The 230,686-nt window shown below is 53.4% G+C and carries 216 protein-coding genes, 1 tRNA gene and 1 pseudogene (1 of these 218 cut by a window edge); 124 read left to right on the forward strand and 94 right to left on the reverse strand.

Features of this window, described 5'->3' with window-relative positions; translation table 11 throughout:
* Positions 1-91: 91 nt before the first annotated feature.
* The 5 genes from ROA7450_RS08910 to dctP all read right to left on the reverse strand — a co-directional run bounded on the left by ROA7450_RS08910 (position 92) and on the right by dctP (position 4,715).
* Positions 92-1,192: a D-amino acid dehydrogenase gene (locus ROA7450_RS08910; protein WP_085805369.1), complete on the reverse strand. Its 1,101-nt coding sequence runs from the start codon at positions 1,190-1,192 to the stop codon at positions 92-94.
* A gap of 77 nt (positions 1,193-1,269) precedes the next feature.
* Positions 1,270-1,947: a M15 family metallopeptidase gene (locus ROA7450_RS08915; protein ID WP_085805370.1), complete on the reverse strand. Its 678-nt coding sequence runs from the start codon at positions 1,945-1,947 to the stop codon at positions 1,270-1,272.
* Position 1,948: 1 nt separating this feature from the next.
* Positions 1,949-3,226 carry a TRAP transporter large permease gene (locus ROA7450_RS08920; protein ID WP_085805371.1) on the reverse strand — a complete coding sequence of 426 codons (1,278 nt, stop codon included), beginning with the start codon at positions 3,224-3,226 and terminating at the stop codon, positions 1,949-1,951.
* Entirely contained in the window at positions 3,223-3,708 is a 486-nt protein-coding gene (locus ROA7450_RS08925; RefSeq protein ID WP_085805372.1) for a TRAP transporter small permease, read from the reverse strand. Before ROA7450_RS08925 ends, ROA7450_RS08920 begins: the two co-directional genes overlap by 4 nt.
* On the reverse strand, positions 3,705-4,715 hold the full coding sequence (gene dctP, locus ROA7450_RS08930) for a TRAP transporter substrate-binding protein DctP (protein ID WP_200812940.1): 1,011 nt from the start codon (positions 4,713-4,715) through the stop codon (positions 3,705-3,707). The genes ROA7450_RS08925 and dctP overlap by 4 nt, the downstream gene beginning before the upstream one ends.
* Positions 4,716-4,987: 272 nt before the next feature.
* On the opposite strand from dctP, the gene ROA7450_RS08935 reads away from it, so the two are divergent.
* Complete coding sequence (locus ROA7450_RS08935; protein ID WP_159454027.1) at positions 4,988-5,848, forward strand: MurR/RpiR family transcriptional regulator; 861 nt, start codon at positions 4,988-4,990, stop codon at positions 5,846-5,848.
* Positions 5,849-6,023: 175 nt separating this feature from the next.
* Here the strand turns inward: ROA7450_RS08935 and ROA7450_RS08940 are convergent, their stop codons facing one another.
* Both ROA7450_RS08940 and ROA7450_RS08945 read right to left on the reverse strand, forming a co-directional pair.
* Positions 6,024-6,656 carry a tyrosine-type recombinase/integrase gene (locus ROA7450_RS08940; protein WP_085805374.1) on the reverse strand — a complete coding sequence of 211 codons (633 nt, stop codon included), beginning with the start codon at positions 6,654-6,656 and terminating at the stop codon, positions 6,024-6,026.
* Between the two features lie 370 nt (positions 6,657-7,026).
* A complete protein-coding gene (locus tag ROA7450_RS08945) occupies positions 7,027-7,398 on the reverse strand; it encodes a winged helix-turn-helix transcriptional regulator (RefSeq protein ID WP_085805375.1) in 372 nt (123 codons plus the stop codon).
* A gap of 135 nt (positions 7,399-7,533) precedes the next feature.
* Between ROA7450_RS08945 and ROA7450_RS08950 the strand changes: the two genes are divergently transcribed.
* From ROA7450_RS08950 to ROA7450_RS08965, 4 genes are all read left to right on the forward strand, one after another.
* Positions 7,534-8,142 (forward strand): NAD(P)H-dependent oxidoreductase, encoded by a 609-nt coding sequence (locus tag ROA7450_RS08950; RefSeq protein ID WP_085805376.1) that lies wholly within the window; start codon positions 7,534-7,536, stop codon positions 8,140-8,142.
* Positions 8,129-8,848 (forward strand): glutathione S-transferase family protein, encoded by a 720-nt coding sequence (locus ROA7450_RS08955; protein WP_085805377.1) that lies wholly within the window; start codon positions 8,129-8,131, stop codon positions 8,846-8,848. Before ROA7450_RS08950 ends, ROA7450_RS08955 begins: the two co-directional genes overlap by 14 nt.
* Before the next feature lie 163 nt (positions 8,849-9,011).
* Positions 9,012-10,202 carry a low temperature requirement protein A gene (locus ROA7450_RS08960; protein WP_085805378.1) on the forward strand — a complete coding sequence of 397 codons (1,191 nt, stop codon included), beginning with the start codon at positions 9,012-9,014 and terminating at the stop codon, positions 10,200-10,202.
* Positions 10,195-11,163, forward strand: a complete 969-nt coding sequence (locus tag ROA7450_RS08965) for an ion transporter (protein ID WP_085805379.1) — start codon at positions 10,195-10,197, stop codon at positions 11,161-11,163. The genes ROA7450_RS08960 and ROA7450_RS08965 overlap by 8 nt, the downstream gene beginning before the upstream one ends.
* A 421-nt stretch (positions 11,164-11,584) precedes the next feature.
* On the opposite strand, the gene ROA7450_RS08970 is transcribed toward ROA7450_RS08965, so the two are convergent.
* From ROA7450_RS08970 to ROA7450_RS08980, 3 genes are all read right to left on the reverse strand, one after another.
* On the reverse strand, positions 11,585-12,463 hold the full coding sequence (locus tag ROA7450_RS08970; protein WP_085805380.1) for an ergot alkaloid biosynthesis protein: 879 nt from the start codon (positions 12,461-12,463) through the stop codon (positions 11,585-11,587).
* Entirely contained in the window at positions 12,456-12,911 is a 456-nt protein-coding gene (locus ROA7450_RS08975) for a nuclear transport factor 2 family protein (RefSeq protein WP_200812941.1), read from the reverse strand. Before ROA7450_RS08975 ends, ROA7450_RS08970 begins: the two co-directional genes overlap by 8 nt.
* A gap of 63 nt (positions 12,912-12,974) precedes the next feature.
* Positions 12,975-13,433: a DMT family transporter gene (locus tag ROA7450_RS08980; RefSeq protein WP_085805382.1), complete on the reverse strand. Its 459-nt coding sequence runs from the start codon at positions 13,431-13,433 to the stop codon at positions 12,975-12,977.
* A gap of 106 nt (positions 13,434-13,539) precedes the next feature.
* Between ROA7450_RS08980 and ROA7450_RS08985 the strand changes: the two genes are divergently transcribed.
* Positions 13,540-14,151, forward strand: coding sequence for a TetR/AcrR family transcriptional regulator (locus ROA7450_RS08985; RefSeq protein WP_085805383.1), 612 nt, complete (start codon positions 13,540-13,542; stop codon positions 14,149-14,151).
* 32 nt (positions 14,152-14,183) lie between these two features.
* Positions 14,184-14,654, forward strand: coding sequence for a RidA family protein (locus tag ROA7450_RS08990; RefSeq protein WP_085805384.1), 471 nt, complete (start codon positions 14,184-14,186; stop codon positions 14,652-14,654).
* A 253-nt stretch (positions 14,655-14,907) separates the two neighbouring features.
* Here the strand turns inward: ROA7450_RS08990 and ROA7450_RS08995 are convergent, their stop codons facing one another.
* Positions 14,908-16,317, reverse strand: coding sequence for an aminotransferase-like domain-containing protein (locus tag ROA7450_RS08995; RefSeq protein WP_143534412.1), 1,410 nt, complete (start codon positions 16,315-16,317; stop codon positions 14,908-14,910).
* A 120-nt stretch (positions 16,318-16,437) separates the two neighbouring features.
* Here ROA7450_RS08995 and ROA7450_RS09000 point away from each other — a divergent pair, with 120 nt between their 5' ends.
* Positions 16,438-16,827 (forward strand): DUF983 domain-containing protein, encoded by a 390-nt coding sequence (locus ROA7450_RS09000; RefSeq protein ID WP_085805385.1) that lies wholly within the window; start codon positions 16,438-16,440, stop codon positions 16,825-16,827.
* 48 nt (positions 16,828-16,875) lie between these two features.
* Positions 16,876-17,721, forward strand: coding sequence for a methylenetetrahydrofolate reductase (locus tag ROA7450_RS09005; protein WP_143534413.1), 846 nt, complete (start codon positions 16,876-16,878; stop codon positions 17,719-17,721).
* An 83-nt stretch (positions 17,722-17,804) separates the two neighbouring features.
* Here the strand turns inward: ROA7450_RS09005 and ROA7450_RS20980 are convergent, their stop codons facing one another.
* Positions 17,805-17,945: a hypothetical protein gene (locus tag ROA7450_RS20980; RefSeq protein ID WP_159454028.1), complete on the reverse strand. Its 141-nt coding sequence runs from the start codon at positions 17,943-17,945 to the stop codon at positions 17,805-17,807.
* Positions 17,946-17,985: 40 nt separating this feature from the next.
* Here ROA7450_RS20980 and ROA7450_RS20775 point away from each other — a divergent pair, with 40 nt between their 5' ends.
* Together ROA7450_RS20775 and ROA7450_RS20780 are read left to right on the forward strand one after the other, a co-directional pair.
* A complete protein-coding gene (locus ROA7450_RS20775) occupies positions 17,986-18,291 on the forward strand; it encodes a cupin domain-containing protein (RefSeq protein ID WP_159454029.1) in 306 nt (101 codons plus the stop codon).
* 118 nt (positions 18,292-18,409) lie between these two features.
* Positions 18,410-18,871, forward strand: coding sequence for a helix-turn-helix transcriptional regulator (locus ROA7450_RS20780; RefSeq protein ID WP_143534415.1), 462 nt, complete (start codon positions 18,410-18,412; stop codon positions 18,869-18,871).
* 5 nt (positions 18,872-18,876) lie between these two features.
* On the opposite strand, the gene ROA7450_RS09015 is transcribed toward ROA7450_RS20780, so the two are convergent.
* Positions 18,877-19,614, reverse strand: a complete 738-nt coding sequence (locus ROA7450_RS09015; RefSeq protein WP_085805387.1) for an SDR family oxidoreductase — start codon at positions 19,612-19,614, stop codon at positions 18,877-18,879.
* Positions 19,615-19,728: 114 nt separating this feature from the next.
* Here ROA7450_RS09015 and ROA7450_RS09020 point away from each other — a divergent pair, with 114 nt between their 5' ends.
* Positions 19,729-20,604: a LysR family transcriptional regulator gene (locus ROA7450_RS09020; RefSeq protein ID WP_234999477.1), complete on the forward strand. Its 876-nt coding sequence runs from the start codon at positions 19,729-19,731 to the stop codon at positions 20,602-20,604.
* Positions 20,605-20,945: 341 nt separating this feature from the next.
* Here the strand turns inward: ROA7450_RS09020 and ROA7450_RS09025 are convergent, their stop codons facing one another.
* The 3 genes from ROA7450_RS09025 to ROA7450_RS09035 form a co-directional block, all read right to left on the reverse strand.
* The gene (locus tag ROA7450_RS09025) at positions 20,946-21,995 is read right to left on the reverse strand and encodes a PQQ-dependent sugar dehydrogenase (RefSeq protein ID WP_234999490.1); all 1,050 of its coding nucleotides are present in this window, start codon (positions 21,993-21,995) and stop codon (positions 20,946-20,948) included.
* Between the two features lie 379 nt (positions 21,996-22,374).
* A complete protein-coding gene (locus ROA7450_RS09030; RefSeq protein ID WP_370738207.1) occupies positions 22,375-24,237 on the reverse strand; it encodes an SLC13 family permease in 1,863 nt (620 codons plus the stop codon).
* Positions 24,238-24,749: 512 nt separating this feature from the next.
* Positions 24,750-25,418: an FMN-dependent NADH-azoreductase gene (locus ROA7450_RS09035; protein WP_085805390.1), complete on the reverse strand. Its 669-nt coding sequence runs from the start codon at positions 25,416-25,418 to the stop codon at positions 24,750-24,752.
* A 132-nt stretch (positions 25,419-25,550) separates the two neighbouring features.
* Here ROA7450_RS09035 and ROA7450_RS09040 point away from each other — a divergent pair, with 132 nt between their 5' ends.
* The 3 genes from ROA7450_RS09040 (at position 25,551) to ROA7450_RS09050 (ending at position 27,553) form a co-directional block, all read left to right on the forward strand.
* Positions 25,551-26,435: a LysR substrate-binding domain-containing protein gene (locus ROA7450_RS09040; RefSeq protein ID WP_085805627.1), complete on the forward strand. Its 885-nt coding sequence runs from the start codon at positions 25,551-25,553 to the stop codon at positions 26,433-26,435.
* Positions 26,436-26,897: 462 nt separating this feature from the next.
* Positions 26,898-27,101, forward strand: a complete 204-nt coding sequence (locus tag ROA7450_RS09045) for a helix-turn-helix domain-containing protein (RefSeq protein WP_085805391.1) — start codon at positions 26,898-26,900, stop codon at positions 27,099-27,101.
* Positions 27,101-27,553, forward strand: coding sequence for a helix-turn-helix domain-containing protein (locus tag ROA7450_RS09050; RefSeq protein WP_143534416.1), 453 nt, complete (start codon positions 27,101-27,103; stop codon positions 27,551-27,553). The genes ROA7450_RS09045 and ROA7450_RS09050 overlap by 1 nt, the downstream gene beginning before the upstream one ends.
* Here ROA7450_RS09050 and ROA7450_RS09055 read toward each other — a convergent pair.
* From ROA7450_RS09055 to ROA7450_RS09070, 5 genes are all read right to left on the reverse strand, one after another.
* A complete protein-coding gene (locus tag ROA7450_RS09055; protein WP_159454030.1) occupies positions 27,539-28,165 on the reverse strand; it encodes an HIRAN domain-containing protein in 627 nt (208 codons plus the stop codon). The two genes, ROA7450_RS09050 and ROA7450_RS09055, sit on opposite strands and share 15 nt — an antisense overlap.
* A 96-nt stretch (positions 28,166-28,261) precedes the next feature.
* Complete coding sequence (locus ROA7450_RS09060; RefSeq protein ID WP_085805394.1) at positions 28,262-29,212, reverse strand: HipA domain-containing protein; 951 nt, start codon at positions 29,210-29,212, stop codon at positions 28,262-28,264.
* A 135-nt stretch (positions 29,213-29,347) separates the two neighbouring features.
* Positions 29,348-29,953: a UvrD-helicase domain-containing protein gene (locus ROA7450_RS21155; protein ID WP_234999478.1), complete on the reverse strand. Its 606-nt coding sequence runs from the start codon at positions 29,951-29,953 to the stop codon at positions 29,348-29,350.
* Entirely contained in the window at positions 29,880-30,290 is a 411-nt protein-coding gene (locus ROA7450_RS21160; RefSeq protein ID WP_200812944.1) for a UvrD-helicase domain-containing protein, read from the reverse strand. The genes ROA7450_RS21155 and ROA7450_RS21160 overlap by 74 nt, the downstream gene beginning before the upstream one ends.
* A gap of 245 nt (positions 30,291-30,535) precedes the next feature.
* Positions 30,536-30,611 (reverse strand) — tRNA-Lys (locus ROA7450_RS09070).
* Between the two features lie 107 nt (positions 30,612-30,718).
* Between ROA7450_RS09070 and dapF the strand changes: the two genes are divergently transcribed.
* The 5 genes from dapF to ROA7450_RS09095 are packed head-to-tail and all read left to right on the forward strand — an operon-like array spanning position 30,719 to position 34,746.
* Positions 30,719-31,555 carry a diaminopimelate epimerase gene (gene dapF, locus ROA7450_RS09075; RefSeq protein ID WP_085805395.1) on the forward strand — a complete coding sequence of 279 codons (837 nt, stop codon included), beginning with the start codon at positions 30,719-30,721 and terminating at the stop codon, positions 31,553-31,555.
* Positions 31,552-32,811, forward strand: a complete 1,260-nt coding sequence (gene mtaB, locus ROA7450_RS09080) for a tRNA (N(6)-L-threonylcarbamoyladenosine(37)-C(2))-methylthiotransferase MtaB (RefSeq protein ID WP_085805396.1) — start codon at positions 31,552-31,554, stop codon at positions 32,809-32,811. The genes dapF and mtaB overlap by 4 nt, the downstream gene beginning before the upstream one ends.
* Positions 32,808-33,449, forward strand: coding sequence for a glutathione S-transferase (locus ROA7450_RS09085; RefSeq protein ID WP_085805397.1), 642 nt, complete (start codon positions 32,808-32,810; stop codon positions 33,447-33,449). Before mtaB ends, ROA7450_RS09085 begins: the two co-directional genes overlap by 4 nt.
* A gap of 58 nt (positions 33,450-33,507) precedes the next feature.
* Positions 33,508-34,134, forward strand: a complete 627-nt coding sequence (locus ROA7450_RS09090) for an FMN-binding negative transcriptional regulator (protein ID WP_085805398.1) — start codon at positions 33,508-33,510, stop codon at positions 34,132-34,134.
* 9 nt (positions 34,135-34,143) lie between these two features.
* Positions 34,144-34,746 (forward strand): glutathione S-transferase, encoded by a 603-nt coding sequence (locus ROA7450_RS09095; RefSeq protein WP_085805399.1) that lies wholly within the window; start codon positions 34,144-34,146, stop codon positions 34,744-34,746.
* 7 nt (positions 34,747-34,753) lie between these two features.
* Here the strand turns inward: ROA7450_RS09095 and ROA7450_RS09100 are convergent, their stop codons facing one another.
* Positions 34,754-35,431, reverse strand: a complete 678-nt coding sequence (locus ROA7450_RS09100; RefSeq protein ID WP_306372428.1) for an outer membrane protein — start codon at positions 35,429-35,431, stop codon at positions 34,754-34,756.
* Between the two features lie 218 nt (positions 35,432-35,649).
* Here ROA7450_RS09100 and petA point away from each other — a divergent pair, with 218 nt between their 5' ends.
* The 3 genes from petA to ROA7450_RS09115 are packed head-to-tail and all read left to right on the forward strand — an operon-like array spanning position 35,650 to position 38,377.
* Complete coding sequence (petA, locus tag ROA7450_RS09105; RefSeq protein WP_085805400.1) at positions 35,650-36,234, forward strand: ubiquinol-cytochrome c reductase iron-sulfur subunit; 585 nt, start codon at positions 35,650-35,652, stop codon at positions 36,232-36,234.
* A gap of 12 nt (positions 36,235-36,246) precedes the next feature.
* A complete protein-coding gene (petB, locus tag ROA7450_RS09110; protein WP_085805401.1) occupies positions 36,247-37,569 on the forward strand; it encodes a cytochrome b in 1,323 nt (440 codons plus the stop codon).
* Positions 37,570-37,585: 16 nt separating this feature from the next.
* Positions 37,586-38,377: a cytochrome c1 gene (locus tag ROA7450_RS09115; protein ID WP_085805402.1), complete on the forward strand. Its 792-nt coding sequence runs from the start codon at positions 37,586-37,588 to the stop codon at positions 38,375-38,377.
* Positions 38,378-38,447: 70 nt separating this feature from the next.
* On the opposite strand, the gene ROA7450_RS09120 is transcribed toward ROA7450_RS09115, so the two are convergent.
* The 9 genes from ROA7450_RS09120 to ROA7450_RS09160 are packed head-to-tail and all read right to left on the reverse strand — an operon-like array spanning position 38,448 to position 49,033.
* Complete coding sequence (locus tag ROA7450_RS09120) at positions 38,448-39,779, reverse strand: NAD(P)/FAD-dependent oxidoreductase (RefSeq protein WP_085805403.1); 1,332 nt, start codon at positions 39,777-39,779, stop codon at positions 38,448-38,450.
* Positions 39,776-40,507, reverse strand: a complete 732-nt coding sequence (locus ROA7450_RS09125; protein ID WP_085805404.1) for an SDR family NAD(P)-dependent oxidoreductase — start codon at positions 40,505-40,507, stop codon at positions 39,776-39,778. Before ROA7450_RS09125 ends, ROA7450_RS09120 begins: the two co-directional genes overlap by 4 nt.
* Positions 40,504-41,235 carry an SDR family NAD(P)-dependent oxidoreductase gene (locus ROA7450_RS09130; RefSeq protein ID WP_085805405.1) on the reverse strand — a complete coding sequence of 244 codons (732 nt, stop codon included), beginning with the start codon at positions 41,233-41,235 and terminating at the stop codon, positions 40,504-40,506. Before ROA7450_RS09130 ends, ROA7450_RS09125 begins: the two co-directional genes overlap by 4 nt.
* A gap of 24 nt (positions 41,236-41,259) precedes the next feature.
* The gene (locus tag ROA7450_RS09135; protein ID WP_085805406.1) at positions 41,260-43,293 is read right to left on the reverse strand and encodes an NADH:flavin oxidoreductase; all 2,034 of its coding nucleotides are present in this window, start codon (positions 43,291-43,293) and stop codon (positions 41,260-41,262) included.
* A 3-nt stretch (positions 43,294-43,296) separates the two neighbouring features.
* Positions 43,297-44,403 (reverse strand): mandelate racemase/muconate lactonizing enzyme family protein, encoded by a 1,107-nt coding sequence (locus ROA7450_RS09140; RefSeq protein ID WP_085805407.1) that lies wholly within the window; start codon positions 44,401-44,403, stop codon positions 43,297-43,299.
* Entirely contained in the window at positions 44,403-45,953 is a 1,551-nt protein-coding gene (locus tag ROA7450_RS09145; protein WP_085805408.1) for a trimethylamine methyltransferase family protein, read from the reverse strand. Before ROA7450_RS09145 ends, ROA7450_RS09140 begins: the two co-directional genes overlap by 1 nt.
* Complete coding sequence (locus ROA7450_RS09150) at positions 45,950-47,440, reverse strand: aldehyde dehydrogenase (protein WP_085805409.1); 1,491 nt, start codon at positions 47,438-47,440, stop codon at positions 45,950-45,952. The genes ROA7450_RS09145 and ROA7450_RS09150 overlap by 4 nt, the downstream gene beginning before the upstream one ends.
* Entirely contained in the window at positions 47,437-48,345 is a 909-nt protein-coding gene (locus ROA7450_RS09155) for a dihydrodipicolinate synthase family protein (protein WP_085805410.1), read from the reverse strand. The genes ROA7450_RS09150 and ROA7450_RS09155 overlap by 4 nt, the downstream gene beginning before the upstream one ends.
* The gene (locus ROA7450_RS09160) at positions 48,335-49,033 is read right to left on the reverse strand and encodes a GntR family transcriptional regulator (protein WP_085805411.1); all 699 of its coding nucleotides are present in this window, start codon (positions 49,031-49,033) and stop codon (positions 48,335-48,337) included. The genes ROA7450_RS09155 and ROA7450_RS09160 overlap by 11 nt, the downstream gene beginning before the upstream one ends.
* 191 nt (positions 49,034-49,224) lie before the next feature.
* On the opposite strand from ROA7450_RS09160, the gene ROA7450_RS09165 reads away from it, so the two are divergent.
* A complete protein-coding gene (locus ROA7450_RS09165) occupies positions 49,225-49,521 on the forward strand; it encodes a hypothetical protein (RefSeq protein ID WP_234999479.1) in 297 nt (98 codons plus the stop codon).
* 35 nt (positions 49,522-49,556) lie between these two features.
* Here the strand turns inward: ROA7450_RS09165 and ROA7450_RS09170 are convergent, their stop codons facing one another.
* Positions 49,557-50,378, reverse strand: coding sequence for an LOG family protein (locus tag ROA7450_RS09170; RefSeq protein ID WP_085805413.1), 822 nt, complete (start codon positions 50,376-50,378; stop codon positions 49,557-49,559).
* A gap of 79 nt (positions 50,379-50,457) precedes the next feature.
* Here ROA7450_RS09170 and ROA7450_RS09175 point away from each other — a divergent pair, with 79 nt between their 5' ends.
* On the forward strand, positions 50,458-51,378 hold the full coding sequence (locus ROA7450_RS09175; protein ID WP_085805414.1) for a threonine/serine dehydratase: 921 nt from the start codon (positions 50,458-50,460) through the stop codon (positions 51,376-51,378).
* 116 nt (positions 51,379-51,494) lie between these two features.
* Positions 51,495-52,322, forward strand: a complete 828-nt coding sequence (gene dapD / locus ROA7450_RS09180; protein ID WP_085805415.1) for a 2,3,4,5-tetrahydropyridine-2,6-dicarboxylate N-succinyltransferase — start codon at positions 51,495-51,497, stop codon at positions 52,320-52,322.
* On the opposite strand, the gene ROA7450_RS09185 is transcribed toward dapD, so the two are convergent.
* Positions 52,319-53,905 (reverse strand): choice-of-anchor L domain-containing protein, encoded by a 1,587-nt coding sequence (locus ROA7450_RS09185; protein ID WP_085805416.1) that lies wholly within the window; start codon positions 53,903-53,905, stop codon positions 52,319-52,321. The genes dapD and ROA7450_RS09185 overlap by 4 nt on opposite strands.
* A gap of 153 nt (positions 53,906-54,058) precedes the next feature.
* Here ROA7450_RS09185 and ROA7450_RS09190 point away from each other — a divergent pair, with 153 nt between their 5' ends.
* Positions 54,059-54,400 (forward strand): DUF8846 family protein, encoded by a 342-nt coding sequence (locus ROA7450_RS09190; RefSeq protein WP_085805417.1) that lies wholly within the window; start codon positions 54,059-54,061, stop codon positions 54,398-54,400.
* Here ROA7450_RS09190 and ROA7450_RS09195 read toward each other — a convergent pair whose 3' ends face one another.
* Positions 54,401-55,456, reverse strand: a complete 1,056-nt coding sequence (locus ROA7450_RS09195) for a transporter substrate-binding domain-containing protein (protein WP_085805418.1) — start codon at positions 55,454-55,456, stop codon at positions 54,401-54,403. It lies immediately after the preceding gene.
* 216 nt (positions 55,457-55,672) lie between these two features.
* Here ROA7450_RS09195 and dapE point away from each other — a divergent pair, with 216 nt between their 5' ends.
* The 4 genes from dapE (at position 55,673) to ROA7450_RS09215 (ending at position 59,312) form a co-directional block, all read left to right on the forward strand.
* A complete protein-coding gene (gene dapE, locus ROA7450_RS09200; protein WP_085805419.1) occupies positions 55,673-56,827 on the forward strand; it encodes a succinyl-diaminopimelate desuccinylase in 1,155 nt (384 codons plus the stop codon).
* A 29-nt stretch (positions 56,828-56,856) separates the two neighbouring features.
* Positions 56,857-57,426, forward strand: a complete 570-nt coding sequence (locus ROA7450_RS09205; protein ID WP_085805629.1) for a TIGR04282 family arsenosugar biosynthesis glycosyltransferase — start codon at positions 56,857-56,859, stop codon at positions 57,424-57,426.
* Positions 57,427-57,482: 56 nt separating this feature from the next.
* Entirely contained in the window at positions 57,483-57,794 is a 312-nt protein-coding gene (locus ROA7450_RS09210; RefSeq protein WP_085805420.1) for an ETC complex I subunit, read from the forward strand.
* Between the two features lie 159 nt (positions 57,795-57,953).
* Positions 57,954-59,312, forward strand: a complete 1,359-nt coding sequence (locus tag ROA7450_RS09215; RefSeq protein ID WP_085805421.1) for an MATE family efflux transporter — start codon at positions 57,954-57,956, stop codon at positions 59,310-59,312.
* Between the two features lie 66 nt (positions 59,313-59,378).
* On the opposite strand, the gene ROA7450_RS09220 is transcribed toward ROA7450_RS09215, so the two are convergent.
* Both ROA7450_RS09220 and ROA7450_RS09225 read right to left on the reverse strand, forming a co-directional pair.
* A complete protein-coding gene (locus ROA7450_RS09220) occupies positions 59,379-60,371 on the reverse strand; it encodes an MBL fold metallo-hydrolase (protein ID WP_085805422.1) in 993 nt (330 codons plus the stop codon).
* A 117-nt stretch (positions 60,372-60,488) separates the two neighbouring features.
* Positions 60,489-61,451, reverse strand: coding sequence for a LuxR C-terminal-related transcriptional regulator (locus tag ROA7450_RS09225; RefSeq protein ID WP_085805423.1), 963 nt, complete (start codon positions 61,449-61,451; stop codon positions 60,489-60,491).
* A gap of 159 nt (positions 61,452-61,610) precedes the next feature.
* On the opposite strand from ROA7450_RS09225, the gene ROA7450_RS09230 reads away from it, so the two are divergent.
* From ROA7450_RS09230 to ROA7450_RS09255, 6 genes are all read left to right on the forward strand, one after another.
* Positions 61,611-61,937: an ArsR/SmtB family transcription factor gene (locus tag ROA7450_RS09230; RefSeq protein ID WP_085805630.1), complete on the forward strand. Its 327-nt coding sequence runs from the start codon at positions 61,611-61,613 to the stop codon at positions 61,935-61,937.
* 13 nt (positions 61,938-61,950) lie between these two features.
* Positions 61,951-62,982, forward strand: coding sequence for a permease (locus tag ROA7450_RS09235; protein WP_085805424.1), 1,032 nt, complete (start codon positions 61,951-61,953; stop codon positions 62,980-62,982).
* Positions 62,983-63,195: 213 nt separating this feature from the next.
* Positions 63,196-63,858 (forward strand): ABC transporter ATP-binding protein, encoded by a 663-nt coding sequence (locus ROA7450_RS09240; protein WP_085805425.1) that lies wholly within the window; start codon positions 63,196-63,198, stop codon positions 63,856-63,858.
* A 655-nt stretch (positions 63,859-64,513) separates the two neighbouring features.
* Complete coding sequence (locus tag ROA7450_RS21480) at positions 64,514-65,377, forward strand: KpsE/RkpR family capsule polysaccharide export protein (protein ID WP_306372429.1); 864 nt, start codon at positions 64,514-64,516, stop codon at positions 65,375-65,377.
* Entirely contained in the window at positions 65,378-66,214 is an 837-nt protein-coding gene (gene kdsA, locus ROA7450_RS09250; protein WP_370738206.1) for a 3-deoxy-8-phosphooctulonate synthase, read from the forward strand.
* Positions 66,215-66,236: 22 nt separating this feature from the next.
* Positions 66,237-67,733, forward strand: coding sequence for a phosphomannomutase/phosphoglucomutase (locus tag ROA7450_RS09255; RefSeq protein ID WP_085805427.1), 1,497 nt, complete (start codon positions 66,237-66,239; stop codon positions 67,731-67,733).
* Between the two features lie 61 nt (positions 67,734-67,794).
* Here ROA7450_RS09255 and ROA7450_RS09260 read toward each other — a convergent pair whose 3' ends face one another.
* Genes ROA7450_RS09260 through ROA7450_RS09270 form a run of 3 tightly spaced genes read right to left on the reverse strand, consistent with a single transcriptional unit; the run spans position 67,795 to position 70,783 of the window.
* Positions 67,795-68,295 carry a hypothetical protein gene (locus ROA7450_RS09260; RefSeq protein WP_085805428.1) on the reverse strand — a complete coding sequence of 167 codons (501 nt, stop codon included), beginning with the start codon at positions 68,293-68,295 and terminating at the stop codon, positions 67,795-67,797.
* Positions 68,292-68,774 (reverse strand): RNA pyrophosphohydrolase, encoded by a 483-nt coding sequence (locus tag ROA7450_RS09265; protein ID WP_085805429.1) that lies wholly within the window; start codon positions 68,772-68,774, stop codon positions 68,292-68,294. Before ROA7450_RS09265 ends, ROA7450_RS09260 begins: the two co-directional genes overlap by 4 nt.
* Entirely contained in the window at positions 68,771-70,783 is a 2,013-nt protein-coding gene (locus ROA7450_RS09270) for a M3 family metallopeptidase (RefSeq protein ID WP_085805430.1), read from the reverse strand. The genes ROA7450_RS09265 and ROA7450_RS09270 overlap by 4 nt, the downstream gene beginning before the upstream one ends.
* 109 nt (positions 70,784-70,892) lie before the next feature.
* Here ROA7450_RS09270 and ROA7450_RS09275 point away from each other — a divergent pair, with 109 nt between their 5' ends.
* Positions 70,893-72,101: a trans-sulfuration enzyme family protein gene (locus ROA7450_RS09275; RefSeq protein WP_085805632.1), complete on the forward strand. Its 1,209-nt coding sequence runs from the start codon at positions 70,893-70,895 to the stop codon at positions 72,099-72,101.
* On the opposite strand, the gene ROA7450_RS09280 is transcribed toward ROA7450_RS09275, so the two are convergent.
* Entirely contained in the window at positions 72,098-72,838 is a 741-nt protein-coding gene (locus tag ROA7450_RS09280; protein WP_085805431.1) for a glutamine amidotransferase, read from the reverse strand. The genes ROA7450_RS09275 and ROA7450_RS09280 overlap by 4 nt on opposite strands.
* Positions 72,839-72,975: 137 nt before the next feature.
* Between ROA7450_RS09280 and ROA7450_RS09285 the strand changes: the two genes are divergently transcribed.
* Genes ROA7450_RS09285 through lpxK form a run of 3 tightly spaced genes read left to right on the forward strand, consistent with a single transcriptional unit; the run spans position 72,976 to position 75,435 of the window.
* A complete protein-coding gene (locus tag ROA7450_RS09285) occupies positions 72,976-73,218 on the forward strand; it encodes a DUF4170 domain-containing protein (protein ID WP_085805432.1) in 243 nt (80 codons plus the stop codon).
* Positions 73,219-73,225: 7 nt separating this feature from the next.
* Positions 73,226-74,443, forward strand: a complete 1,218-nt coding sequence (locus ROA7450_RS09290; protein ID WP_085805433.1) for a 3-deoxy-D-manno-octulosonic acid transferase — start codon at positions 73,226-73,228, stop codon at positions 74,441-74,443.
* Complete coding sequence (lpxK, locus tag ROA7450_RS09295) at positions 74,443-75,435, forward strand: tetraacyldisaccharide 4'-kinase (RefSeq protein ID WP_085805434.1); 993 nt, start codon at positions 74,443-74,445, stop codon at positions 75,433-75,435. The genes ROA7450_RS09290 and lpxK overlap by 1 nt, the downstream gene beginning before the upstream one ends.
* Positions 75,436-75,441: 6 nt before the next feature.
* Here lpxK and ROA7450_RS09300 read toward each other — a convergent pair whose 3' ends face one another.
* Entirely contained in the window at positions 75,442-76,122 is a 681-nt protein-coding gene (locus tag ROA7450_RS09300; RefSeq protein WP_085805435.1) for a DsbA family protein, read from the reverse strand.
* Between the two features lie 5 nt (positions 76,123-76,127).
* On the reverse strand, positions 76,128-76,655 hold the full coding sequence (locus ROA7450_RS09305; RefSeq protein ID WP_085805436.1) for a DUF721 domain-containing protein: 528 nt from the start codon (positions 76,653-76,655) through the stop codon (positions 76,128-76,130).
* Positions 76,656-76,735: 80 nt separating this feature from the next.
* Between ROA7450_RS09305 and mutY the strand changes: the two genes are divergently transcribed.
* From mutY to ROA7450_RS09345, 8 genes and pseudogenes are all read left to right on the forward strand, one after another.
* Positions 76,736-77,797, forward strand: a complete 1,062-nt coding sequence (gene mutY / locus ROA7450_RS09310) for an A/G-specific adenine glycosylase (RefSeq protein WP_085805437.1) — start codon at positions 76,736-76,738, stop codon at positions 77,795-77,797.
* 39 nt (positions 77,798-77,836) lie between these two features.
* Positions 77,837-78,961: an alkane 1-monooxygenase gene (locus ROA7450_RS09315; RefSeq protein WP_085805438.1), complete on the forward strand. Its 1,125-nt coding sequence runs from the start codon at positions 77,837-77,839 to the stop codon at positions 78,959-78,961.
* 494 nt (positions 78,962-79,455) lie between these two features.
* Positions 79,456-80,397 (forward strand): hypothetical protein, encoded by a 942-nt coding sequence (locus ROA7450_RS09320; protein ID WP_234999480.1) that lies wholly within the window; start codon positions 79,456-79,458, stop codon positions 80,395-80,397.
* 111 nt (positions 80,398-80,508) lie between these two features.
* Positions 80,509-81,795, forward strand: a complete 1,287-nt coding sequence (locus tag ROA7450_RS09325; RefSeq protein ID WP_085805439.1) for an ABC transporter substrate-binding protein — start codon at positions 80,509-80,511, stop codon at positions 81,793-81,795.
* 248 nt (positions 81,796-82,043) lie between these two features.
* The gene (locus ROA7450_RS09330) at positions 82,044-83,048 is read left to right on the forward strand and encodes a DctP family TRAP transporter solute-binding subunit (protein ID WP_085805440.1); all 1,005 of its coding nucleotides are present in this window, start codon (positions 82,044-82,046) and stop codon (positions 83,046-83,048) included.
* A gap of 57 nt (positions 83,049-83,105) precedes the next feature.
* Positions 83,106-83,777, forward strand: a complete 672-nt coding sequence (locus ROA7450_RS09335; RefSeq protein WP_085805441.1) for a TRAP transporter small permease — start codon at positions 83,106-83,108, stop codon at positions 83,775-83,777.
* The gene (locus ROA7450_RS09340) at positions 83,777-85,171 is read left to right on the forward strand and encodes a TRAP transporter large permease (RefSeq protein WP_085805442.1); all 1,395 of its coding nucleotides are present in this window, start codon (positions 83,777-83,779) and stop codon (positions 85,169-85,171) included. The genes ROA7450_RS09335 and ROA7450_RS09340 overlap by 1 nt, the downstream gene beginning before the upstream one ends.
* Before the next feature lie 77 nt (positions 85,172-85,248).
* Positions 85,249-88,248: pseudogene (locus ROA7450_RS09345) on the forward strand (aminotransferase class III-fold pyridoxal phosphate-dependent enzyme); the annotation flags it as partial.
* Positions 88,249-88,317: 69 nt separating this feature from the next.
* On the opposite strand, the gene ROA7450_RS09350 reads toward ROA7450_RS09345, so the two are convergent.
* The 6 genes from ROA7450_RS09350 to rpiA form a co-directional block, all read right to left on the reverse strand.
* The gene (locus ROA7450_RS09350) at positions 88,318-89,709 is read right to left on the reverse strand and encodes a Do family serine endopeptidase (RefSeq protein WP_143534420.1); all 1,392 of its coding nucleotides are present in this window, start codon (positions 89,707-89,709) and stop codon (positions 88,318-88,320) included.
* 226 nt (positions 89,710-89,935) lie between these two features.
* On the reverse strand, positions 89,936-90,130 hold the full coding sequence (locus ROA7450_RS09355) for a DUF2065 domain-containing protein (protein ID WP_085805444.1): 195 nt from the start codon (positions 90,128-90,130) through the stop codon (positions 89,936-89,938).
* Positions 90,127-91,008: a protease modulator HflC gene (gene hflC, locus ROA7450_RS09360; protein ID WP_085805445.1), complete on the reverse strand. Its 882-nt coding sequence runs from the start codon at positions 91,006-91,008 to the stop codon at positions 90,127-90,129. Before hflC ends, ROA7450_RS09355 begins: the two co-directional genes overlap by 4 nt.
* A complete protein-coding gene (gene hflK / locus ROA7450_RS09365; protein ID WP_085805446.1) occupies positions 91,008-92,141 on the reverse strand; it encodes an FtsH protease activity modulator HflK in 1,134 nt (377 codons plus the stop codon). The genes hflC and hflK overlap by 1 nt, the downstream gene beginning before the upstream one ends.
* A 69-nt stretch (positions 92,142-92,210) precedes the next feature.
* Positions 92,211-93,566: a glutathione-disulfide reductase gene (gene gor, locus ROA7450_RS09370; protein WP_085805447.1), complete on the reverse strand. Its 1,356-nt coding sequence runs from the start codon at positions 93,564-93,566 to the stop codon at positions 92,211-92,213.
* A 12-nt stretch (positions 93,567-93,578) separates the two neighbouring features.
* Positions 93,579-94,367 (reverse strand): ribose-5-phosphate isomerase RpiA, encoded by a 789-nt coding sequence (gene rpiA / locus ROA7450_RS09375; RefSeq protein ID WP_085805448.1) that lies wholly within the window; start codon positions 94,365-94,367, stop codon positions 93,579-93,581.
* Positions 94,368-94,623: 256 nt separating this feature from the next.
* On the opposite strand from rpiA, the gene ROA7450_RS09380 reads away from it, so the two are divergent.
* The gene (locus ROA7450_RS09380; protein ID WP_085805449.1) at positions 94,624-95,997 is read left to right on the forward strand and encodes an L-serine ammonia-lyase; all 1,374 of its coding nucleotides are present in this window, start codon (positions 94,624-94,626) and stop codon (positions 95,995-95,997) included.
* Positions 95,997-96,908 (forward strand): DMT family transporter, encoded by a 912-nt coding sequence (locus ROA7450_RS09385; RefSeq protein ID WP_085805450.1) that lies wholly within the window; start codon positions 95,997-95,999, stop codon positions 96,906-96,908. The genes ROA7450_RS09380 and ROA7450_RS09385 overlap by 1 nt, the downstream gene beginning before the upstream one ends.
* Before the next feature lie 8 nt (positions 96,909-96,916).
* Here ROA7450_RS09385 and ROA7450_RS09390 read toward each other — a convergent pair whose 3' ends face one another.
* Positions 96,917-97,585 carry a thiamine diphosphokinase gene (locus tag ROA7450_RS09390; protein WP_085805451.1) on the reverse strand — a complete coding sequence of 223 codons (669 nt, stop codon included), beginning with the start codon at positions 97,583-97,585 and terminating at the stop codon, positions 96,917-96,919.
* A 145-nt stretch (positions 97,586-97,730) separates the two neighbouring features.
* Here ROA7450_RS09390 and ROA7450_RS09395 point away from each other — a divergent pair, with 145 nt between their 5' ends.
* The 4 genes from ROA7450_RS09395 (at position 97,731) to ROA7450_RS09410 (ending at position 101,242) form a co-directional block, all read left to right on the forward strand.
* Positions 97,731-99,047, forward strand: coding sequence for a hypothetical protein (locus ROA7450_RS09395; RefSeq protein WP_234999481.1), 1,317 nt, complete (start codon positions 97,731-97,733; stop codon positions 99,045-99,047).
* A gap of 229 nt (positions 99,048-99,276) precedes the next feature.
* Complete coding sequence (locus ROA7450_RS09400; protein ID WP_234999482.1) at positions 99,277-100,125, forward strand: FkbM family methyltransferase; 849 nt, start codon at positions 99,277-99,279, stop codon at positions 100,123-100,125.
* A gap of 68 nt (positions 100,126-100,193) precedes the next feature.
* Positions 100,194-100,760: an HD domain-containing protein gene (locus ROA7450_RS09405; protein ID WP_085805454.1), complete on the forward strand. Its 567-nt coding sequence runs from the start codon at positions 100,194-100,196 to the stop codon at positions 100,758-100,760.
* A 38-nt stretch (positions 100,761-100,798) separates the two neighbouring features.
* Positions 100,799-101,242, forward strand: coding sequence for a GNAT family N-acetyltransferase (locus ROA7450_RS09410; RefSeq protein ID WP_234999483.1), 444 nt, complete (start codon positions 100,799-100,801; stop codon positions 101,240-101,242).
* On the opposite strand, the gene ROA7450_RS09415 is transcribed toward ROA7450_RS09410, so the two are convergent.
* Complete coding sequence (locus tag ROA7450_RS09415; RefSeq protein WP_143534417.1) at positions 101,239-101,790, reverse strand: ActR/PrrA/RegA family redox response regulator transcription factor; 552 nt, start codon at positions 101,788-101,790, stop codon at positions 101,239-101,241. The two genes, ROA7450_RS09410 and ROA7450_RS09415, sit on opposite strands and share 4 nt — an antisense overlap.
* Positions 101,791-101,845: 55 nt before the next feature.
* Positions 101,846-102,475: an SCO family protein gene (locus ROA7450_RS09420; RefSeq protein WP_085805457.1), complete on the reverse strand. Its 630-nt coding sequence runs from the start codon at positions 102,473-102,475 to the stop codon at positions 101,846-101,848.
* Positions 102,476-102,563: 88 nt separating this feature from the next.
* On the opposite strand from ROA7450_RS09420, the gene regB reads away from it, so the two are divergent.
* The 9 genes from regB to hslV all read left to right on the forward strand — a co-directional run bounded on the left by regB (position 102,564) and on the right by hslV (position 115,094).
* The gene (gene regB, locus ROA7450_RS09425) at positions 102,564-103,949 is read left to right on the forward strand and encodes a sensor histidine kinase RegB (RefSeq protein ID WP_085805458.1); all 1,386 of its coding nucleotides are present in this window, start codon (positions 102,564-102,566) and stop codon (positions 103,947-103,949) included.
* Positions 103,950-104,031: 82 nt separating this feature from the next.
* Complete coding sequence (locus tag ROA7450_RS09430) at positions 104,032-105,534, forward strand: PAS-domain containing protein (protein WP_085805459.1); 1,503 nt, start codon at positions 104,032-104,034, stop codon at positions 105,532-105,534.
* A 40-nt stretch (positions 105,535-105,574) separates the two neighbouring features.
* Positions 105,575-106,057: a tRNA (adenosine(37)-N6)-threonylcarbamoyltransferase complex ATPase subunit type 1 TsaE gene (gene tsaE, locus ROA7450_RS09435; RefSeq protein ID WP_085805460.1), complete on the forward strand. Its 483-nt coding sequence runs from the start codon at positions 105,575-105,577 to the stop codon at positions 106,055-106,057.
* Complete coding sequence (locus ROA7450_RS09440; protein WP_085805461.1) at positions 106,044-107,069, forward strand: aminoglycoside phosphotransferase family protein; 1,026 nt, start codon at positions 106,044-106,046, stop codon at positions 107,067-107,069. Before tsaE ends, ROA7450_RS09440 begins: the two co-directional genes overlap by 14 nt.
* Positions 107,045-107,737 carry a nucleotidyltransferase family protein gene (locus ROA7450_RS09445; protein WP_085805462.1) on the forward strand — a complete coding sequence of 231 codons (693 nt, stop codon included), beginning with the start codon at positions 107,045-107,047 and terminating at the stop codon, positions 107,735-107,737. The genes ROA7450_RS09440 and ROA7450_RS09445 overlap by 25 nt, the downstream gene beginning before the upstream one ends.
* Entirely contained in the window at positions 107,730-110,678 is a 2,949-nt protein-coding gene (gene addB / locus ROA7450_RS09450) for a double-strand break repair protein AddB (protein ID WP_085805463.1), read from the forward strand. Before ROA7450_RS09445 ends, addB begins: the two co-directional genes overlap by 8 nt.
* Positions 110,675-114,037, forward strand: a complete 3,363-nt coding sequence (gene addA / locus ROA7450_RS09455) for a double-strand break repair helicase AddA (RefSeq protein WP_085805464.1) — start codon at positions 110,675-110,677, stop codon at positions 114,035-114,037. The genes addB and addA overlap by 4 nt, the downstream gene beginning before the upstream one ends.
* 65 nt (positions 114,038-114,102) lie before the next feature.
* Complete coding sequence (gene trxA, locus ROA7450_RS09460; RefSeq protein WP_085805465.1) at positions 114,103-114,423, forward strand: thioredoxin; 321 nt, start codon at positions 114,103-114,105, stop codon at positions 114,421-114,423.
* A gap of 116 nt (positions 114,424-114,539) precedes the next feature.
* Entirely contained in the window at positions 114,540-115,094 is a 555-nt protein-coding gene (gene hslV, locus ROA7450_RS09465) for an ATP-dependent protease subunit HslV (protein ID WP_085805466.1), read from the forward strand.
* A gap of 12 nt (positions 115,095-115,106) precedes the next feature.
* Here the strand turns inward: hslV and ROA7450_RS09470 are convergent, their stop codons facing one another.
* On the reverse strand, positions 115,107-116,348 hold the full coding sequence (locus tag ROA7450_RS09470) for an MFS transporter (protein WP_085805467.1): 1,242 nt from the start codon (positions 116,346-116,348) through the stop codon (positions 115,107-115,109).
* A gap of 118 nt (positions 116,349-116,466) precedes the next feature.
* Complete coding sequence (locus ROA7450_RS09475) at positions 116,467-116,865, reverse strand: DM13 domain-containing protein (protein WP_085805468.1); 399 nt, start codon at positions 116,863-116,865, stop codon at positions 116,467-116,469.
* 164 nt (positions 116,866-117,029) lie between these two features.
* Between ROA7450_RS09475 and hslU the strand changes: the two genes are divergently transcribed.
* Together hslU and ROA7450_RS09485 are read left to right on the forward strand one after the other, a co-directional pair.
* Entirely contained in the window at positions 117,030-118,337 is a 1,308-nt protein-coding gene (gene hslU, locus ROA7450_RS09480; RefSeq protein ID WP_085805469.1) for an ATP-dependent protease ATPase subunit HslU, read from the forward strand.
* Positions 118,338-118,385: 48 nt separating this feature from the next.
* Positions 118,386-119,609, forward strand: a complete 1,224-nt coding sequence (locus tag ROA7450_RS09485; RefSeq protein ID WP_085805470.1) for an MFS transporter — start codon at positions 118,386-118,388, stop codon at positions 119,607-119,609.
* On the opposite strand, the gene ROA7450_RS09490 is transcribed toward ROA7450_RS09485, so the two are convergent.
* The 3 genes from ROA7450_RS09490 to ROA7450_RS09500 are packed head-to-tail and all read right to left on the reverse strand — an operon-like array spanning position 119,592 to position 121,869.
* Positions 119,592-120,176: a Smr/MutS family protein gene (locus ROA7450_RS09490; RefSeq protein WP_085805471.1), complete on the reverse strand. Its 585-nt coding sequence runs from the start codon at positions 120,174-120,176 to the stop codon at positions 119,592-119,594. The genes ROA7450_RS09485 and ROA7450_RS09490 overlap by 18 nt on opposite strands.
* Positions 120,173-121,210: a murein transglycosylase A gene (gene mltA / locus ROA7450_RS09495; RefSeq protein ID WP_085805472.1), complete on the reverse strand. Its 1,038-nt coding sequence runs from the start codon at positions 121,208-121,210 to the stop codon at positions 120,173-120,175. Before mltA ends, ROA7450_RS09490 begins: the two co-directional genes overlap by 4 nt.
* Positions 121,207-121,869 carry a Tim44/TimA family putative adaptor protein gene (locus ROA7450_RS09500; protein ID WP_085805473.1) on the reverse strand — a complete coding sequence of 221 codons (663 nt, stop codon included), beginning with the start codon at positions 121,867-121,869 and terminating at the stop codon, positions 121,207-121,209. Before ROA7450_RS09500 ends, mltA begins: the two co-directional genes overlap by 4 nt.
* 108 nt (positions 121,870-121,977) lie before the next feature.
* Between ROA7450_RS09500 and ROA7450_RS09505 the strand changes: the two genes are divergently transcribed.
* Both ROA7450_RS09505 and secB read left to right on the forward strand, forming a co-directional pair.
* On the forward strand, positions 121,978-122,463 hold the full coding sequence (locus ROA7450_RS09505) for an FxsA family protein (protein ID WP_085805474.1): 486 nt from the start codon (positions 121,978-121,980) through the stop codon (positions 122,461-122,463).
* A gap of 58 nt (positions 122,464-122,521) precedes the next feature.
* Entirely contained in the window at positions 122,522-123,028 is a 507-nt protein-coding gene (gene secB, locus ROA7450_RS09510) for a protein-export chaperone SecB (RefSeq protein ID WP_085805475.1), read from the forward strand.
* Here the strand turns inward: secB and dnaQ are convergent.
* The 4 genes from dnaQ to ROA7450_RS09530 are packed head-to-tail and all read right to left on the reverse strand — an operon-like array spanning position 123,025 to position 125,735.
* Positions 123,025-123,723 (reverse strand): DNA polymerase III subunit epsilon, encoded by a 699-nt coding sequence (dnaQ, locus tag ROA7450_RS09515; protein WP_085805476.1) that lies wholly within the window; start codon positions 123,721-123,723, stop codon positions 123,025-123,027. The genes secB and dnaQ overlap by 4 nt on opposite strands.
* Positions 123,716-124,309 (reverse strand): dephospho-CoA kinase, encoded by a 594-nt coding sequence (gene coaE / locus ROA7450_RS09520; RefSeq protein ID WP_085805477.1) that lies wholly within the window; start codon positions 124,307-124,309, stop codon positions 123,716-123,718. Before coaE ends, dnaQ begins: the two co-directional genes overlap by 8 nt.
* Positions 124,306-125,139, reverse strand: a complete 834-nt coding sequence (locus ROA7450_RS09525) for a shikimate dehydrogenase (protein ID WP_085805478.1) — start codon at positions 125,137-125,139, stop codon at positions 124,306-124,308. Before ROA7450_RS09525 ends, coaE begins: the two co-directional genes overlap by 4 nt.
* Positions 125,136-125,735: a Maf family protein gene (locus ROA7450_RS09530; RefSeq protein WP_085805479.1), complete on the reverse strand. Its 600-nt coding sequence runs from the start codon at positions 125,733-125,735 to the stop codon at positions 125,136-125,138. The genes ROA7450_RS09525 and ROA7450_RS09530 overlap by 4 nt, the downstream gene beginning before the upstream one ends.
* A 406-nt stretch (positions 125,736-126,141) precedes the next feature.
* Between ROA7450_RS09530 and hemJ the strand changes: the two genes are divergently transcribed.
* The 7 genes from hemJ to ROA7450_RS09565 all read left to right on the forward strand — a co-directional run bounded on the left by hemJ (position 126,142) and on the right by ROA7450_RS09565 (position 133,482).
* On the forward strand, positions 126,142-126,591 hold the full coding sequence (hemJ, locus tag ROA7450_RS09535) for a protoporphyrinogen oxidase HemJ (RefSeq protein ID WP_085805480.1): 450 nt from the start codon (positions 126,142-126,144) through the stop codon (positions 126,589-126,591).
* Between the two features lie 121 nt (positions 126,592-126,712).
* Entirely contained in the window at positions 126,713-127,984 is a 1,272-nt protein-coding gene (gene rho / locus ROA7450_RS09540) for a transcription termination factor Rho (RefSeq protein ID WP_085805481.1), read from the forward strand.
* A gap of 22 nt (positions 127,985-128,006) precedes the next feature.
* Positions 128,007-129,293, forward strand: coding sequence for a tRNA uridine-5-carboxymethylaminomethyl(34) synthesis GTPase MnmE (mnmE, locus tag ROA7450_RS09545; RefSeq protein WP_085805482.1), 1,287 nt, complete (start codon positions 128,007-128,009; stop codon positions 129,291-129,293).
* 12 nt (positions 129,294-129,305) lie between these two features.
* Positions 129,306-131,168 (forward strand): tRNA uridine-5-carboxymethylaminomethyl(34) synthesis enzyme MnmG, encoded by a 1,863-nt coding sequence (gene mnmG, locus ROA7450_RS09550; RefSeq protein ID WP_085805635.1) that lies wholly within the window; start codon positions 129,306-129,308, stop codon positions 131,166-131,168.
* Positions 131,168-131,776 carry a 16S rRNA (guanine(527)-N(7))-methyltransferase RsmG gene (gene rsmG / locus ROA7450_RS09555; protein WP_085805483.1) on the forward strand — a complete coding sequence of 203 codons (609 nt, stop codon included), beginning with the start codon at positions 131,168-131,170 and terminating at the stop codon, positions 131,774-131,776. Before mnmG ends, rsmG begins: the two co-directional genes overlap by 1 nt.
* Complete coding sequence (locus ROA7450_RS09560) at positions 131,769-132,572, forward strand: ParA family protein (protein ID WP_085805484.1); 804 nt, start codon at positions 131,769-131,771, stop codon at positions 132,570-132,572. The genes rsmG and ROA7450_RS09560 overlap by 8 nt, the downstream gene beginning before the upstream one ends.
* Positions 132,573-132,582: 10 nt before the next feature.
* Positions 132,583-133,482 (forward strand): ParB/RepB/Spo0J family partition protein, encoded by a 900-nt coding sequence (locus ROA7450_RS09565; protein ID WP_085805485.1) that lies wholly within the window; start codon positions 132,583-132,585, stop codon positions 133,480-133,482.
* Here ROA7450_RS09565 and hemW read toward each other — a convergent pair.
* The 3 genes from hemW to rph are packed head-to-tail and all read right to left on the reverse strand — an operon-like array spanning position 133,479 to position 135,946.
* Complete coding sequence (gene hemW, locus ROA7450_RS09570) at positions 133,479-134,636, reverse strand: radical SAM family heme chaperone HemW (RefSeq protein WP_085805636.1); 1,158 nt, start codon at positions 134,634-134,636, stop codon at positions 133,479-133,481. The genes ROA7450_RS09565 and hemW overlap by 4 nt on opposite strands.
* Positions 134,629-135,237 (reverse strand): RdgB/HAM1 family non-canonical purine NTP pyrophosphatase, encoded by a 609-nt coding sequence (rdgB, locus tag ROA7450_RS09575; RefSeq protein ID WP_085805486.1) that lies wholly within the window; start codon positions 135,235-135,237, stop codon positions 134,629-134,631. The genes hemW and rdgB overlap by 8 nt, the downstream gene beginning before the upstream one ends.
* Positions 135,230-135,946, reverse strand: coding sequence for a ribonuclease PH (gene rph / locus ROA7450_RS09580; protein WP_085805487.1), 717 nt, complete (start codon positions 135,944-135,946; stop codon positions 135,230-135,232). Before rph ends, rdgB begins: the two co-directional genes overlap by 8 nt.
* 117 nt (positions 135,947-136,063) lie before the next feature.
* On the opposite strand from rph, the gene hrcA reads away from it, so the two are divergent.
* Both hrcA and ROA7450_RS09590 read left to right on the forward strand, forming a co-directional pair.
* A complete protein-coding gene (gene hrcA / locus ROA7450_RS09585; protein WP_085805637.1) occupies positions 136,064-137,128 on the forward strand; it encodes a heat-inducible transcriptional repressor HrcA in 1,065 nt (354 codons plus the stop codon).
* Between the two features lie 9 nt (positions 137,129-137,137).
* On the forward strand, positions 137,138-137,701 hold the full coding sequence (locus ROA7450_RS09590) for a nucleotide exchange factor GrpE (protein ID WP_085805488.1): 564 nt from the start codon (positions 137,138-137,140) through the stop codon (positions 137,699-137,701).
* 57 nt (positions 137,702-137,758) lie between these two features.
* Here ROA7450_RS09590 and ROA7450_RS09595 read toward each other — a convergent pair whose 3' ends face one another.
* The 4 genes from ROA7450_RS09595 to rpsD form a co-directional block, all read right to left on the reverse strand.
* Positions 137,759-138,364 (reverse strand): extensin-like domain-containing protein, encoded by a 606-nt coding sequence (locus ROA7450_RS09595; RefSeq protein ID WP_085805489.1) that lies wholly within the window; start codon positions 138,362-138,364, stop codon positions 137,759-137,761.
* Complete coding sequence (locus ROA7450_RS09600) at positions 138,361-139,278, reverse strand: prephenate/arogenate dehydrogenase family protein (RefSeq protein WP_085805490.1); 918 nt, start codon at positions 139,276-139,278, stop codon at positions 138,361-138,363. The genes ROA7450_RS09595 and ROA7450_RS09600 overlap by 4 nt, the downstream gene beginning before the upstream one ends.
* Positions 139,275-140,360, reverse strand: coding sequence for a histidinol-phosphate transaminase (gene hisC / locus ROA7450_RS09605; protein WP_085805491.1), 1,086 nt, complete (start codon positions 140,358-140,360; stop codon positions 139,275-139,277). Before hisC ends, ROA7450_RS09600 begins: the two co-directional genes overlap by 4 nt.
* 112 nt (positions 140,361-140,472) lie before the next feature.
* A complete protein-coding gene (rpsD, locus tag ROA7450_RS09610) occupies positions 140,473-141,093 on the reverse strand; it encodes a 30S ribosomal protein S4 (RefSeq protein ID WP_085805492.1) in 621 nt (206 codons plus the stop codon).
* Between the two features lie 346 nt (positions 141,094-141,439).
* Between rpsD and ROA7450_RS09615 the strand changes: the two genes are divergently transcribed.
* Positions 141,440-143,491, forward strand: coding sequence for an ASKHA domain-containing protein (locus tag ROA7450_RS09615; protein ID WP_085805493.1), 2,052 nt, complete (start codon positions 141,440-141,442; stop codon positions 143,489-143,491).
* A 62-nt stretch (positions 143,492-143,553) separates the two neighbouring features.
* Here ROA7450_RS09615 and ROA7450_RS09620 read toward each other — a convergent pair whose 3' ends face one another.
* Complete coding sequence (locus tag ROA7450_RS09620; protein ID WP_085805494.1) at positions 143,554-145,809, reverse strand: NADP-dependent malic enzyme; 2,256 nt, start codon at positions 145,807-145,809, stop codon at positions 143,554-143,556.
* Between the two features lie 164 nt (positions 145,810-145,973).
* Between ROA7450_RS09620 and mutS the strand changes: the two genes are divergently transcribed.
* Together mutS and ROA7450_RS09630 are read left to right on the forward strand one after the other, a co-directional pair.
* Positions 145,974-148,592, forward strand: coding sequence for a DNA mismatch repair protein MutS (gene mutS, locus ROA7450_RS09625; protein ID WP_085805495.1), 2,619 nt, complete (start codon positions 145,974-145,976; stop codon positions 148,590-148,592).
* On the forward strand, positions 148,582-150,546 hold the full coding sequence (locus tag ROA7450_RS09630; RefSeq protein ID WP_085805496.1) for a CocE/NonD family hydrolase: 1,965 nt from the start codon (positions 148,582-148,584) through the stop codon (positions 150,544-150,546). Before mutS ends, ROA7450_RS09630 begins: the two co-directional genes overlap by 11 nt.
* An 8-nt stretch (positions 150,547-150,554) precedes the next feature.
* On the opposite strand, the gene ROA7450_RS09635 is transcribed toward ROA7450_RS09630, so the two are convergent.
* Genes ROA7450_RS09635 through ROA7450_RS09645 form a run of 3 tightly spaced genes read right to left on the reverse strand, consistent with a single transcriptional unit; the run spans position 150,555 to position 152,702 of the window.
* Positions 150,555-151,334 (reverse strand): HpcH/HpaI aldolase family protein, encoded by a 780-nt coding sequence (locus tag ROA7450_RS09635; protein ID WP_085805497.1) that lies wholly within the window; start codon positions 151,332-151,334, stop codon positions 150,555-150,557.
* A gap of 40 nt (positions 151,335-151,374) precedes the next feature.
* Positions 151,375-152,328 (reverse strand): glutaminase, encoded by a 954-nt coding sequence (locus ROA7450_RS09640; protein ID WP_085805498.1) that lies wholly within the window; start codon positions 152,326-152,328, stop codon positions 151,375-151,377.
* 5 nt (positions 152,329-152,333) lie between these two features.
* The gene (locus ROA7450_RS09645; protein ID WP_085805499.1) at positions 152,334-152,702 is read right to left on the reverse strand and encodes an alanine:cation symporter family protein; all 369 of its coding nucleotides are present in this window, start codon (positions 152,700-152,702) and stop codon (positions 152,334-152,336) included.
* A gap of 259 nt (positions 152,703-152,961) precedes the next feature.
* Between ROA7450_RS09645 and ROA7450_RS09650 the strand changes: the two genes are divergently transcribed.
* On the forward strand, positions 152,962-153,810 hold the full coding sequence (locus ROA7450_RS09650; protein WP_085805500.1) for a M15 family metallopeptidase: 849 nt from the start codon (positions 152,962-152,964) through the stop codon (positions 153,808-153,810).
* Between the two features lie 71 nt (positions 153,811-153,881).
* Positions 153,882-154,628 (forward strand): hypothetical protein, encoded by a 747-nt coding sequence (locus ROA7450_RS09655; protein ID WP_085805501.1) that lies wholly within the window; start codon positions 153,882-153,884, stop codon positions 154,626-154,628.
* A 19-nt stretch (positions 154,629-154,647) separates the two neighbouring features.
* Here the strand turns inward: ROA7450_RS09655 and ttcA are convergent, their stop codons facing one another.
* The 3 genes from ttcA to ROA7450_RS09670 all read right to left on the reverse strand — a co-directional run bounded on the left by ttcA (position 154,648) and on the right by ROA7450_RS09670 (position 158,088).
* Positions 154,648-155,517, reverse strand: a complete 870-nt coding sequence (gene ttcA, locus ROA7450_RS09660; protein ID WP_085805502.1) for a tRNA 2-thiocytidine(32) synthetase TtcA — start codon at positions 155,515-155,517, stop codon at positions 154,648-154,650.
* A gap of 53 nt (positions 155,518-155,570) precedes the next feature.
* Entirely contained in the window at positions 155,571-157,427 is a 1,857-nt protein-coding gene (locus tag ROA7450_RS09665) for an SLC13 family permease (RefSeq protein WP_085805503.1), read from the reverse strand.
* A gap of 88 nt (positions 157,428-157,515) precedes the next feature.
* Positions 157,516-158,088: a TlpA disulfide reductase family protein gene (locus ROA7450_RS09670; RefSeq protein WP_085805504.1), complete on the reverse strand. Its 573-nt coding sequence runs from the start codon at positions 158,086-158,088 to the stop codon at positions 157,516-157,518.
* Between the two features lie 21 nt (positions 158,089-158,109).
* Here ROA7450_RS09670 and argH point away from each other — a divergent pair, with 21 nt between their 5' ends.
* From argH to ROA7450_RS09685, 4 genes are all read left to right on the forward strand, one after another.
* The gene (gene argH, locus ROA7450_RS09675) at positions 158,110-159,501 is read left to right on the forward strand and encodes an argininosuccinate lyase (RefSeq protein ID WP_085805505.1); all 1,392 of its coding nucleotides are present in this window, start codon (positions 158,110-158,112) and stop codon (positions 159,499-159,501) included.
* Complete coding sequence (locus ROA7450_RS21165) at positions 159,498-159,674, forward strand: hypothetical protein (protein WP_200812945.1); 177 nt, start codon at positions 159,498-159,500, stop codon at positions 159,672-159,674. Before argH ends, ROA7450_RS21165 begins: the two co-directional genes overlap by 4 nt.
* A gap of 79 nt (positions 159,675-159,753) precedes the next feature.
* Complete coding sequence (gene lysA / locus ROA7450_RS09680) at positions 159,754-161,019, forward strand: diaminopimelate decarboxylase (RefSeq protein WP_085805506.1); 1,266 nt, start codon at positions 159,754-159,756, stop codon at positions 161,017-161,019.
* 37 nt (positions 161,020-161,056) lie between these two features.
* Positions 161,057-163,633: a TIGR02302 family protein gene (locus ROA7450_RS09685; protein ID WP_085805507.1), complete on the forward strand. Its 2,577-nt coding sequence runs from the start codon at positions 161,057-161,059 to the stop codon at positions 163,631-163,633.
* On the opposite strand, the gene ROA7450_RS09690 is transcribed toward ROA7450_RS09685, so the two are convergent.
* From ROA7450_RS09690 to ROA7450_RS09710, 5 genes are all read right to left on the reverse strand, one after another.
* Positions 163,634-164,704 carry a calcium-binding protein gene (locus tag ROA7450_RS09690; RefSeq protein ID WP_085805508.1) on the reverse strand — a complete coding sequence of 357 codons (1,071 nt, stop codon included), beginning with the start codon at positions 164,702-164,704 and terminating at the stop codon, positions 163,634-163,636. It lies immediately after the preceding gene.
* Positions 164,705-164,800: 96 nt separating this feature from the next.
* Positions 164,801-165,832 (reverse strand): sterol desaturase family protein, encoded by a 1,032-nt coding sequence (locus tag ROA7450_RS09695; protein ID WP_085805509.1) that lies wholly within the window; start codon positions 165,830-165,832, stop codon positions 164,801-164,803.
* Positions 165,833-165,975: 143 nt separating this feature from the next.
* Entirely contained in the window at positions 165,976-167,001 is a 1,026-nt protein-coding gene (locus ROA7450_RS09700; RefSeq protein WP_370738208.1) for an NAD(P)-dependent oxidoreductase, read from the reverse strand.
* Entirely contained in the window at positions 166,995-167,999 is a 1,005-nt protein-coding gene (locus ROA7450_RS09705; RefSeq protein WP_085805511.1) for a phytanoyl-CoA dioxygenase family protein, read from the reverse strand. The genes ROA7450_RS09700 and ROA7450_RS09705 overlap by 7 nt, the downstream gene beginning before the upstream one ends.
* Before the next feature lie 26 nt (positions 168,000-168,025).
* Positions 168,026-168,988 carry an NAD(P)-dependent oxidoreductase gene (locus ROA7450_RS09710; protein WP_085805512.1) on the reverse strand — a complete coding sequence of 321 codons (963 nt, stop codon included), beginning with the start codon at positions 168,986-168,988 and terminating at the stop codon, positions 168,026-168,028.
* A 137-nt stretch (positions 168,989-169,125) separates the two neighbouring features.
* Here ROA7450_RS09710 and ROA7450_RS09715 point away from each other — a divergent pair, with 137 nt between their 5' ends.
* On the forward strand, positions 169,126-170,013 hold the full coding sequence (locus ROA7450_RS09715) for a LysR family transcriptional regulator (protein ID WP_085805513.1): 888 nt from the start codon (positions 169,126-169,128) through the stop codon (positions 170,011-170,013).
* Here the strand turns inward: ROA7450_RS09715 and ROA7450_RS09720 are convergent.
* Positions 170,010-171,035, reverse strand: coding sequence for a LacI family DNA-binding transcriptional regulator (locus ROA7450_RS09720; protein WP_085805514.1), 1,026 nt, complete (start codon positions 171,033-171,035; stop codon positions 170,010-170,012). The two genes, ROA7450_RS09715 and ROA7450_RS09720, sit on opposite strands and share 4 nt — an antisense overlap.
* Positions 171,036-171,255: 220 nt before the next feature.
* On the opposite strand from ROA7450_RS09720, the gene ROA7450_RS09725 reads away from it, so the two are divergent.
* The gene (locus ROA7450_RS09725; RefSeq protein ID WP_085805515.1) at positions 171,256-171,936 is read left to right on the forward strand and encodes an imm11 family protein; all 681 of its coding nucleotides are present in this window, start codon (positions 171,256-171,258) and stop codon (positions 171,934-171,936) included.
* Positions 171,937-172,079: 143 nt separating this feature from the next.
* Here ROA7450_RS09725 and ROA7450_RS09730 read toward each other — a convergent pair whose 3' ends face one another.
* The 3 genes from ROA7450_RS09730 to ROA7450_RS09740 all read right to left on the reverse strand — a co-directional run bounded on the left by ROA7450_RS09730 (position 172,080) and on the right by ROA7450_RS09740 (position 176,482).
* Positions 172,080-173,396: an HlyD family type I secretion periplasmic adaptor subunit gene (locus ROA7450_RS09730; protein ID WP_085805516.1), complete on the reverse strand. Its 1,317-nt coding sequence runs from the start codon at positions 173,394-173,396 to the stop codon at positions 172,080-172,082.
* Complete coding sequence (locus tag ROA7450_RS09735) at positions 173,393-175,132, reverse strand: type I secretion system permease/ATPase (protein ID WP_085805517.1); 1,740 nt, start codon at positions 175,130-175,132, stop codon at positions 173,393-173,395. Before ROA7450_RS09735 ends, ROA7450_RS09730 begins: the two co-directional genes overlap by 4 nt.
* A gap of 201 nt (positions 175,133-175,333) precedes the next feature.
* The gene (locus tag ROA7450_RS09740) at positions 175,334-176,482 is read right to left on the reverse strand and encodes an amidohydrolase (RefSeq protein WP_085805638.1); all 1,149 of its coding nucleotides are present in this window, start codon (positions 176,480-176,482) and stop codon (positions 175,334-175,336) included.
* A 146-nt stretch (positions 176,483-176,628) separates the two neighbouring features.
* On the opposite strand from ROA7450_RS09740, the gene ROA7450_RS09745 reads away from it, so the two are divergent.
* From ROA7450_RS09745 to ROA7450_RS09765, 5 genes are all read left to right on the forward strand, one after another.
* The gene (locus tag ROA7450_RS09745) at positions 176,629-176,970 is read left to right on the forward strand and encodes a DUF2853 family protein (protein WP_085805518.1); all 342 of its coding nucleotides are present in this window, start codon (positions 176,629-176,631) and stop codon (positions 176,968-176,970) included.
* Positions 176,971-177,305: 335 nt separating this feature from the next.
* Positions 177,306-178,433 carry an extracellular solute-binding protein gene (locus tag ROA7450_RS09750; RefSeq protein ID WP_085805519.1) on the forward strand — a complete coding sequence of 376 codons (1,128 nt, stop codon included), beginning with the start codon at positions 177,306-177,308 and terminating at the stop codon, positions 178,431-178,433.
* Positions 178,434-178,553: 120 nt separating this feature from the next.
* Positions 178,554-179,666, forward strand: coding sequence for an ABC transporter ATP-binding protein (locus ROA7450_RS09755; RefSeq protein ID WP_085805520.1), 1,113 nt, complete (start codon positions 178,554-178,556; stop codon positions 179,664-179,666).
* 11 nt (positions 179,667-179,677) lie between these two features.
* The gene (locus tag ROA7450_RS09760; RefSeq protein ID WP_085805521.1) at positions 179,678-180,598 is read left to right on the forward strand and encodes an ABC transporter permease; all 921 of its coding nucleotides are present in this window, start codon (positions 179,678-179,680) and stop codon (positions 180,596-180,598) included.
* Positions 180,598-181,878 carry an ABC transporter permease gene (locus ROA7450_RS09765; protein ID WP_143534418.1) on the forward strand — a complete coding sequence of 427 codons (1,281 nt, stop codon included), beginning with the start codon at positions 180,598-180,600 and terminating at the stop codon, positions 181,876-181,878. Before ROA7450_RS09760 ends, ROA7450_RS09765 begins: the two co-directional genes overlap by 1 nt.
* Positions 181,879-181,919: 41 nt before the next feature.
* On the opposite strand, the gene ROA7450_RS09770 is transcribed toward ROA7450_RS09765, so the two are convergent.
* The gene (locus ROA7450_RS09770) at positions 181,920-183,452 is read right to left on the reverse strand and encodes an alkaline phosphatase family protein (RefSeq protein WP_085805523.1); all 1,533 of its coding nucleotides are present in this window, start codon (positions 183,450-183,452) and stop codon (positions 181,920-181,922) included.
* A 200-nt stretch (positions 183,453-183,652) separates the two neighbouring features.
* Here ROA7450_RS09770 and ROA7450_RS09775 point away from each other — a divergent pair, with 200 nt between their 5' ends.
* Genes ROA7450_RS09775 through ROA7450_RS09785 form a run of 3 tightly spaced genes read left to right on the forward strand, consistent with a single transcriptional unit; the run spans position 183,653 to position 186,907 of the window.
* Positions 183,653-184,438, forward strand: a complete 786-nt coding sequence (locus ROA7450_RS09775) for a DeoR/GlpR family DNA-binding transcription regulator (RefSeq protein ID WP_085805639.1) — start codon at positions 183,653-183,655, stop codon at positions 184,436-184,438.
* Positions 184,438-185,220: an inositol monophosphatase family protein gene (locus tag ROA7450_RS09780; RefSeq protein ID WP_085805524.1), complete on the forward strand. Its 783-nt coding sequence runs from the start codon at positions 184,438-184,440 to the stop codon at positions 185,218-185,220. The genes ROA7450_RS09775 and ROA7450_RS09780 overlap by 1 nt, the downstream gene beginning before the upstream one ends.
* A gap of 1 nt (position 185,221) precedes the next feature.
* Complete coding sequence (locus tag ROA7450_RS09785) at positions 185,222-186,907, forward strand: Na/Pi cotransporter family protein (RefSeq protein ID WP_085805525.1); 1,686 nt, start codon at positions 185,222-185,224, stop codon at positions 186,905-186,907.
* Positions 186,908-186,920: 13 nt separating this feature from the next.
* Here the strand turns inward: ROA7450_RS09785 and ROA7450_RS09790 are convergent, their stop codons facing one another.
* Positions 186,921-187,775, reverse strand: coding sequence for a MurR/RpiR family transcriptional regulator (locus ROA7450_RS09790; RefSeq protein WP_085805526.1), 855 nt, complete (start codon positions 187,773-187,775; stop codon positions 186,921-186,923).
* 119 nt (positions 187,776-187,894) lie between these two features.
* Here ROA7450_RS09790 and ROA7450_RS09795 point away from each other — a divergent pair, with 119 nt between their 5' ends.
* The 7 genes from ROA7450_RS09795 to ROA7450_RS09825 all read left to right on the forward strand — a co-directional run bounded on the left by ROA7450_RS09795 (position 187,895) and on the right by ROA7450_RS09825 (position 195,629).
* Positions 187,895-188,671 carry an N-formylglutamate amidohydrolase gene (locus ROA7450_RS09795; protein ID WP_085805527.1) on the forward strand — a complete coding sequence of 259 codons (777 nt, stop codon included), beginning with the start codon at positions 187,895-187,897 and terminating at the stop codon, positions 188,669-188,671.
* A complete protein-coding gene (locus ROA7450_RS09800) occupies positions 188,668-189,252 on the forward strand; it encodes a TRAP transporter small permease subunit (protein WP_085805528.1) in 585 nt (194 codons plus the stop codon). The genes ROA7450_RS09795 and ROA7450_RS09800 overlap by 4 nt, the downstream gene beginning before the upstream one ends.
* A complete protein-coding gene (locus ROA7450_RS09805) occupies positions 189,249-190,568 on the forward strand; it encodes a TRAP transporter large permease (protein ID WP_085805529.1) in 1,320 nt (439 codons plus the stop codon). Before ROA7450_RS09800 ends, ROA7450_RS09805 begins: the two co-directional genes overlap by 4 nt.
* A 55-nt stretch (positions 190,569-190,623) precedes the next feature.
* On the forward strand, positions 190,624-191,661 hold the full coding sequence (locus tag ROA7450_RS09810) for a TRAP transporter substrate-binding protein (RefSeq protein WP_085805530.1): 1,038 nt from the start codon (positions 190,624-190,626) through the stop codon (positions 191,659-191,661).
* 65 nt (positions 191,662-191,726) lie between these two features.
* On the forward strand, positions 191,727-193,076 hold the full coding sequence (locus tag ROA7450_RS09815) for a glutamine synthetase family protein (protein WP_085805531.1): 1,350 nt from the start codon (positions 191,727-191,729) through the stop codon (positions 193,074-193,076).
* 28 nt (positions 193,077-193,104) lie between these two features.
* Positions 193,105-194,487, forward strand: a complete 1,383-nt coding sequence (locus ROA7450_RS09820) for an aldehyde dehydrogenase family protein (RefSeq protein WP_085805532.1) — start codon at positions 193,105-193,107, stop codon at positions 194,485-194,487.
* Positions 194,484-195,629: an iron-containing alcohol dehydrogenase gene (locus ROA7450_RS09825; RefSeq protein WP_085805533.1), complete on the forward strand. Its 1,146-nt coding sequence runs from the start codon at positions 194,484-194,486 to the stop codon at positions 195,627-195,629. Before ROA7450_RS09820 ends, ROA7450_RS09825 begins: the two co-directional genes overlap by 4 nt.
* A gap of 53 nt (positions 195,630-195,682) precedes the next feature.
* Here ROA7450_RS09825 and tmpT read toward each other — a convergent pair whose 3' ends face one another.
* Positions 195,683-196,321 carry a thiopurine S-methyltransferase gene (gene tmpT / locus ROA7450_RS09830; RefSeq protein ID WP_085805534.1) on the reverse strand — a complete coding sequence of 213 codons (639 nt, stop codon included), beginning with the start codon at positions 196,319-196,321 and terminating at the stop codon, positions 195,683-195,685.
* 78 nt (positions 196,322-196,399) lie between these two features.
* On the opposite strand from tmpT, the gene ROA7450_RS09835 reads away from it, so the two are divergent.
* Together ROA7450_RS09835 and katG are read left to right on the forward strand one after the other, a co-directional pair.
* A complete protein-coding gene (locus ROA7450_RS09835) occupies positions 196,400-196,807 on the forward strand; it encodes a helix-turn-helix domain-containing protein (RefSeq protein ID WP_306372430.1) in 408 nt (135 codons plus the stop codon).
* Between the two features lie 203 nt (positions 196,808-197,010).
* Positions 197,011-199,179 carry a catalase/peroxidase HPI gene (gene katG, locus ROA7450_RS09840; protein ID WP_085805535.1) on the forward strand — a complete coding sequence of 723 codons (2,169 nt, stop codon included), beginning with the start codon at positions 197,011-197,013 and terminating at the stop codon, positions 199,177-199,179.
* A gap of 101 nt (positions 199,180-199,280) precedes the next feature.
* Here the strand turns inward: katG and ROA7450_RS09845 are convergent, their stop codons facing one another.
* A complete protein-coding gene (locus tag ROA7450_RS09845; RefSeq protein WP_085805536.1) occupies positions 199,281-200,507 on the reverse strand; it encodes an argininosuccinate synthase in 1,227 nt (408 codons plus the stop codon).
* Positions 200,508-200,605: 98 nt separating this feature from the next.
* Here ROA7450_RS09845 and ROA7450_RS09850 point away from each other — a divergent pair, with 98 nt between their 5' ends.
* Together ROA7450_RS09850 and ilvA are read left to right on the forward strand one after the other, a co-directional pair.
* On the forward strand, positions 200,606-201,361 hold the full coding sequence (locus tag ROA7450_RS09850; RefSeq protein WP_159454031.1) for a hypothetical protein: 756 nt from the start codon (positions 200,606-200,608) through the stop codon (positions 201,359-201,361).
* A gap of 53 nt (positions 201,362-201,414) precedes the next feature.
* The gene (gene ilvA, locus ROA7450_RS09855; RefSeq protein ID WP_085805538.1) at positions 201,415-202,653 is read left to right on the forward strand and encodes a threonine ammonia-lyase IlvA; all 1,239 of its coding nucleotides are present in this window, start codon (positions 201,415-201,417) and stop codon (positions 202,651-202,653) included.
* Between the two features lie 13 nt (positions 202,654-202,666).
* Here ilvA and ROA7450_RS09860 read toward each other — a convergent pair whose 3' ends face one another.
* The gene (locus ROA7450_RS09860) at positions 202,667-202,999 is read right to left on the reverse strand and encodes an Hpt domain-containing protein (protein ID WP_085805539.1); all 333 of its coding nucleotides are present in this window, start codon (positions 202,997-202,999) and stop codon (positions 202,667-202,669) included.
* Positions 203,000-203,173: 174 nt separating this feature from the next.
* Here ROA7450_RS09860 and ROA7450_RS09865 point away from each other — a divergent pair, with 174 nt between their 5' ends.
* On the forward strand, positions 203,174-204,403 hold the full coding sequence (locus ROA7450_RS09865) for a PP2C family protein-serine/threonine phosphatase (RefSeq protein WP_234999484.1): 1,230 nt from the start codon (positions 203,174-203,176) through the stop codon (positions 204,401-204,403).
* Here the strand turns inward: ROA7450_RS09865 and ROA7450_RS09870 are convergent.
* On the reverse strand, positions 204,390-204,833 hold the full coding sequence (locus ROA7450_RS09870) for an NUDIX hydrolase (protein WP_085805540.1): 444 nt from the start codon (positions 204,831-204,833) through the stop codon (positions 204,390-204,392). The genes ROA7450_RS09865 and ROA7450_RS09870 overlap by 14 nt on opposite strands.
* 79 nt (positions 204,834-204,912) lie before the next feature.
* Between ROA7450_RS09870 and hslO the strand changes: the two genes are divergently transcribed.
* The 3 genes from hslO to ROA7450_RS09885 are packed head-to-tail and all read left to right on the forward strand — an operon-like array spanning position 204,913 to position 207,647.
* Positions 204,913-205,905 (forward strand): Hsp33 family molecular chaperone HslO, encoded by a 993-nt coding sequence (gene hslO, locus ROA7450_RS09875; RefSeq protein WP_085805541.1) that lies wholly within the window; start codon positions 204,913-204,915, stop codon positions 205,903-205,905.
* The gene (locus tag ROA7450_RS09880; protein WP_085805542.1) at positions 205,895-206,503 is read left to right on the forward strand and encodes a CoA pyrophosphatase; all 609 of its coding nucleotides are present in this window, start codon (positions 205,895-205,897) and stop codon (positions 206,501-206,503) included. Before hslO ends, ROA7450_RS09880 begins: the two co-directional genes overlap by 11 nt.
* A complete protein-coding gene (locus tag ROA7450_RS09885) occupies positions 206,481-207,647 on the forward strand; it encodes a CCA tRNA nucleotidyltransferase (RefSeq protein ID WP_234999485.1) in 1,167 nt (388 codons plus the stop codon). The genes ROA7450_RS09880 and ROA7450_RS09885 overlap by 23 nt, the downstream gene beginning before the upstream one ends.
* Before the next feature lie 3 nt (positions 207,648-207,650).
* Here ROA7450_RS09885 and ROA7450_RS09890 read toward each other — a convergent pair whose 3' ends face one another.
* Complete coding sequence (locus ROA7450_RS09890; RefSeq protein ID WP_085805544.1) at positions 207,651-208,529, reverse strand: LysR family transcriptional regulator; 879 nt, start codon at positions 208,527-208,529, stop codon at positions 207,651-207,653.
* Between the two features lie 98 nt (positions 208,530-208,627).
* Between ROA7450_RS09890 and ROA7450_RS09895 the strand changes: the two genes are divergently transcribed.
* The 6 genes from ROA7450_RS09895 (at position 208,628) to ROA7450_RS09920 (ending at position 215,366) form a co-directional block, all read left to right on the forward strand.
* Positions 208,628-210,079, forward strand: coding sequence for an aldehyde dehydrogenase family protein (locus tag ROA7450_RS09895; protein WP_085805545.1), 1,452 nt, complete (start codon positions 208,628-208,630; stop codon positions 210,077-210,079).
* The gene (locus ROA7450_RS09900) at positions 210,079-211,053 is read left to right on the forward strand and encodes a membrane dipeptidase (RefSeq protein WP_085805546.1); all 975 of its coding nucleotides are present in this window, start codon (positions 210,079-210,081) and stop codon (positions 211,051-211,053) included. The genes ROA7450_RS09895 and ROA7450_RS09900 overlap by 1 nt, the downstream gene beginning before the upstream one ends.
* Before the next feature lie 7 nt (positions 211,054-211,060).
* Positions 211,061-212,749: a hypothetical protein gene (locus tag ROA7450_RS09905; RefSeq protein ID WP_085805547.1), complete on the forward strand. Its 1,689-nt coding sequence runs from the start codon at positions 211,061-211,063 to the stop codon at positions 212,747-212,749.
* A complete protein-coding gene (locus tag ROA7450_RS09910) occupies positions 212,746-213,375 on the forward strand; it encodes a DUF3726 domain-containing protein (protein WP_085805548.1) in 630 nt (209 codons plus the stop codon). Before ROA7450_RS09905 ends, ROA7450_RS09910 begins: the two co-directional genes overlap by 4 nt.
* Positions 213,376-213,388: 13 nt before the next feature.
* Positions 213,389-214,405 carry an Ldh family oxidoreductase gene (locus ROA7450_RS09915; RefSeq protein WP_085805549.1) on the forward strand — a complete coding sequence of 339 codons (1,017 nt, stop codon included), beginning with the start codon at positions 213,389-213,391 and terminating at the stop codon, positions 214,403-214,405.
* 166 nt (positions 214,406-214,571) lie between these two features.
* On the forward strand, positions 214,572-215,366 hold the full coding sequence (locus ROA7450_RS09920; RefSeq protein WP_085805550.1) for an alpha/beta hydrolase: 795 nt from the start codon (positions 214,572-214,574) through the stop codon (positions 215,364-215,366).
* A gap of 49 nt (positions 215,367-215,415) precedes the next feature.
* Here ROA7450_RS09920 and ROA7450_RS09925 read toward each other — a convergent pair whose 3' ends face one another.
* Together ROA7450_RS09925 and parE are read right to left on the reverse strand one after the other, a co-directional pair.
* On the reverse strand, positions 215,416-216,483 hold the full coding sequence (locus tag ROA7450_RS09925; protein WP_085805551.1) for a serine hydrolase domain-containing protein: 1,068 nt from the start codon (positions 216,481-216,483) through the stop codon (positions 215,416-215,418).
* A 78-nt stretch (positions 216,484-216,561) separates the two neighbouring features.
* Positions 216,562-218,517 (reverse strand): DNA topoisomerase IV subunit B, encoded by a 1,956-nt coding sequence (gene parE, locus ROA7450_RS09930; protein WP_085805642.1) that lies wholly within the window; start codon positions 218,515-218,517, stop codon positions 216,562-216,564.
* A 174-nt stretch (positions 218,518-218,691) separates the two neighbouring features.
* On the opposite strand from parE, the gene ROA7450_RS09935 reads away from it, so the two are divergent.
* The 4 genes from ROA7450_RS09935 (at position 218,692) to ROA7450_RS09950 (ending at position 222,678) form a co-directional block, all read left to right on the forward strand.
* Positions 218,692-218,928 (forward strand): HP1242/YdcH family protein, encoded by a 237-nt coding sequence (locus ROA7450_RS09935; RefSeq protein ID WP_085805552.1) that lies wholly within the window; start codon positions 218,692-218,694, stop codon positions 218,926-218,928.
* Between the two features lie 100 nt (positions 218,929-219,028).
* Positions 219,029-219,970: a polyphosphate kinase 2 gene (gene ppk2, locus ROA7450_RS09940; protein WP_085805553.1), complete on the forward strand. Its 942-nt coding sequence runs from the start codon at positions 219,029-219,031 to the stop codon at positions 219,968-219,970.
* Between the two features lie 118 nt (positions 219,971-220,088).
* A complete protein-coding gene (locus ROA7450_RS09945) occupies positions 220,089-221,753 on the forward strand; it encodes an ABC transporter substrate-binding protein (protein ID WP_085805554.1) in 1,665 nt (554 codons plus the stop codon).
* A 100-nt stretch (positions 221,754-221,853) separates the two neighbouring features.
* A complete protein-coding gene (locus ROA7450_RS09950) occupies positions 221,854-222,678 on the forward strand; it encodes a DUF547 domain-containing protein (RefSeq protein WP_085805555.1) in 825 nt (274 codons plus the stop codon).
* Here the strand turns inward: ROA7450_RS09950 and ROA7450_RS09955 are convergent, their stop codons facing one another.
* Positions 222,679-224,019: a radical SAM protein gene (locus tag ROA7450_RS09955; protein ID WP_085805556.1), complete on the reverse strand. Its 1,341-nt coding sequence runs from the start codon at positions 224,017-224,019 to the stop codon at positions 222,679-222,681. It abuts the gene before it with no gap.
* A gap of 194 nt (positions 224,020-224,213) precedes the next feature.
* Here ROA7450_RS09955 and ROA7450_RS09960 point away from each other — a divergent pair, with 194 nt between their 5' ends.
* The 3 genes from ROA7450_RS09960 (at position 224,214) to ROA7450_RS09970 (ending at position 229,635) form a co-directional block, all read left to right on the forward strand.
* Positions 224,214-225,722, forward strand: a complete 1,509-nt coding sequence (locus ROA7450_RS09960) for an FMN-binding glutamate synthase family protein (protein WP_085805557.1) — start codon at positions 224,214-224,216, stop codon at positions 225,720-225,722.
* A gap of 114 nt (positions 225,723-225,836) precedes the next feature.
* Complete coding sequence (locus tag ROA7450_RS09965) at positions 225,837-226,814, forward strand: carbon-nitrogen hydrolase family protein (RefSeq protein ID WP_085805558.1); 978 nt, start codon at positions 225,837-225,839, stop codon at positions 226,812-226,814.
* Positions 226,815-226,872: 58 nt separating this feature from the next.
* Positions 226,873-229,635 carry an aminotransferase class I/II-fold pyridoxal phosphate-dependent enzyme gene (locus ROA7450_RS09970; protein ID WP_085805559.1) on the forward strand — a complete coding sequence of 921 codons (2,763 nt, stop codon included), beginning with the start codon at positions 226,873-226,875 and terminating at the stop codon, positions 229,633-229,635.
* Between the two features lies 1 nt (position 229,636).
* Here ROA7450_RS09970 and ROA7450_RS09975 read toward each other — a convergent pair whose 3' ends face one another.
* On the reverse strand, positions 229,637-230,686 hold the end of the coding sequence (locus ROA7450_RS09975; protein ID WP_234999486.1) for a PEP/pyruvate-binding domain-containing protein. It continues 2,829 nt past the right edge of the window; the window shows 1,050 of its 3,879 coding nt (coding positions 2,830-3,879); its start codon lies beyond the right edge, outside the window; it ends in the stop codon at positions 229,637-229,639.

The raw sequence follows: 230,686 nt of genomic DNA on the forward strand, positions 1-230,686 counted from the left end.
TTGATATCTTTGACGATCTTCTCGCCAGGGCTCTTCGTTGTCTTTCTCATCATCCACTCCTTGGTGGCTACGATGAGCAACAAACCCTCTCTTAGCAAATCGACCTATTTGGACCCATAAGCGCTGACGTCAGACACCAGTCTTCGGCCTTGGACACGTCGCCACCTTTTGGAAAAAGATCGCTCACGACGTGACGCACAGCATCCGTTGCGTGTTTGCCGAGACGATGATTGTAGCCAATAATTTCAGCCTGACCTGCCACGCGGATCCTGTTACCAAGGCGGGTTATGGCAACTTTGTAAGTTTCATCCATCAAGGTTGATTGAGGCGCCGCACTTTGATCAGTAACCGGCAGTGTGATCGAATACCCTTTGACCGGATATATCGGCAGCAGAATACCGATCTTTTTCAGCAAAATCGCTGAATACGGGCCAAGGCAGCAGACGAACGTGTCGCCAGTTTCCCTGCCTCTATCAGTATCGATGCCCGCGATTTTTCCGGCTTCGACAACAAGGTTTCGTATCGTTTCACCGTAGCGGAAAGTAACCCCCAGCTTCTCTGCTTCCTGCGCAAGCTGGTTGGTGAATGTACGGCAATCCCCTGTCCGATCTGCGGTGAGACGAAGCCCCCCGACAAATTTTTCCGCCACATGTGCCAGCCCCGGTTCTGCTGCAATACAAGCGTCCCGGTCCAGAACTTCAAATGGGGATCCAAATTCCCTTAGAACGTCCTGATCCAGCGTCGACGATTCGAGTTGTTTTTCCTTACGAAACAGCTGAAGTGTCCCCAGATCTTTTCGGTCAAATTCCAGAGGCAACTCTGCACACAAATCGGTCAACGCAACGCGACTGTAGTTTGAGATCCGAACCATTCTGCTTTTGTTGGTTCGATATTGAGTTTCGTTACAGTTTCTCAACATTTTCAAACCCCAGGACCACATGGTTGGACTAAGCAAAGGCCAAATGGTTAGAGGGCGGTGCCGCATTAATAACCATTTCAGGGCTTTTTGAGGAACCCCAGGGGCGGCCCACGGGGAGGTCATGCCATAAGACAACTCTCCGGCATTGGCAAAACTGGTCTCTAGTCCCGCTTCGCGCTGGCGATCAATAACCGTGACCTCAGCGCCTTGTTTTGCCAGATAATAGGCTGTGGTTACCCCTATGACACCGGCTCCCAGAACAACTACCTTCATGTGATCCTCGTTTTTCTCTTCATATTAGAAGCTTCGGTTCCCTTTGCGGGCAGGCGCAAACACCCGGTTATCCTATCTTACGAGGGTGGCGACGTTGTGGGACCGTAGATTGCCGAGGGGAGATTTTGGTACCAAGCCCAAATCCAGTTTCCGTAGTCAAAATGCCACCATTCACTGGGGAGGTTGGTAAAACCAGCAAACTGCATCGCCTTTAGCAGGTGAGTTCGTCGCTCCGCCGGGCCCGCTGGCACAGCGGCCGCAGTCCAACTTTTCGCGCTAACCTCATCGAACGCGCTGCCCATGTCTAGGATCGCCCCATTTTCATCTGAAAGCGTGACATCAATAGCCCCCCCCGTGATGTGAGGGCTGGGGCGTACCGGGTCACTTGATGCACGGGCTGCAAAATTAAGTGTTTCGCGATCAATCTCCTCACCTGTCATTGCGGGGTTTGCCAAAGCAACTTCTGCGCGGACTTTGTCAAAAAGAAACTGCTGAATGGACCTGGGGCGCCAGCCATCCAGTAGGACAAGGCGATATTCAGGCGGCAGTGCTTTAGCCGCAATGACGAGCCGGTCATAGACACCTTTGCGTACCCAAATTTCTGGCAGCGCATTTTCCAAGCCGTTGTGAAAATAGATTGGATGGGTGACCCAGTGTTCGCAGGTGATGGCTGGAACAAGTGCTTCATTACTTGTGCCAGCCGAGATGTATTGGGCGACATTCCAATCTAAGGCCATTAGTTTTTCTAAGCTCATCTTACATCAGTCGAGAGGGCAGCCAGGTGGTCAATCCGGGCACTAGGATAATGATAAGCAACACACCCATGGCAACGGCAATAAACGGCCAGATCGCAACGAATAGACGTGTGATATCAACCTTGCCTACGGCTGCAGCCACGAAGATACAGGCCCCCAAGGGCGGTGTAATCAGCGCGATGGTGATATTAAGCGTCATCACAATCCCCAAATGCACAGGATCTACGCCCGCAATCTGCGCAACCGGTAGAATAATCGGCGTAAGCAAAAACAGGGCTGATACCTCTTCCATGAACATGCCGGTAATGAAGGTGACGCACGAAATAGCGATCAGGGTCAGCGCGGGGCTGTTCGCAAACGGCTCTAAAAGGCCGACAAAGGCCTCGGGTGCGTTGGCATAGGCCAACTGCCAGGAGACGATTGAAGAAATCGCGATGATAACAAAAACCGCCGAGGTCAAGATGGCTGTTTCTCTGAGGGAAAGCCAGGCATTCTGAAGGCTCAGATTTTTGCTCCAAAATCCCCAGATCAAAACATACGCTACGGTCAAAGCGCCGGATTCAGTTGGTGTCACAACACCCATAACAATGCCGGCAACGATAATCACAGGCGCAATCAGGGCTGGAAGCGCGTTATAGGCTGAACAGGCGATCTCTCTGAGGTTGGCCCGACGCTGGTTTTTTTCTACGTTGTAAACGCGTGCATAAATCACATTCATTCCCATGAAGGCTAGGCCAAGGGCAATTCCGGGGAGTACACCGCCAAGAAAAAGGCTGCCGACAGAGGTGCCCGTTATGCTGGCGTAAAGGATCATGAAAATCGAGGGCGGCACAATCGGGCCAATCAGTGAGCTTGCAGCGGTAAGTCCAGCCGCATAGGTGCCTGGAAAACCTGCCTTTCGCATACCTGGTATCAGCAAAGTGCCAAGTGCCGAGGTATCGGCAACTGCAGAGCCGTTTACACCAGCGAAAAATACGCTTGCCGTAACGTTCACATGCCCAAGTCCGCCCCGAAGATGCCCGACCAGCCGGTCAGCCAAAGCCAGCAGGCGGGGGGTCATTTGACCGTTGTTCATAAGGTTGCCCGCAAGAATAAACAACGGGATCGCCATGAGCGAAAAGACATCAATGCCCCCGAATGCCTGTTGCGGCATGATCCGGGCCATCTGATCAAAGCCCACGAATGAAAAGCCGACAATGGCAGTCGCCATCAGGCTTAGAAAGAGTGGAAGACCCAAAATTACATGGATCAGCATCACCACCAGCATTGTCAAAATCATAGGTCATTCTCCACAATTGCTTGTGGCAATGCCTTAGGGCCGTTTATGAGCGCCAAGAAAAAGAGCAGACCGAACCCAATTGGCATCAGCGCCACTGGGACAGATCGAGACACTTGCAATCCGGGTGTTTGAAAGAAGCCCACTTTGCCAACATATTGATACGAGAACCAAGTCATGTAACCGGCAAGAGCCAAGGTCAGCAGCCACTGATACAGGATGATGACTTTCCCTAGTCTTTCCGGAACACGCGTTTCCAGAACCGAGACTCGCATATGTGCCCCATCCACCCAGACAGCACCAATGCCAATCATTGCTGCGGCGATGATTACATAACGCGCCAGTTCATCAAACCAGATGGGCGACGATCCGAGAAAGTATCGTGCGCCGACGCCATACAGGATGAATAAAGCCACCCAGGCGATCAAAAGAGCTGACACGCCTAATGTAAGGCGTGCCAACCAGATTTGTACTGTTCCGATCATTGCTTCAGCAGATCAGATTTTCCCAGATCTGCGAATGCTGCATCGATAAATGACTGATCAATACTCTGTTCTCCCAACCAGGCGATAAAACTTGGTTGACCAATTTTCTGAAACTCAGCCAGTTGCTCCGCTGTCGGATCAATGACTTCCATGCCATTTTCCTTGAGCCATTCAACCCGGCCTTCGACATTGGCTTGAACGCTGTCACGCGTCAAAGCGTTGGCTTCAACAATCGCGTCTTCCAGCACTTTGCGATCTGCCTCAGAGAGTGAGGCAAGCCATTCGCCATTCCCAACCAGGAACTGCATAGAATACTGCACGTTGGCACGTGTCATGTATTTCTGCACCTCATTGAGAGACCCCAGAATGATGTAGAGCGGTGGGTTCATTTGACCTTCGACAACACCGGTTTGCAGTGCGGCATAGACCTCGGTCCATGGAACCGGCGTACCAGATGCGCCCATCGCTTCGTAAAGTGCGACCTGTGAGGGATCCATTGCCCGGAACTTCATACCGGCAAAATCTGCTGGCGAATGAATCGGGGTGTCCGTGCTGGTAAAGGCCAGAAAACCGCCTTCTTCCACAACGGCCAAGATTTCTGAACCGCCCGTGCGGTCGCTGAAAGCAGATTCCACCATTTTCCAATACCCACCCTCATCAAAGAAGGCGCGGGCCTCTTCGGGGTTGGCGAACATGAAAGGCGTGTTGGATACGTAACTTTCGGGTACGACTGGTGCCAGCCCAGCAAAGCTTGCGACATTCAGCGAAGGCGATGCCAACGTGTTTTCCATGCGTTCTTGCTCGCTGCCCAACTGGGAATTCGCAAACAGTTCAATCTCGATGTCAGAGTTTTCCTCAACGATCCTCTCGAGATTTTCAGCAAAGTAGTGAACTGCGTTTTTTTTCGCATCAGGTGCGCCGTTATAACCCAGTTTGATGGCCTCTGCCTGAGCTGACAAAGCGGTGCCGATGAGTAACGCTGCGGTTGCGATAATTCTTAGTTTCACGTCAATTTCCTTCCTGTTGTTCCTATATTTCTGTCCAAGCACTTTTGTGCGAGCCAGCCGATCTCGCGTTCTGTTGCAGGGGAGAGGCTGCAGGGAACTGCGAATCACTTAGACGTGTTACTTGCATACGTACAAATCATAATGTTATCAATGAAACTATTTTAGTATTTATGTTAAAATGCTAACATTACCTATATTCAGTCCCTTTCAAGTGTTACAAGGTTGGAAGAGCAATAGCGTCGTGTCCAGTGGGCAGAAAAACGGAGAAACCTGTGCAAGAAACTGACATTTTTGCAGAAGCGATTGCGCAAGCGGAAAGCCGTCTCACACAGAAAGAGAAACGTATCTCAGCCTATTTTCTGGCGCGTCCGGAAGCAATTTTGATCGAAACCAACGCTGATATTGCCCGTAAGCTGGATATCAGCCCGATGACGCTTACGCGCTTCTACCGCAAGCTCGGCTTTAATGATTCAGCAGATGCACGCAGCAAGACAATTCAAGATACATATGGGCCAGATAACTATCGGGTGGATCAGCGGTTTGAGACAAGCTTTTCACGACCTCAATCTGAAGACTCGCAAGTGGGCCTTGAACTAAGTCATGCCTCGATTGAAGCGGCCTTTTCTATTCGCGACAGTGAGCTTTGGGGGGATGTCGTGGAGCGGGTCGCGCACTCTGATGCCGTTCACGTCACTGGGTTTCAGACGATGTACTATCTTGCGGACGGTTTTAGTCGCCGCCTGTCTTACTTGCGGGATCGCGTCCATCTTGTAGATGGCATTGATGGGGTTTACGCAGGGCTCTTGCCCGCTCCTGATGAAAAGGTCACCCTTATCATGATGGATGTGTTTCGGTACGGCGCACACGGGCCAGTTCTTGCCAAACTCGCGCGTGAACGCGGCATGGAAGTTATTATTTTTGCAGACGAATTCTGTGACTGGGCGAATGGGATTACTCCCTACGTACTCCGCTATCCAGCAGAGACCCATTTTTTCCTGGCAATGCCACAGGGTATTTCGACAGGGCTGAATCTGCTGCTACAAGATGTCAGTGGCAAGCTCGGGAAACGCGCAAAGCAACGCGTGCAGAAACTCGCGGAAGCACAGGATCATTTTGGGTTGTTCCTGGACTGACGTGGAAAACGACGAATTCGATTTGTCGTCAGTTTTCGTCCAGATGTGGCGAAATCTGCGGCTGGTGTAATGTTAGAGAACGGCCGCGTATGTCCACAGTTCTGGTCGCAACTGCAGCATTGATGTACTGCGTTGAGCGTCTGGTGTGGACCGCCCGTGAAGGCGGCCTAGGTTCTCAGATTTCAACAGATTCTGAGATCGCCAGAGCATCTTCCAATTCAACGCCAAGATATCGAACTGTGCTGTCCATCTTTGTGTGTCCCAGCAACAGTTGAACCGCTCGCAGATTGCCAGTCTTTTTGTAAATCTGTGACACCTTAGTTCGTCGCATTGAATGCGTTCCGTATGAGCTAGGCTCCAAGTCAATCGACTTGACCCATTCGCGAACCAATCGCGCGTATTGTCGTGTCGAAATGTGAAGACGCTCGTGGAAGCGCCCCGGCCAGAGATACTCGGAGCCGACCATCAAAGGTTCCTCCATCCACCGTAAAAGCGATTTGCGCGTGCCTTTTGTGATCTCGAACCGAACCGGTTTTTGTGTCTTGCTCTGAATGATGGATGTTCGCTCTTCGACCTGACCGGCGACATAAACATCGGCCACCAAAAGTTTCACCAAATCACAACCGCGCAGCTTGCTGTCGATGGCTAGATTGAACAGAGCAAGGTCTCGAAAGTTGTCGGCGAACTCTAACCGTACACGAATGGCCCAGACGTGTTTAGGAAGCAGCGGCCTTTTCTGACCAACTACTCGTCCTTTATTCCAAGCAGGACGACAGGCACGAATGGCCGGTAAGTGTGGGATATGCATGGTGATTCATCCAAACCGCCACGCCCAGCCACAACGGCAACCCGAAGTTGACAAGGCAGTGTATCACAGGATGCTGAGCGGCCTCCGAAGTCTGCTATGAGCCCAAAGTGTAGGATGCTGTACAATATACGATTGGCAGCTAAGCGCAAAAAAGGGGACATTGAAAAGTCGTGAACCGTCCAAGCCTGGCTTCGAACATCGTGGAGTTGAATTTTAGCTACAAGCTCAAGCTTAGTTTTTAGATCAAAGAACTAAGTGGACGGGATTCAACGCTTCATGGAGAATGCGGCTCATGAGTATTGCAAGTCCAATCCTTTCACGGGCGCTCTTTTCTATGGGATTGCTTTGCACCACTTCGTGGATCAAAGGGTTAGGGCGCGGAAGTGTCTTGGGGCAGGCTCTCGGTCCACGCTCTTAGCGCGTCCAGAAACCCGATGGCAGTCCGCCCAAAATCAGTGATCTCATACTGCACCGATATTGGCGCTGTATCCATGACCTCACGCCGCACCAATCCTCGTGCTTCGAGCTGGCGCAGGCGTTCGGTGATCATTTTTTTGCTGGCCCCGCCGATCATGCGAGAGAGATCGTTGAACCTGACAGGGCCATCTTTCAGGTGCCACAGAATGGACCCCGTCCATTTTCCACCAATCATTCGCATCCCGCGCTCAATTGCGCAAGGTTCCGCACAGGCTTCGAAAACCTGTCGCCGGCCTTTGGTATCGTTCTCGACCCGGGCGTACATTTTAGACCTCCTTTGGCGTGACAAGTAGGTTACCAAAAGTATACTGGTTGATTTTATTAATCTATAAACACAATTTCCCTTCGACGCTGCGACGAGTCAAGCGGTTTGAGATTCTGAGGAAAGAAGGGACCAGTAATGAGCAACATCCTGATCATCAACGGTACACAGCCGTATGAATTTGCCCCAGGCAAGCTAAACGCGAGTCTAGCGCAAAAAACGAGTGAGGTGCTTACCGCAAAAGGCCACACACTCCGCGTGACAACGATCACCGACGGCTACGATGTCAACGCCGAGGTAGACGCCCATATCTGGGCAGATGTGGTCATCATGCAGTTTCCAGTAAACTGGATGGGAACGCCCTGGGTTTTTAAGAAATACATGGACGAGGTTTACACTGCCGGAATGGACGGACGACTGTGCTCCGGAGATGGCCGCACAGTCGATGCACCTAAAGCCAACTACGGTATGGGTGGAACGCTGGCCGGCACCAAATACATGCTGTCCGTGACTTTTAACGCGCCAAAAGAAGCATTCGATGACCCGTCCGAGCAGTTCTTTGCAGGCGGCAGCGTCGATGATCTGCTGCGACCGGTTCACCTGAACGCAAAATTCTTTGCAATGGAGAAATTGCCGAGTTTTGCGGCGTTTGATGTTATGAAAAACCCCGAGATCGAGGCGGATTTCAAACGCTTAGACGCGCATCTGGACATCGTTTTCGCAGAGGTCGACCATGTCGCGGCCTGATATCCACCTCTACACCGCAGCCACAATGAACGGTTATAAGCCAGTTATTTTTCTTGAGGAAGCAGGCGTTCCTTATGACCTCACCGCTATCAATTTCTCGAAACAGGAACAAAAAGCGCCGCCCTATCTGAAGCTCAATCCCAATGGCAAAATCCCAACGATAGAGGATCGAGCCGAGGGGCGGTCGATTTTCGAAAGCGGTGCGATCCTTTGGCATCTGGCGGAGAAGTATGGGAAGTTCCTGCCTAGTGACCCAGTCAAGAGATCCGAAGTGATGCAATGGATGTTATTTCAAGTCGGTCATGTGGGGCCGATGATGGGGCAAGCCATGTACTTCCAGCACATCGCTGCTCCGAACGGCCATGAAGAGCCGTTTTCGATCAAGCGCTACGTCGATGAGACACGCCGGCTACTTGAAGTCCTAGACACGCATCTCGAGGGCAAAGACTGGCTCGCGGCCGGGGAATACACTATCGCTGACATGATGATCTATCCGTGGGCCCGTGCCTACGTCTGGGCGCGCGCCAGTGTTGAGGGATTACCGCATCTTCAGGCCTGGTTCGACCGGATTGACTCCCGCCCAGCCGTGCAAAAGGCCCTGACCATCCCCAAAGCCAATCCGCATTTTTGGGATACAGAGGCCGACGCTAGCGCCTTTACCAAGGAAAACGCGGCGCGGTTCGCCAGCAACGTCAAACAGGGCTAGCAGCTGGCAGCCGAACCCGGTCGGCACCAAGGGTTTGGCATCCTTGGTGTTTTATGTAGTGTAACCGTGCATTGAGAACCGAAGTGCATTCGGCTTCTACGAAGATAGATGCATCTTTGCAGCAGCGTTTACTGCTGTACCTTTGATAGGAGCAAGTTTTTCGATGGCCCTTCACGAACACCCTATGTGGCGCAAACCGCAGCACCACCAGGATCTGGATCACGTGCACGATCACGCTCATTGGACAGAACTGTTCTATGACCTGATCCACGTTGTTACAATTTTCCTGCTGGGCAACTATCTATCGCACCACCTGGACCTACACGGGTTTCTTGTCTTTGCCGGTGTATTCATAACGCTTTGGTACGCGTGGGGTGAGCTGAGCATTTTTAACTCGATCTATGTCAGTACCGACCTCTGGCACCGGTTGATCATGTCGGTGATGATCTGCACCGTGATGTTCATGGCAGCCGCGATCCCGGCCATAGATGGTAAAGGTTGGCATTTCTTTGCGTTGGGATTTGCGGCCAACCGCGCCATGATTGCCGCGCTCTATTTTCGAGCTCGAAGGGTCAATGCAGCGGCCAATTCGATGGCATCGGAACAGGTGCGAAATTTCACCGTCTTTGCCATCATTTTTGCCATCACAGCGTTTCTGCCCAAACCACAGGCCTATTGGGTCTTTGGCACGTCCCTGGTCGCAACACAATTGGTCTACATGATACCCAGAATGACGGTCCTTCGGTTTGAACGCTTTGTTCCGCGCCTTGGCCATATGTCAGAACGTTTTGCCCTTTTGACATTGATCGTTTTGGGGGAGGGATTCTTCAAGCTGGTGGTCACCTTATCTGAGAAAGGAATTTACAAAGTTGCGCCTGACGTGCTGGTAAATTTTGTGATCGGCGGTGTGTCGATGTTTGTGATGTGCTGGATCTATTTCGATTTTATTGGCAACGCCAAGCCAAAGGACAGAAAGATATCGACCCTTGTGACCTGGTGGTTGGCCCATCTTGTTCTAATGTTGTGTGGCGTAATGGTCGGTGTGGCGCTTGCCGCCGAAGTCAAGGTTGGATTCTGGGAGCCGTACCCAACGGAATACGCCGCAATCGGGTGCTTTGGGCTCGCAGGCTACATCGCGATGCTTTGGCTGTTGCGCGAAGTGATTGAGCATCGTCTGGCGTCTGACTTTGGACGTTGGGACGTACGCGTATTTGGCATTGTCACCGCCATCGCCTGTTTCTTTATTGTGCCGCATGTACCCTCCCTTGTCGGCAACTTGATTTGGGGAACCGCTCTATTTTCACAAATTGCTGTTCCTGTAACACGCGCGTGGGCGACGTTCCGAAATGAGTGAGGGAATTCAAAGAAACAAACGCCTTCGCGCAAGACTTTATTGGTGGTTGGAGCGGCCGGATCGAAGCGCAACTGGACCGTGGTTCCTTGAAATCGCGCTGATCGTTTTGATCTCGCTGAACGTTGCCGCTGTCATACTTGAAACCGTCGACTCAATCTATGTGCAGTGGTCCTTTGCGTTAAACTTGTTCGAGGCCGTTTCACTGACCGTATTTCTAGCCGAATACGTAGCGCGCCTGTGGGTTGCGCCCGAAGAACCGAGCTACAAGTCCCGGCTGGCCTGGATAAGGTCTCCGCTGGCCCTGATCGATCTGTTCGCGATACTGCCTACGCTGCTCTATCTGATCTTCCCGATGGACTTGCGCCTGCTACGTACCTTCCGAATGCTGCGCTTGCTCAAACTGACGCGTTATTCGCCCGCGCTTGGGATGCTGTTCGCGGTTTTCGAAGAAGAAGCAGGGGCGTTCTTTGCTGGTTTCTTCATCCTGATGCTGATGTTGATTTTCGCAGCCAGCGGCGCGTGGATAGCAGAACACAACGCACAACCCGAGGCATTCGGATCCATTCCCGCAGCCATGTGGTGGGCGATGGCAACACTGACAACGGTTGGCTACGGCGACGTGACACCGATCACGGTTGCCGGCAAAATGTTCGGCGCTCTGATTACCGTGATTGGCATTGGTATGGCTGCTTTGCCAGCTGGGATCATTGCCAGCGGTCTCAACGACCAGTTGCACCGACGCCGAGCCAAACTGGAACGCCAGTTCAGAGCGGCTCTGGAAGACGGGAACATCTGCGAGGCTGATGAAAAAGACATTGAAATCCTGAGGAAACAATTGGGCCTATCAAACCGCGCCGCAGGTCACATCCGCCAACAAATCCACGCCGAATTGCAAACAGGAACGGAGCGTTGTCAGTCCTGCGGTCAGCCTCTTACAAAGACGAAAAAGGGGGGTCTATGAGCAAGCTGACTCCTGCCTCATCATCCAATTGGTGTCCAAGTATTACGGCGTCCCCCTCCTAAATTGCAATGGTGTTGCGCGACGGGCCCAAAGAACTTGATTGCGCTTTTAAAGCTATCGAAACAGTGTCGATTTTTGCCACTTCCCATCGTTAGAGTTGGCGCAACCAAAGGCGGCTTTTTGCGCAATGTGAACGTTCCACCGACGCGGGGTGAATAGCGGCAATGTCCGCAAAGCAGACCTTAGATCGTCGTTCTATCAATGGCAGCAACGCGGACTTTGCAGACATCCGCATTTTTACTCTAAAGGGCCGCAGCCAGCCCAAGCCGGTCATTCATCGCCGAGTTTTGCAATCTTCGACACGCGCACATTGCTACCGTCCCCGAAGCCAACACGAAGGTCAGCTAAGGACACACGCATCTCACATGTTCGCTGTCTCAGCCACTCGAATCTTGATATCTTTTCTCTGCGTCCATGCTTCCATGTTTTGCTGAACGAACTGATCGATAGAGGTTGGTCGTGATCCGGTCAGCTTCAGCACACTGTCAGTGACGCGATCCTCTGACCCGCCAGCAATTACACCGTCCATAGCGGCCAATGTTTGTGCGTACTCTTCCGGCAATCCGAGACTTTGATGACGCTCTGTCAGTTCATCGACGGTTAGGCGATGATGGGTGATCTTCCGCCCCAATTGGTTGCTCAGTGTTTCGGCAACGACATCATAAGAAATCGCTTCCGGGCCAGTGAGCATATAGTCAGTATCTTTGACTGACGGAGTGACCAGCAGCGCCGTTGCACAGGCTGCTATATCGCCAGCATCGATAAAGCCAACTCGACCGTCCTCTGTCGCTGTGTGGATGGCGGACTCATCGCGAATTGGATCTCGATGATGAAGCTCTGAGAAGTTCTGCATGAACCAGGTTGGACGCAGAACGGACCATTCTGGAGCGTTGGAGCGCAGCCAGGCGTGGACTGCGCCCATCATGGGTCCGCCTTCTTCCAAAGAAGAGGCACTGAGTAGCACGAAGCGTTGGACGCCCGCGGCAAGTGCCGCCTCAAGACCGGGCTGCATTGCTCCCAGTGAATCCACGGTGTCTGTGGGGGCTACGAGGTAGATAGCTCTGACGCCTTCGAAAGCATCCGTGAACGTAGACAGATCGCTCCAATCGAACCGCATTTCATCTTTGTTTCGAGGTCTGCGTGTTCCCACGCGCGGGGCCAGCCCTTTTGCATGTAGCTGTTTGACGACGCGGCTGCCAGTCTTGCCGGTGCCGCCGGTGATGAGAATGTTCTTAGGCATCGATAAAGTTCCCGAGTTCGAATTTTAGTGTTTCAAGGCCACCGACGGCATCCAGTAGAACCTGTGGGTTCCAGTAGTCCCGGTAGTGAACGATGCGACCGTTTTTCACTTTGATGACTGAAATGTAATTCTGATCGTAGCGCCCGGCTTTGCCTTCACCTTTGCAGGAGAACTCCAATACAAAGGTTTCACCGTCTTTGGTAACATGGGTAACTGCCGGGCTCATGGATTCAAAGCTGATGAGGCCTCCGGCTTTTGGCAGATAGGCGGCCATAGTGTCTCGGCCACGCAGTTCACGAACGGAACCTTCGGGTGCAAACGGGAACTCGAAAACAATGCCTTCGTCACACATGTCCAGGAAGTTCTCGCCTGCATCTACGATGATTGCATCTCCGAGGGCGGTGCGCAGCATCGCGCCAAAGCTGGGTATCGTGTTAGTATCGGACATGGTCTCTCCTAACTTCATGTTGATCTTTGTTGTGGGCGTCGATGTGAGTGGTGGCTTGGGTCATTACGCCTTTTCAAACTGCATGACGAGGACACCAATAATTGACAGCATTGCACCTGTGATGCGGAAGAAATCGACTGGTCGAGGGGCGGTCCCCAAAAGACCGTTCTGATCGAGGATGGGTGCCATCGCCATTTGTCCGGCGACGACTGCGGCAATAAAAGCGGCAGCCCCAAAGCGTGGGATCAGAACCATGGTCGCCATCACGTAAATGACTCCGATCACACCTCCTACCCACGCCCAGGGAGGAGCCGCATATAGTGATGATAAGCTTGGCAATGTCGGACGAAGCCATGCGATGCCGACCACCAGGCAAAAGAATGAAATTCCAAAAGACAACAGGGTTGCCCAGAGTGGGTGGCCGGCAGCGCGGCTAAGCTTTGCGTTCATTCCGGCATGGATGGGTATCAGGGCGCCGCAAAGCAGAGGAGCAAACCACAGAAGTGCGATTTTCGGGTCCATCTTCGCATCCTTTCCCCAAGTGCCAGAATTCGGTTGCAGTATCGCAGAGATTGCTTCAATCTACATCGGAACGATACCGTTTCGTCCTACATAAAGGTGAATTACGATGGAACGCAAGGGTTCCGACGCAAAAAGTTTTGATCGGCCGCGTCGGAAGCCGGCCGGGGCTGCCGTTTTGCAAGACAGCGTGACGGATGCAATTCAACGCGCATTGTTCGAGGAATGGGCGGAAACGGGGTATTCTGCAATGCGCATGGAGCGCATTGCAGTGCGAGCTGGTGTTGGGAAAGCAGCCCTTTACAGGCGGAGCAAATCCAAGTTTGAGTTGGTGACCGAAGCGGTGAAATCCACGGCGACAAACATCACCCCGATTCCAGACACAGGATCTTTAGAGAGTGACGTTGGCATGCTCTTGCGCAGGATGGCTGCAACTCTGCGGCACCCACTTGTGAGACGGATTCTACCGGACCTCCATGCCGAGCACGCCCGTTCAGGTGAGCTTGCTGGATTGCTGGAGAGTGTGACGCGAGATCGCCGGGCCCAAGCTATGGTCATGCTGGACATGGCGGTAGAGCGTGGCGAGCTGTCAGAAGAAACTGATCGAAGCATGGTGCTGGATATGTTTATCGCGCCACTCTATTGGCGCGTTATTGTGCAACACAGGCCTGTCAAGTCGGACGACATCAGAAGATTTACAAGGCTGGCGCTAAGCGTATAGAGAATAAGTAAAAACCATGAGAAGATGAAGTCGTGAGCAGCATTGAAGAAAAACTAAGCGAACTTAGTATTGTCATTCCGGACGCCCCACGTCCGCTCGGAAATTTTGCCCCCTATCTGATCGACGGAGACTATCTCTATATCTCCGGTCAGATCTCTGTTGATGTGGATGGAAACGTGCATCGTGGAAAGCTGGGTGAATCGGCGACAGTTGAGCAAGGAGCAGAAGCCGCCAAACACTGTGCAATTGGATTGCTTGCTCGCGCGAAAGCGGCACTTGGTGATCTTGATCGGATCGAGCGACTCCTAAAACTGGGTGCCTTCGTGAATGCCGTACCGGATTTCGCCGATCACCCTAAAGTCGTGAACGGGGCATCGGACTTCATGGTGCAGGTTTTCGGATCCGAAACCGCAGAACATGTGCGTTTCGCTGTTGGGAGTTCGAGTCTTCCGGCAAATGCTATGGTCGAGATCGAAGCTGTTTTCCGGGTATCTCCTACCTGATTTGCACCAACGTGTTGCTACTGAAATCGCCTTGCGAACAGATAAGCTCCATTGTGGTGATCGTATCCAGCGGCTTCATAGAAGCTGCTGGATACGGGCGCTGACAGCAGGATACATGCCATTACGGCCGGTGCGGCGTCAGCAGTGAAAGACAGAAATCCTTTACCGATACCTTTTCAGCTCACTACCAGGCTCTCTGCTCTTATCGTAACCACATTGCGTTTCGTTTTTTGTTTCGGAACCAGAAAACAGTTTATGGAACCCAATTTTGGTGGGTGATCGCATAGTTTAATGCTTCGAGATCTTCAGTAAGTTGGCTGAATGAGATTGGCCCACCAAGGCAAACCCTGACTGCTTCGTCGGGTGTACCTGTTACGGTAAAGGCATTGCTCGGCATAATGCCGATTTGACGATTGGCCATATGACTCATCACGTCAGCTGGGCTCGACCCTTCGGGCAGCTTGAGCCAAATATTGAAAGCTTCGGTGCTGCCTACGAAGGCTTGGTCCTGCATAATCTTCGTCGCCAAATTCTGTCTGCGGTTCGCCTCCTTGCGGACGAACTTCTGCACGGCCGCAGCCGTGCCATCCTCGATCCATCTTGCCATCAAAGCTGTTGTGATTGGTGATGCCATGACATTCGATGCCTGCAAAGCCCGCGTGAAATGGGTTTTCGACAGGCCAGATGGAACCACCGTGAGTGCCAGCCTCAAGCCAGCGCCCAGACATTTCGAAAGACCTGCAATGTACCACCCCAATTCAGGGATATTCTGTGAAATAGGTCGCGGTGTATCAGACGACACAAAACGGCAGGCGTCATCTTCAATCAAAGGCAAACCGTACTTATCCAAAACGGATGCGATCTGCTCACGCCGCTTATTTGGAATTGTAAGCGTCAGGGGGTTTTGCAGCGTCGGGTTCAGATAAAGAGCAGAAGGAGCGTGCTCTTGAATGGCGGCATCCAGCTCATCAGTGAGAATGCCGCTGCTGTCTGATCTCACGCCGACAAGCCGAATACCAAGTTGAGCAGCGATAGCACGGATACCGGGATAGGTCACACGCTCACAGAGCACGGTGTCTCCGGGCTTGGAGAGCAATGTCAGTATCGATAGTAGGCTGGCATGTGCGCCGGGCGTGATGGCTAAGTGGTCTGCTTCGACGTCTATCCCGTTGATGTTCATCCAGCGTGATGCGGTCTCCCGGTCTTGCCGGCTCCCGATAATGGATTGGTAGCGAAGCAGAGGAACGAGGTTCGCGGCAACATGTGTGAGGCCTTGTTCCATACGGGCCACTAGAGCCGGATCATCTGGCTCCGGGGGCATGTTCATGTTCGGGTCTTCTTCAAGCGCGCGGCGTGGATCTGCTTTTTCTGATGTCTCGTCTGGTTTCCGGATGAACGAACCCCGGCCAACAAAGGTGTCGATATACCCGCGCTTTGCAGCCTCAGAATAACCGCGGGACACCGTTGTGAAGTCTAACCCAACAAGCTTGGCGACGCTGCGTTGAGGCGGAAGCCTGTCACCTGCATCAAGCACACCTGTCTCTACATCATGTCTGATCGCTTCTGCGATTTGGACGTAGAGTGGTTTTCCGTCGTCGCGCAGATTTAGTGTCCATGACTTCAAGGCATCGTTCCAATCAATATAGAAGATTGTGTCTATCATCTTTAACCCTATAACAAGTATATTTCAACATATTGTCGCACTCGCCATCATATTGATTGGATATTGATTGCATTTTGTCTGAAGATGAACTATCTGAGGCGCAACCGAAGGAGATCAAAGATGTCCGAACTTGCAATTGACGCCCGCGACGACAGTGAAGAACGCCCCATCAAACCCGCGATCATGAATGGGATGCGCCTCAAGTGCCCCAGATGCGGGGAAGGCAAACTGCTGCACAGCTACTTAAAAGTGAACGATGAGTGCTCGAATTGCGGCTTGGATCTGAGCCATCAGCGGGCTGATGATGGTCCGGCTTATCTTACGATCCTGATCGTTGGCCACCTTATGGGATTCGCGTTGCACATCGCTTGGGTAACATGGAGGCCAGAACCCTGGGTCATGGCTTTGAGCATGTCGGTCATCGCGGTAGTCGGTGCCTTGGCAATTCTGCCGGTCATGAAGGGCCTGATTGTTGGATACCAATGGGCCAAACGAATGCACGGGTTCTAGCCACCCGCCCTCCCAATGAGTTCTCAACCCTTTCAGAGGATGGTTTCCTTGATGGATTTGAATTTCTATTCACTTGAGTCGACAGGAAAGACGATTGCGGATATCACATCAGCCGCACCCCTTATTCCTGTTAGAACCCCTGTCAATGTGGCTTGGCTGAACGATGAGGGTGATTACGACAGACTGCGAACGGTGCGCCGGATCGACGATGCCGGACTATTGCCGGTGCCAATATTTGCAGCTCGACGCCTTAAATCAAAAAAGCACTTGTTTGACCTGACTGAAAAACTCCGGTTTGCCGGCGCACAGGGGCAAGCCATGGTCGTTGGTGGTGACCCATCAGATGCGTCGGGGCCATTCAACAACACGATAGATCTCCTTCGAACGGAGTGGATTGAAAAGTATGCGATCAAGAGGGTCACCTTGCCGGGTTTTCCTGAAGGGAACGCTGCCATAGGTTATCGTTCGGACGTGGCCCTACTGGAGCAGAAGGTAAAACTTTTGGAGTCCTACGGATGTAGCGTGAGCATAACCACTCAACTTGCCTTTGATCCCAACAGAATTCTCGACTGGATAAGCCAGCTTCGAAACGTTGGTGTTAGCCAGCCGATCCAAATTGGAATACCTGGGCCGACTAAAAGGGATCTCCTGCTCAGGTTTGCACGCTCATTTGGGGTTTCGGCTGGCGGGTTGAACAACGTGAGTGACACCGTGGACGGGATCGTTGATTTCTCCCGCCTGGTCTGCTTGATCGAACAAGAACTGCAACGACGCAATTTAGCTGATGTTGCGGTTCACCTTTATCCCTTTGGTGGCACGAAGGCTGCTGTTGAGTGGTTTAATGCAGTTAAGGCGCGGCAAACGCAGGACACTTCGAGTAAAATGCTGGCGTGAGGCAATACCAGATGCAAAAGGCCGGCCCATTGAGATCGGCCATGCTAGATTTTCGAGAGATCTTCTTGTTATCGTTGAGGGCATCACGCCACCAGAGCGACCGAGTCATTTCCGGCAGGGATCCGCAATGGGCATGTGCTGTCGGTGACGGTTCTCCAGATTGCTTGAACAACATCCTCGGAGAAGGTGAATTCTTTCCCTTCGGCGTTCATGAAGGCAGCCATAGTCTGCTCGACGAATGGCTTGTAGTCTTCAGGCGTGTCATTGGATTCTGACCTGGTAGAACGATATGAGTCCGAATACCCAGAGGGGCCAATTCGGGTGCATCGTGAGGATGTAAACGAGGCCTTCTACTGTTCTCTACTTGCGGGACGTGCATGCCTGGAGGCCGAAGGGAAAGAACCATTGGTTTTGAATGCGGGTGACTTTGTGCTGATCCCTGCGGTCAAGTCATTCACCTTTTCAAGCATGGACCCGCCACCACCCGCTGATTTGGTCAACGACCCAGTGGAGGGTGAAGACGGAGTATTCCAGCTTGGGGGGACTGATGCGGATCCAGGGGTTCAATAACTCGTAGGACACTGCACATTTACCAGCCCGGACGCTGATCTATTGATCTCTCTACTGCCTGATCTGATCTTTGTTCGCGGTGAGGGTCGGTTGGCTGCACTTACGGGGCTTGTTCGCGATGAAGACTCGGGCAAACAGGCCGGCGCGAGATGTGATCGTCGAGAACCTATTGCAAGTCCTACTGATCGAAGCCTTCCGGTCTGGCGCGAATCCGGCCCCGACTGCTGGCCTTCTACGTGGATTGGCAGACATTCGGGTTGGACCCAGTTTGCGCGCCATGCACGCGGCCCCTGCTCACAACTGGACTGTTCAATCACTTGCAAGCGAAGCCGGGCTATCACGATCTGCATTCTTCACGCGGTTTGAAGGGGTCATGGGAATGCCCCCAATGAGCTATTTGCAGAACTGGCGGATGACGCTGGCAAAACAAATGCTCCGGGCGGGCAATCTCAGTATTTCCGAAATCTCTGCCCAGACAGGGTATGGGTCGACCTTTGCCTTCAGCGCTGCGTTTTCCCGCTATGTAGGATGCCCTCCCGCGCGTTACTCAAAGGAAAACATGCTGGTGGCTTCGGGCTAAGCTTGTCAGATGACACCGCCATTGGCGCGAAGTGTTTGCCCACTGATCCAATGGCCATCAGGTCCGGCTAGGAGCGAAACCGCTGCGGCGATATCTTCGGGTGTACCGAGCCGGCCAAACGGGTTCATCTTCTTGATGTTTTCAATCACGGTATCTGGCTTACCGGCCAGAAAAAGATCTGTTCCAACTGGTCCCGGTGCTACCGCATTCACAGTGATCCCTCGCGGCCCGAGTTCCTTGGCCAGAACGTGGCTCATGGCTTCCACCGCAGCTTTTGTCGCCGCATAGACTCCGTAAGTTGGCTGATAAAGACCGACCACGCTGGAGGACAGGCTGACAATCGCGCCGCCTGCGTTAAGGCGGTTGGCGGCCTCGCGCATGCCGCGAAAGGCACCACCGATGTTGACGGCGCAATGAGCCTCGAAGTCGGCATCAGATGTAGATGCAACTGCACCCAGGCGCATAATACCCGCGTTGTTGACCAGAACATCGACAGAGCCGAACTCCTGTTCAGCTGCATCGAACAATCGTGGCATGCAGGATGGATCAGAAATGTCGCCCTGAACTGCGATTGCTTGGCCGCCGGCTTTTTTGATAGCGTCTGCAATCTCGTTCGCGCCGGCCTCATCACTCGCATAATTGGCAATAACTGCATGGCCATCCTGAGCCAGGCGGAGTGCGATGGCTGCACCAATCCCTTTGCTGGCGCCAGTTACAATTGCGGTTCGTTGTTCGTGTGCCATGTCAATCTCCTTTCTGTTTCCAGCGAAGATAGACACGGACGTAACCCAGATAATGTGTCTTGTATTGGAATGACAATTCAGTAAATACGAACAATGATCGATAGGCTTGAAACCATGCGACTTTTTGTTCGTGTACTGGAACGTGGAAGCTTCACAAAGGCCGCAGCGGATCTAAATATTCCTCGGTCTACCGCAAGCGAAGCCATACAGAGGCTGGAGCGTGACTTGGGAAGTCGACTGCTGGATCGAACGACACGACACGTTGCTCCAACACCGGATGGGCAGGCCTACTACCAAAGATGCGCGTCCATTTTGGCTGATCTGGAGGAAGCTGAAGGTGCACTGCGCGGGCATGAACCGTCAGGTCTGCTGCGCATTGATGCCCCCGGCACTATGACGCGGGTCTTTCTGCTGCCGCACCTGTCTGATTTTTTGGCCACATATCCCAAGATCATCCTTCAACTCGGTCAGACAGAGCGCCTGGTGGACCTGGTGCGCGAAGGCGTTGATTGCGTCATCCGCGCAGGCATTCCTGATGACAGTGGAATGATCACACGGCACCTGATCGATCTCCCTGAAATCACCTGCGCGAGTCCAGAGTATCTGGCCAAGTATGGCACTCCTACGTCGGTAAACGATCTAAAAGGTCATCAGATGGTTGGTTTTCTGTCGTCGCGCACTGGCGCTGCACTACCGCTGGAGTTCAAGATCGGAGACAAGGTTAAGGATGTAACGTTGCCAGCGCTTGTGACAGCGAATGACGCGGACACAGTGCATCATCTAATCCGAGACGGGTACGGGATTGGACAAGCGCCGAAATATCGTTTTCTAGACGACTTGGAAGATGGTCGTCTTGTGGAAGTCTTACCGGATACACCGCCATCCCCAACCCCGCTGGCTGCATTTTACCCACAAAATCGACAACTCTCCCCGCGTGTGCGGGTTTTCCTCGATTGGGTCGTTTACATTTTCAATAAGGCCGCGCATTGACAAAATGTCTACGGCCGTTCTCTCGACTTTGCAAAGTCAGCTTTATTGCGCAGAGCCGCTGCTCGTGCATTGCGCAGCGTCGGTCAAAGTGGGCTCGAACCGGACTTTAGAGGCAACGCAGTATTTGATTTTCTGGTTTCGCCCACTCAGCCGAAGACGGCCCATACCGGCCATTCGAAAATCTCAAATTTTTCCTGTCAGTTTCCCGAAAGCTGACATTGGTCGATGACACGGCATTTTGGCTGCGCCAATGGTCCAAACATAACTTACAGCCGCCTCAAGAATGCGATTACTTTGACGCAGACATTAAGTTCTTAGATCGGACCTTGAACCGTGTTTGTTCAAGGTGTCATGCGATAGACTGCACCCTTTGCAACAGAAATAAACCAGATTGAACCGTCAGGCGCTTCGAGCACATCTCGCACCCGTCTTGTTTGTTGCGTCTTTATTTGCTCAACTTCTCGCAATGGTGTTCCGCTCAGGCGTGAGATGTAATTGAACTTGAGCGAGCCCACAAAAATGTCGCCTCGCCATTCCGGCCAGAGCTTCCCAGAGTAAACCATCAACCCTGACGGTGCCATTGACGGATCCCAATAGAACTTGGGCTGTTCCATGCCCGGCTTTTCAGTGCCGTCACCTATTGGAAGACCAGAGTAATGCCGGCCATAGGAAATCACTGGCCAACCAAAATTCGCACCTTTACGGATGTGATTCACTTCGTCGCCGCCTCGCGCCCCGTGTTCGCTGGTCCAAAGTTCACCTGCCAGATCCAATCCAAGACCCTGAGGATTGCGATGACCAAATGACCAGATTTCCGGCAACACTCCTGCTTGATCGACAAACGGATTGTCGTCGGGAACAGAGCCGTCCCGATTGATACGAATGATTGAGCCATTGTGCGAGGAGCGGTCCTGTGCGCTTGGGCGGTCCGCTCGGTCTCCATTTGTCACAAACAACGTTCCATCTTCGGCCTCAACAACGCGCGAGCCAAAGTGTCGACCGCCAGTGGCCCCCGGAAGACTTTCAAAAATGTCACGAAGGTTTTCCAATCGGATGCCGTCTTCATTTAAACGCCCAACCGCCAAAGCAGTCCCCGCACCACCAGAAGTTTGCGGTTTCGAATAGGTCAAAAATATCTCTCGGGTTTTTGCAAAGTCGCGAGCAAGAGTGACATCTAACAATCCTCCTTGCCCACTGAAATAAATCTCAGGCACCCCAGCCACGATGCTCTTGCGTCCACCGCGCACCAAGAGGAGCCTTCCACCTCTTTCAGTGACAAGGAACGTATCGTTAGGTAAAATCGCTACCCCCCACGGCTCCTTCAATCCGGTCACCATCGCCTGAAATTCAATGGCGACAGCATGTACAGTTCCCAAAATCACAAAAAACATCGCAGCGATGAAGTTTCTATGCATTACAAACCTCCAAACAACTGCTCTTAAACACGACAAAAGGCATTAATCGGGTCAACTTTAAAATTGAATTTTCTCGACCGCACCGTTCGTATAGCGATTTGAGGGATCCGTAGATTTAAAACATGATCGCATCAAATGCCTTCACACTCTCCTAAACTTCGACATGACCAAGCAGTTGTTATAGGGAATTTAGATGGTCTTGTGTTTATTTTTAACGCTTTCACACATAGTTGGATCGAGCTCTGCCTTGCACTCAATGAGATCAACTTCGGCCCATTCCGGACATTCAGCAAGTCGTTCAGCGCTACGATGCGGTTCCCCAAACCGGGCACTTGTTCAGAGTGCAGCGCTCCAGTCAGAAAAAAAGATTTAATCCCGCCATTGATACGATCAGAAAAAGAACTGTCATGACGCCCCCAGATCGAACGAAATCGCTCACCCTGTAGCCTGCGGGACCCATGATCAGAGCGTTGACCTGATGGGTTGGGATTAGGAAGGAATTGGAGGTCGAAATCGCCACTGTCAACGCAAAGACTGCCGGGTCTCCTCCAGAGGCTAGCGCTATCGAAACCGCAAGCGGTACAAGCAAGACAGTCGCACCAACATTCGACATGACAAGCGTAAATGCAGTCGCTAAAACCGCCAAGCCCGCCTGCAGCGCCCAAATTGGCCACCCGTCTAGCAAGCTCAGAATTTGCCCCGCAATCCAAGTCGCGGTTCCTGTGTTTTGAACTGCCTGACCTAATGGAATAAGAGAGGCTAGCAAAAATACGGTGCTCCAGCTGACCGCGTCATACGCCTCGTCAATGGAAAGCACGCGGCTCAAGATCATGCCCATAGCCCCGGCAAGCAGACACAAGGACAATCTGACGTCAGAAAACAGGATCAACATCAGCGCCATGGCAAAAAACGCCAAAGCCCAACCCACCTTATGGGGTCGCAGCTCTTCCTGTGGGAAGTCAGATGTCACTACGACAAAGTCCCGGTCAGACAAAAGCTCGGTCAGCCTGTCCCATTGAATATGCACTACCGCCGTATCGCCTGCCTGCAACGGGACTTGCCCGATATGTGTGGCGAAATGGTCTTCGGTTTCAACATGGCTTAAAGTCTCTGCCCCGCGATGAATCGCCAGCAGCGAAAGCCCGTGAGATTGACGCAGACGCAGATCGATAGGGGTGTGGCCAATCACACTGGATCCCGGCGGAATCACAACCTCGGCCACGCCCGATTGGGTGGCCGCAAAATCATCCGCAAATACATCCAACTGAGGTAAAATTTCTAACCCATAGGGCTCGGCAAATTCTTTCAGTACCACCCGGTGCAGCCCCAGGACCGCGAGTCGCGCGGGTGCTTCGATCGTGGTATCGGCCATTGGAGCAATGACTTTGTGACCCCGGTAGGACGTTCCCAGAATATACATGTGATGGGCTACCATCAGATCAGCCAGCGTTTGTCCGATAAGGATGGATCCTTCTGGTACGCGCACTTCGAACATATCGGCGCGCAATCCGTAGGTGTTTTCGATGAAGGTTTGCATTGATCTGGCAGAACCCGCATCCGTCCCCCAATCCCGTTGTGCAGGTAGGACCCAACGCCCGAACAAGACGAAATAAAAAACTCCCGTCGCCACCAACATCACTCCGATAGGTGTGACTGAGAATAGCCCAAACGCCTCCATCCTCATATCTACCGGAAGACTTTCATTCGATGCGAGTATCAAATCATTGAGCAAAATCAGAGGGGAAGAGCCAACCATAGTGATTGTTCCACCCAAAATGGCGCAAAATCCCATTGGCATGAGCAAGCGGTTCATCGGAATCTCAGTACGTGCTGAAATGCGGCTGATCACAGGTAGAAACAAAGCCGCTGCCCCGACATTTTGCATGAAAGAGCTGATGACACCAACCACACCGGAGACAATAGGAATGATCCGCGCCTCGGTTGTCCCGCCCCGTTTTATTATCAACGCTGCCACTTTGGACATCAGTCCGGTTCTATCAAGCCCCGCGCCTATGATCATCACCGCAATGATAGAAACAACTGCGTTTGACGAAAAGCCGACGAAAAGGTTAGAGACATCCGCCAGATTATTGAGTCCAGGCAGATAGCTGAGCCCGCCTAATAGCAGCATAACCAGAATCGCCGCCACATCTATTCGCACGATTTCTGAGACGAAAAGAAAAACCGTTATTGCCAGTAACGCCAGGACCACAATCATTTCGTTTGTCAGTGTTACTGTTTCCAAGTCCGCCTCCTAGGGCCAGTCTAGACATACGAGAAAAAGCTCGGCATAGCCAAGTTATGTCACAAATTAAGTCCAGAACCCGTTTTTCTTTTATCATTAAACGGCAGTCGGTAGTAGGTGAGCGTGCGGAGATGGAAACAGCTTTTTCTGCTACAATGGGATAACCTACAGGGCTGGCCCTTTACCGATATTCGACGATCAGAAATTCCTACAGACCCAGTTCTCCGAAGCGGTCGTTCGTGCATCGCGCAGCATTTCAGTTCACCTCAATTCACACAAAGCGGACGTCTCTTTGGCGCAACCGAACGACATCAGAAAAGCCCATAACTGACCTCCATGTTGATGGAGTTATCACTACAATTTCCATAAAATCGAACCTTTGAAGCTCTATACAGCCCCTTCATGGCGTTAAGCTACTTGCCAAATGGCTTGGTGGCTAGGAGTTCAGTCCGCGCCACCAAGTTCCGTCCATTCTTAAACTAACTTCAAACCGCCTGTGCTACAGTTATGGCCAATTGGGTAGCCAAATCACGGGTGCGGGCCTCTGCAGTTACAACTGAAGCCCGGTGACGGTCGTCTTTGAATTCTTGGTATTCGATGGCGATGGTTTCGACATGCCCGGGCGCAACGCCGAAGTAATGCGCACAGGCCGCCAGACCAAGGTCAAGCGCGTTGAGGTGAGCCCTTACACCACCCTGACCAAAACCAAATTCGCCACGCGCTGACAGCACCACCAGTCGCTTTCCAGATAAGATAGGCTCGATCGGCGTATCCCCGCGTGCAAGATCAAAGGAAAAAGTCTTGCCGATCCGTGCCACTTGGTCAATCCAGCCTTTCAAAGCGGTAGGTATCCCGTAATTGTACATCGGCGCTCCCATGACTAGGATATCCGCGGCTTCCACTTCCTCGATCAGTTCGTCGGACAGCGCTAGGCGCTCGTTCATCCACGCCTCACGCTCTTCGAGTGGGGTAAAAGCGGCTTGAATGAATTCTTGGTCAATAGCGGGAATAGGGTTTAGCCCTACATCCCGGGTGATAACAAGCGATTTCGGTGCGTTTGCTAGAAATGTACCGGTGAATATCCCGGTCAGGTGTCGTGTAAGAGAGCGTTCTTCAAGCTGGGCGCTTGCATCAATTCGCAACAGAGTAGGCATTGGAAATCTCCTAAGTTTTTTCACTACACGCTTTGCCTACCAAGCGGCTTATTCTCTGGCGAAGGCGGATTTTTCAGGTTATGGATGAATGAGATTCATCTTGGTGCAATCCGAACGGAAAGGAAGGAACCGATGCGGCGCTTGCCACCACTCCACGCGCTGCGTGCCTTTGAAGCCGCCGCCCGGCATCTTCACTTCGCCCGTGCCGCAGAAGAGCTTCATCTAACGCCGACCGCGATCAGCCACCAGATCCGCCAACTTGAAGAGATTTTGGAAGTGAAGCTCTTTCACCGCTATCCTCGACCAATCCGCCTTTCGGCGGAAGGCGAGTCATTATACCCAGTGCTGCGCGAGAGTTTCGACCGTGTGGCCCAAGCCATCTCAGGCCTTTCTCAATTGGATCAAGACCGCCCCTTGACGGTTTCCGTAACTGTGGCATTCGCGAGCTTCTGGCTCATGAAGCGCCTGCCCGCATTGCAAAGTCAAACAGGGTTGAACCTTAAAATCGAAGCTGACAACCGGCCGGTGGACCTGTCCGGAAGCGATGTCGATTTCGCTGTTCGCTATGCAGTACATCCGGGCACGGAAAATCAATGGTTGCCACTATTTAACGACAGTTTGATTCCACTCTGTGCGCCCGAGGTGCTGCGTCGGCATCAGGTCAAAGAAAATGCCGACGTTCTTCGTCTGCCGTTGATCCAGTACCGCTGGAATTGCGGCGGGGAAGTGCCTCCCAATTGGCAACGCTGGTCACAGGCAGCCGGGCTCACAGGCGAGGTGCCAGAGGTCACACAGCATTTCTCCGAAGAAATTAATGCCATTGACGCGGCGCTTGCAGGTCAGGGCGTGGTACTAGCGTCCAGCGTTTTAGCCGCTTCCGCGGTCGCAGCCGGGCACCTGGTGCGTCTGTCTGAAACGGAATTGCCCGGCAGAACGTTTTGGGCTGTGTGCCTTAGCGAGCAGCCGCGTTCTTGTGAAGTGGAGCGTTTCGCTACATGGGCACGTTCTTGCAACTAAAATTTCCGGGACGTTAACTTTCTAAGAACTAACCAAACTGAACAAATTGCTTTCTACACTGTTTCATTTTACCAAGTTTGCGGTTTGAATGGCGGCAATCCTCTCTATTGTAGCTGTTCGTGTCTGGTGCAGCATCGGGCAATCTGAGCTCCAACCGGCCGTTAGCTGCAAATTTGGCAAACGTCCGCAAAGCGCGATTACCGGATCAAATGTATGGAATTAAACTTTCACCGATCATCCAATTTGTGCGCAATACCTTCCTTGCACGCACCCATATGTCACACCTTTCCGGGCGACTGTCACAACTGGTCTAAACGACACCTGTAGTTTCAACACCTTAGCCAACAACTGGTCACATCTTTTCAAGGCGTGTCCACATACTTTGGTGCCACTACAAACCATCTTTCTTGCCTAGAAGCGGATCGCATTTGCGCGACCTGCAACGAAGCAAGGAGACCCAGTATGGCCAAACTTACTCAAGAGCAGTTGGCGTTGCGGTGGCACCTGTCACCCCGCACGCTGGAGCAATGGCGCTGGCTGGGCAAGGGGCCTCGGTTTCTCAAGATCGGCGCGCATGTTCTTTACGACGAGACTGAGGTGGAAGCCTATGAGGCTGCCCAAGTGTGTCAGAACACCCACGGCCCCATCGGCTCGGGGCACGGGTGATGGCAAAGTCGTTTTCCGCATCTCACATCAAAACCCACCGTGTCTATTCCACCTGGGAAGCTGCGGATGCGCTGGGCTGTCATAAGCAAACCGTCATTCGGTGGATCAAACACAAAGGGCTGAACGCGGATACCTCGCAGCGGCCCTGGCTCATCGAGGGTCGGGAACTCAAGGCATACCTGGGCGTCAAACAAAAGAGACTAAAGCGCAAGCTCGCCCTGCATCATTGTTTTTGCCTCGGCTGCAGAGAGCCTCGTGAACCTGATGGCAAGATCGCTGACTACATCCATCAAACAGCAGACTGCGGGCGTCTGGAAGCCCTATGCCCAGCCTGCGGTTCCATCATGAACAAGATCGTTAGACGCGCCGATCTGGAGACAATACAAGCCAAAATCGCTGTGACAGTTCAGAAGGCCCACCCAAGATTCCGGAACCTGCTAAGCGGCAATTGATCCAACTTTGGAGGACACCTCTGCCCGGACAAACAAGCGTGGGTATTGAGCGCGACCGTTCACCCTAAAGACTTCTGCCATAATCGAACCTCCGTCTAACCACTGGCCTACTGCCGGTGCTTGGAGACGATTGATATATCCGACTGTTTCACCATCACCACGCGCAAGCCGTATGGCGTTGGGGTCAACTTCATTATCGGGCTCGCGTTCGAAAACTACTGGTTCAGAACGCTCCAGTTCATTGTAGTCCACGTAGTGACGATTTCCCGCTACGTCAAAAACATATGTAAAAGGTGTATCAAACCCATCAAATGTCTCACAAATTGAGAAACTATCGCTAGTAAGCCGCGCACCTGTGTAAGCCAAAAGCGACAAATCTGAATAGCTTCGATCTGCGGGCAAACCAAACCGCGTCAATAGATCCGAAAAATCGGATCGACCACGCGGAGGCAATCGCCGCATAAGAACATCTGACGCAATCCGACTGAGGTTGTCGGAACCAACTGGGAGACCAGGATAGCCGCTAAAGCCTGCCTCACGGGCGGGTTGCAATGCCTCTTCGTTCAAATATGCGAAACTTACGCCATCTTCTTTTTGCTCAAGCTCCGCCACTGCGCACCTATCACGGCGCCCAGTTTGATCTAGAGGACGTTGCCAAACCAGCAAGGCACGTCGAGTAGGGATCGGGTTCTGTATCATCGTCTCACATCAGTAAAGCGTGTTCTTAATTCGTTCCACGCCAATGTTCAACATATTATATATGTGTTGACGCCGTTTTTCAGAAAGAAAATAGGGCTCTTCAATCCCAGAATTCACGCTAATTGAGTCCATTAAGTGACACACCGCCGTTATTTCAATAGCTCCAGCGCTTTCAAACCAATGGCGTCCATCAGGATAGATGCTCAAAAACTTCTTGCTTACATCCTCGAAGAAACCACCACGTTTATTCGGCTCTGCCGCTCTCAGATGGTGTCGACCATTTCTTCGCTGCTGATTTAAGTGTGCCTTTTTCAATTGTCCCTTTTCGTCGAATGCGCGGCTTAGGCCAACCTGATCGATGCCACATCCAAGACTGGAACCATTGTCGTACAACGCTGACATTCGGGAGCCACCCGGACCCGTAACAATGGCCCAATTTTCAGCATGCCTGTCTGTGTTGGAGATTAGCATATCCAAGGCAAGCGCACGCGACCAAAAGTCGAGGAACTCCGTTCTGGTGATGCCGTAATCGGGAACCAAAACTTCATCACAAACCCTTAGTAGCAAAGGCAGAGTGTGCCGTGTCCCTTTGTCCACATCAAAGTCTGGGTCAACCTGAGTGCAGAGCGACCAGCCTTCCGTGAACAGTTCTTGTGAAGCGGTCTTTGAACCGGGTTCAAACACATATCCTAATAAGTTCCCATATCGTCCTTCAAATTGGCCGATTGTAGTGGTTTGAACATCCCAGCCCAGCAAATCACCAGCGATAAAGGATGCCAAGAGTTCCGACCAAAGCTGATGCTCACGATCTTCCTTCGGGTATTTGAAGATATAGTGCTTACCTGTCTCTGGTTCGATAACCGTCAGTTTTTCACGCGAGCCCGTGGGAACCTCTTCGGTTCTATCCCAGCTATCAACCTGAGCGATTGGTTTGAACGTTATGAATTTGGAATCTAACACGTTTGTTGGGCTTTCGAGTGTGCAGGAAAGTCGAATTCGCTCCGAGAAAAAGCTTAACTTTTAAGCTACTTGATTATAAATCCTTACTAAGCGGACTATCTGGCCGGTATTCATCCCACTGTCTGACGTCAGCGCTTATGGGTCCATCCATCGGTTATAAAAATCGATAATGGGAGGTTCTGAACGATAGTTCTTAGTAAGGCGTACCTGTTTGCAAGCTCTGTCGGCGAATCTGGACGGAAACTCAAGAATGTTTCGAATGGAGGCCCCGCGAAATCTATAAAGAGCCTGGTCATCGTCACCGACAACACAAATATTCTTGTGACCCTCTGCTAGTTTCAGGACAATCCTTTCTTGTATTGTGTTCGTGTCCTGATACTCGTCGATCATTAGATAGTCGAAACGCCTTTGGATCAGTGCGCAGACCTCTGGATTTTCTAGGAGTCTCAACATCTCGACCTGAATCGTTGAGAAGTCGAGGTAGTTGTACTCTGACAAAAGGCGCTGATAGGTCTTGTAAGCCTCACCTGAGGCTTTCATCTCAGGCGTTTTGCTTGCCGACAAATCATCGGCTGAAATGCCTTCCTCACTAATCTTATTTAACCATGCCATCAGTGCCCCAGCAAATCGCCATGTTGACTGTGGCCCCTTTAACCCAAGAGCATCTTCAATGCCTTCGATGTCTTTGAACTCGCTGGCTTGTTGGAACAAAAAATACTGCTGATCGAATTGGTCCAGCACAGTGTAGTTTTTTTTGGATACGGGTATAGGCCCTGAATTCCTCCAGGAGTTTAAGAAAAATTGAGTGTAAGGTTCCTACCGTTAAGTCGAGCGGGTTTCCCAAACGCTCCAGACCGCCAAGCCTGGTCGTAATTCGAGTCACCAACTCCTTCGCAGCTTTCTCGGTAAAGGTGGAAACTAAAATTCTTTCGGGGAGCACTTTCGTCGAGACAAGAATGTTTGCGACGCGTTCGACAAGACAAAACGTCTTGCCCGAACCCGGTCCTGCCACAACCAGCAGCGGTCCCGAAATAGACTGAATTACCTCTAGCTGCTCCGGATTTGGTGATGCACGCATTATATGTCCCTATTGCTAGTGCAATCAAATCCAGATTGCCTGGCTGGTCAACTCCAGTCTGAAACCATCAAACGACAGAACTGCTTACAGCCTACACATGGGTCTGACCTAGTCTGCATCAATTCACCCTATCAGTACCTATGTTATTGGAGACCTAAACTGCGGACACAAGACGGACATGGATAAACACGTCTTCCAGATCAAACTTCACCTGCAGCGCAAGTGGCTGATTTAATTTAAAAAAGTGGTGAGCCGTGCAGGATTCGAACCTGCGACCCACTGATTAAAAGTCAGTTGCTCTACCAACTGAGCTAACGGCCCACTAGGCGGCCCTTCTAGAAAGAGCGGCCCATAGGGTCAACCCCCAAATCCATGATTTTTTCATCGGAAGGTGGATTCATTTCAGCGACGGCGTTATATGCCACCGCATGAATACATCTGGCGCAGATATCCTTTCGTTTATGAAGATGCATGGTCTTGGCAATGACTTTGTGGTCTTTGACATGCGTGGGTTCGATAACCCATTGACTAAAAATGCTATTATCGCGATTGGAGATCGTCGAAATGGCATCGGATATGACCAACTTGCCGTGATAGAGAACGCCGCGGACGTGGATGCCAAACTGACATTCTGGAATTCGGATGGATCCATTTCTGCGGCCTGTGGCAATGCCACACGCTGCATCGCGCACTATCTGATGCAACAGGGCAACTGCGACTCGCTGGTTTTGGAAACGCTGCGTGGCATATTGTATGCGCATGACGCAGGCGACGGCCTGACAGCAGTCAACATGGGGCAACCGCAGTTAGAGTGGCATGAAGTGCCGCTCGCGCAAGAGATGGACACGCTGGAATTGCCCATTGATGGCGCGCCTAGCGCCACGGGCATGGGCAACCCGCATTGCACATTCTTTGTTGATGATGCCGAGGCGGTCGATCTGGACAGCTTTGGTCCCGCGCACGAACATCATCCTTTGTATCCAGAACGCACCAATGTGCAGGTGGCCAGCTTAATTGGGCCGGATCATTTGCGCATGCGGGTGTGGGAACGTGGTGTAGGCATCACTTTGGCCTCTGGGTCATCCTCATGCGCCACGGCCGTATCCGCCGCACGACGTGGATTAACCGGGCGCAAGGTCCGGATTGATCTGGATGGCGGGACGCTGTGGATTGACTGGCGCGATGATGGCGTTTGGATGACCGGGCCAACCATGCATGTTTGCGATGGCGTGCTGACACGCGAATTCTTGGATTCGGTGCAATGAGCAACGCGCCAATATTTACCACGCTTGGCTGCCGTTTGAATGCCTATGAAACCGAAGCGATGAAGGAGCTGTCGCAACAGGCGGGACTTGGCGATGCGGTCGTGGTCAACACCTGCGCTGTGACGGCTGAGGCTGTGCGTAAAGCACGGCAGGAAATTCGCCGCCTGCGCCGTGAAAATCCAAATGCTCGGCTGATCGTGACCGGATGCGCTGCCCAGACAGAGCCGGAAACCTTTGCCGCGATGGATGAGGTCGACGCAATCATCGGCAATACCGAGAAGATGCAGCCTGAAACCTGGACAGGCTTGGCCGCCGATTTCATTGGCGAGACGGAAAAGGTTCAGGTCGATGACATCATGTCGGTCACCGAAACCGCGGGCCATCTTATTGATGGTTTTGGCACCCGCAGCCGCGCCTATGTGCAGGTGCAAAATGGCTGTGACCATCGCTGCACTTTTTGCATTATTCCCTTTGGCCGAGGCAACTCGCGGTCTGTTCCTGCCGGCGTGGTTGTGGACCAGATCAAGCGGCTGGTTGATCGTGGATATAACGAAGTGGTGCTGACAGGTGTGGATCTGACCAGTTGGGGCGCTGATTTACCGGCGCTACCAAAGCTGGGCGATCTGGTCATGCGGATTTTGAAGTTGGTTCCTGACCTGCCACGCCTGCGGATCAGCTCTATCGACTCGATCGAGGTTGACGAGAATCTGATGCAGGCCATTGCGACTGAATCGCGTCTGATGCCGCACCTACATCTGAGCCTGCAGCATGGGGATGACTTGATCCTCAAACGGATGAAACGCCGCCACCTGCGCGATGACGCCATTCGCTTTTCCGAAGACGCCCGCAAGCTGCGCCCGGAAATGACTTTTGGTGCCGATATCATCGCTGGCTTCCCAACCGAGACCGAAGCGCATTTCGAAAACTCGCTCAAGCTGGTAGAAGACTGCAACCTGACTTGGCTCCACGTCTTTCCGTATTCCAAGCGGGAAGGCACGCCCGCCGCAAAAATCCCCAATCAGGTGAACGGCAATGACATCAAGTCACGCGCTGCGCGTCTGCGAGCTGTGGGGGATGTACAGGTTTCCAAGCATCTGGCCGCACAAGTTGGGAAAACCCACAATATTCTGATGGAAAATAGCCGCATGGGCCGGACCGAACAGTTTACTGAGGTGGTTTTCGACACTGATCAAGCTGAAAGCCAAATAGTGACCGCAACCGTATCCGGCATCGCGGGCACGCAGCTGACAGCATGAGCGCGCCTGTCCTTTGGTCATTTCGGCGCTGCCCCTACGCGATGCGGGCGCGTCTGGCGATTGCGTCGTCCGGGATTGAGGTTGAGCTGCGCGAAGTCGTGTTGCGCGACAAGCCAGAGTCGTTTTTGCAGACCTCACCTTCGGCAACGGTTCCTTGTTTAAAAACCAGCGTGCATTTGCACGATGAAAGCTTTGACATAATGCTTTGGGCGCTCGAACAAAACGACCCCGAAGATTGGTTAAAGATGCCTGATGCAGGGATGGAATTAATCCAGACCTGTGATGGGGCGTTCAAATCTGCACTTGATCGATACAAGTATTCGGTTCGGTATGACAATGTGGATACCGAAGGGGAACGTGAAAAAGCCGCGCAGTTTATTCGGATATTAGATGAACAGTTGGGCCAATCGGATTGGTTGTTCGGGTCACAAACGAGGTTAGCAGATATGGCTATTCTGCCATTTGTCCGACAGTACGCCCATGTGGATCTGGAATGGTTTTCAGTGCAACCTTGGGTGCAGGTTATTGCATGGCTGGAGGCTTTCAAAGCGTCACCGCGTTTTTCTGACATCATGCGAAAATATACGCGATGGCAGCCGGATCAGGATCCGGTGGTTTTCCCTGAAGTCGCAGAATAACCGTTGCACTTGAGGGTCTTTCGGGCAAGCCTGTGTGTAGGACTGTAGGAACACACACATGCACCCAAATCCCGCCTTTCGTAAACCTGACGATACGACCAACATCACCTTTGCCAGAGATGTTGGGTTTGGTGTGCTGGCTGTTGCCACGGAAAATGCACCACTGATCAGCCATGTCCCGTTTCTTCTCTCAGGCGACGGCGCTTTGGCGGAGTTCCACCTGGTTCGTTCAAATCCAATTGCGCGGGCATTAAAGTCTCCTTTGCCCGCGAGATTGGCGGTCCAAGGGCCACACTCGTATATCTCTCCTGATTGGTACGAGATCGAAGATCAGGTGCCGACGTGGAATTATGTAGCAGTTCATTTAACTGGGAAAATCGAAATGCGTCCGCAGGTTGAATTGCGCGATCTACTGGATCGTCAATCCGCCTTTTATGAGCAAAAACTGAGACCCAAGTCATCCTGGACGGCCGACAAAATGACACCAGATGCCTTGGGCAAGATGATGCGCCAGATTGTGCCTTGTCGGATGAAGGTGGAAGCGATTGAAGGAACCTGGAAGCTAAACCAGAACAAAGCGGATGAGGTTCGACTCAGAGCCGCCGATCAGGTAAGCTCTAGGGGGATCGGCGTACAAACGACAGATCTGGCAGCTTGGATGCGAGATCCGCCAAACCAGAGCTAGGAGCCTGTGATGAAACTGATCTCTGCCGCAGCATCGCCCTTTGGACGCAAGGTCAAGGTTCTGCTCCGCGAAACTGGATTGATTGATCAGGTTGAGGTGAGCAACATCGTGACCTCTCCAGTGCAAACTGACTCCAGTGCCAAGAGCGCAAATCCGCTGGGGAAGATTCCTGTTTTGCTGCGCGAGGATGGACCCGCACTTTACGACAGCCGGGTGATTACGCGCTACCTTGATGTGCAATCTGGTGCCGGTCTCTATCCAGAGGCACGCATTTGGGATGTTTTGACGCTGGAGGCTACTGCAGATGGCATATCGGATGCCGCGCTATCGATGGTCTACGAACACCGCATCCGTCCACCTGAAATGGCGCTGGACAGTTGGATCGAGGCGCAATGGGAAAAGGTTTCACGTGCGTTAAAAGCGATCAACGAACGCTGGATGAGTCACCTGTCAGGTCCATTGGACATGAGCCATATCGCCGTGGGATGCGCCTTAGGTTATCTAGATTTTCGGCTCTCTGACCGAAACTGGCGCAAGGGGAACGATGCGCTGGACGACTGGTACGCCGTGTTATCAGAGCGCGACAGCATGAAAGCGACCGCGCCCGAGTAATCTTTGGTTAGAAGCTGTAGCTGATACCGATGTTGACCGCGTGGGTCACCAGTTCGGTATTCAGTTTACCTGCAGCTTGACCCGGATCAGGGTCAACTGTCACTTCATTGTCTGACCAGGTAATCTGGTATTCGCCAAACAAGGCCCAGTCTTCATTCAAGTCATACTTCAAGCCAGCAATACCGCGCACGGCTGGGCCAGTAACTTCATATCCGAACGTGCGGTTTGATGCGCCGGATACTTCGATATCCACGTGCGGAATGGCCAAACCGACACCGCCACCAACATAGGGCGTGAAACGCGCTTGTTTGAACGCGCCGGGCCAGCGTTTCATAATGTTGGCCGTTACAATGTTGTGACCATCCGAGAATTCCAAACGGTTCACACCCAGTGCGGCGCGATCTGCATCAGGCGCATAAGCTTTGGTGTGTGTGGCCTCGATCCCGAAACCCAGATTGTTTTGCGTCCACCACATCGCCCGGCCACCATAGTAGAACGGGCTTTCAAAAGGCTGACCTTCCCAGTCGACATTGCGACTGACCGATGTGCCATCAGGCAATGTACCACTGATGCTGCTTTCCTGAACGCTTTGCGCGCCCAGATAAAAACTCAACTCAAGCTCTGCAGACGCTTGGCCTGCCATCATCAACAGCGCCGCAAGCGCCGAATTCGTAACTTTCATCATCGGAATCTGTCCCCGGAGTGAATTGCGCGTCTCGCGCCCCCAATACACGTGTAAGGCCGCTGCCACAAGCGCGACAGATGCGCGCCTCGATCAATTCATCGACATTGGACACTGGACGGAGGTTGAAACCCTCGTTAAACAACGATTTGGATGGGTGTGGATTCCGTGCCCTGTTGTCGTATGGGGCCGGACTCGGCCTTGAAAATGGAGAATACCTCGTGTCCCACGCAGAAGACCACGAAGGCACCCGTAGGGATTTCCTCTACTATGCCACCGCAGGAGCAGGTGCCGTCGCCACAGGAGCCGCAGTCTGGCCCCTCGTCAATCAAATGAACCCGTCTGCCGATGTTCAGGCATTGAGCTCGATTCGCGTCGATGTTTCAGATGTCGCACCCGGCACCCAGCTGACCGTTAAATGGTTGGGTAAGCCAGTGTTCATTCGCCGCCGTACCCCGGAAGAGATAGAGGCTGCAAACGCAGTTTCAATGGATGATCTGCCAGATCCCGATGCGCGCAACGCAAATATCGACGCGGGATCGCCAGCGGTTGATATCAACCGCGGTCTTTTGCCTCCCGGTGCTGAAGAAGGCACCGACAGCGAATGGCTGGTCATGATGGGCGTTTGTACCCACTTGGGCTGCGTTCCGCTGGGTGATGGCGCGGGTGAGTTTGGCGGATGGTTCTGTCCTTGCCACGGATCGCACTACGATACGGCTGGCCGTATCCGCAAAGGCCCTGCACCACAGAACCTACCGGTTCCACCTGCGGCCTTTGTCGACGCAACTACGATCAAGCTGGGATAAGGAGAAACACACATGTCCGGTATTCCACACGATCATTACGAGCCAAAGACCGGTGCAGAGAAGTGGTTGCACTCTCGTCTGCCTATCGTTGGGCTTCTCTATGACACCCTGATGATCCCCACACCCAAGAACCTGAACTGGATGTGGATCTGGGGCATCATTCTAACATTCTGTCTGGCGATGCAAATCGTCACCGGTATCGTTCTGGTGATGCACTATACGCCGCACGTTGATATCGCATTCGCCTCGATCGAGCACATCATGCGCAACGTGAATGGCGGTCACATGATTCGCTATCTGCACATGAATGGCGCCTCGCTGTTCTTCTTTGCGGTCTATATCCACATTTTCCGCGGTCTCTACTACGGCTCCTACAAAGCTCCACGTGAGATCACATGGATTGTGGGCATGCTGATCTATCTGATGATGATGGGCACTGCCTTCATGGGTTATGTTCTGCCTTGGGGACAGATGTCCTTCTGGGGTGCGACCGTGATTACCGGCCTGTTTGGCGCGATCCCGTTCATCGGTGAGCCTATCCAAACATGGCTGTTAGGCGGACCAGCGGTAGACAACGCCACGCTGAACCGCTTCTTCTCGCTGCACTATCTGCTGCCATTCGTGATCGCTGCTCTGGTTGCGGTTCACATCTGGGCGTTCCACTCGACCGGTAACAACAACCCAACAGGTGTTGAGGTTCGTCGTGGATCGAAAGCAGAAGCTGAGAAAGACACTCTGCCCTTCTGGCCCTACTTCGTTATGAAAGATTTGTTTGCACTGGGGCTGATTCTGGTGATCTTCTTTGCGGTTGTTGGCTTCATGCCAAATTATCTGGGCCACCCAGACAACTACATCGAAGCGAACGCTCTGGCGACACCGGCACACATCGTGCCTGAATGGTACTTCTTGCCCTTCTACGCCATCCTTCGTGCCTTCACTGCTGATGTTTGGGTTGTACAGCTGACAAGCTGGATCACCGGTGGCATTGTTGACGCCAAGTTCTTTGGTGTTCTGGCGATGTTTGGTGCGATTGCTGTAATGGCGCTGGCACCTTGGCTCGACACCTCGCGTGTTCGTTCTGGTCGATACCGCCCAATGTTCAAATGGTGGTTTGCAATTCTGGTCGTCGACTTCATCGTTTTGATGTGGGTCGGGGCGCGTCCAACTGATTTCCCCTATGACTGGATTTCGTTGATCGCGTCAGCCTACTGGTTCGCTTACTTCCTGGTTATCTTGCCGCTTCTGGGCGTGATCGAGAAGCCAATGACGCCACCAGAGACGATCGAAGCCGACTTTGAAGCCCATTACGGCAAAGCCGACACTCCGGCCGAATAAGAAAGGACTAGGGATAATGATGAAGAAACTAGGCATTGCCACAGTTACTGCCCTGACCCTTTCGGCAGGTGGTGCATTGGCCGCAGGTGGGGAAGGTCACATCCATGATGTGGACTTCTCCTTCGAAGGCCCATTTGGCAAATTCGACCAAAACCAGCTGCAGCGTGGTCTGCAGATCTACACCGAAGTGTGTGCCGCCTGTCACGGGCTGCAGTATGTTCCTTTCCGCACCTTGGGTGACGAAGGTGGACCACACTTGCCAGAAGATCAGGTTCGGGCCTATGCGGAGCAAAACTTCGAAACGTTTGACAATGAACTGGACGATACGCGCCCAGCCAAGCCTGCGGATCACTTCCCAGGGTCAAACATCGCAGAAGCCCCTGACCTCAGCCTGATGGCTAAGGCGCGTGCGGGTTTTCACGGCCCATATGGGACGGGGATTAACCAGCTTGTCAAAGGCATGGGTGGACCAGAATATATCGCCTCACTCCTAACCGGGTACACCGGTGAGACCAAAGAGGAAGCGGGTACAACTTTCTACGAAAACACGGCCTTCCCAGGTGGGTGGATTGCCATGGCACCCCCATTGGCCGGTGAAGACGTTGAATTCGCAGATGGTCACTCGAACGAGCTGCACCACGAAGCTGAAGACATCTCGGCCTTCCTGATGTGGACGGCGGAACCAAAGATGATGGCACGCAAGCAAGCCGGTCTGTCAGGCGTTATTTTCCTGACGGTTCTGACAGTACTTCTGTACCTGACCAACAAACGGATCTGGGCGCCGATCAAAGGCAAAAAGAGCCACTAAGGTTTGACAAAAGTTCACAAAAAAGCCCGCCTATTAGCGGGCTTTTTTATTTTTATTATTGGAATGTAACTTAGAGCTCGTGACCGGCTTTGTATTCCCCCCACCGCATGGCTGCATTGGCGCCAATAAACGTGAGCGGCTTAGGTGGCAGGCGGGTGGGTGCGTCCTGCGCTAGTACTTGATCCAGAAGTTCAGACTGAACACCAGAGGCCATCTCAGCCATCAACATACCGTGCAACGTGCCCTTGGCCACGCCAAGACCGTTTTGACAACAGGCCGTGAACATGCCTTCTTCGACCTCGCCCAGTGCAGGTACGCTGTTCCAGCTCAGGCAAAGCCGACCACCCCAGCGGTATTCCATCTCAACGCCTTGCAGCATCGGAAAACGCGCAAGGAAGGACTTGTCATGGCTGCGGCCCATCTTCTCAACGCGCGCTTCAGGGATCTTCAAACTGGGGTCACAGGTGAATCGATTGCGAACGATTATTCGATCCCCACCCGTGCCAGAAATACGCCGCACCGTTGATCCCATCGGGTCAGCAGGTGTCAGAGCCCAACGATCTTGCCCGCCGAGCCGGGCACACTCATCAGGTGTCAACGCGCGTGTCATCGACCCATAAAGAAACACATGCAAAAGCCGTCCAGGAAAGTAACCAAAACTGTTGGCATGACCGTTGGTCGCCATAATCACCTTGGGCGCAGTGATTGACCCTTTAGGTGTTTTCGCGAACCAATCACCATTCTTGCTCAGCTCCACTACAGGTGAATTTTCATAAATTGAAACACGATTGGACTTTAGCCCTTCCGCAACACCGCGCACCAATTTTACAGGCTGAATCATCGCGGCGCCGGGTGTATAAAGCCCACTTTGGTAATAGCTGCTTCCGGTAATCTCTTGCATACGAGCGGCATCGTAGAGCTCGTTCGCTTCACCCATATTGCTCAGGTGTTGAGAGAAATCGAGGTTATGCTGATGACCTTTGTCACCTGCTGCCGCATTGATTTTGCCGGATTTGACAAAGGTTTCTGCGTCAAATCCAAATTCTACTGCCATCTCTGACGCAAAGTCTATTGCAGCGCGGTTGGCGCGTGTTTGGGCCAAATCTTTCTCTAACGCACCGCCGTAGTCCTCGGAGGCCAGGTCATGCGGCAGATCGATCATAAACCCGGTGTTACGCCCAGCTGGCCCCTGCCCAATCCGTGTGGCATCCAGCACCACAATCCGCGCATCGGAATGAAGCTGTGCCAACCGCCGTGCAGCGGCCAAGCCCGCAAAACCGCCCCCAATGACCAGCCAATCGGCAGTTTGCTTCGAGTCAAGCTCCTGCGCTGCTGAGGCAGCAGGCAAGATCGCATTCCATCCGGTAATGCCCGGATCGCAGGGGAGTTGCTTTATTTTCATGGCAGGCTCAACTGGGACGTACGTCCGCCATCAATAGTGTAAACCTGCCCAGTAACAAATGCCGCCTCATCCGAGGCCAGCCAGCAGATAAGCTTCGCCACATCTTCCGGCATGCCGGTACGGCGTACAGGGTGTATTTTCCCGATCTGCTGACGGAAGGCTGCCGGGTCTTCCATGCTTTCGATGAAATCGACGTTCAGCGGCGTATCGATCCAACCCGGAGCCACTGCATTGCAGCGTACACCGTCCTGACCGTGGTCAATTGCAACCGCGCGCGTCAATCCATGCAGGCCTGCCTTTGAGGCACAATAGGCCGGATGACGCGGGTTAGACCCCAACCCTTCGATAGACCCGACATTCACGATGGCACCACCGCCCTGCTTGAGCAACGGCATCGCATGCCTAGTGAGCAGGAACGGCGCAGTCAGGTTGACCTGCAATTGCAAGTGCCAATCCTCTTCAGAGGTTTCTTCAACCGTGCCCTCGCGCATGACGCCAGCGTTGTTGATCAGAACATCCAACTGACCGGCCTGCTCTTCAACAGCCACAATCACTTGTTCAGGCACTGAAGGGTCACTGAAGTCAGCGAAGATGTTTTCAAATTCCGTTGCCCCTCGCTGCGCGGTGAAAACCCGCGCACCCTCTTCCGCCAACTGTCTTGCAGTTGCTTGACCCATGCCGCTCGAGGCTCCGGTGACCAGCGCAACTTTTCCTGCAAATCGGCTCATGTCACAGGTTTCCCGCCATTGACCTCAACCAATGCACCACACATGTAACGGGAGGCGTCTGAGGCGAGGAACAAGATCACGTCGGCGATCTCCTCTGGCTCAGCAATATGGCCGATAGGCACTGTTTTGTTCAGCTCATCAACCGCTTTATCCGGGTCATAACCACGCATGGCAAACCCGGTGCGCAGCATTGGCGTGTTGACCTCATTCGGGCAAACCGCATTCACACGGATACCCTGATGCGCGTGATCACGCCCCAGACATTGAGTCAGCGAGGCAATCGCGGCTTTGGACATGACATAGAGCGGGTGGTTTGACCCCGGTCTCAGCCCCCAGCACGATGAGGTATTGACGATTGCCCCGCCCCCTGCCTCCGCCATGAGAGGGATGGCAGCACGGCAGATCTGAAAAGGGGCCTGAACATTGACACCCATGGTCAGGTTGTAATCGTCATCACTTGTTTCAGTGATATCACCGCGTGTGATCACGCCCGCATTATTGCAGATGATATCAAGCCCACCCAATGCCTCGGCCACTTTACCAGGGAGCGCATCGCAGAATGCAGGGTCGAGCAAGTTGCCATCGATATGCGCGTCAGCCTCAATCGCTGAACTGTCACGGTCGCTGACCGCAACCTTGGCCCCCTCGGCTCGCAGCATTGCGACCAATACCTGGCCAATGCCGCCCGCAGCCCCTGTAACCAGCGCTGATTTACCCTCAAATCTCATTGGACGACCTCCTTTGTATGTGTTTCAAACATGCGAACAGATCCTGAGCGCGTCATGCATCGCCGCCGCCATGTTGCGTGAAGAAATGGCATCGCCAATTCGGATCAGATCAAAGCCCTCTTCCAGTTTGACCAGGGGCAGAACAGGCCCACCTTCGACCCATGCGGAGATATCAATCTGACCCTTGTTCCGGCTTTGTGAGCAAAGGGCATGATACAGCTCATCATTCGGAAGGGTGCCGTTTTCAACAACGACGTGATCGAAAAGCGTCTCAGTGACCTTCCCGGTCAGAACATTACGCAGGTTGGCGCGCAGTTGATTACCATCGCGGGATAGCACTGCACATTCCGTATCAGATAAATACCGAATGCCTTGGGCATAGAGGTCACGCAAAGCGACGGCCCCGGTTGTTGGACCCAATTCATGATGCGGCGCGCGATCCGGTGTGGCCAGCGTGACCTGGACCCCCATACCTGCCAGCGCATCTGCGATAACAGCCCCGGGTTGGTCACCGATTTCATCCAAAATCAGAACCGAGCCTGACACCCGCGCCACACCTGACAGGACGTCCCAGGACGATGTGGCAAGCTCTGCGCCGCTAAAGTCCAATTCATTTGGCAGACCACCTGCGGCAATTACAACCAATTCAGGCGCATCAGACAGAATTTCCTCTTCTTCGACATAGCTATTCAGGTAAATTTCGACACTAAGCTGGCTTAACTCCGACTCCAACCAATCAGAAACACCAATAACATTTCGGCGCGTTTTGCCTTTGGCTGCCAGACGAAGCTGTCCGCCAAGACGATCTGAAGCCTCATGCAGGGTAACCGTATGCCCGCGCTGTGCCAGCACACGTGCAGCTTCCATGCCCGCCGGCCCGCCGCCGATAATTACGGCGCGACGTTTGCTAGACGACGGCGCAATCACATGCGGTAGATGACCCTCACGTCCGGTGGCGGGGTTCTGGCCGCAAACAGCCGCCTTGCCCTGATTAACCCGGTCAACACAATAGCCGAGCCCGACGCAGGGGCGAATACGTTCCTCCTCGCCGCGCATGAGCTTGTTCACAAGGTGTGGGTCGGCCATATGAGCACGCGTCATCCCCACCAGATCAACCGCACCGCTACTGATGGCGTGGCGTGCCGTGGCCGTATCGGAAATACCACCAGCGTGCAGGATAGGCAGGTTCACCTCTTGCCGAATGCGACCTGCAACAGGCAAGTGAGGGGCCGATGGCATACCCATCGGGGCGACCCAACCAGCCAAACCCAGATCATCGTAGGGCGCACCTGCCAGAACATTGAAATAGTCAACGTGACCGGTACGCTCGATCAGCTGCGCGATGGTGACGCATTCCTCGCCGCTCAATCCGTTTTCAAGCTCTTCATCACCCGTCAAGCGCATGCCGATGATGAAATCAGTGTCTAATTCAGCCCGAATCGCCTTCAGAACCTGAAAAATTAACCGCAAGCGGTTTTCAAGAGAGCCGCCGTAATCATCGTCGCGCCGGTTGGTCATCGGTGATATGAATTGGCCCAACAAGTGGGAGTGAGCCAGTAGCTCAATACCGTCAAATCCAGCCTGATGAACTCTAAGCGCCGCCGCAACAAAGTCCGCAATAACCCGATCGATGTCAGCCTGCTCCATCACCTTGGGCACGGCGCGGTGAGCGCGTTCCCGTACGGCAGACGGTCCCATGACCGGAAGCCAATGTGCATTGTCCCAAACTGTGCGGCGCCCCAAGTGGGTCAATTGAATGATAGCCCCAGATCCATGCGCCTGCACGCCTTTGGCTAGCTTTTCCAACCAGGGCACGATGGTGTCATCCCCGGCATAAGCCTGACCAAACACCGAAGGGCTGTCCGCGGATACATTGGTTGATCCACCCATAATGGTGAGCCCGATACCGCCCTTGGCCTTTTCCTCGTGATACAGGCGATAGCGATCTCGCGGGTGTCCCTGCTCGACAAAAGAGGGCGCATGCGCCGTGCTGACCACCCTGTTGCGCAGGGTCAAGTGACCCAGCTGAAACGGTTGCAACAGGGGATCATTGCGCATGGTTTAGTCCCCGAATGAAGCGACAGGTGCGCCGAATAGCGACGCATCGGGCATGACGCCCAGACCGGGACCACTCGGCAGGTCGATATGACCGCCTTTAATCTGGATGCCATTCTCTGGATCGTAGTGCCCTTCGATATAGGGTTGCGCCAGCCAAACCCCTTCGAGCCTGCGAGGATCAACCGTTGCACCGATGTGCGTACAGGCCGCTGCGATCACATCGCCGCCCCAGCTGTCATCACAGGTATGCGGCAGATTGCGGGCCGCGCAGATATCGCGGAATGTGGACATGGGTTGCAGCCCGCCAATGCGGGTAACTTTCATCCCAAACCCATCCACCAGATCGGTACCGACGGCATTGATTACCGTGGCCAGATCAACAGAGTTTTCATCCATGTACAGGCCATGCGTAATCTGATTTCGAATCTTACGCAGATCATCAACCGTATTGCAGGGCTGCTCCATGATGAATGGGATGTCCGGGCATTCACGGCTGACGCGAAGCGCATCACGGGTGGTCCAACCTCGATTGCCATCCACAGCCAGGCGCGCTTTGCCCCCAACTGTCTCCCATACCTTGCGCAGCACGGCGATATCCACCTCAACCGGGCGACCTCCAACTTTGATTTGCAGGCGTGGATAGCCTTCGGCCACTTTGTCGGCCGCCAGTTTGGCGATCTCGTCAGGTTCACCAACACCTGTTGCACAGTAGGATGGAACCCGTTCCTGGGTAGGGCCACCCAGCAGGTCAGCAACACGCAGACCGGTGGATTTACCGATCAGGTCATAAGCGGCAATATCGATCGCAGCCTTGGCATAGTTGTGACCGTTCAGAAGACCATTCATCGCACGGTGAATAGACAATGGCGCAATGTCGGCACCGATCAAACCCGGTGCCATCTGCGCCAGCGCCGCACGGGCACCAGCAGCGTGCGATTCTGCATAGGTCGGGCCAACCGGGCAGGTTTCACCCCACCCCTCAACCCCCGTGTCTGATACCATCCGCACAAGTGTGGTCTCAAGAGACCACACTTGTGCATTTGCCATCGTGTACGGCCCATTTTTAACCGGAAGGTCGTACTGGTAGATGTGTAGTTCTTTGATACGCATCAGTAATCCTGATTCAATGCATCAGCTGCAGGGATCTCCCGCTCGCGGCGCGCGATGTAATCCAACAGCGCCTCGTTAATGCCTTCGTCCAGTTTAGGCTCTTCGTAGGTGTTGAGCAGGTCACGGGTGTATTGCAGCGCCCGTTCGTTCACCTCGACACTGCCTTCAGCCTGCCATTGCTCGATCGAATTGTTATCGAACAGCTCAGGCATAAAGAACGCGCGCTGAAAGTTTTCGAGCGTATGCGGGTGACCCAGATAGTGTCCGCCAGGGCCCACGTCGCCTACGGCAGCAACTGCCTCGTCAAAGTCATCCCAACGAATGCCTTCGGCCATTCGGTAAGCCATCGCGCACTGCTCGGCATCGACCACAAACTTCGCCATCGAACAATGCATGCCAGCCTCGTTCCAGCCGGCCGAGTGCCACATGTAGTTTGTACCCGCCATCTGCAGCGCCATAAGCGTGGTCGCAGATTCGTACCCGGCCTGCGCATCAAACGTTTTGGCCCCACCAAGGGTGTTCGAAGAGCGCCACGGCACACCGTAATAGCGCGCCATTTGGCCGATCATCATGTTCATCATGCTGATCTCAGGCGTGCCTGCCATCGGAGCACCGGATTTCATGCTGACCGTCGAAAGGTAATGGCCATAGATCGCAGGTGCACCTTTGCGGATAACTTGGGTGTAGGCCAATGCACTCAATGCTTCGGCATTCAACTGCGCTACAGATGGCGCGACCGAGGCTGGCGTATTGGCACCACCCAATACGAAGGGTGAGCACAACACAGGTTGCTTGCGCTTACAGAAAGCGCGCATCGCGCCCAGCATGGTTTCATCCCAGACGAGTGGTGAGTTGCCGTTACAGTTACCGGTGACAACTGGATGATCCTCAAGAAACTCCTCGCCAAACAGTATGGCACACATATCCATCACATCTTCGGCGTTCTTGGGCGAGGTGGTCATGCCCATGAACATCTTGTCCGAGTGTTTGATCGAAGAATAGGTGATGTGCAGGTGACGCTGGCTGATCGGATGGTCGTAAGGTTCGACAATATGATGGGCCGAACTGTGCAGCGCAGGCAGCATATGCGCAAGCTTGTGGAAGTTATTGAGGTCTTCCATCATTGGATTGCGGCGCACATCATTTAGATCGCGCAGGAATGGCGCGCCGGTCATAGGCACAAACACGGCGTTATCCTTACCGAACGGCAGGTTGTTGGCCGGGTTGCGCGCGTGATAGGTGAAGGTTTCCGGGATCGTCTTGATCAGTTCACGTACAAGACCGCGATCCAGATAGACGGTTTCCCCAACAACCTTTGCACCTACCTTTTTCCAATCCTCCAGTGCGACTTCATCGCGGAAGTGGACACCAACGTTTTCCAGAATATGCATCGAGGCATTATCAATACGCTCAACCTGCTCCTGATCCATCAGTTCGGTCAGGGGCATCTTGCGCTTTAGACCTGGAAGCATTTTGAAATCGCGCGTCTGGCGTGCGGTTTTACGCGCACCGCGACCACGGCGGGATTTTCCTACGGCTTCGACGCTCATCCTATGTTGTCCCCTTCTTTTGGATCTGTCAGGTCGATCCAGATGGTTTTCATCTCTGTGAACTGATCATGGGCGTGGATCGAATTGTCACGTCCCCCAAAACCAGATTGCTTGTAGCCACCGAACGGCGTGCTGATGTCGCCCTCACCGTAACAATTAACAGTCACTGTTCCGGCCCGAATATCGCGTGCGGCACGGATGGCGCGGCGGACATTTGAAGTAAAGACCGATGCCGCGAGACCATAATCAGTGTCATTGGCAACTGCGATGGCTTCCTCTTCCGAGGCCACTTCGATGACTGACAAAACCGGGCCAAAAATCTCTTCGCGGGCTTTGGCATCGTCCTTGGACACTTCATAAACGGTCGGTGCAACAAAGTTGCCATCGGCCTTTCCACCAACCACGGCCTTACCTTTCAGGTAGCTACTGACCTTTGCGCAATGTTCACTGTCAATCAGGGAACCAAGGTGGTTTTGCGGATCCAACGGATCACCAGTTTTCCAATCGCGTATGCGGGCAACGATCCGTTCCATCAGCGCGTCTTTGACGGACTTATGGACGATCAGACGCGAGGCTGCAGAACAGTTTTCACCCATATTCCAGAAAGCCGCATTTACAACATGCTCGGCAACATTGTCGAGGTTTTCAGCATCATCCAGAACCACACAAGGATTCTTGCCTCCGCATTCCAGTGTGACCTTTTTCATGTTGCTGTCTGCAGAGTAGCGCAGGAAGCGTTTGCCGGTTTCCGTCGAGCCGGTGAAGCTGACCATATCCACGTCGGCATGCATGCCCAAAGGCTCACCCACGCCGGGGCCGTCACCCGGCAACACCTGCAGAACACCGCGCGGGATGCCCGCCATTTGGGCGACTTCGGCCAGCCGCAAAGCGGTCAGGCTGGTTTGCTCGGCAGGCTTCACGATGACAGAATTGCCTGCCGCGAGTGCCGGGCCGATTTTCCATGCCATCATCAGCATCGGGAAGTTCCACGGCAAAACAGCCGCCACAACGCCCACCGGTTCACGCACGATCATGGAAATCGCATCGTCGCCAGCAGGGGCTGTTTGGTCATAGATCTTGTCGATCAGTTCGGCATGCCATTTGATGGTGTGGATGGTTTCCGGAACGTCGATGGTTTCACAATCCAGGATCGGCTTACCGCTATCAAGGCTTTCCATCACCGCGAATTCACGACGACGGCGCGTGATTAGCTTGCACAGGCGGATCAGAACATCCTTGCGCTCGGAGGGGTGCAGACGCGACCATTCTCCGCGATCAAAGGCTTCGCGCGCTTTCTGAACGGCAAAGTCAACATCGTCAGCGTTGGCGGTGCTGATCTTGGTGATTACATCGCCGGTGGCAGGGTTGATGGTTTCCATCATCGGGCCGGAACCCTTGCGAAACTTACCGTCTACAAACGGGGTGGCTGGAAAATCAATTTCGTCGGCAATGGCGCCGTATTCTTCACGTGTCAGAAGGTCGGTCATTTGGCCTCTCCCGTAATCTTGGCAATCGCCGTGTTCATGGTGCGGATCACTTCTTCGAGTGCGCGCTTGTCGTCTTTGTTCAAAGGTTGGAGAGGTTTACGCGGCGGCCCCGCCTCGATCCCGCGTGTGCCCAAGCCATGCTTGATGCATTGGATGAACTTACCGCCCTGCTCCAACACGCGCATCAGCGGCATCATGGCCGACATGATAGCGCGGCCCTTGGTGTAGTCACCTTCAACAACACAGGCTTGGTACAGCGCAACGTGCGCCTCAGGCACAAAGTTCGACCCGGCACATACCCAACCACGCGCGCCCCAGGCAAAGAATTCCAACGCCTGATCATCCATACCACAGAGCAAACCCAGATGCGGATAGTCGCGGGCGATCATGTGCAGGCGGTTGATATCGCCCGAGCTTTCCTTAATGCCACAGAAATTTGGCGAACGGCCCAGACGATCCAGCGTCTCTTCGTCCATGTTCACGCCCATCCGACCGGGGTAGTTATAGAGCATTACCGGCATGTCGACCGCACGGTCGATGGCCAGCGCATGCAGGGCAACCTCGCGGCCTGTCGGCACGGCATAGGGGGGCGTGGCGACGAGAATAGCATCCATACCGATATCTTTGGCGGCTTTAGCATATTCGATGCTTTCCTCGGTGCGAATGGCACCGGTGCCGCCAACCAAGGGCACCCGACCTTTTACCAGGCCTTTGATGTGCTGCATCAACCAGACGCGTTCCTCGAAAGTCTGCGCGTAGTATTCGCCTGTCGTTCCGGCCACGATAATGCCGTGCACGCCACCGGAAATCAGCAGCTCAACCGTTTCTGCAAGCTCCTGTTCCTTAACGGTAAAGTCGTCATTATAGGGCGTGACGATGGGCGTCCATATCCCTTCAAACTGCATGTTTCATGTCCTTCATGGCAAATACGTCGATTGGCAGCGGGTCCGGGCTGACGAACTGCTCCAGCCGATCGCGGGAGAGATTCCAATGTTCCAATGTGAGTTCGAGCGCCGTTTCGGGCTCTTGTTCTTCGATCGCAAAGATCATTTGATCATGCTGCTCAATCGCTTTACGCACCCGCTCCTGATCATCCTCGGATTTTGGCCGATAAAACGTCTGACTCATCCGGGTGTGATCAATCAACATGCGGTTCAGGCTGGGCAGTAGATAAGGGTTTTGTGACATCTCACCGATTTTCCAGTGGAACCGGTGGTTCAGGATTGCCGACTCACCCGCATCGCCAGCTTGCGCTGCGGCGCGAAAGGCCTGCTGAATGTCTTTCAGGTCACCAATTTGATTGCTGCGGCGGTTTTCAGCGGCAAGTTTTGTGGTGCTAGCATAGATCATCGGAGCAGTCAGAAAGAACATCCGCATCACAGCCAGATCCATCGACGCCACCTTTGTGCCGCGGTTTTGCTCGCTGCGCAGGTAACCTTCGCCACTCAAACGCTGAAACACTTCGCGCATTGGCGTGCGCGAAATGCCGTATTGCTCACACAAGGCAGCTTCATCCAGATCACTGCCGGGGGCAATGTCCAGCGTGAGAATCCGCATGCGGATGTCTTCGAGGCATTGAGTTTTACGGTCCATGAGTTCATCGAATCCCTTGATTTATACTTTATGTATACAATTTGTATTTTTTTGGGAAGCCAAAAATTACTCCACCCCTCAAAACTCGTTGTTTGAGGTTTCAGAATTGAAACTCTCGGGCTTCGGGAATTTGTGGTAAAATAGGTATATTTTATTTTGGAGATTTAGATATGCTTAGTCCCGTCGCCATTTTGGCGCTCATTTCTGCATTTTTTTATTGTATTGCCATGTTCGCCATGAAGTCTTGGACTGAAACCTCAAGCGTTGTTTTAGTTTTGGCCATTGGAGCAGCGTTATTAACTGGCGGCGCCTTTGAAATGATGGCGCTAAAGCAAGAAAGGCTTGGTCTGATATATGTGGGCATTCTAGGTGCCGAGGTCGTGTTCATCGGCTCCGCTTCGCTGGTTCATTTTGAAGAAACCTATTCAACCCGCGAAGTCGCGGGCATGGGTATCGTTTTAATAGGAACCGCAATCGCATGGACCTGAAATCAAAGAATTTCGATCAGGCGAAACGACTGAACTTATTCGCAATCGTCCTGCCATTTCTCGATGATGTCCACGGCTTCTTGAGCCGTTTCGACAAACTTGAAAAGCTCTAGGTCCTCATCAGAGATCGTGCCCGCATCAGCCAGCGCGCCCCAGTTGATGATGCTGCGCCAGAACTCCTCGCCAAAGAGCAGAAAGGGCACTTTATCCATGCGGTCAGTTTGAATTAGAGTGAGCGCTTCGAACATTTCATCCAACGTGCCAAACCCGCCCGGGAAACAACAGATTGCACGGGCGCGCATCAGGAAATGCATCTTGCGGATCGCGAAATAGTGGAAGTTGAAACATAGCCCAGGAGTGACATATTCATTCGGGGCCTGTTCGTGCGGCAAAACGATATTGAGGCCAATCGAATTGCCACCCGCATCACGCGCCCCACGATTGCCGGCCTCCATTACTCCCGGGCCGCCGCCCGTGGTCACAACATAGTCGCGCCCATAGCTGAGCATTGATTTTTCGGTCATCAACCGTGCGAACTTACGTGCCTCGTCATAATATTTTGACAGATTGGCCAGCGTTTCTGTTCTGGCGTCTTTCTTTTTGCTGGGTTCCGGGATACGCGCGCCGCCAAACAGGATCACTGTACTGTTAATGCCGCGCTCATTCAGAATCATCTCAGGTTTGAGCAGCTCAAGCTGCAAGCGTACGGGGCGCAATTCATCCCGGCACAGGAAATCTTCGTCGGCAAAGGCCAAGCGATAGGCCGGGGCGCGGGTTTGTGGGGTATCAGGAACCTGCTCGGCTGTATTGCGGTCTAAATGTGCATCGCGAAATCGGCGGGGGCGCTCTTCAGTCATGGGTTGCAGATCCTGTATATGTGTTTTCTACAAGAGGTATAGCTTCCATTTGAGAATGACCAGAAAAAGAGACGTGATTATGAATTGGCAGCAAGAGATCATCGCGGCAAAAACACGGGTCTCCGGGCATGTCCGGCAAACACCTGTTGTGAAAACAAGCGGTGTTGAAAATCTGGATTCGGTCGAAATTAAGTTGGAGCAACTTCAGCACACTGGCAGTTTTAAGGCGCGCGGGGCGTTCAATACGTTACTGAGCACACCGGTCCCCGACGCCGGTTTGGTCGCGGCTTCTGGCGGCAATCACGGGGCGGCCGTAGCCTATGCCGCAGCCAGTCTGGGGCATAGGGCGCGGATCTATGTGCCGGAAATGGCCGGCCCGGCAAAGATTGATCTGATCCGGCGTTTGGGGGCTGATCTGGTTGTGGTTTCAGGTGCCTATGCCAATGCGTTGGAGGCGGCGCAGGCTTATGAAGCTGAGACCGGTGCCATGCAGATCCACGCCTACGACGCACCCGCAACTGTGGCCGGTCAGGGTACCCTGATGGCTGAATGGGAGGAGCAGGGGCTGGAGGCCGATACCGTCTTGATCGCAGTTGGCGGCGGCGGATTGATCGGTGGGGCGCTGGCGTGGTTGAACGGGCGACGCAAAGTGGTCGCGGTGGAGCCCGAGACGTCCTGCGCATTGCACGCCGCTTTGAAGGCCGGCGAAGCTGTGGATGTAGAGGTGTCAGGCATTGCCGCGAATGCCTTGGGCGCCCGACGGATCGGAGAGATCTGCCTTGGGTTTGCACAAGAGCACAGCATCGACTCCCTCGTGGTGAGTGATGTCGCCATTCGTGCAGCGCAGGAGTGGTTGTGGCGCGAAATGCGGCAATTGGTAGAGCCCGCAGGGGCCACGGCCTTGGCCGCCCTAATGGCCAGAGCGTATCGCTCAGAGCCGGGTGAAAAAGTGGCAATTCTGGTTTGTGGCGGCAATATCGCACCTGATCCTTTGACCTGACGGCAGGTTCAATTGCGTTTTGCCGCGTTTGCGCTACCAGCCGTCGCATTGCACGTCGTCGCCAAGCGCCTTATAGGCCATGCCAGACAGGATTGAATTCAGCCACGGAGAGCCCGATGTCAAACGCGCAATTGGAACAAGCCATCGAAGCCGCATGGGATGTGCGGGACACCATCACCCCTGCGACAACGGGTGAGGCCCGTGAGGCAATTTTGGAAACGCTGAATGCGTTGGATAGCGGCACATTGCGCGTGGCCGAAAAACTGGACGACAACAGCTGGCATGTAAACCAATGGGCGAAAAAAGCAGTTCTGCTGTCCTTCCGCCTAAATGACATGGCGATCATCGAAGGCGGCCCGGACAACGCCGGTTGGTGGGACAAGGTGCCATCAAAATTTGACGGTTGGGATGCCGATCAATGGACCACTGCAGGTTTCCGCGCCGTGCCCGGGTCTATCGTGCGCAGATCGGCCTATATCGCCAAAGGTGTGGTGCTGATGCCATCCTTTGTAAACATTGGCGCCTACGTCGACGAAGGATCAATGGTTGATGGCTGGGCCACGGTTGGCAGCTGCGCGCAGATCGGTAAAAACGTGCACCTGTCAGGCGGCGTTGGCATCGGTGGTGTGTTGGAGCCAATGCAAGCTGGGCCCACAATTATCGAAGACAACTGTTTTATCGGCGCGCGCTCTGAGGTGGTTGAAGGCTGCATCGTGCGCGAGGGATCGGTTCTGGGCATGGGCGTATTCATTGGCCAATCAACCAAAATCGTTGACCGTGAAACCGGTGAGGTTTTCTATGGTGAAGTGCCGCCATATTCGGTCGTTGTCGCCGGTTCGATGCCAAGCAAAAATAACATCTCGCTTTATTGCGCGGTGATCGTAAAGCGGGTTGATGAAAAAACCCGCTCGAAAACCGGGATCAACGAACTGCTGCGCGATTAATTCATCAGCTTTGAAACAACCGGCGCGGTGATCAACCGCGCCTCTTCTGCGCGCCCTTCTGGGCGCGCAATTGGTCCGTATCCCAGCGGATCATCGGCCAACTCAGGAAAAAGCGCAAACAGCTCCTCCCTGACTTCCTTATCCATATCCTGGATCACTCTCGGCCCGGGATGAAAGCTTTCGCTTTCCAGACCCTCCGCTGTAACAATCTCATGTTGATCAAACAACAGGTGAACATAGGTCACATCACCATCGCTGGGGCAGGGACGGATGCTATGTTCGTTCACCAGGTGTCGCGCCTTGATCAGCACTTCCAACACACCACTGCAAAGCTCGGCGCGCCACCCGCGGATGAGAATACGGTGCTGAGGGGAAACATGGATACACCCATGGTTACCCAACGCATTTGTTCCGATTTTAATCGGAGCATAGCGGCCTTGCGCGGGGACCGTTCGTTGCCCAACCCAGCGCACCGGTTGCAGACCGTGATCTCGGGTTGGAATCAAATCGCCTACGTGAACTTCATCAACCGGACGCGGACCTTGATCTGTATCGATCAAGGTCCCTGCCACAAAGCACGGCACCAATTTGTTCAGCGTGACAAAGGCTATGTCGGTATTGCCCGCTGAATCCTCGACTTTGTAGGAGAAGGTGTTGCTACTGTCTTCTGTGCCGTCGGACTGAACCTCAATGCCGTTTTCGGTCAGGGTGATCAGCTCACCTGACTGCAGGGTGATCTGATCGCCCAACACGACAGGCTGACCGTTGATCTCGGTAATCGTCAGCGTGCCGCCTGCACTGCTGCTGTCATTGGCCAGCAGGTCGAACTCGCCGGTGCCGTCGTAGTCGATGACATCATCTTCGGCGACAAGGGCGGTCTGAACAGAATTTCCTGCGATCAACAGGTTACTGTCGTAATAACCATCGCCTCCGTCCGCGATCCCGATCTTGATGGTATTGACCTCATTCGGCCTGACCGGGGCCTTGAGGGTCAGCGTGACGGTAAATCCATCCATTTCCGTATTGTACGGATCTGATGAAGCGGGGTTATCAATGTAGAGGTTCTGATTACTTTCGTCATTGATGTTATTGATGGTGATGTCTCCAGTGCCCACAGTCAGCTGTGCAGGCTCTCCGTTCACCCAAACCCCTACGGCATCGTTAAAACCGGAATTGACATACTCCAAATACTCCTCGGACGAGAAGACAACTTGCATCGTAAGCGTACTGCCCTCAGGCACAAAGGACGCCTCAAATATTGCTGCGTCATAGGTTTTCTGACCGGAGATATCCTCCAGATCATCATCTCCGGCCTTTTTCTGATTGGTACTGGTTGAGGATTTGACGTTGGCATCACCTTTGCTGTTGGTGATGTCCTTGGCCTTGCCAGTCGATAGAATGACACCGCTATTCGAGGGCGTGATATCGGGGGCGGCGCTGTCGCCATGGGAAAAGATACCTGAGGCATTGCCAGCACCCGTATAGCTGGCAGTTTCAATCTTTATGCCATTACCAAAAATTTCCTCTGCCATTTCCATGGCATTGGCTTTGATATCAATCGGCAATTCCGAGGCTGTAGCCATTGCGACACTCCGTCTGATGGTGACGAAAACCTAGGGCAAAGGCATTTGTGGCAGGTTTACGGGGAGCCGGAATCTGCTTCAAATTTGAAGAAAAAGTAGCCTAGATGGCACCTCATGATTGACGCAAACCCTCATCAACGCTAGGTGCGCGGCATGACTCAAGCTCAGAAAAACAGCAAACAGCAGGTTTTCACACTCCTGGTGGAAATTGGCCGCAAAGAGGGCGACGGCTTACCCGCCAAAGCGACAGGTGCGGCGCTGGTTGTTTATGCCAGCGGCATTGACGAAGCTGAAGCGGTGCGAGAGACCGTTGCGATCCTCAAACAAGCGGATACCGCGCCGTTGGATGTGTCAGGTTATGGCACGCTGGACGAGCGCGAAGCCGAAGGGCACGACATAAGCGAGGAAGAGCGCGCCTTGATGCAGCGCGCGTTGGATGAAAATGCCGTGATTGTTGCGCAGATGACACCGTTTTACGACGACGCCTCGAACTGATCAGTCTGACAAAATTCCGAACCAGTTTTGCCGGATTTCAGCATAGGTGCCGTCTTCACGCAGATAGAGCAGAGCTTTGTTGATCTCTTCCGCCAACGGGCTGCCGGAGGGCATCGCAATACCATAGTCTTCGCGCAGGAAAATAGGACCTGCCAGCTCTGCTTTGTTGGCCCCTTTTGATTTTACGTAGTACGCCAAGATGGGAGCATCAAACACGACGGCGTCCAGTTCACCTTCTTCAAAGCCGGCCAACAATTCTTGAGGATTGGAATAACCAGCATACTGCAAATCGCGTCTTTCAAGAAATGTTGCCGCTGTTGAACCACTGACTGTTCCGACGCGTTTTCCATACAAATCGCTAAACGAAGTGACTGAGGTATTGATCGCCTCGATTGTCATCATCGAAGTAATACGTGCCACGAAAATTGACACGACAAACAAAGAGGCAATGACAAGAACTACTCCAAACAGGCGCCCCGGTGCACTGCGAGGGACACGCTCTTCGAACCCTCCGTTGACGACCAGATTCAGCGCCCACCAGAAAGCCGGAAAGACCGCTTTGCCCGCGGTGTAATTAAAATACGGCTGCTTATGGCGCTCGAACAACCACATCAACATACCAGCCCCAATCAATACACCAAAGGCAATCACAATCGGAATCAGAAGATCTGCCGACAGGATGATCGACCAAATGCTCATACCCGTGTGGCCCTGCAATGGGGTCATTATTTGTAAACCCGCGCTAAAAATGGGTTGCGAGAAATCCATAATTGCTTCCCGCTCAGAAGTGACCGAAATGTTGGCAATTGCGAGATCTGCCTGCCCCGTCTCCACTGACTGAAGCATATCCGCAAAGGAATCGTAGCGTACAAATTCGTAGTCCGCGCCAATCCGCTCGGCGATGGCCTGCCACAATTCAACCGAGAAGCCTGAATCTCGACCGTCGATCTCCATTGAAAACGGTGATCGGCTGACCGTGCTGACGGTCAGGTTCTGAGCTGCGGCAAACATCGGCCACAGGAACAGTGCAATAAAGATTGCCAGATTTCTGATCATGTTTCCCTCGCGCAAGCTTGTGGCGATTTAGTTGAACGGAGGTAATGGCGCAAGGCCTCTGAATTAGTGTCTATTTTGCAGAGGTTTTTAAGCCACGCCAACCTACAGGTCGGAATAGAGCATAGAAAGCAATGAGCCAACCAAACAGCAGTTCATGGCATTTGCCTTGCCGCCAAATCCGCGATAGGGCCTGTGCTGAACTCTGGAGTGTTTTCGATGTCCAATTGTCACGTTGATCCTGCGACGTTAACCGCTGACCTGATCCGCTGTGCTTCGGTAACCCCTGAAGAAGGTGGTGCGCTAGTTTTGCTGGAAGGGTTGCTGGCCCAAGCCGGGTTTGATTGCACCCGTGTTGATCGTGGCGAGGTGAGCAACCTGTACGCGCGGTGGGGCAAGAAAGCCGCGCCAAGAACCTTCGGGTTCAATGGCCATACTGATGTTGTCCCTATCGGAGCAGAGGCCGATTGGACCTTTCCCCCATTTTCGGCGACCGAGCACGATGGGATGCTGTGGGGACGCGGGGCTACGGATATGAAATCTGGTGTCGCAGCATTTGCCGCGGCAGCAATTGATTTTGTGCAAAACACCCCACCTGCCGACGGCGCAATTGTGATTTCCATTACTGGCGATGAAGAAGGTGATGCCATTGATGGCACCACCGCAATTCTGGATTGGATGCAAGACAACGGAGAGCAGATGGATGGATGTCTCGTGGGTGAGCCGACCTGTCCTGAAAAAATGGGAGACATGATCAAGATCGGCCGACGCGGGTCGTTGTCTGCCTGGTTTACGATCAAAGGGATACAGGGGCATGCGGCTTACCCGCATCGCGCAAAGAATCCGCTGCCTCCAATGGTGCGTTTGATGGATCGTTTGGCGTCAAAGGAATTGGACCAAGGCACGGATCATTTTGATCCATCTACTTTGGCCGTTGTGAACATCGACACCGGCAATCCAACTACGAACGTGATTCCGGCACAGACGCGCTCAATCGTGAACATTCGGTTCAATGATACACACCATAGCACGGACCTAATCAATTGGATGCAAGAGGAGTTGGATCAGGTCTGTGTAGAATTTGACGTTGAGGGTGAGATGAAGATCAAAGTGTCAGGCGAGAGTTTCCTGACACCGCCCGGTGAGCTATCGGCGCTGGTCTCAAGTGCGGTTGAGACGGAAACAGGTATAACACCCATGCTCTCCACCACAGGCGGAACCTCTGATGCCCGGTTTATCAAATCGCATTGCCCGGTGGTTGAATTCGGGTTGGTGGGGCAGACGATGCATCAGGTTAATGAGCGGGTTGAGATTACACAGATCCATCAACTCAAATCGATTTATTCGCGCATATTAAGAGACTATTTTGCGTGAATAAGGCTCAAAATCGCCATTTGGTGCTGATGGTCAAGGAGCCACGTCCGGGACGTGTAAAAACGCGACTGGGTCGAGACATCGGCTTAACGGCGTCAGCCTGGTGGTTCCGCCATCAAGTATCGCGCCTGATACGAGAACTTGATGATCCGCGGTGGCATCTGGTGTTGGCGGTGGCACCGGATCATGCCGGGATGCGATCACGCGTCTGGCCCGCGCATCTGCCGCGCATTCCACAAGGGCGTGGCGATCTCGGACAACGCATGGCGCGTGTAATGCGTCATATGCCACCCGGTCCAGTCTGTGTGATTGGGGCGGATGTTCCTGACTTACGCGCTCATCATATCACGCGGGCCTTTGTAGCGCTGGGGTCACATGATGCAGTGTTTGGCCCGGCTGAGGATGGAGGGTACTGGTTGACCGGCTTGAAACGTATGACATCTCCGTCACCTCAGCTGTTCAAAAATGTGCGTTGGTCGACGTCACATGCGCTTTCCGATAGCATAGTCAGCTTGGGGCAGGTAAAAGTCGCCTTGACCGATACTTTGGGTGACGTCGACACACTCGCAGACTTGAAGGCACTCACCGCGCGCAGCTGATGCCTTGCTGTATCCAGCCAAATCTGAATATATGGCGACAGACGAAGGAGATCACCATGCCAGCGCGTATCTATCAGCCTGCCCGCAATGCGATGCAATCGGGAACTGCAAAAACCAAGCAGTGGGTTCTGGAATATGTCGCTGAAACAGCGCGATCCGTTGATCCGCTGATGGGCTGGACCTCATCGGCGGACACACAGGCACAGGTCAAGTTGCGATTCACCAGTCGCGAAGCGGCGGTTGAGTATGCGCAAGAGCATGGAATTGATGCCGTGGTGCAAGAGCCAAACAAGCGCAAGCCAAACATCCGGACAGGAGGTTATGGCGAAAACTTTGCCACCAACCGACGGGGCGCTTGGACCCACTAGTAAGGTTAAGACCTTGTTGAAAGGTCGCTTTCTCTACCTAAATCGCGGACGGGCAGGGATCGCGCCCCTGTTACTCTAAAGACGCCACCTTGGCGGATTACTCTATTTTGCGTCGCAGAAATCTTGCCACGCTGAACACACCATCATAGGGCTTGAGCCATGTCTAAAGCGACTTCATATCGCCATCACACACGTGCGCTGGCCTTGTTGGCCTTGCCTCTGGTGGGCAGCCATCTGGCGCAGTTGGCCATCACGTTAACCGATGCAGCCATGTTGGGCTGGTACAGTGTCGAAGCCTTGGCAGGTGAGATTCTGGGCGGCACTCTGTTTTATGTCGTGTTCATCGTTGGATCAGGCTTTGCCTTTGCCATCATGCCGTTGGTCGCAGCCGCCGCCGAAATTGACGATCAAACACAGGTAAGGCGGATCACACGCATGGGAGCTTGGGCTTCAATTCTGTTTGGCCTGGCTGTGATTCCACCCATGGTTTGGTCTGAATCCCTTTTCCTCGCCCTGGGTCAAGATGCACGGATTGCCGCCTTGGCACAGGATTATCTTGCTATACTTGCCTGGGCAGTCATGCCATCGCTGCTAGTGATGGTCCTTAAATCCTATCTGGCGGCGCTTGAGCGCACACAGGTAATTTTGTGGGTGACCGTTGCGGCGCTGGTCTTGAACATTTTCGTGAACTACGTGCTTGTCTTCGGAAACTTTGGCTTTCCCGAGATGGGTATCCGAGGCGCCGCCTTGGCCTCACTGATTGTGAACGTCGCATCATTTGTGGTGCTGGCGATATATATCGCGCGTGTTTTGCCCGAGCATTCGTTGTTTCAAAGACTCTGGCGACCAGATTGGGAGGCATTGGGGCAGGTGTCTCGTTTGGGTTGGCCAATTGGATTGACCAATCTGGCCGAAGTCAGCCTTTTCGCTGCGTCAACTACAATGATGGGATGGTTAGGCAAGATCCCTCTGGCAGCTCATGGTATCGCGCTTCAGGCCGCATCGGTCGCCTTCATGATTCATCTAGGTCTGAGTAATGCTGCCACGGTACGGATCAGTCAGGCCTATTCGCGAGCGGACCGGATCAGCATGCGAACCATTGCGAAATCGGCAATGGCAATCACAGCCTTGGTAGCGGTAACCGCCTCGACCCTGTTTATTGTCTTTCCCGAGGCCATCTTGGGCGTCTTTATGCACCCCAATGAACCAGACCGTGCCGCAGTAATCACCGTTGGTGTGGTGTTACTGGCAGCAGCAGCGTTGTTCCAGATGATTGACGGCTTGCAGGTTCTTGCATTGGGGTTTTTGCGCGGCATTCAGGATACAAAAGTCCCGATGGTGATCGCCGTGTTCAGCTATTGGATCATCGGCGTGTCAGCCAGTTATTATCTCGGCTTTGTGATTGGCATGGAAGGGCTTGGCGTTTGGCTTGGCCTGGCGATTGGTCTTGCCGTGGCCGCGGTATTATTGCTGGCGCGGTACTGGCAGATCACGACATCATCAGAGCAAGACACTTGAATAGCTCAAGTTAATGGAAATCCCCGAGATATTGTTTGCCGCGCATCCCGGGGGCTTTTTTCAAGTTCAGGCGGTCAAGGCGTGATTGCCAAAATGCATGAATTCGCGATCCATCCCGGCGATTTCACCTACCTCTAAGGACAGGCTGGCGCTGTCCAGCATCTTGTAGCTCTGCTGCGCTTTCACCCAGTCGTCTGCAGCCTGCAGAGTGGTGAGCGTATAGCTTGTGGTCTCATTCAGATAGTGTGTGGGAATGACAACCTTGGGCTTGAGCTTCGAGACAATGTCATTCGCTTGATCGTATGACAGGATATGCTGTGATCCATCCACCGGCATTGTCAGAACATCGACTTGTCCGATGGCATCCCAGAACTCTTGCGGCGGATCGTGACGGTTGTCGCCCCAAATCAATGTCCTGACACCACCAGTTTCGACCAGATAGACCACCATATCCATGTGGCTGACATTGTCCGGTGGACAAGCCTGAACGCCGAATTCATTCAGTGCATTGGTCCAATTGTACCAGCCGGGTGCACGGCAGACGTGTTTATCGGCAAAGCCAGTGATTTTTAGGTCTGCAAATTCGAAGTTCCCAACCATGCGATCCAGCACCATGGTTGAAACAGGGCGGTGAATGGCATCATGGTCGAAATGGGTGTGGGTTGACATACAGATGTCCACGGGTGTTTCCGGGAATTCGTTTTTGAACCAGAGGCCCCAAGCGCCTGATGGATCGTCGCGCCAAGGATCAAACAGCACCGTTGCCCCACCAGGTGAAGTGATCTTGAGCGCGCAGTGACCATAGAAGTCGATGCCCACAGCACCATCAGCGGCAGTACCCGTTGTCTTTTGCAGCTCGATCACACCGTTGTTGTTGCCGGGCTGTGTCCAGTCAGTTGATTGTGCCTTGGCGCTCGTGCTGCCCAGCAGAGATGCTGCACCACCAACTCCGACCGCCCCAGCGGCCATAAAGAACGACCGGCGCGACAAACCTGGGGCCAGATCATCCCGCCCCCCCTTCAGCAATGCCGGCTCCAGTTTGAGATCTTCCTTTTCCATATGCTTATTCCCTGTTGTTTCACTTCCGGCTCAACCCGGATGTCAACAGGGTAGCAACTGAGGGTCACTTAAACGGTATTGAAAGAGTGCGGGGGAAATATGGGGATAATCCCCATGTTATTGGATCGACAACAACAGGCTGCGCAGGTTTTGGCCGCTACGTTTCAAACCCAACTTGTTCCGAATGTTGTTGCGATGAAATTCGATTGTGCTGGGCTCTCGCGAAAGCGTCCGGGCGATATCCTTTGTCGTCTGTCCGCGCATGATCATTTGCGCGACCTCTTGCTCGGTCGGCGTAAGGGTTTCAAAAATCGTGGTGAGCTGGCCGCTCATCGTTGAGGTGATGGATTTCAGGTTTTGCTCCGCCAATTCGACATACACTCGGCCAGCGGGATCGCTTTCCAATCGGCTGCGTAACTTGGCCAGATGTGGCATTACCAATCCTTTGATCTGACGCAGTATATTGGCATCATAGTCTGCGCGAGAGGTTTCGACACTGTTCAACAGGACGCGCAGTGCCGTGTTTGCCTCCTCAAGATCGGCGGTGCGGTTTGAAACACGTTGTTCCAATTGGTCCAGTGTGGCCTGTAACTCGGCCTCCAATGCCGTGCGGCGTTTGATTTCAATCAGCAGTTCCAGATCAGCCTCTATCACGCGGGCAAATTCTTGCAGTCCTTCGCGAAACAGCAATGCACGACGATTGCGTCTGGAATCCAGCACACAGATGGTGCCAAAAATTGTGCCATCCGGCCATTTCAATGGATAACCGATATAGAAGCTCATACCATGTTCCATATCGTCATTGTCTGCCCACTCAGGATCACAAACAGCATCTTCGACCAACAGCTCGCCATCGCGTTGCAACACGCCGTAGCAATAGAGCTTCTCGTTCAGGGTAAACTTGCACCCTGGTTTATATGGATTGTCGGTGCCCTGGCTGGTGACATAGACTGAATGATGCGGCTCGTGCGTACGCATCACCAAACTGGCCGGCACATCGGCAACTCGCGCGATCAGATCAACGATGCGCTGCCATTTCTCAATGGTCTCCGGTGATATGTCTGGTTTTCGATCCGCCATCTCAGTCTCAATATCTATTGCTTTTGCAGGAGTGAGGCAAATTCACCAAAGCGCAAAATCAAATTTAGGCGACCATAGGTCGGATTGGATTTCTTATTTATTTTCACAATTATCGAAATATTACTTGCCGCCAATTATTATTTCGATAATATTGGAAATATGAAATATACCGATTCTGATAACATTGAACTGGAAATTGCCGCCTCGACTTTCGCTGCATTGGGAAGCGAACAACGGTTGATGGTCCTACGTATCCTTGTTCGGGCTGGTCGTGATGGCCTGAGCATTGGCGAGTTGGGCCAGCGGAGCGGCGTCACGGGGTCAACCCTGACCCATCACATGAAAATCCTGTCGCAAGCGGGGTTGGTGACGCAGGAAAAGAAAGGGCGGAGCATCATCTGCGCCGCAGTGGCTTATGACAAGCTGCAATACCTTTGCGAATTCTTGTTGCACGAATGCTGCGCCGACGCGCCAGAAGAGCCGTAAACGGAACACTTTGATGACTGACACAACTGTAAACAAGCCCCTCGGCCTTGTCCGGGGGATGGATAAGGTTTGGCTGGCGTTAGCCGTGATCTTGGCTCTGCTGGCCCTGCTAGATTGGCCGCAATTTATCCCGGCGGTGCAATTTGCATCGAAGGCACTCCTTGGCACCGCGCCTTTCATTGCATTTGCGGTCTTTGCAGTCGCCTATCTCAAGGCGACGGGCGCAGAGACCCTTCTGGCAAAGGCGTTTCAGGGCAACACGATCAAAATGATCTTTGTTGCAGCACTGGTCGGTGGCCTTGCCCCGTTTTGCAGTTGTGAGGTCATTCCTTTCATCGCCGCCATGCTTGCCCTTGGTGCGCCCTTAGCGGCGGTCATGGCATTTTGGCTGGCGTCACCATTAATGGATCCGGCGATGTTTCTCATCACATCAGGCACATTGGGGTGGGACTTTGCCATGGGCAAAACGCTTGCGGCTGTTGGGGTTGGTCTGTTTGGTGGATTTGCAACTTTGGTCTTTGCGCGCTCGCCTTTGTTTAATGATCCATTGCGAGAAATCCCCAAGGTTGGTTGCAGTTGTGGCTCCAACAATTCTTTCGACGGAATACCCCAATGGCGCTTCTGGACCGATGCTGACCGCCTGACAGCATTCAAGGACTCTGCCTTTAGCAACGCTAAATTTCTGATCAAGTGGCTGGCGCTGGCCTATGTGATCGAAGCATTAATGCTAGCTTACATCCCGGCCGAAACCGTCGCACGCATTCTGGGTGGTGAAGGCATTGGGCCAATCATCCTTGGTGCCATAGTCGGAGCGCCAGCATATCTGAACGGCTATGCCGCTGTGCCCCTGATTGACGCGCTGTTGGCACAGGGCATGAGCCAGGGGGCCGCCATGAGTTTTGTTATCGCTGGTGGCATCAGCAGCATTCCAGCCGCAATTGCAGTCTGGGCGCTGGTCAAACCCCGGGTTTTTGCAGCCTACTTGGGCTTTGCAATTACCGGGGCAATCATGGCCGGTCTGCTGTGGCAGACAATTGCCGCCTGATGTCTCTGTAAGCACATACGAAACGTCGCATTTTATTGGCGGTGAAAACCAGCGCTCTGCGCTGGTTTTTGCACTTCAATTCACAAATATTTTCCATTGAGTTGTGTTTATAAGGCATGATCCGGCATACTGCGGCCAAATCCGGCCAATAAAGCCTTAAGAAAGCCCGGGTATATAAGGTATTTAGGCAACTGGACAAAACCGGAAATCTGTATGCTCGAATTCGAAAATGTCAGCAAGTCCTTTTGGACAGGGACGCGGCGCAAGGTGATCCTTGATCGTGTGTCATTTCGGATTGAGCTGGGCAAGTCTATGGGAATTCTTGCCCCAAATGGCACCGGTAAAACGACCTTGATCAACATGATGGCCGGATTAGAAAAACCTGACGAAGGGCATATCCGGCGAAGCTGCAGAATTAGCTTCCCACTGGGCTTTATGGGCGGAGTGGTCAGCAGAATGTCCGCGATGGAAAACTCACGCTACATTGCGCGGATGTACGGATTAGATCCTGACTATGTAGAGGCCTATTGCAGGTGGTTATGTGGATTGGAAGAATACTTTGACCAACCGCTCGGCACCTATTCAAGCGGCATGAAGGCAAGGTTCACCTTTGCCTTGATGCTCGCGCTCGACTTCGACATCTACCTGATCGACGAAGGCATGCCCGGTACCACTGATGTTGAATTCAACCGAAAAGCCGGGGAAATTCTCGAAGAACGTTTGCGCACAACAACCATTGTTATTGTGTCTCACGACCCTAGAATATTGGAAAAGTTTGCGCACTCTGCGGCCGTATTAAAGAATGGCCAATTGTATATGTTTGACACCTTGGAAGAGGCAAAGCAGTTGTATGACTATGAAACCCAAGGCCGCTAAATACCGCACACGACGCAACGCGCCGAAAGCGATATCACCGAATGATGGTGCAAAAAATTCCACTGGTGACTCAGACGGCGCGTCTGAGATCAACACGGTCGCAAAGGAGCTTGAAAGCATTCGACAAGAAGGGCTGACAGGGCGGCAACTCCGGATGGCACGCAAGTTGGCGCAGCGGCACAGTCTTGAAGCGACTTCAGATTTCGATGCCGTTCGTTTGCTGCGTGCTCGTGGCCTTGACCCTTTCCAGCGCCCAAATGTCGCCGGTGTTCAATCCTCGGCAGGCAACGAAAACGCACAGCCCAAATCGGTTCAGCTTCCACAAACCGTGAGTGCCAGAGGGGGGGTGCCTTCAGAAGGAGCTAGCCCCGCAGAGCAACGCGAAAGGGAAATCACCGAAATTCGGCAGGACATCGCGCGCCGTCGGCGAAAAAGGCTATTTCTGTTACTTGCGCGACTTTCGGTCTTTGTTTTCCTGCCAACGTTAATTGCTGGTTATTATTACTTCGCTGTCGCCACACCAATGTATTCATCAAAATCGACGTTTCAAATTTTGACGGCCGATGGTGCAGGCACGACCCCGGCAGGTTTGTTTCAGGGGACTGCATTTGCCACAGGCCCAGATTCGATCGCGACCCAAGAATACCTACAATCAATGGGCGCAATGATCCGCCTAGACGAAGACATGCAATTTCGGGAGACCTTCAGCACCGAAAATGTGGATCCACTTCAACGCTTGAAGCCTGACGCGACCAACAACAAAGCGTACAAGCTTTACAAAAAATATATTAAGCTAGGGTATGACCCGACGGAGGGTCTTATTCGGATGGAGGTTTCATCTCCTGACCCTCTCGATAGCGTTGCATTTTCTGAAAAACTCATTGAATATGCCGAAGAAAATGTCGACCAGCTTAGCAAAAAGAAGCGTCGCGATACACTTGAGGTCTCTTCAATAAGTTTGGAAGACGCCAAGCAAGAGCGCCGCTTGGCACAGCAGCGCCTCGTTACCCTGCAAGAAGGGTCCATTCTGGATCCGCAAGGTGAAATTGCAGGCATCCGCACCTTGATTGGCAATGTCGAAATCCAGTTACAGGAAAAGCAGCTCGCTTTGAATACCCAGTTGGGGAACAGCAAGCCAAACAGGTCGAAGGTTGAGGCACTTCAAGGTGAAGTGGCCGTTTTGGAAGTTGAGCTAGCGCGACAAAAGGCGCGCCTGACGCAAGAAGTGGAAGGCGATAGTTCGCTAGCATCAAAGGCTGCTGAAATCCAGATCGCCCAAGCAGATTTAGCGACAGCCGACTTAGTGCTTCAATCTGCGTTGGAAACAAAGCGACAAAGCGAGATCGAAGCCAATAAGCAAGTGCGATACCTCTCTGTCAGCGTACGACCCGTTGCATCTGAAGAGGCATCATATCCAAAGGCATTTGAAAACACCCTCCTTGCCTTCCTGATCTTTGCTGGTATCTACCTTATGCTATCGCTGACGGTTTCAATCCTTAAAGAGCAGATGTCCTCATAGATGATAAAACATGTCAAATTTTCCGGGCTGGATATTGCTAATGACCAACCCCTATGCCTGATTGCCGGACCATGCCAGCTTGAAAGCGTGGATCACGCCCAAATGATTGCCGGCACCATGAAGGAAGCGTGCGATGCGGTGGGAACGCAGTTTGTTTTCAAAGGCTCATTCGACAAGGCAAACCGAACCTCGTTGTCAGGCAAACGAGGTCTAGGTGTGGATGAAGGTCTGAAAGTGATGCAGGCTGTCAAGGACGCACTGAATGTCCCAGTCCTGACTGACGTGCACCTGCCCGACCAATGCGCCGAAGTGGCAAGTGTGTGTGATGTTCTTCAAATTCCGGCGTTCCTTTGCCGTCAGACAGATCTGTTGTTAGCAGCAGGCGAAACCGGTGCGGTCATCAACGTCAAGAAGGGCCAGTTTCTGGCTCCTTGGGATATGCCGAATGTTGTTTCGAAGATCGAAAGTACGGGTAACACCAAGATCATGCTGACCGAACGAGGCACGTCCTTTGGCTACAATACCCTCGTTGCCGATATGCGGTCTTTGCCGCAGATGGCAGCCAGCGGATACCCGGTGGTAATGGATGCCACACATTCGGTGCAGCAACCCGGCGGACAAGGTGGCAGCAGTGGCGGTCAGCGTGAGTTTGCGCCGGTGATGGCGCGGGCTGCGATCTCTCTTGGTGTGGCATCGGTTTTCATCGAAACACACGAGGATCCCGACAATGCCCCATCAGACGGACCAAACATGATCCCACTCACACAGATGCCCGCACTTCTGGATGAGTTGATGCAATTTGACCGGCTGGCCAAGGCCAATCCGATCCAAATTTAACGACCTTCAGGACAATATTCCCATGACCAAACCAATTTACGACGTCACACCAAACACGTGGCCCTTTCTGCGTGATGCGATGATCACACCCACTGGATTTCGCGAATACGATGCCCGCTGGAAATACCCGGATGAGATCAACTTGCCTGGCATGACCGCCCTTGGCTTGGGGTTGGGGACACAGATGCAGCGCCGCGGAATTGAACCGGTGATTGCAGTCGGCAACGACTATCGCGATTATTCTCTGGCGATCAAAAATGCTCTGATCATAGGATTGATGCAAGCGGGTATTCAGGTCAAAGACATTGGTCCGGCGTTGTCTCCGATGGCATATTTCGCGCAGTTCCATCTGGATGTGCCCGCCGTCGCTATGGTGACGGCCAGCCACAATCCCAATGGCTGGACAGGGGTCAAAATGGGCTTTGACCGGCCCTTGACCCATGGCCCTGACGAAATGGGTGAGTTGCGGGATATCGTTCTCAGCGGCCAGGGCGAAGCCCAACCCGGCGGCGGATACGAATTTGTTGATGGTGTTCGTGAGGCGTACCTTGATGATCTTGTGGGTGATTTCAAAATGTCCCGCAAGCTCAAGGTGGTCTGCGCCACGGGCAATGGCACGGCCTCGGCCTTTGCACCTGAACTGTTTGAACGTCTGGGCGTGGAAGTGGTGCCAAGCCATAACCGGCTGGACTACTCCTTCCCGCATTACAACCCGAATCCCGAAGCCATGGAAATGCTGCATGACATGTCCGATAGTGTGAAGGCCTCGGGTGCTGATCTGGCACTTGGTTTTGACGGTGACGGCGATCGCTGTGGCGTTGTGGATGACGAGGGAGAAGAGATTTTTGCCGATAAGGTTGGCGTGATCATGGCCCGCGATCTGTCCAAAATTTATCCAAACTCAACCTTTGTGGCCGACGTAAAATCGACAGGTTTGTTTGCATCAGACCCAGAGCTGAAGGCCAATGGCGTCAAGGCGGATTATTGGAAAACTGGCCACAGCCATATGAAACGCCGTGTTAAAGAAATTGGTGCTTTGGCGGGATTTGAGAAATCTGGCCACTACTTTTTGGCAGAGCCTGTTGGCCGCGGCTACGACTGCGGGATGCGCGTTGCCGTTGAGATCTGCAAGCTGATGGATCGCAACCCAGACATGTCGATGTCTGACCTGCGCAAGGCACTGCCAACCACCTACAGCACGCCAACCATGTCGCCCTGGTGTGCCGATACAGAAAAGTATCAGGTGTTGGAGCGTCTGGTGGAGAAACTGGTTGCCAAGGCTGAGGCAGGCGAAACGTTGGCCGGTCGCGCGATCAAAGAGGTGGTCACGGTCAACGGCGCACGTGTAATTTTGGACAATGGAAGCTGGGGTCTTGTACGCGCATCGTCAAACACACCCAACTTGGTTGTGGTTTGTGAAAGCTCGGAAAGTGATGCGGAAATGCGCGCAATTTTTGCCGACATTGACGCCGTTATCCGGACGGAAGAGGCGGTTGGCGATTACGACCAAACGATCTGAAGCGCATTAGCACTGAATTCAGCGGGGGCAAGCCCCCGCAATTCCACACATATAATCCCGGTTACTTCAGAGAATCTTCGTTGCAGGATTTTCCCTGAAAACAGGCTTTCACCTTGTTCAACGTTTCCTTGCTAGGCTGAACAAAGGCCATGCCACCGCAGGGATCTAACTCCAGAAGATATCCTTCATCTGTTTCCTTCAGAAACGCCAGATAGTCGAGATCTGAAGTGCCGCCAGCACACCAAGGTCCGAAGCAGCGCGCGTTCATGGTGATCTCTTGAACAAAGGGTTTCGCGAACCCGGTTTGATCCAACGATTGTCCCTTAAGCGTGGCGGGAATAAACGTATCTGGGGGCGTGGCCTCTTGGTTCTCCCAATCCGTTTGAGGGAGCTTTACCTCATCAAAACTCAGTTCTCCATACACCACAACAAACCGATCCTCAGACTCTTGCGCGAAATTGTAAGTGCGAGCAACATCCGGCGGCAAACAGGAAAGAGCCAAAACGGGGCCGCTGGAAATGGCAAAAAGCACAGGCAAGATCGCACGGGCAAACAGGGTCATAGATACACTCCAAACTCGCTAACAACTTGTTCGTAAACAGCGCGTTTGAAAGGAACGATGTTATCAACCAGATCCCGTGCTGGAAGCCAGCGCCATTCCGAAAACTCGGGATGATCGGTCTGAATGTTCACATCGGAATCCACTCCGTGGAATCTCAGCAAAAACCATTTTTGTTCCTGCCCACGATAGCGACCCTTCCATATTTTAGGGACCAGATCATGCGGCAAATCGTAGGGAATCCAACCTTCGCTTTGCGCCAAAACAGTGACTAACTCCGCTGAAACACGCGTTTCTTCCCAAAGCTCGCGCAAGGCTGCATCTTGCGGTTCTTCGCCGGGGTCAACACCCCCTTGAGGCATTTGCCAAGCAGGCGCATCGTTATCGAGACGCTGACCGACAAACACCTCGTTCGCCTGATTGACCAGCATCACCCCAACACAGGGACGATAGGGTAGTTTTTCAATCTCTTGCGGGGTCATGCCGCCAGCCCTCTGCCTTTGAGGAGCGCTTCAACCCCGGGCAAGCGGCCGCGATAGGCCAGATACAATTCCTCGGCGTCCTTTGAGCCGCCCGTCGATAGAATGTTGTCTTCCAGTGACTTGGCGCGTTCCGCATCAAACGCACTGCCTGCTTCCTCAAAAGCGGCAAAGGCATCTGCATCCATCACCTCGGACCACATGTAACTGTAGTAACCGCTGGAATAGCCATCCCCTGCAAACACATGGGTGAACTGCGGCGTGGCATGACGCATGGTGATGGCGGACGGCATTCCAATTTTCTCAAGCACCTCTGACTGTTTTGCCATCGGGTCAGCCGGGGCATCGCCCACATGAAAGGCAAGATCAACCAGTGCCGAGGCGACATATTCAACCGTTTGAAAGCCCATATCAAAGGTCGCTGCACCCAAAACCTTGTCGAGCAATTCCTTTGGCATCGCAGCACCGGTTTCTGCATGGATCGCAAATTCGGCAAGCACCTCGGGCACCTCAAGCCAATGTTCGTAAAGTTGGCTGGGCAGTTCAACAAAGTCACGCGCGACATTTGTTCCAGACACAGATTCGTACGTCACATTCGACAGCATCTGGTGCAAGGCGTGGCCAAATTCATGGAACAACGTGCGTGCATCGTCATAAGAGAGCAAGGCAGGATCGCCCTTGGCAAAATTACACACATTGATCACCACAGGGCCTTGAACCTCGGGGAATTTTGCTTGTCCACGCATCGCACTGCACCAGGCACCTGAGCGCTTTGAAGCCCGCGCAAAGTAATCACCAATGAAGACCGCAACGTGTTCTCCGTCACGTGTCACCTCCCATGCTCGGCAATCCGCATGGTACAATGCCACATCGAGCGGTTTGAATTCCAAACCGAACAAGCGGTTTGCGCACGTAAATGAGGCTTCGACCATACGCTCAAGCTGAAAGTATGGCTTAAGCTCGGCCTCATCCAAATCATGTTCATCCTTGCGGCGCTTTTGCGCATAGTAACGCCAGTCCCACGGGGCGAGATCGCCATTTATCCCATCAGCCTGCATCATTTTGGTTAGAACCTCAGCATCGGCATTGGCTTGCGTCTTGGCTGGTTCCCAGACTGCCATCAGCAGATCCCGCACAGCACCGGGCGTTTTGGCCATTTCCGTTTCCAACTTGAAATCGGCAAAACTGTCATACCCAAGTAGCTGCGCCCGCTCTTGCCGCAATACTAAGATTTCAGCGCAAATCCCCCGGTTATCGGTTTCTCCGAAATTCGCTCCGCGCGCGGTCCAGGCACGGAACGCTAGCTCACGCAGGTCGCGACGCGGTGAGAATTGCAAAAACGGGACCAACAGGGATCTCGACAAGGTAATCACCGGATCTGTTAGACCCTTGTCCCGTCCTGCAGCCCGTGCTGCACCGATCAAAAATTCAGGGAGGCCTTCGAGATCAACCTCGGACAGTTCCACATGCCAGTTTGCTTCATCTGCCAGCAGGTTCTGCGTAAATTCAGTGCCTAATTCAGCTAGACGCGTCATAATTTCGCGCATTCGAGCTTCTTGTTTACCTGTCAGTGCCGCACCCGCACGCCGGAACGAGCGGTTTGTTAGCATCAAAACGCGCTCTTGCTCTTCGCTCAGGTCAAGAGTCTCACGTTGCTCCCACAGTGTCTCAATCCGGGAAAACAGTGCTTTGTCACCATAGATGTCAGACGAGTAGGCTGCTAGTTTCGGACTGAACTCACGTTGTAGCTCTTGTCTCTTTGGATTGCTGTCCGCTCCAGCAACGGAGAAAAACACGGATAGCACTTTTTCGAGTTGTTTGCCCGCAACCTCAAGCGCCTCAATCGTATTTTCAAATGCGGGCGCTTCAGCCTGCTGCCCAATGGCTGCGATCTCTTCTTTTGCCTCGGCTAGGGCCTGCTCGAACGCGGGTGCAAAATCTTCGTCAGACACCTTGTCAAAGGGAGCCATTTCGAACGGCGTGTTCCAATCAGCCAAAAGCGGGTTAGTCATGGGCAAATCTCCTTTGCCTCATAGCTATGCACTTTTTGGCGGCGTCGCAATCAGACTTGCAAGTTTCCGCGAACTACGCCCAACTGCACAACAAATAGCGGGGGAAGTTATGATAGGGCGCAATCAAAAAACAGGGCCACAGACCACAGCCATTCATGCCGGAGAAGGGCCCGATCCGACAACTGGTGCATCAGCACCTGCGCTGCATATGTCTTCGACCTTTGTGGTCGATGAAGCCGCTGGTTTTTCGGCTCATGATCTGGATGAGGAAAGCGGCTTTCTTTATGCGCGTTGGGGCAATCCTACCGTTGCGATGCTAGAAAAGAAGATTGCAGCGATGGAAGGGACCGAGGCCTGCTTGTGCACAGCGAGTGGCATGGCTGCTGCCAGCGCGATCTTTTTCACAGTCCTATCTTCGGGCGATCATGCGGTTGTATCTGATGTTTCTTACGCCGGTGTTGCTGAACTTGCCCGTGAAACGCTTCCACGCATGGGGATCGAGGTCAGTTTTGTGGACATGTCCGACCCGGCCAATGTAGCGGAGGCCCTGAGGCACAATACCAAACTGGTACATTGTGAATCCCCCGTAAATCCCATCTGCCGCCTGACAGATCTGGCTACGATGTCTGAACTCGCACATGATGCGGGTGCCTTGGTCAGTTGCGACGCAACCTTTGCCTCGCCTCTAGGGCAAGATTGTGCCGAACTCGGCATTGATCTGATCATGCACTCCATCACCAAATATATCGGAGGCCATGGAGATGCCGTGGGTGGTGCTATCGCCGGCAACGCGGAATTGATCGACCGGTTGCGTGCCGAAGCAGCAATTCACCACGGAGGGGTTTTGTCCCCGTTCAACGCCTGGCTTATCGCGCGGGGCGCAGCTACGTTGCCGCTGCGCATGCGGGCGCACCAAGAGGGGGCAATGGCCGTTGCCAAATGGCTGGAAAACGAGTCTTCTGCAACCAAAGTGATTTATCCTGGTTTGCCATCCCATCCACAATACGACCTCGCACAAAGGCAAATGGTCAATACTTCTGGCATGATCTCATTCCAGGTTGGCACTGCGGCCAAAGGACAGGAACTGGCCAATAAAATGGCGCAAGAACTGCAAGTTGTGCACCATGCGGTGTCTTTGGGGCATCATCGGTCACTTATATTCTGGATGGAGACCGCTGGATTGATGGATTCGTCTTTCGAGCTGGAAGGGTCGCAACTTGATAGCTATCGCGACTTTGCAGGTGATGGCGTTTTCCGGCTATCCGTTGGCTTGGAAGATGCAGAAGACATCATTGCAGACCTATCAAAGGTTCTTTAGCCACTGTACTGCCGAACAAAGTTTCGCAATATTTGCTCCGGGGCGTGTACATCTGCTGCGCGGCACATTGCGATCAGATTTTCGGCATCTTCGGGCGCAAAATAACCGCGATGTTTGTAGATGTTGATCCGCGTTTCAAACCCATCAGCATCAGCTTCGGGATGAAATTGTGTGGCATAAACATTAGATTTGTACCGCACCATCTGGAACGGGCAGGTTGGGGCGCTGACAAGGTGCTCGCAGCCTTCTGGAAGGATCTGTAACGCCTCCTTATGCCCCACAAACGCATCGAATTTTTCAGGTATTTCAGCCAGCATAGGGTCTGATTTACCATTTTCGGTTAAGGAGCAATTGGCTGTACCAGCTGCCTCGCCATGGGCGCGTTTACTAACCTCTGCCCCAAGGTGTTTGCCAAGAATTCCGATCCCGTAACAACAGCCCAGAAACGGAATGTCCCGCTCCGTCACCTCAGGCATGAGCGACAGAATATCAGCTTCAATCCGCGCCTCAATCACCGGTTTGGTCTCGGGGTCATCGCTGACACATCCGGGCCCCCCACCCACAATTATTCCAGCGTAGTTAGCCAAATCCAAATCACTTGGCAGGGACACTTGATCAAGTCGTATCCGCCGCACTTGTCCGATCTTCAGTCCGCCCTTGCGCAGAAAGGCTGCAAATTCATCATCTGCCGCTTCATCCTCGGGGCGGAGTTGAAAAATCAAGAATGGTTTAGTCATCATGAGTTCCTACAGGCAGAGTGCTTTTGTGGTTGGCGTGTTTGGCATCAAAGGTCAAGCTGCTGTTCATACAGCCAACTTGACCTCAGCCATCAAAGAACTAGGGTGCGGCCAATTCATGCAAGAATGGAGCTAAAATGACCCAGCGCCTGCATCTCGTTTTTGGGGGAGAGTTGTTAGAGCCTTCCATGAATGTATTCAAAGATGTCGAAAACCTGCATATTGTCGGAATGTTTCCCGATTATGATACGGCATACAACGCCTGGAAAGCCGAAGCGCAGAAAAGCGTCGACAATGCGCATATGAGATACTTCATCGCCCATTTGCATCGTCTACGCGACGAAGAAGTTGCCGCGTCAGCCACCGAAGAATTGGGCTAACTCCAACATGCTGCGCAATCTGCCAATCAAAACCTATCTGGCGGCGGCACGTCGTTCTGCCGGTTTTGGAACTGGGTCAGGTTTGCCGCGCCCAAAGGGGCGTTTGATCTGGGCCCATGCGGTGGATGCGGCACGTTATGATGCTTTAATACAACTGGCAGAACGCTTGGTCGGGCAGATGGACAATACGCACGTCCTGTTAACCACCCGCAATGATATGCCGCCACCGGAACGGGAAGGCAAAGGCCTGATCTGGCAACCTCTGCCCGACGACAAACGTGGGTCGACCGATGATTTTATAAACCATTGGAAACCCGACCTGTGCATATGGACAGGGGGGGATCTGCAGACACAGCTTCTGGCAAGCGCAGAACGCGCTAGGGTTCCCCTTTATCTGGTGGATGCTGAAACGAAACTATTGAATCGTCCAAATTGGCGGTGGTTTCCTGATCTGTCACGCGCGTCTCTCAAGAAGTTTGACAAAATTTGCACCAGAGACGAGGACACCAGCAGGTTTTTAAAGAAGATGGAATTGGGAAGTATTCCTGTAACTGTCACGGGCCCGCTCGTGGAAGGTGCTGTCGTACTGCCTTATGTTGAATCAGATCGAGACGAACTGTCTGTTTTGCTGCGTGGGCGACCCGTGTGGCTGGCAGCCATGTTGCAACCCCAAGAAATCGAAGCGGTTCTGACCGCACATCGCGAGGTGGGCAGGCTGTCGCACCGCGCCTTGTTGATCATTGTGCCTGACGACCTAGAGCAAACCAACGCCTTTAGTGCGGCGCTTCAACAGCAAAAGTGGCGCTGCATTCACTGGTCCGAAGGACAGTTTCCAGAAGAGACCACGCAAGTAGTGTTAGCTGATACGCGCGGTGAAATGGGACTTTGGTATCGGATCGCACCACTGACGTTTATGGGGAGCTCTCTGGCAACTGGGCAAACTGGCCGTGATCCAAACGAACCTGCGGCGCATGGATCAGCCATCCTATACGGGCCGAATGTCCGTAGGTACCGCAGTAGCTATGATCGGTATGAGAAAACCGGTGCCGCACGGGCCATCACAGATGCGCGCACACTGACAAGTGCAATTCAAAGACTAATCATGCCGGATCAGGCCGCAAAGATGGCCTTGGCCGCCTGGGATGTCGCCTCACAAGGGGCCAGTGTGATGGATCAGATCACCGATATTGTATTAGATAAATTTGACCAGATGGACGTCCAATAATGCGCGCGCCAACGTTCTGGTTCACCCCACCAAATGCTCCCTCCTGGAAAGCCCGCATGCTCGCACCGTTGGGTTGGATGTATGCGAATGCGACGGCGCGACGCATTCGCAAGGACGCGGAATACCAGTCTGAGGTACCTGTCATCTGCGTGGGCAACATCAACGCTGGCGGCACTGGCAAAACACCCACCGTGATCGCTTTGATTCTTGAGTTGCAAGCTCGTGGCCACAAAGTCTGTGTCGTTTCGCGGGGACATGGGGGCGCTCTCGAAGGGCCGGTTCAGGTTGATCCCACAACACACATTGCGCGGGATGTTGGGGATGAACCGTTGTTAACTGCTGCTTTTACGCCAACTTTTGTGGCCAAAAATCGTTCCACCGCCGCACAAGCGGCTGAGTCTGCGGGTGCGCAGGTGATCGTTATGGACGACGGGTTCCAGAACCCACAAATTACCAAGCACTTTTCAATTGTCGTGGTCGATGCCCATAAGGGATTTGGAAACGGAAGATGCATCCCCGCGGGACCGCTCCGAGAACCTGTACATTCGGGGATGGCTCGCGCTGATCTATTGCTCTCAATAGGCTCTGAATCAGCTCAAAAAACCTTTCTATCTACTTGGGCGGCGTCTATCAGCATCCCACATCTAAAAGGTCATCTTAAGCCGCTCAATACCGGAATGGACTGGTCAGGCACCCGTTTCCTTGCTTTTGCAGGCATCGGTCACCCAGAAAAATTTTTCGAAACTTTGCGCGGATTAGGGGCGATCTTGGTACATGCCGAACCTCTGGAAGACCACCAAGCCCTGAGCCCGGCGCTCATGAATCGGCTCTCGCGCGAAGCGAAAGAGTTGAACGCCCAATTGGTTACAACAGAAAAAGATGCTGTCCGCCTGCCGCCCGAATTTCGCGGAAATGTGCTGACGCTACCCGTGCGTCTAGAATTCAAAGAGCGGCACCTTTTGGATGCCGCTCTGAAAAAGCTTGGATTGTAGCCGAGATTACGACTCCAGCTTGCCTTCGATCACAGCTTTGAGGTCGTCGTAGCTCATGTTGCTGTGCTTTTTGCCATCAATAAACAAAGTGGGCGTGCCGGTGATTTCATCAGCTTCGGCATGCTCCTGATACCAAGCGACAAGCGTCTTTGCCTTGGCCTGGTCGTTCAAGCAGGTTTCCAGCTGTTCTTCTTCCAAACCGGCAACCTTACCGATCCGGCGCAGGTTGTTGGCAATTTCTACAGGATCATTCCCGCCGGCAACCCATTCTTTTTGCTGGTTATACAGCATATCCGAGATCCCAAAGAACCGCTCTTGCCCGCCGCAACGCGCGACCATCGACGCCCACAATCCAAAACGGTCAAAATACACATCGCGGTAGACGAATTTGACTTTACCTGTGTCGATGAAGTCCGCTTTCAACTGCTTAAAAGTATTCTTATGGAAATTAGCGCAATGCGGGCAGGTGAACGAGGCATATTCGACAATTGTCACCGGGGCGTCATCTGCACCTAATGTCATCTCAACAATCGATGAGGTGTCAATTTCCGCCGCATCATTGTTTTCCTGCGCGTTGGCTGCGCCATAAGGAAGGTCAGGGGCGGCGACTGGGGTGGAGTTCGTCCACCATGCGCCAGCTGCGATGGCGGCAACAACCGCTGCGCCGACAAGACTTAATCGTTTCATCTATCTTACCTCATTGATCCGTTTTTTGGTTTGGACAGAATATTCTGCCCCAATTTTTCAAGGGCTTCCCGCAACGTGGTGTCTCCGACCGGTGAGGTCAATTCTGACGCTTTGTCGCGGGCAATTTTTACCGTTTCCATGGAGGGTTGCGCTTTGTTAGGTGTCTTATGCAGAAAATCCACCTTGCCCTCGCTAAATCCGTTGACAGCCGTCTGTGTTACCCGCACCCGCGCGATGGCATTGTAGCCATAGACGGTATTCACACGCTCGCGGATGATTTCCTTTTGCATCTCCAGCAAGGGTGCCATCGCCCCGTTGGTCAGAACACTGAGGGTCGCGCCCATCCCTTGGCGTCCATAAGATACTTCGACCGGGCGGCCCATGTTGGCAATCTCTGCCCCGACAATCTCAGCCCAATGGGTCAAAACTCTCGACACGGCAAAGCCTCGCGATTCCGACGCCTGTCGGATCGGCTGCTGCAAAAACTGCGACGTCCGCTTAAAGCCCGAGAAACCGGGCCGCTTTTTGGGCATGGGGCCTCCTGTACTTGTTCGCCATCTTAGGGCATGTGTCATGACATGCCATAACAATCGCTGCAATACAGGGATCAACAATGCGTGACTCGCAACAAGCCGCCGATCTGCTGACTTGGTATGACCGTCATGCGCGAGTGTTACCTTGGCGCGTCAGCCCCTCGGATCTCAGATCGGGTGTTGTACCTGATCCTTACCGCGTCTGGCTGTCCGAGATCATGTTGCAGCAAACCACTGTTGCCGCGGTGAAGAAGTATTATGAGCGCTTTACATACCTGTGGCCAACGGTTGGCGATCTGGCCGCAGCAGGTGATGCCGATGTCATGGGGGAATGGGCTGGTTTGGGCTATTACGCACGTGCGCGCAACCTACTGAAATGTGCCCGAGTTGTCGTGCATGACTACGATGGACGGTTCCCTGATACCTGTAAAGAGCTACTCAAACTGCCAGGCATTGGGCCTTACACCGCATCGGCGATTTCCTCGATCGCATTTGATCAGGCGGAAACCGTGGTGGACGGGAATGTTGAACGGGTCATCTCCAGACTGTTCAATATACGAACACCTTTACCAGCCTCAAAGCCCGAGATTACCAAGATCGCCCAAACGTTCACGCCCTCGGCTCGTCCCGGTGACTATGCGCAGGCGATTATGGATTTGGGGGCTACGATCTGTACTCCTAAATCCCCGACCTGTGGGATCTGTCCGTGGCGATCACCATGTCAGGCGCACGATTTGGGAACCCAGGCTGAACTGCCGCTAAAGACCCGCAAAGCCCCGAAACCCACGCGGTTGGGAATTGCGTATGTTGCACGCAGGTCTGACGGTGCCTGGCTGCTTGAAAGACGGCCGGACAAGGGATTGTTGGGCGGGATGCTGGCCTGGCCGAATAGTGAGTGGAATGAAGCCCCGGTTGACTCACCTCCATTAGATGCCGAGTGGTGCCTTTTATCCGCAGAAGCGCGCCATACCTTCACGCATTTTCATCTTGAGCTTAAAATCAAGTTGGCAAACATTTCCGTCGAAAGTGAACCCGAACGGGGTACATTCGTTCCACCAGAGGAGTTTGCACCGTCACAGTTACCCAGCGTTATGCAAAAGGTTTTCAATCTTGCTCGTGACGCCTTTGATGATTGGTCTTAAACTTGCCTGCATAACCAGAGTTTATGATCGAGGATTTCAATGATTCCATCAGATCATGTTGCAAAGTTTCGCAATGCCATGCCGTTTTGGATGTCTTTGCTTTTTGTCCCGTTGGCGATATTCGGCGCAATCAATGGGGGCTGGACCCTTTGGGTTCTGCCGCTGTTCGCGTGGTACTTTTTTGCGCTATTGGATGCCTTTTTAGGCCTCAATCTGCATAACGCAGACCCGCAATTGGATGATGAACATCTGAATTGGTATCGACTAATTACTGTGATTTGGGCACCGATTCAGTTCGGTTTGCTGTTTGGCATGATCTGGTATGCCAGCGATGCGCCTAACCTCTCTACGGGTGAAAAGTTCGGCCTATTTTTTGGTGTCGGCGTGATCACCGGCACCGTCGGCATCAACTACAGCCATGAATTGATGCACCAAAAGGACCGCAAAGAGCGGTTTTTGGGGGATTGGCTGCTATCGATGGTGCTCTATTCGCATTTTCGGTCCGAGCATCTGTTGGTGCATCATCGTTACGTCGGCACCCCGCGCGACCCTGTTACCGCACGATATAACGAAGGGTTTCACAAGTTTTTCCCACGCGTGCTTAAGCAATGCTGGTTTTCGGCCTTCAATGCAGAAAAGTCGATGCTGGCCCGAAAAGGCAAAGATTGGACGGATCTGTCCAACCCGTTTTTCAAATACTGGGTCATGCAAGGGGCAATGCTATTGCTGGCCTTTCTTATGGGCGGATTTATTGGCCTGCTGCTGTTTCTTTGGCAGGCCTTTGTCGCGATTTGGCAGTTGGAATTGGTCAATTACATTGAACATTACGGCCTGACCCGCAAACATCTGGGCGACGGCAAATACGAGCACGTCAAGCCAAGGCACAGTTGGAACGCGGCGCACAAAGCCTCGAACTGGTTGCTGATCAATCTGCAACGCCACTCCGATCACCATTACAAACCAGACCGGCGCTTTCCGCTCTTGCAAAACTACGAGGCAACCGAAGCCCCGCAACTGCCATATGGGTATCCGATCATGACTATGGCCGCGATGGTGCCCCCGTTATGGCGACGTGTCATGAATAAGCGGGTTCGCCAATGGCGCAATATGTATTATCCCGAGATCACGGACTGGAAACCATACAACAAGGCCCTGAACCCCTGATCACATCAGATTTTTCCCCTGATCACCTTTATGACACGCAAAATCATCGCATCAGTAAAACGCGAAGATGTGTCCGTTTTCTGCTGGTCTCGAGTCTAATTTGGGCGTTTTTCAACACTTCTGCCAATGCACATGCGTCAGAACAGGGTTTTGTTCTGTTGCTGCCGACTGACATTTATATATCTGCAGGCGCGGCCACGGTTTTGTTGACGCTTGTACTGTTGGTTTTTCTGCCAGAACGGACTTCTGAAAAACTATTCTCGAATTTTGGATTTTGGCGAGCAAAGCCTTTGCCATTGCGACACTTTATCAGCTGCCTCAGCGCTGTTGTTCTTGGATGGATTGTGTGGACCGGTTTGACCGGAACACGCGATCCACTTGCCAATCCCTTGCCTCTCACAGTCTGGACGGTTTGGTGGGTGTTTTTAGTTTTTATTCAGGGGTTTATTGGAAATCACTGGCAATATACCAATCCCTGGACCGGCCCGATCGCAATGTTGTCCAAACTCACAGGGTTAAAGCCACTGCTTCGATACCCAAGCCAGCTCAGCTATTGGCCCGGGATATTTCTATTCTTGGGCTTTGCGACCGTTCTCATGGTGGATCCGGCACCGGCGGACCCATCCCGATTGGCACGATATGTGGGTATTTATTGGTATTTAACACTATTAGGTGTGGTTTTGTTCGGCCCGGCATGGCTTGTCAAAGCAGAGGCCATTACCATCATGATGCGCGCCTATCAGCAGATGGCCATTTTGGGCCGTACACATAGTCGCCTTTCTGTTGGCCTTTCAGGTTGGCAGATTTTGCGAAAACCCGCCCCAAAACCAACGCTCGCTGTGTTCATGCTGGTACTTTTAGGCTGCGGCAGTTTTGACGGGCTGAATGAAACCTTTTGGTGGTTCGGGCAGCTTGGCCTTAATCCACTGGAATTTCCGGGACGATCTGCCGTGGTTGCGCAAAACTTGATTGGCCTGATTGCTGCCAATGTTGTTTTGTTGCTAGCTTTTATCTCATGCCTTGTGCTTGGATTGCGTATTTCAGGTGAAACAGAGACTGTAATAATCGCGTTTTGTCGCTATGCTCCAACGCTTCTTCCCATCGCACTGGCCTATCACCTGGCACATTACCTGCCCAGTTTTTTGGTCGAAGCGCAGTATGTTCTGAAATACATCTATAACACTCTGGGCCTGGGTGATTTCTATGTCACCACAGGGTTTTTCAGTCGGCCTTCCACGGTCAAAGCCATATGGCTGATTCAGGCGGGTGCCGTGGTCGCAGGCCATGTCATCGCGATTCTGTTGGCACATGTGCTGGCTTTGCGCGCCCATGGCACGACCCGGCAAGCCATCATTGTGCAAATCCCGCTGGCGATCTTCATGGTCTGTTATACCGTTTTCGGCCTCTGGCTCTTGGCCTCACCACGCGGGTTATGACACCTGTTTTTAAAGGCAAAATGCTGGACAAACATCTGTTTTCCCCTCAGACAAGAGGTTCACCATCCCTATATTGGATGCGTAGGAAACGGATTTGGGAGCAAAAGCACCATGATCACCCCTAAAAATGCCACCACCCGCCGCAACGTTTTGAAAACCCTCGCCGGAGGGGCCGCCGGGGCCGCAACTCTGCCGCTATGGGCGCGGTATGCGCAGGCGCAGACCTCGGAACCCATCAAAATCGGGTTTCAGGTCCACCGTACCGGGATCGGTGCGGCCTATGGACGTTGGTATGATCGCACCACAATGGCAGCGGTGAACCTGATCAACGAGCAAGGCGGAATCAACGGCCGTCCAGTTGAAATTGTCGCCGAAGACGATGGCACGGATCCAAAGCGTGGCGCCGAAGTTGTCGAAAAATTCGCCAACCAACACGGTTGCGACATCGGATTTGGCACCCTGTTTTCCCATGTGGTCATCGGTTCATCTCCACGCGCGGGTGAATTGAAACTGCCATATTTCGTGGTCTCCGAAGGGCACCACGTCGCCTCGGGTATGCTCAATCGCTATACTCTTCAGCCCGGCATCACTGACGTAAAAAGTCAGGTGCAAGCAATGGCCCCCTTCGTGGCCGAGAACCTTGGTAAGAAAGTCACGATGATCTTCCCTGACTTTGCCTTTGGTCATGACCACCGCGATTTCTTTACCCGAGCGATTGAGGCACAAGGCGGTGAAGTGCTGGCGCATATTGCTGTTCCACCAGCGGAGACGTCTTTTACAAAATATTTTCCCAAAATTCCACAAGATACCGAGGTTCTGTATCATGTGATGGTCGGCCCCGCCGTCCTGACCTTCGTGAAAGAGCTGGGTGAATTCTTTGGCCCCTCACGCCCGGAAATCTTTGGCTTCATCGACAGTCTTGAAGCGGTCGATATCTCCAGCCCCGGTTTGGAATACCTTGAAGGAACCTACTTCTGGGAGGGTAATCCCCGCCACGCACAAGAAGACCAGTCTGAGCACGACAAGTTCTATCGTGCGGCTGTTGGTGTGGATGAGCGTGGTGCATCCATCAGTGATCCGTCAGATGTTTCGACCTATGCTCACATGTTTGGTTGCTGGGAAACACTGCATGTCATCAAGGCCGGGATGGAGGCCGCTGGTTACCAGTCCCACGCGGATCGTGCCAAATTGATCGAAGCGGTTGAGGCCATGACCGAGATGCCCTTGAGCCAAGCGCACCCCCAGGGGGCAAAGTTATTCAACGGCAAGACCCACCAGGTCTTTGGCCATCAGTACATCTCGAAAGTTACCGACGGAAAACTGGTCAAAGTCCACACCACGTCAATCGAAGATACGCTCTATCCTGACGAAGTTGACTACACCACGCAAAGTTTCTGATCTATCTGCCCCGGGCGGAATCTCGGCCCGGGGCATTTCAATAAGGACATTTTGTCCATCTTTGCGCTTATGATGTGCTCTGTTTGATACAGTGAGCCATTTCAAGCCTTGAACCGAAACAAATTTCTATTTTATCGGGTGAATTTGCCTCTTCCTCTTGATTGAGGCGAGCGATCTGGCTTTGATACCTCCATAAACCCGCGAGAGGTTTTCAAAAATCTGCTTGATCGCATCTGGGAGGAAAGATCATGAAATTCATTACTGCTGCCGTGGCCGCATCGATTGCACTGGGGGCCTCAGCCCTGTCCGCCAATGCCGCTTGTGACGAGGGCGAAATTGTTATCAAATTCAGTCACGTGACCAACACCGACCGCCACCCCAAGGGCATCGCCGCCTCACTGCTGGAACAGCGCGTCAATGACGAGATGAACGGCACCGCTTGCATGGAAGTGTTCCCAAACTCGACACTTTACGATGACAACAAAGTGCTCGAGGCCCTGTTGCAAGGTGATGTTCAGCTGGCCGCACCGTCCTTGTCAAAATTCGAGGCGTTCACCAAAAAATTCCGCCTGTTCGATCTGCCCTTCATGTTTGAAAGCATCGACGCGGTAAATGCGTTCCAAGCCTCTGACGCTGGTCAGGCACTCAAAGACAGCATGACACGTCGCGGCCTGCAAGGGTTGGCATTTTGGCACAACGGTATGAAGCAGATGTCGGCCAACGTGCCACTGATCGCACCCACAGATGCCAATGGCTTGCGCTTCCGGGTGCAAAGTTCGGACGTGTTGGTCGCCCAGATGGAGGCGATTGGCGGCAGCCCGCAGAAAATGGCCTTTTCCGAAGTCTACGGCGCCTTGCAGCAAAAGGTTGTCGATGGACAGGAAAACACTTGGTCGAACATCTATGGCAAGAAGTTCTTTGAAGTGCAGGATGGCATCACGGAAACCAACCATGGTATCCTTGACTATCTGGTGGTTGCCTCAACTGAATGGCTGGACAGCCTAGAACCAGACGTACGCGATCAATTCCTGACCATTCTTTCAGAAGTGACCGAAACCCGGAATGCCGAATCCTATGACGTCAACCAAAAGGCACGTCAGGCGATTATTGATGCGGGTGGCGAGATTCGCGAACTGACCGATGAACAGCGCGCCGCTTGGGTCGAAACCATGAAGCCGGTTTGGGACAAGTTTTCCGACGATGTGGGCCAAGAAAACATCGATGCGGCGCAGGCAATCAACGACAGCCTGTAATTACCATTCAACCGGGGCCTTGTTTATGGCCCCGGTGCCTAAAACCCAGAGGCCAGAATGCACCCCAAGTCTGGACAGACCTTCACCGACCGGATCGAGGAAAACCTGATCGCCGCCCTTTTGGGCGCAATGACCCTGATCACATTCGCCAATGTCGTGGCGCGAAAAGGGTTCAATTCCAATATCCTTTGGGGGTTGGAGCTAACAGTGTTTCTGTTTGGCTGGCTGGTATTGCTCGGGGCCTCCTATGCTGTCAAGAAAAGCGCGCATCTTGGGGTGGACGCGTTGATCAATATGGCCTCGGCTCCGACACGCCGGATATTGGCGCTGATTTCTGTCGTTGTCTGCATCGGGTTTTCATTGCTCTTACTGAAAGGCGCATGGGACTACTGGGCCAATTTCGCAAATTTACCAGCGACTGAAGGGCGTTGGTTCCCATTAGGATTTGAAGACAAGTTTCTAGCCAAAGGATGGTACGAGGTTGAAGATATCCCGCACCCGGCCTTTCTGAAATGGATGGAGGACGCGTTCAACGAAGGTGAATCCTATTCCAAACTGCCCCGAATGATCCCTTATCTGGTGTTACCCCTGTCTATGGCATTATTGTTGTTCCGGTTTGTTCAGGCCGGGGTTTCCATCTGGAAAGGCCAGACCGACCGGATCGTCGCCAGCCACGAGGTTGAAGACGAACTGGAAGAAGTGCGTGAACAGCTAGGGGATAACAGCTGATGTCCGTCGTCCTGCTATTCGTCATGGTAATTGCCCTGCTGATGATCGGTGTGCCGATTGCGGTGGCGCTGGGCATGTCCTCGGTCCTGTTCCTGCTATGGTTTTCTGACACCTCACTGGCCTCTGTCGCTCAAACGCTTTTTGAGGCCTTTGAAGGTCACTACACATTGCTGGCCATTCCATTTTTCATACTTGCCTCCAGCTTCATGTCCACAGGTGGTGTCGCCCAGCGCATTATCCGGTTTTCGATTGCCTGCGTCGGACATCTGCGCGGGGGGCTTGCGATTGCTGGTGTTTTTGCTTGCATGCTCTTTGCGGCCTTGTCCGGATCGTCCCCCGCGACGGTGGTGGCCATCGGTTCCATCGTCATCGCTGCAATGCGTCAGGCGGGATATTCCAAGGAATTCGCGGCCGGGGTGATCTGCAACGCGGGCACACTTGGCATTCTGATCCCACCCTCAATTGTTATGGTCGTTTATGCGGCAGCGGTCGAAGTCTCAGTCGGTCGGATGTTTTTGGCCGGTGTCATCCCCGGAATTCTGGCAGGCCTGATGCTGATGGTCGCCATCTATGTCATGGCGCGTGTCAAAGGCATGCCAAAGGGCGATTGGTTGGGCTGGGGAGAGATTTGGGCGTCTTTCCGCGATGCGGCTTGGGGCCTGCTTCTCATTGTGATCATCATGGTTGGCATTTACGGCATCCCCGGCGTGACAGGGGCCTTCTTCACCCCAACCGAGGCAGCAGCGGTAGCATCCGTCTATGCCTTCTTTGTCGCCTGTTTCATCTATCGTGACATGGGACCATTGGCGGCGACGCCAGATCGGGAAAAGCTCAACTTGCTTGGCAAACCCATTGCGCTTTTAACCGCGTTTTTCCACGCAGATACGCGCCGAACGCTATTTGAAGCTGGCAAACTCACCGTCACATTGATGTTCGTGATCGCCAATGCGCTCATCCTTAAGCACGTCCTGACCGAAGAACAAATCCCACAGTACGTGGCCAATGCAATGTTGTCCGCGGGCTTCGGGCCGGTGATGTTCCTGATCATCGTCAATCTTATCCTGTTGATCGGCGGGCAGTTCATGGAGCCTTCGGGCCTGTTGGTGATTGTTGCCCCACTGGTGTTTCCCATCGCAATTGAGCTGGGCATCGACCCTATTCATTTGGGCATCATCATGGTGGTGAACATGGAAATTGGGATGATCACACCGCCGGTCGGGCTGAACCTCTTTGTCACCTCTGGCGTTGCGGGTATGCCGATGATGTCGGTTGTTCGTGCGGCATTGCCATTTCTGGCGGTGCTCTTCGTCTTCCTGATCATGGTGACATATATTCCGTGGATATCTACCGCTCTGCCCAACAGCCTGATGGGCCCAGAAATCATCACGAAATAGATCCTCAAACTGTCAAGACCGCTTGCCAATGCCATCCAATGCTTGCTTGATGCGCAGACACATCAAAACGGAGCAAACGCATGTTGGGGCATTGGGCAACGGTCTTGCAATCGCAATGGGGCATCTCGGCAAATCTAAGCCGGTTAGACGGTGAATATGACCTGAACTTTCTGGCCTCTGCAGATGATGGCCAGCGCTATATTCTCAAAGCCATGCGCCCCGGTTGTGAGGCAGGGTTGGTTGATTTGCAGGCCCAGACATTGGCACACATCGCACAAAACGCACCAGACCTGCCATTCCCCCGCGTTGTCCCAACACAAAGTGGACAAATGTTAATCGAAGTCGCCGATGAAGGCGGAAAAGCCAGATTGGCCTGGGTACAGGTTTGCTTGGCAGGCCAGTGTTACGCCAAGTCGGAGCCAAAGTCGCTCGATCTCATAGAGAATCTGGGACACGTACTCGGAGAAACAGACAAGGTTCTGGAAAGCTTCCAACATCCAGAACTAGGGCGGGATTTCAAATGGAACTTGATGCAAGCCGATTGGATCAATGATCACCTTGACGCCATTGGCAAACCAGAACGTAGGGATTTGATCGCAGACATCGCCTCTGGTTTTTCTGACGTTAAGGGCCGATTGGATGCCCAACCATTGCAAGCCATCCACAATGACGCCAATGACTACAATATTCTGGTTAAAGGCCATTTATCTGAGCCGCGAATTGTCTCAGGCCTGATCGATCTTGGCGACATGTGCGCCGCCCCGCGCGTCTGTGATTTGGCCATCGCAGGGGCTTACATTGTGCTGGACCATCGTAACCCCGAACAGGCGCTTGCCGCGTTCGTGCGAGGCTATCATGAGGCAAATCCCTTATCGGCGGGTGAGGTGAGCCTGATCTGGCCGCTATTGCGCATGCGCTTGGCTGTCTCAGTTGTGAATTCCACACTGATGGCGGTAGAAAACCCAAACGATCCCTATGTGACAATTTCACAGGCTCCTGCTTGGCGGCTACTTGAAAATGACACCATCAACGGGGATCTAATGTCAGCGCGTTTGCGGGCGGCTTGCGGGCTACCCGTGACCGATGGGGCAGAACGCATTCACGCCTTTCTCAATGATCAACGTGGGGAGTTTGCGCATCTTTTCGGACAAAGTCTGTCTGATACGCCAATGGGGTCTTTGTCCGTTGAAAACTCAACATGGCCGCAAAATCCGTTTCACATGCCGCTGGAAGAGGCCGCGCGTGTCGGCGAAGAGTTCGGCCCCGAATGGTGGCTAGGCTACTACAACGAGCCGCGCCTGATTTATGCGGAACCGGGTTTCCGCAAGGGCCCTTGGAAGGCCAGTGACCGCCGCACCGTTCATCTGGCTGTTGATGTCTTTACACCCGAAGGGACAGCCCTCTATGCACCAATGGATGCGACTGTCGAAGTTGTCGAAGACCGCGACAACCACCTCGACTATGGCGGGGTTGTTATTTTGTACCACGAAACGCCTGATGGGGATGGGTTTTACACACTCTACGGCCATCTGGACCCCGAGCTTTGCGATCGCCTGAAACCGGGGGATAAAATTGCAAAGGGCGAGGCTTTCGCCAAGTTGGGCGATCCCACACAAAATGGCGGCTGGTCCCCACATGTACATTTCCAATTGGCCCTGACCACGGTGGGGATGGAGGCCAATTGGCCCGGCGTCGGCGACCCAGACGAAATGTACCTTTGGCACGCGGTTTGCCCAAACCCGGCGGCGCTTTTGAATCTGCCGGATGAAAAGGTGTTCTATCGACCAACCGACAAGCAACAAATCAAACAAGGGCGGCAAGATCATTTCGGGCAAAACCTGACCCTGACCTACGATGATCCGGTGATGCTGGTTCGCGGTTGGAAACATCACATGTTTGATGAATGGGGGCGGCCGTATTTGGACGCCTACAACAATGTCCCGCACGTCGGCCATGCCCACCCGCGCATTCAGGCCGTGGCCGCGGATCAGCTGAAACGGATGAATTCGAACACGCGCTATCTGCATCCGGCGCAAACGGCCTTTGCTGACAAGATTCTGTCGAAGCTGCCTGATCATCTCGAGGTTTGCTTTTTTGTTAATTCCGGTACCGAAGCCAATGAGCTGGCCTTGCGGCTTGCCCGCGCGCATACCGGCGCCAAAGGCATGGTGACACCGGATCATGGTTATCACGGCAATACTACCGGCGTAATCGATATTTCTGCATACAAGTTCAATGCACCGGGAGGCATTGGCCAATCTGATTGGGTCGAATTGGTCGAGGTGGCGGATGACTATCGCGGTTCTTTCAAAAGAGATGATCCAGATCGCGCCCAGAAATTTGCCGATCTCATCGACCCGGCCATCGCCAGCCTTCAACAAAAGGGCCGTGGCCTTGCGGGGTTCATTGCCGAAACATTTCCTTCAGTCGGTGGGCAGATCATTCCACCCCAAGGGTATCTTGCTGCCGTTTACGAAAAGATCCGCGCTGCCGGAGGGGTTTGCATCGCAGATGAAGTGCAAACCGGCTTGGGGCGTTTGGGCGACTATTACTTTGGATTTGAGCGTCAAGGCGCGGTGCCTGACATCGTGGTCTTGGGAAAACCCATCGGCAACGGTCATCCGTTAGGTGCGTTGGTCACCACCCGCGCCATCGCCGAAAGTTTCGCCAAAGGACCAGAGTTTTTCTCGACCTTCGGCGGCTCCACTCTGTCGTGCCGCATTGGCAAAGAGGTGTTGGACATAGTTGATGACGAAGGATTGCAAGAGAATGCCCGCCGGATGGGCGAACGACTGAAGCAGGGTTTAGAACAGATGGAAACTGAATTTGCCTGTGTTGGTGATGTACGTGGTATGGGCCTGTTTCTGGGGGTTGAACTAATCAATCCCGATGGAAGTGAAGGCACAGCAATCTGCAAATACATTAAAAACCGCATGCGGGATCATCGTATCTTGATCGGTAACGAAGGGCCCAAGGACAATATTCTGAAAATTCGTCCCCCCCTGACGATTGAGGCGGAAGACGTGAAGATGATTTTGCGAAGTCTGCGCTCTGTGCTGCAAGAAGTGCAGGTCTGAAATCCAAATAAGAAAGGCGCCCCGATTTTTATCGAGACGCCTCCACGAGGTAGGTCTGTTACGACCTGGCTATTCGTCATCTTCCAGCGAAAGTGCGACAAAACGTGGATCTCCGCCACGACGCACCAGCAGTAAAATTGATTTACGTCCAGCGTCCTTGGCTTCGCTGATCCGGTCTTCCAGATCCTGAATGCTGGTGACATTCTGCTGCCCTGCTTCGGTGATCAAATCACCAGCGCGCATACCTTTTTCATATGCTTCCGACAGCGAATCCAGATCGCGCACCACTAAACCTTTGGCATCATCAGCCAGATCAAGTTGGCTTCGCAGATCGCCATTCAGCTCACTCAATTCCATGTCGAGAACGGTTTTCTCGGTTGGGGCCACTTCTTCTTCGCCGTCATCGGCACCTTCTTCCTCTGCGGTGCCTTCTGCGGCCTCTCGGCGCCCCAACGTGATTTTCAAAGTTTGGGTTTTCCCATCGCGGAACACCACAACACGAACGGTTTTACCAACTTCGCTGTTTCCAACTTCGCGTACGAGGCCACGGGTATCTTTCACGTCCTTACCGTCGAAAGACATGATCACATCGCCAGACAGAACACCCGCTTCGGACGCCGGCCCTTCTGGGACATCGGTAACCAGGGCGCCAGCCGCCTTTTCCAAGCCAATAGCCTCGGCCACATCTTCGGTCACATCCTGAATACGCACACCCAGCCATCCACGGCGGGTTTCTCCAAATTCCTGCAGTTGGTCAACGACCCGGGTCACAACATTTGAAGCCATCGAAAAGCCGATGCCGATGGAACCGCCATTTGGGGACAGAATGGCCGTGTTCACGCCGATCACTTCGCCATCAAGATTGAACAGAGGACCGCCTGAGTTGCCTTGGTTAATCGCCGCGTCAGTCTGGATGTAATCATCGTAGGTACCGCTCAGTGCACGGTTTCGGGCGGAAACAATGCCCGCGCTGACCGAGAATCCCTGACCCAGCGGATTACCCATTGCGACAACCCAATCACCGACGCGCGCGGTATCGCTATCGCCGAATTTGACAAACGGCAGCGGTTCCTCAGCTTCGACTTTCAGCAGCGCGATATCGGTTTTAGGATCCGTACCGATCACCTCGGCCTTCAACTCCTCGCCAGAGTAAAACTCGATGATGATTTCATCAGCGGCTTGAATGACGTGGTTGTTGGTGACCACAAATCCGTCTTCGGAAATGACAAAGCCTGAACCCAGCGCCTGTGTCCGCTGTGGACGATCGCCTTGGCCGTTACGGTCACGGAATTCGCGGAAAAAATCCTCGAACGGAGAGCCTTCGGGGACAATCGGGGAGGGTCCACCATCCGCAACAACAGTCGACGTTGTGATATTTACAACAGATGGGCTGATGCTTTCGGCCAAATCGGCAAAGCTCTCGGGGCGGGCATTTGCGGACAGCACCTGCAAGACCAGCATGGCAACAGCCAATACCAGGAACCAAAAAGACTGGAATATACGATGAACTAGATTTTCTGCTGTTGCTGTACGGGCTTTCACGCCGGGTTCTCCTTTGCCACAAGTGGAGCAATGTGAGGCAACTGTAAAAGTCACCAGATTTCTTTAACTATTTAGTCGCTCACGATCAGATCGCAAATTGCACGACAACTGGTCACAGCCATGTGATCGTTCTAACACCTAAAACTCATGCGCCAAGGTATTTTGCGACCCACACCAACAAAACACCCAGCGCCACAGCAATCAACCCCATCATACGCCTGCTGCTTTCAGGCATTTCCTTGAATGCTTCAAGAAGCTGCTCAACAAGAGAAGGGGCCAGTGCATAGACCAGCCCCTCAATCACCAGCACTAGCCCGATGGCCAGAAGAATTATACTCATTGTTGTGACGACTGTCCTGTGGGCGACTTGAGATAGTTAAAGAACTCGGAATCCGGGCTCAGCACCATCGAACTGTTGCCACCACCAAGTGCTCGCTCGTAAGCAGAAAGTGATCTGTAGAACTCGAAAAACTCCGGATCTCTGCCATAGGCTTCAGCAAAGATCGCGTTGCGCTCAGCATCTGCTTCACCGCGAGTAATCTCAGCTTCGCGGCGCGCATCCGATACCAATTCGACCACGGTCCGATCCGCTTGCGCACGAATGCGTTGAGCTGCCTCTTTACCCCTTGCACGTTCATCGGTCGCCTCACGTTCTCGCTCAGCTTTCATCCGGTCGAAAGTGGCTTCAAGGTTTGCTTGTGGCAAGTCCGTCGCTTTCAGACGAACGTCAATCACATCAACACCCAGCGCACGTGCTTCGGCAATCGCACTATTGCGAATGCGCAGCATCAACGCAGCCCGGTCCGAGCTAAGTATGTCACGAGACGATACCGAACCAAGAACCTCACGTGTTTCTGCGCGAAGGATGCGATCAAGGCGATCTTCGGCAACAGGAATGCCGCCAACACCAACGGCCTGGCGGAACTGTTCAAGATCTGAAATCCGATAGCGCGCAAAGGCATCTACAACCAATCGACGATCATCAAGTGGAGTAACTTCCAGCGGCTGAACGTCAATAGAAAGGATACGGTCATCGTATCGAACAACTTCCTGAATCAGTGGAATCTTAAACGCCAATCCGGGTTCTTCTTTGACGGCAACCACACGACCGAACTGCAGAACCAAAGCGCGCTCCCTTTCATCCACGATAAAGATCGAAGACAGGCCTGCCGCGCCGAGGATAGCTAAGAGAATAAGGAAAATTGGTGATTTACGCATCAGTTGCTCCCCTCGCCAGAATTGCGGCGCAGTTCATTCAATGGCAGATATGGGACAACGCCTTGTCCTTGACCGGTCGAATTTTCGTCCAAAATAATCTTATCGACGTCGCCCAAAACTTGTTCCATTCGCTCCAAGTAAAGACGTTTCCGGGTCACTTCAGGCGCTTTGGAATACTCTTCCAAAACTGCAGAGAAACGGCTGGCCTCACCCTGGGCGCTATTGACTTGCTGTGCACGATAACCTTCGGCCTCTTCCAGAACTTGCGCGGCTTCACCACGCGCATCGGCTAGAACTTGGTTCGCGTAGGCATCGGCAACGTTTTGCAATCGGTCACGCTCTTGCGCAGCGGCCTGAACATCCCGAAATGAGGCGATCACATCCTGAGGAGGGTCGGCCTTGTCAAAGTTTACCCGAATGATGTTTACGCCTGAATCATAACTGTCCATCGTAGACTGGATCAACTCTTGCAGCCGATCCGCGATAATACCGCGATCCCGGTTGAGGATTGGAGCCAGTTCGCTTTGTGCAATAATCTCGCGCATCGCTGATTCCGACACGGCGCGGATCGTCTGACTTGGATCACGAAGGTTGAACAGATACCGAGCAGGATCGTTAATATTCCAAACAACCTGATAATCGATATCAACCACGTTTTCGTCACCGGTCAACATCAGGCCATCATCGCTTCCGCGAGCCCCGCCCATATCTTCGGTTTGTTCACGGGTGACTGGGATGACTTCAGCAGTCACAAAAGGCCATGGCGCAAAATTAAGACCTGGGTCACCAACGGAAGAAAACTCTCCCAAAAACAGCTCAACCGACTGCTCTTCAGGTTTGACTGTGTAAAAACTTGCAACCCCCCAAAGTACCGCAGCAGCTAATACGCCAAGGACAATCGTTCCCTTACCGAAACCAGGTCCGCCCTGGCCTGAGCCACCCTCACGGCCATCGCCACCTCTGCCGCCCATAAGGACGCGCAGGTGATCTTGGCCTTTTTTCATCAGCTCATCGATTTCAGGAATCTGAGGGCCGCCTTCGGGCGGGCGTTGGCCACCGCGATTTTTGTCATCGCCGTTGTTCCCGCCTGAGTTTCCGCCGCCGCCCCATGGGCCGCCAGAATGTCCAGCCATCTATTCTCTTCCTTTGTTACCTCGCCTTTGCAGGCGCTTCTCTCTAACCTGTGCAGAAAAGCTGAAAAATCAACCTGTCCGCACCGGAGTTTTCATGGTTACAATTTCTTCCGACATTGTGGGATGAACTGCAACCGTTCGATCAAAATCTTCCTTTGTAGCGCCCATTTTAACCGCTACACCCGCCAATTGGATCATTTCACCAGCGCCCGGCGCCACGATATGGCAGCCCAGAACCTTACGCGTGGCCTGGCTGACGATCAGCTTCATCATCACCCTGGCGGCGCGCCCGGCAAAGCTTTGCTGCATCGGTTTGAACGACGTCGCATAAACTTCGATCGGCTCTTGCTCACGCGCGGCCTCTTCGCTCAGGCCCACAGTGCCAATCTCGGGCTGAGTGAAAATCGCGGTAGGGATCAGGTCATGATCCACTTTGGTCGGATTGCCGTTAAACACGGTTTCCACAAAAGCCATACCTTCGCGAATAGCGACCGGGGTCAGATTGACCCGGTCGGTCACATCACCCACGGCATAAACTGATGGCACAGAAGTTTGCGAATACTCGTCAACGACGATCTCGCCCTTACGGCCAAGGTTCACACCAATTTCTTCCAGACCCATGTCGTCCGTGTTCGGATTGCGGCCTGTGGCGAACATCACTTCTGAAAAGACTTTCTCAGATCCGTTGGTTGCCTTGACCTTATAGCCACCCTCAACGGGTTCCATCGACATGATGTTGGTGCCCAGGTGTAGATCAATACCTGCTGCGATCATTTCATCGGAAACCAGTCCGCGTGCTTCTTCATCAAAGCCACGCAGGATTTGCGCACCGCGATAGTATTGTGTCACATCAACGCCAAGGCCGTTCAGGATGCCCGCGAATTCACAAGCGATATAGCCACCACCGATGATCAGGATGGATTTTGGCAGCGCATCAAAATGGAACATATCATTGCTGGTTAGTCCGTGTTCGGCCCCCGGCAAATCTGGCTTCACTGGGCGGCCACCTGAAGCGATCAAAATGTGTTTTGCCGTTTTGCGCGTGCCATCCGCAAGCTCGACAGTGTGCGCGTCCGCCAATTTGGCGCGACTATCAAAAGTTTCGACGCCATTTGAATTCAAGATATTGCGATACACGCCTTCCAAACGGTCCAGCTCTGCATGAAGCTTGCCTTTGAACGCGTCCCAATTGAACCCGCCCGCATGCACAGTCCAACCATAGGCCTGCGCATCCGAAATATGGTCAGGATATTCGCTGGCAAAGACCATCAGCTTTTTGGGCACGCAGCCGCGGATCACACAGGTCCCGCCATATCGATCCTCTTCCGCCAATGCGACCCTAGCGCCACCTTGCGCGGCCACACGTGCGGCGCGCACCCCACCGGAGCCGCCACCAATTACAAAAAGATCATAGTCAAACGCCATCGTACTTCGCCTTTAATCCTGAAGATCAGTGAACAGGTTATCCGAGCCCTCAAACTCCAGACGGTCCTGCGCAATTGTGCCTTCGTTAATGTCACGTGTTTCCACCCGGCCATCACCATAACCAAGAATCACGACATCGCAGATATCAATAAACAACCCGTTTTCAACCACTCCGGGGATCTGGTTTAAAACCATCGCCATCTGGTGCGGGTTTCCAATTCGGCCCAAATGCAGATCAAGAATGTAGTTTCCCTCGTCCGTCACAAACGGCTTGTCGTCGTTCATACGAAGCGTAACATCCTGTCCCAGCACATCCATGCTAACCAATAGCTCTTCGGCTAAGGACTTAGAAGTCTTCCAGCCAAAGGGGATGACTTCGATTGGCAAAGGAAAAGCGCCAAGGCTCTCTACTTCTTTGCCAACATCGGCTATCACGATCATTTGATCGCTGGCTGTGGCGACAATCTTTTCCTGAAGCAGGGCGCCACCACCACCTTTGATCAGATTCAACTCTTGATCAAATTCGTCGGCGCCATCAATCGTCAGATCCAGCCATTTGGCCTCATCCAGCGTGACCACTTCGATACCAACGTCGCGCGCCAGCTCTGCGGTGCGGGTGGATGTTGGCACGCCTTTGATTTTGAGCCCATCATTGCGCACCAAGTCACCCAGACAGCGCACCATCCACGCCGCCGTACTTCCGGTGCCCAAACCAACACGCATTCCATCTTCGATAAAATCAACCGCTCGTTTTGCAGCTACAAATTTGGCTTTGTCGATGGGCGACAGTTCTCCGGTCATGGCAGTGACTCCAAAATGTTTTGCGTTTTATAACAACTTCTCGGCCACGTGCGAGGGGGGCAGCGTTGATTTTAAGCGGAAATCGCGAATTCTCTTTAGGCCTCTTTCAGCGAACGCTATCCATTTTCAACTTGGTATTCCGGAAATGCCGTCTTAGATTCCCTTCAAAGGTATGAAGCGTCGCATTTAACATTCCCAATTGCGTAAAAATCAGGCAATACCAACCCAAACTGGCCAGGCCATGGAGACTTAGCGAATGTTCTTGTCGGTATTTGACATGTTCAAAGTGGGCGTCGGCCCATCTTCCTCCCACACGATGGGGCCGATGGTGGCTGGGGCGAGTTTTCTTGATAAAATGCGCGCAGCTCCTTTCGATTTTAAGGGCTTGCGTGGATCGCTACACGGATCATTGGCCTTCACCGGCATTGGGCACGCGACCGACCGTGCAACTATTCTTGGTCTGGCGGGATTCATGCCTGACACCTATGACCATGAAAAAGCGGAAGCCGTTTTAGAAGATATCCGCGCCACACATACTGTGTCGCCAGAGGGGCTGCCGACACTTTCCTTCAACCCCAAAGAAGACCTGGCGTTTGACTTTGGCCCCAACCTGCCGGGCCACGCCAATGGCATGATCCTGATGGCAACTGACGCGCAAGGCGATGTCATCTTGCAAGAAACCTATTATTCCATCGGCGGTGGCTTTGTCGTAACCGAGGCAGAACTAGCTGATGGTCCAGAAGCGCAAGACGAAACGCCGGTCGCTTATCCATTCACTTCCGCCGCTGAGATGCTTGAGATGGCGGAAAGGTCGGGCAAATCCATCGCCGAAATGAAGCGCGAAAATGAAATTTCGAGAGGTGGGGCTGAGAACCTGGCAAAGGGCGTCGCCCGCGTATGGCAGGTCATGAACGATTGCATTGAACGCGGCCTCGTCACGGATGGCATTTTGCCAGGGGGGCTGAACGTCAAACGCCGCGCCAAGAATATTCACGATGCATTGTTGGCCGAGCGCGGCACAAATCTGAATGCTCCTCATAAAATTAATGACTGGATGAGCGTCTATGCCATGGCGGTCAACGAAGAAAATGCAGCTGGCGGGCAGGTGGTCACAGCGCCAACAAATGGAGCCGCAGGGGTTGTGCCATCAGTAATCAAATACTGGTTGGAACATGTTCCGGGTGCCTCTGAGACCCGCATAGAAGAATTTCTTCTGACCGCATCGGCCATCGGCGGGCTGGTCAAATTCAACGCGACCATCAGCGGCGCTGAAGCCGGCTGCCAAGCTGAAGTTGGTAGCGCCTCTGCCATGGGTGCCGCCGGTCTTGCCGCCGTCTTGGGTGGCACACCGATGCAAATCGAAAACGCGGCTGAGATTGCGCTTGAACACCACATGGGCATGACGTGCGACCCTGTCAAAGGTCTGGTGCAAGTCCCCTGCATCGAGCGCAACGGTTTGGGCGCGATCAAGGCAGTTTCTGCCGCCTCGCTTGCCATGCGCGGCGATGGCACACACCTCGTACCGCTTGATGCCTGCATTGAGACGATGCGCCAAACCGGGCTTGATATGGCAGAAAAGTACAAGGAAACTTCGTTGGGCGGCCTTGCCGTGAACATTCCAAACTGCTGATGGCTCAGTCCAGCCGCACCAGCTTGGGTATTTTGCTGATGGTGGGGTTTGCAGTTCTTGCCCCAGCCATGGACGCCTGTGCCAAATTGATTGGCGATGGGCTGGCCGTGGGGCAGATTGTAACCACCCGTTTCATTTTCCAATCTGCAATCTTGATCCCCATTGCGGCTTTTTATGGATGGCTTCATTGGCCAAATGGGCGGGAAACAGCCCTGCATTTGGCCCGTGCGTCCCTGATTATCATCGCAACATCTTTTTTCTTTACAGCGCTGCGTTACATGCCGATCGCAGACGCTATTGCCATTTTTTTCGTTGAACCATTTATTCTGACCTTGTTGGGAAGCTTGTTGTTGGGGGAACAAATCGGTCCACGGCGCTATGTTGCTTGCGTTATTGGCTTTGCGGGGGCCCTATTGATTATTCAGCCCAGTTTCCGAGAGGTCGGGTTTGCTGCCTGTCTTCCGCTCGTGACTGCGTTAACCTTCGCATTCTACATGATCCTGACCCGCCAGATGGCCACCCGGATGCACCCGATCACGCTGCAGGGATATACTGGAATTGCCGCACTGGCGATTGCCTTGCCTTTGCTGTTTGCCTTTGAAGGGTCTGGCTTCGGCCCGCTTGATCCAATCTGGCCGGATCAACGCCAAGTCATCCTTTTAGTCATACTTGGGTTGATCGCAACTCTATCACATGTCTTCATCAGCTTTGCGCTATCGCTAGCGCCCGCCTCGTTGATTGCACCAATTCAATATCTGGAAATCGTCAGCGCCACGATTTTAGGTTACTACATCTTCAACGACCTGCCTGATGCGATGACCTTTCTTGGCATCTTCCTGATCGTAGGATCGGGACTGTTTGTGTTTTTCCGCGAACGCCATCTTGAGCGCCGCCCAACCCCAGCGCCTTGATCAAAATTTCAACCCCAGGCAGCCGTGGTATCAATCAAAGCAGTAGCAACGATTTCCAACGCGTCTTGCGGAAGAATCACGAGCATCTTCGGAGCTGTCATGTCCAATTGAACCGGACCGGTGGCCCGATTTGATGTGCCAATCCTACCATCTGGTGCAAAATTCAGCCCATTAATTGGCCACTCCAAACCATCTGACATCCCTTCGACGGCCCCCATCGGGAAGAGCGACACCGGACATCTCGCAGGTAAATCGAGGGATAAAGACGGCGGGCACAAGAATACCAATTCGTTCAGGCCGATCAAAACACAACGCTGTTGCGGAAACCGTACCAATGCATTGTATGCTGCCAGTTGGTGATCTTGTCGGTCACCGGAAAAACCGACTGCCAGCATCAACGGTGCGGCAATGTTTCGGAGGCATTTTTCGAAGTCTGTGCTGTCTTGTTCCTCGATGGGAAAAAGGACAGAATCCGGTAGCTTTTTTTTAGTATTTTCAGAAATCGAATCAAAATCGCCAATCACGGCAAGCGGTTTCAGTCCTTTATTTACGACATAATTGGCCCCGCCATCAGCGGCAGCCAAATCTGGCGCAATTGTAAGCGCCCGCTCCAAATCGCCTTCAGATATATTTGCACCACCAATAAGAGTTATTGGATTTAAAATATCAACAATCACGATATTTTCCGTAAATTTAACCTAATACCCGAAACAAAACACATTCTGACCATCAAATAATACGTTAAAATTCTAAGAATCGAGCATGTTTTGTCCTGTCTAGGGTGATATTTAAGTCATTGTACGCAAATAAAGCGAAGTAAAAATGGTTAGTTCAAGTAAAATTCTCACGGTTTCCTACGGCACTTTCTCGTGCACGCTCGAGGGGTTTGATGACTCTTTTGAGACGATGAAGGCGATTGCGGAGTATTTCCGAGATCTGGCGGCAGAAGATCGTCATTTTGGTGCGGAACCAGCGATACCAGATACAGAAGTTCTGGCCCAGATTGCCGAGAGAAAGATTACTCAACGTGTCGAGGCACACACCCGTGACGGTGATCTCGTATTACGCGCCACTGATCATACAGATGAGAAAAACGAAGCCGAAGACACTTCGGAAGATACTGATTCATCGTCAGAAGCGGATGTCGAAGAAGAAGGAACAAAACTGAACCGACTGCGTTCTGCTGTCTCCCTTGCCGATACGGCCCTTGATGATGAATACAATGAAGACCAGCACGTAGACATCGCAGAAGAAACGGATCTGAACTCACGATTTGATATCGAACAAACTGGTGACGATAGTCTAGAGCAAAAACACGATACCCTGTCCCAACTGATGCAAGACGCAGAACCCGACATTCAAGAATTTGAGATCCAGCCGGAGGAGACAGAACTGACGGAACTGGAGGTGCCACAAACAACACCTGCAGAGCCACCAGCAGAACCTGAAACAGCTCCTACTTCTAAAGAAGCATCCGACGATGTCTCGCGTATTTTCGAACGGGCGGAAGATCAGCGTGAGGCACCGGAATCCAGCATTCGTCGCAACGCGATTCAACACTTGCGCGCGGCCGTTGCTGCAGCGCGGGCAGAAAAATCCGCTGGGTCTGAACTTTCACCAGATGTTGATGAGAAACCCTACCGCAGTGATATCGAGAGTGTTATGCGTCCTCGTCGTCCGCGAATCTTGGGATCACATGCGCCGGAACAACCTGCCACAGACCAATCTGCAACGCCGCTGAAGCTCGTTGCAGAACAGCGAATAGATACAGATAGTGATCCGGTCTTGCCCCGTAGAATTTCATCTGAAATGGCCGCAGCGACTACACATGCAAGTCCCGTAAGCGGTGAGCACAGCTCTTTTATGGAGTTTGTTCAAGAAATGGGGGCAGATGACCTAGCGGAGCTGCTTGAGGCAGCTGCAGCTTACATGTCCGATGTCGAGGGCATGCCGCAATTCTCGCGCCCGATGCTGATGGGCAAGCTGAAAGAACTCAAGCGGACCAATTACACTCGCGAAGACACGCTGCGTTCGTTTGGACAGCTTTTACGCCGCGGTAAGATCAAAAAACTCAAAGGCGGTCGTTTTGCGGTTACCGAAGAGACAGATTATCGCGCTGAAGATCGGGATGTTGGCTGAGCTATAACCATCAGCTCTCAAACCACCACAGCGGTATAAATTGATGGCGTGCACAATAACTTGCGCGGCTAGATCCCGCTGACCTATGAACATTTTCGTGATCAGGTTTGCAGTTATCCAATGGTGCAGTTAGCTAGCCGGAATGAACAAAGACAAATTGCTAAACCCTGCAACCAAAAGAAGGCTTCGCTATTCGAGCATAAGTGCGCGATTGCAGTTCAATTTACTAATGGTTCTGTATAGGCTCGCCTTTACGCGGTTCTTTTATGGTCATTACGCGCGCAATCTTGCCCGGCTATTCCCCAAATCAAATGCTGTTTGGCTGCACTTGGATGATGGTCCAGGCTTTCGCATATCTTTGGATGACGCCTATTGGACACGTTTTGCACTTTATCGTTTCCCGTATGAGCCGGAAGTCGATTTGATATTACGAGCGTCGATTGGCCAAACCAGCCTGTTTTGCGACTTGGGCGCCAACAAAGGGTATTGGACAACACGTGCGGCACCACTCTTCCAGAGCATCATCGCCGTCGAGGCCTCTGCACAGACTTTCGACACATTACGAAAAAATACTGAAGCTTTGACCAATGTCAGGCTACACCACGCAGCGATCAATGATGAATCGGGTGAAACTCTAACCTTTGTAAACACACATCTTAGCCATGCGTCAGCCCGACTACTAAAAGACAGCAAGGCCGGAGAGTTGGATCAAACTGAAACTGTTTCAACCCTGAAAGTGGACGATTTGGTCCCTGTCGGCATGCCGGCCTTGATCAAAATGGACGTAGAAGGGGCGGAAGTGAACGCAATTGAAGGTGCCAGACGCACCATTTCCGAAGGTTCTGTTCTGATCTACGAAGATCATGGGGCCGACCATGATTGCGCGCCGAGCGCACACCTGCTGACCCTGCCTGAAATCAATCTCTATTCGATAGAAAATGGCGTGAAGCGGATGATAACACTGGATCAAATTCGCAAGACCAAAACTGACAGCTACAAAGGTTACAATTTCTTGGCCGCTCAAAGTAATTCACCACTTTTAGCCCGCCTTACCGAACATTTTGCAAATCACGAATGAACCCGCTAACTCTTGCGGCCAACGCTGTTTAAGGAGGGAAAGTGCCCCAACCTCGTGCATGGCAAAAAATGCTCTCGGGTCGTCGGCTTGACTTGCTGGATCCGACCCCGGTGGACATTGAAATTGAAGACATCGCACATGGCCTGTCATTCGTGGCGCGATGGAATGGGCAGACATCAGGTGACTTTGCCTACTCTGTTGCTGAGCACTCTTTGCTGGTCGAAACTCTCTATTCACGGATCAACCCAAAGGCACCCGTCAAGTGGCGGTTGGCAGCCTTGCTGCATGATGCCCCGGAATATGTCATTGGCGATATGATTTCACCTGTCAAGGCCGCTGTCGGACCTGGATATGACCAGCTTGACGGGCGCTTGAGCGCGGCAATTCATATTCGCTTTGGTTTACCTGCCACGCTGCCAAGTACAGTGAAAAAACAGATAAAAAAGGCCGACAAAATTAGCGCCTGGATGGAAGCCACGAAGATTGCCGGTTTTACCGAGGCGGAGGCTAACAAGTTCTTTGGAAAACTCAATCCGGAGTTGATCGAAGGTTTGGACATTGACCTGCGTCCGCCTACGCAGGTACGCGCCGACTATACCGCACGCCATCACGCTCTCTTGGCGCAAATGGGATGATTCACATACGTAGGGCTGGCGAATTAGACACAGGAGCGATGGCCGCGCTTTTGAACGAGCTTATCAATATTGGCGACACGACGGCCTTCACCAATCAAGTCACGCGCGAAACCCTGACAAGATGGCTGGCATTCCACCCAGAAGATTCAGCTTGGAACGTGGCGGAAGATGACTCGGGAAATTTACTGGGCTTTCAATCAATTCAGCCGCGCAACAACCTTCCACCGGAATCTTGCGATATTGGTACTTTCGTAAAACCGCAGAGTACGGGCTTGGGGATCGGGTCTAAACTTTTCGAGGCGTCACGCAAAGCTGCGGCGCAGCTTGGGTATCATTGGATCAACGCCACCATTCGCACCGATAACATGGCCGGTCTGGCCTATTATCAAAGCCGGGGTTTTGAGGACTATGCTCACCACACCGCAGAGCGATTGGACAACGGTATGATTGTCGACAAAGTCAGCAAACGGTTCAAGCTTTAGCGCGGTGAGCGCTTTGCCAAGATGCGCTGTAGAGTCCGGCGATGCATATTCAAGCGCCGCGCCGTCTCGGACACATTGCGATCACAGAGCTCATAGACCCGCTGAATATGCTCCCAACGCACCCGGTCCGCACTCATTGGATTCTCTGGAGGCGGAGGAAGTTCATCCCCGCTTGCCAACAAAGCGTTGGTAATGTCCGTCGCATCTGCGGGCTTTGACAGGTAATCCGTCGCCCCAATTTTAACCGCCGCCACAGCCGTGGCAATAGCACCGTAGCCTGTCAAAACAACGATCCGGCTATCTGGGCGTTTTTCACGAATGGTTTCCACAACATCTAGACCATTGCCATCGCCCAACCGAAGATCACAAACCGCATAAGCAGGTGGCCGGACCGTCGCGATGGCTTTGCCTGCAGCGACGGATTCTGCCGTCTCCACTTCAAATCCGCGCTTTTCCATGGCCTTTGCCAACCGCTTCAAAAACGGCTCGTCATCGTCCAACAATAGAAGCGACCGATCTTCGCCAATGTCCGGCAGGGTGTCGGGCATCATATTTCTCCGTTTTCTCGCGTTTAAAAAGTTCTATCCCGCCCTGCAGGGCAGGTCAAACAGCGTCCAAGAAACACGAAACTCTGTCCGCAAGTTGCTCTGGATTTAGATCCGCACGAAAGAACTCGACAAAACCTTGATTTGGTAAACTCAGATACGTCAAGTTGGTGTGGTCCACGAAATAGAACTCGTCATCCTCCTCCTCGGACGGTGGACGATTATAGTAGACGCGATATGCCTTGGCAGCCGCTCGGACCTGCTCGGTGCTTCCGGTCAACCCTTCCATGTCGGGATGCATATATTCTGTATATTCTTTCATGATCTCGGGGGTATCGCGCTCCGGATCAATGCTGATCATCACAGGCTTCACCGACTTGCCCCGTTCTTTTAGAATATCAACGGCAGCAGCGTTGCGTGCTGCATCCACAGGGCAGACATCCGGGCAGAAGGTATAACCGAAATATAGCAAAGTCGGTTTGTCGATGACTTCTTTCTCTGTCACCTCGACGCCCGATCCATTCACCAAAGTAAACGGGCCGCCAATCTGACCGGCTCCGCCGGCGATCTGGCTGCTGCGACATTGCGCAAACTGATCCACGGAACCCGACTGGCTGCTGACATAATATGTCACGCCCAAAAGGCCGACTGCCGCTACTCCTGCCAAAATTGCAACCGTTCGTGCCATTTTTTTGTCCTCATGCTATCTGGCTTGCACATCCACTTGCGGCACATCTAGCATTGGATCTGAAACTTGCAACGGGGCGGAAGCGCACATGCATCAAAACGCGAACACTGCGCCTAAAAATCGGTATTGGATTCGCCTACGCACACTTGTTTTACTGCGCTGGTGGGCAATCATCGGTCAGGTTTCCGCCTTAATCATCGCCCAGCGCCTGTATGATCTGAATGTTGAAACTGGCCTGTGCTATGCCGTGATCGGTGTTTCGATCATCAGCAACCTTGTGGCGGCGTTTATCTACCCTGAAAACAAACGACTCTCTGAATCTGAAACTTTCTTTGTTGTTTTGTTTGATCTGCTGCAGTTGGGTGTCATGCTCTATTTGACGGGCGGACTGAACAACCCATTTTCCATACTAATCGTTGGCCCGGTGACTGTCTCAGTGTCGGCCTTGTCCGCACGATCAACCGGTGCCTTGGGATTGGTCGCCATAACCATAGTATCATTGTTGCTGTTTTACTTTCTGCCTTTGCGAACAGAACAGGGTGTTATCCTAAGCATGCCAGATATTTTCCGTTTCGGGAATTGGGCCGCCATCATCATCGGCATCGTCTTTTTGGGTGTTTATTCGCGCTGGATCGTTTCAGAAATGAATGCCATGCATGACGCGCTGCAAGCTACACAAATGGCCTTGGCGCGCGAACAGAAGTTGACCGATTTAGGGGGTGTCGTAGCTGCCGCCGCGCATGAAATGGGCACACCGCTTGCCACCATCAAACTGACAAGTTCCGAACTCGCAGACGAATTAGCAGATCAAGAGGATCTGCAAAGCGATGCGTTGCTCATACGCGAGCAAGCCGACCGTTGCCGAGACATTTTGCGTTCTATGGGCCGAGCAGGAAAAGATGACCTGCAAATGCGCTATGCGCCGATTTCGTCAATAATCGGGGAGGCCGCTGAGCCGCATTTGGATCGGGGAAAGACCCTAAATTTCGACTATACCGCTGCCAATAAGAACAATGAACAACACCCGGTGATCCAACGCCGCTCCGAAATCATCCACGGTCTGCGGAATCTGATCCAAAACGCCGTTGATTTTTCGCAAAACGAAGTCTGGATTGAGACCCACTGGAATGCCGATGCTGTCTCGATACGGATCATGGATGATGGCAAGGGCTATCCTCTGGATATGATAGGTCGGATTGGCGATCCATTTATGCGGCGAAGGTCAACTGCACCGGACCCTCGACGGCCAGGGTATGACGGCATGGGGCTGGGATTGTTCATTGCAAAAACGTTGTTGGAGCGATCCGGCGCAGATCTTAGTTTTGCCAATGGCACAGAGACCGATAATAGCCGACTGGATCGATCTAAAAAACTGGGTGCGATTGTTGAAGTTAAATGGTCTCGTAAGCAACTCGAAGCGCAAGAAGGGGCGGACCGTAAGCCTTTAGGAGAAAACCAACCGCATCTCGTTTAATCCTTTTGCGTGAATACCTTAACCTAAATTTAACCAAGTTTGAGCAATCCTAAATCCACAAGCATTAGGTTAAGGGTCGACAATGGCTGCGTGGGATTATGTTGGGATAATATTATGCGCTGTTATGCTGTCGGTGCTTGTGATCTTCGTCGCATCAAGGCTAACGGCAGAAAAACCCGTTATCATGCAGGCCAAACCCGAAGCCGCCCGTTTTTTGTTTCGCTCTGATCAGTTGGTAAATCACAATCTTGAAGAATTTGAGCATGATCTCAGCGTTGCGGCCCAGTTGCAAACTTGGGGTGACTTTAAGAAATGGATAGGTTCGCGATTTGGAACGCTGCTTGATACTCTGGAAAAACAACCCCTCCAAAACATCGAGATTCTTAAAGAACTTGATGGGAAAGCTACGCTCACGATTTGCAGTAACAGCGACGGACATCACGTTACATTAACCGACCCGTCTTCCTACTCTCCCGCCGTCAAACATCAACAATTGAACAATGACAAAAGTCACAAGTCATTAGAAACCGCAATTGACCGCGCCCCATTCGCAATCCTCCAGATCAACAAAGAAAGCAATCAACGTCGCGAAAATGCGTTGTGGAAGAGGTTCTCAATCGAAGAGAAGGCAGAACTGGAGCAGCCCCTATCTGACATGCTGAAGTCCGAAATGAGCGGACCAAAACAGATTTCATTTAACCATTCCACAAGTCAAAAATGGCTTGAGCTATCTGTGCAAGACACCGGGGATGACTGGCTATGTTATACAACTGACATTTCTGATTTGGTCGAAGCTAAAAACGCTCAACGCGCGTTTTTACAAACATTAACAAAAACATTTGCCAATCTTTCGACAGGTCTGTGCGTTTTTGATCGCGATCATAGAATGGTGCTGTTCAACCCAGCTCTGGTCAATTTGACAAAATTACCGATCGACTTTCTTAGCGCGCGGCCGAACCTGATGAGCTTTTTCGACAAGCTTCGCGATTTGCAGATGATGCCTGAGCCCAAAAACTATTCCGCATGGCGCATCCAGATAAACCAGATGATCGCAAGCGCCATTGGTGGACTTTACGACGAAACCTGGGCGCTGCCGAGTGGATTAACATATCGCATCACAGGACGACCGCACCCTGATGGGGCAGTCGCGTTTTTGATCGAAAACATTACCGATGATGTGGTACTGACCCATCGCTATCGCGCGCAAATTGACATGCGGCAAAGCGCTCTTGATTCACTCGACGATGCCATAGCCGTCTTTTCGCAGGGCAAGAGCCTGTTGTTCTGCAATGCCGCTTTAGCACGGTTGATCAATTTCGATCCCGACCAAAGCATTACAGAGATCACTCCAAAGGATCTGATAGCGAGATGTGAAAGTTCGACAGCTTACAAAGCTGATTGGTCAGCAATAACATCTAAGCTTATGGAGTCGCGCCTTCAGGGATCCTATTCAAAGCTATTTCGCAACAAAAATGCATTGGATCTACATTGTCAGATTTCACCATTGAGCGGGAACCAAACAATGTTGAAACTTTCCTTTCAGAAGCGATCCGAAACCAAAGTGCCGCAACCCGAAATCGCTTGATCCATGTTGCAGGTCACGGCGGGGCGTGTAATGTCACATCATGTCCGCGAGCAGCTACACAATCACGACACGTTCATCCTATGAAACTTGCAAACTTGCGCAGCGTTTAGCCCCGCAATTGCAGATGGGTGACGTGGTTTTGCTGACTGGTGAAATCGGTACCGGTAAAACCCATTTCGCCCGCTGCCTGATACGTTCGCTTATGGATGTGCCTGAAGACATTCCATCTCCGACATTCACTCTGGTACAAACTTACGAAACCAAAGGATTTGAGATCTGGCATAGTGATCTCTATCGCCTTAGCGATATCTATGAGATTGAAGAATTGGGGCTGACTGAAGCTTTTCAATCAGCGGTCTGTCTGATCGAATGGCCCGACCGGCTCGGGCCGTTCACACCCGAGGGCGCACTGCACATCAGCATTTCCGGCAACGCCCAAAACGATACCCGCGACTGGTTATTGGAATGGCAAAATACGAAGTGGACCACCAAACTTGAGGGGCTTTTGAATGGTAGCGCGTAGCGAATTGATGAATGCATTTATCGCCCGCTCTGGGTGGGACGGTGCCAATAGTACGATTGTGGCTGGCGATGCGTCCAACCGAAAGTATTTTCGTTTGACAAAAAGCGCTTCGGGCGAATCCGCAATCGTCATGGATGCACCGCCTGAAAAAGGTGAGGACACGAGGCCTTTCATCAAGATTTCGTCTCACCTAACAAATCTCGGATTCAGCGCTCCGCGTATTCTCGGGCAGGATGAGAGCAACGGTTTTCTGCTGTTAGAAGATCTTGGTGACGACCTTTTTGCGCGGGTGTTAGAATTAGATATCTCGCTTGAAAATCGTCTCTATTCCTGCGCAACCGAGCTATTGACCAGGTTACACACTTATTGTGCCCCCGCTGATCTGGGTACGTACAATCCGGCACTGATGGCAGAATTGGCAACGCTCGCCTTTGATTGGTATCTGACGAACGCGGATCAAAAAAATGAAACGGCTGCCAAACTCTTCCGTCAGGAAATGCAACGTGTTTTGGAGGCAACAGCTGCGGGATCAGATGTGCTGATTCAACGCGATTATCATGCGGAAAATCTACTGTGGCTCCCTGATCGTTCTGGCACCGCTCGCGTAGGATTGCTGGATTATCAGGATGCCCTAAAAGGCCATCGCGCATACGATCTGGTTTCCCTATTGCAAGATGCCCGCCGCGATGTCAGTCCGCAAGTAGAGCAAAACATGCTCAAGCAGTACATCGCATTGGCTGAGATGGATAAAGACGAATTCCTGCGGGCCTACTATTGCCTCGGTGCCCAGCGCAACCTGCGTATTGTCGGTGTTTTCGCCCGGCTTTGTGTTCGTGATGGCAAGGCCCACTATGTCGACCTGATCCCCCGCGTCTGGGGTTATCTGATGCATGATTTAGACCATCCAGCACTGGCTACCATCTCGGCGCTGGTGCATGAACACCTGCCAGCCCCGTCTCCCGCAATTCTTCAAAGGCTTAAAGACAAATGCGCAATGCTCCAGACGCCCTGATGTTATTTGCTGCGGGCTTTGGCACGCGCATGGGTGCGCTGACAGCGGACCGCCCCAAGCCAATGATCCCGGTGGCTGGAAAGCCGCTGATTGATCATGCTCTTGAGCAGATTAACGGGTTTAGCATCAGCACCATCGTGGCCAACCTGCATTACAAACCGGAACATATTGCATCCCACCTTGCCGGTTCGGGGATTCAGTTTTCCGATGAAAGCGATGAAATTCTTGAAACTGGTGGCGGGCTGCGCGCAGCACTGCCTAAACTGGGAGATGGCCCGGTGTTTACCATGAACACCGATGCGGTGTGGCAGGGTCCAAACCCCTTGGCGATGCTGGCGCAAAACTGGGACCCGAAAAAGATGGACGCGCTTTTGCTTTGCGTCCCGCTAGAACATGCGGTCAATCATGCCGGATCGGGAGACTTTCTGATTGATACTGTCGGCTGCGCCAGACGTGGGCCGGGCTTGGTCTACTCTGGCCTACAAATCATAAAAACTGAGGGTCTGAATGCTATTCCAGACAGAGCCTTTTCCCTGAATGTGTTGTGGAACCAGATGCTGGATAAGGGCCGGCTTCACGCCATCGCATACCCCGGGCAATGGGTCGATGTAGGATCGCCTGAGGGCATTCTTGCTGCTGAAGCCGTGCTTGGGGAAGGAAATGTTTGATCCTTCAGATACGCCACGCCTTTTTGGTGTCCCATTGGGTGTCGACTTTCCAAAAGCGTTAGTCAACGGGTTGCTGGAGCGGAACAGCACCTTGCCTGCGGAGGCGCTGGCACGTGCCCAGATTGTTGTGAATACCTCGCGTATGGCCCGGCGCGTCCGCACTTTGTTTGACCAGGGCCCGGCATGCCTGCTGCCAAAGATCACGCTAATCGGGCAATTACCGGACGAGTTTTTACCCGGACAACTTCCCCAACCTGCACAATCGTTGCGGAGGCGGCTTGAAATCGCTCAGCTGATCATGCGTCTTTTGGAAAGCGACCCCAGCATCGCGCCAATAAACTCGGCATACGATTTGGCCGATCAACTGGTAAATTTGATTGGTGAAATGCAGGGCGAAGGGGTGTCGCCGGATGAGATTGAATCGCTCGACATTACAGATCAGTCTGGTCACTGGCAACGCATAAAGTCCTTCTTAAGCATTGTTAGACCCTATTTTGATAGTAAAATTGACGAACCCGACCCCGAGGCAAGACAACGATTGGCAATCGAACGACTAGCCGCCGTTTGGGAACAAGAACCACCGCAACACCCGGTTATCATCGCGGGATCCACCGGTTCACGCGGTGCAACTATGTTATTGATGAAGGCCGTCGCAAAACTGCCCAAGGGCGCAGTAATCTTACCCGGCTTCGATTTTGATATGCCGCATGCTGTTTGGGACAATTTGATGCCCAGAAGCACTAAATCTTTGCCGCTGGAAGATCATCCACAATATCGGTTCGCCAATTTGATGGATCAACTCGGCATGAACCGAGCGGATATTTTGGCGTGGGATCAAACACAACCAGCAGATCCAGAACGCAATAAGGTCTTTTCTTTGGCACTGCGCCCTGCGCCCATCACTGACCAATGGTTGATCGACGGGCCCAAGTTATCCGATCTGTGTAAAGCAATGCAGAGTACGACCTTGGTCGAGGCCCCAAACCAACGGGTAGAAGCAATGGCCATTGCGATGCGGTTGCGGCAAGCGGCCGGGGATGGCGCAACTGCAGCTCTTATATCGCCGGATAGGACGCTGACCCGTCAGGTTTCGGCCGCATTGGATCGCTGGAATATCACACCAGACGACAGTGCGGGTTTACCGCTCAATCGTTCCGCATCCGGGCGATTCCTGCGCCATGTGGGCGACCTGTTTCGTCAGTCCTTAAATTCGGAGCTGCTGTTAACGCTGCTCAAACATCCACTTTGCCATGCCGGGATTGAGCGCGGGCCGCATCTACGTCTGACGCGAGAGCTGGAGCTATATCTACGCCGAAAGGCAATTCCATTCCCGAATGAAGCAACTCTGATGCTTTGGGCGGAAAGCGGCGGCCATGAAGGTTCAGAAGCTTGGGTTAGATGGCTCTGTTCCTGTCTGATAGCAAAAATTGATGTATCAGAAAAGCCAATGCAAGACTGGGTCGAGCAGCATATCAACCTTGCCGAAAAATTGTCCGGGGGTGTCGATCCGGATGATGCGCCTGCGGTTTGGTCAGGGGACTCTGGGCTGGCAGCGCATGCGCTGATGCAGGAACTGGCGGAAGCTGCCTCTGCGGCAGGGGTGTTGAACAGCTTTGATTACGTCAATATCTTTTCCTCTGTTCTTTCACAGAAAGAAGTGCGCAATCCGATCACCCCACATCCGAATATCTTGATATGGGGCACACTCGAAGCCCGCGTTCAGGGCGCTGACCTGCTTATATTGGCGGGGCTCAACGAGGGGTCATGGCCCGAAAGCCCCAAGCCCGATCCCTGGTTGAACAGAGCTTTGCGTGATCAGGCCGGATTGCTGCTGCCCGAACGACGGACCGGGCTATCGGCTCACGATTTTCAACAGGCTGCAAGCGCCCCTGAGGTTTGGTTTACAAGATCAATTCGCACGGACGATTCTGAAACCATCACGTCTCGGTGGCTTAACCGTTTGCAAAACTTGCTGTCTGGCCTGCCGGATCAGCGCGGACCTGAGGCCTTGAATGAAATGCGGGTGCGCGGCGCACTATGGCTGGATTACGTGCGCGAACTTGAACAACCAAGATCAATTGATCCGGCAACACGTCCGGCCCCATGTCCCCCAACGATGGCCCGGCCCGGTGGCTTGTCCGTCACCGAAATTCGGCATCTGATCCGTGATCCCTATGCCATTTATGCCAAACATGTGTTGAACTTGCGCCCGCTCGATCCTTTAATGAGGGGCCCAGATCCGGCCATTAGAGGCACGGTGCTGCATAAAGTTCTCGAGGTTTTCATCAAGGAAACTCTGGCAAACCCCTATGCATTCACCAAAGACCGCTTGCTGAATGTTACAAACGAAATACTGGAAGTCGAGGTTCCGTGGGTCGAGGCGCGCATACTGTGGCTTGCGCGCATGGAACAGATTGCCGACTGGTTTATCGATACCGAGCATGCTCGCCGCGTGATCGCTATGCCCACAGCATTTGAGGCGCGCGGTAGTGCAAGTTTTTCTGATCCTGACTTTACCTTACGCGGCACAGCCGACCGAATAGACATGGATGAGACAGGCCAAGTTCATGTCTATGACTACAAAACCGGCACGCCACCATCCAAGGAACAACAGGTTCACTTTGATAAGCAGTTACTGCTGGAAGCAGCAATTGCGCAGCAATCCGGCTTTGGAGAACTGGCCCCGGCACAGGTTGCGCGTGCTGTTTATATCGGGCTTGCCAGTGGCGGGAAAGAGGTTGAAGCGCCGCTAGCAGAGGAACCGCCTGAGATCACCTGGGAAAAGTTAAAGAAGCTGATTTCAGCTTATTCAGAGACTGAAACGGGCTATACTGCCCGTCGCGCCATGCATCTGAAACGTGATTATGGTGATTATGATCAGCTCTCGCGTTATGGCGAATGGGACATCACGGATGACCCGGAAAAATCGAGGGTCGGATGATGAAGCGCGATGCCGCCACCCAAAGGCAAATCGATGCAGCAAGGCCGGATCGCTCGACATGGCTTTCGGCAAACGCCGGGTCAGGAAAAACCCGGGTTTTGACTGATCGCGTTGCGCGGCTTTTGTTGGATCAGGTCGACCCCCAGCACATTTTGTGCCTGACCTACACCAAGGCCGCCGCCAGCGAGATGCAAAACCGCCTGTTTCAGCGGCTGGGTGAATGGGCAATGCTGGATGACAAAGCTCTAGCAGAAGCCTTGCGGGTCCTTGGATATGAAGGCGCGATAACTTCGAAAATTCTTGCGGATGCTCGGCGGCTCTTTGCACGCGCAATCGAAACTCCAGGCGGACTCAAGGTTCAAACGATCCACTCGTTTTGCTCTTCGCTTTTGCGCCGCTTTCCACTGGAATCGGGAGTGAGTCCGCAATTCGTGGAAATGGATGAACGCGCCGCCGCGCAACTGCGAGGAGAGGTGATCGAGAGCCTCGCCACCAGTGCACATTCAAGTGTTCTGGCAAAAGTCGCACGCTACTTTTCCGGCGAAACACTTGCAGACCTTGCCGCCGAAGTCGTGCGCCACCAAACGCTGTTTGACCAGGCGCAAGACAAGGGCGAACTACATCGTCAGTTCGATATCTCTGATGGTCTGACAACTGATGATCTGACTTCTTCCGTTTTCCTTGGTGGGGAAATGGAACTGTTGCAGGTTTTGACCTCTGCATTGCGCCAAAGTGGTACCAACGATCAAAAGGCCGGCGCGCAATTGGCAATGGTCAAAAATGTTGGCATCGAAGCATTACCCATTCTTGAATCAGTATTTCTAACAAAAAGCGGGAAAAACCCATTTTCGGCTAAGATAGGCTCTTTTCCAACCAAAGCGTGCCGTGAAAACCTTGCCATTTCCATGCCGCAAATCGAAGCGCTGATGCACCGGGTCGAAGATGCACGCAAATCCCGGGTCGCCCTCAATGCTATGACCAAAACACAGGTGCTGTATGACTTTGCAGAGACATTTTTGCCCGCCTACAGGAAAGCGAAACAATTTCTTGGCAGGTTGGATTTTGATGACCTGATCCTTAAGGCGCGCGCGTTGCTGACCAACCCGGATGTGGCGGCTTGGGTGCTGTTTCGACTGGATGGCGGGATTGATCATATTCTTGTGGATGAGGCACAGGACACCAGCCCGGTACAATGGCAGGTGATTGAACGGCTGGCGCAGGAGTTCACCAGCGGGGAAGGTGCGCGGGCTGATGTTTTGCGCACCATCTTTGTTGTCGGTGATAAGAAGCAATCGATCTACTCCTTCCAAGGGGCCGATCCCGGGGAATTCGACAGGATGCAGGCAGAATTTGATCAACGCCTCGCTTCAGTGGGAACGCCTTTACAACCACTCGAGATGGAATATTCTTTCCGCTCTTCGCAGGCGATTTTGTCATTGGTCGATCAAACCTTTCAAAATCACGAATCCAGCGGGTTCATATCTGAACTCAAACACAAGGCCTTTCATCAAGACCTGCCGGGGAGGGTAGATCTCTGGCCTGTTGTGGAAAGGCGGGGCGAAGACGACGATTCTGAATGGTTTCAACCTGTTGACATCAAAGCAGCCAGTGACCCGAGCGTTGTTCTTGCTCACACAATCGCATCCAACATTCGACAGCTGATCGATTCAAAAGCAGCGGTTCCAGACGGACAAAGCATGCGCCCGGTGCGTGCGGGTGATTTCCTGATTTTGTTTCAAAAGCGCTCGGATCTGTTTCACGAAATCATCCGCGAGTGCAAAGCGCAGGATCTGCCCATTGCCGGGGCGGACCGCCTGAAAATCGGGGCAGAATTGGCTGTGCGCGATCTTGTGGCGTTGTTGTCATTCCTTGCCACACCCGAAGACAGCCTGTCTTTGGCAGTTGTCTTGAAATCTCCGCTGTTTGGATGGACCGAAGGGCAACTTTACGAGCTGGCACATGGGCGATCTGACAAATACCTTTGGGCAACGTTGCGCAATCGTAGGGAGGAATTTCCTGAGGTCATGAAGACCCTCGACGATCTGCGCCAGCAAACTGACTATATGCGCCCCTATGAGCTTTTGGAGCGCATTCTCACCCGACATGACGGGCGTCGTTTGCTTTTGGGTCGCCTTGGGTTCGAGGCCGAAGACGGCATTGACGCGCTGCTGTCTCAAGCACTGGCCTATGAACAATCTGCGGCGGATAGCCTGACAGGGTTCTTGCAATGGATGCAGGCGGACGATCTGGAGATCAAACGCCAGCTCGAAAACTCTGGTGATCGCATTCGGGTGATGACAGTGCACGGGGCCAAAGGTCTTGAGGCGCCGATTGTGATTTTGGCAGACACCGCAAAGCAACAAAGCCGTCAACACGATCAGGTTGTGACCAAAGATAACACCGCGTTTTGGCGCACCAAATCAGATGAATCGCCCGCAAACCTGGCCAGAATCGCAGATCGCAAAAAAGAAGCCGCAGCCGCAGAACGCGATCGACTGCTCTACGTTGCCATGACACGTGCTGAAAAGTGGTTGATGGTGGCGGCCGCTGGCGACCTTGGCAAATCTGGTGACACCTGGCACGACAAAACACGCGGTGCGATGGAAGCACTTGGCGCCAAAGAGCACTCTTTTTTAAATGGGACAGGTCTGCGGCTTGAGCATGGGGATTGGTCTACTCCCATGGAAATAGCAGATTCTGAACCCCCAAAGGATCACACATATCTGCCAGATTATTTCCATTCCACAGCCCCGACGCCTCAACCAGCAAAGCAAACCCTAAGCCCGTCGGAACTGGGTGGCGCCAAAGCGCTGCCCGGCGACGAAGGCCTCGAGGAAGAGGTCGCCAAACGTCGTGGGCGGCAGATTCACTTGCTTTTGGAACATCTTCCCAATCTTCCATCCGAAAGCTGGACTCTATACGCAACGGATTTGCTGAGCCGTGGACCAGATGCGGCAGAAACGATACAGATCGAACCCTTGCTGGACGAGGCAAGGGTGGTTCTCACCAATCCTGATCTGGCAGAACTGTTTGAGTCGGGTGCATTGGCCGAAGTTCCGATCACTGCGTCGCTGCCTTCTCTCGGCAATCAACGCATCCACGGCATTATCGATCGATTGATCATTCGCGGGGCCAGTGTTTTGGCAGTGGATTTTAAATCAAATGCGAGTGTCCCGACCTCGCCATGCACCTGTCCCGAAGGATTGCTGCGCCAAATGGGGGCCTATGCCGAGGCGCTGGCTCAAATATACCCCGATCATCAGATAGAGGTCGCACTGCTTTGGACCAAAACCGCCACTCTCATGCCCTTGCCGCACGATCTCGTGACAGACGCGCTGTCGCGTACGGTCATGCCTTGACGCCCACGCCCGGCGTTCTTACGTTCGCACCCAAGTTCAACACACCCTTTTCAGGAGTCTGCCAAATGTCCACCGTTGCCGTAACCGATGCCACCTTTGACGCCGAAGTCAAAAACTCTGATGTCCCTGTTGTCGTAGATTTCTGGGCCGAGTGGTGTGGCCCTTGCAAACAAATTGGACCCGCGTTGGAAGAGTTAGCAGCCGAAATGGGTGGCAAGATTAAAATTGCAAAGGTTGACGTTGACAGTAACCCGAACTCGGCCGCCGCCATGGGCGTTCGCGGTATCCCAGCGTTGTTCATTTTCAAAGATGGCGAAGTCATCTCAAACCGCGCTGGCGCCGCACCAAAGGCCGCGCTGCAAAGCTGGATCGAAGACAGTATCTAAGTCCGATTTACCGGAAATTCGATCAGGGCTCGCCTTTGCGGGCCCTTTTTCTTGCACTATTTCTTGCACCTTGGCCCAACCCCTTCCATATAAGTTGGCAACATGACGGAGGCCCCATGAGCAACGAATTCCCAGGCTGGCACGGCACAACGATTATCGGCGTCAAAAAAGGTGGTGAAGTTGTCATCGCAGGTGACGGGCAGGTCAGCCTTGGCCAGACCGTGATCAAAGGCACCGCCCGCAAGGTCCGCCGTCTGAAACCGGGTGGATATGACGTGGTGGCCGGGTTTGCCGGATCAACCGCTGACGCCTTTACTTTGTTGGAACGGCTTGAGGCCAAATTGGAAGCCACTCCAGGTCAGTTGCAACGCGCCAGTGTTGAGCTGGCCAAGGACTGGCGCACGGATAAGTACCTGCAAAAGCTTGAGGCAATGCTGATCGTCAGCGATGGCAAAGAGCTCTATGTCATCACCGGCGCCGGGGACGTGCTGGAGCCCGAGCACGACGTGACCGCGATTGGATCAGGCGGCAACTTTGCCCTTGCCGCCGCACGCGGCATGATGGACAGCGACAAGTCGGCCGAAGAAGTGGCCCGCGCCGCCATGGCCATTGCCGCTGACATTTGCGTTTACACGAATGGCAATCTGACCGTCGAAACGATCAAGGGTTAACCTGATACCCTCTCACGAGATCAGTTTTTTAATATCGCCACTGCGCCAGCGCATAAACAGGCCAGTAAGGGCCAGCGTGGCGACAACAAATACAATATAGTAGGGCAGGCGGATATCGATACTCATCAATCCGCCGCCAATCAAAGACATCACACCACCGGCCAAACAGAACACTGCGGTGGTGACACCCATCACCCAACCCTGATCGCTCTCGCTGACGCTCGAGGAAAAAATGCCCAGGATCGTTGGGTAGGCGACCCCAAAGAAAAAGTAGAAGAAGAATACTGGCACGTAGCTCAATACGCCAAAAGGGCTAAAGACAAAGAATAGCGCACAGATAATCATTGTGACCATCGATGCGCACAAAATCTGAAACTTGGTGAACCTTTCTTGTGCCGGCTTCACCAGTACCGTGCTGGAAAACGCAAGCGCGAAACCAATAGTTACCATCGCCATACTGCCGCCAACCACACCGTAGCCGAAGGCGCTTGTCAGATAGTTGTCAACGAAAACATAAAACGTGACATTCGCGATCATGAACAACGAGTAAACAGGCAAAAGCTTTAAAACGAGCGGATGATTTTTCACCGCAAAAAGGCTATCAGTGATATCCCGAAGTCGGAACACAAATGGTTCACGCTCCGTCCGGCTATCTTTGTAGTAAACCATCACCAAAAAGATCGCGATCGAGACCAAAACGAATGCGCCGAAAAACGGTGTTTTCAATGTTGCGGCACCGCCTAGTAACGCCTTGTCGGACAGGATAGCCCCTATAATTGGCCCGCCCACCAAGCCAAAACTGACGCCGGTGATAATATATCCCATATTTCGATCACGATCTGCGTCATCGCTACTTCCGTCAATCATGGCTGCTTGCGCGATTGGCTGATTTCCTGCTGTGAAACCTGTGATGCACCGGCCCAAAATTAACAGCGCCAAGCTCTCAAGATACAGCGACAAAATCGTTATAGCATAACCGATCAACGCACCTGTCAAGCAAACCAGCAAAGCGTTTTTTCGCCCGATGGAATCTGAAACCTTGGACACATACACAACGCCCAGAAACCAGCTGAGGAAGAACGATCCGATCACCAAACCATAGTAGAAGTGACGCATTCCTGTTGGTGTGGACTTTGACAGAAGGCTGGAATCACTCGACATAATCAGAGTGTTGATAATTGGAAAAACAAGGCCCTGACCTAGAAGGTCTACAAATACGACAAACAGAAGCGTAATCTTCGTAATATTGGTCATTTTAATACCTTGTTTTCAGAACAGTTTTTTAACCCTAACAAAACAATCCAATTTCTCCAAAAGAAAGGGCCGCAAGCCTGAGCTTGCGACCCTTAGTATGCTTCCGTGAGTGGAGAATTCAGTGTGCGGCATCCAATTTGGCGACACCTAGCGGCACGCTGAATTTACGGCACCAAATGTAAACCTCATTGTACTTCGAAACATCAACATCGGCAGGCAAAGCATAGCTTTGCTTACCCTTCAGCTTTTTAAGCTTGCCCAGATCTGTTTTCGGATCGTATTTGCCATCTTTACCCAGACCCACACGCGGATCCGGTGCGCCATCCAGGCTGAAGTCCTTGAACAGGACAACTTCGTTTTTCGCCAATTCGGCCTTGCCCGTCGTGATGTGATTATTGCGGCCTGAAAATTCGCCAATGCGGCCGTGCCCACCTGCAAAAGCTGGGGTAAGCCCTGTCGCAATTGCTGTTGCACCGACCGACGCCGTGTATTTCAAAAATGTTCTGCGATTGGTCATGGTCATTCCTCCCGATCCGAATGCGAAACACATAACGCACCCAGCACAAAGTGGAACGGCTCTCGCCCTTTCGTGATAAAATGCGAGAAATTCGTGTACAGGCTTGCGTTTTCCGTGATCGCGTATACCTACGCTGCAGACCGACACCGCAAAGGATAACTGCCTTGACTGACCTGACACCACGCGAAATCGTATCCGAGCTGGACCGTTTCATCATTGGTCAGAAAGACGCCAAACGCGCCACCGCCGTGGCCCTGCGCAATCGCTGGCGTCGCAAGCAGTTGCCAGATGACATTCGCGAGGAGGTTTATCCGAAGAACATCCTGATGATCGGACCCACCGGTGTTGGCAAAACCGAGATCAGCCGCCGTCTGGCCAAGCTGGCGCGTGCGCCATTTATCAAGGTTGAGGCCACCAAGTTTACCGAAGTTGGTTATGTCGGCCGGGATGTCGAGCAAATCATTCGTGATTTGGTCGACAGTGCCATAATCCAGACCCGCGAATTGATGCGCGATGACGTTAAGGCTAACGCCCATTCAGCTGCAGAGGAACGGGTGATTTCCGCCATCGCCGGGGAAGATGCCCGAGAAGGGACACGCGACATGTTCCGCAAGAAACTGAAATCAGGTGAGCTGGACAATACCGAAATTGAACTGGAACTAGCCGATCACTCCAACCCGATGGGCATGATGGACATCCCCGGTCAGCCCGGCAGTCAAATGGGCATGATGAATCTGGGTGATATCTTCGGCAAGGCCTTTGGTGGCCGCACCGTGAAACGCAAGATGACCGTGGCCGAAAGCTATGAAGTTCTGATTGGTGAAGAGGCGGACAAATTGTTGGATGATGAAACCGTCAACCGCACCGCCATGGAGGCGGTTGAGCAGAATGGCATCGTGTTTTTGGACGAGATCGACAAGGTCTGCACCCGGCAAGAGGCCCGCGGTGGGGATGTTTCGCGAGAAGGGGTTCAGCGCGACCTACTGCCGCTGATCGAAGGCACAACCGTTTCCACCAAACACGGCCCGGTAAAAACCGACCACATCCTGTTCATCGCCTCGGGCGCGTTTCACATTGCAAAACCCTCGGACTTACTGCCCGAACTTCAGGGTCGTTTGCCCATCCGTGTAGAGCTGCGCGCCCTGACTGAAGAAGACTTTGTGCGTATCCTGACCGAAACCGACAATGCGCTGACCCGCCAGTATTCTGCTCTGATGGGCACGGAAGAGGTTGAAGTTGAATTCACTGACGATGGAATCGCATCTTTGGCGCATATCGCGGCTGAGGTGAACCAATCCGTCGAAAACATCGGCGCGCGGCGGCTTTATACCGTGATGGAACGGGTGTTCGAGGAGCTGTCGTTTACCGCGCCGGACCGGTCGGGCGACAAGATCACCGTCGATGCCGGGTTTGTCGAAGCCAACCTGGGTGAGTTGATGAAATCCACAGACCTCAGCCGCTACGTTCTCTAAAAGATCGATTTTTCTTTCCTTTCCGCCATTTCCGGGCAAAAGGAAAGAATGGCTGTTTTCGATTTCATCCGCGAAAATCTGCGCTGGTTGTCTGCCGGGATGTTGCTGACTTTCGTCAGCAGCTTTGGCCAGACATTTTTCATCTCTATTTTTGCCGGGGAAATCCAAGCGGCTTTTGAACTCAGCCACGGACAATGGGGCGGGATCTACTCATTGGGCACGACCGCCTCGGCCATCCTGATGATCTGGGCCGGGGGACTAACTGACATTTTTCGCGTCCGTATATTGGGACCGATCATTCTTGTCCTACTAGCCTTGGCCTGCCTATCGATGGCGTTTTCAGCGCAATGGTGGATGCTGCCTTTTGTCATTTTTGCCCTTCGGTTTACCGGGCAGGGTATGAGCAGCCATATCGCCGTGGTCGCCATGGGCCGTTGGTTTGTCGCCACACGCGGTACAGCGCTTTCGATTGCAACACTCGGTTTTGCCATTGGCGAAGCCGTGCTTCCGATAATCTTTGTCGCGCTAATGACGCTGTATGATTGGCGGATTTTGTGGGGCGTCGCAGCCTGCATCGCCATCTTGGGCATTCCGGTTCTGATGAGATTGTTGGCACAAGAGCGCACACCGCAAAGCGTGGCACAGGCCAGCCAATCCTTTGGCATGGAAAACCGCCACTGGACCCGCAATCAGGTACTGACCCATCGGCTTTTTTGGTTCATGGTGCCTGCACTATTGGGGCCGTCGGCCTTTGTGACGGCGTTCTTCTTTCATCAGGTTCATTTTGCCGCTGTCAAAGGCATTGAACACATTCAGTTTGTGAAGATGTTCCCATTTTACACGCTGACTGGAATTTGCGCGATGATCATATCAGGCCGTGCCTTGGACATTCTAGGCACGGCACGTTTGATCCCGTTTTTTCAGCTTCCTATGGCGCTGTCGTTTGTTTTGTTTGCTTGGGCAGACAGCACCGCGATGATGTATATCGCATTTTTCTTCTTTGCCCTGACCGTCGGGGCCAACACCACGCTTCCCAATGCCTTTTGGGCCGAATTTTACGGCACAGCGCACCTTGGATCGATCAAAGCAATGGCGGCCGCTGTTATGGTACTGGGGTCAGCCATTGGGCCGGGGGTCACCGGGCTTGGCTTGGACTATGGCGTAAACATCAACCTGCAGTTCTTGTTCATCGCAGTATTCTTTGTGCTTGCAACCCTGTCGATGTGGTTTGGAATCTCCACCTCAAAGCGGGCGTTACCGATTCCGGCGTAAGTAAACGTAATAAGCCCCGCCGCCGCCGTGTTTGAGATGCGCTTCGCTGACTTGCAAAATCATCTGGTTCAACGGCGGCGTTGACAGCCATTGCGGCACAGCATGACGCAACACACCGTAACGCACCGGGATCGGGCCCCCATCATCGCGATCTTTGCCTTTTCCGGTGATCACCAGAACAAGACGTTTCCCATCTGCCTGCGCGCGCAAAATGAATGAGGTCAGCATTGGATGTGCCTGCGCGAGTGTTTTGCCATGCAGGTCAATTTTGCCTTCGGGTTTGAGTTTGCCCCGTTTCAGGCGCCCGAAAGCCTTGGCATCCATCCCCAATGGTGCCTTAGCCAACTGCTCACGTATGCCAGGCAGGATGTCATGCGCTTTAGGTTTTTCCGCTGGTTTTTGCCCCATCGAAAATGGCTGTGGTTGAAAGGTCTTGGGTTTGGGTTTTCGCTCCAGAGCCTCAGGCGAAAACGGCTCTTCCTTGCGCTCTGGATGAAACCGTTCGGTGGTTTGTTTCACCCGATTCCAAAGCTCAATATCCTCGGCGGACAAGCGGCGCTTGCTCATTGCAGCGCTCCCGGCAACATCGCATAGGCGCGCTGGATCGGCAGCAAAACAACCATCCGGCCGGGATCACGCAATTGGCCAGCAGCACGGCCCGCCTTGTCTCCAGTGCCAAAGAAAATATCCGCCCGTTGCGGTCCCTTAATGGCGGACCCTGTATCTTGTGCCACCATCAAACGGCGGATCGGGTTTTTACCATCTTTTTCAACCCAAACCGGCGCTCCTAGCGGAACAAATTTCGGATCGACCGCGACAGTTCTACCTGTTGTCACAGATCTGTTCATCGCGCCGTATGGACCTTTATCCGCAGGGATTTTGTTGAGCGTTCGAAAAAACACATAGGTTGGATTGTGATAAAGCAGTTCCTGCCCTTCGACCGGATTCCGGTGCACCCAGTTTTTGATCACCTGAGCCGAAACCTGATGCACTTCGTAGATACCGCGCCGCACCAGCTCGGTTCCGATAGATTGATAATTATGACCGTTCGAGCCGCCATAGCCAACACGGATCGTTCGGCCATCTGGCAAGCGAATGCGACCCGATCCCTGAATCTGGAGAAAGAACAGCTCAACTGAATCGTCGACCCAAGCAATTTCAAGCCCTCGCCCCTTCATCACCGGGCCAGTTTCAATCTCACGCCGTGTGAGCCACAGGCTCTCATAGGGAATTTCAGGGGGTTTGCGATACACCGGGTATTTATAAATTCCACCGGGTGACAGCGCGCCGTTCAGCTCGGGTTCGAAGTATCCGGTGAATAGCGCGTCGATCCCATCCCCGATCACTACAGGTTTGAAAAACAGTTCAAAGAATTGTTTGGCGTCCGGTTTTTGCTGTGCAACCGCACAGATAGAACGCCAGTCCGGGTCTTTGAGATCCATGCAGGTCATCAAAAAGGCATTTAGCGCCTTTTCATGATCATCCTCTTCCCAGGATTCCAGATCACCAAATGACAGGACTTTAAGATCAATATCATCCTCTGCCACGGCTGCCGTGGCTGTCAGCCACAAGCTGAAAACCGCAGCGAGCCGGAAGATCATTCGCTAGTCGCGACAAGCCGCCAATTTGGATCATCCGAGCCCATCACTCGCTGGAACGTCCACAAATCTTTTTGGCGCTTGGATTGGCCCGGCTTGCCTTCAATCGCGTTACCGTAGCTATCGCGTACAACCGAGATCAGTTCACCAATAAAGCGAACCGACACTTCTGCAGTTTTGCTATTTGAATCAAAACTCGCATCTGCCAGCGTTGTTTCACGAACACCTACGAACTCCGCCTCGATGGTCAGGCCTTGATCTTCACGAGATTTGATCACCTGTTCAAAGGCTTCACGCACATCGTCCGACAGGAACGATGAAATTTCATCGATCTTCCCACGCTCAAAGGCCATCAGGATCATTTCATAGGCACCTTTGGCACCTTGCAGGAAATCAGCCACCCCAAAGTCTTGTTCAGTCCGCTTCATTTCAGCTAACGAACCGGCAGCCTCGGAGTCTTCTGCAACATGATCGGTGATGTCACGATCCGGCCCGTCATTGCTGATCACTTCGAAATCACGACGTGTTTGTGTCTCAGACGGCTGCTGCGACCGCGGCGGGCCTTCGAACCCATCACGGGTGCCCAGCACGTTTTTCAGACGCAAAATCAAAAACACTGCAATACCAGCCAAGACCAGCAACTGAATAATGGGCGAGTTCATGAGTACCTCTTTTTGTCTCAGGCATGGTAAGATGTACCACTAGACCTTATCTAGGTGAGAGTGGCGGGCAAGTCTAGAAGTCCGCCGGGAAATTCAGAGGACAAAGTCATGTGGCTGTTTATCGCGTTCCTTGCGGTACCGTTGATTGAAATTGCATTGTTTATTCAAGTCGGTGGCCTGATTGGGCTATGGCCAACCTTGGCGGTTGTCATTCTCACCGCAATCTTGGGCACTTGGCTGGTCCGATCACAAGGCCGCTCCGCGATGAATGATCTACGTGGATCGTTTTCTCAGCTCGATGATCCCTCGGAACCATTGGCCCATGGCGCAATGATCTTATTTTCCGGCGCTTTGTTGCTTACTCCCGGTTTTTTCACTGATGCCGTTGGTTTTGCTCTTTTGGCACCACCAATCCGTAAAGCCATCATCGCCTACGCCAAGACCCGAATTAATGTTCAACATATTCAGATGGGCCCAAACCCTCGTGGCCAACACCATAATCAGCCCAATTCTGACGTCATCGATGGTGACTTTTTTGAGGTAAATTCAGACAACACTGTAGAACCAGGTGACTCGGGCTGGACAAAGCATTGAGGCCCCAATCACATCCTGATATGCACTCCCCAACTTATTTTTCCAAGGAGACGCCCGAATGGCTGAACAAGAAAACGGCGCTGCAGACGCCGCTGCGCAAACCCAACCCCAAGTTAAACTGAATGTCCTAACGCAATTCATCCGCGACATGTCATTCGAAAACATTCTCGCGCAACGCGGTGTTGGCGGTGAGGTTCAGCCGGATGTACAAGTAGCCGTTAATCTGGATGCGAAAAAACGCTCCGCCGAAAACCAATATGAAGTTGCCACCAAGGTGAACATCACCTCAAAAAACAAAGAGTCCGAAGAGCCGCTGTTTTTGTTGGAAATGGAATATGTTGGCGTCTTCCACATCGAAGGTGTTCCAGAGGACCAACTGCACCCCTTTTTGCTGATCGAATGCCCACGCATGACATTCCCATTCCTGCGCCGTATCGTCAGTGATGTGACCCGCGACGGTGGCTTCCCTCCACTGAATCTGGAGACCATCGATTTCATGCAGCTTTACAGAAATGAAATCGCCCGTCGCAAAGCCGAAAACGCGACACAAAAAGCCGACGCTTAATTATACGTCTTCCATAGCGCACCATCGCCGATTTGCTCAACAAAGGCCTGGTGCGCTTTTTTTTCTTGATCAGACAAGCGCGATGGCAAAGCCTTACCACGTGGCTGAGGCCGCCAATCCGACTGATCTTGTTGTGCAGAGTTGGCGGTGGTTTGCCTAGTGACATTCAAAGCAAAATCCGGCTGACGGCCGCCAATTAGCTCCAGATACACTTCGGCCAAGATTTCAGAGTCGAGCAAAGCACCGTGCAATGTCCGCGACGAGTTATCGATCCCAAAACGACGGCAAAGCGCATCCAATGAAGCTGGCGATCCGGGGAATTTTTTGCGTGCGATTTCGAGCGTATCGATTGCCTGCTCCCACGGTAGCTCTGGCAGATTGACCCATTTCAGCTCTGCATTGAGGAACTTCATATCAAAAGCTGCGTTGTGAATAACCAGCTTTGCATCTTGCACGAAGTCCACAAATTTTTGCGCGACTTTCGAAAACACCGGTTTGTCTCGCAGAAAGTCATCCCCCAACCCGTGCACCTCGAACGCTTCGTTTGGCATTGAGCGTTCAGGATTGATATATTCGTGAAACGTGACGCCTGTCGGCATGTGGTTATAGAGCTCCACCGCACCAATTTCGACAATCCGATCACCTGAAAAGGGATCAAAACCCGTTGTCTCGGTATCCAGTACGATTTCACGCATTGCTCAATTTGCCCCGTATGTCGCTGACAATCTGCTGTACCTGCATTTTGGCATGCTCCAGCGTTGTCGTTTCAACAATATAGTCTGCGCGTTTGCGTTTTTCAGCATCCGGCATTTGTTTACCAAGAATAATCTGAAAGTGCGCTTCTGTCATTCCGGGTCGAGCCAGCACGCGCTGTTTTTGCACATCAGCAGGAGCTGTGACGCAGACCACCGCATCGAATTCATTCTGGCTATTGGTTTCAAACAGTAATGGAACATCAAAAATCACGATATCACGGTCTGACACTTCGATAAATTCCAACCGATCCGCGCGTACCAACGGATGAACAATCTCTTCGATTTGCTTCAGCGCTGTTTCATCAGATGAAATGATCTGCTTCAGTTTTGCACGAGAGACAGCATTGTCTTCAATCGCTTCTGGGAAAACCTTCCGTATTCCCTCAACCGCCAGCCCGCCTGTTGAATATAACCGATGAACCGCAGCGTCGGCATCCCAGGTATCGCACCCTTCGTCCGCGAATAATTGGGCTGTGGTTGATTTGCCCATGCCGATAGATCCGGTCAGGCCCAGACGGAACGTCATGCCAGGGCTGCCTGACGGGTTGCCTCATCCACAGCGGGTCGCGTACCAAACCACCGCTCAAACCCTGGCACAGCTTGATGCAGCAACATTCCCAATCCATCGACTGTTATGCACCCAGCCTCTTCCGCCTTTGCCAAAAGCTCCGTTTTCAGGGGAGCATAAACAATATCTGTTACGAGCGTAGAGGTCTGCAAGCCTTTCAACGACAACGTCAAAGGGGCTTTGCCTGTCATTCCCAATGCCGTGGTGTTCACCAATGTTGCGGCATCTGAAACAGTGGTATCTGCGGTATCCCACGCAACGGATTTGAGGCGCGGTCCAAATTCCTGACAAAGTGTTTCCGCACGCTCTGCAGTCCGGTTTGACAACAAAATTTCAGGCACACCAGCATCCAACAAAGCAACAATAATGGCCCGAGCAGCACCACCAGCTCCAAGAACGAGAGCCGGACCTGCGCTTGGATTCCACTTTGGCGCTGACTGGCGAAGATTTTGCACAAATCCGTAGCCATCCGTATTATCGGCATGGATTTTACCATCGCCGCCAAACACAAGCGTATTGGCAGCGCCAATCTTTGCCGCGTGATCCGAGACAACATCGGCAATTTCCAACGCCTGCTCTTTATGCGGGATCGTCACATTCGCGCCAACATATCCAAGCTTGGGCATAGTCCGCAGTGCATCGCTTAGATCTTCAGGTTTAACGTGAAGCGGAACATAGTGGCCCTTCAATCCAAGGGTTTTTAACCAATGCCCATGTATCTGAGGAGATTTTGAGTGAGCAATCGGACAGCCGATCACACCTGCCAGTGGAATTTTGCTCTCTTTCATATGTCCAGATCTCCGCGATCAATCAGATAGGTCATGATCTCCAATAGAGGTAAACCCAGGACATGGAAATAATCACCTTCGATTTGCGCGAACAATCGACTACCTTCTTCCTCGAGCTTGTAGCCCCCCACACAATACTGCGCGCTTTTCCAATTTCGCTCGACGTATTGGTCAATATATCGATCAGAAAGAGTGCGCATGGTGAGTTTTACAGAGCCAACATGACGCCATTTCGGTTCCGTATTTTCATAGATCACGACCGCCGACAAAAGCTCATGAGGCTTTCCTCTCAGCACCTTCAACTGCTCTTTCATTTCGTTTTTGTTGTCTGGTTTGGAAAATAGTTGATTTTCAAAACAGAGCACCTGATCACATCCCAAGACCAATGAGCCGGGATACTTCGAACTGATCTTCCGGGCTTTATGTTCCGCCAAAGCATCGGCAATGTCGCGTGGCGTTGCACCGTCGCTCAACAGCGATCTCTTTATTGTAGCTTCATCAACGCGGGCAAGGATCACATCGAATGCGATGCCCGCATTTTTCAGCAGTGATTGCCGTATCTGCGATGAAGACGCCAGAATTATACTTGGGGACATGTGGATACCTGTTGAATAATTTCTGGATCAGTATTGATAAATTTATCGGTTTTCCAACGGCAAGCGGATTTCATGGAAAACTTGATAAGCTGTTAAAATGTTCAGCCAGTTTTTACGTGTGTGGAAAAGGATATTTTAGGGCTTATAGTAAGACAGCGGAAGTGGAATTCGACGATGCTTATCCCCGGATTCTCTGCAGTAAGATAAAATTTAATATTTTGGAAAATATACATTATTTTCATTTACCCTTCGATTCCTCCCTCAAGTTATCAACACGTTTCTCATTTGTGGATAATAGTTCTTAAAACATTTGATCCACAGAAATTTCTTACCCTACAAAAATCATCAACTCTTTCTCTTTTAATATTTTATTATATGTGTCGTGAACCAAACTCAGGGATAACCCATGATCGACTTTCTCAGCATTGCTTATCCTTGGATCAAGTCCCTTCACATTATGTCAGTGATCGCCTGGATGGCTGGCCTGTTCTATTTGCCCAGACTGTTTGTTTATCATGTAGAAAAATCAGAGGCTGGTGATGTGCAGGACCAAATATTTCAAGAAATGGAATACAAGCTTTTGCGCGTGATTATGAATCCAGCCATGATTTCAACCTGGGTTTTTGGATTAGCTATGGTGTTCACGCCGGGAATTGTCGATTGGTCAGCCGTGTGGCCTTTTACAAAAATGGCGGCAGTTCTGTCGATGACATGGTATCACCACTGGTTGGCGAAACGTCGGAAAGACTTCATTAATGGTCAGAATACCGTCACGGGTCGTCAGTATCGAATGATGAATGAGCTCCCGACTATTCTGATGGTAGTTATTGTTCTGTCTGTCGTGGTCCGGTTCTAGGAGGAATTGACTCCAGTGCTGTGGCACCTTAAATAGCCTCTTAAACCCGTCCGGGTTGGTATTTCTCCGAAACACACATCGAATTGCTGCTCATGCGGTGAATTCCATAGGTATATCTCATATGTGCAGTCAGCGCCTGAACCTTTCTGAACTCAAGGCACAAAGTGCTAAAACCCTTCTGGCTATGGCGGAAGAGTTGGAAATCGAAAACGCTTCAACTATGCGCAAGGGCGAGATGATGTTCTCGATCCTAAAAGAACGAGCTGACGAAGGTTGGACTGTTTTTGGAGATGGTGTTCTTGAAGTTCTGCAGGACGGATTTGGATTTCTGCGCTCGCCAGAAGCAAACTATTTGCCTGGACCGGATGATATTTACGTCTCTCCTGAGATGATCCGTAAATATTCTCTGCGAACAGGTGACACCATCGAAGGTGAAATCAAGCAACCAGACGATAATGAACGGTATTTTGCAATTACATCGGTCAGTCAAATCAATTTTGAAGAGCCTGAAAAAGCCCGCCATAAGATTGCTTTTGATAACCTGACGCCGCTTTATCCTGATGAACGCCTGAAGATGGAGATCGAAGATCCTACCATCAAGGATAAATCGGCCCGTGTGATCGATCTTGTCTCTCCAATAGGTAAAGGTCAGCGGTCCTTGATTGTTGCGCCTCCACGGACCGGTAAAACGGTTATCCTGCAAAATATCGCTGCTAGCATCGAAAAGAACCACCCTGAGTGCTATCTCATCGTTCTGCTGATTGACGAGCGCCCGGAAGAGGTGACCGACATGCAGCGCAGTGTGAAGGGTGAGGTGATCAGCTCGACCTTTGACGAACCGGCCACGCGTCACGTTGCCGTATCTGAAATGGTGATCGAAAAAGCAAAACGTCTTGTCGAACATAAACGAGATGTTGTTATTCTTCTCGACTCTATCACAAGACTTGGTAGGGCGTTCAACACGGTGGTTCCATCCTCGGGTAAGGTTCTGACCGGTGGTGTGGATGCCAACGCGCTTCAGCGCCCAAAACGTTTCTTTGGTGCAGCCCGAAATATCGAAGAGGGTGGATCATTGACCATCATTTCGACCGCTCTGATCGATACAGGCAGCAGAATGGACGAAGTTATCTTTGAAGAATTCAAAGGCACAGGTAACAGCGAGATTGTTCTGGATCGCAAGATTGCCGATAAGCGTGTCTTCCCAGCGATTGATATTCTAAAGTCCGGTACCCGGAAAGAAGATCTGTTGGTTGATAAGATTGATCTGCAGAAAACCTTTGTTCTGCGCCGGATCCTCAACCCAATGGGGACAACCGATGCGATCGAGTTCCTTCTGTCCAAACTGAAGCAGACCAAATCAAACACGGAATTCTTCGATTCGATGAACACCTAATCAGGCTTTGAAAGGGTGAAACATGGAAACCGTATTCGCCCTCTCATCGGCTGAGGGTAAAGCAGGCGTTGCTATTGTCAGGGTATCAGGGCCAAGGGCCTTTGATGCGGCACAGGCATTGTGCGGTGATTTACCAAAGGTACGCAAGGCATCTGTCAGGGTTTTGACAGATCCTGATGGTGTGCTTCTGGATGAAGCACTTTTGATATTGTTTGATAAAAATCAAAGCTTTACTGGAGATCAGACCGTAGAATTCCACCTTCATGGTAGCCCTGCAATCGTGACCTCTGTTTTAAATGCTTTGTCTTCCATTGAAGGATTATCGCCTGCAAACCCGGGAGATTTTACCCGTCGAGCGTTGGAAAATGGGCGCATTGATCTGTCTCAGGTCGAAGGTTTGGCCGATCTAATTGATTCTGAAACAGAAGCGCAACGCCGTCAGGCCATTCGCATCTTTAAAGGAGAGTTTGCTGAGAAAACAGAGGGCTGGCGGAAGAAGCTTATTCGAGCAGCGGCGTTGATTGAGGCGACGATTGATTTTGCAGATGAAGAGGTTCCAACCGATGTCTCGCCCGAGGTGAATGGTTTGTTGGATCATGTTATGTGTGAGATCCAACAAGAGATTGCAGGGGTCAAATCAGCAGAGAGGATCCGGCTGGGTTTTGAAGTTGCAATTGTTGGCGCGCCGAACGTGGGTAAGTCCACCCTTCTGAATAAGATCGCCGGGCGAGAAGCCGCTATTACTTCGGAGTACGCTGGTACAACCCGGGATGTCATCGAAGTGCGTATGGACCTATATGGCTTGCCTGTAACCTTTCTGGACACTGCTGGATTGAGAGATACCGATGATTTTGTCGAATCCATCGGTATTGATCGAGCGAAAGAGCGGGCCAGGGCTGCGGATCTGTGTGTGTTTCTGCAAGATAAAGAACACCCGCTTGAATTTGAACCATGCGAAGACGATATTGTTTTGACTGCAAAAGCTGATACGCAAGAGAAGGAAGTTAACGCGGTTTCTGGAAAGACGGGGTTCGGTGTTTCAGAGTTGCTGGAGCGTATTTCATCAATTTTGCGTTCCAGGTCTTCCAATGCGGGGCTTGCGACGCGAATAAGACATCAGGAAGCGATGAATAAAGGCCTGGAGTCGCTTAGTGCCGCGCAGTCCTATGTGAGCGGTGGTGAAGATGTCGCCGAGTTTGCAGCAGAAGAGATCCGAGCGGCTGTTCGTTCTCTTGATTCTCTGGTAGGCAGAATTGGTGTTGAGAATCTTCTTGACGAGATCTTCGCAAGCTTTTGCCTGGGCAAGTAAGGAGTGTTTCACGTGAAACATTTTGATGTGATTGTAATTGGTGGCGGACACGCCGGCACCGAAGCGGCACACGCCTCTGCTCGGATGGGTGTGAAAACCGCACTTGTGACTCTGACGTTCGATTCCATTGGTGTTATGTCCTGTAACCCTGCAATTGGCGGCTTGGGTAAGGGGCATTTAGTACGTGAGATTGATGCGTTTGACGGAGTAATGGGTAGAGTTGCCGATAAGGCTGGCATCCAGTTTAGGCTTTTAAATCGTCGAAAGGGGCCAGCGGTTCAGGGGCCAAGGGCACAGTCAGACCGTAAGATTTACCGCGAAGCTATGCAGTTTGAGATAGCCCAACAAAAAAAATTGGAAGTTCTCGAAGGTGAAGCGACGGATCTTCTGGTAAAAAGTGGAAAAGTTTACGGTATTAAGCTGGATGATGAGCATGAAGTTCTGGCGGATGCTGTTGTATTAACAACTGGAACATTTTTGCGGGGCGTTGTTCATATAGGGGATACTTCTTACCCTGGCGGCCGAATGGGGGATAAACCGTCTGTTCGCTTGGCGGAGCGCATGGATGAATTTGGAATAGATTTTGGACGTTTGAAAACTGGCACACCGCCGCGTCTGGATGGAGCGACGATTAAATGGGACGAGTTGGAATGCCAGCCTGGTGATGATGATCCGACCTTCTTCTCATTTTTCACTAAAGCAGCAGAAGCGAAGCAAATCTCTTGCGGAATAACGCATACGAATGAAAAGACTCATGAGATCGTCCGGGAGAATCTGGAACGTTCTGCGATGTATGGTGGTCACATTGACGGTGTTGGCCCGCGTTACTGTCCATCAATTGAAGATAAGATTGTTAGATTTGCAGATAAAACATCTCATCAGATCTTTCTTGAACCAGAAAGCCTGTCTGATTCCGTGATATATCCTAACGGAATTTCAACCTCGTTGCCCGTTGAGGTTCAGAATGATTATGTTCATTCAATAAAGGGATTAGAAGAAACAACAATTTTGCAGCCGGGATATGCGATCGAATATGACTATGTTGATCCACGCTCGCTCTCGCTCTCGCTTGAACTCAAAGGTGTCGAGAATCTATATCTAGCGGGTCAAATAAATGGAACCACAGGATATGAAGAGGCAGGGGCGCAAGGTCTGGTGGCGGGTTTAAATGCGGCTCTGAAATCTCAAGGGAAAGACCCTTGCACCTTTAGTCGATCTGAAAGCTATATTGGTGTGATGATTGATGATTTGACAACCCGTGGCGTGGCTGAGCCATACCGAATGTTTACCTCGCGGGCGGAGTTTCGATTGTCGTTGAGGGCAGATAACGCGGATCAAAGACTTACACCGCTGGCGATAGGGCTGGGCTGCGTAAGTGAAGAAAGAAAGGCGTTTTTTGGCGAGAAGAGTGAGCGTTTGAAATCTGGTATGGAGTTATTGGGTTCCAAACAATTTACACCAAAGCAGGCCAAAGAAGCTGGGTTAGATATAAATCAAGACGGCACGAAACGGACCGCGTTTAATCTGTTGGCGTTTCCGAATCTCAGCTTTGAAGACTTGCTTCCGCTGGATCCCGATCTTGAACAAGTTGATCAGGAAACGCGTGATCAGCTATCCAAAGACGCACTTTATGCGAATTACATCAAGCGTCAGGCGCGAGACATGGAGTTGGTGAAAAAAGACGAACAGATTAGCATACCTGAGGATTTTAATTTTTCCGCGATTAATGGACTGTCGAACGAATTGGTGCTGAAGCTAACAAATGCGAAGCCGGAAAACCTTGCAAAGGCGGCGCAAACTGACGGTATGACGCCTGCCGGCCTTACCTTGATTCTGGGCGCATTGAAGCGTTGGGTCCGGGAAAAGTCGGCCTGATGAATAGAGTTCAAGTAGATGTTTCACGTGAAACAAAGCAGCGTTTGGATGTTTATCTTGAGCTCCTCAAAAAATGGAACTCAAAGATAAACCTCGTGTCGCCCAAGACAATAGATGATGCTTGGAATAGGCATTTTGTAGACTCGTTTCAAATTCACCAAATTGCTGATTGTACCGGGAAGAAGTGGGTGGATGTCGGATCCGGTGCCGGGTTTCCTGGACTGGTTGCAGCTATCGCCGGGATGGATAGCGATAATCCTAATCAGATTACATTGATTGAAAGCGATATGCGTAAGTGTATGTTTTTAAGAACAGTTATTAGGGAAATTAACGCACCGGTACAAGTTATCAATGATCGCATCGAAAAGGTTCCAGCTCTGAAAGCAGATGTCATATCAGCGCGGGCCCTTGCAGATCTTAATTCCTTGATTGGTTACGCTGCTCATCACTTGGATAAAGGTGGAATAGCTCTTTTTCCCAAGGGAAAAAATTGGCAAGCTGAGCTTGAAGAAGCAGAATCGAACTGGACCTTCGGGTACACCACATACGACAGTCAGACGGACTCCGGGTCTGTCATTATGAGTATCACAGGAATTCAACATGTCTGATCCATTGCGTGTAGATGCCCCTAAGATCATCGCAGTCGCGAACCAAAAAGGTGGCGTAGGCAAAACCACCACTGCCATCAATCTCGCCGCTGCTTTGGCAGAGCAGGGATGTCAGGTACTAATTGTTGATCTTGATCCTCAGGGAAATGCGTCTACGGGTTTGGGCATAGAAAGGGCGGATCGTGATGTCACGACATATGATCTGCTTGTGGATGACGCGCCCCTCGAAGAAGCAATCCAAAGCTTGGATATTCAGAACCTGCGGATTATCCCAGCCAATGTTGATCTGAGCTCTGCAGATATTGAATTGATTTCAAATGAAAAAAGAAGTTTTCTCCTGCATGATGCCTTACGCCAGCCTGCAATCGATGCGTACGACTTTGATTATGTCCTGATCGATTGTCCGCCGTCGCTAAATTTGCTAACGGTGAATGCAATGGTTGCGGCTCATTCTGTATTGGTTCCGCTACAAAGTGAGTTTTTTGCGCTAGAAGGCCTATCGCAGTTAATGCTCAGTATTCGTGAAGTACGACAAACCGCCAACACAAACCTCAGGATCGAGGGAATTGTGCTTACAATGTTCGATTCGCGAAACAATTTGTCAAACCAGGTCGAACAGGATGCGCGCGATAACCTAGGGGATCTGGTATTTAAAACTTGCGTACCCAGAAATGTCAGGGTGAGTGAGGCACCTTCTTTTGCTCTGCCTGTTTTGGAGTACGATCCCATGTCCAAAGGGGCACAGGCTTATCGGGCATTGGCGAAAGAATTGATGTCAAATCAGGTTGCGAAATAGGGGACATAACATGGCTAAGAAGAGCAAACAAAGGGGTCTTGGACGCGGATTATCTGCATTGATGGCAGATGTGGTCGAAGATAACGCTGTCAGCGCCGCCCAAGATCCAAAGCAGCCCGATATCCTGGTGCCGATTGAAAAGGTACAGCCAAACCCCGATCAGCCGCGGCGCATGTTTGATGAAGAAAAGCTGCAAGAACTCGCCGCATCAATTCGTGAAAAGGGCGTTATTCAGCCCATTATCGTTCGTAAACACCCGGAAATAAATGAAATTTACGAAATTGTCGCTGGTGAGCGCCGATGGCGCGCATCACAAATAGCACAACGTCATGATATCCCGGTTTTGGTACGAGAATTTACCAATACCGAGGTCCTGGAGGTCGCGATTATCGAGAATGTCCAGCGCGCGGACCTGAATGCGATGGACGAAGCCTTGGGCTATAATCAACTGATGGATCGTTTCGGCCATACCCAAGAAAAACTCGCTGAGGTATTGGGTAAAAGTCGGAGTCATATTGCCAATTCTGTCCGTTTGCTGAACCTTCCGAACGAAGTTCAAACTTATGTCCGCGAAGACCGCCTTTCCGCAGGTCATGCCCGTGCTTTGATTACGTCAGAAGATCCCGCAACTTTGGCCCGCCAAATTATCAAAAAAGGCCTCTCCGTCCGCGATGCAGAGAAGATTGCTAAATCATCTCAATCAGATGGAGAAACCAAAAAGGCCAAGTTGCGTACTCAACCGGCCAAAGATGCAGATACAAAAGCTCTAGAAAGCGATCTGGCTGCAAACTTGGGTATGAAGGTCAGTCTCAATCACAAGCCTGGTCAAGAAAAAGGTCAGCTGGTGATTTCTTATGACAGCTTTGATCAGCTCGATACGATTTGCGGGATTCTGACCCGACCACTTTAATCGCGGAAAAGCTCAGCCGTGACAGCATTGAGTAGTGTGCGCCCTTTTGGTGTGACGCTAAGGCGATTATTCGCATGGTCGACCATGCCTAGATCTTGCATGTTTTTGATATTCTCTGGTCTCAAGGGATAGCCTGAAATTTCTTCATAGCGCACAAGATCTATGCCCTCTGTTAGGCGTAGGCCCATCATCAAGTATTCTTGCGCTTGCTCAACAGTTGAGATTTTGGCGAAGTGTTGTTCGGTCTCTCCGGAACTTGCCTTCTCCAGCCATTCTTCGGGGGAGTGATGGGCTTCTGTTAAAAATCGCTGGCCATTCAGTGTAATGCGACCATGTGCACCAGGGCCGACTCCGATATAATCGCCGTAGCGCCAATAGATCAGATTGTGTCGGGATTCCGAGCCGGGCAGGGCAAAGTTTGACACTTCATAGTTTTGAAACCCGGCCTTTTGGCAAAGTGCGCGCGTGACTTCAAACATGTCTGCGCTTTGATCATCATCAGGTAGACCTCGTAGTTTTCCGGACAAAAATCGATCAGCAAAGGCGGTGCCATCTTCGATGGTCAATTGATACAATGACAGATGATCACCTGCCAGCGTAAGCGCTTGTTTTAGCTCGACTTCCCAGTCTGACTGGCTTTGATCTTGCCGCGAATAGATCAAATCAAAATTGACCCGAGAAAAATGGGTTTTCGCAATCTCCAGTGCGCGTAGGGCCTCATCGGCTGAATGAAGTCGTCCTAAACGTTTTAGATCTTGGTCATTGAGCGCCTGCACACCAAGAGAGACCCGATTCACTCCAGCCAACGCATATTCTTTGAAACGATCAGCTTCTACGGAGTTTGGATTGGCTTCGAGCGTGATTTCAACATCGTTGGCGAGGGTCCAATGGGACTGGACTTTGTCCAAAATTCCATAAACGAGTTCGGGCTCCATCAGGCTCGGTGTGCCGCCACCCAAATAAATCGAATTCAGCAAGCGGTTAGGGAGCAGGCCTGCGTAGCGCTCGATCTCACTCAAATAAGCCTTTAACCAAATGCGCTGGTTAATCGTTTGTCGAACATGACTGTTAAAATCACAGTACGGGCATTTGGCCTGACAAAAGGGCCAGTGAAGGTAGAGGCCAAAGCCCCCGTTGTGCCAGTCTTCAGGCAAAGCAACCGCCAACCAGTTTTTCGAAGGCGCGTGCGCGGTGGCTGATCGTGTTTTTGGCTTCGGCATCCATTTCGGCAAAGGTCAGGCTGTGACCATCAGGTTGAAAGATCGGGTCATAGCCATGGCCCAATTCGCCGCGCATTGGCCAGACGAATTCGCCGTCAACTGTACCTGGAAAAACCTCGTCATGACCATCGGGCCAGGCCAGCACCAAAGTACAGCAAAACCGCGCTTTCCAAGGCTGTGGCGCGCCATTCTTTAATAACAGATCATGGGCCTTTTCCATTGCCATGGTGAAATCACGACCAGTCTCTGTTTCAGCCCAATCCGCCGTATATACGCCCGGTGCGCCATTCAATGGCAGAATTTCTATCCCTGAATCATCTGACAGTGCGGGCAGGCCAGAGGCTTTGGCTGCGCTATGGGCTTTGATCCGGGCGTTACCGACAAAGGTTGCCTCGATTTCTTCCGGCTCACTCAGCCCTTTTTCGGCGGCGCCAATAACCTGAACGCCAAAGGGCTGAATGAGATCAGCGATTTCTGCAAGCTTCCCCGCATTATGGGTGGCCACCAGCAGCGTATCGTCGGTAAACTTACGCATTGGTGGCCTGCATTTGTGCGGCGACCAGTTCGTCCACGCCTTTCTCAGCCAGATCCATTAGCTGGTTCATCTGGTCGCGGCTGAAAACGGATCCTTCTGCGCTCATTTGGATTTCAATTAGTTTCTTGGAGCCAGTCATGATGAAGTTACCGTCGACACCGGCATCGCTGTCTTCTGGGTAATCCAGATCCAGAACCGGCTGCCCGGCGTAGATACCGCAAGACACTGCAGCAACAGGATCAACAAGGGGATCTGAGGTGATATCACCAGCCTTGAGTAGTTTGTTGACAGCCAAACGCAGCGCCACCCAACCCCCGGTGATCGAAGCACAGCGCGTTCCGCCATCGGCTTGAATAACATCGCAGTCAACGGTGATCTGACGCTCGCCCATCGCAACGCGGTCAACGCCAGCGCGCAGAGAACGACCGATAAGACGTTGAATTTCGACGGTACGACCGCCTTGTTTGCCAGCCGTGGCCTCGCGGCGCATGCGCGACGTCGTTGAACGTGGTAACATCCCGTATTCGGCGGTAACCCAACCCAGGCCGGAGCCTTTGATAAACGGAGGTACGCGGTCCTCGATGGTGGCGGTGCAAAGAACATGCGTGTCGCCAATACGGATCATGCAGGACCCTTCAGCGTGTTTGGTGACATTGGTCTCAATCGAAACCGCTCGCATTTCATCAAGTTTTCGTCCTGAGGGGCGCATGATCAATCCTTTTTCTATTGGCTTGGGCAATACAGGGGAGCATGGGGAAATGGCAAGCCTGATTGACCTTTTTGAATTCCCGTCTTTAATGGTTCACCGAGGAAGATAATGAATCAAATGGCAAACGCGAGCAAACTTCTGGATGAGTTGAACGAGCGGTCGCGCGAGGTTTTCCGCCGCGTGGTCGAATCTTATCTTGAGACGGGTGATCCGGTTGGGTCACGTACTTTAACACGTGGACTCAGTGAAAATGTCAGCGCCGCCACCATCCGTAATGTCATGCAGGATCTGGAATATCTTGGCTTGCTTGATAGTCCGCATGTCAGTGCGGGTAGGGTGCCAACGGAAAATGGCCTTCGCTTGTTCGTTGATGGTCTGCTCGAGGTGAATGATCTTCAGGTTAAAGACCGCGAGATGATTGATGCGACGGTTGGAGCGAACACGCCTGACGTTCAAACCGCACTTGATCGGGTAGGCGCAGCGCTGTCTGGTGTGACGCAAGGGGCATCGCTGGTTTTGGCACCAAAGCACGAAGCACCGATCAAACATATCGAATTTGTGGGGCTAGGTGCGGACCGGGCCTTGGTGGTTTTGGTGTTTGCAGATGGTCATGTTGAAAACCGAGTGTTCACACCGCCGCCCGGCTACACACCAAGTGCGATGCGCGAAGCGACGAATTTCATCAATGCCCTGATCGACGGCAAGACATTGACGGACATCCGGCGGGATATTACGGCGCAAATCTCGAAGCGTCGGCAAGAGATCGACAAACTCTCAAGCGACATGGTCGAAAGCGGTTTAGCGATCTGGGATGACGAAGACGAACATCATGAGCGTCTGATAGTGCGCGGTCGGTCGAATCTGCTTCATTCAGATGCTGCTGCGGAAGAGCTTGACCTGATTAAAACCCTGTTTGATGATCTTGAGCGCAAGCGTGATATCGCTGAATTCCTCGAATTGACCGAAGAAGGAGAGGGGGTACGCATTTTTATTGGCTCTGAGAACAAACTTTTTTCACTTTCGGGTTCCTCTTTGGTGGTGTCTCCATATATGAACTCTGATCGTAAGATCGTTGGTGCGGTGGGAATCATTGGCCCGACGCGTTTGAACTACGGAAGAATCGTGCCGATTGTGGATTATACGGCGCAGTTGGTTGGCAAGCTGATCGCCGACCGAAGCTAGAGGTGAGAGATGGCTGAGACGCAAGAAGAAGAATTTCTCGACGATATCGAACAGGCCGAGGCCGAAGAAGAAGAGATCAACATTGAAGAGATCTCAGACGAAGAAGCAGAGATTGATACCCTGAGGGCCGAACGTGATGCCTTTCAGGATAAATTTATGCGCGCACTGGCAGATGCCGAAAATGCCCGCAAACGATCTGAAAAAGACCGTCGCGAAGCTGAAAACTATGGTGGTTCACGTTTAGCGCGTGACATGTTGCCAGTATTTGACAACATGAAACGCGCCGTTGATTCCGTAACCGAAGATCAAAAAGAAATTGCTTCTGCTCTGATCGAAGGTGTGGAACTGACCATGCGCGAGCTGCTGAATGTTTTCCAAAAGCATGGAGTGCGGATGATTTCACCTGAAGTGGGTGATCGATTTGACCCCAACGAACACGAAGCGATGTTCGAAGCCCCGGTTCCGGGCACCAAAGCGGGTGAAATCATTCAGGTCTCGGCACAGGGTTTCATGTTGCACGACCGAATCCTGCGCCCGGCGCAGGTTGGGGTGTCTTCCAACACCGGCTCTTAGTTCAGTAGAACTTTGAAGATCGGCGCAGTGTGTAAATTCACCTGCGCCGATTTCCGTTTAGCGACAGTAGGCCCCATTTCCATGGCGCGCGATGTCAAAGTGGAAATGATCCCTGTGATGCGCGTCAGAGTTCGGCCCTAGAACGGTGCCAAAGGGTTTGCCGCAGGCCGATTTGTGCATCTTTTTCAAGATGCGACCGTACTTGCCTTTGCCCCAGTGCTGTTTGACAGAAATCTCGGATCCATCCCTCAGGCGGAAGCCAGAGATATCAATCGCATTGCCCTTGGCGTGTTCAGACAGTTTCGCGCCGGCTTGATGATTGCGTGTACGGCACGCGTAATGCGCAGCAACTTGAATTTGTGCCACACCACCGCCAGTATTGCCAACGGCTTTCTGCATACCTTTACCTATCCAAGATTTCATGCCCTTTGCCGTTTCACAACGCATCAAAGAAGGTTGGCTGAGCAAAATCCCATTGATTGAACTGACGCGAACGCCGTTATCAAACCCACACCCGCCGCCTCCGTGAACTTTGCCGACAAGTTCGCCCCGAATGTCCGGGTCTCCACAAACTGACCCCATGCTTCTTAATGGGTTAGAGTTTTGTGACCCAGAACAACTGCTTAACAGAACAGCCGCAATCAAGATGGCGTGGCGCTTCATTTAGACCCTCCTCGGCCAAAGTCCGGTGCAGAGGTATCCTGACCAGCTTCGATAATCCCCCGCCGAATGGCACGTGTGCGGGTAAAATAATCATGCAGATGCGCGCCATCATCTGTTCGGATGGCACGCTGCAAGGCAAAGAGCTCTTCGGTGAAGCGTCCCAGAATTTCCAATGTGGCATCTTTGTTTGACAAAAATACGTCACGCCACATGGTTGGGTCAGAGGCGGCAATCCGGGTGAAATCCCGAAAACCAGCGGCTGAGTACTTTACCACCTCAGAATCTGTGACACGCCGCAGATCATCGGCCACACCCACCATTGTGTAGGCTATCAGGTGCGGCACGTGGCTGGTGACAGCCAGAACCCGATCATGATGATCCGCATCCATACGTTCGGTCAGGCTGCCCATGCCCTGCCAAAGCTTTTCAACGTTCTCACAGGCGGTTTCATCCGACCCCTCAACCGGGACAATCAGACACCAACGGTTATCAAACAGTTCGGCGAAGCCTGAACGCGGTCCTGAATGTTCAGTTCCAGCCAAAGGGTGCGCTGGGACGAAATGAACACCCTTTGGCAAATAAGGCGTGACCGCACTGATGACTTCACGTTTTACAGATCCAACATCGCTCACCGTTGTACCGGGCTTCAAAGCGGGTGCAATCTCTGCTGTGACGGCACCCATGACGCCAACCGGCACACACAACACAACCAGATCTGCGCCTGCTACAGCCGCTACAGCGGTATCACAGATACGATCACAGAGGCCGATTTCTCGTGCAGTTTGTCGCGTTTCTTCGGATCTGGCAAAGCCGACAACTTCGTTTGCCAGCCCGGCGCGTTTTATTGCCCAGTACATGGAGGAGGCGATTAAACCCAAACCGATCAGGGCGACGCGATTATATATGACTGTCATACGCTGTCTCCCATAAACTGACCGATCGCATGAGCTACACGTCTACACGAGGGTTCATCCCCGATGGTAATACGCAAACAATTCGGCAAGTTATACCCGCCCACACACCGGACGATCAGCCCTTCGGATTTGAGGTGCTCATTGCAGGCTTCAGCCGTGGCCTGATCAGCAAATCGGGCCAGAATGAAGTTTGCGCAAGAGGTATCAGATGGAACACCGTGACCGGCCAGCGCTTCGGCCAGCCAGGCGCGCAGACGAGTGTTGTCCGTCCGGCATTTCTCGGCCCAAACGGTATCGCGTACGGCCGCCTCGGCCGCCGCAATCCCGGCCTGTGACAAGTTAAATGGACCGCGCACGCGATTGAGCACGTCAATGACGTGCTGTGGTCCATAACCCCAGCCGATCCGCAAGCCACCTAGACCGTAGAGCTTGGAAAACGTACGGGTCATCACAACATTCTGGCGCTGCTCAATCACGCGAACGCCACCGTCATACCCTTCGACATATTCAGCATACGCGCCGTCCAGAACCAACAAAACTTGCGGGGGCAAAGCGTCAGCCAAACGCGTAATTTCACCATCGCCAATCATAGTTCCAGTTGGATTGTTTGGATTGGCGATAAACACAAGCTTTGTGTTCTCGGTGCAGGCTGCGAGAATAGAATCCACATCCGTCACGCGGTCCCGTTCACGCACCTCAACCGGCTTGGCACCAGCGGCCAGCGCGCTAATCCGGTACATGGCAAACCCGTGTTCCGTGTAAATCACCTCATCGCCCGAGCCTGCATAAGCCTGACATAGAAAGGCAATGATCTCATCACTTCCGGCACCACAGATCACGCGCGCCGGATCAACAGCATGGATTTCCCCAATCGCATTGCGCAGCGATGAATGATCAGAAGAAGGATACCGATGCAATTCAAAGGCCGCTTTGGTAAAGGCATCTTTTGCCGCGTCCGAGGGGCCAAACGGGTTCTCGTTCGAGCTGAGCTTGACGACGTTTGACACACCTTCAACATGCGACGCCCCGCTTTGATACAAAGCGATGTCCATGATCCCTGGTTGGGGGGTGATCTTTGTCATGGCAGTTACTCCTTCGCAGGTTTTCTAGCGGGGGGTTTCCATCTTGGCCAGCGGCAAAAGAAAAGGCCGCGGCGGTTTCCCGTCGCGGCCCTTGGCAGAAATAGCGAGATGCTTAGTTCTGCGCGTAGAATTCGATGACGAGGTTCGGTTCCATGATCACTGGATAAGGCACGTCGGCCAGACCAGGTGTACGAACGAATGTTGCGGTCATTTTAGAATGATCGGTTTCGATGTAGTCAGGAACGTCGCGCTCAGCCAGTTGAACGGCTTCCAGCAGAACAGCCAGTTGCTTGGAGCGATCACGCACTTCAATCACATCACCTTCTTTAACACGGTAAGAAGGGATGTTGACGCGCTGACCGTTTACTTTGACGTGGCCGTGGTTCACAAACTGGCGCGCGGCAAACATGGTTGCAACGAATTTGGCGCGGTAAACAACCGCGTCCAGACGACGCTCCAGCAGACCGATCAGGTTTTCACCTGTATCGCCTTTGACACGCTCGGCTTCTTTGTAAACGCGACGGAATTGCTTCTCTGTCAGGTCGCCATAGTAGCCTTTCAGTTTCTGCTTGGCGCGCAGCTGCAGACCAAAGTCAGACAGTTTACCCTTGCGGCGCTGACCGTGCTGGCCGGGGCCATATTCACGACGGTTTACTGGTGATTTTGGACGACCCCAGATGTTTTCGCCCATCCGGCGGTCAATTTTGTATTTGGCAGCAGTTCTTTTTGTCATCTGCTGATCTCCTTCGTTTAGGTTTCGAAGGGCGTTGTCCTCTCTTCGGATTTTGCCGAAGTGACAGGGTTCCTCTTGCGAGGTCCACCAACACCAATGAAAGCGCGCTTATACAGGGGTTTTGAGCAGAGTCAAGCGACGCTTCGCCCCCATTTTCATTGTTAAAAATTGAGGTGTTGCTTGGTGCAAATATGTCTCGATTATCAAGGAATATTCTAGATAGGCCCCCTGCGTATGTGCGCTTATGACGCGGGCATGACAAATATTGCCGGTTTGCAGCCTTCACTTATCCGATCGGGCGCGTATTTATTGCGCTAGCGCGCAACAAAAGCCAAGGGCCATTATCATGAGCACCGATCCTCTCGTCGTCTTTACCCCATCTGGTAAACGCGGTCACTTTCCTGTTGGTACTCCAGTTCTGACTGCGGCCCGGCAATTGGGTGTAGATCTCGATTCGGTTTGTGGTGGGCGCGGGATCTGCTCAAAATGCCAGATCACACCCAGCTATGGTGAATTTCCCAAACACGGTGTGACTGTTGCGGATGACGCGCTGTCTGAATGGAACGCGGTTGAGCAGCGCTATGATGACAAACGTGGATTGAAACCCGGTCGCCGTCTGGGGTGCCAGGCAACAGTTCAGGGCGATATCGTTATCGATGTTCCGCCTGAAAGCCAGGTCCACAAACAGGTGGTGCGCAAGGCGGCGTCGGCTCGCGCAATCCAGATGGATCCGGCCACACGTCTGTTTTTTGTCGAGGTGGACGAGCCCGATATGCACGAACCCACCGGCGATCTGGAGCGGCTGGAGCGTGCCCTACGTGATCAGTGGGAAATTGAAAGCATCACGGCTGACGTGACTTTGCTGTCAAAACTTCAGCCGGTATTGCGCAAAGGCAAGTTTCAAGTCACCGTCGCGCTGAACAAGGCACATGATGACTCCATTGCGCGTGTTATCGACATTTGGCCTGGCCTGCACGAGGCTGGCCTGTACGGTTTGGCTATTGACCTTGGCTCTACGACGGTTGCTGCTCACCTGACTGATTTGGAAACGGGAGAGGTTAAAGCCTCATCCGGCATCATGAACCCACAGATCCGCTTTGGCGAAGACCTGATGAGCCGGGTCAGCTATTCGATGATGAACCCGGGCGGTGACAAGGAAATGACCGCTGCCGTGCGCGATGCCATCAATACTCTGGCCGAAGAAATCGCCAAAGAGGCCGAGATTGACGCCGCGCTGATTGTCGAAGTTGTCTTTGTGTGTAACCCGGTCATGCACCACCTGCTGTTGGGTATCGATCCTGTGGAACTGGGTCAGGCACCCTTTGCGCTGGCCACATCCGAAAGCCTGTCGCTTGAAGCACGCGATCTGGACCTGACTGCCATCAACCGTCGGGCTCGTACCTATATTCTGCCCTGTATTGCAGGACACGTTGGTGCCGACTGTGCCGCGGTTGCACTTTCTGAGGAGCCCGGCAAATCCGAGGATCTGGCTCTGATCGTGGACGTGGGCACAAATGCCGAAATTCTGCTGGGCGACAAAGAGCGGGTTCTAGCGTGCTCTTCCCCAACCGGCCCCGCCTTTGAGGGAGCGCAGATCAGTTCTGGCCAGCGTGCCGCTCCCGGTGCGATTGAGGCGATCAGGATTGATCCCGAAACCAAAGAACCGCGGTTCCGCGTGATTGGGTGCGAACTTTGGTCGGATGAAGATGGTTTTGATGAGGCGACTGCGACAACCGGGATTACCGGGATTTGTGGCTCCGGCATAATCGAAGCGGTAGCTGAGTTGCGTATTGCCGGGTTGATGGATGACAGTGGCCTGATCGGGTCTGAGGCGCAAACCGGAACCGGCCGCTGCGTTCCTGAAGGGCGCACCAATTCCTATCTGGTTCATGATTCCAGCGCTGAAGGCGGCCCTCGTATAACTGTCACCCAAGGTGACATCCGTGCTATTCAGCTTGCAAAATCAGCGCTTTATGCTGGGGCACGTTTGTTGATGGATCAACGTGGTGTCGATAAGGTTGATCGCGTTGTGCTGGCCGGTGCTTTCGGGGCGCACATCAGTTCATTGCATGCCATGGTGCTGGGGATGATCCCAGATGTGCCACTCGATAAAGTCATGAGTGCAGGTAACGCCGCCGGTACCGGTGCGCGGATTGCTCTGTGTAACATTGCTGCCCGGAAAGAGATCGAACGCGTTGTACGAGAAATCACCAAGGTAGAAACCGCGATCGAGCCGAAGTTTCAGGACCACTTTGTTGCGGCCAATGCGATCCCGCACAAAACCGACCCCTTCCCAGAACTGGCAAAAATCACCAACCTGCCGAACCCATCGTTTAACACACAAGGGGATTCCGGTGGGGATGATGGCGGCCGCCGCCGTCGTCGTCGCCGCGGTTGAGTTAGCCTAGCAAAAAAGCCCCGTGAACTTCACGGGGCTTTTTCATAGGTTACTAGATCTAATTACCCAATCTTACATGCCGCCAAAACAGCCATGTTCAGAATGTCGTTTGCTGTCGCGCTGGTGGGACACAGCTGAATAGGCTTGTCGACACCCGACAGGATCGGGCCAATCACTGTGGCCTCTGCCATTTCCTGCATCAATTTAACCGAGATTGATGCTGAGTGGCGAGCAGGTACAACCAATACGTTGGCCGGACCGGTCAGGCGCTGGAACGGATAGCTTTTCTGCGCTTCAGTATTGAGGGCAACATCAACCGTCATCTCACCCTCGAACTCAAAGTCAACGCCACGCTCTTCCAGAACTTGCGGTGCGCGGTGCATTTTTTCTGCCCGCTCAGACCGCGGGTAGCCAAAGGCCGAGAAGGAGACAAAGGCAACACGCGGCTCTAGGCCCAAGTGACGCGCTACTTCGGCGCCGCGTTCGGCGATATTGGCCAGATCTTCCTCGTTTGGCCATTCGTGGACAAGCGTATCGGCAATCAGAACAATCCGGCCCTTGTGCAACAGCGCCGAGACGCCAACGGCACCACTTTCGGCATCAGCGTCAAAGACGTGGTTGATCAACTCCATCACATGGGCAGACTTCCTAGTGGCACCTGTGACCAACCCGTCGCCATGGCCGTGAGCCAGCATCAAGGCTGCAAATACGTGCCGGTCACGTGCGGCTAGGCGGTGTACATCATGCCGGTCAAAACCCTTGCGGCGCAGGCGTTTGTACAAAAACGCCTTGTATTCGCTCAGCCGGTCGGCTTTGGCCGCGTTCATGATTTCAATTTCACGTACGGCATCGCCCAATCCGGCGGCCTCGAGTTTTTCTTTTACATCTTCATCACGACCGATGACGATAGCCTTGCCCAGACCAGAGCGTTGATATTGCACGGCAGCGCGCAAGACGCGGGGATCATCACCTTCAGCAAAGATCATGCGCGCTTGTGAATTGCGCGCGCGGGCATTGATTGACCGCAGGATTGACGCCGTTGGGTCCATCCGCGATTTCAGCGTTTGTTCGTAGGCATCCATATCCACAATTGGGCGACGAGCAGCCCCGGTGTCCATGCAGGCCTTGGCGACCGCTGGTGGAATGGTGTGGATCAAACGCGGGTCAAACGGCGTTGGGATGATGTAGTCACGCCCAAACGACAGTTTTCGACCATAGGCAATATCGACCTCATCAGGAACATCGGCTCGGGCCAGATCAGCCAGCGCGCGGGCGCAAGCGATCTTCATCTCGTCATTGATTGCGCGGGCGTGCACATCCAGTGCCCCACGGAATAGGTATGGAAAGCCCAGAACGTTATTCACTTGGTTGGGATAGTCTGACCGACCCGTGGCAATAATCGCGTCTGGACGAACCTCATGGGCTTCTTCCGGGGTAATTTCGGGGTCTGGATTCGCCATGGCAAAGATCACCGGGCTTTCGGCCATTGCGCTGACCATTTCTTGTGTCACTGCACCCTTGACCGACACACCAAGGAATACGTCCGCTCCTTGCATGGCTTCTTCCAGTGTACGCAGCTCAGTTGAAATCGCGTGGGCAGATTTCCACTGGTTCATACCTTCGGTGCGACCCTGATAGATCACGCCTTTCGTATCGCAAACGATACAGTTGTCATGCTTTGCGCCCATTGATTTGAGCAATTCAATACAGGCAATACCTGCCGCGCCCGCGCCGTTCAGGACGATTTTGACATCTTCGATCTTTTTACCTGAAATATGTAGTGCGTTGAGCAGGCCTGCCGCACAAATAACAGCAGTACCGTGTTGGTCATCATGAAACACCGGGATGTCCATGATTTCCTTTAAGCGCTGTTCAATGATGAAACATTCCGGTGCTTTGATGTCTTCAAGGTTGATGCCACCAAAGGTCGGGCCCATCAGCTTGACGGCCTCAATGAACTTGTCAGGGTCTTCCGTGTCCAATTCGATATCGATGGAGTTCACATCGGCAAAGCGCTTGAACAAAACAGCCTTGCCTTCCATCACCGGCTTTGATCCCAAGGCCCCTAGGTTACCCAATCCCAGAACCGCAGTTCCGTTCGAAATTACCGCTACAAGGTTACCCTTGTTGGTGTAGTCATAAGCTGTTTCTGGGTTTGCGGCGATTTCCTCACATGGCACAGCCACTCCCGGCGAATAGGCCAATGACAGATCGCGCTGGGTGGTCATCGGGACCGTGGCAGCAATCTCGAATTTGCCCGGGGTGGGCTCGATGTGAAACGCAAGGGCTTCTTCGCGGGTGAACTTGGGCTTTGACATGGACCTGACCAGTTTTGGATATGCTATCCTTCCATAGACGGGCTTTGCGAAAGGCTCAACCAAATGCCGGATTTGGCTTTCGTCTGGTCGCATCGGTTTGTAATGTCTGGCATGGCCAAATCAGGGGGTACCACGTGACAACCGGTAAATCAGCTGTAACGCCGATGATGGCGCAGTATCTGGAAATCAAAAGCCGCTATCCGAATGCCCTTCTGTTTTATCGCATGGGTGACTTTTATGAGCTGTTTTTCCACGATGCTGAGGAGGCGGCAGTCGCGCTTGATATTGCGCTAACCAAACGCGGCAAGCATCAGGGAGATGATATCCCGATGTGTGGCGTGCCTTTTCACGCCGCCGAAGGATATTTGCTCACATTGATCCGCAAAGGTTTTCGGGTCGCTGTGTGCGAACAGCTTGAAAGCCCGACCGAGGCGAAAAGGCGTGGAGCGAAGTCTGTCGTTAAGCGCGACGTTGTGCGTCTGGTCACGCCGGGAACACTGACTGAAGAAAGCTTGTTAGAGGCGCGTCGCCACAATTATCTGGCCAGTTTTGCCAATGTACGCGGGGAAACAGCGCTGGCCTGGGTTGATATCTCAACCGGTGCTTTTCATGTCAGTGTAATCCCCGAAGTGCGGCTTGGTCCAGAATTGGCACGCCTGATGCCAAGTGAGTTGATCGTAGCCGAGGGCGATGATCAGACACTGGCAGAAACCGCCGATGAATTTGGCGTTGCTCTGTCGCCCCTAGGTCGCGCGGCTTTTGACAGCACCGGCGGGCAAAAACGACTGTGTGATCTGTTTTCGGTTGGAACGCTTGAGGCCTACGGAAACTTCTCCCGCGCCGAAGTTGCGGCTATGGGGGCGGTGGTTGAATACTTGGAGATTACGCAGAAGGGTAAGCTGCCCCTCTTGCATCCACCTCAACGAGAGGCGCAGGCGCGGGTCTTGCAAATCGATGCGGCCACCCGGCGGAACCTTGAGTTGACCCACGCCCTGTCTGGCGGTCGTTCGGGGTCGCTGATCGGGGTGATGGATCGCACAGTGACGGCGGCTGGTGGCCGATTGTTGGAGCGGCGAATTTCCAGTCCCTCGAGGAAAATTGAGGTAATCCAATCGCGATTAGAGGCCGTTTCCTTTTCCTATGATAATTCTGGGTTTAGTGAGCGAGTTCGCGGGATGTTGCGCAAGGTTCCAGACCTGGACCGCGCCCTGTCACGCCTTTCGATTGACCGTGGCGGACCGCGCGACTTGGCGGCGGTGCGCAATGCGCTGGCTCAGGCAAGTGATCTTCCTGGGTCAACCGATGGCCATGATTTGCCCGAGCTGCTGAAATCAGCGGTGCAGGATCTTATGGGCCACGATGATCTGGTTGATTTGCTGGATAATGCGCTGGTGGATGAGCCGCCGCTTTTGGCGCGAGATGGTGGATTCATCGCGCCCGGCTATGATGAAGAACTGGATGAAGCACGCAAGCTGCGTGATGAAGGCCGCGCTGTCATTGCCGCCATGCAGCAGGAATATGTCGATCTGACAGGCATCCAGTCGCTCAAAGTCAAGCACAACAATGTGCTGGGGTACTTCGTCGAGGTGACAGCAACCCACGCCGACAAGATGCTGTCGGAACCGTTGAGTGATACCTTCAAACACCGCCAGACCACGGCTAATCAGGTGCGTTTTACCACCCTGCCATTGACCGAGATGGAAACGCGGATATTGAATGCGGGTGGGCAAGCGCTGGAAATCGAAAAACGTCTCTATTCTGCCTTAAGCCTCGAAATTTTGAACAAAGCAGCAGAAATTTCTCAAACCGCACGCGCTCTGGCAGAGATAGATTTGGCAACGGCACTGGGGGAATTGGCCCGCAATGAAAACTGGTGCAAGCCGAAGGTTGATGAAAGTCGCGCTTTGGACATCAAAGGTGGCCGTCATCCGGTGGTGGAACAAGCGCTGAAATCACAAAGTGGCGAGCCGTTCATCGCCAATGATTGCCATCTTGGGGACGACAGCGACATCTGGCTGCTGACTGGTCCAAACATGGCAGGTAAGTCGACGTTCTTGCGGCAAAATGCATTGATTGCCCTATTGGCACAAATGGGCAGCTTTGTTCCAGCACAATCAGCTCATATTGGGATTGTCAGCCAGCTCTTCAGCCGCGTTGGCGCGTCTGACGATCTGGCGCGCGGGCGGTCGACCTTTATGGTTGAAATGGTCGAAACTGCCGCGATCCTAAACCAAGCAGATGATCATGCGCTTGTCATTCTTGATGAGATCGGGCGCGGAACAGCGACCTACGATGGCCTGTCTATAGCTTGGGCAACGCTGGAGCATTTGCACGAGGCCAACAAGTGTCGTGCACTGTTTGCCACGCATTATCATGAACTAACCAAGCTTAGTGAAAAGTTAGGACGTGTAGATAATGCGACCGTTTCCGTCAAAGAACACAACGGTGATGTCATATTCCTGCACGAGGTACGACGTGGCGCGGCAGACCGGTCTTATGGGGTTCAGGTGGCGAAACTGGCGGGATTGCCTGCATCTGTTGTCGAGCGGGCACGCGTTGTGTTGGATGCTCTGGAGAAGGGCGAGCGCGAAGGTGGGAGCAAGCGGGATACGTTGATCGATGATCTTCCGCTATTTTCGGCTGCTCCGCCAATGCCAGCTGCTCCGCCCGCCGCGGAAAGCCGGGTTGAAAAGAGATTGGCAGATATTTTGCCGGATGAACTAACGCCTCGGCAGGCGCTCGACCTAATTTACGAGCTAAAGGGATTAAGCGATGAAGATTGACCCGGATCAAGGCATCGTTCTGTCTGATGGTACGCGGCTGTCGGCCAAGCTTTGGTTGCCAGATGAGGCAATAACAGACACTGTTCCGGCCATATTGGAGTATTTGCCTTATCGAAAATCCGATGGCACCGCTGCACGAGATGACACGATGCACCCATGGTTTGCCAGCAATGGCTATGCCTGTTTGCGTGTGGACCGCCGTGGAACAGGAGACAGCGAGGGGCTCTACGATGATGAATATTCCGAACAGGAGTTGAGTGACGGAGTTGAGGTGATCAACTGGATTGCCAGTCAGAGCTGGTGCAACGGAAGTGTCGGGATTCAGGGGATTTCCTGGGGTGGGTTCAATGGCGTACAGCTGGCGGCCCGCGCACCCGAGGCCCTGAAGGCAGTGATCAGTATTGGCACGTCAGTAGATCGTTACAATGATGACATTCATTACAAGGGTGGCATTCAGTTAGGGGAGAATATTGGCTGGGCCGCAACCGCGATGTCATGGTTGTCTATGCCACCTGATGCGGCGTTGTTGGGTCAAGGTAAGGCACGGGAGTTGTGGTTACAGCAACTTGAAAACACACCATTCTTAGCTGAGCGCTGGATGCGCCATGCGGATCGTGATGGCTATTGGAAACACGGGTCAATATGTGAAACCTTTGATGATCTGAAGGCGGCTGTTCTGGTGATCGGTGGGCAGCATGACGGGTATCGCAATGCGATTCTGGGCATGGTCGAGAATCTAAAGTGTCCGGTTCAGGGGATCATGGGGCCGTGGAGCCATAAGTATCCGCATATCAGCACGATTGAACCGTCGATTGACTATCAAAATCTTGCCCTGCGTTGGTGGGATAAGTGGTTGAAAAATATTGGTAATGGTGCGGAGAACGATCCATCCTATCGTGCATATGTTATGGACAGTGTCGCTCCGGATCCATCGCTTGCGGAGCGACCCGGTGATTGGTTTGCCGTGCAGGATTGGAATTTGACACCCAAGAAAAATGCTGTTTTTGCTCTTGGCCGAAATACACTTGGTCGAGGCGAAGCCTTTGAAATTAAAGTAAATACTGACATCTCCTGTGGGCGGGCAAGCGGGGAGTTTTTTCCCTTTGGCTTTGGTCCGGGTGAATTACCAGATGATCAACGTATGGATGATGAACTGTCGGCGTGTTTTGACAGTGAGTCGCTGAACGAAGAACAAATTATCATTGGTTCTCCTATGGTTACGCTGAGGCTTTCGTCTGACAAACCGCGCGGGCAAGTGGTTGCGCGGCTGTGCGATGTGCGGCCAGATGGCAGCAGCATGTTGATCTCACTTGGCATGCTGGATTTGCGTAATTTCGAGAGTTTTGAGGCGAAACAGACTCTGAATCCGGGGCAAGAGATTGATGTAAACCTGTCGTTGGATCAAACCGCCTACCGCGTTCCCAAGGGGCATAAATTGCGGTTGGCCATCAGCGGGAGCTATTGGCCCTTTGCTTGGCCGGAGGGGGATAGTTTCACTTTGACCCTGACAGAAGGGAGTTTGACGTTGCCCGGCGTAAGCCAGGAATTTTGTACAAGTTGTACGTTCTCACCCCCTGTTTCGTACAAAACTCGGCCCTCCAAATACTTGCGCGAGGGTGCTGAATCCAAGACGTGGAGTGAAGATCCGCAAACCGGTGAAATTGTCTTGGAAATTTCCGGGGATCACGGGCGTCAATTGGATGAGGTCTCAGGGTTGATCACAGAAAGTGCGCTAACCGAGCGCTGGAGCATAAAACGCGATTACCCGGCGAGCGCTAAGGTTGAGATGGTCTGGAACCGGTCGATGAAGCGTGACGATTGGGAGGCGTGTACCAAAGTGGTCGCCACTATGCGCGGGCTGAAGGATACCTTCGAGGTGGAGCAAAGCCTGACCGCTTGGGAAAATGACAGTCAGGTGCATGAGAAGTCCTGGTCGGCGTCAATTCCGCGATAGAGTTCTGATTATCTGTCGGTTCGAGGGCGCCAGAGAGCCATGGCATTACGGGCGGCGGTGGCGAGCATCAGGATGTCCGCCCCGACGGCCAGAAGATTAGCGCCCCACTCTGCGTATTCCTGTGCGTCCTTGTCGTTCATCGAGATGATGCCAGCCGCTTTTCCGGTTGCAGATATGCGTTCCAACGCATCTTTGATAGCGTCGCGCACCTCGGGTTGGGACGTGTCGCCATGATAACCCATATCAACGGCGAGATCTGAAGGGCCGATGAAGATACCGTCGATGCCTTCGGTGGCCAGAATATCATCCAAAACAGTCAAACCTGCGCGGGATTCGACCTGAACAATCAGGCAAATTTCGGCATCGGCGGTTTTGATGTAATTGTCATGCGTGTTGAACATCGATGCCCGCGCAATGGCCGCGCCAGATCCTCGGATACCATTTGGCGGATAGCGTGTGGCACGGACAAGGTCGCGGGCCTGATCGGCGGATTCGACCATTGGGATCAGTAGCGACTGCGCGCCGATGTCCAAAACCTGCTTGATCAGCCAGTCTTCGCCCATCGGCAGGCGCACCACGGCATTTGCGCGCTTGCCTTCCAACACCTGAAGCTGCCGCATGATGGTGCGCAGGTCATTTGGCGAATGTTCAACGTCTATCAGGATCCAATCGAAGTCGGCGGTTGAGAGTACTTCCGTCGCGTAAGGGTCAGCGAGGCTGGCCCAACAGCCAATTTGAGTTTCGCCGCGTTTCAGGGCGGCTTTGAGTGTGTTGGTCGGGGCGGGCATTGCGATTCCGATCTATCGAGTTAGTGAAGACTGCCTGGCATTAGGTTTGTGAGCGGCGCGGTGGAACCAATGGGCCGAAGACAGACCAACCGGTTGCGCGGACCAATTCCTCGAAAGCCTCAATCGCCAATCGGGAGTTGCCGTTGCGGTCCAGCCCCGGGCACCACGCCGCAACAGAGGCCACGCCGGGGATGATGCCCAGAACCCCGCCACCTACACCGCTTTTGGCGGGGATTCCGATGCGGAAGGCAAATTCGCCCGAGGCATCGTAGAGACCACAGGTCATCATCAGGGAATTCAAGCGCCGGGCACGTTCGGGGGTGACAGTTGAGTCTTCGCCACCCGCAGGCTGGCCAGCAGCGCACAGGTACCGTCCGGCGGTGGCCAGTTGGCGGCAGCTCATGGCGATGGCGCATTGCTGGAAATAGACCTCGAGCACCCTGTCGACCGGTTCGCGCAGGTTGCCCTCGGCCTTCATGAAGTTGGCCAGCGCGCGGTTGCGGTCGCCTGTCAGAGTTTCCGAGGCGGCGACTTTGTCGTCGACATAGACGGTTTCATCGTTGGACAGGCGGCGGCACAGGCCAAGGACGTCTTCGAGGGCTTCATCGGGTTGCCGTCCTTCAAGCAGCACGTCCGAGACAACTATTGCACCGGGGTTTATGAAGGGATTGCGGGGAATGCCCCGTTCATTTTCGAGTTGGATGATAGAGTTGAAGGCCGTGCCAGAAGGTTCACGCCCGACCCGTTGCCAGAGCGTGGCGCCGACTCGTTTGAGGGCGAGGGTCAGAGCAAAGAGTTTAGAAATACTCTGGATCGAAAACGGGATATCAGCGTCGCCTGCGGTGACCACTTCACCCTCAATAGGCGCGATGGCAATGCCGAACTTGTTCAAATCTACATGCGCCAGTTCCGGGATATAGTTGGCGACTTTGCCGCGGTCGGATTCGCTTTCCATCCGGCTGACGATGTCATTTGCAATGGCTTGAAGATCCATGAGGGTTACTTCCAGACCGAATGATCGATGCCGTCGCCGAATTCAGGGAAATCCTTGGCGGCGAATTTTGGCTTTTGTCCGGCGCGGCGTTGATCAAAGTAGTCCTTGGTCAGCTTGATCACGGTTTTTGACAATAGCAGCACGGCAATGAGGGTGCCAACGCGCGAGGCGTGGCTGACAGTCAGGGCCCGAAACGGGGAAATACCCCGTTCAACCGTGGTACGGCCCGAGGTGATGACGCGGATCATTTCGCCGATATGCAGGAATTGAATAGCCCCCAGCCTGAGCGTGAAAAAGGCCCCTGCCCCCAACAATCCGTAAATCAGGACGTAGTTCCACAGAATGCCGTTCAGGCCGTCAATCAAGCTGGTCATAACATCCCTCGTTCTTATGAATTCAAGAAAGCATAAGCCCGTTGATATTGCGACATCAATTTTGTCCGGAAAAAGCTTGGGGGTTAATGCCTTGAGAAAAATTGCCGATGTTCGACCCGGTTGCTCTGATGATTGAGGACCTTCAAATTTTGGTTGATGCAAATTTTGGAAAATAGGCGTGGTGTGTTAGGATGTGCCTACTTTTAAGTGTGATATTTTATAAATTTCTACTTCAAGATATGTTGTCCAGGAGATTTCTATGCCTAAATTTTTCTATACTTTGAAACGAGGCCACATTGGCAGTGACGTGCTGCGACTGCAAAAATTCCTCATAAGCCAAGGCATACACTTGCAGTTCGGTGCAGACGGGGACTTTGGGCCTGCAACTCACGCAGCGGTGGAGCAATTCCAGCAACGCGAAGGGTTGCTTGTGGACGGCTTGTTTGGACACAACAGTGCGATTGCGGCGGTTGCCTGGGGATACGAAAATACCAGTTTCGAAGAGCCCATTCCACGCACGTCAGCCGAAATTCAGGAGGCCTTGAGATTTCCGAGCAAGCCGACAAACTTACCTCGCCCTACTCAGCAAGTTTCAGATCAATTGTTTGGTGAATTCCAATACGAATATGCGCCATCCAACGGCAACCCACAAAGAATTAGGATTTTAAATAACTGGGTGGCGGACAACATTGGAAGGTTTCAGATACCACAACTTTTGGGAATGGTTGACCGGCAAAGCTCATCGCCGCGCCTTATGGTCAACGGTGAAATTCGGTGTCACCGTCTTGCTGCGCCAAGAATTCTTGCTTTGTTTTCAGCATGGGAAACGGCGGGTTTGGTAAACCGAGTATTGTACTATGTGGGCTGCTTTAATCCACGACTGAAACGAGGCACAATTAATCCGGTGCGAGCCAACCTTTCAAACCATTCATGGGGTTCGGCATTCGATATCAATTCGCAGGAAAATTGGATTGGCCGACCGGACGCCATTATCGGTGCACGTGGTTGTTTGCGGGAGTTGGTCCGGATTGCAAATGAGGAAGGATTTTACTGGGGCGGCCATTTTGGCAACAAAGATGGGATGCACTTTGAAATCGCGGAGCTTTGACAAGCAGTTTTGGTGTCCGACCTATTCAGAAAACCCACTTTCTTTAATTTTTTACTTTATTGGAGAACAATATGTTCGACCCCCACACATTGAATGACATTTCCTCTGGCTCAAACATCAATGACATTGGGCAAACGCAGTTGAAAAACTTGCAGCGTTCTTTGTCATGGATGACATACCCGATCTCAAAGGTTGATGGTTTGATTGGACCAAATACAAGAAGCGCCTTTGCAGAATATAAGGTCGATATTGGTGAATCTGATGTTTCGACCGTAACAACGGGTGCCAAGGACCTTGCCATTCACAATATAGAGAAAACGCAGAATATTTTAAATTCGGATGTTTCTTCTGAAGAAAAAACAAAGTCAGCCATTGCTGCAGTGTGTGAGAACCTTGGCATAGGTCTGAAAACGCAAATTGCCTATGTTCTTGCGACTACGAAATGGGAAACAAACCATACATTTGAACCCGTTCGAGAAGCCTATTGGAAGAGCGAGGCCTGGCGAAGAAATAACTTTCGTTACTATCCTTATTATGGACGTGGGTATGTCCAGCTTACTTGGCGAAGCAATTATCAAAAATATTATCATATCATGAGGGAGCCATTGGTTGGCGATCCTGATCTGGCCATGGATCCAAAAATTGCACTGATGGTGTTGGTTCACGGGTTCAAGATGGGGGGGTTTACAGGGCGAAAGATCACCGATTACATCAACGAGTCGCGCACGGATTACAAAAATGCACGGCGATGCATAAACGGACTAAATAAATGGAGAGAAATCAAAGAGATCGCCGAAGGTTTCGAGGCCGAACTCTAGGCCTGAGGGCCATCAATGACTAACGTAGCTTTGGCAATCCGTCGGTGAAGAGATCAGCAGATTTTTCGCCTAGTGCCAGACCGGCGAAATCGAAGAGCTTAGGATCAAGCAGATGCGAGGGCCGCGCGTTCATCAGCGAGCGGAACATGACCTGACGACGGCCAGGGCGGTTGGCCTCCCATCCATCAAGGATCTGTTTGACCTGCTGGCGTTGCAGACCGTCTTGTGACCCACAAAGGTCGCAGGGGATGATTGGGTAGTTCATGCCGGTGGCGAATTTTTCGCAGTCTGCTTCGGCGACGAAGGACAGGGGCCGATAAACAAACAGGTCGCCCTCTTCATTCACCAGTTTTGGCGGCATAGTGGCCAAACGCCCGCCGTGGAAGAGGTTCATGAAGAACGTCTCTAAAATGTCATCGCGGTGGTGACCAAGAACCACGGCAGAGCAACCTTCCTCGCGGGCGATGCGGTAGAGATTGCCGCGTCTGAGACGGGAGCAGAGGGCGCAGAAGGTGCGCCCCTCAGGGACTTTGTCCATCACGACCGAATAGGTATCTTGATATTCGATCCGGTGCGGGACGCCCATTTTTTCCAGAAATTCAGGTAGTACGGTGGCCGGGAAGCCGGGCTGACCCTGATCAAGGTTGCAGGCGAGAATATCAACCGGGAGAAGCCCGCGCCATTGTAATTCATGCAGAACGGCCAAAAGCGTGTAACTGTCCTTGCCGCCCGACAGGCAGACCAGCCAGCGCGCGCCCTTTTCGATCATGCCATATTGATCAATCGCCTCCCGCGTCTGGCGCACGATCCGTTTGCGCAGCTTGCGGAATTCGGTTGTCTTGGGCGCACCAGCAAAGAGCGCATGAATATCGTCGGCATCATCCAGCATGGGCTGCCTTTAGACACTAATGACCTTACAAACAAGGGTTTTGATTGCGAGAGCTAGAAGACAATATTCAGCATTACCATCGAGACAATCAGGAACAAAACTGTCATGATCCCGCCGGAGCGGACGAAATCGGTCACCTTATACCCCGCTGGACCCATGATTAGGGCGTTGACCTGGTGGGTGGGGATGATGAAGGAGTTCGAGGTCGAGATCGCCACGGTGAGCGCAAAGACCGCCGGATTGCCGCCCGCCGCCACAGCGATGGAGACGGCAAGCGGCACCAAAAGCACCGTTGCGCCAACATTGGACATCACCAGTGAGAAGGCCGTGGCCAGAATGGCAACGCCGCCTTGTAGCGCCCAGATGGGCCAACCGTCCAGCAAGGTGAGAATTTGCTGCGCGATCCATTCCGCAGTGCCGGTGTTTTGCACCGCCTGCCCCAAGGGTATCAGGCTGGCCAAGAGGAACACGGTGTTCCAACCGACGGCGCGATACGCCTCGTCGATGGTCATGACCTTGCTGAGCAGCATGCCGACCGCGCCGGTGAGCAGGCAAAGTGACAGGCGCACATCTGTGAAGAGGATCATCGTTAGAGACACGAGGAAGAAGAACAGGGCAGCGCCAACCTTTTGCGGGCGCAACTCCTCTTGCGGGAAGTCAGAGGTGACAACGACAAAGTCGCGGTCGCGTTTGATGCGTACCAGATTTTCCCAGCGGCTGTGGGCGACAAGCATGTCCCCGGCTTGGAATGGCACCAGGCCAATGGCCGTGGGGTGGTGTTCGCCGTATTCCACGTGACTGAGGGTTTCCTCGCCGCGGTGAATGGCCAAAAGGCTGAGCCCGTAGGTTTTTCTCAGTAACAGGTCGCGGGGAGATTGCCCGATGAGCTTGGAATCCGGGGGAATGACTACCTCGGCGATGCCGGCGTTTGTGGGGGCGAATTCCTCGGCAAAGACATCCAACGCGGGGCGGATGGTGAGGCCGTATTTTTTAGCGAAAGCCTCGACAATCACGCCTTTTCCGATAATCGCCAGACGACAGGGGGCAGCGATTTCGGCAGTAAGGATCTGCACCATCGAGACCTTACCCTTGTAGTAGGTTGAAATGATGTAGAGGTTATTTTCGAGGTTTATGTCAGCCAGGATCTGCCCAACCAGTGGGCTGTTGGCAGGGACATCTACCTCATATACGTCAGCCTTCAGGCCGTACACGCGTTGTAGATAATCCGAAGTACCTTGGCCGGAAGACGCATCAACTTTGTCAACGTCGCCGGGCAAGACAAATTTACCCAAAACCATAAAATAGATGATGCCAGTTAGCACCAAGGCAAAGCCGATCGGGGTAACGGAAAACAGACCAAACTCGGCCATTTTCGCGTCGGCAGGCAGAGTTTCATTGGCCGAACGAATGAGGTCGTTGAGCAAGATCAGAGGGGATGAACCCACCATTGTCATCGTGCCGCCGAGAATGGCGCAAAAGCCCATGGGCATGAGGAGGCGTGAGAGGGGGATGCCGCTGCGGGCGGAAATGCGGCTGACGACGGGAAGGAAGAGGGCTGCGGCGCCGACATTTTGCAAGAAGCTGGAAATGAACCCAACTGTACCCGAGACAATGGGCACGACGCGTGCTTCTGTTGTGCCGCCTCGTTTGAGGATGACGGCCGCGACCTTGTTCATGATGCCGGTTTTATCAAGGCCCGCACCGACGATCATGACCGCAATGATGGATATAACCGCGTTCGAGGCGAAACCGTCAAACAGATGATTGACGTCCGCCAGATTTTCGAGACCCGGCATGTAACTAAGGATACCGACGATGACCAAGATCAGGATGGCGGCGAGATCGACCCTGATGATCTCGGACACGAACAAAAACACAGTAAAGGCCAGGGTCGCCATGACCACGGCCATCTCAGTCGTAAACGCGATATGTTCCAAATTTGCCCTCGATTTTCCCCTCACTGTGCCGGGAAATTAACCAAGGGTCAAATTGTGGGGTTCAGGAGGGCGGGTTTTCTGCAAAGGCACGCATGATCGCCTTGGCATTGTCCGAGCTCCAGTCGGCATCGCCCAACATCCGCGCAACTTCATTTCCATCGCGGTCGATGATGATTGATACCGGCAGACCGAAGATTTTCACCGAACGGGCAAGGTCTTGTTTTGGGTCGCGGTGCTGGGGCAGGTTGTCGACGCCAATGTCTGTGAAAAACTTGGCGATCATCGGGGGCGGCGTGGCAACCGGGCCGGTGGCGACGGTGACAACTTCGATGCCTTCTTCACTGAGCGCTGCCTGCAGCTCGGACAGGCTGGGCATTTCTTTGCGGCAGGGCGCGCACCATGTGGCCCAGAGGTTCAGGACCACGACCTTACCTTTGTAGTCGGCCAAGGAGCCTTCGGACCCGTCTTCGTTGACGTAGAGCGCGGAGGAGGCCGGGCGCGGTTCCTCATAGACGATCAGCTTTTTCATATCGCCTTCGCGCAGGGCGGTGATTTCAGCGGGGTCAGCGGCGAAGGCAGTATTTGCACCCAGCGCCAGTGCCATATAAAGGACGATTGAACGAAATTTCCGCATTTTCCCTCCGAAGGGCAAGACATGACAAACGATACCTCGAACCAGATGTGGGGCGGCCGCTTTGCCGCTGGACCGGACGCAATCATGGAGGCGATCAATGCCTCGATCGGGTTCGATCAGCGAATGGCAGCACAGGACATTGCCGGCTCTCGGGCCCATGCCGCCATGTTGGCCGCCACAGGCATTGTAAGTGATAAGGATGCCGAGGCGATGAGGGAAGGCCTGCTCACGGTCTTGTCAGAAATTGAGGGCGGAACTTTTGTCTTTTCCACCACGTTGGAAGACATCCACATGAATGTTGAGGCGCGGCTGAAAGACATCATTGGCGAGCCTGCCGGGCGTTTGCACACCGGACGGTCGCGCAATGACCAAGTGGCGACAGATTTCAAACTGTGGGTGCGGGACCAGTTTGATGCGTTTGAATCTGGGCTGTTGGCCCTGATCAAGGCGCTGTTGGCGCAGGCCGAGGTGGGAGCTGATTGGGTGATGCCGGGCTTTACCCACTTACAGACCGCGCAGCCAGTGACATGGGGCCACCACATGATGGCCTATGTTGAAATGTTTGGGCGTGACCTGTCGCGGACGCGGGATGCGCGCAAACGGATGAATGAATGCCCACTGGGCGCGGCGGCGTTGGCTGGGACATCCTTTCCGATTGATCGGGACATGACGGCGAAGGTGCTGGGCTTTGATCGGCCATCAGCCAATTCGCTGGATGCGGTCAGTGACCGGGATTTTGCGCTGGAGTTTCTGAGCACGGCCAGCATCTGTGCGATGCACCTGTCACGTATGGCAGAAGAGCTGGTGATCTGGTCCTCGGCCCAGTTCCGGTTTGTGGTGTTGTCTGATCGGTTCTCAACTGGCTCATCGATCATGCCGCAGAAAAAGAACCCGGATGCGGCGGAACTGATCCGCGCCAAAATTGGTCGGATATTCGGGGCGAATGTCGCCCTGATGACGGTGATGAAGGGGCTGCCGCTGGCCTATTCCAAGGACATGCAGGAAGACAAAGAGCAGGTCTTTGATGCGGCTGATAACCTGATGCTGGCATTGGCTGCGATGGAAGGCATGGTCAAAGATATGTCGGCCAACCGTCCATCATTGGAAGCGGCAGCAGGATCAGGCTTTTCAACTGCAACGGATCTGGCCGATTGGCTGGTACGGGTGTTGGGCATGCCGTTCCGGGATGCGCATCATGTGACCGGCACGCTGGTGGCCATGGCCGAGCAGAACGAATGCGATCTGCCGGATCTGACGCTGGAGCAGATGCAATCCGTGCATTCTGACATCACTTCTGATATCTACGAGGTGCTGGGGGTCCATAATTCGGTCGCCTCGCGTGTGAGTTACGGCGGCACCGCGCCAAGCCAGGTTCTGGCGCAGGTCGCCCGGTGGAAGGAGATGTTGGAATGAGAATTGCTGCTTTGATCGTTGCGCTGGGCCTGTTGGCAGGATGCGGGGCGGATGGCGAGCCGTTCTATGCCCCTTCTGCGACGACAGTGATTGGCGTTGGCTCGAACGGGGTGCATGCCAATGTGGGTGTGAGCACACAGGTCGGGCCAGTGACTGTGGGTGTCGGCATCTAAGTCTTATTGCGCCAACTTTGATTGCATTGTGCGCGCGCTTTGATATGAGGCGTGTTGGAACACACTCAGGGGCGGCGCCATGGACCATTTTCTATATCGTGACGGTGAGCTTTACGCAGAAGACGTGAGCATTGCTGATATTGCGGCCGAGGTGGGCACGCCTTTCTATTGCTATTCAACCGCGACGCTGGAGCGGCATTTTCGCCTGTTTGATGAGGCATTGGATGGCACCCCGCATATGGTCTGCTATGCGATGAAAGCGGCCAGCAATCAGGCGATCCTGAAAACCTTGGCAAATCTGGGTGCCGGGATGGATGTGGTTTCGGGTGGCGAATATGCCCGTGCCCGTGCCGCAGGTGTACCCGGAGAGAAGATTGTGTTTTCTGGCGTTGGCAAAACGCGGGATGAGATGCGTCTGGCATTGGAAGGCGGCATTCGACAGTTCAATGTTGAGAGCGAGCCGGAAATGGAAGAGCTGAGCGCGGTGGCGCAGGAGCTGGGTGTGGTGGCCCCGATCACTGTGCGGGTGAACCCGGACGTGGATGCCAAAACCCATGCCAAAATTGCCACCGGCAAGTCGGAAAACAAGTTCGGCATTCCAATCTCGCGCGCGAAAGAGGTTTATGCCCATGCGGCCACCCTGCCCGGACTAAAGGTGGTTGGCATCGATGTGCACATCGGCAGCCAGCTGACCGATCTGGAGCCGTTCCGTCTGGCCTATCGCAAGGTGGCAGACTTGACCGAGGCGTTGCGGGCTGAAGGGCATGATATTATCCGTCTGGATCTGGGCGGTGGTTTGGGCATTCCTTACACGCGTTCGAATGACGCGCCGCCGCTGCCCGTGGAATACGGTCAGATGATCAAGGAAGAGTTGGGTCATTTGGGTTGCGAGATCGAGATTGAGCCGGGTCGTTTGGTGGCGGGAAATGCCGGTATTCTGGTGAGCAAGGTGATTTATGTGAAATCCGGTGAAGGCCGTGATTTCCTGATCCTCGATGGGGCAATGAATGACCTGATTCGCCCGGCCATGTATGAGGCGCATCACGATATTGTTGCGGTGGATGAACCCGAAGCCGGGATCGAACAGCAACCCTATGACATTGTTGGCCCGGTCTGTGAAAGCGGCGATACTTTTGCCAAGGAACGCATGATGCCACCGCTGAAAGCCGGTGATTTGGTGGCGTTTCGCAGTGCCGGGGCGTATGGCGCGGTGATGGCGAGTGAGTACAACACACGGCCCTTGGTGCCCGAAGTGCTGGTTCATGAGCATCAATTTGCCGTCATTCGGGCACGTCCGACCTTTGACGAAATGATAAATCGCGATACCATCCCCGAGTGGCTGTAACGCGATAGGCGTGTTCGGCCTCTGATCGGAAGGGATTATGCCGGACAGATCACCCTTGTTATCTGAGATAACAGCCCGGATTCGCGGGCCTTTTCTGCTGACCTGGGCCGGGATGATTGCCGAGCGACTGACGCAGGCGTTTTGGCCGTTGTGGACGGTTCTTGCGGGTGCGGCAGCCTTTGTTTTCTTTGGGCTTCATGATGATTTGCCGCTTGGCTCAGCATGGATTGTACTGGCGGCACTTGCGCTGGCTTTGCTGGTTTTCGCTGTCCAGGGCGTGCGTGCGTTCCAATGGCCGAACAAAGCGGCGGCCCTTGCGCGGTTGGATGACACCTTGCCGGGTCGGCCCTTGGCGGCACTTTCTGATACGCAGAGGATTGGGGCTGGGGATGCCGGGTCTGAATCTCTCTGGCAAGCGCATCAACGCCGGATGGCGGCGCAGGCGGAAATGGCCAAGGCGGTGGAGCCGGATCTGCAACTGTCGCAACGCGATCCTTATGGTTTGCGTTATATCGCGTTATTGGCGCTGGTTTGTTCATTGATGTTTGGGTCGCTCTGGCGGGTGCAATCCTTGTCGGAACTTGCGCTGGGACCCAGCGGTTTGGCCGCTGGTGAGCCAACTTGGGAAGGTTGGATAGAGCCGCCAGAATATACCGGATTGCCGAGCCTCTACCTTGCGGATCAGGCTGCGAAAATCCGGATCCCGGCGGGGTCAAGGATCACGCTCAGGCTGTATGGTGAGGTGGGTGCGCTGAGCGTGTCAGAAACGGTTTCGGGCGCTCAAGCGGGGACGTCTACCGACTCGGAGCAAGCCTATGAGGCTGTGAATAACGGGAAACTGCAGATTGACGGCCCGGGTGGCCAGATCTGGGTGTTGGAGGTGATCCCGGATTTACCGCCCTTTGTGGAGGCTGTTTCAGACGAGATGCAGACCACATTTGAGGGTCTGATGACCCTGCCATTCAAAGCAATTGATGATTATGGCATTGCAAAGGGCCGGGCGATCATAACGCTGGATTTGCCGCGAATTGATCGGGCTTATGGCCTAGAGGCTGAACCGGAGGCGCGCGAAGATGTTATTCTGGATCTGCCGATGCCAATCACTGGCGGACGTGAGAATTTTTCCGAAAATCTGGTTGAAAACCTGTCTGAGCATCCGTGGGCCCATTTGCCAGTACGGATCACTCTAGAGGTGACAGACGGGGCCGGACAGGTGGGTGAAAGTGATGTTTTTCTGACGCCGATGCCTGCGCGACGGTTTTTTGATCCGCTGGCCTCGGCTATGATTGAACAACGGCGCGACCTGCTGTGGTCACCCGAGAATGCCAAGACCATTTCACAGTTGATGCGTGCGGTATCGTATCGGCCCAATGATAGCCTGTTTCGGTCAACCGGGTCCTACCTGATCCAGCGCATGATCCTGCGGCGACTGGAGGCGTTGATGCAGGCGGATGCGTTGACTCCTGAGACGCGTGATGAACTGTCCGATGCATTCTGGGATCTTGCACTGCTGCTGGAGGATGGTGACATCGGCAATGCGCTGGAGCGAATGCGAGAGGCGCAGGAGCGGCTATCAGAGGCAATCAAGAACGGCGCCAGCCCGGAGGAGATTGCCCGGTTGATGCAGGAATTGCGCGAGGCGACGAATGACTATCTGCGGCAAAAGTCGCAACAGGCCCAGCGCGAAGGCGGGGGTGATCAGCAGTTGAGCGAAAACATGATGCGGATGACCCAGCAGGATCTGCAGGAAATGATGGACCGCATTCAGGAGCTGATGGAGCAGGGTCGATTTGCTGAGGCACAGCAAGCCTTGGACGAGTTTCAGCAGATGATGGAAAACATGCGTGTCACCGAAGGACAGGGCGGTGAGGGAGATACCCCGGGTGAGCAGGCAATGGAAGGATTGGCAGAAACGTTGAAAGAACAGCAGGGTCTGTCCGACCAAGCGTTTCGTGACTTACAGGAACAATTCAATTCAGGGGCGCAATCCGGACAGTCGCAAGGCAATCAAGGCTTTGATGGTGGCCTAGGTCAGGGGCAAAGCCATAATCAGCCGGGCCAAGGTCAGGGCGATGGCGGCGGCGATCAGAATGGCGAAGGGGCACAAGCCGGAGGGCGCGGCGATGGCGGAGACAGTTCGCTTGCGGATCGGCAGCAGGCGCTGCGCGAAGAGTTGCAGCGGCAACGTGGAACATTGCCGGGCAGCGGAAGTGAAGCCGGGAGGGCTGCACGGGATTCATTGGAACGGGCCGAAAACGCGATGCGCGGGGCAGAGAATGCCCTGCGTGATGGGAACCTTGCGGAGGCCGTTGATGGTCAGGCGCAAGCCATGGAGGCCTTGCGTGAAGGCATGCGCAATCTTGCGGACTCTATGGATAATCAGGCGCAGGGAGGTCAAGGGCAGGCCAGTGGTCGGAAAGGCAATCAGGGCCGGGATCCTCTTGGTCGTGCATCCAACGGAGGCGGTGAGCTTGGCGATGGAGGCGAGTTCTTTAATGATGATGCCTATGGCCGGGCGAGAGAGTTGGTGGATGAAATTCGTCGCAAGTCGGGTGAAGGGGCACGGCCAGAGGCAGAGCGGGAATACTTTAAGCGTTTGCTTGACCGTTTCTGATCAGCCTTGATTTGCGACTAACGTGATGTGCTGCTGTGACAGCGCAACTTTGCTGAACACCGTGGCAATATATTCATCGTTCAGAAATAGTTCTTGCTGGGCTGGATCATCCTCATTCTGGGTGATCGAGAGCTTTGGTTCGGGTGTGTTCTCGGCGTCGTAAAGCACCATCAACCGGTCTTCATCAGGTTCGAAATCAAAGATGACGGTCTGCTGGTTATCATTGACCCATTCGGTCAGGGTGATCGTATCTGCACCCTCGCCACTGGTGATCGTGTCGTTGCCATCGGCAAGGATCAGATCGTCGCCCTGTCCACCATTCAGGTAGTCGCCGGTTTTTTCGGTTTCGGACGTCTCATCATTGTCCTGATCGCGCCCGTCGATCACGTCATCACCGTGGCCGCCAAACAAGCTGTCTTGCCCTTCGCCATCGGTCAGCGTGTCGTCACCGTAATATCCATGAAGGGCATCATCACCGGTGCCGCCTTCGATCCGATCGTCTCCGAAGCCGCCTTGCAGACTGTCATCTCCGCCGCCACCATCGAGTGTGTCATCACCGTGATGACCATAAAGGCTGTCGTCGCCCGCCTGTCCATGCATCACATCATCGCCGCCTTGCCCGCGCAACGTATCTTGCCCGTCGCCACCGTTGATTGTGTCGTTGCCGGCCATGCCAAAGAGCTGGTCATCACCCCCCTGCCCTTCGATCAGATCTGCGCCGCTGCGACCGCCGATTTGATCATTGTGCTCTGTGCCGGCGAGCATGTCTGCGTCAGGTGTGCCGGTGATGATTTCACCCGCGTCCCAACCGGAATCAAGGTTGCCAGTGTCGCCACTCTCCTTGGTCGGGATGTTCTTGTCGTTGCTATCGGCCTGTTCGGACGATGCATCATCGAGATTGGTAAGCAGGTTGTTTTCTGATGTGATTTCAGCGTCATTTTTTTGCGCGTCAGTCTTATCTGAATTATCTGACGCGCTATTGTTGTCACGTTCATCTTCGCCAAAGGACATGCCCAATGTCATCGCAGCCGCTGCTGTGAACATTCCAATCAAACCTGCAAGACCCAACATTCACCACACTCCAAACCCGACACAAGGGGAGCACAGAGTGAGGTTTCGCTCAAAGAAATAAGGCTTAACTGGTAAACGGGGCCTTGCGGAATTAGATCACTTTGAGTGCATTTGACGTTTGCGGTCGCGGGTGCGGCGGGTCGCCTCTTCGGATCCGTCGTGATAGGTGCCGAACCATCTGTCCCAGGGCATTTCACCGTTACCATAGTTGCATTCATAATAACGGTGATGCAGTTGGTGAAAAAAGGCTCCGATCAGTAATGCCTTGCGATCCTTGGCCCAGATTGCCTCGTATCCTGAATGAGACGAAGCTGCCCCGAGCATCAGCCAATAGCCCAGAAACAGCATGTGCACCGGGTGGCTAGGCAGGATCGCGACGATCAGGATGGCGCTAAGGTACATCGAGGATTCCACCGGGTGCATCGACATGCCAGACCATGGGCCGGTGTTGACGTTGCGATGGTGTACGGCGTGGACGTATTTGTAGACCGAAGGCTGATGCAGAGCGAGGTGTACGACATAGAAGTGAAAGCTTTGCCAGATCGCCAGCATGGGAAATAGCGCAATGAACCAGATCGGATGCGCCGAGAACTGCAAGGTGCCGATGGTGCTTGTGGCATAAAGCCAGCGTAGGCCGATCTCATAGAGCGACAGGATCGGCGCGCCAAAGGCCAGCGAATAGTACATGTTGTCCCAGGTCTGGTAGCCGAATTTGTACAGCGCGTTCTTGCGTTTGGAGTAGGGGCGCGGGTCGAATTTGAGCAGTTTGCCCTGCGCGTCGATGCCATAGAACCATAGGTGCAAGCCGCCTGCGACAATCAGCAACAAGATCCAGTTGCGGATAAACACCCATGACATCCAGCCAAAGGCGAATGTGGCCTGTTCCGGCCCGACGGGTTGCAGCCAGAAGGCGACAACAAAGGCCAAGGCCAGATAGATCGAGCGGTCGGAGACCTGCAGGTAGTTTTGCCAGACCCATCTGAGCAGGACCTTGGGTTTCGGTGGCCAATGCCAATATGGGGCGTATTTAACGGGCAAATCGGGGTGCCAATGCCATTCACGGCTCATTGGATCGGATTCAGCCGGTTGGTTGGTGGTGTCGGTGGGGTTTGTATCTGCGATTGTCAAAGTCCTGTCCTTTCCTGAAGTGGGGGTGGGTTCAGGACGGCACCGGCGGCGGCTCAAACGGGTATTTGCGCGAGGGTTTGGTGAACATGACAAGTGGCTTTGGATTGGGTACGCGCAGAGAGATCCCTGCGCGCTGGGTTGGTTTATTCGGCTGCTTTGAGCTCTTTGCCTTGCGGGATGACCTCGTAGCCGGGCTCCTCGGGCTCGTCATCCAGCATTTCCGGCGGGAAGCCGGGGGCGCGGATATCCAGACCGGTGGCATCCTCGAGCCGGCGGATGATGTTCGGTGACAGTTCGCGGTCGCCGTAGCGTTTGATGCCATCATCAAAGATCTCTACCATCAGCGGGCTGATTTCCAATGGCACGTTTGCGCGGTCGGCTACTTCCTGGAACAAGCCGACGTCCTTTTTCACCAGATCCATGGTGAAAGAAATGTCGCGGCTGCCGTTCAGGATGACCTGACTTTCAGTGATATGCGAGAAGGAGTTGCCCGAGCTGATTTTGATCGCCTCATAGGTGGTGTTGAGGTCCATGCCTGCGGCCTTGGCGGTGACCAGCGCTTCTGCGTTGGCGACCAGATGCACGGTGGCAAGGTAGTTGGTGACAACCTTCAGGACAGAAGCAGAACCCAGTTCGCCGGTGTGCAGAATGCGGCGGCCCATGGTGGTCAGAAACGGCAGGATGCGTTCAAACGTTGCGCGATCGCAGCCGGCAAAGATGGCGATGTTGCCGGTGTCGGCGCGGTGACAGCCGCCGGAGACGGGGCAATCTACTGCGGCACCGCCACGCTCAATCACCATGGCACCCAGTCGTTTGGCTTCGGCCTCGTCCGTGGTGGACATTTCCATCCAGATCTTGTCCTCTTTCACTTCGGGCAGCATTTCCTGCATGACCGCATCTGAAGCGGCGGGCGATGGCAGGCAGGTGATCACGGCATCGCAATCGCGCATCAGCTGTGCGGGGCTTTCGCCAGCCTTGGCACCACGGGCGACAAAATCGGCGACCAGATCAGCGTTCAGGTCGTGCACGGTCAGGTCGATGCCATTGCGCAGCAGGGATCCGCTGAGCTTGCCACCGACGTTGCCGAGGCCGATAAATCCAACTTTCATTTTCGGGGTCTCCTTTGTGTTCCGAAATCTGTGTGTGTTTTGTGCGGGCGGCCCTAGCAGACCGCCGCGTCATTCCATCGGGTGTCTTCAAAAATCCGGCCTTTGTAGTGGCCAGAGAGGATGTTTTCGCGGGCCTTGTCCCATGAGGCGGCCCATTCTGTTGCATCGCGCAGCTCGGATTCGGGGTTGGCGCGGCTGCGGGCCACAAAGCCGGGAAAGGCGGGGCGGCCGGTGGGTTGGCCGGTGGGCAGATAGCGCAGATCGACGCTCCACCGCAGGCCATCAGAGAGGTTTGGCAGGGCGCGGTGCACGTTCATTTTGTGGAACAGAACGATGCCGCCTTTGTTGACGGGCAGCGGTACCGCCTCGCGGTCGGCCATAACCTTGTCGGGCACTTGTGGCTCAGAGGCCAAGGCGAGGTTTGAGCAATGCACCTTGGGCCCCTCTGAGTGCGAGGCGGGGACAGAGGCGAGGCAACCGTTTTCAATGGTCGCCTCAGTAATGGCGAGCCAGACCGTGACTTGGGTGGTGTCGTCCGCCTCGGGCAGCAGGGCAACGATGTCCTGATGCCAAGTGGTCGCGCCGACGTTGGAATGGCCTTTGAGGTCTTCGTGGACCGCCTTTTCCGGCGGCTTCATCCGCATTTGCTGCACCGGGCTGGAGGAAATTTCCGGCCCGATGAATTGTTCGACCACATCAAGGATTTTTGGATGGCGCATCAGGTGAAACACGGCGGGGCCGGAGTGCATATGGAAGGTTTCAGGGTCGATGCCTTCGTTCAACAGTGGCAGCGAGACGTTCAGATAGCGGTGCAGATCGGGGTATTCGGCAACCAGTGCGCTGTAGCGGTCGCCAAATTCGAGGTGGGCCATGGTGTCTTTGACCTTGCCTTCAGCATGCAGTTGATGTGCAACATCATCCAACAGGGCAGCGTATTCTTCTTCGATTTCTAGCAGGTCTGCCGGGTCGATCAGGTCGGGCATCGCCAGGAAACCGTTCTTCTCAAACGATGCGATCTGCTCCTGCGACAGCGCAGGTTGTGACGTGGTTTTAGACATTGGTCCCTCCTGTTGGCGATGGTGAACTAGGAAACTCGATGCTTGATCTCGACCTCCGCGCCGGGGCGTGGTGGTTCGGAATCGTCCAGAATGTCGGGAAAGCCGGGGGCGCGCAGGTCGGTGCCGCAGTCATCCTCAAGCCGTTTTACCACCTGACTGGACCAGACGCGGGGGCCGTAGCGTTTAAGCCCATCCTCCATGGCGGCTACACAAACGGGCGACAATTCCACGGGCACACCCAGCGATTTGGCCAGATCATCAAACAGGGTCACATCCTTGACCTCGTGATCCATGGTGAAGTTGATGTTGTAGCTGCCGTTCAGGATCAATTGGCCTTCGGTTTCGTGCACGAAGGAATTGCCGGAACTGACGCGGATGGCGTCATAGGCGACGGCCAGATCGATGCCGGCCTTCTTGGCGACCATGAAAGCCTCTCCGGTCGAGACAAGTTGTACGCCCGCCAGATAGTTGGTGATCACCTTGAGCACCGAGGCCGTGCCAATGTCGCCGGTGTGGACGATGTCGCCGCCCAGAATCGAAAGGATTGGCATGACCTTATCAAACGCCGCGCGTTCACCGCCTGCAAAAATGGCGATGTTGCCGGTGGCGGCGCGGTGGCAGCCGCCGGAGACCGGGCTGTCCATTGCCATGCCACCCTTGGCCTCGACCAGTGCACCCACGCGCTTGACCTCGGCATCATCGGTGGTAGACATTTCCAGCCAGACCTTACCTGAAGACATGCCAGCGATGACGCCTTCCTCGGCTTCCATCACTTGGGCAGAGACCTTGGGAGATGGCAGGCAAGTGATGATCACATCGCAGGCCTCGGCCATTTCTTTGCCACTGTCGGCCCATGTGGCACCTTGGGCGATCAGATCCTCGGCAGCGTCGCAATCAATATCGCGGACCATCATATCCTGGCCATGGTTCAGCAAATTGCTGGCCAGTTTGTGGCCCACGTTGCCCAGACCGATGAACCCTATCTTCATGTTCTGCTCCGCTCTTGTATGCTGTTGCGCCCCTTAAGGGGCGACTGAGTCACTCAGCAGAGTGCGTTACGATTTAGAAAAAGAAAAACGATATATTTGGCGTTTAATCCCTAAAAATATTTATGCTAAGAGAGGGCATGGCAGATCCCTTACCCAATCTCATCTGGCTGCGTAGTTTTGAGGCAGCTGCACGGCATCTGAACTTTACCGAAGCGGCGTCAGAGCTGGGGCTGACGCAGGCGGCGGTCAGCCTGCATGTCCGTTCACTCGAGGGGCATTTGCATACCAGCCTGTTTAACCGCGCGCCGCGCAATCTGAGCCTGACAGAAATGGGGCGGGCCTATTACCCAGTGGTGCAGCGGGCGATTGACGATCTGTCGCTGTCAACGGCGGGGTTGTTTGGGCCCAAGCTGAAAAAGGTGGTGAACCTGCGCGCGCCGGTATCGACAGCGATCTTGTTGCTGGCACCTAATCTGCTGGAATTTAACAAGCGTCACCCCGAGATTGAAATTCGGATGATTTCATCGATCTGGGCGGATCGATTGTCGGAAACCGATGTCGATATCGATCTGCAGCTGGGTTATGCCGAGCGGTTTCCGAGATCGATCGAAATGCTGTGCACTGAAGAGATCACCCCGGTGTGCCATCAGGATCTCGCGCAACAAATCCGATCACCGCAAGATCTGTTGGGCATGACCTTGATCCACATTCTGGGGTTTGAGGATCACTGGACACGGTTTTTCAGCGCTTACGGGTTGGAACACACCAAGGCGCGCTATGGCTTTGCCTTGGACACCACCGCCGCGGCGGTTGAAATGGTCTCATCAGGTTTAGGGGTGGCGCCGATCCTGACGCGGTTTGCCGATCAGGCGATCAAAATCGGGCGGCCGATTGTCAAGCTGAGCAAGCCCGTTGGGCTGGAACAGTCTCATTTTCTGGCGAAAATGCCGAGGGCCGCGCGGGAACGGCCCGAGGTGCAGGAGGTCAAGGCATGGCTGCGTGAGTTGTTCGCAGCGACGGTTTAGTGATTACGAAACGTATCGCCAAAATCGATGGTGGGTTCCAGCATGACGGTTGTCGGTTCGACCTCGTCTTCCTGATCCACGCGCGCAGCGATGATTTCAGCGGCTTGTTTGCCAATGTCGTAACGACAGGCGTCCATTGTGGCCAAACGTTTGGGCAGACCCTTGAGCAGGTTGACCCCGTTAAAACCAGCCAGACCGATCTGATTGGGGATGTCGATGCCCTGTTCCTGCAGGTACAGCAGGCCACCGACCCCGATCATATCGTTTGAATAGTAGATGAAATCCAGATCCGGGGTACGTTTGAGAATATCGGCGGTCATCTCGCGACCTTTGGCAAGAGCAGAGCCGCCGGAGTAAAACTCCTGATCTGCGACTTCAATGCCAGCCTTGGCCAGCGCCTGTGTAAACCCTTCGAACCGTTTGCGGGCGCGATGATCCAGCAGCATCTTCGTGCCGAGGAAGCCGATCCGCTTGTAGCCGGATTCAACGATGGCCTCGGCCATCTGTTGACCGGCGCGGCGGTGGGAAATGCCGACGACGGAATCGACAGGGGTGCCATCGACATCCATAATCTCGACCACAGGAATGCCCGAGGCGCGCAGCATGGCGCGAGAGGCATCTGAATGTTCAATGCCTGCAAGGATCACGCCAGAAGGGCGCCACGACAGCATTTCATAAAGAACTTTTTCTTCTTTTTCAGGCTGATAGCCGGTGATCCCGACCACCGGCTGCAGATCGGTTTCGTCCAAGGCGTCGCTGATACCGGTCATCACTTCGGGGAAGACCATGTTGGACATTGATGGGATGATCACCGCCACCAGATTGACCCGCTGACTGGCCAAGGCCCCAGCAATTTTGTTGGGGACATAGCCAATGCGTTTGGCAGCGGCCAAGACCCGTTCGCGTGTTGTGGCAGAAACATCACCGCGGTTGCGCAACACCCGGCTGACCGTCATCTCAGAGACGCCGGATTCTTCGGAAACGTCACGCAGGGTGAGAGGGCGGTTATCCTTGGCTGTCACTGGCAATATTCCTGATTGGTTTTCTAATTGTTAGCTTGAACACCCTGCCGGGATCAAGCGGGACTTCGGAATGCGGAGGGCTGGTGGTGCCCGAAAAACACCTGTACCTAAAGCAGAAATAAAGAGCGTGTGTTCGCCTAAAGGGGCAAGCCTCCCTTGGGCATGGTGGAAAGAGACGCCCGCCGCCACAGAGGCCGCAGGCCAGCAGAGGAGAGATGAGATGACTTGGGGAATGGTAGAGCCGAAAAATTTTGGCGAGTGGTGGCCAGATCCGCAGCGCGGTTTTTATACGTGGGATGAAACGCTGCAAACCTATTACGATACCGAGATGTCTGAGGCTGACAAGGTCGCATTGGATATGGCTGATGGCGTAAACAGATTCACGTTTTCACGGAAGTTTACCACAGATATGGGCCCCGTGGATCGGGGGGAATGTCCACAGGTCTATGAAACCCGAAAACCGCTTAAAAAACTGGGTGCATTAATTATGTTGTCAAGCGGTTTTCTTGCGGTTGATGAAGCGCTGAAAGCGGTGATCGAGACGCTGGAACCGGATGTGCATCAGTTTTACCCGCTGAGGATCGAGGACCAAAAAGCTGTGGCTTTCCCCAAGGCTTACTTTGGTCTGGTGATCCGGCAGTTCCGCGACAGCTTTCGCCCTGATGACAGTAAGGAAGGCTCGTGGGAAAAGATGGAATTGGTTGAGGGATACAGCGTTGTGTATGAGCTTAAGGAGCATATCAATGGGCTGGCCATGTCCACAGAGGCAATCGGCGAGGCGCATCTCTGGCGTGAGTCGGTGTTAAGTTCTCCGACGGTTTTCTTTTCCGATGCGCTGCAGGCAGAGATCAAACGACAGGGCCTGCGGGTGCCCAAGCATTTCAAGGTGATCGAGGTTTGAAACGACGTGGTTTAACTGCAAGCGTAGGGTGGACAATCTCTGTCCACTTCCGCCTTTCCCATGCATGTGCACCTGTGTTGACTCATATGGTGGGCAAAACTGCCCACCCTACTGATGCGTTGCAGGCAGAGATCAAGCGGGTGTTACTCGCGGAACGCTTTTGTGAAGTAATCTGATAGAGGTTTAACCAGATATGCGATGGGGCTGCGGTCTGCTGTTTTGATGAAGGCCTCGACCGGCATGCCGGGGATCAGCACGGTGCCTTCGGGCAGGCGTTTGATCTCACCTTCGTTCAGGATGATCTCGGCCCGGTAATGACTTTGCCCAGTGTTTTCATTCTCAAAGGCATCGGCCGAGATGGTGACGACCTTGCCGACCAGTTCCGGGGTTTCGCGTTGGTCGAGGGCGGAAAAGCGCAGGGTCACGTCCTGATTGATATTGAGCTTGTCGATGTGGATTGTTTCGACCTCCGCATTGATAACCAATGGGCGGTCTTGCGGAACGATGTAAAGCACAGGATCGGCCGGGCGAATGACCGAACGCAGGGCAAAAACCTGCATGCCATAGACCACGCCGGACACGGGGGCCTTAATGTCGAGCCGGGACAGGCGTTCGATCAGGGCGCGGCGTTGTTCGTGCAGCTCAAGCTCGCGATATTGCAGGTCGCGCAGTTGCGAGATCGCCTCTTCCCGGCGGGTGGTATCGAGTTTCAGGACTTCGATTTCAATCTCGGTGATACGACCTTCAGCTTCAGCTTTTTGCGCCTCTAGGTCGCCCATACGTCCCAAAAGGCCAGCTTCTTCGCGTTGGAGCGCCAGCACTCGGGTTGCCTGTGCCAATCCACGATCCAGCAATTGCTGTTGGTCTGCAAGTTCCTTGGTGATCAATTCATGTTGACGGCTAAGGGCAGTTTGCTGGGCTTTGAGGCCTTCGATCTGATTGCCAATCTGTCCGCTGCGCTTTTCCAGCTGATCGATTTCATTCTTTGTAGATTCTGCCCGCGCGGCCAGCAGTCGCTTTTGCCCAGCAATCAGGGCGGCGGCGTCAGGGTTGCTTTCAGCAATGGAGGTGATCAGCGTGTCGAATTCGATGTTTTCATTCCCGTCGCGCTCGGCCTCGAGCCGTCCACGCCGGGCGATCAGTTCAAACAGCTGACTTTCGGTGATTGAAAGCTCTGATTGCAGTTCATTGGGGTCAAGGCGAATAAGAATTTCGCCCATCGCAACCACGTCGCCCTCGTCCACCAGGATTTCCTCGACCACACCGCCATCGGGGTGTTGGACAATCTGGCGGTTCTGATCCACTTCGATCCGGCCACCAGCGATGATCGCACCAGAGATGTTGGCCATAACCGCCCAAGTGCCAAATCCACCCACAAGAATGAGCAAAGTAAGCAGGCCAATGGCGAGAGGTTTTCGAGCGGACCAGCGATTGGGTTGATTTTGGCCAAGATTGGTCATTGCACACCCCCTTGCGCCGCGGTTTTGGCAATTTCGGTGCGGTTCTTGACCACTTGCCGCAGGACCTCGTCCCGCGGACCAAAGGCGCGGACGACGCCAGTATCAAGCATCAAAAGCAGGTCACATTCTGCAATCGCTGCGGGGCGGTGGGCGATGATCAAAAGCGACCTGTCGCTGGATTTGAATGCCTTGATCGCACGGTTAACCGCTTCGCTGCCCTCGTTATCGAGATTGGAGTTAGGCTCATCGAGAACCAGAAAAACAGGATTTCCATACATTGCGCGCGCCAGACCGATGCGCTGGATCTGCCCGCCAGACAGGCGACCACCATTCGCGGCGACACGCGTATCGTACCCATCAGGGAGTTTCAGAATCATCTCATGTGCGTCGGCCTTGCGCGCGGCTTCGACCACTTTTTCAGCGTCTGGCTCGGGCGAAAGACGCGAAATGTTTTCGGCGATGGTGCCATCAAAGAGGGATATCTTTTGCGGCAGATAGCCAATGTGCTGACCTAACATTTGTGGCGGGTATTGATCCAGCGTTGCGCCGTCGAGACGGATATCGCCGCCGGCAGGGCGCCAAACACCTGTAAGGGCGCGCGCCAAGGTGGATTTGCCCGCGCCGGAAGGGCCGATTACGCCAACAGCCTGGCCCGGTGGGATGGAAAAACTGACAGATTTCAGAATGGCATGTTTTTCCCCTGGTGGGGCGATAGTCAGATTCTTTACGTCGATCTTCGCCTTCGGTTCAGGCAGAGGTGTTCTGGGTTGTTCAGGCGGAACAGTTCCCAAAAGTTCGGCCAGATTACCCCAACCCCGCATGGCACCCTGAACCATGGCCCACTGCCCAACGATCTGTTCGATCGGAGCCAGTGCGCGGCCTAAAAGGATGGACCCGGCAATCATTGCACCGGGCGTCAGTTCCCCGCGCAGGACCAATAGTGCGCCGAGCCCAAGCATCGCGGACTGCAAGAACAGGCGGAAGGTCTTGGTGGTGGTGGTAAAAGTGCCGCCAAGGTCGGTGGATTTCATTTGCTCTTCGAGCGCGTTGTCGCGAACCTGATGCCAGCGGGCAAAGGCGGCATCACGCATGCCCAAAGCTTGCACCATCTCGGCCTCGTTGCGCATTTGGTCTGAAATGGCTTGGGCCTGCGAGGATGCGCGGCTGGCCGATAACGTGGGTGCACGTGTGACCACTTGGTTTATGACTGTGACTACAATCAGGATCACACCGCCAATGAGCGCGAGGATCCCAAGCCAAGGGTGGAAAATCCAGATACCGATCAAAAATATCGGGGTCCAAGGCAGGTCAAACACCGCACCAAAAACTGGCGAAGAAAGCAGGCGTGAGATCGAAACCAGATCCGCTGGTCCAGCGGGATTGGTGTTGCCTGGAAGCGCTGCGCGACGCAACGAGGCATCAAATACGCGTGGATCCAGATCGGATTGAAATCGTGCACCAATGCGGCCCAGAATACGTCCCCGCGCATAGTCCAGAAAACCCATCATGCCGTAAAGAAAGACCACAAGGGCCGAGAGGGCGACCAATGTTTCCACAGAGCGGCTGCCCAGTACGCGGTCATAGACCTGCAGCATGTATAGTGGGCCGGTCAGCATCAGCAGATTGGCGAAAAAGCTGAAAACACCAACAAACCAGAACAAGCCACGACTGTTTTTGCGGGCTTGGCGCAATTCGGCCTCACCGGCCTGTATCATTCTGGCTTCTGGGCCTGCCATGTTACTTACTTTCCTAATTACTTAAACGAATTTGCGGCGCGCTGCCGGTTTCACAACACTTAGATTAGCTCAACAATGAAGTATCCAGCAAATTTGCATCCAAATTGTGATGAAAATCTTCTATTTTCGAGATTTGTTGCGCTTGCATTACAGACTGAGTGGGTATTGCGGGTACAAGCTGGGACATCTTGGTGATTGCACTTAATCAATGATTTGGCGAACAATTCCCAACAACAAATCTGCCCCGAGCGGAATCAGCCTATCAGGGAAATCGTAATCCGGATTGTGAAGTTGCGGCTGATCGGGTCCTGAGCCCAAGAAAATCATCGCGGCTTCGGTTCCGTTCTTTCCAAAATGACCAAAATCTTCCGACCATTGCATTGGGCGCGACATGGTTGTGGATTGCAATCCTTGTCTGGCAGCGCCGGCATGAACAAGTTCAGCCGCTTCGGTTGCATTGACAGAGGCTGGAAAAACGTCGTGCCAACTGATGTTGGTGGTCAGATCACCTGAGAGTTTTGCAACGCAGTCTTGTGCCGCATCGACGAGCGCATCCATCTTGGCGTCAGTCACGCTCCGCAAGGTGACTAGCAGCTCTCCTTCCCCCGGGGAAATGCCGAAAGTTGCTTCACCAAGCCGCACATGCGTGAGCGTTGACATGGCAAAGTCCTGATCCAACGGTCCACCTGCGCCGAGTTGCGCAAGCTGTTGCATCAATTGCGCCATGGCGGGGCCCGGTGATAGGCCGTCCTGCGGGGCGGCTGCATGCGAGGTTTTGCCCGACAATGTAAGACGCATTCCACGTGATGCGCAGTTTGCAACGCCGTCTACCACCCGAATATCGCCAAGGGGCCAGCCAGGAACATTGTGAATGGCGAAGGCGCAATCAGGCTTGATTTCACCATATTTAGAGTCTGAAACAACGGCTGCAGCGCCTACGCCGGTTTCCTCGGCAGGTTGGAACATGAGGATGACGCGGCCTTTGGCAGGCGGCTGTTGACCAAAGGCAAGCGCGACAGCCATGACGATGCTCATGTGCCCATCATGACCGCACAGATGCGCAGTACCGGGGACTTCCGAGCGATAGGGAAGATTCGAGATTTCCTGAATTGGAAGGGCATCCAATTCGCAGCGGATCAATACGGTTGGGCCCTCGTCTGCGCCAATAAATTCTGCCGCGACACCGAAACCACCCAAACCGGTGATGATCCGATCTGCCCCGGTTTTGCGAAGTTCGGCCTCGATAAGCCGGGCGGTTTCACGCTCCTGCCCAGAAATCTCGGGCTTTCGATGTAGTGTTTGGCGCAGGTTTGTCATCTGCTCAATTTGATCAGCCGTAAGTTCACGCATGGCGGTTTTGTCCTGTACTGCCGCGCCTGAGGGGGAATTCACCGGTGTTTTCCCTTTGTCAGGTCTGGAATTCTGTTTAACGTCTGGCTGAGCCTCTTTGGGGGAGGATATTACCAGTTCAACGCTCAGTTTAAAGGGAGATATACATGGGACGTCGTGATGATCTGATTGCTACCTATGCAGATGACTTGCGCAACAAATGCGGGATGGAGCCTGACATGGCCCTGCTTGAAAAAGTGACCATTGGCTGCGGCCCCGCGATTTATGACAATGACGGATCCACCGTGGCGGCGACTCAGCAAAGTGAGATCGATACGGTCAAAAATAACTTTCTGATTAAGAAACTGGCGTTGGATGATGGGGCACATCTGGATGATGCGATTGCCCATGTGCTGGACACTTACGGACGATCCGAGCGCAATAAATACCGCGCTGTGGTCTACTACATGCTGGTCAAACAATTCGGAAAAGAAGCCCAATACGGCTAAAAACTAGGCCTCAAGACATTTTGTACACCCGTCTGAATTTCAGGCGGGTGTTTTGTTTATGATCCCCATGTTGGTTAATTTTTCTGACCGCTCACAACGGTTTATCTATGTCAAAGCTTGACAGAGGCCGCCTCATAGACCGAAGCTGTTGTGGGGAGATTGACCATATTTTTGCATTTGACGTGGATGCAGGACATTTGAATTGATTTGACTGCAAGCTCGCACTGGCTGGGCTTTGGAATGATCAACCTATGAAACTGGCATTTGCCATGTCATGAAAATGTGGCAATAAATTCGCCATATATAAAGAATACAGAGTCCAACAGGAGTATATTATGAAAAAGCAAATGAACCGCCGTAGCGTACTGAAAGGTACCGCTGCATTTGGTGGCGCGGCCCTTGCGGCGCCGCTCTATTCCAAGAGTGCGCTTGCCTCTTCAGGTGAAGTGAACATCCTGATGTGGTCAGATTATTTGCCACCAACGTTCCTCGAAGAATTCGAAACACTGACCGGTATCAAGGTGAACTATACCGGCATTGGTTCGAACGAAGAAATCATCAACAAGATGAAAGCGACCAAAGGTCAGGGTTTCGATATCGTCAGCCCAACCAACAACCGCTCACTTCAGTGGGGTCCGCTTGAGCTGCTGCAACCTTTTGACCTTAGCAAGGTTAATGTCGATGCGGTGAACCCGGCGATGATGAAAATCGGTACAGATGCGTGGAACTTTGGAGACAGTGGTGCACATTGGTTACCGCACATCTGGGGTACGGAAGGCATCGCCTATCGTACTGATTTGTGGCTGCCTGAAGGTGATGCACCATCCTACGGCGATGTATGGTCTGAAGCGAACGCTGGTAAAACCATGGGCCGTGCGCATTCTATGATGCTGGGCGCGGGTCTTTACATGGAAGCCTCGGGTGAAATGGACGCCGGTTCGGTCTGGTCTGCTTATGAAAACGAAGAGAACATGAGAAAGGTCTGGGGTCAGATCACTGACTGGTGTGTGGCGCGCAAAGACCGGATCAAGCTGATCTGGAATGATGCGGATACTCAGAAGAACGGCCTGCTGAATGAAGGCGTGATTGTTGGCCAGACATGGGATGGTCCGCCGCTGGCGCTGAAATCCGCAGGTGAGCCGGTGCACTATCAGGCGCCGGTTGAAGGTGCGATGGCCTGGGTTGACGGGATGTCGATGCCAATCGGTGCGACTAACGTTGAGCAAGTCTATGCCTTCATCGAGTTTGCCTACAATAAGCAAGCGGCCGGTGTGGCGATTGACAGCCACGGCTACAACTCGCCGGTTCTGGGCGCGGATGCGTTCTCGGGCGATGTTTACAAGAAAAACTTTGCTGAGGCCTATCCAGGGGATAGCCTTGCGAACCTGAACCCATGGCCAGCGGAAGCGCCATGGTATGCGGACATCCGGACTGAGTTCGTGAACAAGTTCAAGAGCGCCTGATTGCTCTGAACCTTGCCCCCTGCGCTAACGCGCGGGGGGTATTTGTAGTTGCGCCTAAATGGCTAAAAAGACTGAGATAAAACAGCGGTAAAAGAATCGCGAAACAGGGAGAAGTGGAACATGAGTGCTGGAGTCGGCGTTGATCTTGAAAACCTCTGGATCCGCTTTGGGGATTTTGTCGCGGTGCGCGACGCAAACGTACATATCAAAGGGGGCGACTTCTTTTCGTTCCTCGGGCCATCGGGATGCGGGAAAACCACCATCCTGCGGGCTGTATCCGGGTTTCTTGAGCCGTCCGAAGGTAATGTCCTGATCGGTGGCAACAATATGAAGGGCATTGGACCGAACAAACGACCGACCGCGCTGATTTTTCAGAACCTTGCGCTGTTCCCGTTGATGAAGGTCTGGGAAAACATCACGTTTTCGATGGAAATCAAGGGTGCCAGCGCGGGTGAGCGCCGCAAGCGCGCTGATGAACTGTTGGAAATGATTGCACTGCCAGATCAGGGCGACAAGTTGCCATCCGAGCTGTCGGGTGGCCAACGTCAGCGGGTGGCCATTGCCCGTGCGCTTTGTGCTGAGCCTGATGTTCTGCTGCTGGACGAGCCGCTTTCGGCGCTTGACCTTAAGCTACGCCAACATATGAGGACAGAGCTGCGCGAAATTCAAAAACGGGTTGGCATCACATTTATCTATATCACCCACGACCAAGGCGAAGCGTTGACCATGTCGGACGACATTGCGGTGATGCGTGCGGGCGTGATTGACCAGATCGCTGATGGTAAAACCATTTATAACGATCCGGCCACCGCCTTTGCCGCGTCTTTTGTTGGGGAAAACAATGTGTTCCGCGGCAAGGTGGCCAAGGTGATGGGCAACGAGGTGATGATTTCAACCAACCGTTCCGGTGATTTGGTCTCGCGTGTCTCGACCGCCAATCAAGGCAAACTGAACGTGGGCGATGACGCGATGATGTTCATCCGGCCTGAGGCCTTGGCATTGGCACCGGATGGAGCATCCGGCGATCATTTCGTTACGGCAACGGTTACCCACGAAGAATTTGAAGGCAACGTTTTCAACATCTTCACCGAGGGTGACGGAGGCAAAGAAATCAAAGTTTCGCTTCCGAACCTTGGTCAATCATTTGAATCCCACACAGGTCAGCCAATCACACTGGAATACGACAGCAACAATGCTGTTGCGGTTCCGGCGGGTGAGCTGGCGGCAGAGTAAGGAGGCCTGATATGCCCGGCTTCCTAAAGGAATTCTTTAACCGCAACGGCATGGGGATGGGATTGACCATTCTGGGCCTGGTTCTGTTTTGGACTGTGGGCCTGATCATTCTGCCCCAATTGTCGATGCTTGATTTCTCATTCCGACCCAACCTGCCGCCACCGGAAATTGGTGGACCTAAGGACGTATATACGCTTGAGAACTACAAATACCTGATCTTTGGCCCTGAGGGCGGCAGTCAGGATTACAACGTTGTCGACCTCAAGGTGTTTTACCGGACGTTGATTGCGGCGGTCTTCGTCACGATCTTTAATCTGATCCTGTGCTATCCGATCGCCTATTACCTGGGTCAAACCAAAGGTAATCACATCCGCATTTTTGCGCTGATGTTGATCATTCCATACTGGATCAATGAGATCCTGCGCGCCTTTGCCCTGCGCATCATTTTTGGCGAAAGCGGGGTGCTGAATACTGTGTTGATGGGTCTTGGAGTGTTTGATACGCCGTTCGACTTTGTCCGCAATGATATCGCACTCTATGCTGGTTTGGGGTACGCCTATATCCTGCTGATGATTTTCCCCATCTACAACGTGATCGAAAGCCTTGATCGCAACCAGATCGAGGCGGCACGCGATATGGGGGCCTCGTGGTGGCGGATTCACCGTCGCGTGGTCATCCCCTATGCCAAGCCGGGCATCAGTTCGGGCTGTACCATGGTCTTCATGTTGTCAGCCGGGGCACTGGCTGCGCCTCAGATCCTTGGGGGGCCATCCAGTCTATGGTTCACGCAGCTGATTTACCAGCAGTTCAATGATAACAGCGACTGGCCACAAGGCGCCGCCTATGCGGTGGTTCTGTTGGTTACCTGTATCTTGCTGGTGCTGCTTGCCATGCGCCTGTTCAAAGTGAACATGGGGGATATTGGCAAATGATGAGCGAACGTATCATTCGTTATAGCATCTGGATCTATCTGGGCATTTTCTTTGCCTATCTGTTGGGTCCATTGGTGATCATGTCGATCACGGCCTTTAACTCCCCCACCTTTCCGCGGGCCACACCGTGGGAATGCCTGACCTTTGAATGGTTTTCGGCCCTGTTTCAGGATCAGCGTATTCTGAACGGGATCAAAAATTCGATCATCGTGGGGTTGGGGACGGTAATACTGTCGGTGTCGATGGGTCTGGCAGGCGCGCTTATGCTGACCCAGATCTGGCCAAAGCTGCGGGCTACATATTACACGATTATCATCGCGCCGATCCTTATTCCCGGCGTGGTTCTTGGTATCTCAACGCTGGTGTTCTGGGATCGAATCAACCGGATGTTGGGATTGGGTGCAGACAGCTTCCTGTCGAACGGGTTGTTCCTGACGATCATTGGTCAATCGACCTTTATCGCCAGTTATTGCCTGTTGGTTCTGGTGGCGCGGTTGCAGCGTTATGATCTGGCCCTGACCGAGGCGGCGCTTGATCTGGGGGCCAGCCATGCACAGGCGTTTCGCAAGATCTTGTTGCCGTTCATGCGCCCGGCGATTGCGTCGGCTGCGGTTCTCGCATTCTTGGCAAGTTTTGAGAACTATAACACTACCACGTTTACCTTTGGAGAATACCCAACACTGACGATCGAACTGGCGCAAAAGGTCCGCTATGGCATCACGCCGGCGATTTCCGCGCTTGCGTTCATCATCGTGGCGCTGACGGTGTTCTTTGCCCTGATCAACGAAAGCAAGATCAAACGCAAAGAACAAGTCATGGAGGCGCGTAAAAATGCCACCGTGGCTGAGCTGAGCAAAGGTGTGAAGGTTCCCGGTTTCCTGAGCGGTAATCCGGCGGCCATCGTGCTGGTGTTGTTCTGCATCGGGTCTGTGGCCGTGGTCGGTACTGCAACCGCATATAGCCCGGATCAGTGTATCGCCCGTGTCAAAGAGCAAAAGCAAATCGAAGCTGAAGAGCGGATCAAGGAACTGCGTCGCAAGCGTGACGCAGACAACCTGAAGAAGTTCAAAGGCGTCTTTGATCCTGACGAAATTTCGCCAGAAGAAGAGGAAGCACCAAAACAAGACAACAATTCTGGGTTCGGCGGCGTCTTTGACCCGAACGCATTGAGCGGTGATGACGATGCGCAGGATGGCAGCGACGCTTCAGGTGGCGATGAAAGTGGCAATAACTCTGGATTTGGTGGGGTGTTTGATCCCAACAATCTGAATTCAGATTAATGCCTGATCCGAGCCGCCTATGATGAGGCGGCTCGGATACTTTAATGACGAGTGCGGGTTTTCGGACCATCTGATGTGATCGAGTCTAAAGACAATGTATGATCCATGTTGCGCATGCGGTGACGTAGCATTGCGCGGGTCAGCCGATTGAGATCAGCCGTGTATTTGGGATTGTGGGCAACGTTTTCCATCTCGCCTTTGCCATTATGATCAAAAAACATGGGCGGTAGTTCAGCTGCGAATTCAACAAGCGTGAAACGCTGGTCGCGCAGGATGCCGAGGCAAGAGTCGCTAGGCCCGGTCTTTAGTGTTCTTTCCCATATCGTCGGGTTTTCCGGTTCGGAAAAATCAAGTTCTGAAAAACTATAGCTGCGCCAGTCACCTGGCGTTTCTCCGAGAAGCAGTGGAAGCAGCGAACGTCCATCCATGGAATTTGGAATCTCTTGCCCGATCCAATCCAGAATCGTAGGGGTGACATCGATGGATTCGGTAGGAACAGTCACAACCTGCCCCGCATTGGCAATATTGTCTGGCAGGCGAATGATCAAAGGAGTGTGATAGGCGGCATCATAGACTGTCATTTTGCCCCAAGCGTACCGATCGCCCAGCATTTCTCCGTGATCGGCAGTGATCACCAGCATTGTGTTATCATACTGGCCGCTGGTTTTGAGGTAATCGATCACGCGCCCGATATGGTGATCGACTTCGGTTGCGAGACCCAGATAGACCGAGCGCAGAGTTTGGATGTTTTCATCAGTTGGCTCTAAGTCTGGGAACCCTTCGACAAACTTGGCGGCGTTCACGCTTTGGAGCATTGGGCTAAAAAACGGATGAAGGTCTTCTTCGGCTTCCATGCTGGCCAAACGTTGCGGCAGCGGAAGGTCGTTTGGGTCGTACATGTCATTGTACCGCGCTGGGGCCACCAGCGGGGGGTGTGGGCGGATGTACGTGAGGTGTGCAAACCAGTTTTGGCTGGAATAGGCTCTGATTTTCCCTAAAAACGAATCTGTTAGGAAAGCTGTGTCGCTATGCTCTGCCGCGTAAATGGCTGGGCCATTCAGGCGCTGGGTTCCGTCCTCATCGGCTTGCGGTTTATAGATGTCCCAATAATTGTCGAACTCATATCCTTCGGACATCAATAGCGATTGCCAAGGATATGACATTTCCATCCGCATCTCGGTAATTTCGTGAAAGCCGACCATCGGGTATTCATAGGTTTTCATCGCCGGGTCATTGGCATGATGCACACGCGGATCTGATGATGTGTCGGTGTAGCCAAACAACATTGGCAAATACCCGGCTTTGCGGATTTCAGTGGCGAGATTGGGGATATCGTGTCGCAATGGTGTGCCGTTGCGGACCGAGCGGTGGTTCATCGCATACTGCCCAGTCAGGATCGAGGCGCGTGACGGTCCGCAAGGGTTGGTGACTGAAAAGTGCCGATCAAACGTCACGGCGTCTTTCATCAAAGCGCGCATGTTGGGGAGGTCAACATGCTTAGCCAATGCGCCATTCAGAGAATCCGCACGCAATTGATCAATGATGATGAACAGCACATTCCGTGTTTTTGCCATGTTTAGTGTCCCGCTAGATGCGTTCGTAAGCCGTGTTGAATTTGTAGTTTAAGCTCAAGCATAACTTAGGGCTGGGCGCAATTGTGAAATATGCTGGTATTTGACCGAATATCCCTCATTTTCGGTCAGTATCTCGAAATATTCTGCGAATAATGACCGTTTATGTTGATTTTTGTGTGAATTTGCGTGTTTATAGCGGAATGAAGGATCACTCTGCACATTCCCATAGGGAACTGGAGTTGCTGGCCGCCCTGAGGCGGTTGGGCGGCTCTGCCCGTTCTGCCGATTTGGCGCGACTGTTGGACGTGTCTGAGGAAACAGTGCGCCGCGCTATCAAGTCCTTGGCCAAGGCAGGGGTGCTGCAACGTGTTCACGGGGGCGCGCATCTGGCCGGAAGTCAGGGGGATTCCAGTTTCTTTCAGCGGATTTCGGAATTTTCCAAGCAAAAGAAGGCGATCGCCGCCGCCGTACCGGACATGATCGAGCGCGGATTGACGGTGTTTCTTGATGTGGGGTCAACCACTGCGTTCATTGCCGAAGAGTTGAGGCTTCGTACAGATCTGACCTTTGTAACCAATTCGATCAGCGTGGCGCAAACCTTGGTGAGCCATGAGGGCAATCGCGTCCATATCCTGGGCGGCGAAATGCAAAACAACGAACGTGGCGCGTTTGGGCATATGACGGAAAATCAGGCGCGCCGGTTTTCTTATGACTTGGCGATACTGTCCGCTGATGGATTTTCTGCCCAGTCCGGCCCGCTTTACCTGAATGCAGCTGAGGCCTCGTTAAGCGAAGTGGTGGCTGATTGCGCCGGTCAGATTTTTCTGCCGGTTGATCATCACAAGTTTTCGGCGCGCGCACCGCATCGGGGGATAGATCCGCACCGAGTTGATGCCTTGCTGGCCGATCAGATGCCATCCGATGATTTGGTGTCCGCCCTGAAAAACTGGGATGTCACTTTGAAAATTTGTGAAGGAAAAGATTAATGCCGCAAGCCGAGTTGGAGCTTTCTTTGAAGGAGCACGCTGCCCGAATTGCTGATATCGCGGGCAATGCGGCGCGGGGGTATTTTCGTGGGCGATTGGGGGTCGAGTTCAAGGCCGATGAAAGCCCGGTGACCCAAGCGGACAAAGGGGTAGAGGCAGAGGTGCGTGCTTATCTGAAAAAACATTTCCCTGACCATGGGATCTTTGGTGAAGAGCACGGGATTGAGGGGGAGAACCGGAGCCAAATGTGGGTGATTGACCCGATTGATGGCACCCGTTCGTTTTTATCAGGCCATCCCCTGTTTGGGTTTTTGCTTTGCCATCTGGTTGAGGGAAGTCCCCAGATCGGTGTGATTGGCATGCCAGCACTGAATGAGGTGCTGATCGGTGTGCGGGGGAATGGTACGACATTGAATGGCACACGAGTTCATAGCTCTGACCAAACGGAGCTATCGAAAGCGATTTTGTTCATCAACGAGGGGGAGAAGCTGCACCGTGATTACCCCGCCATGTTTGGTCAGTTGATCACATCGGCACAGACCATGCGATTTTCTTATGATTGTTACCCGCACGCCTTGCTTGCGATGGGGCATGTTGATGCTGTGGTTGATTATGATCTTCAGCCCTATGACTATTTGGCCGTTTCTGTTGTGGTCGAAGAGGCTGGTGGTATTGTCACGGATTGGGACGGCAACGCGCTGACGCTCGAGGCCGATGGCCGAATTGTCTCCGCGGCATCACCGGAGCTTCACAAGCAACTTTTGGAACAGGTGAACATCTAACATGGCAATCCTGAGTTTTATCATCCAGCTCGCGGGCGCAACGATGTTATTGCTGTTCGCGGTGCGCATGGTCCGTACGGGGATCGAGCGCAGCTATGGGGCATCGTTCCAGCGACTGATGACGTCTGGGCAAAGCCCGCTGCAATCTTCGGCGGCAGGCGTGGGGTTGGCAATTGTGTTGCAAAGCTCGGCGGCGGTGGCCCTACTCGCGTCAGGGTTTGTTGCCAGTGGATTCATGAACTTTCCAACCGCTCTTGCGGTGGTGCTGGGTGGAGACTTGGGATCAGCTTTGGTGATCCAAATTCTGTCATTTCGCTTGGACTGGCTGGTGCCCGTCTTGCTGGCGATAGGCGGTTACCTATTTGTGAAGGTCGAAAATCGCAAATGGCGGCAGGCAGGGCGGATCTTTATGGGGATCGCCTTTATCCTGATCTCGTTGCGATTCCTGCGCGAGGCAATGGACCCAATCCGTGACAGTGCATTCTTGCCTGCCATCGCCGAATATCTGGCACGCGATTATATCACGGCGTTTTTGGTTGGCGCTGCGCTGGCTTTTGTTATGCATTCAAGTGTGGCCGCCATTTTGATGTGCGTCACCTTGGTGCAGATCAATGCCATTCCATTTGCCGCCGGCCTGTCATTGGTGTTGGGGGCCAATCTGGGGTCGGCGTTTATTCCTGTTTGGCTGACCAGAGGCATGGAATCCTGTGCTCGTCGAATTCCCTATGCCAATCTGGCATTGCGCGGCGTTTGGGCGGTATTTGCTTTGTTTAGTGTCAATTTACTGTTGCGCTCGGGGGCAATCAGTATTCCTGAAAGTGGCCAGATGCTGGTGATGGCACACATAGCATTCAACGCTGCACTGGTTGTTCTGGCGATGCCGTTTGGCAAAGCACTTGAGGGGCTGTTCAAAACGCTGTTGCCGGATCATGCTAATCTGCCGGGCAATGATCCTCTGGCTGCGCGTCCTGTGTCAGCGCTTGATGTTGACGATATTGGGACACCGGCGCAGGCGATTTCCAGTCTTAAGAAAGAATTGCTGCGTATGTCTGATTTGGTGGATGCAATGTTCCGGCCCGTTCTGGACCTCTATAAGGTCAAAGACCCAGACAAAGCCCGGGCCATTCAAAGCATGGACCTTGAAGTTAATGAATGTCTGTCCGGCATTCGTGAATTTGTGGCTGCGATCCCCACCGAGGAATTTGGCAAAGAAAACGCCAAAGTTGTTCGTGACCTGATGGAATATGCCATTCGGTTGGAGACGGCGGGCGATGTCGTGGCCAAACGCCTGACGGTGCTGTCCAAGGACCTTCACAAGATTGATGCGCAATTTTCTCGTGAGGGGTGGGCGGAACTGGTACGAATGCATGAAAGCATCATTTCCAATCTCAAACTGGCGTCGAACATCCTTGTTTCGGATGATCTGGAAAGCGCGCGCATTCTGAGCTTAGAGAAGACCGAGCTGAAACGTGCCGAACGTCAAAGCCGCAAGGGCCATCTGAAACGGCTGCAAAACGGGCAAGCGGAAAGCTTTGAAACCAGCGATATTCATCTGGAGACCCTGAGGGCGCTGCGCGAGTTCAACAGTCACATCGCGGCGGTTGCTTACCCGGTGCTTTACCGCAATGGCCAGCTTTTGGAGACTCGCTTGATCGAAGACATGCCAACGCTTGAGAGTGCAGAATAAAGCGCCTTAGCGGTCAGGTGAATTTCCGAAAAAGTTTGGTGTCATCAAACACGCCTTCAAGCGCGTCGGTGCGTTCTTTGACCGATTCCCACGTGGCTTCTTGCACCGATGCGATGGCGCATTCAGCCAATAACAGGAGCGATTGGCAGGAATCCCATGCGGAGGGCACCGCAATGCGGGCACCAAAGCTGTATTGGGCGAAGCGGTGAATGGGGGACCGCCACTGATCCGTAAAAAGGGCCACCTTGGCCCCGCGTTTTTGCGCCATCTGTGCCATGAGCAACGTGTCATTCTGATAGCGCCGGACATCGAAGGTGATCAGAAGATCATCTTCCCTGATGTCCAACAGGTCATGTGCCCAGGCCGAGCTTGCTGGGATCAAGCGGACCTCGGCCCGGATCATCTGCAAGTGCAGGTACAAATACTGCGCAATGGTGTGAGAGATGCGCCCCCCTGCGATGTAGATGCGCCGGTTTGGGTCGGCAATGAGGGCGCAGACGGCGTCAAAAGCCTCGATATCAAGATGTTCCAACGTCGCGCGCTGGTTTTCTTGCGAGGCACGGGAATAGCGGTTGACAATATGTTGTTCGGGTAGCTCATTCTGCCACGCATCGCGTTTTGCAATCGGGTTCGAAATAACCTCGCCCAGCTCTACACGTAGGTTGGCTTGGAAATCGGGAAAGCCCTTGAAGCCCAGCTTGCGCACCATGCGCAACACGGTTGGCGTGGAAACCCCTGCCTTTTCTGCGATCTCGGTCATGCTGCCGAGACCGGAGATTGGATAGTCTCCCAAGATAGACTCGGCCAATTGCAGCTCTGACCGCGTCATCTCTTTGGTGGTGGCTTGTATTTTTTCGGCGATCGACATGCGTTCTCCGGTTTTTTGGCTCCGTATTCTGTACAATACATTACAAAAACAAAAACCGCGATACGATAATTTCAGTAAATTTCTTGACAGGGGTAATATTTTTGGAAAATATTTTACAAATGAAGACTTCGCAGACTGATTCCAGCTTTGGACCCTCTGTCCAAGTTCTGCCCGCTCGTGCGGATGCAGAGGTGCTGGTTGTTTGCGAGCATGCTTCAAATCACGTGCCCGCGTGTTTGAACGACCTCGGGCTAAGTGGCGACGTTTTGCAAAGTCATGTGGCTTGGGACCCGGGGGCATTGGGTGTGGCGCAACATCTGGCATCGGTTTTTAACGGGCCTTTGGTGCAAGGCGAAATCTCGCGGTTGGTGTATGATTGCAACCGCCCGCCTGAAGCGGCTGATGCAATTCCGGCGCGAAGTGAAATCTACGAGATTCTGGGCAATGCAGATCTGACGCCAAAGCAACGGCAGAAACGGGTTGATCGGGTTTATGAGCCATTTCGTGCGGCATTGGCCGATGAAATTGCAACGCGCCGTTCTGCCTTGCGATTGATGGTGACCGTGCACAGTTTTACGCCGGTCTATCGCGGGCAAAAGCGTGATGTTGAGATTGGCATCCTACATGGGAACGATGCGCGATTTGCCGAGGCGATGATGGCAACGCAACCCGGCGGATCCCCCTATCTGACGCTGATGAATGAGCCCTACAGCGCAGCAGACGGCGTGGCGCATACGTTGGACCTGCATGGCACAACAAACGACCTGCCATCTGTGATGCTGGAAATCCGCAATGATTTGATCACGACAGGGACGGAACAAGTGAAAATGTCAAACATGCTTGCCGCTTGGATTGAGCGCGCTTTGCAGCAATTCGATCGAGGATCGCAGGCATGATCGGTGCGATGCTGCGATATGTCCGCGTGGTGGATGCGATCAATCGTAGAATTGGTCGGATCACCATGTATGGGCTGTTTGCCATGATGGCCGTCTTGCTATGGTCGTCTATTTCAAAGACATTTTTTGTGCCGTCGCTCTGGACGTTGGAGATGGCTCAGTTCGGCATGGTGGCCTACTTCATGCTGGGCGGTCCCTATGCGATCCAGATGGGCTCAAACGTGCGAATGGATCTGTTCTATGGCGGCTGGAGCACACGGCGTAAGGCGGCGGTCGATGCCATTACTGTCTTCTTCCTTATCTACTATCTCTACATGCTGTTTTACGGCGGTTTAGGGTCGATGGCCTATTCCTTGGGGTATTGGGGTGATGAGCCTTACTCGTTCTTTGCCGGGCTAGTGACTGGGAGTGAAGAGGTCGGGCGGCTTGAGCGATCTTCGACTGCATGGCGGCCCTATATCTGGCCCGCAAAGTTGATCATGGTCTCCGGTATTTTTCTGATGCTGCTTCAGGCCGTTGCCGAATTTTTCAAAGATGTCGCGCGGCTGTCCGGGCATGAGATTCCAGAGGTACGGGCATGAGCCAAGAACATATTGCGCTGTTTATGTTCGCATCGATGATGCTGATGCTGTTCACCGGTCAGCGTGTTTTTGGTGCCATTGGGGCGATTGCGGCTATTGCCGCCATGGCCCTGTGGGGGACCGGGGGATCGGACATCCCGTTTGCTGCTGCGATGAAGCTGATGAAGTGGTATCCGCTGCTGACCCTGCCGATGTTCATTTTCATGGGCTACGTGCTGTCAGAAAGCCGGTTGGCCGATGACCTGTATCGTATGTTCCATATTTGGTTCGGCAATGTGAACGGGGGGCTCGCCATGGGCACCATCGGCTTGATGGTGCTGATCTCGGCGATGAACGGTTTGAGCGTTGCGGGCATGGCCATCGGGGCAACGATTGCGCTACCTGAACTGCTGCGCAGAAATTATGACAAACGCATGGTCACGGGAGTGATTCAAGCGGGATCGAGCCTTGGCATTCTGGTCCCGCCGTCGGTAGTGCTGGTGCTTTATGCGATGATCGCGCGGCAACCTGTAGGCCAGTTGTGGTTGGCTGGCGTTTTGCCGGGGCTGATGATGGCGGGGATGTTCGTTCTATACATCTGGATCCGTTGCCGCATTCAGCCAGAGCTGGGTCCAGCCTTGCCTGACGCGGGCAACGTGCCACGCGCCGAAAAGATCAGGCTGCTTGGAGCGGGTCTTTTACCGCTGCTGATCTTTGCCGCGATGATGGTGCCATTTGTAAATGGCTGGACATCTTTGGTCGAAAGCTCGGCCATCGGCGCGCTGACGGCATTTTTTGCCGCCGTTTTGAAGCGCCGGATGACGTGGAATGTGTTCGAAACCTCGGTTCGCCAAACATTGGGCATCACCTGCATGTTCATGTGGATCATTTTGGCGGCGCTTGGTTTTGGCGCGGTGTTCGATGGGTTGGGCGCGGTGAGCGCGATTGAAAACCTGTTCACCGAGCAATTGGGCCTGAGCCCGATCATGATCCTCATTCTGATGCAGCTCAGCTTTATCGTGATGGGCACGTTTCTGGATGACACGGCGATGTTGGTCATTGTGGCACCCCTCTACGTGCCCTTGGTTGGCGCGCTGGGTTTTGATCTGATCTGGTACGGCGTGCTATATACGATCACCACGCAGATCGCTTATATGACGCCGCCGTTCGGTTACAATCTGTTCCTGATGCGCGCCATGGCCCCGCCTGAAATTTCGCTGCGCGACATCTATGTTTCGATCATTCCATTTGTCGGGGTGATGGTACTGGCGCTGACGCTGATCATGATTTTCCCGCAGATTGCGCTGTGGCTGCCAGAATATGTTTATCAGAAATAACCAAAAAAGAGTTTCGACTAAGGGACCTGAACATTCAAACAAGGAGAATAGGACCATGACGACAACAAGACGTAAGTTTCTGACCAGCGCTGCAATGGGCGCGGCGGCGGCACCGCTGGCAACACCTGCACTGGCGCAAAGTACGATCACCTGGCGGATGCAGACTTATGCGGGCCCAGCTTTGGGTGAGCATGTGATCAAGCCTGCGATTGATATGTTCAACAAGATCGCTGGCGACCGGATGCAGATCGAACTGTTCTATGCCGACCAGCTCGTCCCTACAGGTGAGTTGTTCCGTGCAATGCAGAAGGGTACAATCGATGCGGTCCAGTCGGATGATGACTCGATGGCGTCACCAACCGAAGTGACTGTGTTCGGCGGTTACTTCCCGTTTGCCTCGCGCTACAGCCTGGATGTGCCTGTGCTGTTCAACCAGTACGGCCTGAATGAGATTTGGGATTCAGAGTATTCTGCAGTTGGTGTGAAACACATCAGTGCCGGCGCCTGGGACCCGTGCCACTTTGCGACCAAAGACCCGATCAACTCGCTTGAGGACATGAAGGGTAAACGGATCTTTACCTTCCCAACCGCGGGTCGGTTCCTGACGCAGTTCGGTGTTGTGCCAGTGACACTGCCTTGGGAAGATATTGAAGTTGCGGTGCAAACCGGTGAACTGGATGGCATCGCATGGTCGGGTATTACCGAAGACTACACTGTTGGCTGGGCCGATGTGACCAACTATTTCCTAACCAACAACGTATCTGGTGCATGGGCCGGTTCGTTCTTTGCCAACATGGATCGCTGGAATGAATTGCCTGAGGACCTGCAAACCCTGTTTAAGGTTTGTTGCGATCAATCGCACTATTATCGCCAGTGGTGGTACTGGGGCGGCGAAGCCCGCCTGCGGGTTCACGGTGATAAGATGCAACTGACCACCATTCCAGATGAAGAATGGGCACAGGTAGAGCAAGCTGCAACGGTCTTCTGGGATGAGATTGCAGCAGAGTCCGAGACCAAGGCGAAGGTCGTTGAAATCTTCAAACAGTACAACACTGACATGCAAAAGGCCGGACGTCCGTATCGCTACGGCTAAGCTGTGAAAGCGGTAAAAACGCGGGGCGGCATGGTCGCCCCGCACCTATGACAGGGGAAAAGTGAATGACATTTGATGAATTGAAACAGGCGGTTGCCGCTGGTGAGGTTGATACTGTTCTGGTCTGCTTTGTCGACATGCAAGGCCGGTTGATGGGCAAGCGGTTCCATGCGGGTCACTTCATCAATGGCGCCTATGAGGAAACCCATTGCTGCAACTATCTGCTGGCAACGGACCTGATGATGGCCACGCCGGATGGGTACGAAAGCACCTCGTGGGAACGGGGCTATGGCGACTATGTCATGAAGCCCGACCTAACGACCATACGCCCCATGCCATGGCTGGAGGGCACGGTCATGGTGTTGTGTGATGTGCTGGACCACCATACGCATGAAGAGGTGCCACATAGCCCTCGTTCGATCCTGAAAAAACAAATCAAGCGGATTGAAGCAATGGGCTTTGACGCCAAGATGGCGACGGAACTGGAGTTCTTTGTCTTTGCTAAAAGCTTTGACGAAATTCGTCGCGGTGGATTTCGTGATTTAGAGCCTATTTCAGGCTATAACGAAGATTATCATATCCTGCAGACCAGCCGCGAAGAGCATATCATGCGCCCCATTCGCAATCATCTGTGGAATGCGGGCATCCCGATTGAGAATTCCAAAGGTGAAGCGGAAACTGGTCAGGAAGAGGTCAACATTAAATATGATGCCGCCCTGAACACCGCCGACTATCACACGATCGCCAAACACGCGATCAAAGAGATCGCCTGGCAGCAGGGGCATGCGGTGACATTTCTGCCGAAGTGGCATCAAGACAAGGTTGGCAGCTCCAGCCACGTGCACCAATCGCTGTGGAAAGATGGAAAGCCCGCGTTTTTTGATCCTGATGACAAGTTGGGCATGTCGGCACTGATGAAAAACTACATGGCGGGGATGCTGAAGTATGCGCCTGACTACACCTATTTCATGGCACCCTATATCAACAGTTATAAACGTTTCATGAAAGGCACATTTGCCCCAACTCGGATCATCTGGTCAGTAGATAACCGGACTGCCGGTTTCCGTTTGTGCGGCGATGGGACCAAGGCGATCCGCGCCGAATGCCGTATCCCAGGCTCAGATATGAACCCATACCTCGCGATGGCGGGGATGCTTGCCGCCGGGATTGCGGGGATTGAGGAAGGGTTGGAGTTACAGGAGCCTTCTGTGGGCGATGTGTATCAAGGGGATACCGGCATGATCCCGGGCAATCTGCAGTCGGCACGGGATATTCTGCATGGATCAAAAATGCTGCGGGCGGCGTTTGGTGATGATGTGGTCAATCACTACACCCGCGCGGCCGAAGTTGAGATCGAAGAGTTTGAGCGCGTTGTGACCGATTACGAGGTTTCGCGCGGGTTTGAATTGGCCTGATGGCCTTGAAAATCGAAGGATAGATGGCATGAGCCAGACATTGAAATGCATCACGCCGATTGACGGGTCGGTCTATGCCGAGCGTGAAACCCTATCGCGTGAGGCTGCTTTAGCGGTTACCTCAAGCGCGCGGCAGGCGCAGATAGATTGGGCCGCACGCCCATTGCAAGAGCGGATTGATCTGGTAATGGCGGGTGTCGCCGCCGTGGGCGCGATGAATGATGAGATTGTGCCGGAACTGGCCCATATGATGGGGCGGCCGGTGCGTTATGGCGGAGAATTTGGCGGCTTCAACGAGCGCGCCAGCCATATGGCGCAGATCGCGGAAACCTCTTTGGCCGATATCGAGGTGGGTGAAGACGAAACCTTCAAACGTTATATCAAGCGCATCCCGCATGGGGTGGTCTTTGTCGTCGCGCCTTGGAATTACCCATACATGACGGCGATTAACACCGTGGCCCCGGCTTTGATTGCGGGCAACGCGGTTGTCCTGAAACATGCGACGCAAACCTTATTGGTGGGCGAGCGGATGGCAAAGGCTTTCCACTCTGCAGGTGTTCCGGAAGATGTGTTTCAAAACGTGTTCCTTTCCCATGACGTGACCAATGACTTGATCGCCGGGCGCGCGTTTGACTTTGTGAACTTCACTGGCTCTGTCGGTGGTGGGCAGGCGATGGAACGTGCGGCGGCAGGAACCTTTACCGGCGTTGGTACTGAACTGGGCGGCAAAGATCCCGGCTATGTCATGGAGGATGCCGATCTGGACGCGGCAGTCGATACGCTGATCGATGGTGCGATGTTCAATTCCGGGCAGTGTTGCTGCGGGATCGAGCGGATCTATGTGCACGAAAGCCTGTATGACGCATTCGTAGATAAGGCCGTTGCCATCGTGAGCGGCTATAAACTGGGCAATCCGCTGGATCCGGACACGTCCATTGGACCCATGGCCAATGTGCGCTTTGCCGATGAAGTACGGGCGCAGGTTTCGGAGGCGCTGGCAGATGGGGCCGTGGCCCAAATTGCGCCGATGGAGGGCGATGATGGTGGGGCGTATCTGACACCGCAGATTCTTACAGGCGTGACCCATGACATGCGGGTGATGCGCGATGAAAGCTTTGGTCCGGTGGTGGGCATCATGAAGGTGTCCTCGGATGACGAGGCAATTGCGCTAATGAACGACAGCAACTTTGGTCTGACTGCGAGCCTGTGGACGCGGGATCTAGAACGCGCCGCATCCGTTGGCGACCGGGTTGAGACCGGCACAGTGTTCATGAACCGCGCCGACTATCTTGATCCCGGCTTGTGCTGGACTGGCTGCAAAGATACCGGTCGGGGTGGCGGCCTATCCGAGATCGGCTACCACAACCTGACCCGTCCAAAGTCCTATCATTTGAAAAAGGTGACATCATGAGCCTAACCGAAAACTGGTCTTACCCGACCGCGATCAAATTCGGCCCTGGCCGGATCAAGGAACTGCCCGAGGCCTGCGCACAGGCGGGGATGAAAAAACCACTGCTGGTCACTGATAAGGGGCTGGCAGGATTGCCAATCACGACTGAGACGCTGGATATCATGGAATCCGCCGGTCTGGGCCGCGGCCTGTTTAGTGATGTTGACCCAAACCCGAATGAATTGAACCTTGCCGCGGGTGTTGCGGCCTTCAACGAAGGCGGTCATGACGGCGTGATCGCCTTTGGCGGTGGCTCTGGCCTCGATCTGGGGAAGATGGTGGCCTTCATGGCCGGGCAGACCCGCCCGGTATGGGACTTTGAGGATGTTGGGGATTGGTGGACTCGGGCCAATGCCGATGTGATTGCGCCCATCATCGCGGTGCCAACAACGGCGGGCACCGGGTCTGAGGTGGGGCGCGCCAGCGTTATCACCAATTCAGTCACCCATGTGAAAAAGATCATCTTCCATCCCAAGGTGCTACCGGCGGTGGTGATCTGCGACCCGGAATTGACGGTTGGAATGCCTAAGTTCATCACGGCTGGTACAGGTTTGGATGCCTTTGCACATTGTGTCGAGGCTTTCAGCAGCCCGCATTACCACCCGATGAGCCAGGGTATCGCACTGGAAGGCATGCGTTTGGTCAAGGAATACCTGCCACGCGCCTACAATGATGGCGGCGATATCGAAGCGCGTGCCCAAATGATGTCGGCCGCGGCGATGGGAGCGACGGCCTTCCAAAAGGGGCTGGGCGCCATTCATGCCATGAGTCACCCGATAGGCGCGGTGTTCAACACCCACCACGGCACCACCAATGCGGTCTGTATGCCAACAGTTTTGGCTTTCAACGCTCCGGCGATTGCGCAAAGATTCGACACTGTTTCAGCCTATATTGGCATCAAAGGCGGGTTCGACGGTTTCCGCGCCTTTGTGCAGGAGTTCAACGACAGCCTTGGCATTCCGCGACATTTGGCCGAGCTTGGTGTGACGGCTGATGCCATTCCCGAACTGGCCAAAGAGGCGGTGCAGGACCCAAGCTGTGGCGGCAACCCGATTGAACTGACGGTGGATAACCTGACCAACTTGTTCCAAACCGCACTCTAAAATCTAAACGGGACAGGCCAACGCATCCCGCGTGGGCCTGTTCAAACTGACGATTAACGTTTAGTGAGTTTCCAAGCCTGTTCGCGGGCAGGACAGATACCCTTCAAACCGCCGGCGACATCCTCATCTGTGAGCAATGACATTTCGTAGTTTTGCTCATATAGGCGCGTGATTTCGGCCTGAGGGACGGAAAACGGTGGCCCAGCCATAACATTCTGATCATATTCAAAAGAGATCAGAAGCTGCGGCGCCATCTGGGTGATCTCGGCCAGATGTTGCGCATAACGGTTACGCATGTCTTCGGGCAAAGCGACAAGCGCTGCGCGGTCGAACACGACATCCACCGAGCTGAGCAGATCTATGGTCACATCAAAGATATCACCGACGAAGACATTAATCTGACGGGCTGAATAGCTTTTCAACGACCCATGTTCCGTGATTTCAGGTGTGACACCGGCATTTTCAAAAAGCTGTTTAACAGCGATTTCGCTCAGTTCTGCCCCAACAACGTTGTATCCCTGAGTGCGGAGCCAACCAATGTCGAGTGTTTTGCCGCAAAGAGGCAGAAAGATGCGCGCACCAGAATCTTCAACGACTTGTGGCAGATACTTTACCAGCATCGGGTGTGCTTGATCTTGATGCCAGCCTAGATGGTTGTTTTCCCACCGTTCGAGCCAGAAGTTTGGATCCATGTTGATGTCTTTCCGTTTGGATTTTGATGATGATTCTGGGACACTACCACTTCAAGTCAACTTGAGGTCAAGACAGGTATGATTCAAGATATCGATATTGGAGTAGTCGCAAAACGATCTGGATTTTCAGCATCGACTCTGCGGTATTACGAGGAAATCGGCCTGATTAGATCCATCGGGCGCAGCGGGTTGCGACGGATGTTTGATCCGGATGTGTTGAACCGGCTTGCTCTGATCGCACTGGGGCGGCGTGCTGGCTTTACCCTATCAGAGATTGCAGCAATGTTTCGTCCAGATGGGACGAAAATCGATCGTGATCAACTTCGCGCCAAAGCTGAGGAGCTTGACCTGAAGATCAAGCAACTGACAGCCATCCGAGATGGATTGTCTCATGCAGCGCGATGCCCGGCACCAAGTCACCTGGAGTGCGAAACTTTCCAAAAACTTCTGACCCTTGCGGCGAAGGATCAGAAAAGGAAAAAGTGATAATCTTTAGTTATCAAAATCGTAAGTAATCACAATTTTATCATATCAAACCGATCTGCTATTCCTGTCTTGCAAGTCGTGCACGGATGTGCACGCATTCAAATGCATATTTTATTCAAGAGTCGGCGCCACAGACGCAGGCCTCAGAACATCGTCTGGGCCATATGGCCCCGGCTTCCACTGCAGCCAACTAGGAGAGCAACATGGACGGAAACAACGTAGGCAAATGCCCGGTCATGCACACCGCCCCCGGCGGAACAACCAACAAGGATTGGTGGCCGAACCAGCTGAACCTGAAAATCCTGCATCAGCATTCATCAAAGTCTGATCCGATGGGTCAGGACTTTGACTATGCGGAAGAATTCAAGAAACTTGATCTAGAGGCTGTGAAAAAAGACCTGACGGCGATCATGACCGACAGTCAGGATTGGTGGCCAGCGGACTATGGTCACTATGGACCTCTATTCGTGCGGATGGCGTGGCACAGTGCAGGCACGTACCGCACAGCGGATGGCCGCGGTGGCGGCAACACGGGTAACCAGCGCTTTGCGCCTGTAAATAGCTGGCCGGATAACGGCAACCTTGATAAGGCGCGTCGCCTGCTGTGGCCGGTCAAGCAAAAGTACGGCAACTCGCTGTCTTGGGCAGACCTGATGATTCTGGCGGGCAACGTTGCAATGGAATCGATGGGTTTCAAAACCTTTGGCTTTGCCGGTGGCCGTGCAGATATTTGGGAGCCCGAGGAAGATATCTATTGGGGCACCGAACAAGTCTGGCTCGATGACAACCGCTATTCCGGCGATCGCGAGCTGGAAAACCCGCTGGCAGCTGTGCAAATGGGCCTCATTTATGTGAACCCAGAGGGGCCAAACGGGAATCCTGACCCGGTGGCCTCAGGTTTTGATGTGCGCGATACGTTCAGCCGCATGGGTATGACCAACGAGGAAACCGTGGCACTGGTTGCAGGTGGCCACACCTTTGGTAAGGCGCACGGTGCAGGTGACCCTGAACTGGTCGGCGCAGAGCCCGAAGGTGGCGCCATTGAACAGATGGGCTTTGGCTGGAAGAATGAGTTGGGCTGCGGCATGGCGGGTGATACCACAACGTCGGGCTTTGAAGGCGCTTGGAAACCAAACCCAACTAAATGGGACCACGGCTATTTCAAGACGCTGTTCGGCTACGAGTGGGAACTGGTCAAAAGCCCGGCTGGCGCACATCAATGGCTGGCCAAAGACGTGGCCGAAGAGGACATGGTTGAAGACGCGCATGATCCGTCGATCAAGCACCGCCCTTTCATGACCACGGCGGATATGTCGTTGCGGATGGATCCAGAATTAGAGCCTATATCGCGCCATTTCTATGAAAATCCGGAAGAATTTGCCGATGCCTATGCCCGCGCATGGTTCAAGCTAACGCACCGGGATATGGGGCCAAAAACGCGCTATCTGGGGTCTGAGGTACCTGCAGAAGATCTGATCTGGCAGGACAACGTGCCAGCAGTTGATCATGCGCTGATCAGTGATGCGGATTCGACGGATCTGAAAGCCAAGATCATGGCCTCCGGCCTGTCGATCTCGGAGCTGGTATCTACCGCTTGGGCTTCGGCTTCGACATTCCGCGGATCTGACTATCGCGGTGGTGCCAATGGCGCGCGCGTCCGTTTGGCCCCGCAAAAGGATTGGGACGTGAACCAACCTGAGCAACTGACCAAAGTGCTGGGCGTGCTTGAGGGTATCAAAGATGCATCAACCAAGTCGGTTTCATTGGCGGATCTGATCGTTCTTGGCGGTAACGCCGCTGTGGAACAGGCCGCGATGAATGCGGGTCACGATGTTTCTGTGCCATTCGCACCGGGTCGCGCGGATGCCTCGCAAGAGCAAACCGATGTGGATAGCTTTGCGGTTCTGGAGCCGGTTGCCGATGGTTTCCGAAACTACCTGAAAGGTCACTACAGCGTGTCAGCTGAGGCGCTCATGGTCGATAAGGCCCAGTTACTGACCCTGACCGCGCCAGAAATGACCGCACTGGTTGGCGGCATGCGTGTGCTTGATACCAACGCTGATGGGTCCAAGCATGGTGTCTTCACCGACAAGGCCGATACGCTGAGCAATGACTTCTTTGTCAATGTGCTGGACATGTCGACGGCGTGGAAATCCACAGATGATTCCGAGAACTTCTTTGAAGGACGTGATCGTGCCTCGGGCGACGTCAAATGGACCGCAACCCGCGCTGACCTGGTCTTTGGGTCAAACTCGCAACTGCGGGCAATTTCCGAAGTCTATGGTCAGGCCGATGGTGCAGGTCGCTTTGTAAAAGACTTTGTTGCAGCCTGGGCCAAGGTGATGAACGCAGATCGCTTTGATTTGGCATAAGTTCAGCTAAAATAGACGCAGAAGATTCTGCGCCTGTTTTATTTTCGGAACGGAAAAGGGCGCCAAATGGCGCCCTTTGAAAAATGTAGTTAAGTTACAATTTAACTTTTCAAGCGTTTGTCACGCGCGGCCAGCAGTTTGAGACGCAATGCGTTCAGCTGAATGAAGCCTGCGGCGTCTTTTTGGTCATAGGCACCGGCGTCGTCCTCAAATGTGACGTGTGCCTCGGAATAGAGTGAGTGATCCGACCAGCGGCCAACAGTCGAAACCGATCCCTTGTAAAGTTTTAGGCGCACAAAGCCAGTGACGTGGGTTTGTGACGCGTCGATCGCGGCTTGCAGCATCTCACGCTCAGGGCTGTACCAGAAGCCGTTGTAGATCAGCTCGGCATATTGCGGCATCAACTGGTCTTTTAGGTGCATGGCACCGCGGTCCATGGTGATGGATTCAATACCACGATGGGCTTCGAGCAGTATGGTGCCGCCGGGGGTCTCGTAGATCCCACGTGACTTCATGCCCACGAAACGGCCCTCGACCAAATCGAGGCGGCCAATGCCGTGCTTGCCACCGTATTCGTTCAACTTGGTTAGGATGGTGGCCGGGCTCATCGCCTCGCCATTGATGCTGACAGCGTCGCCCTTTTCAAAGCCGATCTCGATGAACTCTGGCGTGTCAGGCGCATCTTCGGGGTGAACGGTCCGTTGATAGACATAGTCCGGTGCCATATCGGCGGGGTCTTCCAGAACTTTGCCCTCAGATGAGGTGTGCAGAAGGTTGGCATCGACCGAGAACGGCGCTTCGCCGCGTTTGTCTTTGGCAATCGGGATTTGGTTTTGCTCAGCAAAGTCCAACAGCTTGGTCCGGCTGCTCAGATCCCATTCACGCCACGGGGCAATAACTTTGATGTCAGGGTTCAGGGCATAGGCCGCCAGTTCAAACCGAACCTGATCGTTACCTTTGCCGGTGGCACCATGGGCCACGGCATCGGCACCGGTTTGTTCGGCGATCTCAACCAGACGTTTGGAAATCAGGGGGCGCGCAATGGAGGTGCCCAGAAGATACAGCCCCTCGTACACCGCATTGGCACGGAACATGGGGAAGACGAAGTCGCGCACAAACTCTTCTCGGACATCTTCGATGAAGATATTTTCTGGTTTGATTCCAAGAAGCTCGGCCTTTTTGCGGGCCGGATCCAGCTCTTCACCCTGACCCAGATCGGCGGTGAAGGTCACCACCTCGCAACCATATTCGGTTTGCAGCCACTTCAGGATGATCGAGGTATCAAGCCCACCGGAATAAGCCAGAACAACTTTCTTAGGCGCAGACATCGGTTTTCCCCCTTATTTCAATACGTCCGCGCGCTTATCGGGTTTTGCAGCGCAGGGCAAGCGATTGCGCTTTTCTCGCCCTTATTTACAGCGTAGGGGTGAGCAGATCGATTGTGATTGAGGGTATTATGCAGGGTTTCAAAATTGTCATGCACGCGTTCCGGATGGTTTGGAACAACCTGAAAGAAGCGCTTCAGATCAGTCTGATACCACTATTAATCGTGGGCGCCGTGGCTTATGTTTTACTGCCGTCTTTTGATCTTGATGTTTCTGATCCAGAGGCCGTTGCACAAGCGTTGCAACCATTGTTGTTGGTTTGGTTGGCATGGATTATTGTGACCACATGGATTTTTGTCTCGTGGCATCGCTATGTATTGCTTGAGGAATATCCAACCGGCTGGATGCCAGCGCTGCATCTCTCTCAGATACTTTCGTATCTGGGACATGGGCTAATGATTGGCCTTGTTGCGGGTCTGGCGTTGGTGCCGGGCGCAGTATTTGCCGCTGCATCACCGACTTTGGGAAGTATCTTCCTATTCATCGGAGTGATCGGGGCGATTTTGATCTTTTATCGCTTGGTGCCAATGCTACCGGCTGCCGCAATTGGCCGCCGAATGAAATTCGCCGAAGTCTGGGCTGCGACCGAAGGCGCGAACGGAACGATTGTTACGATCATTCTGATCCTGATCGTGATCCAATCTATCTTGCAGTTGGCGTTTGGAACGCTTGCGGCGATTGCTCCGATGCTCGAAGTGATTGCCAGTATGGGGTTCACATTCTTTCTGGGATTGGTGAACGTGAGCATCCTGACCACGTTCTATGGCCATTACGTCGAAGGCCGCAGTATTGATTGAATGGGTCGTTCAAGGGCTTGCCTTTCAGGTTAGGATAGACCACTCAATCGCCCATGACTGATTTTCAAACCCTTGCCCGTCTCGCAGCCAGCGAAATGCGTGCCGTTTTTAATGAAACGCCACTACAGCGCAACGCCCATCTTTCCAATCTTTATGGCGCTGAGATCTATCTGAAGCGCGAGGACCTGTCACCGGTGCGGTCGTACAAATTGCGCGGCGCATTCAACGCGATGCGCAAGGTGTTGGAGGGTGATGAATCGATCAAGAATTTCGTCTGCGCAAGTGCGGGTAACCATGCGCAGGGCGTGGCCTATATGTGTCACCATTTTGGGGTGAAAGGCACGATCTTCATGCCAGTGACGACGCCGCAGCAAAAGATCGGCAAGACTGAGAGCTTTGGTGGAGACAATGTCACCATCCGTTTGGTTGGTGACTATTTTGATGACACTTTGAATGCCGCTCAGGCCTATTGCCATGGGGTTGGAGGGTATTTTCTATCTCCCTTTGACGATGAGGATGTGATCGAAGGGCAGGCTTCAGTCGCGGCCGAGGTCGAACAGCAGCTTGGCGAAACCCCAGATCGTATTATCATGCCGGTCGGCGGGGGCGGTCTGGCTTCTGGTGTGACCAGCTACTTTGGGGACGCCTGCGCGTTTACCTTGGTTGAGCCCGAAGGTGGTGCGTGTTTGAAGGCGGCGCTCGAGGCGGGCAAACCTGTTCGTCTGGAACATGTTGATAACTTCGCTGACGGAGCAGCTGTTGCCCAGATCGGGGATAAAACCTTTGCCCGACTGCAACGCTTTACCCCTTCGCATGTGCTGGCGATCAACGAAGACCGGTTGTGCGTGACAATGATGGAGTTTCTGAATGTCGAAGGCATCGTGCTTGAGCCTGCGGGTGCTCTGGCATTGGATGCTTTGAAAGATGTAGCCGAGGATATTCGGGGCAAAACCGTTGTTTGCGTGACCTCGGGTGGGAATTTTGATTTTGTGCGGTTTGCCGAAGTCAAAGAACGGGCTAGCCGCTCGTCTGGGTTAAAGAAATATTTCATCTTACGCATGCCGCAACGCCCCGGCGCTTTGAAAGAGTTCCTGCAAATTCTGGGACCCGAGGATGACATTGCCAGATTTGAATATCTGAAAAAATCTGCGCGCAATTTTGGCTCGGTTCTGATCGGAGTTGAGACAAAACATGCCGAAAGTTTTGAACGTCTTCAGAATGATTTAAAACAGGCAGGATTCGATTTTCACGACATCACGGATGATGAACTTTTGTCAGAGTTTTTGGTATAAACTGTCAAACAGATTAAGCGGTTAACCTGTTCTCGAGTCCGCTGAGAAAAGCGGATTTCGAGGCGAAATAACTGCCCAAAACCTGCTCAGGGTCTATCGCTTTGCTGTTTCCTTTATCGGCGGCGTCTTCGCCGTGTTGGCACAAGTTTGCAAAATCAGCGAATCCAAGATTCAAAGCACTACCTTTCAGGAAATGGAGCATTTCGCCAAGTTCAACACAGGTTTCAAGTGTTGTCAGTTTTGTAATTTCCGTCTCAACCTCATCCAGAAACAAGCTGACAATTTCACCGAAATCCTCTTCGCCAATTTCATATCGCAATTCAATTACCCGGTTCCAATCAATCATCACACAGCCTCTTTTGAGCTGAACATTCGCTTTGCTTGATTAAGAATTTCTGAACATCACATGGAAAATCAGGCAAATTTTAGCATTCACACCCTCTTAAGTGTCTCCGCTTAAACTCAGATGCTGATGTGAGAGGGTGTTTGTGTGGTTTGTCAGGTTTTTATTGGTGAAAAGGTGCCGGAACGTACCGCAATTCGTAGGGTTTTGGTCGTTGATGATAGCCGTTTGCAGCGGCGTATTCTGGCGGCGTCACTCAAAAAATTTGGCTATGACATTTCCGAAGCTGGAACAGGTGCGGAAGCGTTAGAGCTTTGCAAAGCCATGTCCCCTGATCTGATCATCAGTGACTGGATCATGCCGGGTATGAACGGTTTGGAATTTTGCCGGGAATTTCGTCGCTTACCCCGCGAAGCCTACGGATACTTCATTCTGTTAACCTCTAAGAGTGACAAGTCGGATATCGCGAGCGGTTTAGATGCTGGTGCTGATGATTTTCTCACCAAGCCAGTCAATTCAGATGAATTGCGCGCCAGGATCGCTGCCGGGGATCGTATTTTGCGAATGGAGCGGGAATTGAACGAGAAAAACCGCCTGATCCAATCAACGCTGGAGGAATTGCAGAGCGTTTATGACGCGCTTGATAAAGACCTGCAGGAAGCGCGACACTTGCAGCAATCTCTGGTGTCTGAGCGATATCGTGATTTGGGTCCGGCGGAGGTGTCGCTCATCTTGCGTTCCAGCGGCCACGTTGGTGGTGATCTGGTTGGTACCTATCCGATCAATGGCCAACGGATTGGGCTATATGGCATTGATGTCTCGGGCCACGGGATCAGTTCGGCTTTGATGACGGCCCGTTTGGCGGGTTATCTTTCACCGTCGCACGAACAAAACATCGCAATGAGAAAAACAGACACCGGATTGTTTGTACCCCGCCCGCCAAGTGAAACAATTTCGGATCTAAACCAGCTCATTTTGAATGAACTGGAAACAGAGCATTACTTTACGCTGTTGCTGGCAGATGTGGATCTGAGTTCCGGTCATGTTGTGTTTGCTCAAGCGGGGCATCCCTGCCCGGCGCTGCAAAAAGCGAATGGGCAGGTCGAGATGAAAGGGTCAGGCGGGTTGCCGGTTGGCCTTATCGATGGCGCGAACTACGAGGATACAGAGTTTACCATGTCGGCAGGGGATCGATTGATGATCCATTCCGATGGGGTAACGGAATGTGCCGATCCTGAAGGTCGCATTCTGGATGACGGAGGCCTGTCAAAAATCCTTCGGTCATTGCACCAGACCAAGGGTGTATCCTGTCTGGAATCGCTGATTTGGCGGATGTCAGAATATGCAGGGGATCAGAAATTTTCTGACGACGTCTCGGCGATTTTGCTGGAGTTTAAAACCGGGTAACGAAACGGCTAACAAAGTGGCGATCACCGTCATTTCCTAATTCTTGGGCTGCGATGTCGGGCGCAAGCCAGAGTGGGATATGTCCGGGCTCGTGCGGGTCTGACAGGCGGCGGACAGGGTGGGCTGTGTAGATCATGCAGATTTTTTCGGCCCACATGTCATATTCAGGCATATAGACAAAGCGCCGGAATGCACCCAAACGGCGGGGCCGGGCAATGCTCCACCCGGTTTCTTCGAGAACTTCGCGGTGAAGCGCTTCAATGGGCGATTCGCCCTGGTCGATGCCGCCACCGGGCAGTTGCAGCTCGGGTTCAGGTTCTTCTTGCAAAGTCACCAACAGGTTTCCGCCCCGCGGCAAGATAGCATAGACGCCGGGACGCGGTTTATACCGTCTGTTTGGATCAGGTTGTTTCCCAAATCGACGAATCATCAATTGACCCCTTGGTCTGTGGCTTGCCGAACTTATATAGTCGCGATATGCCAAGTTTTGGCGTTTAAGGATACCCCCAATGACACTTGGACAAAAAATCGCCTGGGACGATACCGTACTTCCGTTCCAGCTGGACAAATCAGACACACGTGGCCGTCTCGCGCGCCTTGACGGCGTGCTTGACGGGATATTGAAGCAACACAACTACCCTGAACAGGTCGAGGCGTTGGTTGCAGAGATGGCCTTGCTGACCGCGCTGATCGGGCAGACGATCAAGCTGCGGTGGAAATTGTCCCTGCAGGTACAGACCAACGGCCCTGTTCGAATGATTGCGACCGACTATTACGCGCCTGAAAAAGAGGGCGATGCCGCGCGGATTAGGGCCTATGCCAGCTATGATGCGGATCGCATCACGGATGCACTGCCGTTTGAGCAGCTGGGCGAGGGCTATTTTGCCGTTCTGATCGATCAGGGTCCTGGCTCGGAGCCGTATCAAGGGATCACGCCGGTTGCCGGATCGGGGTTGAGTGAATGCGCCGAGGCGTATTTTGCCCAATCTGAACAGCTCCCGACAAGTTTTGCGCTGAGTTTTGGGAAGTCAACCGAGGGCGATAGCGCCGAACATTGGCGAGCAGGTGGGATCATGTTGCAACACATGCCCAAGGCGTCACCCTTTGCCACGGATGGAGCGTCTGGCGAAGGTGGCCTGCTGACGGCAAGCGATCTGCTTGATGATGATGACGCGGAAAACTGGTCTCGGGCGAATACGCTGCTGACCACGGTTGAAGAGCTGGAGTTGATCGGACCCTCGGTGTCACCGGCTGAGTTGTTGGTGCGCCTGTTCCACGAAGAGGCGCCGCGGGTCTTTGACGTGCAGGCCGTGCGGTTTGGCTGCACCTGTTCCGAGGATCGCGTGCGCAGCAGCCTGTCGATCTATTCGGCACAGGACATTGAGACGATGACAACGCCTGAGGGTACGGTCACAGCTGACTGTCAATTCTGTGGCGCGCATTACACGCTGGACCCCAAGTCCGTGGGTTTTGAGGCAGAAGAGCAGGCGCGTGACAACTGAGGCGCTCAAGCTAATACACGATGCCATCCGTGATGGTGGGCGTTTGTCGTCTGACTACGATCTCAATCCGGATGTAAACCTGCCCGCCGGTCGCAAATTGCGGCCGGCGGCAGTGCTTGTACCGATCTACTTTCGGGATGGGCAGGCGCGACTGATCCTGACCAAGCGCTCATCGGCCTTGAAGCATCATCCCGGGCAAATTTCTTTTCCGGGGGGCAAACAGGATTCAGAAGACAAAGACCTGATTGCCACGGGATTGCGTGAGGCATCAGAGGAAATTGGGTTAAATCCGGTGTCAGTCGATGTTCTGGGCTGTCTGAAACCACATGAAACTGTCACCAGCTTCAATGTAACGCCCGTGATTGGTGTGATACGTGATGATTTCACCCCGATTGCCGAACCGGGAGAGGTTGATGAGGTCTTCTCAGTTCCTCTGGTACACGTGCTGGATCCGGAGCATTTTACTGTAGAAGGACGCTATTGGCAGGGCACTTTGCGCCGGTATTATGCGGTGCCTTATGGGCCTTATTATATCTGGGGGGCAACGGCGCGGATGCTTAGAACGTTGGCAAACTATGCAACACAAGATGAAGATTGAGGCGGATTGGATCACATCAAAGGCATCGCAGGAGGTTTGTGACCTTCTGTCTACAAATGGGTATCAGGTTTTCTTTGTTGGGGGCTGCGTGCGCAATGCGCTGATGGATGTCCCGGTCAGTGATTTGGACATTTCCACCGATGCCCGGCCAGATCAGGTCATGGAATTGGCAAGAGCCGCTGGTCTGAAGGCCATTCCAACCGGGATCGACCATGGCACTGTGACGGTCATGAGCGATGGTGAGCCTTATGAAATCACAACGTTTCGCAAGGATGTATCAACTGATGGTCGAAGGGCCGAGGTGCGTTTTTCCGATGACATCGCCCATGATGCCGTGCGACGCGATTTCACGATGAATGCGCTTTATGCAGACCCAGGCGGGAATGTCGCTGATCCTTTGGGAGGCCTGCCTGATCTCGAAGCGCGGCGTATTCGTTTCATCCAAGACCCCGAGCGGCGCATTCAAGAGGATTATCTGAGAATTTTGAGGTTCTTTCGATTTCATGCATGGTACGGCGATCCAGATGGAGGTTTGGATGCTGAAGGCCTTGCTGCAATTGCGGCCAACGTCAATGGTCTGGGAGGGATTTCAAAAGAGCGTATCGGGGCGGAGATGCTCAAACTGCTGTCGGCCCCAGATCCGGCACCGTCCGTTGCGGCCATGCAGATCACAGGGACCTTGCAAGCCGTATTGCACGGGGCACAAAGTGAATCCCTGCCGATACTGGTTAAACTTGAGGAAGATTGCCGTATTTCACCAGATCCCATTCGGCGATTGGCTTGCCTCGGTGGGGAAGATGCTTCTGACCATCTGCGTCTCAGTAAATCGCAGGCAAGGGACGTGATTTTGCTTAGCCAGATCAGCCGGGAGGCCCTTAGCCTGCCCGAGCTGGGATACAAATATGGCCAACAAATGGGAACAAATGCTGTGTTGGTGAAAAGTGCTTTGATGCAGCAGCAAGTGACCGAGAGCCATCTTTACCAAATTTCTCAGGCGGCAACACAGGTGTTCCCCATATCTGCGGCAGATCTGATGCCAGACTATACGGGTCCGGCACTAGGTCGAAAGCTGAGAGAGCTGGAGGCAGCTTGGATTATGTCCGGCTTTGCACTGACCAAAACCGATTTGTTAGCGCGGGAATAATCTTTAATTCGTGGCGCCCAGATCAGCCACAATCAAATCGCAAAGTTCTTCGGCCAGTTTGATGTCACGCGACTGATCGCGCAAATACAGATAGACGTGGCGCTTGTCTGAGAGGTCTGAAATCGCGCGAAAGGCCAGCGCATCGGGCATGAACTGCACAACTGTTTTGGGCAGAATTGTTACCCAATTGCCGCTACGGACCATAGCTATCAGAGAGTGCGTGTTGTGCACGGTCACTTCCGCCCCGGCAACCGCAGCTTGGAAAGCAGGAGTTTGAATCAAGCCGCACAGATTGTTGTGGATGTACCGGTCTGAGGTCACTTCGGCGATGGTGGGCGGAATGGGCGAGTGGATCATCGGGTGGTCAGCCGAGCACACCAACCCGAATCGGTCTTCAAACAGCAGGGTGGAACGCACCCCATTGAGGGAAAATTGTCCTGATGCGATGCCAATATCGGCGTGGCCTTGCGCCATTGCATCCATCACTTGCTGTGTGTCGGTATCGCGTAGTTCGATCATGACGCCCGGGTGCCGTCTGGTGATGGTTTCAATCGCGGTCGGAAAGACATGCGCAGCGATGGATGGGACGGAAACAATGCGGATCAACCCGTGTGGCGAGGCGGCTGATGTCTCAATCGCGTGGACTGTATAATCAAACTGCTGCAGTTGTTTTTGCGCTAGTTCAAAGACTTGCTCGCCAACAGGGGACAGGCGGTTCTTGCGTTCAGTTTCAAATAAACGCTCGCCAAGGTGATCTTGCAACTGTTTGAGGGTCATCGACACCGCTGATTGGGTGCGGCCCAACCGGTTTGCAGCCTCGGACAGGTTTCCTGCGTGTACCACGGCGCAGAAGCATCTCAGCATTTCGATCTTGATGGTCATACTTCAGTTTTTTTGAAATTTCATTCAGTAGTTTGAATTTGACTGATAGTGCTATCAGAGTCCATCTGTTTCCAAACCCTAAAATTCCGGAGTCGACGATGTCTGCAACGCAACTGAACCTTATTGCTGGCGAATGGGTCGCTGGTGAGAGCGAAATCGAAAACCGTAACCCGTCTGATCTGAGCGATCTGGTTGGCATGTTTGCACAGGCCAGCACTGATCAGCTGGAGCAAACTTTGGATCAAGCCCAAATCGCGCAACGTGAATGGGCCGCATATGGTTTGGAGCGTAAGCAAAACGCTCTGATGAACATCGGCAACGAGTTGATGGCCCGCGCAGAAGAGCTGGGCACATTGCTGAGCCGGGAAGAAGGTAAACCGCTGGCAGAAGGCAAAGGCGAAGTCTTCCGCGCTGGTCAGTTCTTTACATATTACGCCGCTGAAGTTCTGCGTCAGATTGGTGAAAACGCCGACTCCGTGCGCCCTGACATCGAAGTTGACGTGCGTCGCGAGGCGGTTGGCATTGTTGCAATCATCAGCCCTTGGAACTTCCCAACTGCGACCGCTTCGTGGAAAATCGCGCCGGCGTTGTGCTATGGCAATGCTGTTGTATGGAAACCTGCAAATATCACACCGGCGTCAGCCGTTGCCTTGACCGAAATAATCAATCGCCAAGACATTCCCAAGGGATTGTTTAGCCTCGTCGTAGGTGCAGGCCGTTCAATCGGTCAACGTCTGGTCGAAAGTCCCAAGATCAATGCGATTTCCTTCACAGGTTCCGTACCGGTGGGCAAAGGCATTGCAACAGCTGCAATCCAGAACTTGACCAAAGTTCAGATGGAAATGGGCTCCAAAAATGCTCTGGCGGTTATGGATGATGCCGACATCGATCTGGCTGTATCCTTGGCACTGGGTGGCGCGTTTGGCTCAACCGGACAGAAATGTACCGCATCGTCACGCCTGGTTGTTGATGCCGCCGTGCATGACGCATTTGTTGAGAAACTGATTGCTGGTGCACAGGCGATGAAAGTTGGCCACGCGCTGGAAGCAGGCATTCAAATGGGTCCGGTTGTCAGCGAGCAACAGCTGAACGAAAACCTTGCCTATGTCGATCTGGGTAAATCCGAAGGGGCCGAACTGGCCTGTGGTGGTGCCCGTCTCGATATGCCGCACGATGGTTTCTACATGTCGCCTGGCGTGTTCCTGAACACCACTAATAACATGCGCATCAACCGCGAGGAGATGTTCGCCCCGCTGACATCTGTCATCAAAGTGGACAGCTACGACGAAGCGCTGAGCGTTGTGAATGACACGAACTTCGGCCTGACATCGGGCATTGTGACGCAAAGTCTAGCACGCGCCACGCACTTCCGTCGCAATGCGCGTACCGGTGTTGTGACCGTGAACCTGCCAACGGCTGGTACAGACTATCATGTACCATTCGGCGGCCGTGGCGACAGCTCTTACGGGCCACGTGAGCAAGGTAAAGCAGCGGCAGAATTCTACACCACTGTGAAAACGGCCTACATCTCAGCCGGGACACCAGCATAATGTTGATCGATGGCCTGCAGTACGCCAACTGGTCGGAAAAGATTTTCCGTCAGTTACGGGAAGGCGACGTGGATGCGATCCACGTCACCATTTCCTATCACGAAAATTTCCGCGAAACGGTTCTGAACTTTGAAAAGTGGAACCGTTGGTTTGAACAATACCCGGATCTGATCATGAAGGGGCAATGGGCCAGTGATATCGATAAGGCCCGCGAAACTGGCCGTACGGCGGTGTTCTTTGGCTTCCAAAACCCCAGCCCGATCGAAGACGATATTGGACTGGTGGAAATCGTGCACACCCTTGGCGCGCGTTTCATGCAGCTGACCTATAACAACCAATCGCTGCTGGCGACGGGCTGTTACGAGGCCGAAGACATGGGCATCACCCGCATGGGCAAGCAGGTCATCAAAGAGATGAACCGCGTAGGTCTGGTTGTGGATATGAGCCATTCGGCGGATCGTTCCACAATCGAAGCGGCCGATCTGTCCGAGAGACCAATTGCCATCACGCATGCCAATCCGCACGAATGGTCGCCCGCGCTGCGCAACAAGAAAGAAGACGTCATTCGGGCGGTCACAGAAAATGGTGGCATGTTAGGCTTTTCGGTCTACCCTCATCATCTGAAAGACAAAGGCGACTGCACGCTGGAAAGCTTCTGTCAGATGATCGCAGATACGGCTGAAAAATACGGCGCCGAGCATTTGGGCATTGGCACTGATCTTTGTCAGGATCAGCCAGACAGTGTTGTTGAATGGATGCGTGTTGGCCGTTGGACCAAGGAAATTGACTATGGCGAGGGGTCTGCCAGCAACGCGGGCTTCCCGACAATGCCAAGCTGGTTCGAAGACAACCGCCACTTTGGCAATATTGAACAAGGCTTGCGCGGCGTCGGTATGAACGACGCCGAGGTTGCAGGCATCATGGGCAAGAACTGGTACAAGTTCTTCGCTGAAAACTTTGGACCGCAAGGGTAATACTTATATGGAAGCACCAGCCCAAACCCACATCGCCCGTCGCGACCCCGAAACCGTGATGCGCCTGTCGCGTCTGGGGTCTTTTCATCAATGTCGGCTCAGCTTCATGCGGCAACTCACGCGCCGCTTGGCGCGAGAAAATTGGTCGTTCTCTCGACCTGTGTTCGATATCGATGAAAACGGTGTGGGGCGTGTGGTTTACACCGCTCAGGGGCCTGAGCATGCGTATTCTTTGGTGGCTTTTGCCCATGATCTGCCGCCCGAGAAACGCTCGGACCGTGTAATTGCGGATGCGTGGGATGCGACCTTTGCGTTGTTTGATGGTGTTCCAACCAAGGAAGATGTTGACCGCCTGTCGCAGAATGTACCATTGCAAGAGGCGGGGCGCGTGAGCGAAAGCGAATTGTCCCTGTCGCGGGCCAACCGTTCGGTCCGTTTGTGGAAACATGTGGTCGATGCACTCGCCAGCGGGCAGCAGCCCGATCTGGAGCAGATCTATCAGGTTGGATATCTGATGCGCACCACAGCTGTTTACGGTTCTGGAAAATTCGGCGCTTCGGATCGCGAAAACATCGCAGACCGACCCGAGACACAGGCCCCGTTTCAGGCAGAAATGTTGTCAGTTTACCTGACCCGTACCTTTGTTCGTGATCTGGTGCAGCATATGGCAAACATCAAAGGTGGGGCAAAAACCGCTGAATTAGACTCTAATATTGCTCGATGGCTCGGCATTGGAAACTCTACTGGTCTCGGCATGGCGCCATTCTTGGTGAACCACCCGGTCTTGTTGAACAACTGGATCATAGCGCGGGAAGAGGCGATTGCCCGTGTGCGCTCGATCGAGTTCGCCTCCGCTACCGAAGCACAGCATTTCCGCGATGTTTTTGAACGCAGCAAACTGTCAGTGTCTTGGTGGACGTCCGAGCACCCGATCCAGATCGAAAAGCTGGCAAAGCTGCGGGAAGATCTGGATAAGATCACCGCATATCTGACGCAAGATGATCTGACGAGAGATTACCCATGGAACCGGATGGTCGAGTGGTCGGAAGATGCGCTAAGCGAAGAAGGTCAAGAACTGGTTGCCTCGCAAATTCTGGAGCCTTACGCAGATCTTGTAGATGATCTTGGTATTCAGATGGCCAACAAGAACATGGATGTGTTCTATATTGATGGGTCCATGAGCGTCGATGAACTACGGTCTACTTTGAAGGCACAATTCGGCTGGGCCTTGGATAAGGACTGGACGGTGCAGGAACACTGTGCCCGCGCTTGGTATGTGTCCGAGGAAAAGCTGGAACCGCGTCTTGGTGAACGGTTTGAGGAGCCAATTGAAGAGTACGAGCAGCCTTTGGCTCCGGCGCGTGATGCGGCGCGTGCCTATGCGGCACTCGCAGGTTGGGACGGCGACAAGCGCGTTGCGGAATTCTTGCTGCAACATCCTGAGCACCGCCACACCGTGCGTCGGGTGCAGATCCGCCCGGTTGCGCCTTATGGTGAGATTCAGGACAACACCATCAGCTGTGACATCATGCCGATCGATATGCTGCGCTGTAAGCTGTCGTTCTTTGGGGCCACGCATTTCGATCCGCGCTCGGACCGTTGGGTACGGATCTGCATGTATTCCGGCGCGCCCTACCCGGAAGAGCTTTCAATTGAAAACGCAGACCAGTGGGTCTATCCGGAGTTGCCCGCATGAGTTATTCCCTGAACGAGATTGAGGTCACCGCTAAAAAAGCTGCGCGAGGGGCCGGATACAGCTGGGGCATGGCCGAAGAAGCGGGCAAAGCTGCGCGCTGGTTGTGCATTCAAGGGCAGGAAGGTTGTGCCACTCTGGCAGGCTTTCTGGGTCAGATTGATGGGCAGGACCTTTCAGATCATACGCCGCTGACATTGTCGGTAGAATGGAAAGCAAAATCAACGCTTTGCCCGTTGACAAGTGGAGCTGCTTTATCAGATTGCGCGGCGGATTTGCAGAGCGGAGAGATCACCTTAAAAGAGGTCATCTATCCCGCCTTACTCATGCCCTTTGCCGCGCGGGCGGCAGTGCGGTTGGGTCGCGTTGTGGCGCTGGAGTGTGAAGGTGCGCGCGCGGTTACAAATGGGGCGGAACTGTCTTTGGATGGGGTATTCCCAACCCGTACGACGCAGGTGGTGGTGAGCCTGCAAGCAGAGATGCCCGCAGCGTTGCCCCGTCATACGCGCGGAACGCCAACACCGGAAGATCTGGCCACGCTGAGCAAATTTGCCCACCGCACCTATGCCCCGGCGACCGAGGAATCACGCTTGTTGGGCGCGGGGGCCGGCCTGTCTGACAACGACTAAGAACGAGAAAAATATGACTGAGACACAAACACTTAGCCTGGCTGAGATCGAAGAAATTTCGCTGAAAGCCTTGATGGTTGCTGGGGCTTCCGAAGAAAACGCCAAGCCTTTGGCTGTCGCGACCGCCGCGACTGAAGCGGATGGCGTCGCCAGCCATGGTCTGGCTTATATCCCGATCTATTGCGAGCATGTGCAGTGCGGCAAAGTTGACGGCCAGGCCTCGCCGGTTCTGTCGCAGCCGCGCCCCGGGGTGATCACTGTTGATGCGGCAACTGGGTTCGCGCATGCGGCAATTGATATGGGGTTTCAAAAGCTTATCGAGGCTTCTGAGGCACAAGGCATCGCCGCGCTGGCAATCAACAACAGCTATAATTGCGGGGTTCTGGGGTATCATACCTACCGTCTGGCGCAGGCGGGGATGGTGGGGTTGGGCTTTACCAATGCGCCTGCGTCTATTGCGCCGTCAGGTGGGGCAAAACCGGTGGTTGGGACCAATCCGTTTTCGCTGGCTGTACCCGGATCGGATGGCGAACCTGCGCTGCTGATTGACCAAAGCGCCAGCACGATTGCCAAGTCGGAGGTGATGAAACACGCCCGTGAAGGCAAGCCCATTCCAGAAGGTTGGGCATTAGATGTTGATGGAAACCCAACAACAGACCCAAATGTTGGGCTTAAAGGGTCGATGGCACCGTCCGGTGGATACAAGGGGGTGGGGGTGGCTTTGCTGACCGAGGTGATGGCGGCGGCGCTGGCCGGGGCCACGCTGGGCATTCATGCCTCGCCGTTTTCCGGCACCGCTGGCGGTCCGCCAAAGACCGGCCAATTCTTTATGGCGATTGATCCGGGGGCAACCTCAGGTGGGTATTTTGCTGAGCGAATTCAAGATCTTGTCGGGGCGATCCGGGCGCAGGATGGGGCGCATATTCCGGGCGATGGCCGCACCGCCAAGCGCAAGGTCAACCGCGAGGCGGGCGTGGCCGTGAACGTGGCCACATTGGACAAGATCAACGCCATTATCGCGGCGGGATAACGTACAACTTGTACAAGATGTACAGGGGTTTTTACAAAACTCAGATGCATTCAAAGGGTGGGCGATTTGCCCGCCCTTTTTCACACCAATCCAAGCGCTGAATGACAGGCTTGCCGGTGGTCCCTTTCGTCGCTCATAGTGGAGTTGCGAAACGGGAGCGTCTGTCATGAGCAAAGAAATTGTACTGATCCACGGAGCCTTTGCCGGGCCGTGGTGCATGGAGGAGTATGCCGGGTTTTTCCGTGACCGAGGCTGGACGGTGCATGTGCCGGCGCTGCGGCATCATGGCGGCGACCCGAATGCCGAACCTGATCCGGGGCTGACCGACACCAGCGTCATGGATTACGCCAATGACATTGCCGAATTTGTGCAGGGGCTGGACAGCACGCCGGTTTTGCTGGGCCATGCCATCGCCGGGGTGGTGGCGCAGCAGGTGGCGGCGCGCGGGCTGGCCAGCGCGATTGTGCTGATCAATCCCAATGCGCCCTGGGGCAACCTGCCGGAAACCGATGATGAACGCGCCGTGCCACGCGCGCTGATGGAAGGCGGGGCCTTCTGGAAAGCGCCGATGCGGGTCGAGTTTGACCTGATGGCCCATTTTGCCCTGAACAAGCTGAGCGAGGCGGACCAGCATAAGGTGTTTGACCAGTTGGGGCCCGAAAGCGGGCGGGTGATGTTCGAGATGTTTTTCTGGATGTTCGATGACCACCACGCGATGAAAGTTGAGATCGACAAGGTCGATTGCCCGGTTCTGGTGGTGTCAGGCGCCGAGGACCGTGCGGTGAACCCCAACACCTGCCGCGCATTGGCGCAGATGTATGGTGAGCACGGAACATTCATGCTGATTGAGAACCACGCGCATTTCCTGTTCATAGAACCGGGATGGGAAAAGGTCGCGGGGCGGATTGACGGGTGGTTAGATGAAAGTATTTGTAGGATGAGTGTTTACACCCGTCTATGATTGTGGGGCGTCGATAGATGAGGGCGAACACCCATCTTACGCGCGCCATTTATCGCCGCGCCAGATTATTTATTTTAAGCAATGCGCTATGTAGAGCAGAAAATGCATTTCTTGGGCTTTCGGGTGATCCGTTGAACAAGATTACCACAGTCTCGTCGTCAGAAAATCGAAATACAGTGGTAAAGATGCCCTTTAAGGCACCCCAATGAGTCAAGTGCTGACCATTCTCCTCCATCCAGACATGCCATCCCGATGCATAGAAGTCATCGCTTTGATCATCAGGTGAAGAATTTTTAAATAAGGGTTTCGGAGCTGACGCAAAATACCAAACTGAGTTTGCGTTGCCCACTGCTCCACCTGCGATACCCAACTCTGAGATCCAGGCTTGCTCAGCTTCGGTATTCTGTACGGGGGTCCAGCCCTCGCCGTCAAATTCCCAATTGAGTCCGGCGCGCTCATACAAATTGACACCGGCGTTCTCCAACAACTTATTATCAAGGTTTTCAGGTTGATTGGGGGCAAGCAAGTCACTCAACAGGCAAAACCCTACATTTGAATATGCTGTTTTGCTGCCGGGATCGTGGTCAAGCGGCATTGTTTGCCATGTAGCCTTGGCCACTTCAGCGCAGCTTGATGAATTGTCTAGGCCAACCCGTTCAGGCGCAAAAATTGGATCGAAACTGATAGTCCAGTCGAATCCTCCCCGATGTGCCAGAAGGTGTCGCGGTGTAATCAGAGCGGCGCGAGGGTCATAAGGTTTGGGAAGGTCAATCAGCTTGGCGATTGGTCTGTCTAAATCGATCTGTTCTTTTTTTGCCTTCTCGATGAGCAACGTTGCCGCAATTGGTTTAGTGACTGAGGCCAGATAAAAAGACTGTTCAGGCAACATGGCTGTGTTTTTCAGTGGGTCCGATACACCAAACGCTACGACTTTAGGCCGTGTATTCGCTGCACCATAAGCCAAGACCGCGCCCGGAATATTGTGGACCTGAAGAAAGGTTGCGACAGTGTCTTCAATGTTGCTAGGTGAATGACGTCGGTCGGTCAAAACTATGATCACCGCGATGATGACAAGAGCCGCGGCCCATCGCAGTCGTGCTCCACGCGTATTAATCATTTGGGTTCACGGTGCATCGCCTAAAATCGTGGGACACGACGAAGTTGGTCTGACATCGGATCGCCAGGCCAAGCTCCCTCAAACATCCAGCTCCTCTACGAACTTGGCGTTTTCCTGAATGTATTGAAAGCGCAGTTCGGGTTTTTTGCCCATCAGGCGTTCCACCAGATCGCCGGTTTCGCCCGGTTCGTCTTCGTCGATGGTGACGCGGATGAGTTTGCGGGTTTTGGGGTCCATAGTGGTTTCTTTGAGGTCCTTGGCGTCCATTTCACCAAGCCCCTTAAAGCGTTGCACGTCGATCTTGCCTTTGCCGCCCAGGCCCTTTTCCATCAACTCGTCTTTTTCCGCGTCATTGGCCACATACACCCGTTTGGCGCCTTGGGTGAGGCGATAGAGCGGTGGGCAGGCGAGGTAGAGGTGGCCCGCGTCGATCAGCGGGCGCATCTGGGTGAAGAAGAAGGTCATCAACAGCGAGGCGATATGCGCGCCATCAACGTCAGCATCGGTCATGATGATGATCTTTTCATAGCGCAGATCATCGATGTTGAACTTGGTGCCCATGCCGCAACCCAGACTTTCGCAGAGATCCGAGATTTCAGCGTTGCTGCCTAGCTTAGAAGAGGCCGCCCCCAGCACGTTCAAAATCTTGCCTTTGAGCGGCAATAGAGCCTGTTTTTCGCGGTTGCGCGCGCCTTTTCCTGAGCCGCCGGCGCTGTCGCCCTCGACAATAAACAGCTCGGTGCCTTCGCGGTCTTTCGACGAGCAATCGGTCAGCTTGCCGGGCAGGCGCAGCTTCTTGGTGGCCGACTTGCGCTGGGTTTCTTTTTCCTGACGGCGGCGCAGGCGTTCCTCGGCCCGCAAGACAAGGAAATCAAGAATGGCCCCGGCCGATTTGGTATCAGACGCGAGCCAGTTGTCAAAGTGGTCGCGGACCGAGTTTTCAACGAGGCGCTGGGCTTCGACCGTGGCAAGGCGGTCTTTGGTCTGGCCGACAAATTCCGGCTCGCTGATAAAGCAGCTGACCAGCGCGCAGCCGCCGGTCATCAGATCATCACGGGTGATTTGCGCAGCCTTTTTGTTTGAGACCAGCTCGCCGTACGCCTTGATGCCTTTGAGGATCGCGGCCCAGAAGCCGGCGACATGGGTGCCGCCCTCGGGCGTGGGGACGGTGTTACAGTAGGATTGGATGAAGCCATCGCGCGAGGGCGTCCAGTTGATGGCCCATTCAACCTTGCCCGGGGCATTGAATTTTTCATTGAAATCAACGGTGCCCGCGAAAGGCGCGTCGGCGTAGGTGGAGGCGCTGCCAAGGGTTTCCTTGAGGTAGTCGCTGAGGCCGCCGGGGAAGTGGAACGTCGCCTCTTGCGGGGTGTCGCCATCACTTATCGCGGATTTCCAGCGGATTTCGACGCCTGAGAATAGGTACGCCTTGGAACGGATCGATTTGAACAGCCGCGCGGGTTTAAACCGGTGGTGGCCAAAGATCTGTTCATCGGCGTGGAAGGTCACCGTGGTGCCGCGCCGGTTGGGGGCGGCTCCGACCTTTTCGATTGGGCCAAGGGGCAGGCCGCGGGAGAAGCGTTGCTCGTAGAGCTCCTTGTTGCGCGCCACCTGCACGACCATGGAATCCGAGAGCGCGTTGACGACTGAGGCCCCAACCCCGTGCAGGCCGCCCGAGGTTTGGTAGGCCTTGCCGGAGAATTTACCGCCGGCATGCAGGGTGCAAAGAATGACCTCCAATGCGGATTTATCGGGAAATTTGGGGTGCGGATCAATCGGGATGCCGCGACCGTTGTCGCGGATGGTGATGGCGTAGTCTTCGTGCAGCTCCACTTCGATCCGGTTGGCGTGGCCGGCGACCGCCTCGTCCATCGAGTTATCGAGCACCTCGGCCACCATGTGGTGCAGCGCGCGCTCATCGGTGCCGCCGATGTACATGCCGGGGCGTTTGCGCACGGGCTCCAGCCCCTCCAGCACTTCGATGGAAGAGGCGTCGTAGGTCTCGGGCGCGGTGCCTTCGAGGAGGTCGGTCATGGGCTGCTCATATTGTTTTTGATTAGCGGCATTAGACCATTCTGCGCCCGGTTGGGCAAGCGGCAGATCGCCTATGGGATCAGAAGAAGTTTTGTCAGGTGTTTGACCCTGATCAATGTTGCTTTCTTCTCGGAGGCTTATGGTTGCGGGGAAAGTGAAGCGACAGGAGTGAACATGTCCCATACCCCACATGAGTTGGCCGAAGAATTTCCGGAATTCGCGGTCAAGATTGCCGATCTGAAACAAAGCGATACGCATTTTGCGCGATTGGCGGAGGAATATCACGAGATCAATCGCGCGGTGCACCGTGCCGAGATCAATGTGGAGCCGGTGGAAGAGTTGGCCGAGGTTGACATGCGTAAGAAGCGCGGGGCGCTCAAGGACGAGATTTATCGGCTTTTGTCTGCGTGAGTGCGGCAAGCCATGGAGGCGAATGCAGTGGTGGGGGATTTTACCAGCGTATTCGCCGCCATGATTGCGTGAACTGAATTGAGGATGTGAGGACAAGATAATGACGGCGCCAGCAAAGGCAAAACCAGCGAAAGTACAACCAGAGAATGGAACACCTAAACCGGCCAACCAAGCGCCTGTTCAGGTGAAGCCAGAGGAGGTGCGACACGCCTTTGAGAGCGGTGTCTATCCCTACACAACCAAAATGTCGCGCAAGGAATACGAAGAGTTGAAGGCGGCCTTGCAGGCAGAGTTGCTGAAGGTGCAGCACTGGGCGCAGGAAACCGGCCAGAAATATGTGCTGTTATTCGAAGGGCGTGATGCTGCTGGCAAAGGTGGGACGATCAAGCGGTTCATGGAGCATTTGAACCCGCGTCTGGCGCGGGTTGTGGCCTTGAATAAACCGACTGATGAGGAGTTGGGGCAGTGGTATTTTCAACGCTATGTTCAACACCTGCCGACAATGGGTGAAATGGTGCTCTATGACCGGTCGTGGTACAACCGCGCGGGTGTGGAGCGGGTTATGGGGTTCTGTCAGCCGACCGAGTATCTGGAGTTTATGCGCCAGACGCCCGAGTTCGAGCGGATGTTGGTGCGGTCAGGCATCCAGCTTTATAAATATTGGTTTTCGGTTACGAAGGACGAACAGAAATGCAGGTTTGATGCGCGTGAAACTGACCCGCTGAAACGGTGGAAGCTGTCCCCAATTGATAAGGCCAGCCTGAACAAGTGGGAGGATTACACGGAAGCCAAAGAGGCGATGTTTTTCTACACCGATACGGCCGACGCGCCATGGACTGTGATCAAGTCGAACGACAAGAAGCGTGCGCGGATCAACTGCATGTTGCATTTCCTGAATTCACTGGACTATCCGGGAAAGGATCGCAATCTGGTGGCGGAACCCGACCCATTGATCGTGGGGCAGGCGCATCACGTGATTCATCGTTCCGATCACATTCTGGGTACAGCCTTACACCCTGAGGCACGGGTGAAGCAGGTCTGAAATTGGAATTCCGATCAATTAAATTTTCTTGAAACTTAGAAAACAGGCGTTGCTATTGATCGGGGTTTGTGGCGATACCACGTTGTGTTCACCTCACAACCCGCAAAGGACTATCGCCATGGCCCGCACGAAGACCCCATTGAAACTGCAGCATCCAGCGGCAGAACGTTATGCGGGGGAATATCGAGCGAAGCAAATAAGTAGGCGAGAATTTCTGGCGCGCGCCACTGCATTGGGTGTGAGTAGCGCTGCCGCTTACGGCTTAATCGGATCGGTTGCGCCTTCCCAAGCACAAGCGGCGTCGAAGCAGGGAGGCACTTTGCGTTGCCAGATGGAGGTTCGGGCGCTCAAAGACACGCGCACGTTTGACTGGCCCGAGATCGCAAATGTTACCCGCGGCACTCTGGAATATCTGGTGGAATACAATAACGATGGGTCGTTTCGGGGCATGTTGCTGGAGCGTTGGGCAGCCAATGAGGACGCCACCGAGTTCACGCTATATCTGCGCGAGGGCATCAAGTGGAGCAACGGAGACGATTTCACCGCTGAGGACGTCGTGCGCAATTTCGCGCGTTGGGCGGACAAGACGGTGGAGGGCAATTCAATGGCGGGGCGGATGGCTACGCTGATTGATCCTGAGACACAAAAGCTGATCGAAGGGTCCGTGACGGCGGTGAATGAGCATACCGTTCTGGTGAGCATGCCGACGCCTGACATCACGATCATTCCGAGCATTGCAGATTATCCCGCAGCAGTGGTTCACAGCAATTATGATCCCGGTCAGATGGCCGACCTAGTGGGGACTGGCCCTTATGTTATTGAGCGCTGTGAGCCAGGTGTTGGCGCCACATTGGTACGCAACGACGCGCACGGCTGGTGGGGGTCCGAGTTGTTTGGTGGGCCTTATCTGGACCGGATTGAATATGTCGATTCCGGCAGTGATCCGGCTAATTGGCTCGCCGCTGCACAGGCGGATGAGGTCGACATGGTGCATCGCTCCGAAGGGGTGTTGGCCGAACAGCTTAGCGAACTTGGCTGGGATCTGTCCGAAGTGGCGACAGCGGCGACAGTTGTGGTGCGCCCCAATCAAAAGGCTGAAGTGGACGGCGCCCGCCCCTACGCAGACCTACGCGTGCGTCAGGCGTTGCAGATGGCAGTGGACAATGCGCTAGTGTTGGAGCAGGCGGCGCATGGTGACGGATTGGTGGCAGAAAATCATCACGTCGCTCCGGTGCATCCGGAATATGCCAAACTTCCAGCGATGCCCTATGATCCTGACCGCGCACGGACCTATATGGAACGCGCAGAGATGTCGGATTTTGAACACGAGTTGATTTCGGGCGAGGAAAGTTGGGTTAAGAATATGGCCGACGCCGTCGCCGCGCAGTTAAATGCAGCCGGTATCAAAGTGAAGCGCACCGTTCTGCCGGGCGAAGAGGTTCGTGAAAACTGGATGAACTATCCGTTCAGTACCACCAGTTGGATTCATCGGCCTTTGGGCGTGCAGATTCATGCCTTGGCCTATCGTTCGGGCGAGACATGGAATGAGTTTGGTTGGTCGAACAAGGAGTTCGACGCACTTTTGGGCAAGGCGCTGTCCTTGTCGGATGCGAATGAACGACGCAATGTCATGGAGCAGATGGAACAACTGATTCAGGACGACGGCGTGACGATTCAACCCGTCTGGAGTAAGATTTTTCGCAATGCCAAGCCTGGATTGAGCGGTGTGGATCAGCAGATCTCGTTTGAGCATCGTCACTACAGTTTTGCTTGGTCGGCCTGATCACGAATTCGCACACGTCAGATCATCGAAAAGATATTGGTCTGTGGGGCATGAGTGCCGGTAAAATCCTGTGTGACACAGGATTTCAAAAGGATTTCCCATGCCCCGGTTTGTTCTCATTGCTCTGTCTTTGCTGGCGTTGTCGGCCTGTGCCTCGCTTGAGCGACTGGCCATTCCTGACAACAATCTGACCCGCCCTGATGTGAAGGGCAATGGGGCTGTTGCGCGGTTGGATCATGGGGCCTGGGACCGGTTTTTGCAGGATCATACTCGTAAGGATACGGCGGGTGTGGTGCGAGTTGATTATGCCCGAATTTCAGACTCGGATCATGCCAAATTAAAGAATTATTTGCGTAAGTTGGCGGCGGTGGATGCGGCCATGCTGACCAATGAGGCTCAGTTGGCCTATTGGGTGAACTTTTATAATGCGCTGACGGTGGATGTGATCTTGGATTACTACCCGGTCGAGTCAATCCGGGACATCAAAGGTAAAGGGTTTGATCTGGGGCCGTGGGAAGACAAGCGCCTGATGGTGAAAGGCGTTGAAACCAGCCTGCATGATATTGAACATGGGATCATCCGTCCGCTATGGCCGGATGTGCCAGAGATTCATTATGTGTTGAATTGTGCCGCCGTCGGCTGCCCCAATTTGGGACAGCGGGCCTATACAGCTCAGAATATCACCGAAACCTTAGAAGTGGCGGCGCGATCCTATGTCAATGATCCGCGCGGAGTTCGGGTGAGCGAGAACGGGCAAGTCACTGCCTCCAAAATCTATAGCTGGTATCTGGATGACTTTGGCGGATCAGAGGTGGTGGTGCTGGAGCATATCCGGAGCTACGCCTCGCCAGAACTGCGGGTGAGGCTGGTGGGCAAGACACGTATTCAGAAGTATGAGTATGACTGGGATCTGAACGAGTTCTGATCAGGCGGATTTGCGGGCCTCGGCTTGCAGCGCGCGAAGGCGGCCCTTGAGTTTTTTGTAGGGCAGGCTGGCGGCGGGGATCTCGGCCTCAATCGGGCTCCAGGCTCGTTGACCGGGCTTTTCGGGCACTGCTTCGGTGATCATGGCGTCGCGTTTTGAGTTATGAACGCACATCGACAGCGGTCCGCGCGCGGTGGCTACCATAAAGACGCAGGATTTGCAGCGATCTTCCTCAAGCTTTTCCGCATCCATGAAGTTATGAATGAAAAAACTGATCTTTTTTGGCATTTTCCGGTGAAATAGACTCGATTTAAACGCCCAAACTTTTCGTATAACAAAGACTAATCCCAGCGCGGCAATGTGCGGGGAACGTATCGCCGTACGCAGGGCGCGGGGCAGAACCTTGCGCTCGACCGACCAGTCCACTCCCTGCTGTGCGATGGCGTGAAACAGCGTGGTGAAAAAGGGTGGGTCATCATAGAGCGGCACAGTGGTTTTGCCGTTTGTCAGAACGGCGGTGTATTTGTTGCAATCCGGGTGACCGATCATCGGCATGTCAAAGGGCAGAGATGTGCCCGCGCCTTGTTCGACCAACTCCATGACAGACTGTTGATTGATCAGGGTCTCATCGCGTTCCCGCAATATCCCACGCCCGGTGTCAGCCTGCATTTGGAAAGAGGCGAGCGAGATCTGCCCGGCGTGTTGGATGAAGAACTGCACCAGATCTGGGATCTCATGCACGTTGTCGGCGCAGACAGTCGTATTGAACAAGACCCGCAAGGGCAGCCCAGCAGCGCGCTCCAGGTACTCCAATCGGATCGCGTTGAGCGCCGCCTCGCTCTCATATCCTTTGCGTTCCTGCGTGACATCGACGTGAAACGCCACATCATCCAGCCCGGCAGCCGCCATCCGTTCCAGCATGTGCCGGTTGGCCTTGATCCCGTTGGTAAAAAGGGCTGAGCGCATGTTGTGGGCTTTGATTTCGCGTACGATCTCTTCAAGATCCGGGATGGTGCGCAGAGTCGGATCGCCGCCGGTGATCTGGACATTGGTGTAATCGCCGTAGTGATCATGGATCATCTTGATCCGGCGCTTGAGTTCAAACAGGGGCACGTCACGCACAGTTTCGGCCAGATCCGAGAGATAGCACAGCGTGCAGTCGAGATTGCAGCGCTGGGTGATTTCAAGTGCAACGCAGGCGATGGGAAATGTACGCCCGGCCAACTGCTCTGATCCGAAATGCCCAGACTGTTGCAGGCCCTCTCGCAATGAGGTGGTTGGATCATCTGGATGCGGGCGAGATGGTTGAAAGCGCTGAATGTCCTGCTTCGTCAAATACACGGAATTTTACCCTGTTGCGGTTGTCAGCATTGCAGCTAAGGTTTTGTTTGATCTTCGCCATTAACGTTCCATCGCGCTGAAACAAGTTGCCGTGAGTTGGGCTTAGGCTCTTGCATGCCTGTGGTATCGGGTGACAGTGTGGTTTTGGGTTATGGTAAGATTGTATAAGCCAATCCTTCGGAGGAGCTCGGGTTATGTCGCAGGTATCGGATTTCGTTTTAGGACTATTGCAACTGCTGTCGTATTTATTCGTCTTCGCAGTTGGTGTTGGGGCGCTGTGGATTGCGGTGCTTTATGTACGGGACAAGACGCAAACCGAAAGCACGCTGCGGCGCAACTATCCGGTGATTGCGCGGTTTCGCTATCTGTTTGAGCATATGGGTGAGTTTCTGCGGCAGTATTTCTTTGCGCTGGATCGTGAGGAATTGCCGTTTAACCGGGCGGAACGGTCATGGGTTTATCGCGCTGCGAAGAATGTCGATTCGACGGTGGCATTTGGATCGACCCGAGATTTGCGACCAACGGGCACTATTTATTTTGTGAACTGCCCCTTTCCAACCTTGGAAAAGGACGCGGTGGAACCTTCGGCCGTGACCATTGGACCCTATGCCAAACATCCCTACACCACGGATTCCTTTTTTAACATTTCCGGCATGAGCTATGGGGCGATTTCCATTCCTGCGGTGCGGGCGTTATCGCGTGGGGCCAAGAAAGCTGGGATCTGGATGAACACCGGTGAAGGAGGGTTGTCGCCTTATCATTTGGAGGGTGGGGCGGACATCGTATTTCAGATCGGTACCGGCAAGTTTGGGGTGCGCAAGCCCGAAGGTGGCTTTGATGAAGACAAGCTGCGCGAAGTTGCGGCGCATGACGAAGTGAAGATGTTTGAGTTGAAGCTGAGCCAAGGGGCCAAGCCGGGAAAAGGCGGCATGTTACCCGGTGAAAAGGTGACCGAGGAGATTGCCCGAATTCGCGGACTGGAGGTTGGCAAAGATGCGATTAGTCCGAACCGTCACCCGGAAGTGGATAGCGTCGCTGATCTGCTGGATATGTTGAATTACGTTCGCGATCTAACCGGAAAGCCGATTGGGTTTAAGGCTGTGATCGGCGCTTATGGGTTTTTTGAAGACCTGTGTGAAGAGATTTTGAAGCGTGGCATTGAAAGTGCGCCGGATTTCATCACCATTGATAGTGCCGATGGTGGCACCGGGGCGGCACCGATGAGCTTGATAGACAATATGGGCATGCCGTTGCGGGAGAGTCTGCCTTTGGTTGTCGATGTCCTGATCCGCAACGGGCTGCGGGACCGGATCAAAGTCTGTGTCAGCGGCAAGATGATCAACCCCTCAGAGGTGGCCTGGGCGTTTTGCGCGGGCGCGGATTTTGTCAATTCGGCACGCGGATTCATGTTTGCGCTGGGCTGTATTCAGGCCTTGCAGTGCAACAAGAACACCTGCCCCACCGGGATCACCACTCATAATCCCAAGCTGCAATATGGGTTGGACCCGACCAACAAGGCGGAACGGGTCGCTTATTACGCCAAGAACATGCGCAAAGAAGTGGGGATCATTGCCCACAGTTGTGGCGTCTCGGAGCCACGTCTGCTGCAACGCTATCACGCGCGTACAGTATTGGATAACGGTCGGTCTGTTGCGCTGAGTGAGTTGTTTCCGGAGCCGGAGAACAAATCTGCCGCTGAGTGAGGTCTATTGTTTGGCGAGATCAAGAACCCCAAACAAAGGTTAATTGGCCCTGTTGTCCTTCCCGAAAAACACACGTAGGCTGCGCGATACAGTGATTGAAAGGGGCAGACTTAAATGACGCCATTCGCGGTTGCCGGTGTACAAATGTATGTAAATGCATTGCATCCGAATGTTGAAGGAATGATCCAGCGGCTTGATATTCTGATGGCGCGGTTTCCTTGGACGCAGATGGTTCTGTTCAGCGAGCTGGCTCCCTATGGTCCGCTTAACAAGTTTGCCCTGCCCGTGCAGAACGAGGCGATAGATCAATTCTGTGCAGCGGCGAAAAAGCATAATGTCTGGCTGATCCCCGGGTCGATGTTTGAAAAGACGCCCGAGGGTAAGATTTACAACACCGCCACGGTCATCAACCCGCAGGGTGAGGTGATTTCAAACTATCGCAAGATGTTCCCGTTTCGGCCTTATGAAGAAGGTGTTGAGGCAGGCACAGGGTTTTGCGTGTTTGATGTGCCAGATGTGGGCCGCTTTGGCCTGTCGATCTGTTATGACATCTGGTTTCCTGAAACCACGCGTGAATTGACCAGCCAAGGAGTTGAGGTGCTGTTGCACCCGGTTTTGACCGGCACCACGGATCGCGAGGCGGAGCTGTCGATTGCCCGTGCAACGGCAGCACAGTTCCAGTGTTATGTCTTTGACGTCAACGGTTTGGGTGCGGGCGGTGTGGGCCGATCCTGTGTGATTGATCCGTCTGCCACGGTTCTGCATCAGTCTGCCGGACAAGAGGATATGTTCCCGATCGAACTGGATTTGGACATGGTCCGCCGCCAGCGCGAGACCGGCATGAAAGGTCTGGGTCAGGTGCTCAAGAGTTTCCGTGACAGATCAACCGATTTTTCGGTCTATGACCGCAGCAGCGGCACAGACGCATATTTGAAAACCTTGGGTCCGCTTGAGACCCCAAGGCAAGGCTCTCGTGCGGGCATCCATGTGGATGTGCCTGCCGAGGTTGAAACAAAAGATATTAATCCGGCCGAAGGTGCTGCCGCACCCGAAGAACCGATTCCCTTTGCTATAGAGGCCGCAAGCGGCTGACAAATAAGAGGGGGCGGGCCGATCCAGCATAAAGCCAGCAACAACAGGGACAGATCATATGCAATCCATGGACGACTATTATTCAGCAGTTCAGTTACGCAATGATCACTGGAGTACGCTGAAGGAAGCGACCGCTGCTTTGGCGCGAGACCCGAATGGAGAGCGTGCTAAGGCGCTCTCGGATAAGATCGAAGACATCTTCGACTCGCTGGCATTGGTTGAAGGCTATTGGGCGTTTCCGGGCCTGCAGGTGTTTGATCGCGTACGTCGACAGTATAATCACAAAAGCTATGATGATCTGGCCTTTACTGTGCAACGGATTCTGCGTGCACTGACGACCGGGGCCTATCGTCGCCGTCTGATTCCGCTGGAGCGGGACAGCGTTGATGTCGAAGAGCATGAGGATGAAGCGACACAATCGCTTGAGGCGCGCTCCTTGGCCAAGCCGTACTTCGAGGTGATGGTCGTTGATAATCTCAACGAGCATCAGGAACAGTGGCTGAAAAATAATTTCGCCAAGCTGCGCCGTCCCGAAGATCCGTTTCACTATGAAATCGTCACGGTGCCCAGTCTCAAGGACGCGTTGATCGGGGTTTTATTCAACCACAACATTCAGGCCATTATTGTCCGCCCCGGGCTGGTATTGGATTCACAGGTCGAGCTGGAATTGCTCAAGCGGTATATCAGCCAGGCCAGCAGTGTGGACAATCTGAACGCGCTGGAACCCGAAAATTACGGCCCCGAGCTGTGCCGTTTGATCGCGCAGGTGCGGCCCGAATTGGACGCCTATCTGGTGACGGAACGGTCTGTGGAAGAGATTGCCGGGTTGGATCTGGGGATCTGTCGGCGGGTGTTCTACAATCAGGAAGATTTTTCCGAGCTGCACCTGAACATCCTGCGCGGAGTGCAATCGCGTTATAACACGCCGTTTTTCACCGCCTTGGTGGAATATTCCAAGCAACCTACCGGCGTGTTCCATGCGATGCCAATCAGCCGCGGCAAGTCGATCACCCGCAGCCATTGGATTCAGGATATGGGTGCCTTCTACGGGCCCAATATCTTTATGGCGGAAACCTCAGCCACATCTGGCGGCCTCGATAGCCTGCTGGAACCGCACGGGCCAATCAAGGAAGCGCAGGAACTGGCCAGCCGGGCGTTTGGATCAAAGCAGACGTTTTTCGCCACCAACGGCACCTCGACCTGTAACAAGATCGTGGTGCAGGCGCTGGTGCGTCCGGGGGATATCGTGCTGGTCGACCGCGATTGCCACAAATCGCACCATTACGGCATGGTACTGGCGGGTGCGCAGGTGGTGTATCTGGATAGCTATCCGCTGAATGAATATTCAATGTACGGTGCTGTGCCGCTGCGCGAAATCAAACATCAGCTGTTGCAGCTGAAAGAGCAAGGCAAACTGGACCGTGTGCGGATGCTGTTGCTGACCAACTGCACCTTCGACGGCATTGTCTATAACGTCGAGCGGATGATGGAAGAGTGCCTGGCGATCAAACCTGACCTGGTTTTCTTGTGGGACGAGGCGTGGTTTGCCTTTGCCCGCTTTGGACCGATCTATCGTCACCGTACGGCGATGAATGCGGCCAATACCTTGCGGGCCAAGTTCAGATCCGAAAGCCATGCAATCGCTTATGAAGCGCAGCAAAAGGCCTTAGCGGGCGCGGATCTCGAAACGCTGTTGAACACGCGGCTGATCCCGCCACCAAATGCACGAGTGCGGGCCTATGCGACCCAATCAACTCACAAGACGCTGACGTCACTCAGGCAGGGGTCGATGATTCACGTCAACGATCAGGATTTTAAAGGCGAGGCTGAGGCAAGTTTCCACGAAGCCTATATGACGCATACGTCGACCTCGCCCAACTACCAGATCATTGCATCACTGGATGTGGGGCGACGACAGGTCGAGCTGGAAGGGTTCGAATTTGTCCAGCGGCAAGTTGAGGCGGCGATGTCGATGCGGCGCGCGATTTCGACCCATCCTAAGTTGAAGAAGTATTTCAAGGTGCTGACCTCGGGGGACATGATCCCTGAAGAGCATCGCGAAAGTGGGGTGACCAGCCATTATAACCCCGAGCAAGGCTGGACGGATATCTGGGATTGCTGGCAGAATGATGAGTTCGTGCTGGATGCCACGCGCGTTACATTGGCCGTCGGCGGCACTGGTTGGGATGGCGATACCTTCAAGACCAAGATTCTGATGGATAAATACGGTATCCAGATCAACAAAACCTCGCGCAATACCGTGTTGTTCATGACCAATATCGGCACGACGCGGTCCTCGATCGCTTATCTGATTGAGGTGCTGGTTGAGATTGCCAATGATCTCGATGATCTGCTGGATGATGCCTCGATGATGGAGCGGCGTGGGTTTGAAAAACGTGTCTCGAATCTAATGCATGAATTGCCGCCTCTACCGGATTTCAGTCGCTTCCATGACGGGTTTCGCACCGATGACGCGACGTCTGAGGGGGATATTCGCTCGGCGTTTTTCCTCGCTTATGACGAAAACAACTGCGATTATCTGGAACTGGATGGGTCCGTGAAAGCAGCCATGGAGAGTGGGCAAGAAGTGGTCTCTGCCTCCTTCATTATCCCTTATCCGCCCGGTTTCCCGATCCTCGTACCGGGGCAAGTCGTCAGCAAGGAGATCCTTGAGTTCATGCGGGCACTGGATGTGAGCGAGATCCATGGCTATCGCCCGGATTTGGGACTGCGCGTATTCACGCAGGATGCGCTCAAACAGCAGCTCAAGGCCAATGCCGCCCGGCTGAAGATGAACGCCGAGCGATACAAGATCACTTAGTTTAAGAGCGCGACTGTGCAGAAAGTTTGGGATTCGCCTGCGTGATGGGCGTGTTCTGGATGGTGATGGACCCATCGGTTCGGATATCGAGGATCATGCCGTCGTGCAACTGGTCCAACCCGGTGCAGCCAACCAGCATAAGGATATCGCGTTCGCGTGCGACAATCGCCATATGGCTGAGCCAGCCACCGATTTCGCTGAGCACGCCGCCGGATCGCTGCACCCAAGGCAGCCATGTGGGGTTGAGCATGCGACAAACGATGATGTCGCCATCTTTGAACCCATCGAACGCCGCCGGGCTTTCATCCGCGACATGGAACACGTGACCAGTATTCCCTTCGCTGCCAGCTACACAAGTTCCCGACAGATCGGCATCATGTTCACCGCCCACAGACGAAGATGGTGCTGAAAGCTGCTCGCATTCTCGCAGAGTCAAATGAGTCTGGCTTGGCGCCTGTGACGCGAGCAGTGCCAAACGCTCTTTGCGACGCTGAGCCTTGGCCCTGATCAGCGCTGTGTCTACTTCTGCGAGGGTTTTAAGTTCATCAAGCTCAAGCTGGAAAATCAGATCCAACAATCCAGTTTGGTTGGACAAGGCATGGATGGCGCGCCGGAGTTGGGCAAAGAGCTTGAGCGCCTCGTGTTTTGCCTGTTCCTTTAGATCCTGAAAAGCAATGGCCAAATCCACTGGGTTGTCTGGCTCTGTCGGCTTGCACGCGGCCTGGGCGCTGGGCATCGCCGTCTCCAGCAACGGCCAGAGCAACGCAGGAGCGTCAGCATAACGCGGAATGCTAAGTTCATAGTCATAGATCGCGCGGTGGCCCATTTGTGCCATTAAGGCGGTTTTTTGTTCGCCTTCAGGCAGGGCTGCGCAGGCGTCAATCATCCGGATCGGGGCGTGCGGCAGATGGGGATGTTGCAAGGCCTCTTGCGCTGCGGGGTCGTTTTCGGCAAGCGCCTCGGCCTCGCTCAGGGTAAAGCCCGCGATGATGTTAATCTTTTCCGCCTCGACATAGATGTCTTCGATCAGCTTTGCCTGCAGGGTCTGAAT

The sequence above is a fragment of the Roseovarius albus genome (assembly GCF_900172335.1).
Classification (GTDB): domain Bacteria; phylum Pseudomonadota; class Alphaproteobacteria; order Rhodobacterales; family Rhodobacteraceae; genus Roseovarius; species Roseovarius albus.

Bases quoted from the DNA above. Each gene is read 5' to 3' on its own strand.
- ROA7450_RS09815 (WP_085805531.1), top strand. From the start codon at position 191,727: ATGACATTTGATGAATTGAAACAGGCGGTTGCCGCTGGTGAGGTTGAT.
- ROA7450_RS09920 (WP_085805550.1), top strand. From the start codon at position 214,572: ATGAGCAAAGAAATTGTACTGATCCACGGAGCCTTTGCCGGGCCGTGG.
- ROA7450_RS09475 (WP_085805468.1), bottom strand. From the start codon at position 116,865: ATGACCAATCGCAGAACATTTTTGAAATACACGGCGTCGGTCGGTGCA.
- ROA7450_RS08920 (WP_085805371.1), bottom strand. From the start codon at position 3,226: ATGATTTTGACAATGCTGGTGGTGATGCTGATCCATGTAATTTTGGGT.
- ROA7450_RS09560 (WP_085805484.1), top strand. From the start codon at position 131,769: ATGTCTGATCCATTGCGTGTAGATGCCCCTAAGATCATCGCAGTCGCG.
- ROA7450_RS09595 (WP_085805489.1), bottom strand. From the start codon at position 138,364: ATGAAGCGCCACGCCATCTTGATTGCGGCTGTTCTGTTAAGCAGTTGT.
- ROA7450_RS09135 (WP_085805406.1), bottom strand. From the start codon at position 43,293: ATGCGCAATGATCCCCTGTTGCAACCGTTTCAGCTGGGTCACTTGACC.
- hflC (WP_085805445.1), bottom strand. From the start codon at position 91,008: ATGCGTAAATCACCAATTTTCCTTATTCTCTTAGCTATCCTCGGCGCG.
- ROA7450_RS09035 (WP_085805390.1), bottom strand. From the start codon at position 25,418: ATGCCTACTCTGTTGCGAATTGATGCAAGCGCCCAGCTTGAAGAACGC.
- ROA7450_RS20980 (WP_159454028.1), bottom strand. From the start codon at position 17,945: ATGGCTGCCTTCATGAACGCCGAAGGGAAAGAATTCACCTTCTCCGAG.
- ROA7450_RS09145 (WP_085805408.1), bottom strand. From the start codon at position 45,953: ATGAGCGTCGAAGCCGTAGGAAAATCCCGCCGTGGTCGCGGTGCGCGT.
- ROA7450_RS09900 (WP_085805546.1), top strand. From the start codon at position 210,079: ATGTTGATCGATGGCCTGCAGTACGCCAACTGGTCGGAAAAGATTTTC.
- ROA7450_RS21160 (WP_200812944.1), bottom strand. From the start codon at position 30,290: ATGCGTGCATCACCAAATCCGGAGCAGCTAGAGGTAATTCAGTCTATT.
- ROA7450_RS09140 (WP_085805407.1), bottom strand. From the start codon at position 44,403: ATGCGTATCAAAGAACTACACATCTACCAGTACGACCTTCCGGTTAAA.
- ROA7450_RS09405 (WP_085805454.1), top strand. From the start codon at position 100,194: ATGCTCTCGGGTCGTCGGCTTGACTTGCTGGATCCGACCCCGGTGGAC.
- ROA7450_RS09925 (WP_085805551.1), bottom strand. From the start codon at position 216,483: ATGATTAATACGCGTGGAGCACGACTGCGATGGGCCGCGGCTCTTGTC.
- ROA7450_RS09410 (WP_234999483.1), top strand. From the start codon at position 100,799: ATGGCCGCGCTTTTGAACGAGCTTATCAATATTGGCGACACGACGGCC.
- ROA7450_RS09800 (WP_085805528.1), top strand. From the start codon at position 188,668: ATGATCGGTGCGATGCTGCGATATGTCCGCGTGGTGGATGCGATCAAT.
- rsmG (WP_085805483.1), top strand. From the start codon at position 131,168: ATGAATAGAGTTCAAGTAGATGTTTCACGTGAAACAAAGCAGCGTTTG.
- ttcA (WP_085805502.1), bottom strand. From the start codon at position 155,517: ATGCTGGATGATGCCGACGATATTCATGCGCTCTTTGCTGGTGCGCCC.
- ROA7450_RS09210 (WP_085805420.1), top strand. From the start codon at position 57,483: ATGCCAGCGCGTATCTATCAGCCTGCCCGCAATGCGATGCAATCGGGA.
- ROA7450_RS09470 (WP_085805467.1), bottom strand. From the start codon at position 116,348: ATGACCAATATTACGAAGATTACGCTTCTGTTTGTCGTATTTGTAGAC.
- tsaE (WP_085805460.1), top strand. From the start codon at position 105,575: ATGTCCGCGAGCAGCTACACAATCACGACACGTTCATCCTATGAAACT.
- ROA7450_RS09935 (WP_085805552.1), top strand. From the start codon at position 218,692: ATGTCCCATACCCCACATGAGTTGGCCGAAGAATTTCCGGAATTCGCG.
- ROA7450_RS09255 (WP_085805427.1), top strand. From the start codon at position 66,237: ATGACCAAACCAATTTACGACGTCACACCAAACACGTGGCCCTTTCTG.
- lpxK (WP_085805434.1), top strand. From the start codon at position 74,443: ATGCGCGCGCCAACGTTCTGGTTCACCCCACCAAATGCTCCCTCCTGG.
- ROA7450_RS09045 (WP_085805391.1), top strand. From the start codon at position 26,898: ATGGCCAAACTTACTCAAGAGCAGTTGGCGTTGCGGTGGCACCTGTCA.
- ROA7450_RS09130 (WP_085805405.1), bottom strand. From the start codon at position 41,235: ATGAGATTTGAGGGTAAATCAGCGCTGGTTACAGGGGCTGCGGGCGGC.
- ROA7450_RS09525 (WP_085805478.1), bottom strand. From the start codon at position 125,139: ATGAAAGAGAGCAAAATTCCACTGGCAGGTGTGATCGGCTGTCCGATT.
- ROA7450_RS09910 (WP_085805548.1), top strand. From the start codon at position 212,746: ATGAGTTATTCCCTGAACGAGATTGAGGTCACCGCTAAAAAAGCTGCG.
- ROA7450_RS09220 (WP_085805422.1), bottom strand. From the start codon at position 60,371: ATGGAAAAGGAAGATCTCAAACTGGAGCCGGCATTGCTGAAGGGGGGG.
- ROA7450_RS09505 (WP_085805474.1), top strand. From the start codon at position 121,978: ATGTGGCTGTTTATCGCGTTCCTTGCGGTACCGTTGATTGAAATTGCA.
- ROA7450_RS09615 (WP_085805493.1), top strand. From the start codon at position 141,440: ATGAGCACCGATCCTCTCGTCGTCTTTACCCCATCTGGTAAACGCGGT.
- hisC (WP_085805491.1), bottom strand. From the start codon at position 140,360: ATGACAAAGATCACCCCCCAACCAGGGATCATGGACATCGCTTTGTAT.
- ROA7450_RS09565 (WP_085805485.1), top strand. From the start codon at position 132,583: ATGGCTAAGAAGAGCAAACAAAGGGGTCTTGGACGCGGATTATCTGCA.
- ROA7450_RS09755 (WP_085805520.1), top strand. From the start codon at position 178,554: ATGAGTGCTGGAGTCGGCGTTGATCTTGAAAACCTCTGGATCCGCTTT.
- argH (WP_085805505.1), top strand. From the start codon at position 158,110: ATGACAAACGATACCTCGAACCAGATGTGGGGCGGCCGCTTTGCCGCT.
- ROA7450_RS09635 (WP_085805497.1), bottom strand. From the start codon at position 151,334: ATGCCCGCCCCGACCAACACACTCAAAGCCGCCCTGAAACGCGGCGAA.
- trxA (WP_085805465.1), top strand. From the start codon at position 114,103: ATGTCCACCGTTGCCGTAACCGATGCCACCTTTGACGCCGAAGTCAAA.
- kdsA (WP_370738206.1), top strand. From the start codon at position 65,378: ATGATAAAACATGTCAAATTTTCCGGGCTGGATATTGCTAATGACCAA.
- ROA7450_RS09225 (WP_085805423.1), bottom strand. From the start codon at position 61,451: ATGGCGGATCGAAAACCAGACATATCACCGGAGACCATTGAGAAATGG.
- ROA7450_RS09430 (WP_085805459.1), top strand. From the start codon at position 104,032: ATGGCTGCGTGGGATTATGTTGGGATAATATTATGCGCTGTTATGCTG.
- secB (WP_085805475.1), top strand. From the start codon at position 122,522: ATGGCTGAACAAGAAAACGGCGCTGCAGACGCCGCTGCGCAAACCCAA.
- ROA7450_RS09735 (WP_085805517.1), bottom strand. From the start codon at position 175,132: ATGGCAGGCCCAGAAGCCAGAATGATACAGGCCGGTGAGGCCGAATTG.
- ROA7450_RS08995 (WP_143534412.1), bottom strand. From the start codon at position 16,317: ATGATAGACACAATCTTCTATATTGATTGGAACGATGCCTTGAAGTCA.
- ROA7450_RS09100 (WP_306372428.1), bottom strand. From the start codon at position 35,431: ATGATGAAAGTTACGAATTCGGCGCTTGCGGCGCTGTTGATGATGGCA.
- ROA7450_RS09195 (WP_085805418.1), bottom strand. From the start codon at position 55,456: ATGATCAGAAATCTGGCAATCTTTATTGCACTGTTCCTGTGGCCGATG.
- ROA7450_RS09780 (WP_085805524.1), top strand. From the start codon at position 184,438: ATGCCGCAAGCCGAGTTGGAGCTTTCTTTGAAGGAGCACGCTGCCCGA.
- ROA7450_RS09300 (WP_085805435.1), bottom strand. From the start codon at position 76,122: ATGAAACGATTAAGTCTTGTCGGCGCAGCGGTTGTTGCCGCCATCGCA.
- ROA7450_RS09395 (WP_234999481.1), top strand. From the start codon at position 97,731: ATGGTTAGTTCAAGTAAAATTCTCACGGTTTCCTACGGCACTTTCTCG.
- ROA7450_RS09350 (WP_143534420.1), bottom strand. From the start codon at position 89,709: ATGCTGGTCTTGCAGGTGCTGTCCGCAAATGCCCGCCCCGAGAGCTTT.
- ROA7450_RS09265 (WP_085805429.1), bottom strand. From the start codon at position 68,774: ATGACCCCGCAAGAGATTGAAAAACTACCCTATCGTCCCTGTGTTGGG.
- ROA7450_RS09355 (WP_085805444.1), bottom strand. From the start codon at position 90,130: ATGAGTATAATTCTTCTGGCCATCGGGCTAGTGCTGGTGATTGAGGGG.
- ROA7450_RS09380 (WP_085805449.1), top strand. From the start codon at position 94,624: ATGTTCTTGTCGGTATTTGACATGTTCAAAGTGGGCGTCGGCCCATCT.
- ROA7450_RS09420 (WP_085805457.1), bottom strand. From the start codon at position 102,475: ATGGCACGAACGGTTGCAATTTTGGCAGGAGTAGCGGCAGTCGGCCTT.
- lysA (WP_085805506.1), top strand. From the start codon at position 159,754: ATGGACCATTTTCTATATCGTGACGGTGAGCTTTACGCAGAAGACGTG.
- ROA7450_RS09950 (WP_085805555.1), top strand. From the start codon at position 221,854: ATGCCCCGGTTTGTTCTCATTGCTCTGTCTTTGCTGGCGTTGTCGGCC.
- ROA7450_RS09030 (WP_370738207.1), bottom strand. From the start codon at position 24,237: ATGATTGTGGTCCTGGCGTTACTGGCAATAACGGTTTTTCTTTTCGTC.
- ROA7450_RS09825 (WP_085805533.1), top strand. From the start codon at position 194,484: ATGAGCCTAACCGAAAACTGGTCTTACCCGACCGCGATCAAATTCGGC.
- petB (WP_085805401.1), top strand. From the start codon at position 36,247: ATGTCCGGTATTCCACACGATCATTACGAGCCAAAGACCGGTGCAGAG.
- ROA7450_RS08985 (WP_085805383.1), top strand. From the start codon at position 13,540: ATGGAACGCAAGGGTTCCGACGCAAAAAGTTTTGATCGGCCGCGTCGG.
- ROA7450_RS09305 (WP_085805436.1), bottom strand. From the start codon at position 76,655: ATGCCCAAAAAGCGGCCCGGTTTCTCGGGCTTTAAGCGGACGTCGCAG.
- ROA7450_RS08960 (WP_085805378.1), top strand. From the start codon at position 9,012: ATGGCCCTTCACGAACACCCTATGTGGCGCAAACCGCAGCACCACCAG.
- ROA7450_RS09290 (WP_085805433.1), top strand. From the start codon at position 73,226: ATGCTGCGCAATCTGCCAATCAAAACCTATCTGGCGGCGGCACGTCGT.
- ROA7450_RS09485 (WP_085805470.1), top strand. From the start codon at position 118,386: ATGGCTGTTTTCGATTTCATCCGCGAAAATCTGCGCTGGTTGTCTGCC.
- ROA7450_RS09845 (WP_085805536.1), bottom strand. From the start codon at position 200,507: ATGTCTGCGCCTAAGAAAGTTGTTCTGGCTTATTCCGGTGGGCTTGAT.
- ROA7450_RS09040 (WP_085805627.1), top strand. From the start codon at position 25,551: ATGCGGCGCTTGCCACCACTCCACGCGCTGCGTGCCTTTGAAGCCGCC.
- ROA7450_RS21480 (WP_306372429.1), top strand. From the start codon at position 64,514: ATGGGCGCAATGATCCGCCTAGACGAAGACATGCAATTTCGGGAGACC.
- ROA7450_RS09710 (WP_085805512.1), bottom strand. From the start codon at position 168,988: ATGAAGATAGGGTTCATCGGTCTGGGCAACGTGGGCCACAAACTGGCC.
- ROA7450_RS09790 (WP_085805526.1), bottom strand. From the start codon at position 187,775: ATGTCGATCGCCGAAAAAATACAAGCCACCACCAAAGAGATGACGCGG.
- ROA7450_RS09885 (WP_234999485.1), top strand. From the start codon at position 206,481: ATGCAACACAAGATGAAGATTGAGGCGGATTGGATCACATCAAAGGCA.
- tmpT (WP_085805534.1), bottom strand. From the start codon at position 196,321: ATGGATCCAAACTTCTGGCTCGAACGGTGGGAAAACAACCATCTAGGC.
- ROA7450_RS09335 (WP_085805441.1), top strand. From the start codon at position 83,106: ATGCACCCCAAGTCTGGACAGACCTTCACCGACCGGATCGAGGAAAAC.
- ROA7450_RS09805 (WP_085805529.1), top strand. From the start codon at position 189,249: ATGAGCCAAGAACATATTGCGCTGTTTATGTTCGCATCGATGATGCTG.
- ROA7450_RS09915 (WP_085805549.1), top strand. From the start codon at position 213,389: ATGACTGAGACACAAACACTTAGCCTGGCTGAGATCGAAGAAATTTCG.
- rpsD (WP_085805492.1), bottom strand. From the start codon at position 141,093: ATGACAAAAAGAACTGCTGCCAAATACAAAATTGACCGCCGGATGGGC.
- ROA7450_RS08945 (WP_085805375.1), bottom strand. From the start codon at position 7,398: ATGTACGCCCGGGTCGAGAACGATACCAAAGGCCGGCGACAGGTTTTC.
- hflK (WP_085805446.1), bottom strand. From the start codon at position 92,141: ATGGCTGGACATTCTGGCGGCCCATGGGGCGGCGGCGGAAACTCAGGC.
- ROA7450_RS20780 (WP_143534415.1), top strand. From the start codon at position 18,410: ATGAAGACTCGGGCAAACAGGCCGGCGCGAGATGTGATCGTCGAGAAC.
- ROA7450_RS09500 (WP_085805473.1), bottom strand. From the start codon at position 121,869: ATGAACTCGCCCATTATTCAGTTGCTGGTCTTGGCTGGTATTGCAGTG.
- ROA7450_RS09150 (WP_085805409.1), bottom strand. From the start codon at position 47,440: ATGACCGACCTTCTGACACGTGAAGAATACGGCGCCATTGCCGACGAA.
- ROA7450_RS09015 (WP_085805387.1), bottom strand. From the start codon at position 19,614: ATGGCACACGAACAACGAACCGCAATTGTAACTGGCGCCAGCAAAGGG.
- ROA7450_RS09050 (WP_143534416.1), top strand. From the start codon at position 27,101: ATGGCAAAGTCGTTTTCCGCATCTCACATCAAAACCCACCGTGTCTAT.
- ROA7450_RS09280 (WP_085805431.1), bottom strand. From the start codon at position 72,838: ATGACTAAACCATTCTTGATTTTTCAACTCCGCCCCGAGGATGAAGCG.
- ROA7450_RS09820 (WP_085805532.1), top strand. From the start codon at position 193,105: ATGAGCCAGACATTGAAATGCATCACGCCGATTGACGGGTCGGTCTAT.
- mutY (WP_085805437.1), top strand. From the start codon at position 76,736: ATGCGTGACTCGCAACAAGCCGCCGATCTGCTGACTTGGTATGACCGT.
- ROA7450_RS09600 (WP_085805490.1), bottom strand. From the start codon at position 139,278: ATGACAGTCATATATAATCGCGTCGCCCTGATCGGTTTGGGTTTAATC.
- ROA7450_RS08955 (WP_085805377.1), top strand. From the start codon at position 8,129: ATGTCGCGGCCTGATATCCACCTCTACACCGCAGCCACAATGAACGGT.
- ROA7450_RS09240 (WP_085805425.1), top strand. From the start codon at position 63,196: ATGCTCGAATTCGAAAATGTCAGCAAGTCCTTTTGGACAGGGACGCGG.
- ROA7450_RS09160 (WP_085805411.1), bottom strand. From the start codon at position 49,033: ATGGACCGTAAAACTCAATGCCTCGAAGACATCCGCATGCGGATTCTC.
- ROA7450_RS09590 (WP_085805488.1), top strand. From the start codon at position 137,138: ATGGCTGAGACGCAAGAAGAAGAATTTCTCGACGATATCGAACAGGCC.
- katG (WP_085805535.1), top strand. From the start codon at position 197,011: ATGGACGGAAACAACGTAGGCAAATGCCCGGTCATGCACACCGCCCCC.
- ROA7450_RS09175 (WP_085805414.1), top strand. From the start codon at position 50,458: ATGAATTGGCAGCAAGAGATCATCGCGGCAAAAACACGGGTCTCCGGG.
- ROA7450_RS09170 (WP_085805413.1), bottom strand. From the start codon at position 50,378: ATGACTGAAGAGCGCCCCCGCCGATTTCGCGATGCACATTTAGACCGC.
- ROA7450_RS08910 (WP_085805369.1), bottom strand. From the start codon at position 1,192: ATGAAGGTAGTTGTTCTGGGAGCCGGTGTCATAGGGGTAACCACAGCC.
- ROA7450_RS09085 (WP_085805397.1), top strand. From the start codon at position 32,808: ATGAGCGCGCCTGTCCTTTGGTCATTTCGGCGCTGCCCCTACGCGATG.
- ROA7450_RS08915 (WP_085805370.1), bottom strand. From the start codon at position 1,947: ATGAGCTTAGAAAAACTAATGGCCTTAGATTGGAATGTCGCCCAATAC.
- ROA7450_RS09235 (WP_085805424.1), top strand. From the start codon at position 61,951: ATGACTGACACAACTGTAAACAAGCCCCTCGGCCTTGTCCGGGGGATG.
- gor (WP_085805447.1), bottom strand. From the start codon at position 93,566: ATGGCGTTTGACTATGATCTTTTTGTAATTGGTGGCGGCTCCGGTGGG.
- ROA7450_RS09120 (WP_085805403.1), bottom strand. From the start codon at position 39,779: ATGAAAATAAAGCAACTCCCCTGCGATCCGGGCATTACCGGATGGAAT.
- ROA7450_RS09945 (WP_085805554.1), top strand. From the start codon at position 220,089: ATGGCCCGCACGAAGACCCCATTGAAACTGCAGCATCCAGCGGCAGAA.
- ROA7450_RS09155 (WP_085805410.1), bottom strand. From the start codon at position 48,345: ATGCAGTTTGAAGGGATATGGACGCCCATCGTCACGCCCTATAATGAC.
- ROA7450_RS09965 (WP_085805558.1), top strand. From the start codon at position 225,837: ATGACGCCATTCGCGGTTGCCGGTGTACAAATGTATGTAAATGCATTG.
- ROA7450_RS09115 (WP_085805402.1), top strand. From the start codon at position 37,586: ATGATGAAGAAACTAGGCATTGCCACAGTTACTGCCCTGACCCTTTCG.
- addA (WP_085805464.1), top strand. From the start codon at position 110,675: ATGATGAAGCGCGATGCCGCCACCCAAAGGCAAATCGATGCAGCAAGG.
- ROA7450_RS09730 (WP_085805516.1), bottom strand. From the start codon at position 173,396: ATGACCAATCTTGGCCAAAATCAACCCAATCGCTGGTCCGCTCGAAAA.
- ROA7450_RS09020 (WP_234999477.1), top strand. From the start codon at position 19,729: ATGCGACTTTTTGTTCGTGTACTGGAACGTGGAAGCTTCACAAAGGCC.
- ROA7450_RS09670 (WP_085805504.1), bottom strand. From the start codon at position 158,088: ATGCGGAAATTTCGTTCAATCGTCCTTTATATGGCACTGGCGCTGGGT.
- dapF (WP_085805395.1), top strand. From the start codon at position 30,719: ATGAATACATCTGGCGCAGATATCCTTTCGTTTATGAAGATGCATGGT.
- ROA7450_RS09740 (WP_085805638.1), bottom strand. From the start codon at position 176,482: ATGCGTGAACTTACGGCTGATCAAATTGAGCAGATGACAAACCTGCGC.
- ROA7450_RS09095 (WP_085805399.1), top strand. From the start codon at position 34,144: ATGAAACTGATCTCTGCCGCAGCATCGCCCTTTGGACGCAAGGTCAAG.
- ppk2 (WP_085805553.1), top strand. From the start codon at position 219,029: ATGACGGCGCCAGCAAAGGCAAAACCAGCGAAAGTACAACCAGAGAAT.
- ROA7450_RS09665 (WP_085805503.1), bottom strand. From the start codon at position 157,427: ATGGCCGTGGTCATGGCGACCCTGGCCTTTACTGTGTTTTTGTTCGTG.
- ROA7450_RS09890 (WP_085805544.1), bottom strand. From the start codon at position 208,529: ATGACCATCAAGATCGAAATGCTGAGATGCTTCTGCGCCGTGGTACAC.
- ROA7450_RS09400 (WP_234999482.1), top strand. From the start codon at position 99,277: ATGGTTCTGTATAGGCTCGCCTTTACGCGGTTCTTTTATGGTCATTAC.
- mnmE (WP_085805482.1), top strand. From the start codon at position 128,007: ATGGAAACCGTATTCGCCCTCTCATCGGCTGAGGGTAAAGCAGGCGTT.
- dapE (WP_085805419.1), top strand. From the start codon at position 55,673: ATGTCCAATTGTCACGTTGATCCTGCGACGTTAACCGCTGACCTGATC.
- ROA7450_RS09260 (WP_085805428.1), bottom strand. From the start codon at position 68,295: ATGACCCTGTTTGCCCGTGCGATCTTGCCTGTGCTTTTTGCCATTTCC.
- ROA7450_RS09620 (WP_085805494.1), bottom strand. From the start codon at position 145,809: ATGTCAAAGCCCAAGTTCACCCGCGAAGAAGCCCTTGCGTTTCACATC.
- ROA7450_RS09275 (WP_085805632.1), top strand. From the start codon at position 70,893: ATGATAGGGCGCAATCAAAAAACAGGGCCACAGACCACAGCCATTCAT.
- ROA7450_RS09775 (WP_085805639.1), top strand. From the start codon at position 183,653: ATGAAGGATCACTCTGCACATTCCCATAGGGAACTGGAGTTGCTGGCC.
- ROA7450_RS09125 (WP_085805404.1), bottom strand. From the start codon at position 40,507: ATGAGCCGATTTGCAGGAAAAGTTGCGCTGGTCACCGGAGCCTCGAGC.
- ROA7450_RS09765 (WP_143534418.1), top strand. From the start codon at position 180,598: ATGAGCGAACGTATCATTCGTTATAGCATCTGGATCTATCTGGGCATT.
- ROA7450_RS09190 (WP_085805417.1), top strand. From the start codon at position 54,059: ATGACTCAAGCTCAGAAAAACAGCAAACAGCAGGTTTTCACACTCCTG.
- rph (WP_085805487.1), bottom strand. From the start codon at position 135,946: ATGCGCCCCTCAGGACGAAAACTTGATGAAATGCGAGCGGTTTCGATT.
- ROA7450_RS09385 (WP_085805450.1), top strand. From the start codon at position 95,997: ATGGCTCAGTCCAGCCGCACCAGCTTGGGTATTTTGCTGATGGTGGGG.
- ROA7450_RS09835 (WP_306372430.1), top strand. From the start codon at position 196,400: ATGATTCAAGATATCGATATTGGAGTAGTCGCAAAACGATCTGGATTT.
- ROA7450_RS08950 (WP_085805376.1), top strand. From the start codon at position 7,534: ATGAGCAACATCCTGATCATCAACGGTACACAGCCGTATGAATTTGCC.
- ROA7450_RS09090 (WP_085805398.1), top strand. From the start codon at position 33,508: ATGCACCCAAATCCCGCCTTTCGTAAACCTGACGATACGACCAACATC.
- ROA7450_RS09320 (WP_234999480.1), top strand. From the start codon at position 79,456: ATGTTGTCCAAACTCACAGGGTTAAAGCCACTGCTTCGATACCCAAGC.
- ROA7450_RS09745 (WP_085805518.1), top strand. From the start codon at position 176,629: ATGGGACGTCGTGATGATCTGATTGCTACCTATGCAGATGACTTGCGC.
- dnaQ (WP_085805476.1), bottom strand. From the start codon at position 123,723: ATGCGTGAAATCGTACTGGATACCGAGACAACGGGTTTTGATCCCTTT.
- mltA (WP_085805472.1), bottom strand. From the start codon at position 121,210: ATGATCTTCCGGCTCGCTGCGGTTTTCAGCTTGTGGCTGACAGCCACG.
- ROA7450_RS08940 (WP_085805374.1), bottom strand. From the start codon at position 6,656: ATGCATATCCCACACTTACCGGCCATTCGTGCCTGTCGTCCTGCTTGG.
- ROA7450_RS09960 (WP_085805557.1), top strand. From the start codon at position 224,214: ATGTCGCAGGTATCGGATTTCGTTTTAGGACTATTGCAACTGCTGTCG.
- mtaB (WP_085805396.1), top strand. From the start codon at position 31,552: ATGAGCAACGCGCCAATATTTACCACGCTTGGCTGCCGTTTGAATGCC.
- ROA7450_RS09230 (WP_085805630.1), top strand. From the start codon at position 61,611: ATGAAATATACCGATTCTGATAACATTGAACTGGAAATTGCCGCCTCG.
- dapD (WP_085805415.1), top strand. From the start codon at position 51,495: ATGTCAAACGCGCAATTGGAACAAGCCATCGAAGCCGCATGGGATGTG.
- ROA7450_RS09795 (WP_085805527.1), top strand. From the start codon at position 187,895: ATGAAGACTTCGCAGACTGATTCCAGCTTTGGACCCTCTGTCCAAGTT.
- ROA7450_RS09330 (WP_085805440.1), top strand. From the start codon at position 82,044: ATGAAATTCATTACTGCTGCCGTGGCCGCATCGATTGCACTGGGGGCC.
- ROA7450_RS08970 (WP_085805380.1), bottom strand. From the start codon at position 12,463: ATGCCTAAGAACATTCTCATCACCGGCGGCACCGGCAAGACTGGCAGC.
- ROA7450_RS21165 (WP_200812945.1), top strand. From the start codon at position 159,498: ATGAGAATTGCTGCTTTGATCGTTGCGCTGGGCCTGTTGGCAGGATGC.
- ROA7450_RS09025 (WP_234999490.1), bottom strand. From the start codon at position 21,995: ATGTTTTTTGTGATTTTGGGAACTGTACATGCTGTCGCCATTGAATTT.
- ROA7450_RS09895 (WP_085805545.1), top strand. From the start codon at position 208,628: ATGTCTGCAACGCAACTGAACCTTATTGCTGGCGAATGGGTCGCTGGT.
- ROA7450_RS09285 (WP_085805432.1), top strand. From the start codon at position 72,976: ATGACCCAGCGCCTGCATCTCGTTTTTGGGGGAGAGTTGTTAGAGCCT.
- parE (WP_085805642.1), bottom strand. From the start codon at position 218,517: ATGACCGACCTCCTCGAAGGCACCGCGCCCGAGACCTACGACGCCTCT.
- ROA7450_RS09270 (WP_085805430.1), bottom strand. From the start codon at position 70,783: ATGACTAACCCGCTTTTGGCTGATTGGAACACGCCGTTCGAAATGGCT.
- ROA7450_RS09905 (WP_085805547.1), top strand. From the start codon at position 211,061: ATGGAAGCACCAGCCCAAACCCACATCGCCCGTCGCGACCCCGAAACC.
- ROA7450_RS09770 (WP_085805523.1), bottom strand. From the start codon at position 183,452: ATGGCAAAAACACGGAATGTGCTGTTCATCATCATTGATCAATTGCGT.
- addB (WP_085805463.1), top strand. From the start codon at position 107,730: ATGTTTGATCCTTCAGATACGCCACGCCTTTTTGGTGTCCCATTGGGT.
- hrcA (WP_085805637.1), top strand. From the start codon at position 136,064: ATGGCAAACGCGAGCAAACTTCTGGATGAGTTGAACGAGCGGTCGCGC.
- ROA7450_RS09690 (WP_085805508.1), bottom strand. From the start codon at position 164,704: ATGTTGGGTCTTGCAGGTTTGATTGGAATGTTCACAGCAGCGGCTGCG.
- ROA7450_RS08980 (WP_085805382.1), bottom strand. From the start codon at position 13,433: ATGGACCCGAAAATCGCACTTCTGTGGTTTGCTCCTCTGCTTTGCGGC.
- ROA7450_RS09655 (WP_085805501.1), top strand. From the start codon at position 153,882: ATGTTCGACCCCCACACATTGAATGACATTTCCTCTGGCTCAAACATC.
- ROA7450_RS09715 (WP_085805513.1), top strand. From the start codon at position 169,126: ATGGCAGATCCCTTACCCAATCTCATCTGGCTGCGTAGTTTTGAGGCA.
- ROA7450_RS09860 (WP_085805539.1), bottom strand. From the start codon at position 202,999: ATGATTGATTGGAACCGGGTAATTGAATTGCGATATGAAATTGGCGAA.
- ROA7450_RS09315 (WP_085805438.1), top strand. From the start codon at position 77,837: ATGATTCCATCAGATCATGTTGCAAAGTTTCGCAATGCCATGCCGTTT.
- ROA7450_RS09760 (WP_085805521.1), top strand. From the start codon at position 179,678: ATGCCCGGCTTCCTAAAGGAATTCTTTAACCGCAACGGCATGGGGATG.
- ROA7450_RS09685 (WP_085805507.1), top strand. From the start codon at position 161,057: ATGCCGGACAGATCACCCTTGTTATCTGAGATAACAGCCCGGATTCGC.
- ROA7450_RS09000 (WP_085805385.1), top strand. From the start codon at position 16,438: ATGTCCGAACTTGCAATTGACGCCCGCGACGACAGTGAAGAACGCCCC.
- ilvA (WP_085805538.1), top strand. From the start codon at position 201,415: ATGACTGATTTTCAAACCCTTGCCCGTCTCGCAGCCAGCGAAATGCGT.
- ROA7450_RS09445 (WP_085805462.1), top strand. From the start codon at position 107,045: ATGCGCAATGCTCCAGACGCCCTGATGTTATTTGCTGCGGGCTTTGGC.
- rdgB (WP_085805486.1), bottom strand. From the start codon at position 135,237: ATGCGTAAGTTTACCGACGATACGCTGCTGGTGGCCACCCATAATGCG.
- ROA7450_RS09215 (WP_085805421.1), top strand. From the start codon at position 57,954: ATGTCTAAAGCGACTTCATATCGCCATCACACACGTGCGCTGGCCTTG.
- coaE (WP_085805477.1), bottom strand. From the start codon at position 124,309: ATGACGTTCCGTCTGGGCCTGACCGGATCTATCGGCATGGGCAAATCA.
- ROA7450_RS09725 (WP_085805515.1), top strand. From the start codon at position 171,256: ATGACTTGGGGAATGGTAGAGCCGAAAAATTTTGGCGAGTGGTGGCCA.
- ROA7450_RS08975 (WP_200812941.1), bottom strand. From the start codon at position 12,911: ATGTCCGATACTAACACGATACCCAGCTTTGGCGCGATGCTGCGCACC.
- ROA7450_RS09640 (WP_085805498.1), bottom strand. From the start codon at position 152,328: ATGGATCTTCAAGCCATTGCAAATGACATCGTCAGCCGGATGGAAAGC.
- hemJ (WP_085805480.1), top strand. From the start codon at position 126,142: ATGATCGACTTTCTCAGCATTGCTTATCCTTGGATCAAGTCCCTTCAC.
- mutS (WP_085805495.1), top strand. From the start codon at position 145,974: ATGATGGCGCAGTATCTGGAAATCAAAAGCCGCTATCCGAATGCCCTT.
- ROA7450_RS09185 (WP_085805416.1), bottom strand. From the start codon at position 53,905: ATGGCTACAGCCTCGGAATTGCCGATTGATATCAAAGCCAATGCCATG.
- hslO (WP_085805541.1), top strand. From the start codon at position 204,913: ATGACACTTGGACAAAAAATCGCCTGGGACGATACCGTACTTCCGTTC.
- ROA7450_RS09645 (WP_085805499.1), bottom strand. From the start codon at position 152,702: ATGACCAGCTTGATTGACGGCCTGAACGGCATTCTGTGGAACTACGTC.
- hslV (WP_085805466.1), top strand. From the start codon at position 114,540: ATGAGCAACGAATTCCCAGGCTGGCACGGCACAACGATTATCGGCGTC.
- regB (WP_085805458.1), top strand. From the start codon at position 102,564: ATGCATCAAAACGCGAACACTGCGCCTAAAAATCGGTATTGGATTCGC.
- ROA7450_RS09870 (WP_085805540.1), bottom strand. From the start codon at position 204,833: ATGATTCGTCGATTTGGGAAACAACCTGATCCAAACAGACGGTATAAA.
- ROA7450_RS09440 (WP_085805461.1), top strand. From the start codon at position 106,044: ATGGTAGCGCGTAGCGAATTGATGAATGCATTTATCGCCCGCTCTGGG.
- ROA7450_RS09530 (WP_085805479.1), bottom strand. From the start codon at position 125,735: ATGTCCCCAAGTATAATTCTGGCGTCTTCATCGCAGATACGGCAATCA.
- ROA7450_RS09970 (WP_085805559.1), top strand. From the start codon at position 226,873: ATGCAATCCATGGACGACTATTATTCAGCAGTTCAGTTACGCAATGAT.
- ROA7450_RS09415 (WP_143534417.1), bottom strand. From the start codon at position 101,790: ATGCCCGACACCCTGCCGGACATTGGCGAAGATCGGTCGCTTCTATTG.
- ROA7450_RS09490 (WP_085805471.1), bottom strand. From the start codon at position 120,176: ATGAGCAAGCGCCGCTTGTCCGCCGAGGATATTGAGCTTTGGAATCGG.
- ROA7450_RS08965 (WP_085805379.1), top strand. From the start codon at position 10,195: ATGAGTGAGGGAATTCAAAGAAACAAACGCCTTCGCGCAAGACTTTAT.
- rho (WP_085805481.1), top strand. From the start codon at position 126,713: ATGTGCAGTCAGCGCCTGAACCTTTCTGAACTCAAGGCACAAAGTGCT.
- ROA7450_RS09650 (WP_085805500.1), top strand. From the start codon at position 152,962: ATGCCTAAATTTTTCTATACTTTGAAACGAGGCCACATTGGCAGTGAC.
- ROA7450_RS09630 (WP_085805496.1), top strand. From the start codon at position 148,582: ATGAAGATTGACCCGGATCAAGGCATCGTTCTGTCTGATGGTACGCGG.
- ROA7450_RS09205 (WP_085805629.1), top strand. From the start codon at position 56,857: ATGGTCAAGGAGCCACGTCCGGGACGTGTAAAAACGCGACTGGGTCGA.
- rpiA (WP_085805448.1), bottom strand. From the start codon at position 94,367: ATGACCGGAGAACTGTCGCCCATCGACAAAGCCAAATTTGTAGCTGCA.
- ROA7450_RS09750 (WP_085805519.1), top strand. From the start codon at position 177,306: ATGAAAAAGCAAATGAACCGCCGTAGCGTACTGAAAGGTACCGCTGCA.
- ROA7450_RS09340 (WP_085805442.1), top strand. From the start codon at position 83,777: ATGTCCGTCGTCCTGCTATTCGTCATGGTAATTGCCCTGCTGATGATC.
- ROA7450_RS09705 (WP_085805511.1), bottom strand. From the start codon at position 167,999: ATGTCTAAAACCACGTCACAACCTGCGCTGTCGCAGGAGCAGATCGCA.
- ROA7450_RS09810 (WP_085805530.1), top strand. From the start codon at position 190,624: ATGACGACAACAAGACGTAAGTTTCTGACCAGCGCTGCAATGGGCGCG.
- ROA7450_RS09785 (WP_085805525.1), top strand. From the start codon at position 185,222: ATGGCAATCCTGAGTTTTATCATCCAGCTCGCGGGCGCAACGATGTTA.
- ROA7450_RS09325 (WP_085805439.1), top strand. From the start codon at position 80,509: ATGATCACCCCTAAAAATGCCACCACCCGCCGCAACGTTTTGAAAACC.
- ROA7450_RS08925 (WP_085805372.1), bottom strand. From the start codon at position 3,708: ATGATCGGAACAGTACAAATCTGGTTGGCACGCCTTACATTAGGCGTG.